Below are 174,423 nucleotides of genomic sequence, written 5' to 3'. Positions count from 1 at the left end.
CTCGGAGAATGAATCAGATCGCTGACGCTTTGGGAATCCTGTTTATGGGTATGTGACCTAGTGCCAGTCGCTGGCGATCGCTGCTCGCTCCTGGGCTGCGTCGAGAGGCTCCCCTTGCATCATGTCCTGCGCCGCGGCCACCAGGTCGGCCTGCCCCGAACCGGCCTGCCTGTATTCGCCGGTCTGCCGCGCCGTGCCCGGCATGGTGCGTTCGAGCAGCCAGGTTCCGTCCCGCCGGCAGGCAATGCCGGACGTAGCCGTTCCGGCAAAGACCCGGCAATAGTCGCCGCCTTGTCGCTTGAAGCTGGCGAGAATGCGCGGTTCGTCCGTGTCGCTCACAGAAGTGGACTGGCGATCCAGCGTTCGGGCGAGTGAGCCCGACGCGACCAGGCCCGCGCGGGTCTGCGTGACGGGACCTTCGCCGTGGAGGCGGGTGCCGAGCATCAGTCCGAGCACCAGCGATGCGGCAATCGCGAAAGCCATGCGGCGATCCGCGAAGACCGGGATGCGCGGGCCTTTCGCGGCACGCTTGCGGGCCTTTTCCGCTTCTTCGCGCCGGACGCGGGCCGCAGCCAGATCGACGACTTCGCCGGGTACCGGACGGGTATCTTCCGCTAGTCTGTCCGTCATGTCGCGCTCGCTATCCTCGGCCGCGGCGCGGGCGATCAGGTCGGTCAGGGGATCGGGCACGGGCTGCCGTGCGACCGGATCGAGGTGGCCGCGAAGCACAGTGCGCAATTTTCGCTCCGCCTCCAGTCGCCGGGCAAGCATGGGATCGGCGGCGACTGCCGCTTCCACGCGGGCCGCCTCTTCGGGAGAGAGTTCGCCGTCGGCCAGTGCCATGAGCTCTTCGGGGGTCACGCTCATGCGATTTCTCCAAGTTCCTTCAAGAGAGCCTCGCGTCCTCGGCCGAGGCGGGAGGTCAGAGTGCCTTGCGGAATCCCAATGATTTCGGCCGCTTCCCGGTAGGCGAAACCTTCGACCAGCACGAGCACCACAGCCTCCCGCTGCTCGGCGGGAAGACGTGCCAGCGCCCGATCGACATTGCCGATCTCGACACGGTTTTCCGCGTCACGATCGGCGGCTACGCCCACGTTCGCGCCTTCGTCCTCATGCACGAAAGTCCGCGCGCGGCGGCTGCGGGCTCTGGTTTCGTCGATCCATTGATTGCGCATGATCCGGTACACCCAGGCATCGAGCCGCGAGCCTTCCTGCCACTGGCCGCGCGCCGCCGGGGCTCGTTCCACGGTCGCCTGGCAAAGGTCGTCGGCGTCCGCCGCGTTCTGTGTCAGGCCGCGCGCGAAGCGCCGCAGGCGGGGCAACATTGCCGTCAGTTCGTTGCAGAAGCCGTGCATGCTCAATTCGAAATATCGTTTCCGAAAGGATGAAACGTCCCGATGGCATCGTTTCATCCTTGAGCGCCATCGATTTTTGATGTGGGAATGAGGAATGGATCGCGGCAGGGCCGGAATATACGCGGGATTGGGCGGGTTGGCGCTGGTTCTGACTCTGGCGCTTTCGGCCGTGCCTGCCGGTGCCCAACTCGGACTGCCGGGCGGCCTCGACCCGCTTGGCGCGGTCGATCGCACGCGTGCGGCGGTCACGGGGACGGTCGAGGATGTTGCCGACCGTTCGCTCTCGGGCGTGCCCACGATCGTCGGCAGCGCGCGACAACTGGCGCAGGACCGGATCGAGCGGCTGCGCGGTTTCGTTGCCGACCGGCACGGCAGCGTGGATTGGGACGAGCGGCATGAGCCGGCACGCGCTGGGGAACTGCTGCTGCTCGATCCTGACGGGGACAGCATAGCGCTGGCGGCAAGCAGGGGTTTTGCGCTCATCGAGCAGGGCGAGATCGCCGAACTGGGCGTGGCCTATGCGCGTCTGGCGACGCCGCGGGGCAAACCGCTCGCCCGCGCCATTGCAGACTTGCGCCGTGCCCTGCCGGGGCGGGAGATCACGGCGGACCAGTTGCACTTTCCGTCGGGAGCGGCTTCGGGCGATAGAGCTTCGGGTGCCGCTGCCGGGACCCTGCCGAGGGGAGGGACGGTGGGCGTGATCGACGGCGGTGTCGCCGGTTCGGATCGGCTGGCGGCGCAAGGTGCCTTTGCGGTCGGCGCGCCGAAAGCGAGCGACCATGCCTCGGCCATCGCTTCGCTGCTCAAGGGCGCGGGCACGGCGCGGATCTTCGCAGCCGATGTCTACGGCACCGATCCGGCAGGCGGCAGTGCCCTGGCGATCGCGCGGGCGCTGGGCTGGATGGCGGCGCAGCGGGTGCCGGTGGTTTCGATCAGCCTGGTCGGACCCGCAAACCCCCTGCTGGCCCGCTCGGTGGCGTCGGCGCGGACCAGGGGCATCGTGGTGGTTGCCGCGGTCGGCAATGATGGCGCGGCCTCTCCTCCGGCCTATCCGGCATCCTATCCCGGCGTCGTCGCGGTGACCGGCGTAGATGCACGAGGGCGGGTGCTGATCGAGGCGGGCAAGGCGGCACATCTCGACTATGCTGCGCCGGGCGCGGACATGACCGCACTGGTGCCGGGCAAAGGACGCATCGGCCTGCGCGGAACCTCGTTCGCGGCCCCGCTCGCCGCGGCCAGGATCGCCGCGCGCACGGCGCCGGGCCGGGACACGGCGGCCGTCCTACGCGCCGCCGATGCCGAAGCGCTTTCGCCGTCGCGGCGAACCGGGCGCGGCGTGCTGTGCATGGCCTGCCGAACCGGCGGATAATCGCGGCTTCGACATCTTTTGGCCAGGCCCAGGGATGAAACCGCAAGGGCCATCCGTTCCTCTCACAGACCCCCCGCAAAAGCGCTTCGGTGCGGCGGCGGGCAGGACGCGTAGAGGAAAGGAACGGGAACGATGAAGAACATCACTCTGAACATGACGCGGGGCAAGGCGAACCTGGGCGCGGGGCTGGCGGTTCTCGCCATCGCCATGGTGCCAGGGGCCGCGCAGGCCCAGCTTCTTGGCGGCGGCGGAGTAGGGGGCGCTCTGGGCGGCGCGCTGGGCGGTTCGTTCGGCGGCAGCATCGGCGGCGTGGGCAGTTCGATCGAAGGCATGGGCAGCGGAGCCGGTGACATGAGCGTCACCCGCAGCGCCCGCTCTGCGTCGGCCTCGGGCCATGGCAGCGGACGTGCGAGCAAGAAAGTGACGACGCCTGCCGTATCGGCGCCCGACACTTCCGGTGCCCGCGATGCCGTTTCCAACGCGCGCAGTGCGGCGGGCGGCCTTGCGGGTACGGGCGCGTCGAGCGTCTCGGGCGCGGCGTCGCAAGCTGGTGCGGCGCAGGGCCTGCTTGGCTCCGTGGCCGGTGGCGCGGTAGCGTCGGGGGCCGCTTCGGGCGGTGCGGGCCATTCGGCTGGGGAAACGGGTGCCAACGGCGCCGCCTCTGGCAACAGCGCGGCGAACGGCAACCTGACTGCGCCCGCTCTGCCGAACGTTTCCGGCTCCGATGCTTCCGTCATTGCCGGAAGTGCGGCCTCGGGCCTTGCCGGAACGGCAGGGGCGGCCCGCGATGCGGCCACGGACCGCGCATCGAGCGCCGCATCCAGCGCGGAAGGGCAAGGCTCCGGCAGCGGTTCGGGCACAATTACAGCCGGGCAGCATAGCGCCGCCGCTTCAGGTGCGGCCTCGGGCTCCGGCTCCGCAAGCGGCGGATCAGTCAGCCTGAACGCTTCCGCTAGCGGAAACTGAGGCACACAAGTCTACCTACGCAAAGGGAACGGATCCTGCGGAAGCCCTTGTCGGCTTCCGCAGGCCTTTTTCGGCCTGGCGCTGTCACCGGGATGTCGCTCGATAGTTTCCTTCAGGGAAACGAAGCAGGCCAATGACGCCGTATTGTTGCGATAGTCTTCAGGACTAAATTGATCCCATCTCTCATCAGCAGGTAGGAACAATGACTGACCTTTTCGCCCCGTTCCGTTTCGCCGGACACGAACTGCGCAATCGCTTCGTGATGGCCCCCATGACCCGCGCGCGGCGCCCGGACTATGTGCCGGATGCGGAAACCGCGCTCTACTACCGCCAGCGCGCTTCGGCCGGACTGATCGTGTCGGAAGGCACGCCGGTATCACCCGAAGGGCAGGGCTACATTCACGTTCCGGGTATCTGGTCGGACGAGCAGGTCGAGGGCTGGCGTCTCGTTACCGACGCCATCCACGAGCAGGGCGGCGCGATCTTCGCCCAGCTCTGGCACGTTGGCCGCATGTCGCACAGATCGTTGCAGCCTGACGGCGGCGCGCCGGTCAGTTCGACCACTCGGCCCGCCCGCGATCCGAAAAGCATGGCCTATGTCCTGAGCGAGGACGGCGTGCCCGGATTTGCCGAGCCGAGCGTACCGCGCGCCCTGGCGACCGAGGAAGTCTCGCGCGTGGTCGCGGATTTCGCCAGGGCCGGCCGGAATGCGCAGAGCGCGGGTTTCGACGGTATCGAGGTGCATGCCGCCAACGGCTATCTCTTCGAGCAATTCCTGAACCCGGTGCTGAACGAGCGCACCGATCGCTATGGCGGATCGATCGAAAACCGCGTCCGCCTCGTGCTGGAAACGGTGGATGCGCTGATCGGCGTCCTCTGCAAGGATCGTGTCGGCATTCGGCTGGCGCCGTTCAATCGTCAGTTCGACATGCCGGTCTACGACGATGGCGGTGAAACCTACCTTCATCTTGCGCGCGAGCTGGACAAGCGGGAAATCGCCTATATCCATCTCAACGACAATTGGGCGGCGGGCCATTCGGTCATCGACGAGGCCTTCCTGCGCGAATTCCGCAAGGCCTATCGCGGTACGCTGATCCTGGCCGGAGCCATGACGCTCGATCGTGCCCGGCATCTGGTGGAAGAGGGCCTGATCGATCTTCCCGCTTTCGGCCAGCCGTTCATTTCGAACCCCGATCTCGTGGAGCGCCTGCGCCAGGGCGCCGCTTTGGCGCAGCCCGATCGCGCCACTTATTATGGCGGCGGTTCCGAGGGGTATACCGATTATCCGGCGCTTGAAATCGCCTGATCCGGTCAGCTGAAATGACCTGCGCGCGCCTGCTCGGCCAGACGGTCGAGCAGGAAGCGCAGGCGGGGGCTGGCGTCGCGAACGCCGGGCCAGACGGCCTGGACCGGAACGTCGCTGCCGCGAAAGTCCTCCAGCACGGCGACCAGCGCCCCGGAAGCGAGCTGGTCGCGCACGAGCGGACCCGGCATCTGGCACAGGCCCAGACCGGCTTCGGCCATGGCGATAATCGCTGCGCCGTCCTCCACTTCGTGGGTTGGAGGCGGGCTCAGCAATCTCTCCTCGCCGTCGCTGCGCACGGCCCAGCGCTGCGGCGTTCCGCGGCGCAGCCCGACGATGCAATCGTGATGCTCCAGCGCTTCCAGCGAAGCCGGCGTGCCGCGCAGCGCCAGATAATCGGGGGAGGCGCAGATATGCCGGGGCAGTTCCACGAGCGTACGCGTCATCAGACCGGCGCCCTTGCGGGTCTGGCCGAAGCGGATGACCAGATCGACGCCCTCCTCGATGGGATCGATGATCCGGTCGGTAAAGCTTAGAGTTAGCTGAAGGCCGGGGTGCGCGCGGCACAGGCGCGCGAGCAGCGGTACGATGACCTGCCGCCCGAAAGCATAAGGCATGTCGATGCGCAGCCTGCCGCTGGGGCATCCTTCCTCACTGCCGAGGATCGCTTCGGCATCACGGAGGATATCGAGCGCTGCGGTACAACTGGCGAGATAGCTTTCCCCGGCGGCCGTCAGCGAAAGCCGCCGGGTCGATCGGTGAAAGAGCTTCTCGCCAAGCCGTGCCTCCAGCCTGGTGATCGCCTTGCTGACCGCCGACTTCGTCAGGCCCAGCTGCTCGGCCGCGGAAGTGAAGCCGCCTGTCCGCGCGACTTCGACGAACACGGAAATGCCGGTTAGATGCTCTGCCATGCATACCGCATCATGGGTCCGGGCCGGACGGTCAAGCCCCGCCTGCCGCATGGCAGGCTCGACATGATCATCTGGCATTCATGGACGGGGCGTAGGCTGGGCTCTTCCAGCGAAGGAATCGCCATGCTGATCCGCAACGCGCCCGACCTCAGGGACTGCGACGTCACCGACCACGGCCTTTATCTCAAGCGGCGCGCGTTCATTGCCGGGGCTGCTGGCCTTGGTCTGGCGGCCTGCGGGGGAGCGGCTCCTGCCTCGGCTGCGCCGCTGAAGTACCGCCCGAACCGCATGGCGATCGACGAGAGCCGGACGCCGCTGGCCGACGTTACCGGCTATAACAACTTCTACGAATTCGGCACCGGCAAGGAAGATCCGGCGGCTTATGCGAAGATGATGCGCTCCCGCCCGTGGACGATCACCGTCGACGGCCTGTGCGATCGGCCGGGCAGCGTCGACATCGACGAACTCATCCGCCGCTTCCCGCTGGAAGAGCGCATCTATCGCATGCGCTGCGTGGAGGCATGGTCCATGGTGATCCCCTGGGTCGGTTTCCCGCTCGCGGCTCTCATCAAGTCGGTCGGTCCCAAGAGCAACGCGAAGTACGTCGCCTTCGAGACGCTGCACGATCCGCGCCAGATGCCGGGGCAGCGGAGCGCGGTGATCCGGTGGCCCTATCGCGAAGGACTGCGGCTGGACGAGGCGATGAACCCGCTGGCACTGCTGGCAGTGGGGCTCTACGGCCAGACCCTGCCCAACCAGAACGGCGCGCCGATCCGGCTGGTGGTGCCGTGGAAGTACGGATTCAAGGGCATCAAGTCGATCGTCCGCATCCGCCTGACCGACCGGCGCCCGCAGACCAGCTGGCAGATGCTGGCACCGGGCGAATACGGCTTCTACGGCAATGTGAACCCGGATGTGGACCACCCGCGCTGGTCGCAGGCCAAGGAGCGGCGCATCGGCGAATTCTTCCGCCGCAAGACCCTGCCTTTCAACGGCTATGGCGATCAGGTGGCGCACCTCTATCGCGGGCTGGACCCGCGCAAGCTCTATTGATGCCTTCGCGTGCCCATGCCCTGAAGCTGGAATCGGCGCTGGTGTGGCTGGCCTGCGCCGCGCCCTTGATCCTGCTTCTCTACTGGGGTTTCACCGCCCGTCTGACCGCCAATCCGGTGGAGTTCGTGCTGCGCGACCTGGGCTTGTGGGGCCTGCGGTTCCTGTGCCTGACGCTGGCTGTCACCCTGCTGGCCAAGTACGCGAACATGCCAAGGCTGATGCGCTATCGGCGGCGGATCGGGCTATGGGCTTTCGCTTATGTCGCTTTGCATCTGACGGTCTATCTCGGCGCCGCGCATGAGTTCGATTGGGCGGAAATCGGCGCGGATATCGCCAAGCGGCCCTATATCACCATCGGCATGGCCGCTTTCGCGCTGCTGGTGCCGCTGGCGGTGACGTCCGCCCATGCGGTGCGGCGCAAGATGAAGCCGCGTTCCTGGCGGCGGCTGCACCGGCTGGTCTATCTGATCGCGGTGATGGGCGCGGTGCATTACTTCCTGCTGGTGAAGGCCGATACCCGCAGCCCGATCCTCTACGGCGCGATCGTGGCGGTCCTGCTGGCCGCGCGGCTGCTGCCTGCGGCCCGCCGCCGTGTTGGCCGCGCCTGATCACGCGAAGCGGTAAGGCCCGCCCTTTTCCAGTGCGGCCTGGTAGGCAGGCCGTGCCTGTATGGTGTCCAGCCAGATGTTCGTGATCGGCTTTCCGACGGACAGGAAACCGCGATCCCTGGCCGCTTCGAGCGGAAAGCTCATCATGATGTCGGCCGCCGTGAAAGTGTCGCCTGCGAACCAGGGGCGAGCGCCCAATTCGCGCTCCACGAAGTCCAGATGGACGTCGATCATCGGCTGAAGCCGCTTCTGCGCCGTCTTGCCCACCATCGGGATCCGTCCCAGCACCAGATTGATCAGCAGCGGCGGCATCAGCGAGCCTTCGGCATAGTGCAGGAACTGGCGGTAACGCATCGCCGCATCGTCACCGTAAGGTTTGCCGAGCCGCCCATCCGCCTTATCGACGAGATGCTCGACGATGGCGCCGGTCTCCACGAGGATGCGGCTCGCGCCCGAGGGATCGCGATCGACCAGCACCGGCGACTTGCCCAGCGGATGCACCGAGCGCAGTTCGGGCGGAGCGAGCATGGTCTTCGGATCCCGCTCATAGCGCTTGACGGTATAGGGCAGGCCAAGCTCCTCAAGCAGCCACAGCACGCGCTGCGACCGGGAATTTTCCAGATGGTGGACGGTGATCATCGCCGCTGGGTTCCATTGCAAAGGCATAACCTAAGCAACGGTCCGCCGCGCGCTTGGTTGCGCCGGTGCGATCCGGTGCCCACTGGCGGACCAAAGCGGCGGCATTGCATTTCGCTTCATGCGAATTGCATTCCGGCTTTCACTACCCGGGCTCTTGGAGCCCGTTTGAAAAATGCCCGAGCGGGCATTTTTGTGCGGCACCGGCCCACGCCCCCACCCTACCACCCGCAGGATACTATCGTTGGGTGGTAGGGTGGGGGCGTGGGCCGGTGCCGCAAAATTCGCGTTTCGCGAATCTTCAAACAGAACTCTTACTCTTAAGTAAATTTCCATAGAAGTTAGGCATTTGGGCGCGAACACTTCGGGGTATTATTTCATGAGCCGCCGCACGATCATCGCGATCGCCTCGATCCTTGCCGTGCTGGCGGCAGTCCTGCCGCTGGCAGGCATCGCCGTCTATGCCCGCCACAGTGCGTCGGAGTACGAAAAGCGCCATCTGGAGGAATATGCCGGCTGGACGCTGAAACGGACCGAACGCAGCCTGAACTTTGCGCGCGGGGCAATCCGGCAGCTCGAACGCGAAGGGTTGTCCGGTTGTTCTCCCGCGCAGATCGCCCGCATGCGTCAGCTTACGCTGGAGACGCGCTCGGTCGAGGAGATCGGCTATTTCATCGACGGCAGGCTGGCCTGCACGGGCTGGGGGAAGGTCCGTCAACCCGCTGCGGCAGGCACGCCGGATCTGCGCTTCGAGGACGGCTACGGTCTTCACCTCAGAATGCGCACCAAGCTCTCCGGCGGCCTGACCATGAATGCGCTGAGCCATGGCAGCTACAATGCGCTCATGCACCCAGACAGCATGATCGACGTCCTGACCGACACCGCCATGACACTGGGAATCGCCTCGCTGGACGGAAGGGTGATCGCGGTGAGCGGCCCCGTCGCGCCCGGCCTGCTGAAGCGTGTGGCCAGCGGCGGCGCCGCCGCCTCTGCCTCTGGGCGAGAGGGGCGGCTCATGTATGCCTCGGTGGCGAACGATCACTTGCGCGCTTTCGCGATCAGTGACTATTCGCTCGCCGAAAAGCGGGCCGATGGCGCGTTGTGGTATCTGGTACCGCTGGGCCTTGCCACGTCGGCGCTGCTGGTGGGGCTTGTCCTGCTGGCATCGCGGCAGCGCCTGTCTCCGCAGAACGAACTCGCCATCGCGGTGCGGAAACGCGAGTTCGTCACACGCTACCAGCCCATCATCGAACTGGCGACCGGCCTTTGCGTCGGGGCGGAAGCGCTGATCCGCTGGGAAAGGCCCGACGGGGCCTCCATTTCTCCCGAGATGTTCATTCCGCTGGCCGAGGACACCGGGCTGATCGAACCGCTCACCGATATCGTGATCGAGCGCGTCGTCGCCGATCTTGCGCATTGGCTGGGCGAGAACGACGGCATCCACATCGCCATCAACATTTCCTCCGCAGACATGCAGAGCGGTCGTTTTCTGGCGGTGCTGGCGAAGGCGCTGGCCGAAGCGGGCGTTTCCCCTTCGCAGATCTGGCTGGAGGCGACCGAGCGCGGCTTCATGAACGCTGCCGCCGCGCGCGCGACCATCGAACGCGCGCGCCAGGCCGGGCACATCGTTGCCATCGACGACTTCGGCACCGGTTACTCCAGCCTTTCCTTGCTGGAAACACTGCCGCTCGACACGCTCAAGATCGACAAGTCCTTCGTCGATGCCATCGGCACGCAGGCGGCGACCAGCGTGGTCATCCCGCATATCATCGAGATGGGTCACGGCCTGAACTTCAAGATAGTGGCCGAAGGCGTCGAAACCGAGGCCCAGGAAACCTACTTGCGCGAAGCGGGCGTGGAATTCGTGCAGGGCTGGCGCTATTCCAAGGCCTTGACGGCACAGGAATTCCGGGTGTTTCACGAGCGGACGAACCGGCCGGGCTGAAACGCGCGAGCTTAGTGCAGGAAAAATTCGACCGGCACGGACAGTTCCAGTTCGTCTGGCTTTTCTGCGGGTATGGCGGGAAGGGGCTGCGCCCGACGGATCGTCTCTAGGGCTGCCCGATCGAGAAAGATCGAGCCCGAAGACCGCGCGAGCGAGGCCGATAGCACTTTGCCCGCGCGGTTCATGCGGAAGGTAACGAAGGCCACGCCTTCCTCGCGCCGCGATCTGGCCGCTGCCGGGTAGCGGCGATACTTCTCCAGATGGGCCAGCAGCAGAGCCTCCCAAGAGGCATCGGCATTGCTGGAAGCACGCCGCGCGGGCGGGGCCGGCAAAGCCTTGGGCGCCGTCGTCTCGGGGACGGGATCGGCTGGTTTCGACGCCGGCGCGGGCGGTTCGAGCGGGGTGGGGGCCGGGGTAAGCTGCGGTATCAGCACTTTCGGCGGCTCGGGCCGTTCCTCCCGCTCGATCTTGCGGTCCTGTTGTTCGACCTGGCGCGGGCCTTCGGGCACTTCCTCGACGGGTTCGGGCGGTGCGGCAAGGGCTTCCATCGTCACGACCAGCGGCTCGGCGGGCATGTGGGCCGGATAGGCAAGGCGCCAGGTGACGAACAGGCACAACGGGATCGCCAGAGCGAGCGCGGCGGTGCCGCCCAGCCCGAACAGACGCGCGCGCCAGTCGAGCGGACGATCGCTGTAGCGGCCATGGTCGTGCCGCAAAGCCATGACCGGGGCGGCGACTGGTGCCTGCGAACGCGCGGTGTCATCCGGGTACCAGGATCGCAGGACGACATGCCCTGCAAAAAGGTCGTCGCAGTCTTTCAGGGTCTGGGGTCTCATGCGGGCGGTTTCCCTTCCGGTTCGGGCCGCCTTGCGATCCAGAACGTCCAGAACAGCAGGAACGCGGCCAGCCCCAGCGCCAGCGGCACGCCCGGCTGGACATGGAGGAGGAACAGGCCGTAGCCCAGGGTCATGCCGAGAGCGGCCATGATCTTGGCATGGCGGGGTACGGCGCGGTTCTTCCGCCATGCCCTGAGGCTCGGCCCGAAGCGTGGGTGATCGAGCAGCCATACCTCCAGCCGAGGCGAGGAGCGCGCGAAGCAGGGCAAGGCCAGCAGCAGGAAGTCGGTCGTCGGCAGCAGGGGCACGAAAAGACCCACGAAGCCGACGCCGACGAGCAGGAGGCCCGCCGCCAGCCAGACCGCGCGCGCCGCCCGTCTCCGCTGCGGCAGGACCTTTTCCGTTTCAGCCGATGTGGCCATCGATCAGGGCCTGTACCCGCGCGAAGGCCGCGCCCGCGCCTGCGCCGACGCGCGGCTCGTCGCTCTCGTCCAGTTCGGCCGCATCGAGTGCGGCGGTGAAGCTGCGCCAGTGCGCGGCGGGGCCTTCGGGCGCAGGGGCCAGATGGCGCGCGCCAAAGGTGTCGGACAAGCCGATCTTCGCCACTTCCTTGCGCAGCAGCGCCGCGCCCATGTTGGAGCCTTCCGCGACATAGAGCCAGCCCAGTGCCGTCGGCAGGTCGATCTCGCCTGCCGCGAAACGCGCAGGTCCCTCGGGCCGGGGCGCATCCATGCCGAGGTCGATGAGATCCGCCTCGACCAGGGCCAGCCGCTGCCGTTCCGGCAGGCCGGGCAGCAGCGCCTGCAAGGCAGGCTCGGCGTAGAGCGCGGCGATGTCGCGGTGGAACAGGTATTGCACGCGAAGGAAACGGCCGTAGCCCTCCCTGTCGGTGAAGGAGGCCGCCGACATGATCGCGTTGTCGACGCCTGCGTGGGTGTCGTTCGTCTGCGCTTTGAGCCGTTTCGCGCGGGATGGTTCCATGGTCATGGTCGAAGTCATGGTAAGGGCCAGGTCCTTTCTGCCGGTCAGAAGTTGAAGGTTACGCCGCCACGGATCGTGCGCCCCGGCGAGGCCATGAGGCCCAGGGTCAGCGCGTCCATGTAATACTTGTCCAGGAGGTTGTCGGCGGTCAGCTCGAAGCGGACGTTCTCGTTGAGCTTGAAGCGCGCCGATGCGTCCACCAGCGTATAGGGGTTCCATTCGATGACTTCGATGGCGCCCGGAACCGCGATGGATTCCGAAGGGCGGCTGCCGGTGTAGGTCACGCGGGCGAAGAGGTTCAGCCGCTCTTCCATCAGGTCCAGCTCCACCGATCCGCCGCCTGCCCATTCCGGCGGAACGTGATTGCGGCCGTAGCTGCCGCGGAAGCCGCCGTTGCATTCGTACTGGGCGGGCAGGGGGCGGGTGGACGTGCCCTTGCGCACCCAGTCGCAGTACTCCGCCAGGGTGTAGTGCGTTGCGAAGAGCGACAGCTTGGCAGGGCCTGCCCGATATTCGAACGTGCCTTCATAGCCCTTGAAACGGGCCATATCGATGTTGCGGATGGCCTCGTCCGGGTCTGCGAAAGTGGAGCCGACCCCGCGCGTGATGTAGTTTTTGGCCTCGTTGTTGAAGTAGGCCAGCTTCATGCGCACCGCGTCGCCGGCCCAGAACAGCCCGTCCTTCGACACGTTGATGCCGAACTCCCAGTTGCGCGCGCGTTCCGGCTTGATCTCGTCGATCGGATTGGCGGAGAAGCCCGTGGTCACCTCGAACAGCGAGGGCAGGCGCAGCGCCTCGCCGTAGCGGGCGTAGACCTGCAGCCAGGAGCGCGGGATCATCGTGATCGCCGCGATCGGTGCCCAGCCGCCCGCCTTCTGGTTCAGGTGGTAGTAGTCGCTCCAGACGCGCTCCAGCGGATACCAGCGCCGCGACAGCTGGCGGTCGTGCGACTGGAAGGTGGTGTAGCGCAAGGCGCCGTTGAACTTCAGGAACGATACCGGGAGGTATTCGGCGTCACCGAAGGCGCTCCATTCCCGCCGCCAGCCGTCGCGCGCGGCGCTTTCCAGCTTGGCGCCGGGAATGGGGAAGGTATCCTCGTGGCTGAACGATCCGCCCAGGTTGACGGTGAGGTCGCCCCAGGGGCCGTTCACCAGCGCGCGGTTGCTGATGTCCACGCCGTGGCGGTGGGTACGCCCGTCATAGGGATCGATGTACTTCAGGTCCGGCGAGATGCTGGAAAAGTCGTAGGCGGTGCGGATGCGGTTATCGAGTTCGGTGCGTGAGGCATTGATCTTCAGTTCGATCAGGTCGCTATCCGGCTTCCACTTGTAGCGCGCGGTATAAGTATCGACATCCACCCGGCTCATCGGCGCCTGAAGCGCGCCGTCACCGCGGATGATGGACGAGGGCATGGCCTCGCCGAACCAGCTCTTGAACTTCATGTAGGCCAATTCGATGGCATGGCCGTCCGCCGGGCGCACCGTCGCCTTGGCCAGGAACGAGAGGTTCTCGGACGAGGTGTTCAGCACTTCCTCGCCCGCGCGGAAGCGGTTGAGGCCCGATCCGTAACCGACCGTGGTGTAGTATTCCTCCCATCCGAGTATGGGCAGCTTCGTGATCGACTGGGTATAGGTCAGGTGCGGCGCGTTGCCGTTCTCACCCGCGAAGTAGTTGCCGGTGTTGCGATAGGTGACGGCGCCGAGCAGGTCGATCCAGTCCCATGACTTGGCGACGGCGATGCTGCCGTTGGCGTCGGTGGGCTTCAGCCAGGATGGCCGGTCGAGCCCGCGCGGGTTGCCCAGCTGGTTGACGTTGTCGTATTCCGGCACCGTGTCGAGCGGGCCGCAGTCGAAATTGCAGCCGGTCTTGTATTTTCCAAGCATGGATTCGCGCAGACCGCCCTGCGTATAGGGGGCCGGGGCGCCGCGCGTGTTGGTGTTGAAGCCGCCGCGCACACGCACGCCGAAGGTCTTGCCAGGCAGCAGGATGTCCTGCACGCCGATCGTGCGCATCGATACCACGCCGCCGACGCTGCCGACGCCCTCGACGCCCGAGGTCGGACCTTTCAGCACTTCCACGCCGCCGATCATGTCGGGATCGACGTAGGAGCGCGAGGCGACGCCGGAATAGCCGCGATAGACGGTGGTGGCCTGCTGGCTGCCATCGATCACCACGGGCACGCGGCCCACGCCCTGCATGCCGCGAATGTTCACGTCGAGCGCGCCGGAATTGCGCGCATCGCCCGAGAGCACGCCGGGGGTGCCGCGAAACATGTCGCTCGGCTGGAAGCCCCGGTTGCGCTCGATCTCGTCGCGGGTGATGTAGCTGGACGACTGGGGGGAGACATAGGCGAGATCCCCGGTGTCGGTGCCGTCTCCGAAACTGGCGCCGCCGCGTGCCGAGGCCCCGCGAGCGGCCCCGCCGCCTTCACTGCCGCCGCTCACCCGCAAGGTGCCGAGCTGGACGCTTCCCGCTGCCGCCTGCGGCGCGCGTTCCAGCGTGTAGGTGCGCGGTCCGCTCTGCCGGAAGGTGACGCCGCTTCCGGCGAGCAGGTGCGAGAGCGCCTCGGCCGGAGAGAAGCTGCCTTTCAGGCCCGCGCTGCGCCTGCCTTCGGTCAGGGCGGCGTCATAGAGGATTTGCGTGCCGCTCTGCTCGGCCAGGCTGTTCAGGGCGTCGGCCAGCGTCCCGGCGGGAATGGTATAGCCTTGCGCGGTCTGCGCTGCGGCGGGGTTCGCGCCGATCAGGCTGAGGGCGGCGACGCTGGTGCCCGTCATCAGGAGGGCGTGGCAGGCAGGGCGCAGAAATGCGGCGCGGCGCGAATGCTTTTTCGAGATCACTGGAATTCAAACCCCCGAGGAACGACTGGCGAGGGATCTGCTAATGAGAATTACCCTCAGTAGGATTGACGGACGAGGGCGGGATCTGGAAACTTCGGACCGAAATATTTTTCGTGGGGGTCCCGATCCTAGCCGTGGATCAGGATCAGTCGGTCGGTGAGACGCGTGGTGCGCAGGCCCAGGGTGCGTTCGATCACGTCTATCGCGCCTGCCGGATCGTGAAGGTCGAACGTGCCGCTTACCGGGCGTTTGGCGATCTCGCTGCCGAGAACGCCGATATAGCCGCGATGGTACCGGGCGAGTTCGGCCACCACGTCGCCCAACGGGCGATTGACGACGCGGATGCGGCCGCGCGTCCAGGCATCCAGATTGGCGACGACGACCGGGCGGGCCGCACTGATCCCGCCGCTGCCGTAGTGAAGCGCCTCGCCTTCGTGGAGGACGGCGGAGCGCCCCGCACTGGCGATCCGCACGCTATGTTCGCTCACCGTAACCTGCGTTTCGGCGCCCTCACGGCGGACGATGAAGCGCGTTCCCAGCGCCGTGGTGGAGCCGGTTCCGGCGGATACGGTGAAGGGATGGGCGGGATCGGGTGCGACCTGGAAGGCGGCCTCGCCCTTCAGCAGCGTGACCTTGCGGCCGCTGGCGTCGAAGCTGATGGCAGTGCCGGTGTCCAGCGTGGCCAATGAACCGTCCGGCAAGGTCATCGCCCGGATTTCGCCGGTGCCGGTCATGGCATCGGCCTGGAGGCGGGTGGGAAGGTCGGCCGCGATGACGAGCAGCAAGGCGATGCCCGCTGCGATGGCGCCGCCCGCCCGGCGCAAGCGCGTCTTTCGCCAGACCGGCTGCCGCACCGCGTTACTGCGGGGGACGGCAGGGCGGGTGCTGGGCAAAGGCACGACCTCCGCATCGGCGGTGTGTATTGGCAGGCCGACCGCATCCATCGACGCCCAGAGCGTCTCCGCCCGCGCGAAAGCGGCGACATGCTCGGGGTCGGCATCCAGCCATCGGCCCAGGCGTTCCTCGTCGGCCGCCGACCATTCGCCCGTTTCCCGCTCGGCAAACCAGCGGGCGGCGGCGCGGTTGACGTCTCGGTCGATGGGTTTCTCGCGTTCCACGTTCACTGCTTCTTCGAAAAGGATGCCGGGCGGCCGTTTTCGGACCTCTCGTCCTTCATGACGAACGAGACCTGAAAATGGAAACCGGCCGGATCGAAATCATGCATCGCCGGTGACCCGGTTGAGGCAATGTTCCATGGCCTGGGCGATATAGCGCGTCACCATCTGGCGGCTGATGCCCAGGCGCTGCGCGATTTCGGCGGCCGAGAGGTTCTCCATCCGGCGCAAGTACACGATCTCCCGGCAGCGCGGCGAGAGTTCGGCAAGGCCCTGCTGCAACTGGTCCAGCGCTTCGCGATCCAGCAGTTGCCGGTCTGCCAGCGGGGTGTCGTCCGCGATTTCCTCGGGCAGGGGGCCGTGATCGAACAGGCCGTTCTGGCGCCGGTCGCTGCGCGCCTGATCGCGCGCCAGATTGGCGGCTAGCCGAAACAGATAGGCGCGCTTGTTCAGGATCGGGGGATGGTCGTTGACGCCCTGTACGCGCAGCCACAGGCTCTGCGTGACATCCTCGGCGGCCGTCATGTCGCCCACGATGCGCTGGACGAGGCGCATCAGGGACGAGCGCTCGTTCAGCAAGAGGCGCGTGAGGGCACGGGCGTTGACGGACATCCCGCGCGTCTAGCCTAGATGCAAATCACTCGCAATAGCATGTGCCTATCGTCTAACGGCTCAGGATGCGTGAAGGACGGGGCTCCTTGCGCAGGCGATCCTCCGCCGTCCCGAGCGCTGCCGGGCGATGGCATGGGCGTCGAGCCGTTCGGCGATAACCGTGGCGCTGTCGCCGTCCACCAGGACTTCCGGCACCAGGCTGCGGCCGTTGTAGGTGGACGCCATCGTCGCGCCATAGGCGCCGACCGTGTGGAACACGCAAAGGTCGCCCGCCTTCACATCGTCGATCTCGCGGGCGCGGGCGAAAGTGTCGCCGGTCTCGCAGACGGGGCCGACGATATCGGCGACGATCCGGCGGCCGCTCGGTTCCACCGCCGAGAACGCATGCCAGGCGTCGTAGAGGGCGGGCCGCATGAGGTCGTTCATGGCGGCATCCACGACGATGAACGGGTGGGCCGACCCCGGCTTGACCCAGGTTACGGCGGTCAGCAGCACGCCGGCATGGGCAGCGATGAAGCGGCCCGGCTCGAACATCAGCGTCACGTTCCAGCCTTGCGTGACGCGGGCCACCATCGCGCCATAGACCTCGACATCGGCATCCGGCTCGCCGGAACGGTAGGATACGCCAAGCCCGCCGCCGAGATCGACATGGGTGACGCGGTGGCCGCCTGTCCGCAGCGTGGCCAGAAGTTCGCCGGCGCGGCGATAGGCGTCCTCAAGCGGGGCAAGATCGGTGATCTGGCTGCCGATGTGCAGGGCGATGCCGCGCATGTCGAGACCGTCCAGCGCGGCGAGGCGATCGTAGATCGCGGCGGCCTCCGCCATGGGAACGCCGAACTTGCTTTCGGCGCGCCCGGTGGTGATCTTGGCATGGGTGCGCGCATCGACATCGGGATTGACGCGCAGGACGGCGGCCACGCGCGTCCCCCGCTCCACCGCAAGGCGCGACAGCAGGCGGCCTTCGGCCTCCAGCTCCAGGTTGAACTGTCCTATCCCGACATCGAGTGCCTGCATGAGTTCGGCCTGGGTCTTGCCGGTGCCCGAGAACACGATCTCCTCCGGCAGGATGCCGCCGTCGAGGGCAGCGACAAGCTCGCCGCCCGAAACGATGTCCGCGCCGAACCCTTCACGAGCAAGCACATCGAGGACGGCGGGATTCGGATTGGCCTTGACCGCGAAAGCGATGTGCTTGCGCGGTATGTCGGCCAGCGCGGCGCGGAACCGGCGGGCGGCACTGCGCAGCGCCGCGGCGGAATAGACGTAGGCAGGGGTGCCGACCGCTTCGGCGATCCGCGGCAGGGCGACGGCCTCGGCGTGCAGGACGCCGTCGGCGTGATGAAATGGCTTCAAGGGATATCGTCCTCGATGGCCTGCCGTCAGGGCAGGCGTTCGGCCCGCCGCTGGCGGTGGCGCGCCCTGATCAGCTCGGGCAGCATGCGATGGCGGCTTCGCTCTATGCGCAGGGCCAGCGCCATCTTCTTGCCGCGGATCAGCAGCAGCAGGCCCAGGAACGCGGTCACCAGAAGGACCAGCGTCAACAGGCCCCGGAAGGCGCCGCTACCGGGCGCGAGCTGTTCCGCCGCCGTCGCGCCGACCAGCAGCACGGCGCCCGCTGCGCGCCAGAACAGGTCCCTGCGGGTCATGATGTGCCTCCCAGCGCAACGTCACCGGCGCGCCGCAGGGCATCCCTGAAGGCCTGCGACAGGCCGGGCGCTTCGCGATAGAGCACGATATCGGCCGGAAAATCGGCCTCGGCCTGAAGCCGGGCGAGCGGGGCTGCGACTTCGAAATCGAGGCCGATCGCCGAATCCGTCACCAGATGGGCTCTGTCCCGCGCATCGTCGATCAGCTCGGCGTCTTCATCGACGCCCAGGCATTCGATCGAGAGGAAGCCGAGCTTCCGGGCTTCCCTGGCGGCGTGGATCAGCATCGCGCCGTCGCGGCAGTTCACATCGACGATGCGAACCGCGCGGCGCTTGCGCCGGTGCAGCAGGGCAAGGCGATCGGTGAGGGAGCGGCTGCGGGGATCCTGCCCCGCCAGATCCTGCCCCACCAGATCCTGGCCCAGCGCGCCGACGATCGAGACGACCGGCCAGACGGGTGCTCCCGGAAGACCAAGGGAATAATGCATGTCCTGCGCCTCCCGTCAGGCTGCGCGGTCGAGCTTGTCGGCGTGCGCCGACAGCGATTCTACCGGGGGATCGAAGGGGATGGCCGGCACGATCGCTTCGGAAGTGAACACGATGCGGCCACCGGGAAAGGCGTGGATCTCGCCGCGCGCAAATCGCCATGCGGCGTCGCGCGAGATGAAGCGGCCCTCCAGAAGGCCGTGGTTTTCCTGGACGAGCCAATGTCCGGCCCGGTCCTGGCCGACATGGAGTATCGAAGTCCGTCGGTCGGGCTCCGAGATGGTGGGGGATTCGATCACGGGATGCTCCCTGAAAATGCGATCTGCCGGCCTGCAGCAATGCATGACCGACAGCGCAAAATTAGAAGGACGCCCGTATGAAATCCAGAGCGCTGCATTTCGCAGCGCATTGTATTTTCATAATATCGGCCGTGAACTGTGCCGTTTGCGAGAGTATCCGAAAATGACTATGCCGATCATATGGCGGGGGCGTTCTTTCCGCCGAGAATTATTATGACTTCGGCAGCGTTTCGCGCATTCTGGTTCTTGCCATCATCAACTGGGCGATGATGTCGTTCAGCAGATAGGCGTCGCGCCGCCGTGTCCACGGCTGGGCAGACTCGGGATCGTATTCGACAGGCAAAGGCACTTCGCGTGCGGCGGCGGCGCGCATGCCGTTCTCGCGGGAGACGAGAATGCAGCGCTTCGCATGATCGCGGTGCCCGACCACGGCTACGTTGCCGAGGGCGGCGGCGGAGCCTGCCAGTTGCACGGCGGCTTTCGCCACGCCGTCCGTGCTCAGATAGGTCTTCCTGCCGTCCGCTGCCTTGACCGGGTAGATCGCCGTGACATCCTTCATCTGGTATCGAGAGACCAGGGCCTCGGCAATTTCCCATTGGGCATAGACGCGCACGGGGCGTATCCGCGCTATGGCATGGACAGCCTCGGCCAGCATTTCATTGACCGGCCCCGGTACCGGGGTTTCCTCTCCATCAGACAGGCCGGTATCGGGATCGACCTTGCCGGTGGCGGAGCGGTAGCCGAAGCTGTAGGCGACGATGCTGTCCGCTTCCCGTGCGCTGAATGTCGGATAGTGCCAGCGGAAACCCGCCTCGGCCATGATGGAGGCAAGCTGGCGGGCGGTCGCCTCGTCGCCGAGCTCTCCTTCCAGCGTCCTGGTCATGAGCCGTTCCAGCATTGCAATCTCGCCGGAGAGTGCGCCGGTATCGGCAGGCGGCCGGACTACCGCCGACCGCGCCAGTGCGGATGGGCCGCCGATAAGCGCCGCCGATCCGCCGAACAGGCCGCCGAACAGCACTGGGCGCCGACTGGTCATTTCCTGCCTCCGGCCGTGCTGACGGGACATCCGGTTGCAACCGGATTGCAGCGCCATCCGCTCGCCTCGGGGGAGAGGTGATAGCCGTTGCCGTAGATGTTGGGGGCGGAGAGATAGTCGGTGGAAACGATCTGCGCGCCGCTGGCGAGAGCCGCATCCCGGCGGACGGCGTCGTCGCGGCGGGCATCGACGGTATCGATATCGGCGCGGGTCCGAACCAGATAGCCCTTGCGCACCGCCTCGCGGATGGCGTCGCCATGCGTCAGGGCGTTGTCCTGGAGCATGAAGGCCGTATGGGCCATCCCCGGCTTGCCCTGCACGAAAGTCATGCGTCCCTCCAGCGAAGGCCGCCCTTCGAGATAGGGCGTGAAGGCCTTGAGGTTCATGGCGGGGACCAGGAACAGGAAGATGAACTTCCCGCGCGCCTTGCCCAGTGTCGGCCAGCGCCCGGCCAGAACGGCCGATTCCAGCGTGGTCATGGATCCGCGCACGTCGTCCGGCGTGATCACCTTTTCGCGCCCGAGCACGGCGCGGATGGTATCGTCGACTTCCTCGAACTGGGCCTTGTCGAACGGCGGCACCACCGTGGCGCCCGGAATGACGCGGTCGAGACCGGAGAGCTTGGGCTCCAGGAGGACGAAGACCGGGCTATGGTTCGGCTCCGCATCCGACCATTGCTTCAGCAGGGTCAGGCAGGACCGGAAGGTCGGGCACTGGCTGCGGAAGTCCAGGTCGGCAAGGTGCAGGACCTTGAGACCGGGTTTCGCCAGTTCCTCGCGATAGATCGGTGCCAGGTCCGTTTCCCCTTTCGCGCGCAGTTCGCGGTAGGGCAGCGGGTCGGCATAGGCGCCGCCGCGCGGGTCGGGCTGGAGATCGAGTTCGATGCTGCGCACCCCGCTGCGAAGCTGGGCCTGCAGGGGCATCTGCACGTAATCGAGCATCCCGGTCATGTCGCTCATGCCGCCGGGGTGCTCGTCTTCCATGGCGGCGCGCTGTTCGGGGGACATGGCGCCGGTCATTGCCGCGGCCAGCGCGGTCAGGCGCGGGGCCATGACCGTCATCGTGCGGGGATCGGCGGGCAGGGCATAGCTGTTGTGCGTGCCGATTACCTGGATCCGGTTGATCGGCATGCCGTCGGCCGCGTCAGCCGGTTTCGTCTCTTGCGCCTCACCCCAGGCCGCGCTCGCAAGGAGCGCGGCCGTGGCGGTCATGACCGCTCCGATGGTCGTTCTTTTCATGGTTTGCGTCCCGAGGGGCCAGAGCGGATCAGAAGCTGACGTTGACGAAGCCGCCCACCGTGCGGCGCGCATTGGGCGAGGTGTAGTGCAGCAGGCCGAGCGGACCGTACTGCTGCCAGCCGGTGGAGAAGTACTTGTCGAACAAGTTGCGGGCATAGACGCCGATCTCGATCGGGCGGTTCGGCAGGGTCACGCTCATGCGCGCATTGACGAGGCCGTAGCCGTCGACGTGCGACCAGTCGGGCTGGCCCACGACGGTCCAGTATTCACTGCGATAGGCATAATCGGCATGCGCCTTCAGGCCGAGGCCCGAGCCGAATTCATGCTCGTAGTCGATCGCTGCGGTGCCGGACCATTCGGGCGAATTGGTGAGACGCGAGCCGGTGTAGTTGGTGGTGGCGTTGTAGACGTAGTCGGTGAACTTCGCATCGGTGTAGGTCAGCGCGCCGGAGAGCTGGAGGCCGCGCATCGGTTGCACCACGAGGTTGCCCTCCACGCCCTGCGTGCGCAGGCCGCCGGCATTGCCGATGACGGTGGCATCGAGCAGGCCGCCCGAACCGTCCGGGATCTTGGTCAGGATCGTCGCCTGGAAGTCCTTGAAGTCGGAACGGAACACGTCGAGGTTGAAGCGCAGGCGGCGGCCGAACCACTCGGACTTGATGCCCGCTTCCCAGGCCTTGACGGTTTCGTCCTCATAGGGCGCATACTTGTTGCCGACGAAGGCGATTCCTGCGGGTTTGTAGCCGGTGGAATAAGTCGCATAGAGCATGACATTGTCGGCCACCTGCCAGGTCGGCGCGATGCGGAATGAGAAGTTGTCGCCCTTTACCCGGCCGAAGTCGTAGGCAGGCGCGGCGCTGGAGGCCGTGAAGGTGGGCGTATAGCCGGCGATCGGCAGCGGGTTGATCGTGACATAGTCCAGGCTCTGGGAATTGTTGTCGTGCGTATAGCGCCCGCCCAGCGTCAGCGCGATCCGGTCGGTGAAGTTGAACTTGAGCTGCCCGAACGCGGCCATGGTCTCGTTCACGGAGTCGAACAGCGAGGCATTGCCGGTTTCGCCGATGGCGCCGGTCAGCGCGATCAGGGTCGGCAGCGGGGTGCCTTGGGCATCGTAGAGCGGCTTGCCGCCGGTCGACCACTGGAGCTGCGTCTGGCGGGCATGAAGGCGATTGTAGAACGCGCCGACGAGGTATTCCACGAAACCCCCGGTGGGCGAGGCGAAGTGGATTTCCTGGCTGAACTTGTCGGTATCCAGCTCGCCGAGGTTGAAGGGGATATAAGCGTAGCGGTCGTAGGGCGCGAGGCTGGCCGGGGTCGAATTGTCGTAGCGGGTCGCGCGATAGGCGGTGATCGAGGTCAGTTCGTGATCGCCAATGGCGGCATTGGCGCGCAGCGAGGTGCCCCATTCCTCCGTGGTGATCTCTCCGAAGGAGGAATCCGCCGTGTCCGCGCTCCTGGGGCCGGGGTAGACGCCCAGTTCGTTGAGGATCGCGGTCAGTTCCGCCGACTGGCCCGAAACCGGCGTGCGCACGCTGCTGTCCCAGTGATAGGCATAGTCGCCCGAGAGCGTCAGGTTGAAGCGGTCCGACGGTTCGAGATAGAGACGGGCGCGGCCGCCGTATTCGTGCTGGGAGCCGACCTTGCGGTCCAGCGTGACGTTGCGTCCGAAACCATCGAAGGCCTGGTCGAAGCCCGAAACGCGAAGCGCCGCGATCGGGCCGAGCGGCACGTTCACGGTGGCATTCAGGATACGCTCGTCATGCTGGCCGAAGCTGGCGCTGCCGCGCAGGGACCATTCGCCCAGTTTGGGCTTGGTCGTGGTGACGGCGATCACGCCCGAAGTGGCGTTCTTGCCGAACAGGGTGCCCTGCGGGCCCATCAGCACGTCCACCCGGTCGATATCGACAAGACCGGTAAGGCCGTTGGCGCGCTGCCCGTCCATCACCACGTCATCGACGACGACGCTGACCGACTTGGCGTTCGAAAAGTCGAAAGAGGTGCTGCCGACGCCGCGGATCTGGAACGCTGCGCCCTGCGTCGGATCGTATTGCACGCCGGGCATCGTGTACTGGAGATCGGTGACCGAAGTGTAGCCGGTCTTCGCCAGCGTCTCGCCGTCGATCGACTGGATCGCCAGCGGCACTTTCTGGCTGCTTTCCGCGCGGCGCTCCGCCGTGACGGTGATTTCGGGAAGCGCGTCCTCGCCGGCGGGCGCTTCCTCGGCGTGGGCGGCCATGGCCCAGAAAGGAACGATGGCACTGGCAAGGATCGTCGAGAGAAGGTGGGTGCTGCGCTGGCGCTGGAAAGCAGACATGGGTGGGCTCCGTCCTGTTGTCGGACGGGCCTCTAGGGTGAGTCTGTGACTCTCTCAGGACAATCGTACCGGATAAAAAATCTAAAAGTGCGACGGTTTAAAACGATCGTACGGTAACGCCCCATTCTTTCAGGACATCGATCGGAGCGAGCCAGGCGCTATCCGTGGCCATGAAACGCAGGCTCGCGCCGATCACGCCCATGACCATGGCCTGCACTCTTGCGCGATCCGAACCGGGAGGAATTCCCAGCCATTCCGCGAACTGGAGATGGACGTTCTCCGCACGGCGACGGCGCATGTCGATGGCGAAGGGCAGGACGGCGGGATCGGTCAGGGCCTGAAGCGCGCACTCGTGCGTGAGGCGCACGATCTCGCGGGTGCGGAGATTGGCGTCACGCGCCAGGATCTGGCTGCGCATTCGCCGATAGAGCGCTTCCACCCCGGCGAAGAGGATGTCCCGCTGGCCCGGGAAGTGATGCGCGACGCTGGATGTCGCGACCCCGGCGAGTTGGGCGACCGCGCGATGGGACAGTGCGCCGACGCCCTGGCCGGCAATCAGGTCGGCGATGTGATCGGCGAGGACACCCTTGGTCCCCTCGGGAACGGGCGCGGTTTCGTCATGCGCGGGCGCGGCGGGAACGGCGAGCCGGTCGACCAGCGCCATGTGCCAATCCGTGGCGGAGGGTACGGGCTGGGCATTCCCATCGCGCAGAAGCCCGCGAATGGTCGAATGGCGCAGCAGGCGATAATCCGTTTCCTCGGCCAGCACGATGGAGAACGGCAGTTCGTCCAGGCAATAGCTGGCGATCCGGTTCGCCAGTCGATCCGCCTGGGGCCGGCCGATCAGCATATCGCGCCAGAGGCCCTCGCGCTCGTCCAGCAGTTCGGCGATCCGGGGCAGCGTAGCCGGTTCGCGGCTGGCGAGCAGGATCAGTTCGCACGTGACGATGGCCGAATGCCGTCCCGGCCCGGCGCTCTGGTCCAGCCATTCGCAGACGAGATCCGGCAGGATGCCGGTCGCCAGCGGATCGACAGGTCCCAGCCGCGCGCGCCATTGTACGCGCTGTTCGGCCATGATCCCGATCTCGCGGTCGAGCGTGGCCTCCACCAGCCGGGCACGATCCCCGATGCGATAGCTGATCGAGCCGACCGAGGTTCCGGCTTCCTCCGCCACCGTCCTCAGGCTCATTCCCGAAAGACCTTTCGTCGCGATGACCTTGCGGGCCGCATCGACGATGCCGGTAATTTCGCGCGAACTGGGACGGGCATGGCTTACGGTGGGTGATCTCATGCCCTACTGCATATCGCCCCCGGCGCGTCAGTCCAGAACGCGCGGGGGTCGTCCTTGGGGATTGCGGATGGCGGCCTCTTCAGTGCTGCAGATCGGCGGGCACCAGCGCAAGGTTCTGGATGGCGGCCAGACCCCACTGCGCGGCATCGTTGGTGGAGAGGCCCGGAATTTCCACGGTGCCTTCGGATGCCGTCACCGTGGAAGGCTCGGAAGTGTGCGCGCCGATGCCGAATTCTTCCCAGGCGCGCCGGGCCAGGGCACGATCGCCCAGCGCATGGGCGGCATAGGCGGTCAGGCGCGAGTGGGCCTGCCGCAGGTTGTGCCCGCGCGGCGCTTCGCCGAAGCGCCTTTGCCACTGCTCGGCAGGGGCATTGTACCAGGCGCAATAGTCGATCCAGGCGGCGCGGTAGCGTGGAGCGTCGATCAGCGGCAGCACTTCGGCCATGATTTCCACCACCCCGAACACGGCATTGAGATGGCTGACGCTGATCTGGTCGCCGCCGGAAACGAACCGCCCGCTGGCAAGGTCGAAGTTGGCGCCCCCCGCCCACCACTGGCGGGGCAAGGCGGCGATGCTGTCCATTCCCGCGGCGATGCGATCGCGCCAGTAGCGGTTGCCGGTGCGTTCCCACTCGGTGAACCAGGCGGCGACCAGACTGCCCCAGCTCGTGCCGAATTGAAGCTGTATCACGCCTTCGGGCAGGTCTCTCCCCCCGGCGACGGCCGCGATTCCGCCGGGCGGCAGCGATTCCGGCGCGCGATCCGCAACCTTGCGACCGATATCGACAGTCTGGAGCGCGCGGTCGGAATGGACCAGCGCGCGCATCAGGTCTCCCACGCGCTCATCGCCGGTGAGATAGTAATGGATGCGGCGATAGGCGGCGTTGGAGACCCGAGGCTGCTTCGAACTGTCGCTCCAGTGCTGGACGCCGTGGCGGGTCCCCAGTCCTGCCCATGGGCCGGCATGGTATACGTCTACTTCGCCGGTGTGCCGTGTCATGGCCTCGGCCATGCGGAACAGGTCGGCGCGGCCGGTGCGCAAGTAGCTGTACCAGAGCCAGAGGTCGGTCGAGAGTTCGCTGTTGTCCCAGGCATAGCCGCCGATGTCGTAGCGCCACTGGTGCCGGTCGGCATCGTAAGTGTGCATGACGTCGCCGTGGTTCCAGAAGCCGTACCAGTGGCGGCGCGCGATCTCGCCCTGGTAATGGCCGAGCAGGATGTCGTTCCGCCGTTCCACCGCCTGCGCCGCGGCGCCTTGGGCGGCAGGCAGGACCCAGTCTCCAAAGACTCCCGCTGCTTGAATCCTTGCGGGGCTGGCCTGAAGGCGCGCCGGAAGAGCGACATGGGCGGCAAAGCTTTCCAGCGTTGCCGCATCGGGTGTGGCGGGCAGCGCCCAGAGCCATAGCTCGTTGGTGCGTGCGATGCCTCTGGCGGAATCCCAGCCCGGTTCGTAGTCCTCGTAAGTCACGTCGAGACCCCGGTTCTGGGAGGCATAGTCGGTCATGCCCAGGGGGTCGCGATAGGAGCGCATGTCCATGGCCGGGGCATCGGGCGCCCAGAGCCATGCGGTAAGTTCCGCCTCGTCACCGGCCGCGCTGGCGATATCGAGCTGGACCGGGTGACGCTTCCAGAAGTCGGCCATGCCGATCGCCGCGCCGCCCTGCGGGGAGCCGACATAGGCAAGGCCCCGGGCGCGATGGCCTTCGAGCGACTGGATCGGCGCGCGGCCCTTGCGGGTTCGCTTGGTCACCACGAAGCCCTCGGACGAGCCCTGGAACAGCCGGAAGTCGCCCCAGGCGGGGATGCTGTCCAGCAGCGGTGCGAACTTTTCAGGCAAGGCTGCGAAATCCGGTGCGGCGCGGCCTTCGATCTGCGCGTGGCGGAACGCCTCGCCGGGATCGCGGCGCAGGCCGGTCAGCGGGCGGACGGCTTCGGCGAAGAGACCGTTCTCGGTGGCGAGGCGGACATGACGATCGTGCAGCGCGCCGCGCATCGGTACGCGTGCGGTTACGCCCAGACCCGAGAGGAAATCGTGTTCGGCATCGCCGTCCCAGATAAAGCTGTGCACGATCCGCGCTGCGTCGCTGCCGCTGGTGAAGTAGAGCCGCAGGCTGAAAGGCAACCATGCGCGGGCTTTTCCGGCATGGACGCCGTCGATCCTGATGACGGCGCGAACCGGGCCGGATTGCTCGACGGTCACGCTGTCGATGCGGCTGGCGAAGTCCTGCCGGGAGACGGTTTCGGCTTCCTCGCCCGAGGCGGCATCCTGCGCGCGGGCTACCAGCGCGACATCGCGCAGCAGCACGCGGCCGTCGCGCTCGGCGGAAGCGATCACTGCGCGTCCCTGTCGCGGTACCTGCCAGCGCGTGGGGCCGACCGTGACGATCACCGCTTCCGCTTGCAGATCGACCGTGACCTTTTCGGCCGTTCTCGGGGCGCGTCCCGGGGCGATCCGCACGTGCTCCGGTGCCTGATGTCCGGCGGGGAGGGCATGGCCGCTCCACTTGATCGAGCCGTCCGGCCAGAAGGCCAGCGGCCAGTTCTGTACCGGCACGGCCGTTCCATCCTCCCTTTGCGCGGCAAGGCGCTCCACGCGGCGCAGAGTGCCCTGCGGCCAGGGAAGGCCGAAGCTCTGTCCTGCGTCCCAGAGCGGCGGCTTGCCGTCCAGCCAGAGCAAATCCGCGCTCGCGGACTGAGCAGGTGCGGCCAGTACGCGGCCCGGAAAGGAGAAGGCCGCGCCTCCGAGAAGACCGGCGCGCAGCAGCGCACGACGTGAGCAGGGCATAAGCGTTCCTGAAATCAGAGATGGGAGACGGTGAAATGGCGCAGCCGCAAATGGCTGGCCGTCGTGCGCACGGCGAAGTGGCCGCTGGTCAGGGGGCGAGGATCATCGAAGGCAAAGAGCTGTCTGCCATCGCGAAAGAACCCGATCTGCCCGCCATCGGCCGTCAGGCGAATGCGCTGCCAGCGGTTGGCGACGAGCATGTCTTGCGCGCCGCGCCGGTCGTTTTCCGGCAGAAGCGGCCTTACGCCGGGCCTGCCGATATAGCGCCGAAAGCGCGTGGTGGAATTGCCGTTGCCGCCGAGACCGATGTAGTAGGTTTCGAGGCCGTCATAATCCTCGAACTTGCCCGAACGTGGGCGGGCCAGCGCATTTCCGTCGGGCGCGGCAGGGTCCTGTGCCATCCAGAAGCAGTTGAGATCGCTCACCCGGTCATGCGTGCCGCCGGCAGACACGGCCTGCGCTTCGTAGTCGATGGCAATGCGGCCTTCCAGACGCGGCAGGAACCACAGCGTCAGCCCTGCCGGCGCCGTGATGTCGAGCATGCCCCGGGTTGCCGCGACCTGCGCTCCTGCTTCCGCTTCGATCCGCCATTGCCTCAGGCCATGGCGGAAGTCGTCGGCGAAAAGGCGTTCACCGGCGCGGGGATAGGCTGAGGCCGGCAGGAAGCATGCGCCTGCCAGCCCCGCGACGATCGCGCGGCGTGAAAGTCCCGCAGCGCTCACAGCTTGGCCCGGACGCCGAAATAGAGGCGGCGGCCGTACGTCTCGATTACGTTGCGGCGATAGACGCTGTTGGCGTTCTCGATACGGGTGGAATCGGTGAGGTTCACGCCTTCCAGGAACACCGAGACATGCGGATTGATCACATAGCTTGCGGAAGCATCGAACTGGCCGAAGGATTCGCCGAACGAGGGGTTGTTGCCGCGATCCACCGCGTTGATCAGATAGCGGCTGCGCCAGTTGTAGGAGCCGCGAATGGCGAAACGGCCGTCGTCGTAGAACAGCGAGGCATTGTAGCTGTTGCGCGAGACACCGGGGAAAGGCAGCGAGGCGCCGGTGAAGTAGTCCTTGCCCTCATAGCCGCTGTCGCTGTTGAAGGTGTAGTTGGCGGTCACGCCCAGGTTGCTCAGCAGTCCGGGCAGGAAATCCAGTCCCAGCTGCACCCCGGCCTCCACGCCCTGGATAGTGACGTGCTGGGTGCCGTTGACCGGCAATCGGATCGTGTAGACCTGCCCGTCGATTTCCTCTTCCTGGCTCTGGGTATCGATGAACGACTTGATATCCTTGCGGAATGCCGTGACCGAGACATAGTTGGTGCGCGACAGGTAGTATTCGAAGCCCAGGTCGTATTGCCAGGCACGATAGGGCTTGAGGCCCGGATTGCCGCGCGATCCGGTGAGCGCCACGGAATCCAGCCTGACGTTGGGTGCCATCTGCGAAGGTGCCGGGCGCGCCAGCACGTCGGAAGCGGTCGCGCGGAGCACCAGCTTGCGCGGGATCACTTCGGCACGCAGGTTCAGTGAGGGCAGCAGCACCGTATATTCGCCCGTGTAGCGCGCCGGGGTGATCACGCCGTCGGTGCTCTGGCTACCGCTGGAGACGGTGCGCGTATGCACCAGGCGCGCGCCGATCACGCCGGAAAGATCGAAGCCCAGGTCGGCGTTGAACGCGCCCTGGAAATAGCCGGCGATGGTCTTTTCGGTGACCTTGTAGGTGTCGAGCGGCGAGATGCTGGTGTAGGGATCGGGCACGCCGATCGCATTGGCCAGATCAGGGCCGAGGTTCCACCAGCGGTCGATGCCGGAGAAACCGAGGTCGCCGGTCTTGAAGAAGCTGCCGTCTCCCATGCCGCCATATGTGTTCAACAGATCCCGGATCGTGGCGAGCTGCGCGGCCGGGGTCGTCGTGCCGAGGACCTGGGTGCCGGTGACGCCGGAGCGGGTCAGCGTGGTCTGCCCGGTGATGCCGTTGAGCGTATAGACCGCGTTCTGGAAGCGGCTGCTGGAGACCAGCTGGTTCAGTTCGATGCCGCTCTTCAGCGACGTCAGGAAGCCGCTTTCGTCGGGCCGGTACTCGGCATCGAACTTGCCGCCGGTTTCGCGCTGCTTGTTGAGGCGCGGGCGTGCCTCGACCGAAAGGGTGTTGATGCCCTGCGTGGTCGTGGTGTCGATCGGCAGGATGATGTTCGGCGCGTTCTGCGGGTTGTTGTAGTCGATCGTGATCCACGGCAAGGCGTCCTTGCCGGATACCGACGCGGTCACGTCCACTTCGTCGTTCAGCACGCGCGAGGCGGCATAAGTGCCGCGCGCGGAGAACTTGAACTGCCCGGTCGTCCATTCGCCGCCGATGATGCCGTTGAAGGTCCGGCGATTGAGGCTGCCGATCACGCTGCGATAGTTGACGCTCGGCCCCGAACCCGCGTTGGAGCCGTTGATGAAGGTTACCGATTGCGCCGTCTCGTCGCGGATGACGACGCCGGTGGGGTCGATACCGCCGTTCGCCACCGACTGGGTGGTGCTGAGCTGGAGGTACTGGTCGTCCGAGATGGTGTCGCTGCGGGTATATGTGCCTTCGACATAGGCACGGAAGTCGTCGTTGGGGCGCCATTCGAGAATGCCGTTCAGGGCATAGCGCTTGGTCGGCTCGGTGGCGGTGATGTAGCGCGGAATATCGGGGTAGAAGTCGCCGAAGCCGCTGCCGTCGAGATCGACGCAGCGTGCCTGGTTGCGTCCCGACAGGCAGTTCTGCGCGGCAGGCGTTGCCGGTTGCCGGGTTTCGACCTGGCGCCAGCCGGTGGTGCGGGCCTGATCGTAGCGGATCGTGCGGTTCTCGTAAGTACCCGAGAGGAGCACGCCGATGGTGTCATGGGCGAAGAGCTTCGACCCGATCACGGCGAACTTGGGGTCCACCTTGTCGGCCAGTTCGTTGTAGATGCCCTGTGCGGAGCCTGCCAGATAGCCTTCCTTGGCATCGAAGGGGCGGCGGGTGATGATGCGTACGGTGCCGCCAAGGCCGCCCTCGGTCATGTCCGGGGTGGCGGATTTCAGCACTTCGAGGCGAGAGACGAATTCGGCCGGAAGATCGCGGAAGTCGACCGCGCGATTGCTGCCGTTGCCCGCTGCCGCCGCGATCGAGGTGGAAAGCGCCGACTGGCCGTTGATTTCCACGCGGTTGAGCGAGGCATCGGCACCGCGAATGGTGATCGCCTGCCCCTCGCCGCCGCTGCGGGTGATCTGGACGCCGGTCACGCGCTGGAGCGCTTCGCCGATGTTCTTGTCGGGGAACTTGCCGACGTCCTCCGCCGAGATCGCATCGACGACTTGCGCGGAATCGCGCTTCGCCGCGAGCGAGTCGGCCAGGCTCCTGCGGATGCCGGTAACGATGATGTCGGCCCGCTCTGCGTCTGGAGCTGTTGCCTCCGGCGTTTCGTTTCGCTGCTGGGCTTCCTGGGCGAATGCGGAGGTGCTGGTAAGAAGAAGCGCCAAGGCGCCGCTGAGACGATACACGACAATATGCCCCTTTTGTCGGACTAAAAACGAAGTCGACGGGCTAATGTCTATCGAATTGGTTGACAAAAAAGATTTTCTAACGGCTCAGGTAGGACCCGCGCGGCGCCGATGACCGTTGAGTGCTGAAAATATGCAAATTTTCACGCCGATCACCTGCGCGGCGGTGAGTGGGACCAGCGCCCATGCAGAGGCGCACGGTCGCTTTGACAAACCTCATAAGAAAATGCATCGATTGCAATTACACTGAGTAATAACGCAACCCGATCCTATCAGTGATCGCTCGCGGCAAAGGCGCCGATGCCGGTTTCCGCCCTGACGCGCTGGGCGGGATAGCCGGCCTTGTCGATCGCGGCGCGGGGCGAGCGGTCGAACCGGGAAATCAGCCAGATCGCCAGGAACCCCGCCGGAACCGAGAAGATCGCGGCCGAACTGTAGGCGAAGGGCGCCGGGCCGAGGCCGAAGGTGGTGGTCCAGACTGCCGGTGACAGCAGTGTCAGGACGAAGGCCGTGAGCAGGCCGATCGTCCCGCCCCAGGCCGCGCCGCGCGTGGTGCAGCCGCTCCACAGCAGCGACAGGATCAGCACCGGGAAATTGCCGGAGGCCGCCAGCGCGAAAGCCAGGCTGACCATGAAGGCGACGTTCTGTTTCTCGAACACCAGTCCCAGCAGCACGGCCAGGGCGCCCAGCGCCAGCGTGGTGAGGCGCGATACGCGCAGTTCGTCTGCCGAGCTGGCCGCGCCCTGTTTGAACACGGTGGCGTAGAGATCGTGGCTGACGGCGGAGGCGGCCGACAGCGTCAGGCCCGCCACGACCGCCAGGATCGTCGCGAAGGCCACGGCGGAAATGAAGCCCAGGAAGGCATTGCCGCCGATCGCATGGGCCAGGTGGATGGCCGCCATGTTGCCGCCGCCGCGCAGCGTTCCCGCCGCGTCCATGTATCCGCCCTCGGTGCCCACCAGCACGATGGCGCCGAAGCCGATGATGAAGGTCAATATGTAGAAGTAGCCGATCCAGCCGGTCGCCCAGAGCACGGACTTGCGGGCTTCCTTCGCGTCCGGCACGGTGAAGAAGCGCATCAGGATATGCGGCAGGCCCGCCGTGCCCAGCATCAGCGCAAGGCCGAAGGAGATGGCCGAAACCGGGTCCTTGATGAAGCCGCCCGGCGCCATGATCGAGCGGCCCCGTTCGGCCGCTTCCGCCGTGCCTGCACCATCGGCAAGCGCCATCCGGGTCTTCACTTCGACCGCGCGGGCGAACAGGGTCTCCAGCGAGAAGCCCATCTGCGCCAGTACCATCAGGGCCATGAAACTGGCGCCGCCCAGCAGCAGCACGGCCTTGATGATCTGCACCCAGGTGGTGGCACGCATGCCGCCGAACAGCACGTAGAGCATCATCAACGCGCCCACGATCACCACCGCCACGGCATAGGGCAGGCCGAACAGCAGCTTGATGAGCTGCCCCGCGCCCACCATCTGCGCGATCAGGTAGAAGCTCACCACCAGCAGGGTGCTCACAGCCGCGAAGCTGCGCACCGGGGGCTGGGCGAAGCGATAGGAGGCGACGTCGGCAAAGGTGAAGCGCCCCAGGTTGCGCAGCCGTTCTGCCATCAGGAACAGCAGGATCGGCCAGCCGACCAGAAAGCCGGTGGAATAGATCAGGCCGTCGTAGCCGTCATTGAAGATCTGCGCCGAAATGCCGAGGAAGGAGGCGGCCGACATATAGTCGCCTGCCATCGCCAGCCCGTTCTGGAAGCCGGTGATGCCGCCCCCTGCCGTGTAGAAGTCGGCGGCGCTGCGGGTGCGCGCGGCGGCGGCCTTGGTGATCCAGAGCGTCAGGCCGACGAAGGCGACGAACATGGCGATCGCGACCCAGTTCACGGGCTGGCGCTGGGCTTCGCCCTCCAGCGCTGCCGCCATCGCGGGCAAGGGCAGCGCGGCAAGGGCGTTTGCGGCAAGGATGGCGGCGGCACAGGTCAGGCGGCGGCGCGGGGTCATGCGCCGTGATCCTTCAGGATGGCCACCATGCGCGCATCGTAGTGCCGGTTGGCCTGTGCGACGTAAATGCCGGTCAGCGCGATCGCCAGCAGGATCAGGCCGAGGCCAATGGGAATGCCGATCGAGGTCACGCCGGTTCCGATCGGCGTGCCGAGCAGCGCCTTGTCGAAGGCGATTAGCAGCAGGTAGCCGACGAAGGCGCAGAACACCAAGGCAGTGAGCCACCAGCCAAGCCGCGCCCGCCGCCGTACCAGGGCCTGATATTCAGGGTCTGCCGCAATGGCCGCAATCAGCGCCTCTTCCCGCACGCCCGGCATAGTCCTCACCCTTATGTCTTCTTGCGAAGGCATAGTAAGTTGGGAAAATGCTTTTGCAACAGCGCCTCGCCTTCGTGGTTAGGCGAGAACGGCGATCAGGACAGCACGCGCTTGGTGAAAGCAGCGGCGGCGGCGAGACCGTCCGGGGCTACGCCATGACCGGTGCCGGGCGAGACATGAGTCTCTACGGGAACGCCGGCGGCGGCAAGGGCGGTTTCGGCAAGCTCCATCGAGCGGAACGGCACGACTTCGTCCTCGGTGCCGTGGATCAGCAGGACCGGGGGGCGGCTGCGGATGTCCGTGGCCAGGCGCTCGGGCGCGACGAGCATGCCGGAAATGCCGACGATGCCCGCTGCCGCTTGCGGCCGGCGAAGGCCCGCGTGAAGGGCCATCATCGTGCCCTGGCTGAAACCGATCAGGACCAGGCGGTCGTTGCCCAGCCCGGCCTGTTCCAGTTCGTGGGTGATGAAGGCATCGAGGACCGGCGTGGCGGCGTCCGCTCCGGCGGCGCGTTCGGCCATGGAGAAAGTCTCGATGGGCCACCACTGGTGCGCTGCGGCCATCTGCGGGATCTGCGACGGAGCATCGGGCGCGACGAAGGCAGCCCCCGGCAGGGCGGGCTGCATCATCGCCGCCAGCGAGATGAGATCCTCGCCGTTGGAGCCGTAGCCGTGGACCAGGATGACGAGGGCATCGGGTGCGGCGCCGGACAGCGGGGCAAGGCGGGGACCGTCGAGCAACATGGGTATCCTTTCAATTGGCGCCCGCCGCCGGATCGATCACCGGCCGCGTCAGAGGCTTTCGGCCCATTCGATAGCGGCATCGGCGACTTTCTCCCAGCCCGGTTCCAGCAGTGTCCAGTGCGACCGGTCGGGAAATTCGAGATAGTCGGTGCGGGCGGGCGCCCGGCGCTGCTTGCGGTGGATCGCGCGCGTCATCGCGGCATCCGCGATCAGGTCCCGGCCGCCGCCGATCAGCAGGAGCGGCGGGCGCGCAGGGTTGGCCCAATCGATCTTCATGGGCTTGACGATGCCGTCCCAGTAGACCCGCCCCGGCGTCGGCACGACGTAGCGGTCGTAGGCGGTCTCCGCCTCGGCGGGGGACAGCGTCTGTGCGAAACGCCGGGCGAAGAAGCGGCGCGACATCTGCTTGGCCTTCCCCCGGCTGAACGGATCGAGGAAGACCGGCAGCGCCGAGATCAGCGCATGAGGGAAGATCGGCACGCCCGGCGTCGGTGCGGGATCGATCGCGACACCGGCCGCGCCCAGTCCGCGGTCGAGCAGGTGCTGGACGAAGACGCCGCCCAGCGAATGGCCGATCAGGATCGGCGCTTCGGGCAGGGCGCGGACGATCGCGGCATAGTGATCGACGATCCGGCGCTGGCCCAGGGCGCCAAGCTCTGGATGCGGCCGGGCGCGCAGGGCGGCGGGATCGCCCTCGTCAAGCGGCCAGTCCGGTGCGATCACATTATGGCCGCGCGCTTCGTAGCGGGCCTTCACATGCTCCCAGCTGCGCGCATTGAGCCAGGCGCCGTGGATGAGAACGATGGTCTTGCTCATCGGAATTCTCCTCTTGAGGGGCCGGTTTTACACCGCGTAGCGAGGCGCCGGGCGATTGCGGGACAAGTTGGGGCGAAGCGCGCCTCGCGCCTTCAGGTAGGTGTCGAGATCGGCATTGTCGGGCAGGGCGGGAATGGTGATCGTCTCGCCGAGGTCGAGGCCCGAAAGTGCGGCATCGACCATGTCCTCCACGTCCATCACCATTTCGGCGGGCAGTCCGGCGAGTTGTTCCTCGGTCCAGATCGGCGTGCGGGTGATGCCCGGCAGCACGGCCTGCACGCGCACGCCCCTGGCGCCAAGCTCGACGTTCAGCGCCTCGGTGAAGGCCAGGACGTAGGCCTTGGTCGCAGGATAGACCGCCGTGAACCCGTCGGGCATGAGCGCCGTCACCGAAGTCATGTTGACGATCGTCCCGCTCCCGGCCTCGGCAAGGCGCGGGGCGATGGCGGCGGCAAGGCGGGTCACGGCCAGCACGTTGAGGTCGATCATGCCGGTGAGATAGGCCGGGTCGGCGCCGACGAACGTGGTCTCCCCGGCGATCCCGGCATTGTTGACGAGGCCGGTGATTGCAGCGTCCTCTTGCAGGCGCCGTTCGATGCGGGCGAGGTCTTCGGGCCGAGCGAGGTCGGCACTCAGGGTTTCGACCGTCACGCCGGTCTCGGCCTCCAGTCTTGCCGACAGTGCTTCCAGCCGATCGGCGCGGCGGGCGACGAGGATGAGGTCGTGGCCGCGCCGGGCGAGACGGTCGGCATAGACCGCGCCGATGCCGTCCGAAGCGCCGGTGATGAGGAAAGTACCGTTAGCCATGATGTCTGTCCTTTCTGGATGGGCCGTTGCGCCCTGTGAGAAGAGGGATAGACTGATCGGCGGAGCGGCAGGATCGGCGGTTCCGACATAAGACAGGCCAAAACTGACAAAGGGGCTTCCGGCATGTCCACCGCGCCGCGTATCAAGGCAGAGATCGGGCTGGTTCTCTATGCGAACTGTCAGGCTGCCATGGTCCACGGGATCACCGACCTGTTCGCCATAGCATCCCATTTCTCGGCAGCGCGGGGCGGATCGCAGATCAGGGTCAGCCACTGGTCGATGGACGGCGCGGGAGACTTCTCGCGCGTTTCGGACAGTCACCCGGAAGAAGCGGGAAACCCGGCGATCCTGATCGTGCCGGGCCGCCTTTCCGGCCCCGCCGATGCCGAGGAAGCCGCACCTTATGCCCGCTGGCTGCGCGATCGGCACGGCCAGGGCGCGACACTGGCGTCCTCTTGCGGAGGCGCCTTCATTCTGGCGGCGACGGGTCTGCTTTCGGGCCGCCCCGCCACCACGCACTGGCTTTTCGCCGACCGTTTCCGCGCCCGTTTCCCGGACGTGCGGGTGGAGCCGGAAAGGATGGTGATCGAGGACGGAGACATCATCACGGCGGGCGGGCTGATGGCCTGGACGGACCTGGGCATGCGGATCGTCGACCGGCTGCTCGGCCCTTCGGTCATGATCGAGACGGGCAAGTTCCTGCTGATCGACCCTTCCGGCCGCGAGCAGCGCCACTACAGCAGCTTCGCCCCCCGCCTGACCCACGGTGACGAGCCGATCCTGAGGGTCCAGCACTGGTTGCAGCAGGGCGCCGGGCGCGGGGTCAGCGTTTCCGAGATGGCAGGGCGGGCCGCGCTGGAGGAGCGCACTTTCCTGCGCCGTTTCAAGACCGCCACCGGGATGCGGCCGGTCGAATACCTCCAGCACTTGCGCGTCGGCAAGGCGCGCGAACTGCTGGAATTCACCCGCCGCTCGGTAGACCAGATCGCCTGGACGGTGGGCTACGAGGATGCGACCGCGTTCCGGCGCGTGTTCAACCGCGTCATGGGCCTGTCCCCCGGCGAATACCGCAATCGCTTTTCCAGCGGAGCCGACCTGCCGATAGCCGCCTGATCGGGTGCGCTCGCAGCCGCCGACGGCCGCGTTTCCGCGACCTCCTGAAATTGGTTAACGATCGCTTAAATTGTTGAAATTTCAGCGCTACGTAAATGTCCGTATTGCAACGGATTGCGGAGAAGTAGATAGGCCTGCTCCATTACATCCTTGCACGCCTGTTTACCTTTGTGTGGCGCGCAAGGTCTGTAAGGCATTGATTTACGGCGGATTAGCAATTTGGGGTGCGATCCGAACCGCTTGGGACGCAAATCGTCCTACAATGTCGATCATTGGGGTTTGATTTTTTGGTGGGGCACATGACGGAATCGAAGCAGAAGAACCGCAAGGGCACGGGCGCCGCAGTGGCAGCCGCGGGCGGTTCGCCAACCGGCAACACGCAAGTAACCGGCCCGCAGGTCAACGGCAGTCTGCCGCTCTATCGCGACCCGCGCCCGGTCCACAGCGCCACCCACGCGCAAGCGGCAGTGGTCGTCGCGCCGACCGATTTCGCCTTCGCGGCCGGGGCGCCGATGATCCAGCTGACGGTCGACGAGTTCGAACGCGCCGCGCTCGACTATCCGATCCTGTTCTTCGGAGAGGACCGCCAGCCTTACGTCGTCACCGGTCTCGAGGCCGAGCGCAACCTGTTCGTCTCCGCAGGGCAGTACCAGACCGGCGCCTATATCCCGGCCTATCTGCGCCGTTATCCTTTCGTCTTCGCGCGTGACGAGGGCAGCGAACGCCTGATCCTCTGCCTCGACCATGCCTCGGGCCGGGTCGCCGAGGTCGAAGCCGAAGGCGCGATCGCCCTGTTCGAAGGCGGCGAGCCGACCGAACTGACGCTTCAGGCCCTTCGCTTTTGCGAGAACTACGAAGCGGCGCAGGCCCGTACCCGTGCGCTGGTGGCGCTGCTCGAAGAGCTCGACCTGTTCGAGCTGAAGCAGGTTCACTACACCGCGCCGCAGGCCGCCGAGCCGAGCCTGCTGGTGGAATACCGCACGGTCGATCGCGCCCGTTTCGAGGCGCTTTCGGCAGAGCAGTTCCTGCGCCTGCGCGATCTCGGGGCGCTGCCCGCGATCCACGCGCAGATCGCCTCGCAGGCGAAGTGGGACGCTCTGGCCGCGGTCGCCCGCGCGACCTGATCCTCACAGGATAGAGAACCGTCCGGCCCGTACCGCATGCGCGGTGGGGGATGGGCGGTTCTGGCGCGTCGCGGCGCCTGAGCCAAACCGGCGGCATTTCCCAAAGCGCTGATAAGCGGGAAATTCTTTCGTCATTTTCTATGTGTTGTCCCGGATTCCTGCTGTGCCGGTGGTGGCGTAAGGCAGGGAAATCCCGCTCCGGGGGGCGGGCCGGGAGACGTGCCGATCAGGCCGTTCCTGATCAGGCAAGCGGGGGCTTACCTTGAACAATTCCGAACCTTTCGCCGGCCGTTCCAATGCGAGCAAGGTGAACGCGAACAAGGCGGGGGCGCGTGCATCGCGCCGCTCCTGGCGCACAAGCGCATCCGCCGCCACTCTGGCGGCGATGCTCGTTTCCGGCGGCGCCGTTCCGGTTCAGGCCTGGGCGCAATCCGCGCCTACCCCCTCGCCCACGCCTACTCCGACACCTACTCCGGCGATCACCCCCGATCCGATCGTGATGCCGCCCGTCGGATCGCAGATCAAGAATCCGCTGACCGGCGAGATGGAAGTCGTCACCGAGCAGATGCCGCCGATGCAGGTGAAGACGGCCAGCGACAATGTGATCCTGCTTGCCACCCAGGTCGGCCAGACTTTCGAGGTTTCGGGCACGACTTACACGGTTACTGCCGTCACGGCCGAAGTCGGCGGGCCGGTCACGTCGGTTTCGCTGCAAAGCTCGGCCGACAACACCGTCAGCACGAACGATGTCGTGATCTCGATCGCGCCTGCCACCAATGCCAGCGGGGCTGACGATATCGCCCTGCCGTCCGATCCGGGCGACCATGTCTATCGCAACGTCCAGCGCGGTCGTAGCGGCGGCAACGGGCATATCGGCGCGCTGTTCATTTCCGCCGGTGACGGCGGTTCCGGTGCTAACGGTCCGAACATCACCGATTCGATCTCCGGCTCGATCACCTCGCAATCGGGCGGCCTTGCCGCCGTCATCGTCCAGAGCATCGGCGGCAACGGCGGCAAAGGCGGCAACGGCTATCTCGGGTCGGACGGCGGCACCGGCGGTACGGCTGGGGTGGGCGGGGACGTCAGCCTGGTCAGCACGGCGGACGTGGTGACCACCGGCTCCGGCGCCTATGGCATCCTCGTCAGCAGTTCCGCGGGCAAGGGCGGCGCGGGCGGTGACGGCTGGCTCTCCGGCGGCGGTTCGGGCGGCGGTTCGCCGGGCGTGGGCGGCAATGCTTCGGCCACGAACCGGGGAACCGTGGCCACCAGCGGCGCGGGCGCGATCGGCATCCTGGCGCAGAGCCTTGGCGGCACGGCGGGCAGCGGCGGGGACAGCTTCGGGCTTGTCGCGTCCAGCGGCGGCGGCAGCTTCGGCGGCAAGGGCGGCAATGTCGTCGTCAACCAGAACGGCGTCGTCCAGACTTCGGGCGAAGGTGCGCATGGCGTGCTGGCGCAGTCGGTCGGCGGCTCGGGCGGCAGCGGCGGCACCAGCGGCGGCGTCTTTGCCGATTCCAGCTCGGGCGGCGCGGGCGGCCCCGGCGGCAATGCCACGATCACGGCGGGTTCGGATTCCTCCACCAAGACCACCGGCGACTATGCGCATGCCTTCTTCGCCCAGTCGGTGGGCGGCGGCGGCGGTAACGGCGGCACCACGATCGGCGCGGTCGCGCTGGGCAGCTCCGGCAGCCAGGGCAGCGACGCGGGAACGGCCAGCATCGCCATAGCCAACGGCGCCTTCGTTTCGACGGCGGGCACCGGTTCCTACGGCGTGATGGCGCAGTCCATCGGCGGCGGCGGCGGCAATGCGGGCGTCAGCGGCGGCCTTGCCTCGCTGGGCGGAACCGGCGCGGGCGGCGGCAATGGCGGTTCTGTCTACGTTTCCTCCGGCGCGACGATGGTGACCACCGGAGACTCGGGCAAGGGCATCTTCGCCCAGTCGATCGGCGGCGGCGGCGGTTCGGCCGCGGGCACGGGCGGCCTGGTGGCGCTGGGCGGATCGGGCGCGGGCGGCGGCAACGGCGGCCTGGTGGAGATCACCCAGACTTCGGCCGGTTCGATCACGACGTCCGGGGCATGGGCCGATGCGATCTTCGCGCAGTCCGTCGGCGGCGGCGGCGGTTCGGGTTCCGGTTCGGTCGGCCTTGTCGGCCTTGGCGGCAAGGGCGCCAGCGGCGGTCTTGGCGGCACCGTGATCGTCGACAACCAGGGTGCTCTCAAGACCACGGGCGACTATGCACGCGGCATCTTCGCGCAGTCCGTGGGCGGCGGCGGCGGCGCGGGCGGCAATTCGACCGGCCTTGCCGCGATCGGCGGCAGCGGCTCGGGCACCAGCCCGGGCGGCAACGTCACGGTTACCAACGGCGGCTCGATCCTTACCACGGGCCTGCGCGCCATCGGTATCCAGGCGCAGTCTGTGGGCGGTGGCGGCGGTGACGGCGGCAGTTCCACGGGCCTGATCTCGATCGGCGGCTCGGGCGGCGGCGGCGGCAACGGCGGCGTGGTCACGGTGACCAACAGCGGCATGATCACGACCCAGGGCGACAAGGCCCTGGGCATCATCGCCCAGTCGATCGGCGGCGGCGGCGGCAACGGCGGTTCCAGCACGGGCGTGCTGGCGATCGGCGGCGACGGTGGCAACGGCGGCCAGGGCGGCAAAGTCGTCCTCAACCAGACCGGCCTCGTCTCGACTTCGGGCGAGGATGCCACGGCGATCTTCGTGCAGTCGATCGGCGGCGGCGGTGGCAACGGCGGCTCGGCGGTTTCCGCCGGGCTTTTCGTCAGTGCGGCCTTCGGCGGCGCGGGCGGCGGCGGCGGTGCGGGCGGCGACATCTGCGTCAACACCAACTCGGCCTGCACGACCGCCAGCTCCAGCATGGGCGCGGCCTATATCGAGACTTACGGAGACCGTTCGAGCGGCCTCTTCGCCCAGTCCGTGGGCGGCGGCGGCGGCAACGGCGGTTTTGCGCTGTCCGCCTCGGCAGGCCTCGGCGCGACGGCCTCGATCGCCTTCGGCGGCTCGGGCGGCTCGGGCGGTTCGGGCGGTGACGTGCGCGTCGGCCTGCAGGGCACGATCGCCACCAGGGGCCAGCTTTCCGACGGCATCTTCGCCAGCTCGGTCGGTGGCGGCGGCGGCAACGGCGGCTTCTCGGTTGCGGCGGGTGCCTCGCTCGGTGGCTCGCTGACGATGAGCTACGGCGGTGCGGGCGGCGTCGGCGGCGTCGGCGGGCTTGTCGATGTGGAGAGCGCCACGGCGATCACCACCGAAGGCGACCAGTCGCGTGGCATCTTTGCGCAGTCGGTCGGCGGCGGCGGTGGCAACGGCGGTTTCGCGGCCAGCGCGGCGCTGGGCGTCGGCGCGATCACCTCGACGTTCGGCGGCGTGGGCGGTGCCGGTTCGGACGCTTCGACTGTCCGGGTCGTCTCGGTCGGCAGGATCGCCACCAAGGGTACCCAGTCGGATGCGATCTTCGCGGAGAGCGTGGGCGGCGGCGGCGGCAACGGCGGCTTCGCGGTCGGCCTGGCGGGCGGTGCAGCAGGTGCGGTCAGCCTGACGTTCGGCGGCGGCGGCGGTAACGGCGGCGCGGGTGACGACGTGTTCGTTTCCACCACCGGCGATCTCTCGACCGAGGGGGCCAGCTCCAACGGTGTCTTCGCGCAGTCGGTGGGCGGGGGCGGCGGCAACGGGGGCTTCGCGGTTTCCGGTTCGGCGGGCGGCGTCGGCGCCATGTCGGCGGCATTCGGCGGCAGCGGCGCGAACGGCGGCAACGGCGGCAAGGTCACGGTGGCCAGCACGGGCACGGTCACCACGATCGGGGACTTGTCCAACGGCATCCTGGCGCAGTCGGTGGGCGGCGGCGGCGGTAACGGCGGCTTCTCTGCCGCCGTATCGGGCGGCGGCATCGGCGCGGCGGGCCTTTCGATGGGCGGGGCGGGCGCCAACGGCGGCGATGGTGACGACGTCTCGGTCGATTCCGACGGCGGGATCTGGACGCAGGGCGCGGCTTCGGCGGGCATCCTGGCGCAGTCTGTCGGCGGCGGCGGCGGCAACGGCGGTCTGGCGATCTCGGCCAGCGGCGGCTGGGCCGGGGGCGCCTCGCTGGCTTTCGGCGGCGGCGCAGGCAATGGCGGCACTTCGGGCAATGTCACGCTGGTCAGCACCGGCATGATCCTGACCGAGGGCGACAGTTCGCAGGGCCTCTTCGCGCAGTCGGTGGGCGGCGGCGGCGGCAATGGCGGCGGCGCCATCGCCGCGTCGGGCGGCCAGGGCGGCGGCATTTCCGCCTCGTTCGGCGGCACGGGTGGTGACGGCGGCGCCTCAGGCGACGTCACGCTCCAGAGCACCGGCGATATCCAGACGCTCGGCAACAATGCCGACGCCATCTTCGCCCAGTCGCTGGGCGGCGGCGGTGGCAACGGCGGTTTCGCGGTTTCGGCGGCCGGCGGTCAGTTTGGCGCAGTGAGCCTCGCCATGGGCGGCACGGGCGGCAGGGGCGGCGCCTCGGGAGACGTTACGGCGATCTCCGATGGCGACCTGACCACTTCGGGAGATTTTTCCGCAGGCGTACGCGCGCAGTCGATCGGCGGCGGCGGCGGTAACGGCGGCTTCGCGATCTCTGCATCGGGCGCCCAGTTCGGCGCCGTTTCGCTCTCCTTCGGCGGCAGCGGCGGCACGGGCGGCGCGGCGGGTGACGTCACGCTCATCTCGACCGGCGATATCTGGACCGAGGGCAACTATTCGCAGGGCCTCTTCGCGCAGTCGGTCGGCGGTGGCGGCGGCAACGGCGGCTTCTCGGTCAGCGCGGCGGGCGCGCAGTACGGCGCAGCGGCCATCGGCTTCGGCGGCAAGGGCGGCACCGGCGGTGCGGCAGGCGACGCCGACCTGACCAACACCGGCGACATCGTCACCAAGGGCGACTTCAGCGCGGGCGCACAGGTCCAGTCGATCGGCGGCGGCGGCGGTAACGGCGGCTGGAGCGTCAGCGCGGCAGGCGGCCAGTACGGCGCGGTCGCCATCGGCTTCGGCGGCAGCGGCGGCGCGGGCGGCACGGCGGGTGACGTCACGCTCATTTCCACCGGCCAGATCGCGACCACGGGCGACCAGTCGAGCGGCCTTGTGGCGCAGTCCATCGGTGGCGGCGGCGGCAACGGCGGTTTCTCCGCCAGCGTCGCTGGCGCACAGTACGGCGCGGCGGCGCTCTCGTTCGGCGGCACCGGCGGCACCGGCAACGATGCGGGCACGGTGACGCTGGCCAACACCGGCGACATCTACACCGAAGGCACGCTCTCCAACGGTATCTTCGCACAGTCGGTGGGCGGCGGCGGCGGTAACGGCGGCTTCTCGGTCGCCGTCGCGGGCGCGCAATATGCCTCGGCGGCGCTGGCTCTCGGCGGCTCGGGCGGCTCGGGCGGTGCGGGCAAGGCGGTTTCGGTCGTCTCCGCAGGCAATATCACTACGCTGGGCGACCAGGCGGACGGCATTCTCGCCCAGTCGATCGGCGGCGGCGGCGGCAATGGCGGCTTTGCCGTTTCCGGCACGCTGACGGCCAGCAGTAACGGCGTTTCGGCCTCTGTCGCGATCGGCGGCTCGGGCGGTTCGGGCGGTGAGGCGGGTGACGTCTCGCTGATCAGCACCGGCGACATTTCGACGAGCGGCGCCAGCTCGGTCGGCCTCTTCGCGCAGTCGGTGGGCGGCGGTGGCGGCAACGGCGGTTTCGCCGGAGCGCTTTCGCTTTCGCAAGGCAATGCCGTGGCCGTGGGCATCGGCGGTTCGGGCGGCACCGGCAATACGGCGGGCAACGTCACGCTCGGCTCCACCGGCAATATCACCACGTCCGGCAATCTGGCAGCGGGCATCCAGGCCCAGTCCATCGGCGGCGGCGGCGGTAACGGCGGTTTCAGCCTGACCGCGTCGGCCACGGTTAAGGGCCAGTCGATCGGCAACAGCAGCGGCGGCACCGGCGGCAGCGGCGGCCTTGCGGGCAATGTCGACGTGACCAGCCTCGGCACCGTGCAGACCACCGGCGAAATCGCCAACGGCATTTTCGCGCAGTCGGTCGGCGGTGGCGGCGGTAACGGCGGCTTCTCGATCTCGGCAAGCCTCTCCGCCCAGGGTGATTCCGATACGCAGAGCGTCGGCGGCAACGGCGGCACCGGCAATGACGCGGGCACGGTCAGCGTTTCGGCCACGGCGGGTGCCAATGCGGGCATCGCGGACTATTCGGTCGTCACATCGGGAACGGGTTCCAACGGTATCCTCGCGCAGTCGATCGGCGGCGGCGGCGGTTCTGGCGGCTTCTCGGTCGGCGGCGCATTCTCGGGCGAGGGCGATGCGTCCTCCAACCAGGTGGGCGGCAGCGGCGGCGCCGGCGGCAATGCGTCCACCGTCGATGTCGTCAACGTCGGCAAGATCCAGACCACCGGCAATATCGCCAACGGCGTGTTCGCGCAGTCTGTCGGCGGCGGCGGCGGTAACGGCGGCTTCTCGGTCGGCGCCGGCGTTTCGATCAAGGGCGATGCGGAATCGAGCGTCGGCGGCGGCGAAGGCGGCGCGGCGGGCAATTCGGATGATGTCAGCGTAGACACCACCGGCGCGATCTACACCGAAGGCGCCGCGTCCAACGGCGTGCTGGCGCAGTCGGTCGGCGGCGGCGGCGGCACCGGCGGCTTCTCGGTCAGCGCAGGCTTCAGCGCGGAAGGCGATTCCACCAGCGACAGCGTTGGCGGCGGTGGCGGTTCGGGCGGCAACGCCGGTAACGTCACGGTCGTGGCGCGCGAAGGCATCACCACCAAGGGTGACGGCTCCAACGGCGTCTTCGCGCAGTCGGTGGGCGGCGGCGGCGGCTCGGGCGGCTTTGCCGTGGGCCTCGACGTATCGCTGAAGGGCGATGCGGAATCGAACGTGGGCGGCGGCGATGGCTCGCTGGGCGGCACCGCGGGCGACGTTTCGGTCACCACCGAAGGCACGATCTGGACCGAAGGCGCGGCGGCAGCCGGCATCTTCGCCCAGTCGGTCGGCGGCGGCGGCGGCAATGGCGGCTTCTCGGTCGGCGCGGGCTTTTCCAGCGAGGGCGGCTCGTCTTCCACCAGCGTCGGCGGCGCCGGTGCGGGCGGCGCGACGGCGGGCAACGTCAGCGTTCATGCCGATAGCGACATCCAGACCAAGGGCACCGGATCCAACGGCATCCTGGCCCAGTCCATCGGCGGCGGCGGCGGTAACGGCGGCTTCGCCGTGGGCCTTGGCGTTTCGATCAAGGGCGACGCGGATTCCAAGGTCGGCGGCGGCGGCGCGGGCACCGGTTCGGACGCCGGCGATGTGACCGTGACCGGAACCGGCACGATCGTCACGCTGGGCGATCAGGCCAACGGCGTCTTCGCGCAGTCTGTCGGCGGCGGCGGCGGCAACGGCGGCTTCTCGGTCGGCGCGGGCCTCAGCCTCGACGGCGCAGCGACGAGCGACAGCGTCGGCGGCTCTGGCGGCGGCGGCGGCAATGCCGGTACCGTCACGGTGGACCGCACGGGCGACATCGGCACCAGCGGCGCCAATTCGAACGGCATCCTGGCCCAATCGGTGGGCGGCGGCGGCGGCAACGGCGGCTTCGCCGTGGGCCTTGGCGCATCCATGAAGGGCGATGCGGAATCGAGCGTTGGCGGCGGCGAAGGCGGCACGGCCGGCGACGGCGCGGACGTGTTCGTGTCCGATGTGGGCACGATCGTCACCAGCGGCACCAATTCGAACGGCATCTTCGCCCAGTCCGTGGGCGGCGGCGGCGGTTCGGGCGGCTTCTCGGTCGGCGCGGGCTTCAGCCTCGAAGGCGGGGCGACCAGCACCAGCGTCGGCGGTTCGGCCGGCGCGGGCGGCAGCGCGGGCACGGTTTCCGTCAGCCATGACGGCGATATCCAGACCACGGGTGCATCGGCCAATGGCATCTTCGCCCAGTCGGTCGGCGGTGGCGGCGGTGTCGGCGGCTTTGCCGTGGGCCTTGGCGCCTCGATGGATTCGGATGCGAAGTCCAGCGTCGGCGGCGGCGCGGGCGGCGCGGCCGGTTCGGCTTCGGACGTTACGGTGGACCAGACCGGCACGGTGATCACCTCGGGCGCGGCGGCCAATGGCGTGCTGGCTCAGTCCATCGGCGGCGGTGGCGGCGTCGGCGGCTTCTCGGTCTCCGCAGCGCTCTCTTCCTCGGGCGGTGCGGCTTCGGATTCGACCGGCGGCGCGGGCGGCTCGTCGGGCGATGCCGGCTCGGTCAGCGTGTCGGTCGATGGCGATATCCAGACCGACGGTGCGCAGGCGCGCGGCGTCGTCGCGCAGTCGATCGGCGGCGGCGGCGGTTCGGGCGGCTTTGCCGTCGGCGCCGGAGCCTCGATCGAAGGCGACGCGGAATCGGCGACCGGTGGCGGCGCCGGTGGCTCCTCGGGCAATTCGGGCGACGTCAGCGTTGCGGTGGACGGCAATGTCGTCACCAAGGGCGCGGCATCGGTGGCGCTGCTGGCGCAGTCGATCGGCGGCGGCGGCGGCGCGGGCGGCTTCGCCGTGGGCGCGGCGCTGTCCAGCAGCGGCGGCGCGACGGCGGAGTCGACCGGCGGCGACGGCGGCTCGGCAGGCGATGCGGGCGACGTTTCGGTCACCCACACCGGCGGGATTGAGACGTTCGGCGCGCAATCGGGCGCGATCCTGGCGCAATCGATCGGCGGCGGCGGCGGTTCGGGCGGCTTCTCGGTCGGCGGCGCGCTGAGCGTTGAGGGTGAGGCAAACTCCACCATCGGCGGCGGCGCGGGTGGATCGGCCGGCAATGCCGGCACCGTGGACGTGGCCAATACCGGCGACATCTTCACCCACGGCGCCAATTCCACCGGCATCGTCGCGCAGTCCATTGGCGGCGGCGGCGGTAACGGCGGCTTCTCGGTCTCCGCGGGCCTGGCGCTTTCGGGCGCGGATGCGGTTTCCAGCTCCACCGGCGGCGCGGGCGGATCGTCCGGTTCGGCCGATGACGTGAGCGTGACCTCGATCGGCAACATCAAGGTGGATGGCGATCACAGCCGCGGCATCGTGGCGCAATCGATCGGCGGCGGTGGCGGCACCGGCGGCTTCTCGGTCTCCGGCGCGATTGCCACCAAGGGTTCGGGCGCGTCCGACAGCGTTGGCGGCGCGGGCGGCGCGGGCAATGCGGCGGGCAATGTCACGGTCGTTTCGGCCGGCCAGATCCTGACTTCGGGCGATGCCACCAATGCGGTGCTGGCCCAGTCGATCGGCGGCGGCGGCGGCGCGGGCGGCTTCTCGGGCAGTCTGGCGGCAGCGCTGGGCGGCGGCGCGGCGGTCAGCTCGGTCGGCGGCGCGGGCGGCATCGGCTCCGACGCGGGCAATGTGGACCTGACGCTCAGCGGCGCGCTTGGCACGCTGGGCAACGGCTCGGCGGCGGTGGTCGCGCAGTCGATCGGCGGCGGCGGCGGCGTGGGCGGCTTCTCGCTCGGCCTGGCGGCGGCATCGGATGGTGAGGGCGCCAGCGCCGTCACCGGCGGTTCGGGCGGCGACGGCGGCGTGGGCGGCAATGTCCTCGTTTCCACCAGCGCGCTGATCCAGACGCACGGCGCCCTGTCGGACGGCGTATTGGCGCAGTCGATCGGCGGCGGCGGCGGTTCGGGCGGCTTTGCCGTGGCCGGCACCTTGGCGCTGGGCGAAAAGGCGGCCTCCAGCGCCACGGGCGGCGCGGGTGGTTCGGGCCAGAACGCGGGCACGGTCACCGTGCAGAACACCGGCGACATCTACACCTTCGGCGCGGCATCGAACGGCGTCGTGGCGCAGTCGATCGGCGGCGGCGGCGGCGTGGGCGGCTTCTCCGGTTCGCTCTCGATCTCCTCCACCTCGGAATCCGTGGCCAACAGCCTTGGCGGTTCGGGCGGCGTCGGCGGCGATGCGGCCGGCGTGAAGGTGGTGACCACCGGCAATATCCAGGTGCTGGGCGACCGCTCCATGGCGATCGTTGCGCAGTCGATCGGCGGCGGCGGCGGTTCGGCCGGCTTCTCGCTGGGCGCGTCCGCCTCGAAGGCGGCATCGGCCAGCGACGCGGTGGGCGGCAGCGGCGGCGCGGGTGGTGACGGCGGCACGGTGGAAGTGGCCAATGGCTCGACCGGCACGGTCGTGACCACCGGCAATTTCGGCTACGCCATTCTGGCCCAGTCGATCGGCGGCGGCGGCGGTTCGGGCGGTTTCGCCACGGGCGGCGCGCTTTCGCTGTCCGAAGGGGCAACCTCCTCGGTCGGCGGCGGCGCCGGCGGTGCGGCGGGTGACGGCGGCAATGTCGGCGTCAACAACTACAGCCTGATCCAGACCAGCGGCGACGGTGCCGTGGCGGTCTTCGCGCAGTCGATCGGCGGCGGCGGTGGCAGCGGCGGCTTCGCGGTGGGCGCGGGCCTTGCCGGCGGCAGCGACAGCACGCTTTCCAATGCAATCGGCGGCGGCGCGGGCACTGGCGGTTCGGCGGGCACGGTCTCGCTCTACAACGACGGTACGATCCTGACGCAGGGCGCCAACGCGACGGCGGTGCTGATGCAGTCGATCGGCGGCGGCGGCGGCAACGGCGCCTTCGCGGTCAGCGGCGCGCTGGCCAAGGGCGGCGCGGCGAACAGCGCCATCGGCGGAGACGGCGGCACGGCGGGTTCGGCGGGCGACGTTACGCTGGTCAACAGCGTCAACGCCACGATCGTCACCGAAGGCGCGATGTCCATCGCGGTGCAGGCGCAATCGATCGGCGGCGGCGGCGGCTCGGGCGGCTTCTCGGTCGGCGCGGGTCTCGCGCTCGAAGGCGATGCCAGCTCCACCGTGGGCGCAGGATCGGGCGGCGCGGGCGGTTCGGCCGGCGTGGTGTCCATCGACAACGCGGGCGATATCGGCACGCGCGGCGATGGCTCGCTGGCGGTGCTGGCGCAGTCCATCGGCGGTGGCGGCGGTTCGGGCGGCTTTGCCGTTTCGGGCGGCCTCAGCGTCAAGGCCGGCGCGGCCAGCAATGCCGTGGGCGGACAAGGCGCGGGCGGCGGCGACGGCGGCCTCGTTTCTGTCACCAGCAGCGGCACGATCCAGACGCTGGGTGCCAATGCGACCGCGATCCTGGCCCAGTCGGTGGGCGGCGGCGGCGGCGCAGGCGGGTTCTCCGCCGGTGCGGCAGCGGCCAGCGCCGATGCGGCCTCCAACCTTGTCGGCGGCAGCGGCGGCGCGGCAGGCGCGGGCGGCGACGTCACGATTGCCAACAATGGCGGCACGATCACGACTGACGGTGATTTGTCCTACGCGGTCTATGCGCAGTCGGTCGGCGGCGGCGGCGGTTCGGGCGGCTTTGCGGCCGGCGCGGGCCTCAGCCTGGAAGGCGATGCCGAGTCCGGCGTGGGCGGCGGCAGTGGTGGCGGCGGCGGCGCAGGCGGCCTCGTCAGCCTCGACAACACCGGCACGATCGCGACCAAGGGCGCGGGCTCTGTGGCGGTCTTCGCCCAGTCCGTGGGCGGCGGCGGCGGTGCCGGCGGCTTCGCGGTGGGCGCGGGCCTGACCGCGCAAGGCGGCTCGGCTTCGGACAGCGTCGGCGGTTCGGGCGGCGCGGGCGGTGCCGGCGGCGTGGTTGCGATCACGACTGACGGCCTGGTTCAGACCGAAGGCGCCAATGCGACTGCGATCTTCGCGCAGTCGGTCGGCGGCGGTGGCGGCAAGGGCGGCTTTGCCGTGGGTGCCTCCGCATCGAAGGCGGACAGCGCCTCGACCGTGGTCGGCGGCAGCGGCGGCGCGGGCGGTGACGGCGGCGAAGTCGCCGTGGCCAATGGCGCGAACGGCGCCGTTATCACGCTGGGCACGCTGTCCTATGCGGTCTTTGCACAATCGGTCGGCGGCGGCGGCGGTCAGGGCGGCTTCTCGGCCGGCGCGGCGCTGAGCCTTGAGGGCGATGCGAATTCGTCGGTCGGCGCGGGCGACGGTGCCGGCGGCGGCATCGGCGGCGTGGTTTCGCTGAGCAATGCCGGCAAGATCGGCACGGCAGGAGACGGCTCCATCGCGGTCTTCGCGCAGTCGGTTGGCGGCGGCGGCGGCGCCGGTGGCTTCGCGGCGGGCGGCGGCCTCACGATCGAGGGCGGCGCGGCGTCCAACTCGGTTGGCGGCGTCGGCGGTGCGGGTGGTGCCGGCGGCGTGGTTTCGCTGGTCAACACCGGTTCGATCCGCACCGAAGGCGCCAATGCCACGGCCGTCTATGCCCAGTCCGTGGGCGGCGGCGGCGGTGCCGGCGGCTTCTCGGTCGGCGCCAGCGCCTCGAAGGCGGATAGCGCCTCGAACGCGGTGGGCGGCAGCGGCGGAGCCGGCGGTGACGGCGGCGAAGTCTCCATCGGCAACGGCGCGGGCGGTTCGATCACCACACTGGGTGACTTCTCCTACGCGGTCTTCGCGCAGTCGGTCGGCGGTGGCGGCGGTTCGGGCGCATTCGCGGCCGGCGGCACGCTCAGCCTTGAAGGCGACGTGGACACCAGCGTCGGCGGCGGTTCGGGCAGCGGCGGCGGTATCGGCGGCAATGTGACGCTGAGCAGCCTCGGCGCGATCCAGACGGCGGGCGAGGGCGCGATTGCGGTCTTCGCGCAGTCCATCGGCGGTGGCGGCGGTGCGGGCGGCTTCGCAGCCGGCGGCGGTCTTTCGGCCGAAGGCGGCGCGACTTCCAACACCGTTGGCGGTTCGGGCGGCGCAGGCGGTTCGGGCGGCACGATCACGCTGGAGAACGGCGGTTCGATCCTGACGCTGGGCAGCAATGCCACGGCACTCTTCGCCCAGTCGGTGGGCGGCGGCGGCGGTGTCGCCGGCTTCTCGACCGGCGGCGCGGCGTCCAAGGCCGGCGCGGTTTCGCAGGCGGTCGGCGGAGACGGCGGCACGGCGGGTGACGGCGGTGACATCACCGTCAGCAACGCGGCCGGCGGCAAGATCGAGACCGATGGCGCGATCTCCTACGGCGTCTTCGCGCAGTCGGTCGGCGGCGGCGGTGGTGCGGGCGGCTTCGCGGCTGGCGGCGCGCTGGCGCTCGGCGATGACGTGGAGAACGGCGTTGGCGGCGGCATCGGCGGGGCAGGCGGCCTTGGCGGCACGATCGCCATCGACAATGCGGGGCAAGTCGTCACGCTGGGCGACGCCTCGATCGCGATCTTCGCGCAGTCGGTCGGCGGTGGCGGTGGTGCCGGTGCCTTCGCGGCAGGCGGCGGCCTCTCGGCGGAGGGCGCTTCGGCCAGTTCGTCGGTCGGAGGAGCCGGCGGCGACGGCGGCGCGGGCGGCAATATCACCGTCGGCAACAGCGGCCTCGTGGCGACGGCCGGCGATCAGGCGGTGGCGATCCTTGCCCAGTCGGTCGGCGGTGGCGGCGGTGTCGGCGGCTTTGCCGTCGGTGGCGCGGGCTCGCAGATGGATGCCGTGTCCGACACGATCGGCGGCAGCGGCGGCGCGGGCGGAATCGGCGGTGACATCACCGTGGACACCAGCGGCGCGGTCTACACCGAAGGCGCCTTCGCTTATGGTATCCAGGCGCAGTCGATCGGCGGCGGCGGCGGTAACGGCGGCTTCGCGGCCGGCGCGACCGTGGCGCTTACCGGCGATGCGCAGTCGACCATCGGCGGCGGTGCCGGCGGTGGCGGCGGCCTTGGCGGCGCGATCACGCTGAGCAACAGCGGCACTATCGAAACGCTGGGCGCCGGGGCCGTTGCGGTCTTCGCCCAGTCCATCGGTGGCGGCGGCGGTGCCGGCGGCTTTGCGGGCGGACTCACCGGATCGGGCGACAGTGCCTTCGGGTCGACCATCGGCGGGGCCGGCGGCGACGCCAGCCAGGGCGGCGATATTACCGTCAGCAACAGCGGCCAGATCCATGCGGCCGGAGCCAATGCGGCAGGCGTCTTCGCGCAGTCCGTCGGCGGCGGCGGCGGCCTTGGCGGCTTCTCGCTGGCGGCAAACGGTGCGGTTTCCAGCCTGTCCAACACGCTTGGCGGTTCGGGCGGAGCCGGCGGTGACGGCGGCGCGATCAGCGTCACCAATGCCGCGGGTGCGACCGTGGTGGTCGATGGCGATCTGTCTTACGGCGTCTTCGCGCAGTCCATCGGCGGCGGCGGCGGTTCCGGCGGCTTCGCGGTCGACGGCACGATCGCGACCGGCGGTGCGGTCAATTCGGCGCTGGGCGCAGGTTCCGGCGGCGGTGGCGGCAATGGCGGCGCGATCACGCTGACCAATGCCGGCAACGTGCTGGCGCAGGGCGCGGGCTCGGTCGCGGTCTTCGGCCAGTCGGTAGGCGGTGGCGGCGGTTCGGGCGGCTTTGCAGGCGGGCTCTCCGTCGGCGCGGGCGGCGCGATCAGCCAGTCCATCGGCGGCGGGGGTGCCGGCGGTGGCAATGGCGGCGACATCGCGGTGACCAACAGCGGTGTGATCCAGACGCTGGAAGCCAACTCGATCGGCGTCTTCGCACAGTCGGTTGGCGGCGGCGGCGGCCTTGGCGGCATGTCCATCTCCGGCTCGCTCAGCACCGGCAGCTCCACCACGACGAGCCTTGGCGGCTCGGGCGGGGCCGGCGGCGATGGCGGCACGATCACGGTCAGCAACAGCGGCGTGATCGATGCCAAGGGCGATCTGTCCTACGGCGTCTTCGCGCAGTCCATCGGCGGCGGCGGCGGTACGGCGGGAATGGTCGTTTCCGGCACGCTCAGCACCGGGCTTGGCGGAATGACGTCCGCACTCGGCGGCAGCGGCGGCGCGGGCGGCAATGGCGGCGACATCACTGTCACCAACACCGGCACGATCTTTGTGGAAGGCGCGGCCTCGGTCGGCATCCTGGCGCAGTCGATCGGCGGCGGCGGCGGTGCGGGCGGCTTCACCGGCTCGCTGGCGGTCACCGGCGGTTCGCTGAACACGCAAGTGGGCGGCACTGGCGGTGCGGGCGGCGACGGCGGCGACGTGACCGTCACCTCCACCGGCAGCATCGTCACCCTCAAGGACGATTCCATCGCGGTACTCGCGCAGTCCATCGCGGGCGGCGGCGGCCAGTCGGCCTATGCCATCGCCGCGCAGGCAGGCGCTTTCGACGGCGTGAACCTGACGCTGGGCGCACAGGGCGAAGGGATCAGCGGCAAGCAGGGCAAGGTCGTCGTCAACCTTTCGGGCGGTGTGCTCCAGACGGCGGGCGCGCTTTCCTACGGCCTTCTGGCCCAGGCCATCGGTGCGGGCGGCGGCAACGTCGCGCTCTCCGTGCCCGATCCGCTGGAAGTGGGTTCCAATGGCCTGACCCTGCAACTGGGCAGCACCGGTGGCGTCGCGGGTGACGGCAATGTCATCGATGTGACCAACGCCAACGAGGTCTATACCAAGGGTGCGGGCGCCATCGGCTTTGCGGCGCAGTCCATCGGCGGCGGCGGCGGCACCGAGGGTGTCACCGGCGACGTGGTGCTGGGCAGCGGCGACGGCATCTGGGCCGCCAATGTCGGCGGCAGCGGAGACTCGGCCGGTTCCGGCGCGGCGGTGACCATCGCCAACAGCGCAACGATCGTCACCGAAGGCGACGGGGCTCTTGGCCTGCTCGCCCAGTCGGTGGGCGGCGGCGGCGGCGTGGGCACGATGGCGCTTGGCCTTGCCGACGGTTCGCTGGCGGGGGCTTCGCTCACTGTCGGCGGCGCGCAGACGACGGCGGGCAACGGTGGGGACATCACCTTCACCAGCTCCACGGGCGCCATCGGCACTTCGGGCAATCTCGCCTCGGCCCTCGTCGTCCAGTCGATTGGCGGCGGCGGCGGTGTCGCCAGCCTGACCTCGATGGAAGGCGGTGCGCTGGGCGACATCACCCTTGCAGCCGGGGCGACCGGCGGCGCGGGCGGTGATGGCGGCAATATCGTGCTCGACCAGAAGGCGGATGTCGTCACCAGCGGCACCGGCGCTAATGCGGTGCTCGTGCAGTCGATCGGCGGCGGCGGCGGTCTGGCCACCCTCGACAATACCGGCGGCACCGGCACGGTCACGAACGTCGATCTCGGCGGCGCGGCCAGCGGTTCGGGCGGCACTATCGACTTCACCCTCGATGGTCGTGTCCAGACCACCGGCGCAGGTGCGGCGGGTGTCGTCGTGCAGAGCATCGGCGGCGGCGGCGGTTACGTAAGCGCCGTGGGTGCGGATGCGGATGGCACGCTGACGCTGGGCGCATCGAACGGCGCGACCGGCAGCGGCGGCGACGTTTCGGTGGCGATCAACCAGACGATCACCACCACCGGCGCAGGATCTACGGCACTCCTGGTGCAGTCCATCGGCGGCGGCGGTGGCGCAGCCAGCGTGGTCGGCGCGGACGGCACGGTCCAGACGCTCGACGTGGTGAATGCCGGTGCGACGAGCGGCCTCCGCATGGCCCGCATGATGCGCGCGGCGCCCACCGGATCGGCCGATGCCGGGACGGTGGACGTCACGGTCGGCGCGGCGATCCGCACCAGCGGCGCCAATGCCAACGGCGTGGTCGTCCAGTCGGTCGGCGGCGGCGGCGGTGCAGTCGGCGCGCAGGCGAGCGTGCTGGGCGGTTCCGGCGCGGGCAATGCGGTGAACCTCACCGTCAATGCCGACGTCGTCACCACCGGCGCGGGTTCGAGCGCGCTGGTCGCGCAGAGCACCGGCGGCCTCGGCGGCGGCGCGATCGCGCTGGACATCGGCAAGGTCGATGTCGTCGGCGGTCTGGGCGGTCATGCCGTCTCGCTGCTGGGCGGTGCGGACAATACCGTGACCAATGCCGGTACGCTCCAGACCATGGACGGGCAGGAAGGCCTGGTGATCTACGCGGAAGGCGGCGACAACACGATCGTCAACGCCGGTACGATCGTCGGTTCGATCGACCTCGGCGCAGGCGTGGGCAGCTTTACCAACGTCGATGGCGGCATCTTCCTGGCCGGTTCGCTGGTCAACGTGGGCGCGGGTACTTTCGTCAACGCGGGTATCCTCAATCCGGGTGGCGGCGGCGTGGTGTCGCAGCTCGCGGTGAGCGGCGGCCTGACCCTGACGGCGCAGAGCGAGTACAACCTTGATCTCGACCTGAAGACCAACACGGCGGACAAGGTGGTCGTCTCGGGCGCTGCCGCGCTGAACGGCCGGGTCACCACCAATCTCCTCAACCTGGGCTATGCCCGCGCGGGGACGAACGACGTGGTCATCCTGGAAGCGGACGGCGGAATCACCGGCCGGGATCTGGTCACGCTGGTTGCCCCCACTTCGGCGGTGGCGACCTTCGGGCTCGACTATTCCTCGGCCAACCGCCAGGTTATCCGCTATGTGATCGACTATGCACCGACCGGGCTGACCCAGCGTCAGGCCATGATCGGCAATCTGCTCGACCGCATCCAGGAAACCCCCACCGACTCCTTCGCGCCCACTGCTGCGGCGATCATCTCGATCCCGACAGTCTCGGCGCTGGGCACCGTCTACGACAGCCTGACCGGCGAGGGCGTGGTGGCGGCGCAGAGCGCGGCGCTTGCCGCGATCGGCAGCAGTCATGACGTGATCGACGGCCAGATCGTCAGCCGGGTCGGCACTTTCGCCCCGGCATGGCGCAAGGAGCCGCTCGGCAACTTGTGGATGGCGGTGCAGGGCGGGCGCCAGCGCCTGGACGGCACCGACGGGGCGCACGATACGCGCACCAGCGGCTATGTCGTGCAGGGCGGCTGGGATTACCGGCCCGACGCGCGCAGCGTGGTCGGCGCCACGTTCGGCTTCGATCCGCAGAGCTTCTCGGTCCCCGATGTGAGCACCTCGGGCAAGGCGAAGGTCTATACCTTCGGCGCCTATGCGGGCTTCCATCCGGGCGCCTGGACGCTCAGCGCGGACCTGCTCTACAGCGCGGCCGATACGGTGACCCTGCGTGACATGTGGCTCCATGCCAGCGGCAACGTGCAGGCGCATGGCGACTTCACCATGCATGCCTGGTCCGGCCGGGCACAGGTGGCGCGCCAGTTCGGCACCGGAAACCTGGTGTTCCAGCCCTTCGGGGCCGTGGAAGTCACCCGGCTCTCGCTGCCGAGCTATGTCGAGAACCAGGCGGAAGGCCAGGAAGACGCGGCGCTCGGCCTCGCCTTCTTCGGCAAGGACTGGACGCGCACCCGCGCCCTGCTGGGTACGAATGTCGCGGGCCGGATCGAACTGCCGCAGGGCAAGGCCCTCGTCACGACGCTGCGCGCGGCCTGGGTGCATGACTTCGACACCGACCGTTCGGTCACCGCGGCCTTCGCCGGGGCGAGCGACTATCGCTTCACCACCACGGGTGCGCAGGCGGTGGGCGACAGCGGGCGGATCGACATGCGATCGACCCTGCAGATGCGCAAGGTCGACCTCCAGTTCAGCGTCGGGGCCAACCTCGGCAAGGGCTACAACGACCTTACCGCCATGGCGGGCGTCCGGTTCCACATGTGATCCCGGTGACCGTTTTTCAGACTTTCCTTCCTTTCGATTTCGGGCGGGCCTTCGCAGGCCCGCCCCACAGAACTGCGCTAACAGGAGAATTGCCTTGAAGACCAAGCTCATGGCCGGCGCGTCCGCGCTGACTCTGATGATGATCGCAACCGATGCCTATGCGTTGCCTGCCGGCGAATGCGGGGTGCCGAATACTTCGGCCGATCCGAACGTCGCCTCCTGCATATCGGACTCGACCGAGTATGAGGACGGCATCACTTACGATCAGTCGAACTTCGGCACGCCCGCCAATATCAAGGTCGATCTCTACGGCACAGTCGTAGTCAACGCGACCAGCGGCAACAACGGCGTGACCGTGATCGGATCGACCGACCATGACGCGCTGATCGGCGCGCGTAACGGCGCGAAAGTCGCGGCGGGGCAGGCCGGCCTCACGACGATGGCCACCGGCACCGGCAATGCCCGGATCGACAACCACGGCACGGTTAATTCCGGCATGATCGGCGCTGCGGCTTCGGCGAACGGCACGGGCACCGCCTCGATCGTCAATGCCGCCGACGGCCGGATCACCGTGACGCAGGCCTCGTCCGGGATTCCCGGCGCGGTGGGTCTTGCCGTTACCGGCACCAACGGAACGGCGAGCAACCTTGGCACGGTGACGGTCAATGCCTCGGGCACGCCCGGCAGCGTCGCCTATGGCATCGGCGGTATGGGCCTTGGCGGCGGCACGCTAACCCTGAGCAATGGCGCCAGCCTTTCGGTGACGAACACGGACGGCGATGCCCTGGGCATCGGTACGCCGTCCAGCGCCGGAAACCTGGTGATCGATAACAGCGGCACGCTCACCGTCACTTCGGGAACCGGCAAGGCGACCGGCCTCGGCGCGCTGGGCAACGGCACTGTCGGCACGACGGCGATCATCAACACCGGCGCGCTTTCGGTCACCTCGCAAAGCGGCGAGGCGGTCGGCATGTCGGCCGCAGACCGTAGCGATGTCGCCATGGCCGCCACGCGGACGAGCGCGGCAAGCACGTTCTCGGTTTCGGGCGCCGATGCTACCGGCTTCGACGTTACCGGCGCCACCGGCGCGGTCAGCGTGACCGGCACCGGCCAGTACGTCCAGGTTCGCGGTGCGGATACCGCGACCGGCGTTTCGGTTGCGGGCGGTACGACCCAGACCGTGGCCTTCGCGCCCGCGACCCTGGGCGGCACCGGCTACTCCGGCGATCTCGACGTTCAGGCGGCGGGCCAGGCTGACGGCGTGGTCCTGAGCGGTGCCACCGACGCGGTTTCGGTGGGCTTCACCGGCGCCAACCTGACTGTCTCCAGCACGGGCGCAGGTGCGAGCGGCATTGCCGTGACCGGCGGCAGCTCGGTCGATATCGCGGTGGTTCCGGGCAGCGGCAACGGCGCCTCGCTCACGGTCAGCGCGGCCGGCGGCGATGCTGTCGGCGTGATTACCTCCGGCCCCAGCGGCGCACAGAGCGTGACCCTGGGCGACAGCTTCGCCGTCACCAGCAATGCCGGTGCAGCCACTGGTATTCGACTGGTGGACGGCACCGACCAGACCGTCACGCTGGCCCAGGGCGCGACCGTGACCGGCGGCACCGATGCCACCGGCATCCGCCTCGATGAGGGCAGCGGCGCTCTTGCCGTGACCAGCCAAGGCGCACTGACCGTGACCGGCGGCATGGGTGAGGTCAACGGCATCCTCCTGCGCGACGGTGCCAGCCAGACGATCGTGCTGGACAAGGCCCTGACCGTTTCGGGCACGGACCGTGTCGACGGCATCGATACCCGGGGCAGCCTTGGCGATCTTGCCATCACCTTGGCCGATACCTTCGAGGTGACGAGCACCGGGGGCGACGCCGTGGGCTTCACCGCCGAGGCTGATGGCGGCGTCACTGTCGATCTCGCCAAGGGCCTGACCGTGCGGGGCAGCACCGGCGCGGGCGGCGGGATGCTCGAAGGCAGCGGCGACCTGTCGCTCGTTTCGGGGCAGGACTTCTCGATCGTGGCCGAAAACGGCCAAGCCGTGGGCGGCTACATGTTCGGCGGCACCTCGCAGCGCGCGCGCTTCGACGGTGATGTCACGATTTCGGGCACCAGCCCGGGCATCGGCTTCGTCCAGAACGGTGCGACCGGCCCGGTCTCGCTTTCGGTTGCAGGCGATTTTGCCGGAACCAATGTCCAGCAGGGTATCGCCCAGATCGCTGGTACGGCCCAGTCCATCGACCTGTCGGGATCCTTCTCGGTGACCTCCGACAGCAGCGACGTTACGGGCATCATGCAGCTTGGTGCGAGCGAAAGCGCCGGCCTTGCCGTGGACGGTGCTTTCGCCGTTTCGGCAGCGGCCGGTTCGGCCACGGGCGTGCAGCTTGTCGGCACCAATGCCTCCGTCTCGCTGGCACAGGGCATGACGGTCTCGGCCGCAGGTGTTGCCGCCACCGGCCTTTCGGCAAACCTTTCCGGTGACGCCGAGATCGCTCTTGGCGGCGCGCTGACGGTCACCAACAGTGCCGTTTCGGGTAGCGCGACCGGCCTGTCCGTCGATGGTGCGGGTGCGCAGAGCCTTGCGGTGAGCGGCCCGGTAACGGTTTCGGCAGACGGCGCCGCATCCGGGTTCGACCTTGCAGGCGGCACCGGGGCTATCGGCCTGACGGCGACGAGTCTGGTCTCGGTGGCGAGCACCAGCGGTACTGCTCTCGGCGTCTCGGTCGACGGCGGCGCCGATCAGGCCGTGACGCTCGGCGGCGCCATGACGGTGACCGGCGCGAGCAGCTCCACGGGCGTAGCTTTCGCCAACGGCACCGGAACCGCGAGCCTGGATCTTGGTTCGGCGCTCTCCGTAACCAGCAGCACCGCCGATGCGACGGGCATTTCCGTGGTGGGCGGCAATGCGCTCCGCATCGCTGCCCTGAGTGACGTTGTCGTCTCGGCTGCAACGGATGCTTCGGGCGTGGAAACCAGCGGCCTTGCCGGTGCGCAGGATGTCGTGCTCGGCAGCGTTTCGACCACTTCGGCGGGCGGCAGCGTTCTTGGTGTGGGTCTTTCGGGCAGCGGCGCGATCGCGCTTAATGCTGGTTCGGTCGCTGCTTCGGGCACGGGAGGCTTCGGCGTTTCGGTCGAAGGAACCGGCGCTGACGGCGCGATCTCGGTCTCGCTGGCCGATGTCCAGACTTCGGGCGACGGTGTGAAGGGCGTGAACCTGGCGCAGAACGGGGCCGGATCGACGGGCGATATCGTCGCCAGCCTAGGCACGGTCACGACGACCGGCGCGGATGCCACGGGCGTGATTGTGCAGGGTTCGCAGTCGGGCGCGGTCTCGCTCACGGTTGGACAGGACGCGGCTCCGGCCATGGCCCGCGCCGCGCTTGTCGCTGCTGCGACGGGCGGTGTCACGACGCAGGGTGACAATGCCGCAGGCGTGACTTTTGCCGTAATCGACGGTGCGGGTACGCTGAACAACCTCGGGACGATCGCGACCGCCGGTGTCAACGCGGCGGGTATTGCGGCCAGTGCGACCGGCACCGGCACGATCACCATCGACAGCGCCGACCTTGCCACTAGCGGTGCGGGTTCGGACGGCATCTCGGTCGTGACCGGCTCGGGTGCCCAGAGCCTGACCGTGAAGACGCTGGCCGTCACTGGTGCCGGATCGCGCGGCGTGGTGGCGACCTCGGGCAGCGGTGCCATCACCCTTGCCGCCACGACCGTATCGGCGGTGAGCGGCGATGCCATGCTGCTGACGTCGGGCAGCGGCACCGTTTCGGCGAGCCTGGGCGGTTCGGTCACTTCGGGAACGGGCGCGGGCCTGGCCATTGTCACCGGCGGCAATGCCGAAGTGGCGCTTGCCAGCGGCGCCAGGCTCCATGGTGCCACGGCCGGCCTAACCTCGGACGCCGCAGGCGGCCAGACCGTCACGCTCGCGGGCACGATCGGGGCGGACAGCGATCTTGCCGTTGCGCTTTCGGGCGGTGCGGCCACGCTGACCAACACGGGCACGATCGAGGGCTACATGACCTTCGACACCGCCGCTACCATGCTGACCAACAGCGCCACTTGGAAAGCCCACGGCGGAGACACCGCTTTCGCGGGCAATGCCGTGCTGGCCAACAGCGGCACGATCAACATCAACCCGGCCGCCACGGCTGCGGCGACGATGCGGATCACCGGTCTCACGACCTTGCGCAATTCGGGCACGATCAGCCTCGTCAACGGCCATACCGGCGACGTGCTCGATCTGGGCGATGCCGCTCTGGTCGGCAGCGGCAATTCGCGTGTGGTGCTGGAAGCCAACCTCGGCGCCAGTGCCGTGGGCGGCAATGCGGCGCAGACTGCGGACCAGCTCAATCTGGGTGCCGCCTCTGGCACGACGACGATCGCCATCAAGGACCTGAGCGGCGCCACGGCTGCGCAGTTCAACTTTGACGGCATCCGTCTGGTCAATGCCGCCTCGGTCGCGAACGGCGCTTTCGTCCTGGAGGGCGGCGCGGTGAACAAGGGCTTCGTCGATTACCAGCTCCTGACCGACGCGGACGGCAACCTCGATCTCGTCGGCGTGCCCAGCACGCAGGCTTTCGAACTCGTCCGCACCGGAGCCGAAGTGCGGCACTACTGGCGTCGTTCGGGCGATGCCTGGTCGGACCAGATGCGCGGCGCCGCCGCGCATGAAGGTGTATCGCTCTGGGGCCAGATGCTGGGCGGCAGCGAGACCAACCGCTCGCGTCCGGTCTACTCGGAAACCGTTCTGGGCACCGCGACCACTTTCGCGCCGAACCTCGACGTGCGCGATACCTGGTGGGGCGGCCAGTTCGGTCTCGACTGGGGCCACGCCGCCGGGAACGGCGACTGGGGCGTGGGCCTGACCGGCGGCTATGTTTCGCAGGAGGGCAAGGTCAAGTCGACCGGCGATCGCATCAAGCTGGATGGCGGCAACATCGGCCTCTACGCCCGTTATCGCAGCGCGGATGGCCTCTTCGCCCATGCACTGGCCAAGCTGGACCGCTATTCGCTCAAGTACGATCTCGGCAACGGCGCCAGCGCGCCCAAGTCGAACGGCACCAGCTACGGCGTCGAGGTCGAGGCGGGTTACCATATCCGCACCGGCATGGCCTTCATCGAACCTTCGGCCAGCGCGTCGTGGACGGACGCCGATCTCGACGGCTTTGCCGCGACCGGCGGGGTCGGCGCTCGGTTCGATCATGTCCAGAGCTTCTACGGCCGCGCGGGTGTGCGTGCGGGCATCGAGGCGCAATCCGGCACTTGGGCGCTTCAGCCTTATGTCGGCGTGAACTGGGAAGGCGAGATGAACGGCCGTCCGGGCGCGACTCTCTCCTCGGGCGATCAGGACCTCTACTTCCGCGATGCATCGGAAGGTGGCCGTGCGCGCTGGGAAGCGGGCATCCAGGGCGCCTTGCAGGGCCTTTCCGCTTTCGCCAAAGTGGAAGGCGTGACCGGCTCGGGCACGAGCGGCATTGCCGGTCGCGCAGGCGTTTCCGTGCGCTTCTAATCTCGCGTATCGCCTCGTCGCATTCATGGGGGCGGCGTACTTCGGTACGCCGCCCCTTTTTTTGGGTCCCTGAGCCTGCGGAGCGCGATTGCTTCTTCGGGCATCCTGCGCAAGATGGGCGGGCACTACCGTTACGGGGCGTGGGACCAGCTTGGAAAAGGGGATGCTGCGAATGAAGCGAACAGGTCTTCCTTGCGGGGTGCGCGGCGTCGATGTCTGAGAGGGAGGCGCGGCAGGCCCTGGCGCAAGGCGACGTGCCCGGCGCCGTCGCTGCGGCGAAAAGACTGATCGAAAGCAGCCCGGAAGGGCCGGAGGGCTACTTCCTGCTCGGCATGGCAGCGGCGGAGGGCGGCCATGTGGCAAAGGCGATACCGCTGATCGAAGCCGCCGGCGCGCGTGGCGGCAAGGCCGATCATCTCGCCCAGCTGGCCCGGTTGCTGGTCCTTGTGCGCCGCGATGACGAAGCGGCCGCCGCTGCGCGCGAGGCCATGGCTCGCAAGCCGTCAGACGCGTTGACGTTCGACACGATCGGCTGCGTGCTGGCGCGGATCGGCGATCACGAAGGATCGCTGGCCCCTTTCGCGGCTGCGGTCGAGGGCGAGCCGGAGAACACCGAATACCGCTACAACCTTGCGGCAGCGAGCGCCTTTACCGGCAGGGTCGAAGAGGCGCGCCGCCATTACGAGACGATCCTCTCGCAGGAGCCGGGTAACGCGCGCGTGCATTACGCGCTGGCCATCCTGTCGCGCCAGACCGCCGATGCCAATCACGTGGCACGGCTGGAAGCAGCCCTGCACGAGGTCGAGCAAACCGGAGAAGCGCCCGGCGACGGACTGCGCATCCGCTATGCCCTGGCCAAGGAACTGGAAGACCTGGGCGATACGGCGGCATCGCTGCGCCATCTCTCTGCCGCCAACCGCGCGCAGAAACAGGTCATCGGCTATGACTTCGCGCAGGACGAGGCTATATTCGATGCGATTGAGGTGCTGTTTGCCGATCCAGGGGAGGCTCTCGCCATGGGCGCGGGGCGCAGCGGGGCGGCGCCGATCTTTGTGGTCGGCATGCCGCGCACCGGCACCACGCTGGTCGACCGTATCCTGTCCTCGCACAGCGAAGTAGAGGCCGCAGGCGAGCTTCAGGCCATGCCGCTGGCGGTCAAGAAGCTTGCGGGAACCTCATCGCGGCGCGTTCTGGACGCCGAAACCGTGCTGGCGAGCGCCGCCATCGATCCGGCCGCGCTGGGCGAGGCCTATCTGGCGCGCGCGAAGGTCCATCGCGGTCAGGGGCGGCCGCGTTTCACCGACAAGCTTCCAGCCAATTTCCTCTATATCGGCCACATCCTGCGCGCCTTGCCCGATGCGCGGGTGGTCTGTCTGCGGCGAGGGCCGCTGGACACGATCTGGAGCAATTACAAGAACCTGTTCGCCAGCCAGTCGGCCTATTACGCCTATTCCTACGATCTCATGGATACGGCGCGCTATTATGCCCGCTTCGACCGGCTGATGGCATTGTGGGAGCAGTTCTGGCCGGGAGCGGTCCTGCAACTGTCCTACGAGGGACTGGTCGCCGATCAGGAAGCGCAGACGCGCAGACTTCTGGCCCATTGCGAGTTGTCGTGGGACCCGGCCTGCCTGTCGTTCCACGAGAACCGGTCGGCCGTGGCGACGCCGAGCGCCGCGCAAGTACGCCGCCCGCTCAACAGGGACGGGGTCGGCAAGTGGCGCTCCTACGAAGAAGCTTTGGCACCCGCGCGGGCCTGGCTGGACGCGCAGGGCATTGCAGTTGAATAGCAGACGCCGCCGCTCTTTTCGAACGGCGGCGCCTTCCTCCCTGTTTTTGACCTGTTTCTAGTCAGTACGTTTCAGATCAGTACTTGATCCGCGCCTCGACGCCGACGGTGCGCGGCGAGATCACGGTCTGGCGGTAATAGCGCACGGCTACACCATCGTTTACACCGATACGCGAACGGTCCTGACCCACCGAGGCGATGGCATACTTGTCGAAGATGTTGTTCGCGAAGAGGCTGACGCTGTACTTGTCGGTCTCGTAAGTCAGGCTGGCGCGGTGGAGGACGTAGCTGGGGATCTTGTCCCCGTAGCCGCGATCCCAGCCGATGCGCGATACCACGTTGCCGCGGTAGGTCGCCGTCCAGTTGGCGCTGACCGTGCCTTCGCTCACGGGAACCGTGTAAGTCGCGCCGAGGCTGCCCGAGTTCTTGGCCGAACCCGGCAGGCGATCGCCGTCGAGAGCATCCAGCTGGGTGAACTTCGGCCGTCCGTCATAGTCGTTCGGCGTGGTGCGGATCGTGATGATGCCCGGCACGTCTTCGGTCAGCTTGGCGTCGGTGTAGGAATAGCTGCCCTGGATCGCCAGTGCCGGCACCGGCTTGAACTGGAACGAGGTTTCGAAGCCCTGCGACTTGGCGGAGCCGCCGTTCACGGTGATTCCGGTCACGCCGTAGTAAGTGGCCGAGTCCACCTGGATACCGTCCCACTTGATGTGGAAGACATCGAAGTTGAACGCCAGTTTGCGATCGAACAACTGCATGCGAATACCGATTTCGGCATTCTTGGTCTTGTCCGGGCCGTATTGGACCTCGTTCGGCAGGGCGCAGGCGTTCTGCTGGTCGGCCGGAACGGGATCGGGGCAGGGGGCAACGCGGTTCGGGCCGCCGATGCGGTAACCCTTGCTGTAAGTGCCGTAGATCATCAGGTCCGGGGTGAAGTTGTACGACGTGTTGAGCTTCCACACCCAGCCGTCCTTCTTGGCCTTGCCGCCCGCCGGATCGACGTCATAGGGGCTCAGCGGATCACCCAGCAGAGGCAGCACCAGCGCGCCCTGGACGTCGGACGTGTACTTGAAGTAGCGGGCGCCGCCGGTGACCTGCCATTCCGGCGTGATCTTCAGCGTACCTTCGCCGAAGATCGCCTTTTCGGTGACCTTGGACTTGGTGTAGCTGACATATTCGAGATCGTCGGGGTTGCCGGTTACGCCGTAGAAGTCCGACAGGCCCGGTGTGTGTTCGGCGTAGTCGTTGTGATACTTCTGCCGGTTGTAGAACCCGCCGAGCACCCAGTTGAACGGGCCTCCATGGCGCGAAACCAGTCGAATCTCCTGGTTGAACTGCTTGCGGCGACCGTCGCTCTCGTTCCAGCTGGAGAAGGCGGGGAACAGTTCGTAGTCATAGTCGAGATCGAGCAGCAGGTCGGTATTGTCGGCCTGCGAGCGGGTGCGCACGTTGGTATAGGCCGTGGTGGAAACCAGATCGACGATATCGGCGATGTTGGCGTCGATTTCCATGCTGGCCAGATGGGCGCGGCGGTTCACCGGCTCTTCGTAACGGCTGGCGTTCTGATACTTGCCCGTGCCCATCACGCCCGCGCTGTTGGACTGGGCGCCGTCGGTCTTGGTGCGCTGGAACGCGTAAGTGAAGATCGCCTTGAGGTCTTCGGTGGTCTGGAGCAGCAACTGGTTGCGCGTGGTGAACGTGCGCTCGAAGTTCATGTCCTTGCGGCGGCGCAGGTTCTGGGCGAATTCCTCGCGGGTCACGCCGTCGGTGCCGCCCGGCTGTGGCAGCGAGACGCCCGGCGTCTGGAGCAGCAGCGGGTAGTCGATGAAGCCCGGGTCGTAGTAGTAACCGGTGGCGGAACGGAATGCCACGTGATCGCGCACCAGCGGAATGTTGATCATGCCGTCGGCCTGGTATCCGAAGTTGTCGGAGTGGCCCTTGGCATAGAGGCGTCCGTGCCCTTCGGCTTCCCAGGCGTCGGTATTGGGGCGATTGGGAATGTAGCGGATGGCGCCGGCCAGCGTACCCAGGCCGTAGAGCGTGCCCTGCGGTCCGAGTAGCGTTTCGACGCGGGCGATGTCCAGCAGCTTGAAGTCGTAGTAGAGCGGAACTTCGCCGAGATAGATGCCGAGCGAGTCATCGTAGTTGAGGCCGCCGGAATCCACATCCGATGCGTTCAGCCCGCGCAGCACGATCGAGCCGGTGGAACCCGGTCCCGTGTCCGAAATGGTGAGGCCGGGCGTGAAATCGGCCAGGTCGCGCACGTCGTCGATGCGCTGGCGATTGAGTTCCTCGGCGCCGATGGCGGAAATGTTGATCGGCGTATCCATGATCGTCGTGGCGCGGCGCGTGCCGGTGACGACGATGGCGTCGCCCGTCTGCTCGGCAACCGCGGAGGCATCCTGCGCCAGTGCCGGCATCGTGCCCAGAGTGCCGGTGAATATCGTCGCGGACAGCAGAACTGCCCTCAATTTCGCGCGATCTGTCATGTTGCTTCCCTGTCCTTGGTCTGAGGCTCCCGCGTCCGGCCTGCCTGCGCCGGATCTTCTGGGAGACAGTTTTTTGTATGACGACCGGCCATCTTCGCGGATGTTGTGCCGGTGCGCCTCTCTCTTGTCCGATCATGCCTGCGGGGTGATCGGGTATCTCGTTCGCTGCGCGCTCAGTTGATCGCCTGGATCGAAGCGTCCCGCCCAGCGCGCTTGCGTTCCCGAACCCGGGCGATCGCGGGCTGGAAGGGGAACAGGAACTGCTCCCGGATCGACAGCCGCCTGAGATCGTCCTGTCCCACCACGCTCGCTTCCCCTTCTCGATAGGTTCCGAACAAGCGGTCGAGGAGGATCAGCGAATTGGCGTAGTTGCAGCGTGTGCTTTCGTAGTCCGTGGAATGGTGCAGGCTGTGGTGCCGGATCGTCGTGAAGATCAGCGAATAGAACTTCGGCGGGTCGGCGCGCAGGTTTGCATGGGCGAATGTGGAGACCGCGCTCAGGATGTTCAATCCGCAGAATACGGCGGCTGGCGGCAGATCGAACAGTGCGAGCAGGCTCAGGCTGATCAGGAACAGTTCGATCGGGTTGCCGACGTAACCTTTCGCGGCATTGAGCTGGGTGATGTGGTGGTGCGGTGCATGGGTCAGCCAGAAGGGCGTGGAATTGTGCATCAGGCGATGCATCCAGTATTGCCCGAATTCGATGACCAGGATCACCATGGCGACTTGCAAGAGGAACGGCAGGTGCATCGCCCATTCGGTGGAGATGCCGAGCGAGGCCTTGGCCGCCTTCAGCGGGTCTTCGGCGAGCTTCATCGAGGCCCAGGAAATCGCCGTTGCGCCCAGGACCACATAGAACAGGTCGGTAAGGAACTCGCGCCGGTTCATGCGCCAGCCTGCGTGGCGTTCGTTGAGCCATTCCAATCCCAGCACGCTGAGTGTGATCAGCGAGGACACGGCGATCAGCGTCCACGGCGCTTCGACCAGCCACTTGGGGAAAGTCCCCAGAACGCGGCGATGGCGACGAGATAGGCGGCAGGGATCAGGTCCCAGAGCCGCTGCGACATGTTCGAGACCGGCTGCGTCCTGGCGCCCGAGAGAACCGTACAGGAGATTGGCAGTTGTTCCATCGAAAACCCCCCTCCAGGCCGGTGGACCGGCCTGTTGCTACAGTTTCTCTCTCCCGGATTTTCATCGCTCTGCCAGGCGACTTGATACACGGTATGGATATTACATTTCGCGTCAAGAGTGTTAATTTACCAAGTTCCGGCATTCGTCGCAATCGCTTGGCAATGCTGGAATTCTGCGGGCTTCGGGATGCCGTTCGGCTTCGAAAATACCCGGAAAGCGGCAGCATTGTGTGCCGAAATGATCATCCGGGCCAAAACCCGATTCGCCGCGGCATGGCTATTCATAGCGATAGGGGTTGCGATCGATCGTGGTCGTTCCGCGCGTCTGGTTGCAGAGGAACACGGTTCCCGTGAAGTAGATGCCCGGCTGCGTGATCTTCTGTGCGTGGGCGAAAGCCTCCCGTAACTGATCGACCGTCATCTCCACGGGGGCTTCGTCGGGTTGCCAGGTCATGCCGTAGGCGTAGTCCTGCCCGTCCTTGCTGATCTCCACATGGCAGCCCATGACATGCGTGACCGGATGGGTGTCGCAGAAGTCGATCAGTCGTTTCATGCTGTCGAACCACGGTTGCCAGAAACTGATGTAGCAACGGCCGCGGTAGAACATGTCACCGGTGTAGAGGATCTGGGTATAGCTGTCGTAATAGGCGAATTCGGACACGACATGGCCGGGCGATCCCCAGATCAGGATCTCGCGTCCGCCCAGATCCAGGGTGATGCGCTCTTCGGGATAGTTGCGCATGCCCCAGAATCCGACCATTTCCTCATGGGTCAGGCCCATGCAGCGCGTATTCGGCCGGTCGGCAAACTGGTTGGTGGCGGCGTAATGATCGGCATGAAGGTGGGTGAAGGCGACCAGCAGTTCCAGACTGGCGGGATCGCGCCCGTTGCGGCGGCACCATTCGTCGATGCACTGGTCGACGACGGCGCGGTAGTCGCAGTCGTTTCGCAGTTGTACATAGCCTTCGTCGAGCAGCAGAACCCGGTCGTTACCGAAGTAGAGCGGCGCGAAGGGCGCTTCGTAGCTATAGGCCTTGTTCTGGCGCAGGATCGCCGTATGCGGGTTGTACCAGTGGACCTGCACCGGCGGGTCGGTATTGTCCATGCAGGACGAGGAGCCGCAGATCCAGCGCTTCGGGAAAGCCCCGGCGGCGGGAAGGTTGCTGCGAAAATCGATCGGCGCCGGACGCGTGGCTGCGGAGGCGACATCGGTTGCCGCCGTGAATGCCGCCCCGGTCAGGGGGACGGCCGCGACAGCGGCATTGTGGGCAAGGAACGTGCGGCGATCCATGGCGAAGTTCCTCAGTATTTGAACACGTATTCGAAGAGGTCAGAACGGGTGGGGCGCGTCGATGTTCGGCACGCCTTCAGGCCAGACTTTGGTCCGCTGGTCGGGGCTGACGCCGTTGAACAGCACGAAATCCGGCCTGATCAGCATCATGTCCTTGCCCTGCACCGCGCGCGCATGGACGATCGCCTCGTCGATCAGGTCGGGCGTCATTTCCAGCACGCGCTCGTAGGGCTTGTAGGTGGCGAAGCGCGGGTAATACTTGCCCGGCACGAACATCATCTCGACATGTCCGCCCAGCAGCCATTTGACCGGCTTGGCGGCGGCGAAGGCCTTGAGGCGCTCCAGCGAGGCCAGGAAATCGCGGTCGTTGCCGATGTTGATCTTGCCGGGGAACAGGAGATCGCCGGTGAAGAGGAAATCGCAGTAGGGATCGTAGAAACTGACGCCGTCCTTGTGCGTGCCGGGCGTGGGTATCACCTCGATCACCCGGTCGCCCAGATCGATGCGGCTCGTGCCCGAGGGCCATGTGCCGCCAAAACCGTAGAACTGCTTCATCACCGCGAGCGGCTTCGGCACGATCGTGGTGCCGGGGCGTCCGGCGAACTGCACCAGCCCCTGGTTCTGCGCGATATCCTCGCCTGAGGTCAGGGCCACGGTGAGCGGTATGGAGGCGCGTCCACGCGCCTGGCACCAGCGTGAGACGATCGCGTCCACGGTTTCGCGCAGCGGGTAGTGGCGGGCATCTGCGGTGGCGCCGGTGTCGATCAGCAGCGCGCCCTTGTTGCCGAACAACAGGTAGGTGAAGGGCGCTTCCCAGTGGACGCAGACGTTCTGGCGCAGGACGAAAGTGTCTTCGTTATACTGCACGATCTGTACGCGCGGGTCGCGGTTCCTGGCGGCGATATTGGAGCCGTAAGTCCAGCGGAAGGCGAGATTCCCGGGCGCGGGACCATCGCAGGCATAGTCATGGATGACCGGCTTTCCGGGATGGAGCGGCACCACGCTGCTGGTGTTGCGCACGCCGGGCGGGTTGTAGCCTGCTGCGATGTTTCCGTTCGGATAATAGGGCCGCGGCGGCGGCTTGACGGCAGGTGTAGGACTGCTTGCTGAATCTTGCGTCACGGCGTTCCCCAACCTGCCCGCTCTATGGTCGATACGGTATCGATAATACGATTCGTTGCAATGGTAATAAAATGATGGGCGTCATCGACAGGGTTTATGAGGTGGCCGCGCCTCTGGACGGATGCCCCGGCGCCCGGTAGGCAGGGAGGCGATGTACCGCATGACGATCGAGATCACGGCCGAAGGGAATGCAGCGTGAGCAGCGACGCCGCCAATCTGGCCCGGCTCAGCATGAGCCTTCCCGCTGACCTGTTCCGCCAGCTCGATACCATGGTGGAAGAGCGCGGATTGCCTTCGCGTTCGCAGCTGATTGCCGAACTGATCCGTCATGCCCTGGCCGAGCACGAGGCGCTGACCCGGCCCGAGGAAATGCTCGCCGGTACGATCACCCTCGTCTATCGCGGCGATCGCGGGCGGGTGCGCCAGCAGCTTGCCCAGAGCCAGGCGGAATATCTCAAGGAAGTCATTTCCTCGCAGCACGTCTTCCTGGAGGATGACCAGTCGCTGGAAGTGCTGCTGGTGCAGGGACCGGCGGCACGGCTCAAGGAACTCTGCGATGCGCTGCGGGCAATCCGGGGCGTCCATCAGCTCGAACTGGTGACCACCACGGCGCTGCTCCCCCCGCTTCACGACAAGGAGCCTGTGAGGAAACCCGCGCGGCGCGCGCGCAAGACGCCTGCGGCAGGCGAAGCCGTCGCCTGAACCTCGCGGCTGCCGGACAGGCATGCCGGATTGCCTCGGCATCTATAGTATTACAGAATCTTCGACACGTAATATTTTGTGATGGACAACGTCCTCGATTGCGGCAATGCTGCATTGCGAAAGGGGACCGAGTCATGATCGTATCGATCCGCAGCATTGCCAGGGCCACGCTGATGGCCGGGTTGCTCGCCACCGCCGCCTGCTCCCAGGGGCCGAGCGAAGCGCCGAAGCGCACGGAATTCAATATCGGATGGTCGATCTATGCGGGCTGGATGCCCTGGCCCTATGCCCAGCAGGCCGGTATCGTGAAGAAGTGGGCCGACAAATACGGCCTCAAGATCAATATCGTCCAGGTCAACGACTACGTCGAATCGGTCAACCAGTACACGGCGGGCAAGCTTGACGGCGTGACCGTGGCGAACATGGACGCGCTGACGATCCCCGCTGCGGGCGGCAAGGATACCAGCGCGATCATCGTCGGCGACTATTCGAACGGCAACGACGGCATCCTGATGAAGGGCGGCGACCTCAAGACGATCAAGGGGCAGTCGGTCAACCTCGTCGAGCTTTCGGTTTCGCATTACCTGCTGGCGCGCGGGCTCAATTCGGTCGGTCTCCAGCTCAAGGACGTGAAGACGGTCAATACCGGGGACGCCGATATCGTCGGCGCCTTCGCCAGCCCGGACGTCAAGGTGGCGGTGGCCTGGAACCCGCAGCTCAATGCCATGAAGGCACAGCCGGGCGCGAAGCTAGCGTTCAGCTCTGCCGACATTCCGGGCGAGATCCTCGACCTGCTCTGCGTCGATACCGCCACGCTCAAGGCCAATCCGAACCTGGGCAAGGCGCTGGCGGGCATCTGGTACGAGACGACGGCGCTGATGGTCCGCCAGGATGCGCAGGGCAAGGCGGCCCGCGCGGCTATGGCCAAGCTGGCAGGCGCGACGCCCGAATCCTTCGACAGCCAGCTCAGCACCACGTTCCTCTATTCCGATCCGAAGGCGGCCGTGGCTGCAACCGATGCGCCGGCTCTCGTCACGACGATGACGCGGGTGCGCGATTTCAGCTTCTCCAAGGGGCTGTTCAAGGGCGCGACTTCGGCAGACGCGGTGGGCATGTCCTTCCCCGGCGGCAAGACGCTGGGCGATGCGCAGCATGTGACGCTGCGTTTCGACGACAGCTTCATGAAGATGGCGGCGGACGGCAAGCTTTGAGGGTTTGTTCGGAAGTGCCCGACCCGGGCATTTTCGAGCGGGCTCCATCGGGTCATCGAGCGGCTCGAAGTGCAATAATCAAAACAGGACCATGACAATGCGCTGGGTGAATCGTCAGGTCGGGCGAGGGGGGCGAGTGCTCCTCGGCGCAGTGCCGATCCTGCTGCTGCTGCTGATCTACATCGTCATGGCGGCCAACCGCCATGCGATGAACCCGGCGGACAAGATCCTGCCGCTTCCCGGCGCCATGGCGCAAAGCATGTCGGCGCTGCTGTTCGTGCCGGACCAGCTTACCGGGCAACTGGTGTTCTGGGCCGACACCCTGGCCAGCCTCCAGCGGCTCGGCATCGGCCTGGGCATTTCCACGCTCATGGCACTGACGGTGGGGCTGGCGTTGGGCGCTTTGCCGCCGGTGCGCGCCACGTTCGGCCCGCTCGTCACCGGCATTGCCGTCATCCCGCCGATCGCGCTCCTGCCGATCCTGTTTATCGCGCTCGGCCTTGGCGAGACCGCCAAAGTCGCGCTGATCGTGGTGGGCATCGCGCCGGTCATGATCCGCGACATCGCCGCCCATGTCGGCGCCTTGCCGCGCGAGCAGATCATCAAGGCACTGACGCTGGGCGCCAACAGCTGGCAGGTGATGATCCGCGTCGCCCTGCCGCAGGCCATGCCGCGCCTGCTCCATGCCATCCGCCTGGCGCTGGGCCCGGCCTGGGTCTTCCTGATCTCGGCCGAGGCGATCGCGTCGGACGTGGGCCTCGGCTATCGCATCTTCCTGGTGCGCCGCTATCTCTCGATGGACGTGATCCTGCCCTATGTCGCCTGGATCGCGCTGCTGGCCATCCTGATGGACCTGGCGCTCACCGCGCTGAGCCGGCGACTGTTCCCCTGGGCCCATGGAGAAAGCCATTGAGCACTTTGCTGAGCTTTCGCGACGTCTGGGTCGAATATGGCGACCGGATTATCATTGAGAAGCTGAACCTCGAAATCGAGGAAGGCTCATTCGTCTCCGTCGTCGGGCCTTCGGGTGCGGGCAAGAGCAGTTTCCTGCGCCTGATCCTGGGGCAGGAGGGGCCGAGCCAGGGCGCGATCCTGATGGACGACGTTCCGCTGAAGCCCGAATGCGGCCCGGATCGGGGCGTCGTTTTCCAGCGCTATTCGGTGTTCCCGCATCTTACCGCGCTGCGCAACACGATCCTGGGCATGGAATGCGAGAAGGCGCCGGTGATGGGCCGCCTGTTCGGCAGCGCCCGCCGCGCCGCCGAGGAAGAGGCTAGGGAGATGCTGACGGCCGTGGGCCTGGGGCACAGTCTCGATCTCTATCCCGCGCAGATGTCGGGCGGCATGCAGCAGCGTCTGGCGATCGCGCAGGCGCTGGTAAAACGGCCGCGCATCCTGCTGCTGGACGAGCCGTTCGGCGCGCTCGACCCCGGCATTCGTGCCGACATGCACAAGCTGATCCGCAGCCTCTGGCGCGAGCGGGCGCTGACCATCGTCATGGTGACGCACGATATCCGCGAGGCCTTTACGCTCGGAACCCGCGTCCTCGCGCTCGACAAGCGCCGTCACGATCCGCACGCGCCGCATCGTTTCGGCGCCACGGTGGTCTACGACCTGCCTATGCGCGAGCGGCCCGAGGAAGAATCCGACGAAAGCGAAATTATTACGATTGACGTAAATAGTAATAACTGAAAAGAGAGTGGGCATGGGCTCCGATTCCACCGGCCTGGCGCGGCTCAGCATGAGCCTCCCGGCAGACCTCTTCAGACAGCTTGACCTGATGGTGGCGGAACGCGGCCTGCCTTCCCGCTCCCAGCTCATTGCCGAACTGATCCGCCACGCGCTGACGGAACACGGATCGCTCATGCACCCGGAGGAGATGTTCGCCGGGACCATAACCCTGGTCTACCGCAGCGAGCGCGGCCGGGTGCGGCACCAGCTTTCGCAGACGCAGGCCGGTTATCTGAAGGAAGTGATCTCCTCGCAGCATGTCGTGCTGGAGGACGACCAGTCCCTTGAAGTTCTTCTCGTGCAGGGTCCCGCAGCAAGACTGAAGGAACTCTGCGACGCCATTCGCCGGGTGCGCGGGGTGCAGCAGCTAGAGCTTGTCACCACCACCGCCCTTTTGCCGCCGCTCTACGACCCGAGCGGCGAAGACATTACCAGCATCGGAGCGCATTCATGACCCAGACCCTGGCCGATCCGCTTGCCGCGCGGGACCATGCGCGGGCCCAGGGCGGCACCGTTGTCGAGAGCATGCCGGTGCTGCCCCCGGTGGCGGACGACCTGCCCGGCGATGTCGCCCCTGCCGATCTCGTGTGGGAAGAGACCATCGCCGCAGGGGGCTATGCCACGCGGCGCCTGTCGCGCGGTTCGCGCCTGCGCCTGATCGACCTTCACGGCGATGCCTGCGCCTCGCTGCTGGTTTTCAATGCCGAGATGCCGACCGAGCGGCTCAATGTGGCCGATACGGTAAAGGTGCAGTGGAACGCCTATCTGGGGGCGGGAAAACTGCTCCTGTCCGACATGGGCCGGGTCCTGTTCAGTATTCTCGCAGACGATGCCGGCACGCATGACACGTTCTGCGGCACATCCAACCCCGCAACCAACGCCGCGAAGTACGGCGAAGGCCGCAATAGCGGTGCCTTCCCCAGCGGCCGCGACAGGTTCCTCCTCGGTGCGGCCAAGCATGGCCTCGGCCGCCGCGACGTCCACCCTTGCGTGAACCTGTTCAAGGGCGCGAAGATCGAGGCGCATGGCACGATCACGCCTGAAGTTGGCCCCTTCGCACCCGGCCGCAGCGTGGTCCTGCGCGCGGAAATGGACGTGATCGTGGTGATCGCCAATGTCCCCCACGTCCTCGATCCGCGCGCGGAATGGAGCGTCACGCCGCTGCGCGCCACGGCCTGGCGGGGACCGGTGACCGCCGAGGACGATCCCGTCCGGGGCGCCACGCCCGAGGGCCTGCGCGCCTTCACCAATGTCGAAGACTACTTCCGCCGCTGATTAGAGGACACGCGATCATGAGCACCGATCCCCACATGTCCGGCCTCACCGGCAATGTCGTCCACGACGTCGTCGTTCCCGCCCGCGCGCCCTGGCTGCACCACGTCAAGGCCGGGCAGACGCTGCGCATCGTCGATCTGGAAGGCAACCAGGCCGTCGACTTCCTGCTCTATTCGGCTGCCGACGATGCTGAGCGCTACAGCGCGCAGGATACCGTTTCGGCACAGGGCAATCTGTTCCTGCGGGCGGGCACCAAGCTGCTGTCCAACGAAGGCAATGCGCTGATGACGATCGCCGCCACCTCGGTCGATTACCATGACACCATCGGCGGCGCCTGCTCGTGCGAATCCAACACCTTGCGCTACGGCCACCATACCAAGGCCGAGCACGCCTGTGTCGAGAACTTCCTGGAGGCCAACCTCCTCGAAGGGCGCGGCAAGCGGGACATCGTTTCCAACATCAACTTCTTCATGAACGTACCGGTCGAGCCGGACGGGTCGCTGGGCATCGTCGACGGAATATCCGCGCCGGGCCTGACTGTTGACCTGCGCGCGGAAATGGACGTCATCGTCGTCGTCTCCAACTGCCCGCAGGTCAACAATCCCTGCAACGGCTTCAATCCCACTCCCGTCCGCATGATCGTCGTCGCATGAGCTTCGATACGGTTCTGATCGCCAACCGAGGCGCGATCGCCACCCGCATCATCCGCACCCTTCGCCGCATGGGCCTGAAGTCCGTTGCGGTCTATTCCGAGGCGGACGAAGGCTCGAACCACGTATCGGAAGCGGACGAGGCCGTGCTGATCGGCCCGGCCAAGGCTTCCGAAAGCTACCTCAACATCGCGGCGATCCTGGATGCGGCGAAGAAGACCGGCGCCGGGGCGATCCATCCCGGCTACGGCTTCCTGGCCGAAAATGTCGAGTTCGCGGAAGCCTGCGCGGCAGCCGGGATCGTCTTCATCGGCCCGACGCCCGAAAATATCCGCACCTTCGGCCTCAAGCACAGCGCCCGCGCACTCGCCGCCGAGCATGGCGTGCCGCTGGCGCCGGGCACCGGCCTGCTGACGGACGAGGAAGAGGCAGTCTCCGCCGCCGCCGGGATCGAATATCCGGTGATCCTCAAGGCGACCGCCGGGGGCGGCGGCATCGGCATGAAGGTCTGCGAGAACGAGGCGGACCTGCGCGAAGGCTTCGCCACCGTCGCGCGCCTTGGCCTCAGCAATTTCGGTGATGCCAGCGTGTTCCTCGAACGCTACGTGCGCCGCGCTCGGCACATCGAGGTGCAGCTGTTCGGAGACGGCGAGGGCCGCGTCATGGCGCTTGGCGAGCGCGATTGCTCGCTCCAGCGCCGCAACCAGAAAGTGGTCGAGGAAGCCCCGGCACCGCTGCTGCCACAGCATGTCCGCGCGGAGCTGATCGCCTCGGCCGTGCGTCTGGGTGAGGCGGCACGCTACCGCTCGGCAGGCACGGTGGAGTATCTTTACGATGCCGACCGCGAGGAGTTCTTCTTCCTGGAGATGAACACTCGCCTCCAGGTCGAGCACGGCGTGACCGAAGAGGTCATGGGCATCGATCTCGTCGAATGGATGGTGCGCGGCGGAGCGGGCGATTTCGCCTTCCTCGACGGCCCGGCCCCCAGCCCCAAGGGCCATTCGGTGCAGATGCGCCTCTATGCCGAGGACCCCTCGCTGGATTATCGCCCGACTTCGGGCCAGCTCACCTGCGTCGAATTCCCCGAGGATATCCGCGTAGAAACCTGGTGCTCGTCCGGCAGCACGGTCAGCGCCTGGTACGATCCGATGCTGGCCAAGCTGATCGTCCATGCTCCGACCCGCGAGGAAGCCGTGGAGGCGGCACAGGCGGCGATCGACCGCAGCCGGATCGACGGCATCGAGACCAATGTGCGCTGGCTGCGCGATGTCGTCCGCTCGCCCGCCTTCACCAGCGGCGAAGTCTCGACCCGCGTGCTCGATGCCATTGCCTATCACCCCAGCGCGGTCCGCGTGGTCAGCGGCGGCACCGCGACGACGGTGCAGGACTGGCCGGGCCGTCAGAAGCTCTGGGGCGTGGGCGTGCCGCCCTCCGGGCCGATGGACGACCAGTCCTTCCGCCTCGGCAACCGCCTGCTGGGCAACCCGGAAGGCACCGAGGGGCTTGAGGTCACCGTCACCGGGCCGACCCTTTCCTTCGTATCGGCCGCGCGTGTCTGCCTGATGGGCGCCGATTTCGGCGCGACCCTGGACGGGGTTCCGGTCTCGCGCGGCGTGCCGATCGATATCGCGGCGGGCCAGACGCTGGCGCTCGGGCGCGCTTCGACCGGCGGGCTTCGCGGTTATATCCTCTTCGCGGGCGGGCTGGACATCGCGCCCTATCTGGGCAGCCGCAGCACGTTCGAACTCGGGCAGTTCGGCGGCCATGCCGCGCGGCGCCTGCTTGCGGGCGATACGCTGCATCTTGCCGGAGCGGCGACGGAGGCGGCCCTGCCCGCCGTGGACCTGCCCGAGATCGGCACCGACTGGACCCTGCGTGTCCTCTACGGCCCGCACGGCGCCCCGGACTTCTTCACCGGAGAGGATGTCGAGACGTTCCTCGGCGCCGAGTGGAAGGTCCACTACAACTCCAACCGCACCGGCGTGCGCCTGATCGGCCCCAAGCCGCGCTGGGCGCGCAGCGACGGCGGCGAGGCGGGGCTGCACCCCTCCAACATCCACGACAATCCCTATGCCATCGGCGCGGTGGACTTCACCGGCGACATGCCGATCATCCTGGGACCGGACGGCCCGTCGCTGGGCGGCTTCGTCTGTCCTTTCGTGGTGATCGCCGCAGACCGCTGGAAGATCGGGCAACTTACGCCGGGCGACCGCCTGCGCTTCGCGCCCGTCACGATCGAGGATGCCATTGCGGCGGAAACCGCGCAGCGTGAACTGGTGGCGAATGGAGCGCCTCCCGCGTCATCTCCCGTGCGTAAGGTGGATACCCTCTCGCCGATCCTTGGTGAGATCCCGGAAGCGCCGGGCCGTCCGCGCACGGTCTATCGCCAGCAGGGCGACCGCAACATCCTCGTCGAATACGGCCCGATCGTGCTCGATATCGAACTGCGCATCCGCGTCCATGCGCTGATGACGGAACTGGAGCGGCTCGATCTGCCGGGCGTGATCGACGTGGTTCCCGGCATCCGCTCGCTTCAGCTCCATTTCGACGGCGCGGCGCTGACCCAGCAGGCGGCCCTCGCGGCGCTGATGGAAGCGGAGGAGCGCCTTGGCGACCTGCAGGACTTCGCGATCCCCTCGCGCATCGTCCATCTGCCGCTGAGCTGGCGGGATCCCGCCACGGTCGAGACGATCGAGAAGTACATGGCCACCGTGCGCGACGATGCGCCCTGGTGTCCCGACAATATCGAGTTCATCCGCCGCATCAATGGCATGCGCGATCAGGCTGCGGTGGAGAACCTGATCTTCGAGGCAAACTACCTCGTCATGGGCCTGGGCGACGTCTATCTCGGCGCCCCCGTGGCCACGCCGGTCGATCCGCGCCACCGGCTGGTGACCACCAAGTACAACCCGGCCCGCACCTGGACCCCGCCCAATGTCGTGGGCATCGGCGGCGCCTATATGTGCATCTACGGCATGGAGGGGCCGGGCGGCTACCAGCTGTTCGGGCGCACGCTGCAGGTCTGGAACACCTATCGCCAGACGGATGCCTTCACCGAAGGCAAGCCCTGGCTGCTGCGCTTCTTCGACCAGATCCGTTTCTACCCGGTCAGCGCCGACGAGCTGGCCGACTGGCGCCGCGAATTCCCGACCGGACGGCGCTCGATCCGCATCGAGCCTTCCGAGTTCCGCCTGGCCGACTACCGCGCTTTCCTGGCCGAGAATGCCGCAGGCATCGCGGAGTTCGAGGAGACACGAAAGGCCGCCTTCGATGCCGAGCGCGAGGAATGGCAGCGGCTGGGCGAGTTCGACCATGTCGCAAAGCTGGAGGAGGCCGACGCGCCTGCGGAGGCTGCGATAGTGCTACCGGAAGGTTCGGACCTGGTGGAAGCACCCTATGGCGGCAGCGTTGCAAGGCTGCTGGTCGCCCCGGGCGACCGTATCGAGGCAGGCGACAAGATCGCGGTAATCGAGGCGATGAAGATGGAATGTCCAGTCGAAAGCCCCGGCAGCGGGACGGTGGAAGCGCTCTATATGCGCGAAGGGCAGTCCTTGCAGCCCGGCGCGCCGATGCTCGCCTTGCGGAGGCACGCATGACCGAACTGAACCGCCAAAGCGCAAGCCGCATCGCCGCTGCCGTCAGGACGGGTGAGACCACGGCCCTGGCCGTGGCCGAGGATGCCCTGGCCCGCATCGAAGCCTACGCGGCCGTCCAGCCGCAGATCTGGATCAGCCGGGCCAGCCGCGAGGAACTGCTGGCTGCCGCTCGCGCCGTGGATGCGCGGGTTGCGGCAGGCGAAGACCTGCCGCTGGCCGGCGTGCCTTTCGCGGTGAAGGACAATATCGACGTCGCCGGTTTCGAAACGACGGCGGCCTGCCCCGCTTTCGCCTACGAGCCCGAAGCCGACGCTGGCGTGATCGAGCGCCTGCTGGCGGCCGGCGCGGTCTGCGTGGGCAAGACCAATCTCGACCAGTTCGCCACCGGCCTCAACGGATCTCGCAGTCCTTATGGCATTCCCCGCAATGCCTCGAACCTTGCCTATGTCAGCGGTGGGTCCAGCTCGGGCTCGTCGATCGCGGTGGCGGCGGGGCTGGTGCCTTTCGCGCTCGGCACCGACACGGCGGGATCGGGCCGGGTGCCTGCCGCCTTCAATCACCTGATCGGCATGAAGCCCACCAAGGGCCGTTGGTCCACGCGCGGTCTCGTCCCTGCCTGCCGCACCATCGACTGCATCACCGTCTTCACCGACGATACTGCCGACGCGCGTCTGGTGGACGCGGTGCTGGCCGGGTTCGACGTGGCCGATCCCTATTCCAAGGCTCTGGCCGACAGCCCCCTCGCGGTGAAGCGCATCGGCGTGCCGCGCCGCGAACAGCGGGTGTTCTTCGGCGATGTCGAATCCGAATATCTCTACGACCGGGCGCTGGAGACGCTGGCGGCGCTGGGCGAGATCGTCGAGATCGACCTCGCCCCGCTGCTCGAAGCCGCGCAACTGCTTTACGGCGGCCCCTGGGTGGCCGAGCGTACCGCCGCGATGGAAGGCATCCTGGCCAGCAACCCGCGCGCCGTCGATCCCACCGTGCGCGCGGTGGTCGAGCCGGGCAAGGACATGAGCGCGGTCGAGCTGTTCAACGGCATCTACCGCATGGCCGATCTGAAGCGCCACGCCGACTTGCTGTGGGGCGAGATCGACATGCTGGCCTTCCCCACGACGGGGTCCACCTACCGCGTGGCCGAGATGCTGGCCGCGCCGGTGGCGCTGAACAGCAACCTCGGGCTCTACACCAATTTCGTGAACCTGCTGGACATGGCCGCGCTGGCGGTTCCGGCAGGCATCCGCGCCAATGCCACGGGCTTCGGGATCACCCTGATCGGCCCCGCCGACACCGACCGCGCCCTGCTGGACGCGGCCGACACTTACCTTGCGGCCGCGGATCTTCCCGCGCCGCCACCACTCGATCTGGAGGGAAAGATGCAGACTGTTAAACTCGCCGTCGTCGGTGCCCACCTCAAGGACATGCCGCTCCACTGGCAGCTGACCAGCCGTGAGGCCGAATTCGTCGGCGCGTTCGAGACGGCGCCGAGCTACAAGCTCTACGCCATCGCTGATAGCGTGCCGCCCAAGCCCGCGCTGGTGCATGACGAAGACGGCGCGGCGATCAAGGTGGAAGTCTACGAGTTGGGCGTGGCCGAATTCGGCAGCTTCACCGTGGACGTTCCCGCACCGCTCGCGATCGGCAACGTGACGCTGGCCGACGGCACCACCGTCAAGGGCTTCGTTTCCGAACCCCGCGCGCTGAACGGGGCCGAGGACATCACGCATCTCGGCGGCTGGCGCGCCTATATCGCCGGCAAGGCCTGATCCGCAGCTTCACCAAGGGGGAAATCCATGCGCAAGTTCGTTGCTATGCTACTAGCCGCAAGTGCCGCCCTGCCTTCGCTCGCGCAAGCGGAGCAGGTGATCCAGGTGCCGGGCTTCGCGGATTTCCTCGCGGTTGACGGCGATACGGTCTGGGCCACCAACAAGGGCCGGGTCGAGCAATGGTCGCGCGGGGGCAAGCTGGCCGAAGTGGCCATGGCGCACCCCTGCGGCGCCATGGCCATCTCCGCCGGTTCGCTCTGGGTGGCCGATTGCGACGAGAAGGCCGTCAAGCGCATCGACGTGAAGACGGCAAAGCTGGTCGCGACGATCCCCACCGGCATCGCCTCCTCGGGCGAACTCAACGTGGTGGCCGGGGACGGTTCGGTCTGGGTCGCCAGCGACAACGGCGCCAAGGATCGCGGGGGCTTGGTCGCCCGCATCGATCCGGCGACGAACAAGGTCGTCGCCTCGGTTCCGGTCGATGCGGGCACCTGGTATCTGACTTACGGCTTCGGCGCGGTCTGGGCGGTGAGCGCGGCGAAGCAGTCGCTCCAGCGCATCGATACCGCCACCAATGCCGTCACTGCCCGGATCCCGCTGGGCAAGGAGCCGGGCTTTCTCGCGGCGGGCGAGGGCGGCGTCTGGGTGCAGGAGCAGGGCGACGGCACCGTCGCGCGCATCGATCCGGCCACCAATGCGCTCTCCGGCCGCATCAAGGTGGGCCAGAACCTGAAGTGGGGCGATATCGATACCGGCGCGGGCAAAGTCTGGCTGCGCACCACCGACGATCAGGTCTTCGCGGTGATCGACCCGCAGGCGATGGCGGTAGAGGCGCGCAAGGGCAAGGCGGCGGGCAGCGGTGCCTTGCGCTGGACGCCGAAGGGCGTCTGGACCTCGGCCCATGACGAGCACACGCTTTCCTGGTGGAGCGGGGCGGACTTGCAGAAGGCGCCCTGAAAGGAAAGGCGCGGGTGGTGAAGCCGCATATCCGCTCGCGCTGCGACGCCGGTCTGTTCTATCACCCTGATTCGATGCCGGACTATCGGCATGGGACAGGGCGCCAATGACAAGAGTACGGAACGAGGCATGAGCGAACGATCGCCGCTGACAGACAGGAAGTTCGCCAGCCGGGTGGACTGGAACCTGATGCGCACGTTCGTCGATATCGTGCGGGCAGGCGGCATCGGCGCGGCGGCGCGCCAGCTCAACAAGCAGCAACCCAGCGTCAGCGCGGCGCTGAAGCGGCTGGAGGATCACGTCGGCGCCACGCTGCTCCACCGCACCGCGGCGGGCGTGGAGATGACGGCGGCGGGCAAGGCGATGATGGCCTTGTGCGAGGATATGCTGGAATCCGCGCGGATGATGCCGCACCAGATCGCCCAGGCGACCAAGCGTGTCGAAGGCGTGGTGCGCATCCAGATCGTCTCGGCCATCGTCTCGGCCGAATTCGACGAGGCGATCACCAGCTTCCACCGTCGCAATCCCGATATCCAGATCGAGATCAGGGTGTCCTCCTGGCGCCAGGTGCTAGACGCGCTGGAATCGGGCGAAGTGGAAGTGGGCATCGGCTACGACAACAGCGTGCGCGGCAATCTGGTGTACGAGCCGCTGTTCGTCGAGCACCAGCAGCTCTACTGCAGCCGCAGCCACCCGCTGTTCGGCTATCGCATCACCCAGCCGAAGGAACTCAAGAGCGAGGCCTTCGTGCTCATGGGCGAGGGTGAGATCGAGATCATCACCCACTTGCGCCGCCGCTACCGGCTGGGCACCCGCGTGGCGGCCCTGGCCGACGACATGAACGAGGTTCGCCGCCTGATCCTCTGCGGCGTGGGTATCGGCTTCCTGCCCACTTCGGTCGTCCAGGCGGATGTCGAGAAGGGGCTGCTCTGGCCGCTGCTCCACGGTGATTTCGAACCGGGCTACGACATCTTCCTGCTCGCCCGGGCCGAGCCGGAGCGCGATACGGCCACGCAGCTGTTCGTGGACGAGGTTTTCCGCCGTATCCGTGCGCAACCCAGAGCATAGGCCAGGGCATAAACCGGATCTATGCCTGCCATCGCGAATTCGCCTCTGTCTCGATGAGGGGCTTCGCTTCAGTCTAGTCTTATAGAGACAGGACAAGGGCGGGCAGGTGATCTTCAGAACCGGTTTCTCCGAAAAGCAGACGGGCCTCGCCGTGGCGATCCGCGCGTTCGGCGCCGCTCTGTTCAGGATTTTGCGCGACGGCATGGAGGCCCGCGCAGGCGCCGTCAGCGGCGCGCGTGATTTCGGCAACCGCCACCGGAGCCGCTGGTGATCCTGGCCGCCATTCGCAAGGTCGAACAGGTGCGCATGGTCCGCCGCTTTCTCGGTATCGCGCTCGGCGCCGCAACTGCGGTTGCCCTGTCGGCCCAACCGGCCTGGGCCGGATCCGGCAACAAGGCACGCCTGGTTTCCTGCGATCAATCCGATTGCCTGCTGGTCTCCGGGTCGCGCGCCGATCCCGGCATGCTCGTTCGCGTGAACGGACATCCGGTGGAGGCGAAAGGCGGGCGCGACTGGAAAGTTCTTCTGCCGGTGCAGGATGTGCGCGCATGGTCGCTGCCGGGCGCGCGTGAAATCACCGTTACCACGACGCAGCCGGGCACAAGTGACCCGGTTACAAATCAAGTAGATCTGCCTATCGGCATGTTAGGGAGTATTACTGAACTAGCATATCTAGTAATACCACAGCGCTAGAGCGGCGCTACGGGCGCGAAAACTGCCCGATATATTGCAAGATCTTCCCAAAAGCGCTATGGCGACGTCAGTCACCGTAGACGTGATCCTGTATCCGCGCTTTGGAGAAGATGATGAAGACTGGCATTCTGGCGCTGGCATCGCTGGCTTTCGCAACCACCCTTTCCACCGGCACCGCCACTGCAGCGCCTGCGGGCAGCAATCCTTTCGCGCGCGACCAGGCGGTCCTCGACCTCAAGGGCCTGGATCTTGCCACGGCGGAAGGGCAGCAGCGCCTTGCCATTCGCATGGACAGCGCGGCCCGTTCGGTCTGCGGCGAAAACATGGCCAGCGTCCATCTCGCCGCCGAACGCAAGGCTCAGGATTGCCGCACCGCCGTTCTTGCAGACATCCGCGACCGGATCGAGAATCGCCGCGCCGATGCTTCCACGGCTGCGGCCACCAAGCTGGCTCTCGCGCGCTGAGAATCGCTTTGGCCGGACTTTGCTCCGGTCAGCCTCACCAGAAGGCCTTCCTGAAGCCTCCCTGCCAGCGGCAGGGAGGCTTCATGCGTTTTGGCGCGAGAATCCCCCAAAAAACCGCGCTGCGCCGGCCTCTTCGACATAGACCGCATCTATGGACTGCATATCGCATTGGCATCTGGCGGGACCCTGCCGCTTTAACGATCCTCCCACCCAAGAACACGGGTGTTCCATCTCATTTCACCGCACCACCCGGTGGGCGGGAAATACCACGAGGGCAGGCGTATGGAAGGCGTTCGCGTAGGTAAACGGATCATAGGCGCGCAGTCGCCGGTGACCATCGGTTGGGATAACATCCCGAAGGTGGAAGGCGGCCCGGTGAAGCAGTTCGTCTTCACCTGGTTCCAGCCGACCGTCCTCTTCGCGCTGATCGCCTTCTGGTACTATGCGCCCAATTCCATCGCCAAGGCATCGACGGCGATCGGCATCGGCATCGGCTTCAAGGTCCTGCTGCTGTGCCTCGAATGGGCTTTCCCCCGCCACGAAAGCTGGCGCCTGACCTGGAAGGAACTCGCCACCGACCTGTTCTACGTCGGCCTGGGCTATACCATCCTGCGCCTGGTGGAGGATTACATCGGCGACGGCGCGATGATCGAGGCGATCCTGCGCCAGTTCGATTGGGACAAGTTCGCCTGGTTCATGGGGATGCCGCTGCTGCTGCAGGCGTTCCTGATCGCCTTCATCTTCGATTTCGGGCAGTACTGGATGCACCGCGGGATGCATAACTGGTACCCGCTCTGGCTGACCCATTCGGTCCACCACTACATCACCCAGCTGAACATCAACAAGGGCGCGGTCGGGAATCCGGTCGAGCTGTTCCTGATCGGCCTGGGCATCGGCGGCTTCTTCGACTTCCTGCCGCGCGCTGCCCTGCTGGCGGGTGCCTTCGGCATGGCGATCGGGACCTATCAGCATATCAACGTGCGCTTCAACACGCCGCGCTGGTGGCGCTTCCTGTTCAACACCACCGAACACCACAGCCTCCACCATTCGCAGGACTTCGAGGCGAGCCGCAGCAATTATTCCAACACCTTCATCTTCATCGACCGCATGTTCGGCACTTGCGTGGATGGCGAAGCCGAACTGCTGGGCATGGAAGGCGGCCGCCGCATGTCGATCGGCGAGCAGATGACCTTCCCCTTCACCGAAGGCTGGAAGACGATGAAGGAGAAATGGGGGAGCAGGCCGCATCTGGACGACGCGACGGCCATCCCCGCTGAATAAAATCGCCGCCCAAGGTCGCATCACAGCCCGCATCCAGAGAAAAACCACATGAACTCACGCTTCATCAATTGGATCTGGCAGGTCAGGGGCAGCCTGGCGCTCGCTCCGGGACAGACCAGCGACGACGTGTTCGACAGGCTTTCGCCGCTGTTTCGCCAGACGGGTACCAGCCACCAGCGGACCGGCGACAGCCTGACCTTTCGCAAGAAGGATCCCGCGGCGCAGGACAAGATGTCGGTGTTCGACGGCGGCGTATTGCAGATCGAGCGGCAGTCCGCAGGTTCGGTGCTGCATTACAACCTGAACAGCCGCGCCTTGCTGCTCTGTTTCCTGGCGCCCTTGCTGTTCCTGGGTTTCGCACAGCTGACCATTCTGGCGGGCAAGTTCGAGAAGCCGCCCGTGGAAACCTCCGACCCGGCCAAGAAGGCCCAGGAAGAGGCGAAGAAGGCCCGGATGGAAGCCGCGAAGATGATCCAGAACCCGATCGACAAGGCCCTTGGCGCACCTGCGCCGGAAAAGCCCAAGAAGGACAAGGCCGCAGAAGAGAAGGGCAAGAAGAAGTCGCCCACTTCCGCTTATGTCTTCGCGGGTATCTTCGCGGCGCTCTATCTGGTGGGCCGGCTGCTGGAGGGCCGGCTGGTGAACTCTCTATTCAGGAAGAAGCTCGCCGGAGTGGGCTGATACCGGGCCTGCGATGCCCCGGACTGCTGTTCTTTTCGTAACGGCAGCCGGGAAAACGGGGGTAATTCCCGATGCAGTAATGCTTTCGTCTGCCGCACTCTTCCCCTGCGGCGACTACATCCTTTGGCGGGGTAGCGCCGAAGGAGAAGACCATGCCAAACAGGGCGAAAGCTGCCGGTCTGATCGCCGCAGTCCTTGCGGTCTTGTCCCTCGGCACGCCTGCGGCGGCGCAGAACAGCGTTGTGATGCAGATGGCGGGCGATACGGTGACGGCGGGCAAGGACCGGGCGGAAAACGGACAGCCTGAAAGCAATCGGCCTGAAAGCAACCCAGGGGCGCCGAAGAAGATGAAGCCCGATCTTCTGGTCGTGCCGATCCCGATGTCCAATCCCACGCTGGGCGCGGGGATCACTTTGGCCAGCGTCCTCTTCTACAACCCCAACGGATCGAGCGAGCCCTGGGTGACCGGCGGGGGCGCTTTCTACACTAGCAACAAGAGCTGGGGCGGCGGCGCGGTTCACAGCATGTCGCTGGCGCAGGACAAGGTCAAAGTCCTGCTGTTCGGCGGCTATGCCGACATCAACATGAAATTCTACGGCATCGGTGCCGCCGCGGGCGATCGCAACGTCTCGGTAAAGATGGACGACAAGGGCATGGTCCTGCTGGGGCAGGCCCAGTACGCAATATTCAGGAACATGTATCTCGGTGTCCGCTACGAATATCTCGACGTCAACCAATCCATCAAGACCGAAAACCCGCTGTTTCCCGACCTCGACTTGCCGGGGAACCTGCTGGACAGCAGGATCTCCGGCATCGGGCCGTCCATCACTTACGACAGCCGGGACAGCCAGTTCGCGCCGCGCAAGGGGGCGAACCTTACGGTGGTAGGCCTGTTCAATACCGGGGCGCTGGGCAGCGACTTCACTTACAACAAGTGGCAGGCTGCCGCGAACGGCTATTTCCCGGTGACCTCCACGGGCACATTGGCCGTTCACGGCAGCCTTTGCGCGGTTTCGAAGAACGGCCCGTTCTACGACATGTGCATGTACGGACAGGCCGGAGACCTGCGCGGCTACGAAATGGGCCGCTACCGCGACCGCGCGATGTGGACCACCCAGATCGAATGGCGGCAGCATCTGGGCGGCAAGTTCGGCGGCGTGTTCTTCGCGGGCATGGGCGGGATCGCGGACGATCTGGGCGAGATCGGGAACGGCAAGTTCCTGCCCGCCGTCGGCATGGGCCTGCGCTACAAGGCTTCGCAAGCGACGGGCACCAATCTCCGCCTCGATTTCGCGATGGGGCGGGATTCGCACGCCGTCTACTTCGGGATCGGCGAAGTGTTTTGAGAGTGAGTTTGAAAAATGCCTGAAGGGCATTTTCTTGCGGCACCGGCCCACGCCCCCACCCACCACCCAACGCTAGTATCCTGCGGGTGGTGGGTGGGGGCGTGGGCCGGTGCCGCCAAATCCGCCTGCGGCGGATTTTTAAAAAAACCCCGCGAAAGAGGTAGCGGCCGTCTCGCAATAGCCGCTCCCGCGCGGGAAGGAGCGGTTATCCTGTCTGCAGTGCGGATTGGCGAGGGAGCGCTGCGTGGACGGGGCTGTTCTGTGAGAGTGGCGGTCGATCGCCTGCTGAAACCGTTGGGGCTTCAGGCTCGGCCCGAGGATCCCGGCCCCTACTGGCCGAGGCGGCGCGCCGAGCGGATCCATCACCCTTTCCTCTTCCTGCTGACGCCGCCCGGCGCGGGCAGCACGGCGGTGGCGCGCCATCTGGCCGATCGCGCCGACGTGGGGGGGCTTCACGCCAGCTTCGAAGGCCAGCGCCTGGTGCGCGGGCTGATGGACCGGGACCAGTGGTTGGACCACAAGTTCGTGGACTACGAGGCCGTGCTGGGCGCCTGGAGCGCGCGTATCGCCGAAGCGGAACGCAGCCGCAGCCATGCCTTCTTCCTGGAGAAGAGCCCGCCCAACCTCGTGCGCTACGAGGCGCTGTTCAGTCACTTCGCGGAGTATCGCGTGGCGGTGACCAACCGCGCGCCGTTGACCTGCATCGATGCGCAGCTCAAGCGCTATGCCCTGCCGGGCTATCGCGGGGTTCCGCGCGACCGGGTGGTGCGCGATCTCGCCCGGATGTGGATCTGGCGCAGCGGGTTGCTGCGCGCCGCCGTCGAGCGCAACGGCCATCCGCTGCTGACTTACGAGGGATTTCGCCGCGATCCCGATGCGATCCTGACCGCCTTCGGCCTGGAACGCAAAAGCGGGGCGCAGGCGCAGGAGGAGCGGCCGGAGAGTGCCCAGGTGCTGATGCTGTCCACCGTGGAGCGGCGCATCGTGGCCGAAACGGTGGCGGAAGTGCCGGAACTCATGACTTTCTTCGGCTATACCGGCGAAGGCGATTGAAAAGGGCGGCGCTAATGCCGCCGCCCCCCGTGCCCCTGTCAGTGCCCCGTCAGTTCGCGCCGCGTGCGTAGTAGTACTGGTAGTAGGCCATTTCCTCGCCCAGCACCGCCGAACTGCGGGTATCCACCTGGGTTAGCAGCAATCCGTAGATATGCGCCCCGGCGCGGTCGAGTTCGCGCAGCGCCGTCTTCAGGACGTTGCGCTGGGTCGTGCGCCAGCGCAGGATCATCAGGGTGACGTCCGCCATGGCCGCCAGCGCGCGGGCTTCAGCCACCGGGATGACGGGCGCGATATCGAGCACGACGAGGTCGTATTCCTGCCGGAAGCGGTCGAGCAGGGTGGCGGTGGCGTCCGAATGGATGATGTCCAGCGGGGTTTCCGCGGTGGAGTTGAGCGGCAGGACATGCGCGCCCGAAGGCTCGTCCAGCACCAGCACGTCCTCCACCCGCGCCTCGCCGCTCAGCACTTCGGCAAGGCCCGGACGGCCGCGCAAGTTCAGGGCGATGGTCGTGCCCATGCGGCGAACGTCGCAGTCGATCAGCAGGGTGCGGCGTCCGGCCATCGCCGCCGAGCGGGCGAGCGCGATGGCGGTGCTGGTCTTGCCTTCGCCGGGGATCGAGGAGGTGACGCCCACCGAGCGGGCGACCTGGCCCTTGTGGCCGATCTTCAGCGCGGTCCAGATGGCGCGCACCGATTCCGCGAAAGGCGAATCGCGGTGGTGGACCAGGAAGTCCGGCACGCCCAGGGCTTCGTCCTTGTGGAAGTCGGGCTCGTCCATGGTAGCGATGTCGGGCAGGCTGCTCACCACTTCGTAGCCGGTCAGCTCTTCCGCCTCGGCGCGGGTGCGGATGCCGCGTTCCCGCCATTCGAGGGCGAGCGCCAGCAGCACGGCGGCGATCACGCCGGCGATGCCGCCGCCCAGCATGTAGACCAGCAGATCCGGCGAGGAAGGCCCTGAAGGCACCTGAGCACGGGCAATGACCTGGGCCTTGCTCTTCTCTGTGCCACGCGTCGCCAGTTCGACGCGGTAGCGGTCGAGGAAGGTCTGGTAGAGCTGGCGCGAGCTTTCGGCCACGCGTTCCAGTTCGTTGAGGCGCACCGAGGCATTGTTGCCTGCCAACAGGCGGCCCTTGGCGCCGCCGATGGCCGCCTGGATCGCGCCGACGCGCTGGCTGTCCACTCGCACGTCGGAACTGACGCCGGAACTGGCGCGCGCCACTTCGCGGCGCAGTGCCTGGCGGGCGCTGCCAAGCTGGGCTTCGGTCCTCATGCGGTCGGGATGGTTGGGCCCGAGCGAAGAGGATTGCTCGGCCAGCTTCACTTCCAGCGTGGAGACTTCGGTGCGCAAGTCGCGAATCACCGGGCTGTTGTTCACCGCCGTGCCGTTTTCGCCCGCATTGGCGCTGGCGCGGCCCTGCGATGCGGCGAGTTCGGCCTTGGCCGAGGCCAGCTCGGTATTGAGCGTGGAGAGTTCCTGCTGGGCGATCGTGCTGTCGTTGCTGACCGCCACCAGATCGGCGCTGGCGCGGTAGGAGGCGACGGCGGCCTCGGCCTTGATCACGTCGCCGCGAAGCTGGTCGAGGCGGCTGCGCAGCATGTTGATGTCCTGGCTGCGCGCGCTCTGCTCGCCCTGGACCTGTCCGCTGACATAGGCATCGGCCACGGCATTGGCGACTCTGGCGGAGACTTGCGGATCGCGCGAGCGGTAGCCGAGGTTGATCGCATAGGACAGGCCCTGTCTGCCGACCGTGAGGTTGGAGCGCAGGATATTGGCAGCGGCGGGCACGGTCAGCGGGCCGGTGGCATTCGGCGCGGCGGCGGCCAGGAATGCCGGATCGGTATTGAGCCTGGCATTGCGCACGGCGGCAGCGGCCACTTCGGGCGAGAGCAGCACTTGCACTTCGGTATCCACCGCCGGGGAATCGATGATGGTGTCCTTGTTGGTCTGGGCGGTGCGGACAAGCTGCTGGTCGCCCCGATCCAGCGCCAGCACGACGCTGGCATCGTATTTCTTGACCGCCATCAGGTAAGCCAGCGCGGTAAGCGCCAGCACGGCCAGGATCGCCAGCAGCATGGGCCACTTGTGCCGCCAGGCCAGGGTCGCCAGCCAGGACAGGTCGATGAGCTTGCCCCCGTCCGCTCCACCGGAGCCATGGGATGCGGCGGATGCGGCCGGGTCGGTCAGACCCAGCCTGCGCGCTGCGGAGGGATCCAGCTTGTTGGAAGCTACGTGCAAGTCGCCTACCTCTCGGGAATCGAGGAAATTCGCGGACTTATTCTGCGAGCCTTCACCCCATGAAATCCATCAGAAACAGGTAGTAATTCGAAATCTCAGCCACCACTACCTCGGGCGAGCGGCGCGGGACGGAGGCCTGCCGATGTGCCCGCGCGGCGGGCCTGTCGGAACCGGTGCTGGGCGGGACGCTCGATGAAGCGATGGGTCAGGGCGGCGGCGGGCAGGCTGAGCAGGACCACCGCCGCGATCCAGCCGGTCTGCTCGGCCCAATAGGGCAGGCCGAGGCGCGACACGCCGTGCATCCACAGGTTGGTGACCACGATCAGCGAAACCCAGTGCATCAGGTAGAGCGAAAAGGAAATTTCACCCAGGTATTGGAGCGAAGGGCGGGCCAGGAACGCCGCGATCTTGCCGCGATCCGGCCATGCGGCGGCGACGGCCAGTGCCGCGAAGGGTATGGCGAGGACGTCGTGGAGATTGGTGGCCAGGGCCAGCGCGAAGCCCGCCGCGCCCGTGGCCATCAGGACATCGCAGGCCCTGCCCGAAAGCCGCGCCCACAGGGACCGGTCGAGGCAGATCGCCAAGCCAACGACGAAGGCGGCAAGGCAGCGGAGCGGCGCCAGTCCATAGGCGATCTGAAGCGTTCGGCCCTCGATCAGGATAAAGGCGTAGAAGCCCACCGAGAGTCCCAGCAGCAGCCAGGTCCCGCCGCGACGGGCAGCCACGGCGAGCAGGGCTGGAAAAAGCAGGTAGGCGCCCATTTCCGCGCTCAGGGACCAGCTGACCGGATTGAGAAACCGGAAGCCGGGCAGGCCCAGCGAATGGACGAGCGCGGCTTCCTGCAGAACCCAGCCCAGCCCGGCCGGAGACCACATGGGGTCGAGCGCATCGCCTCGCCGCAGAGCATTGAGCGCTCCGGCGGCGGCGATCGTCAGCAGCAGCGCAGTGCAGAACAAGTGGAGCGGATAGATCCTTGCCGCCCGCGCGCGCCAGAAACGCAGGATCTGCGCCCGGTCCAGGGGCTTGCCGTCCGGCGCGGCGGCGTAAGTGATGACGAAGCCGCTGAGGATGAAGAAGACGTCGACCAGGAGATACCACCGCTCCATGGCCGGCGGATGCGGCAGGCGGGGCTGGAGGTAGAGCGCGCCCTCGCGCAAGTGATAGACGACCACCATGGCGGCGGCGATGCCCCGGATCGCGGCGTGGGAAGCAATGTGCCTGCCTTTGTCCTGGGTTTCGTCTGTGGCCATCGCGCCGCCCCCGTGGCTGGGACGGCCAGGATCGCCGGCCTGCGGCGGCCGTGCAATCGCGCCTATCGGGTGCGATTTTGCGCCTCCCGAAAAACCGGGAGGCGCAGAGTTTGTTTGAAAAATGCCTGAAGGGCATTTTTAGCGGCACCGGCCCACGCCCCCACCCGACCTCCCATCAGGATACACTAGTGGGAGGTCGGGTGGGGGCGTGGGCCGGTGCCGCAAGCCTTCGACGGATGTCGAAGGCGTACTCAACAAAGACTCGGGCCGGTGCCGCAAAATCCGCCTGTGGCGGATTTTTAGACAACCCTCAGATCGAGAGGCGCTGGTCTACCGTGACTTTCGATCCGGCATAGCTGCTGGAGCTGTTCAGCACCTGGCCCGGCTTGGCGATCAGGCGGCGGATATGCAGGTTGACCACGCCTTCCTCGGAACGGAACAGCGGCACGGAAGGGTCGCCCGATGCGATCAGCACGTCGATGGTGATCGTGCGCGCGCCGCTCTTGGTGCCCTTGCCGAGTATGCCGACGAAGCGGTTGGTGCCCAGTTCGACGAGGCCGTGGCTCTGGTTGGTCCAGGCCTTGATGCCCTGGCGGCAGCCGGACAGGTAGACGTTGTCCACCCGCACATTGCCCTTGATGTCCAGGCAGGCGTCGCTGGCATTCATGACACGGCCGTTGGAGATCGTGCCGGAATAGCCGCCTTCGGTGGAGATGCCGTCGACGTTCTGGTAATAGCTGCCGGAATCCATGAACAGATTCTGGAAGTCGAAGTTCTTGATTTCAAAGGTGCCGACGTCGTCCGCGTCCTTGCCCTTGAGGGCGATGGCGGCCCAGGCGTCGTCGCTGTTGATGGCGGGATGGGCCTTGCTGCCGATCCAGACGAGGTCGCGGAACACGGCCTTGCCGATGCCGTTGCTGACGTTCACGAGGCCCAGGCCCAGCGTGGCGTCTGCCCGCGCATCGGTGTCCGACACGCGCTGGACCTGGAGGTTGGGCACATTGGTGCCGCGCATCAGCGGGCCGTAGCGCTGCGACTTGACGTCCTGCACCACGAATCCGCTGGCATCCTTGCCGTTGATCAGGATCTTGCCATCCACCACGCAGAGCTTCGTCACCGAAGGGGTGGTGGCAGTCAGACGGATCGTCGTTCCGGTCTTGCAGGCGGCGCTGACCTGGGGGGTGGCGATCGACGGCATCTTGAAGGTGGTGGCGGCGGTCGTGGCGGTGGCCATCGTCGCAGGTGCGGCGACCACGCTTGAAAGCGACGCAACCGGCGTCCCCGTGGACGGCCCCATCGCCAGAAGGGGAACAGCAAAACCCAGTGCTCGGAACATGTTTTTTCCCAAAGACTTAAGCGAAGATTCGCTCGATATTTTCGATACCATGACGAATAGTCTCATCCGTATGGCTTAGTTCTTTTGGGCTACTTGCCGAAGCGAACTGGAAGCACAACTGGGGGAAGGGGCGAAATTTCCTCAAATAGGGCGGAGCCTTGCGGGATTTGCGACGGGCCGTTTGGCGGCGCGTCCCTGCAGGTTGGCATGGACCGTGAAACCGCAGAGCAGGCCGTAGAACAGCAGGCCCTCGATCATCCAGAACGGCATCGTCGCCATGTTCAGCAGAAAGAAGCCGAGATGGGCCATGACCAGCGTGAAGCGTGCGGGCGTTCGCGCGGTCGCGGCCATGACGAACATCCAGATCCACAGCAGCAGCATCGCCGCCACGCCCAGCACGCCCAGCTCGTAGAGCGTGGAAACGAGCGTGTTGTGGGCGTAATAGCGATAGCGGCCCTCCCAGGCGTTGGCGCCGAAGCCCAGCATGTGCTGGCGCGGCGTGCCCGCGTCCCAGGCGGTGATGTACTGGCTCCAGAGCAGCAGGCGGCCGGACAGGATCTGCGTGTCGGCGCGGCTGAAATCGGCGGGCGCCTTGCTGAGGATCTCGGGATTTTCCCAGACCGTCTTGATCGCGTCGAAGCGGTCGCCCGCCACCATCGGCACCACCGGCACTGCCGAAAGCACCAGCAGCACGCCCAGCAGGCCCGCGATGGGCCGCTGGTTCGCGCGCACGCTGCCGGTAATGGAGGCGATCAGCAGGCCCAGCATCAGCGGACCGGCGGTGATCACGGCGGTACGGTAATTGGCGGCCAGGATCCCGCCGAGACAGACGGTGGCGATGGCCAGCTTGTAGAGCGCCCGCAGCCGGGGGTTGAGAATGGCGGTCAGCAGGCCGGTCAGGAGAATGATCGAGAAGGCGGCCTCGTGGTTGTAGCCGCCGATGTAGGAGGCCGATCCGTCGCTTTCGGTGGCCTTTGCGATGCCGAGCAGGAGGCTGAAGCCCTGGAGCGCGAGCGGGAGCACGAACGTGATCAGCATCCGCAGCAGCACTTTGCCCGCGCCGTCGGCCATGAAGGCGTCATAGGCGGTCAGCGCGATGATGGCGAGATAGGCGTATTTCACCAGGCTCTCGATCGAGCCGGAGACTTCGCCGTTGAGCACGGCGCTCATGGCGATGACCAGCAGCAGCGGCACGATCGGCGCAAGGATCAGCGGCACGGCGCGGCTGCGCAGCAGCAGAAGACTGCCGACGCCGACCAGCAGGACCGAGGCCAGCGCATTCCAGCTCAGCCCGAGCGGAGAGGACGAGAAGGCGAAGCGCGGCATGGCCGACATGGCAAGGCGCAGCGCGAAGGCGATGACCAGGAAGCGCGCCGAAGCCCCCATGCGCATGCAGAGCACGACCACGAGCACGCAGTAGAGCATCATCGTGGGCAGCAGCAGGAAGATCGGGATGGGCGGGCTGCCCGAGGTCAGTGCCAGCATCGCGTGCTCCGGGCGGCTAGGGGGCGGGGCATCGTCTCGAACATTGGCCTAGGCCGCCGGGTTGAGCGCATGGCGCAGTCTGCGGCGGCCCTTGAGCGCGCGATAGGCGGCGGCGGTGCGTTTCGCCACTTCGTCCCAGTCCAGCAGCGTGTCGGGTAGGGGCGGGGCGGAGTCTTCGCCCGGTTCCTCGTGCCCGGCAAGGCGGGCGGCCAGGGCGGAGACGTCTCCCACCGGGAAGTACCGGCTGGCGGGCAGGCCGAGGTCGCGGTTGGGCTGGATGTCGCTGAGCAGGACCGGGCAGCCGCAGGCGAGCGCCTCCAGCGCGGCGATCGGCAGGCCTTCGTGAAAGGACGGCAGCACGAAAAGCGAGGCCTGCCGCAGCAGCACGCCCAGGCGCGGGCGGGGCACCATGCCCAGGAAGCGGATCCGCGGCTCGGCCATGGCCAAGAGGTCCTGCGCGTAGCGGTCGTCCGCGCGGCCCGCCCCGGCGATCACCAGCGTCCGGTTGTCGCCGCTGCGGCGGAAGGCTTCGACAAGGTAGTGGATGCCCTTTTCCGGCACCAGCCGCGCCACGCAGAGGATGTAGTTGCCGGCAACGAGATCGAGCTGCGCCAGAACGTCCTCGTCGCTCTGCGGGGACGGCGGCATGATGCTGACCCCATTGGGGATGAATTCTACCCGGTCCGCCCGCGAAGGATAGCGCCCGCGCATGCGATCGGCGAGCGAGGGCGATACGCAGACGACCCGGTCTGCCGATTGCACGCCGAGCCGCTCGCCCAGCTTGAGCATGAGGCGCGCGCCGCGCCCCCATTTTTCGCGGTCGTAGTCGGCGCCGTGATGGGTCAGCAGCACGCGCAGGCCAAGCAGCCGGGCGAGCGGTGCGAAGAGGGCCGGGCCGACCGCGTGGATATGCACCGCGTCGGCCCCGTGAAGCCGGGCATGGAGGATGCCGATCAGGGTCGAGACCAGAGCCTCGCTGGTGCGGCCGGTCGGGGAATAGAGCGGCTTGAGCGCGACATGGCGGAAGCTCGTCATCGCCGGATCGACGTAGGGCGCGCGGCAGCAGACCTCGATCTCGATGTCGGGTTCGATCGCGGCGATGCGCGGCAGCAGTTCCTCGCAATGGGTCTCCACCCCGCCCATGACGCCGGGAATGCCGCGCAGGCCGGTGACGCAGACTTTCACGAGACTTGCGCCTGGGCGGGCATCCGGGCGGCCATCCGTACGGGCGGCACGGCGTCCATCAGGGCGGCGCGGAACCGCTCGACCGCGCTTTCGACCGAGAAGGCGGCGGCGCGCTGCCGGGCGGCGGCGGAGAAGGCCTCGCGTCTAGGACCGGTCAGTTCGGCCATGCAGCGGGCCATTGCCGCATCGTCATCCATGGCGACCAGCGCGCCGCCCTGCCCGAACGCCGCGCCATTACCCTCGAGATGGACTTCCAGGATCTCGGCCGGGCCGGAAGGGCAATCGGTGGCGACCACGGGCAGGCCGACGGCCATGGCTTCCATCATGGCATTGGGAAATCCCTCGGCATGGGAGGTGAGCAGGTAGCAGCCCGCCCGCGCCAGCACGGCGTAGGGATTGGCGATGAAACCGGCGAAGTGGACGCGTTCCGCCAGGCCCAGCGATGCTGCCAGGGCGGTCAGATCCTCGCGCAGAGGCCCTTCGCCCAGGACGATCAGGTTGCCGCCAGTGCCTGTTTTGCTGCCCAACCTGGCCAGCGCGCGGATGGCCATGGCGGTGTTCTTGTTGTCGACCAGCCGCCCCATCGTCACGAAATCGGCGGTGGTGACGGGGATGGCCGGTTGCTGCTGCGCCAGCACATGGATGCGGTCCATGTCCACCGGGTTGTAGATCACCGAGATGCGATCGGGCGCAATGTCGAAGTCGCTTTCCAGCGTGCGCGCCACGCCTTCGGAGACGGCGATGATGTGCCGCGCCGAAGGGTAGGTTCCCCGGATGAGCAGGCGGCTGAGGAAGCCGAGGCGGCCGGTCCTGAGATGGGCGGTGGTGTTCACGCGCTCGCTGATAACCGCGCCTTTTCCGGTGCGGCGCATGGCGACGATCGCGGCCACGTTGGCGCGGGAGAGAAAGGAGAGCGTCACGTCCGGGCGCAGGCGCCGTACCAGCTTGCGGGTCTGGGTTATGCTGCGCAGCAGGCCGCCGCGCGTGTTCAGGCGTTCGACCCGGACCCCTGCGGGCAGGTGGTAGGCCTCTTCCGCCTCGTTATCGAGCAGGGCCACGGTGATCGCGAACTCTTCGGGGCGGCGGCTGAACTGGTCCACCAGCGTCGTGAACACGCGCTCCGCGCCGCCGCCTGCGAGCGAATTGATGATGAAGAGTGCGTGAAGCGGCGGTGGGGAACGCATGCGACCTCTCGGGGGAGCCTTGAGCGGGTGCAGCGTAACCAGCGCGGGGGCGCGGGGCGATTCAACAAAAGGGCCAGTTCGTGGCCCATCGGGGGTATGGGGCGGAGCCTCTTTCGTCGGCACCGGCCCTTGAAAATCCTGCGATTTATAATCCTGAGATTTCGAGATGCCCCGGCCCTTCGCCTGGAGTGCGAAGGGCCGGGGACCGGCGCGTGTCCCTTTTTACGGCCGGTAAGGTACGTCGGTGGGCAGGATCACCCCGTTGGCCTTGGCATAGGCATCCCAGTCGGCCGCGAGTTCGCGCAGCTTTTCGGGGCTGCGTGCCGAAAGGTCCTGGGTCTCCCCGGGGTCGCGGGCGATATCGAAGAGGCGCCACTGGCCGTCGCCGATGTCGGTGATCTTCCAGTCGCCCTTGCGCAGTGCGCGGCTGCCGAACAGTTCGGTGCCGAGCGGTTCGTCGGCGGCATGGACGAAGGCGGCCTTGCCTTCCAGCCAGGGGCGGGCGCTCTTGCCGGTGATCGGCAGGACGGTGCGCCCCTGGAACGTGGTGCCGCCGCTCGGCACACCGGCATAGTCGAGCAGGGTGGGCGCAATGTCGGCCACGCTGACATAGGCATTGCCGACCCCGCCGGGATGGGCGAGACCCCTCCCGCTCACGAAGGCAACGGTGCGGGTTCCGCCTTCCGAGGCATAGGCCTTGGTCAGCCAGGACGGTGCCGTGCCCGCCTGTGCCCATTCGGTGCCGTAAGTGATGTAGGAATTGGATTTGCCGCGATTGGCGAAGCTGTTGTCGGCCTCTGCCACCCGGCTGCCGAGCATCTTCGCGCCCGTGGTCCGGTAGTCGAGCCCTTCGGCGCCGTTGTCGGCCAGGAACACGATCACGGTATTGTCCAGTTCGCCGCTGGCGCGCAGCGCCTCGATCACGCGGCCGACGTTGCGGTCCATGCGCTCGACCATGGCGGCATAGATCTCCATGTCGCGCGCGGCCTCGCGCTTGTCCGAGGCCGAGAGCGAATCCCAGCCGCCGCGCGGCGCGCGCACGCTGTGGGCGGCCGTGCCCTTGGCCAGCACGCCGAGCTGCTCCTGCCGGGCGAGGCGGCGGCGGCGGATCTCGTCGAAACCGGCATCGTACTTGCCGCCCTGCCGGGCCACGTCTTCCTCGGGCGCCTGAAGCGGCCAGTGCGGGGCGGTGAAGGCCAGATAGGCGAAGAACGGCTTGCCCGCGCCTTCCTGGCGGCTCTGCCGGAGTTCCGAAATCAGGTTGGTGGCATAAGTGTCGGAGGAATAGAAATCCTTGTCGAGCGCGGGCAGCACCTGCCCGTCGCGCGTATAGGTCGCGCCCCCGCCGGGCTTTGCGCCGGGCTCTGCCGACTGGTCGCGGCCATAGTGGTTCGCGCCGCCCTGGAGCAGGGCGAAGCTGTGCTGGAAGCCGCGCGCATGGGGGTCGAGGTCCGGCGTCAGGCCCAGGTGCCACTTGCCGGAGAGCAGCGTGCGATAGCCGCCAGCCTGGAGGCGTTCGGCCAGGCTGGCGACGTCGCGGCTGAGATAGCCTTCATAGCCGGGCTTGCCCTTCTGGTTGGGCGCGGTCAGTTCCGCCATGCTGCCAAGGCCCGCGCGGTGGTTGTCGGTGCCGGACAGCAGCATGGAGCGCGTCGGCGAACAGGTGGGCGCGGTGTGGAAGCCGGTCAGGCGCAGGCCGTCCAGTGCCAGCTTGTCGAGATTGGGCGTGGCGATCTCGCTGCCGAAGGCGCCCAGATCCGAGAAGCCGAGATCGTCGGCGATGATGACGAGGAAATTGGGGCGGGCCTGCGCGGCCGTGCCGGCCGGAACCGGCGCCTTCGCGGCGACGGGCGCGGCGGTGGAAGCGAGAAGGGCCGCGCCGAGGGCGGCGGCGAAGGCAAGAGGCTTGGATTTCATCAAGAGGTCCTTGGTAGAAAAAGCCCGCACCGCGCCCCGTCTGTCGATGCTGGGGAGCGCGGCGCGGGAAGTGAACGGCCCGTGCAGGGTGTGAGGGATCAGGCCGGTTCGTAACGGGTGGCTTTTTCCTTGCGGGTGGTGCGGCTCTGGCGGCCGTCGATCGCTACCGGCACCGATCCCGCGATCGTCGCGCGGCGCAGGGTGCGGCGCTGGAGGCCGAAATCGGCGACGGCGCGGTGCTGGGTGGCCTGGTTGTCCCAGAACGCCACGTCACCCGGCTGCCAGCGCCAGCGCACGACGTTTTCGGGACGGGTGATGTGTTCCTGAAGGATCGAGAAGATGCGTGCCGAATCCGTCTGGTTCAGCCCGACGATGCGCTTGACGAAATGGCCCAGCAGCAGCCCGCGCTGGCCCGAGACCGGGTGGACGCGCACCAGCGGGTGCTCGGTCTCGTAGACGGTCGAGGCGAAGATGTTCTTGTGGTAGAGCGTGCGCTCCTTCGTGGCATCGTCGTTCCTGGGCGCATTGCCGAGGACTTGCGCATAGTCATAGTCGTTGGAATGGACCGCCCAGAGGCCGTTGACGAGCTGGCGCAGGCTCTCCGGCAGCCCTTCGTAGGCCGTTTCGGTATTGGCCCAGACGGTGTCTCCGCCCGCTTCGGGAATGGTGATCGCGCGCAGGATCGACCCTGCCGGATAGGCATCGGTGAACGTCACGTCGGTATGCCAGCTGGAAGCGGCATAGCCTTCCTTGCTGTCGAGTTCGAGCAGGTAGCGCGAGCCTTCGGCTACCGGCACCGTGGGATGCGCCACCGGATCGCCGAACAGCGAGGCGAACTCCTCGTGGCGCTGGTCGGTCAGTTCGTGCTGGCCGCGGAAGAACACCACCTTGTGGCGGACGAGCGCGTCCTTGATGGCCTGCACGGTATCGGCACCGAGTTCGCCGGAGAGCGTGACGCCCCGGATCTCGGCGCCGATGGTGCCGGTGATCGGCGCCACGTCGAGCGGGGAGGCGGGATCCTTGGCATTGGCGTAAGTGGCAATCGAAGTCATGGCATTCACTCCTTCTTCTTGAATGGGATGGATTATTCGGCCCCGGTCACTCGGCAGGCACCAGAGCTGCGGCGTGGACCTCGTCGCGCGCCTTGAGCTGGCGGCGGATCTCGGCGTGGCGGCCCGCGTCGAGCGGAAACCCGGCGACGAGTGCGGCGGCCAGCGTGTGGGCAAGGGCCGGGCCGAGCGCGAAGACCAGCAGCAGGGCGTTCAGCGCCTCGGGCGTGTTCGTGGCCGCCTTGGGGTCGAAACCGAAGGCCGTCACCAGCGGCAGGGCGATCCCGAAAGCCAAAGCGCCGCCGAGCTTCATCGAGACGCTGAACACCGAGTAGAACAGCCCCACGCGGTCCTCGCCGGTTTCGGCGCGGTGGAGATCGGCGACGTCGGCCACCATCGAGCGCAGCATGAGGTTGCCCGATCCTTGCGACAGGCCCTGGGCGACGGCGAGGGCCATCATCAAGCCGAAACGGTCGGGGGTGAGGAAGACGAGGCCGAAGTTGATGGCGGCCTGTGTCAGCTCCGCAGCCACGGCGGCGCGGCTCTTGCCGAGGTGCAGGCCGATGCGGCGCCAGATCGGCCCGGCCAGCACGCCGAACGAATACTGGAGCAGGAAGAACCCGGCCGCCCATTCGGGGCGCTGGAAATAGATGGTGACGATGAACAGCAGCAGTGCCGTGCGCACGCCCTGACCGGCAGTGACGGCGGCGTCCGCAGCGAGCACGCGCAGCAGCAAGGGGTTGCCGAAGACCGCCTTCAGCGTCCGGCCGAGTGCGAAAGGCTCGGCGCCGGTGGGGGCGCTGGAGTCGGGAACGGCGGTCAGGGTGAGCAGCAGGCCGGGAACCGCGGTGACCAGCACCAGCGTGCCGAACAGGGTAAGGCGCAGCGGGCCGTCGTCCGGGCGTAGCTGGTCGGCCAGCGCGGGCAGCAGCAGCGTCAGCACCAGCGCCCCGGAAGAGAGCAGGGTGAACTGCGAGGCGATCCGCGTGCGCTGGTCGTAATCGCCGCTGATCTCGCCGGACCAGGCCATCAGCGTGGTCTGGGTGATCGAGGCGCCGGTATAGTAGCAGATCACGCCGATCCCGACCCAGGCGAGGGTGGCGCCCTGGGGCGGGAAGAACAGCATGGCGCTGCCGATGATGAACAGCACCCCGCCGCCCGCGATCCAGGGGCGCCGACGACCGAAGCGGCTGACGGTGCGGTCGCTGAGCGAGCCGATCACCGGGTCGAGCAACGAGTTGACGACCTGGCCGATCAGGTAGACCAGTCCCAGCCCGGCCAGCGGAATGGCGTAGTGGCGCGAGAGGATCGCGGGCACGAAGGCCATGATCGGCTGGGCGGCGGCGTAGATCGGCACCGACATGGCGGTGAAGCGCAGGAGGCGCCAGCCGCCGAGCTGTTCCGGTCGTGCCCGGTGTTCCGGTCTCGAATGCCGCCTCGGGAAAGTCTGGTATGCCATGGCAGGCGCCTCCTGGTTGGGAGCGGTGGTTGTCAGAGCTTGGTGCGCAAGGTCGCGCCGAAGGTGCGCGGTTCGCCCACCTGGGCAGTGACCGCGCCGGTGTTCGCGGCGCTGAGGCTGACGAAGTAGTCCTTGTCGAACAGGTTCTTGGCCCAGATCGAGAAGTCCCAGAGGCCGTCCTCGGTCCTCAGCCCGATGCGGCCGTTGGCGATGCCGAAGCCGGGGATCTGCGCCCAGGCCGAGTTCGAGGCCGATGTGTTGAAGTTCGTGCGGTAGGCGTAGTCGGCATGGGCGTAGATACCCACTTCCTTGCCGCCGAGTTCGCCCAGCACGGTGTTGAAGTCCGCGCCGATGGTCCAGGCCCACTTGGGCACGCCGGGCAGCCGCGCGCCCGAGAGATCCTGGATCGCGCCCAGGTTCTGGTATTCGAAGGCCTGCGGGGCATTCCTGTAAGTGACGTAAGTGGCGTCCGTGTAAGTCGCCGAGGCATTGAAGGCGAGGCTGTCGGTCGGGGCGATGTTGAATTCGCCCTCGATCCCGCGCGAGCGGACCTTGGGGATGTTCGAGATGTACTGGCGGCCGACCACGGCGCCTGCCGGAAGATCGGTGATGGTGGTCTGGTAGTCGCTGATCTCGGTCCAGAATCCGGCCGCGTTGAAAGTGGCGCGGCGATCGAGGAACTGGGATTTCACGCCCAGTTCGAAGGCGTCGACCTTTTCCGGCTTCACGTCGGGATCGATCCCGGCGGGCAGGACGGAAAGGTTGAGCCCGCCCGACTTGTTGCCGCGCGAATAGGACCCGTAGACGTTGACGTCCGGGGCGACCTTCCAGTTCAGCGTCACCAGCCCGGAAAGGCTGTCGTCGGTGAAGCTGGTTGCATAGCTGGTGACCGGGTTGAACTGGGTGCGGATGGCGTTGATCGCCGTCTGCTGCGCGGCGGTGAAGCCGGAGATGTCCGCACCGTCCACCCAGTATTGCGAGAAGGCGCCGGACTTCTTCTCATGGGTGAAGCGCAGCCCGGTGGTGAGGGTCAGGGCATCGGTGATGTGCCAGTCGGTCTGGCCGAAGACGGCGAATGTCTTGGTCTCGGGCGTCGAGGTGGAGTTGGATTCGAACCCGTCCAGTGCGGCATTGGCGATCGTCTGGTTGGCATTCGGCAGGTTCCACAAGGCCGCCGCCGGGCCGTAACGCGAAGCGCCGTAGCCGCGCACGATCTGCCAGAAGTAATAGGCGCCGATCACATAGTCGAAGCTGCCGCCGCTCTTCGAGGCCAGGCGGAGTTCCTGGCTGAACTGGCGCTGGCGGTTGGCCTGCTGTGCCTTGGTGACGATCGGCAGCGAGGTGCTGTCGCCGTCGTTGGCGGGGTTCCAGTCCCACCAGCGATAGGCGGTGATCGAGGTCAGCGTCGGCCCGCCGAGGTTCCAGTTGACCTCGCCCGATACGCCGTATCCGGCCATTTCCGACTGGTAGTGGCTGTCCGCTTCGCCCACGCGGTCGAAGGCGTTGAAGCTGGGGAGGGTATAGCCGGGGAAGCGCGCGGCGCGTTGGGCCCAGTTGTTGGCGATGGTCGTGCCGTCCGCATAGGTCGTATGCAGGCCGGCGAAGACGTTGAGGACGTGATTTTGCTTCTGCTTGGCGTAGTCGCCGATGATGCGGACCTCGAAGTCCGGGTCGGGCGTGAAGAGAAGCTGTCCGCGGATGGACTTGTTCAGGTAGTCCTGCGCGCGGGTATTGGTGGTCTTGTTCCAGAGGAACCCGTCGTTCTCGCTGATCGCGCCGGACAGGCGCACGGCCAGCAGGTCCTTGAATATCCCGGCCGAACCCGAGGCGCGAACCTGGTAGAAGCCGTAGTTGCCGATGCTGGCCTCGGCCGAAAGCTCAGGGTCGAAGCTGGGCTTGCGCGAGGTGACGTTGATCACGCCCGAAGTGGTGTTCTTGCCGAACAGCGTGCCCTGCGGGCCGCGCAGCACTTCGATGCCCTGCAGATCGACAAGGTCGAACTGGGCAAGGCCGACGCGGCCGTAGTAGACGTTGTCGATGTAGAAGCCGACGCCGTTTTCCAGCCCATCGTTGGTGAGCGAGATGTTCGAGCCCAGGCCGCGAATGTTGATGTTGGTGTTGCGCGGGTTGTAGGTGATCACCTGAAGGCTGGGGACCTGCTGCTGGATCGAGCCCAGCGTATAGTCGCCGCGCCGTTCCAGGGTGGCGGCGCTGATCACGCTGATGGCGACCGGCACGTCCTGCACGTTCTCGTCGCGGCGGCGCGAGGCGGTGACGACGATGGCCTCTCCGCTGCCGCTATCGGCGATGGCGCTATCGATAGCGGCGCTATTGGGCGCTGCGTTCTCCTCGGCGGCGAGTGCCGGTGCGGTTACGGCCAAGGAAACGGCCAGTGCGAGCGGACTGGCGGTGGTGAAACTGCGAAACATTCAAGTCTATCCCTGTTGCAACTGCGCGCCGGTTTCGTGCCGGGGGTTTCGTTCCGGGCGTCTGATTTCTTTGGATTTTGAAGGGCGCACGGCAGCGACCGGGGCCTGTCGGGCAGGCCCGGATGACGCCGGAACGAGGCGCGTCACGGCCTTGCCGGAAACAGTATGTTCCGGCGCATGGCGTATGGGCGCAGGTCTCTTCGAAGCCGCCGTTGGTCGGTCGGCTATTCGAAAATCCTGCTGTTCAGCCGTGGAGGCGCGTCAGGCGCGCGGGGTCATGGTCTGCATCGTATCACCTCATCGTTGGCGTGAGGGGAACACGATGCCTGGCGCTGTCGCCTGAGCATCGCGCGCTTTAGCGGTTGGTAACGCGGAGCAAGCTGCTTCCCGATCAAATGCCGCGGACCAGGGAACCTTGGATCTGCATGGGCGGCCTGGTCATCCGATCCCGTGCGGTGTGCTTGTCTAGCTATTTGGTTGAGAAAGCATCGTCAAGCGCAAGGTTTTCTATTGCGGCCAATGGCAGGGATTTCGGGGTAAGCGGTGGTACTGTAAAAAGTGCCATTAAAACATGAAGATAGGCTAATACATGGTCAAGGCGGCGGGCTCCTTGAAGTCGGGGCTGGCCGCGAAAGGGCAGGGATTGTAACGGGATGGCATGACTCTTCCTCCTCCCGCGCCGACCGCTCCTACCGCGAAATTTCTCGCTGACCGCACAGCCCTCGTCACCGGCGCGGGCGGCGGATTCGGCCGGGAAATCGCCCTCGGGCTGGCGCGGGCGGGGGCGAGCGTGGTGCTTCACGGCAGGCGGGCAGACGCACTGGAGGCGGTGCGGCGCGATATCCTGGCCGAAGGCGGCGCGGCGCAAGTGGCGGTCTTCGATCTGGCCGACGAAGCGGCGGCGGGGAAAGTGCTGCAGGCGCTGGGACGGATCGATGTCCTGGTGAACAATGCCGGACTTCGCAACCGCCGGAGCATGGACCTGCTCGACCGCGAGGCGGTGCGGACGATGCTGGAGATCAACCTTGTCGCGCCCTTCGACCTTGCGCGCCAGCTCGCGCCCGGCATGGCGGCGGGCGGGCGGATCGTGAACGTCACGTCGATCGCCGGGCAGATCGCCCGCTCCGGCGATGCCGCCTATACCATGGCCAAGGGCGGGCTCGACGCGATGACGCGCGCGCTGGCGGCAGAACTCGGCCCGCGCGGAATCACCGTCAACGCCGTGGCGCCCGGCTACTTCGCGACCGAGGCCAATGCGGCGATGGTCGCGGATCCGGCCGTGGCGGAGCACCTTGCCCGCCGAACCTCGCTGGGACGCTGGGGGCGACCGGAAGAGATCGTCGGGCCGGTGCTATTCCTGGCCTCGGATGCAGCAAGTTATGTGACGGGGCAGGTCATCGGCGTGGACGGCGGCTATCTCGCCCATTTCTGAACGCACGAAAGCGGCGATTCAGGCCCGCCGGTTGAGTTGAGCTTCACGCGGCGGCTGAAATCCATTGTCGGGCAGGGGGCTGACAGTGCGTCATGCCGCGTCCAGTAACCGTAGCCTGTATGGTTTATCGAAAAATGCTTGGTTTAGTGTGGTATCAGCCCGCATCGCGGCAGGCGTCCAGGCGGGGATCAGGCGCTTTCCAAGGTTGAGCAAAGCGCAATCACATTCCGTAAATGCGCGGAGAATGAACCCGCCAAATGACGGAAACCCGTGAATGGTTGCACGTTATGCAACACCGCATTTCTTTTCCTCATTTGCGCAAATCCCGATTCTCGACCACATAGGACGGGCCTTTCAGGCATCCTCTCCCAAAAACTTTTCAAAGGCTGGTCTTCGGACCGGCCTTTTTTTTGTGCTCCCGACGCGCATCGGGTCTTGCATTCGGACGTCTCCTGCCGCGAAGGCGTGGCGGCACCGATCGGCGTCTGGGAGAATTCGAATGCGCGGCAGGTATCTTGCAGGTCTCATCACTCTTGCCCTGGCGAGCGCAGGCCTGGGGGCGGCGTCGGCAGACGCGCCGAAATGGTCGCTGGCGATCCACGGCGGCGCGGGCGTGATCGAGCGGGGTTCGCTCAGCCTCGAACAGGAAAAGGCTTATCGCGAGGGTCTGGACGAGGCCCTGCGCGCAGGCGCCGGGGTGCTCGACAAGGGCGGGACCTCGCTCGATGCCGCTACCGCGGCCATCCATGTGCTGGAGGACAATCCGCTGTTCAATGCGGGGCGCGGCGCCGTTTTCACGGCCGAGGGGCGCAACGAACTCGATGCGGCGATCATGGACGGCCGGACCCTCAAGGCGGGCGCGGTTGCCGGGATCACCCGCACCCGTCACCCGGTGGATGCCGCGCGCGCGGTGATGGATCATAGCCCGCATGTCATGCTCGCAGGGGAAGGTGCGGATCGCTTCTCGCGAGAGCAGGGGCTGGAACAGGTCGATCCCTCATGGTTCCGCACGGAGAAGCGCTGGCAGCAATTGCTGGAATGGCGCAAGAATCACCAGGCGCGGCTCGATCCCACCCATCGCTATGGCACGGTCGGCGCGGTGGCGCTGGATGCCTCGGGCAATCTGGCCGCCGCCACATCGACCGGCGGCATGACCGGCAAGCGCTGGGGCCGCATCGGCGATTCGCCGGTGATCGGCGCAGGTACTTACGCCCGGAACGGGCAGTGCGCGGTTTCCGCGACCGGCTCGGGCGAATACTTCATCCGCGAAAGCGCAGCGCGGCAAGTCTGCGACCGGGTGGCCTACCTGCACCGGCCCCTTGCCGCCGCCGCGCAGGAGACGATCGATTCGGTCGGCGCCATCGGCGGAGACGGCGGCCTGATCGCGATGGGTCCGGAAGGCATGCCCGCCTTCGCGCTCAATTCCCCGGGCATGTACCGGGGGCAGGTTGCTGCCGGTAGCGCGCCGCAGACTGCAATCTATGCGGACGAAGCGCTTCCGGCGAAGAAGTGAGGGACGGGTCTAGGGCGTAAACTCATAAATGACACCATCGAGGCGCCCGAATGGCGAACAGCTCGGGCCGAAGTGGCCGCGGGGCGGGCTGGTTGCCCGTCCAAGGTCGCTTCGGTTCTAGATGGAAGCCATTCGGGCGTCCCTGCGGGATTTGACCAAAATGGCCCAGCGCTGCGTCGGCAGGACTTGAAATATCGACATATTCCTTCGCCCTGCCTTCTTGCGCTGAGCCATTTTGCCTCAAACCTCGATGGTGTCATTTATGAGTTTACGCCCTAGTCCGTCACCGCAGTCCCCCGAGGATCACCGGCGCGATTTGCCGGTTGGCCACTTCGCGCAATACGAAGCTGCTGCGGATGCGCGATACGTGGGGGAGGACCGACAGTTCCTTGCGGTAGATCATGTCGTAATCCTCCAGTGAATGCACGTTGAGGATCATGAGGAAGTCGGTATCGCCCGAGATGAATGCGCAGAAACGCATCGACGGGCTCTGTAGAACGGCAGTCTCGAAATCCTGAAGCACGTTCTCGGCCTGGGACACGAGTTCGATCGACACCACCACCAATGTGCCGAAGCCCAGCGCGGCGGCGTTGAGATTGGCGGAGTAATTGGTGATGTGCCCGGATTCCTCCAGGATCTTGCGCCTGCGCGCCACGGCGGTGCTGGAGAGATGGACTTTCTCCCCCAGCCATACGTCGGAAGCGCGCCCGTCGCTGACCAGGGCGCGCATGAGGCGAAAATCGGTCTCGTCCAGTTGATGCAAGGCGGGGCGGCTCCCATGGAGATGATGCGCAGTCATCTGGCCGGTTCGGATATCCATGGCAGTTCGCGTCCCCTGTTGTTTATGTGAAGGAGTATGACCGCGATCTTTCTGAATTCAAACCGGATGCGAACGTTTTTGTTGTTTTATTCCATCGTTTCGTCGAACCAGCCGGTCTCTCCGCCGATCGGCATGCCTGCAGGGACTGCCGGACGGGGCCTGCCGGACTTGTCGATCTCCGCCTGAAGGCGCTTCGGGTCGGTCAAGGTCGCGGCGACGGCGCGTTCCCACAGGGCGCGGGACGATTCGCCTCCGGCTTTCGCATATGTGCGGGAAAGCGCGATGAGATAGCCGTCGAGTTCGGCGGCGACGTCTGCCGGGGTTTCGGCGTCGTGGGCGGAGGCGGCGATCGAGAGGATCGTGCGGTGGGCGATGCGGCGCCCGGCGGCGCTGTCATGCGCGGCGATCACCGGCTGAAGTTTGGCAAGCAGGGTTTCGACGCCGGGCTGGGCGCTGTCGTAGCCGTGCTGGATCTGAAGCCGGGCCAAGCGCGCGGGGGCCAGCAGGCTGTCCAGCGTGACTTGCGCCGCCACTTCGGCCGCTACCAGCGGATCGAACACCGCCGATCCCGCGCTGCGCAGGAATTCGCGCTGCGCCTCGGCATCGGGCCGGGCGCTGGTGCCGCTGGACAGCATCATCGAGAGCGCGGCGGGGACCGTCAGTTCCCGTTCGGAGAGGGTTCCCACCAGGGCATCGATTGCGGCGAGCTGCTCGGCGGCAGGTACGGGGCTTGGCGCGGGGCGCCCGTCGCCCGCCACGGCATAGTCGTAGCGCACGCCGCCCACGATCTTGCCGGTGGCGTCCACCGAATAGCGGTGGAACAGCCAGATCGGCACGAACTTGCGGCGCAAGTTGGACAGCGGCTCGCCCGAATGCAGCACGTGCGGGCCGAAAGTATCGAGCGCGATGCGGCGGACCTGCATGGTATGGGCAAGGTCCTCGGGCTTGTCCTGCCCTTCGGTCCACATGTTGACGCCGGGAACGGCGAGGTCCGCTGCGCGGCCGTCGATATCGGTGCCGAAGATGAAACCGGCGGCATGGGCGGCGACGGCCTTGTCGGCGGCCGCCTTATCGGGATCGACGCCGGGCGCGGGCTGGCCGTAGAGCCAGTCCACGGTGAACTTGTCCCAGGCGCCGATGCCGGCGGCATAGGCGTCGCCGAGGTCCAGCTTCCCATTCGCGATGGCGACTTTCGGCCCCGGATAGTCCATCACCGAGGCGCGGTCCTGAAGACTGGCCGAGAAGTTGTGGACGAAGCCGATGGCATGGCCCACTTCATGCGCGCCGAGCTGGCGGATGCGGGCGAGCGAGACGCGGACCGGATCGTTGGCGGTGCCGGTATCGTCCCCGGCGGTTCCCACCAGGGCTTCGAAGATCGAGATGTCCTGCCGGACGCGCAAGGCGCCGAGCACGACGTTGCCCTTGACGATCTCTCCGGTGCGCGGATCGATCACGCCGCCGCCGTAGGACCAGCTGCGGTTCTGGCGGTCCGCCCAGTTGACCACGTTATAGCGCACGTCCTGCGGATCGACGCCTGCGGGAAGGATCTCGGCCCGGAACGCACCGATGAAGCCGGCGGCGTCGAAGGCATCGGCCCACCACTGCACGCCTTCGGCCAGCGCGGTGCGGATCGGCTCCGGTGCGGCGCTGTCGATATAGAAGACGATGGGCTTCTTCACCGGCGAGCGCGCAGCTGTGGGGTCGGTCTTTTCGAGGCGGAAATGGTTGGCGTATTCGGTCAGCACGGGTGAGCCGAGCGGGGTGCCGAAATCGTAGACCTGGGTGGCGTGGGCGCCGGAGCGGATGTCGAAGCGGCGCGGCACGAAGCCCGGCTCGGGCAGGGCCACCAGCGAGGAATGAACGGTGAAGCTGACCATGCGCGGGTCCGGCGCGATCGTCTCCACTTCGCGGCCCGGCGTGTCGGACACGAAGGTCTGCACGGCCTCGAACTCGATATTGCGGGGGAAGACCTTGACCGCGGCGGTATCGACCGCGCTCAGCTTGTCGGAAATGCGAAAGCCTTTCGCGGCGGCACCGAGGGCGCCGGCAAGGTCCATGGCGTCGCTGGTGAGAAGGGGCGTCAGGTCCACGGTGGCACCCGCTCCTGAAGCGTTTTCCACGATATCGAGCATGGCGACGGTGCTGAAGGGAAAGCTGGCGCGGGCGCCCTGGAGCACGGCGGCGTCGCCGCTGGCCGTATAGCGCGGGTTTTCGAAGAGCACGGCCACTTTGGCGCCCATGCGCCTGAAGGCCAGCACGCGGGTTTCGCCCTGCATGCCGCGATCGATGCGGATATCGGCGGAGCCCAGCCCGGTCTTGATCGCCTGGGTGAACAGGTAGCGGCCGGAAATGCCCTCGGAGTCGGCAGCGGGAAGGGTGAGCAGGACCTTGCCCTTGTCGCCGTCCACCGAGACTGGAAGCAGGGCACCGTCGGGTGAACTCTTCACCGGGTTGGGCGCGGCCATGGCCTGCACGGCGGGCAGGACGGCAAGGCTGGCCGTCGCTGTGAACAGGACGTGCTTCAACGAGGTGACGATAGACATGATTGCTTCCCTCATGACCCGGCCGGCGTTCTTCCGGCTTCGTTCCGGCGCCGCGTGCTTGTTGCGCCGCAGCATCGAGGTGACCCTAACAGAAATGCCCGCGCCGGTTCCCCGTTCTTATCGGGTCTGAGGAGGGTGTCGGGTTTGAAATCCTGCTCGAAAATCGGAAATCGCGTGAAATTCCATAAGAGAGCTGCATTTGCGGGTCGGCTTCCACCAAACCATGGCGATTGCTGCACTGCATTTCACGAATCACCCGGTTTCCGCTCGCCCGGAACGAACGCGTTTTGCAGGGCGCGTGTAAATATCCGTCGCGTTTGCCGTCCTCATTGATGGAATCTGTCAAAAACGTGCTGCAATCGAGCAATGTTTCGTGGGATTGCACAGGCCCTTCTCGCTAAGATCGACCCGTCCCGGCGAAGCGCCACAAAGGTGCAGCCGGGATGGATGGGACCACCGGAAACGCGTGGTCAGGGGAAAACGGGTTGCATGACAACGGACGGCACCGCGCATCGCGGCGCTTCGTCCGGCACGCCTGGGACTGCCTTTCTCATCCTCGCGGGACGGGACACCTGTTGGTGAAAAATAAGGTTCAGATCCCGGAGGATTACCCATGCACATGAGGTCGACCCAGACGCCGCCCCCGCCGCACCGCCAGCCCGGGAAGCGCGCGCTGCTCCTGGCAACGGCGGCCGTACCCCTCCTGATCGCGGCGCCTGCCATGGCCCAGGAAGCGGTGCCGGAAGCCGTCGAGAGCGAAGCACCCATGACCGAAGTGGTCGTTACCGGATCGCGCATCGTTCGCGACGGCTACAGCGCGCCCACGCCGGTGGCGGTGCTGGGCGAGGCGGATATCGCCGCGCAGGCGCCCGCGAACATTTCGGACTTCGTGAACCAGCTTCCCGCCATCGCGGGCAGCGGCACTTCGGGCACCCAGTCCGGCGGCCTTTCGAACGCCGCGGCAGGCATCAACTCGATCGGTCTGCGCGGCCTGGGCGTAGGGCGCACCCTGGTGCTGGTGGACGGCCAGCGCTCCGTCGCCTCCTCGGTCGGCGGCACGGTGGACATCAACACGATCCCGCAGGACCTTGTGAAGCGGGTCGAAGTGATCACCGGCGGCGCCTCGGCGGCCTATGGTTCGGACGCGGTGGGCGGTGTCGTCAACTTCATCCTCGACACCGGCTACAAGGGCTTCAAGTTCTCCGCCGATACCGGGCTTTCGACGTACGGTGACGGTTTCAACTACCGCCTTTCGGGCACGGCGGGCTTTTCGCTGCTGGACGACCGGCTGCACTTGCTCACCAACGTCTCGTGGTTCCATCAGGACCGCGAGGAAGGGATCGACCGCGACTGGAACGACAGCGGTTACTTCATGATCAACAACCCGGCCTATAACGGCACCAACGGCGAGCCGCAGCGCCTGGTGCTGGGCGGGGTCGGGCCTTCGGGCTATACCGCAGGTGGTCTGGTCAGCAGCGGCCCGCTGCGCGGCACCTACTTCCTGGGCGCGGGCCAGACCGCGCAGCTCAACTACGGCACAGTGTCCAGCCCGTGGATGATCGGGGGCGACTGGCAGACGACATTGGCGGGCCATGTCGGCACCAATACGCTGGTTCCGCTCGACGAACGGCTGAGCGTGTTCCAGCGCGCCTCGTTCGAGATCACCCCCAGCGTCGAGATCTTCGGGCAGTTTTCCTACAACCGCTCGATCAGCGCGAGTTCCTATCAGCAGACGCCCAGCACCGGCGTGACCATCGCCGCGGACAACGCCTACCTGCTCAGCCAGTATCCCACCGTCGCCGCGCAGATGGCGGCGCAGGGCCTGTCCTCGATCACAATCGGCACTTCCAACGCCGGTTTTCCGATCCCCGGCAGCGACAACAAGCGCGAGGTCTATCGCTTCGTCGGCGGGGCCAAGGGCAATCTGGGCCTGTTCGGCAATTCGATGGCCTGGGACGCCTACTATCAGAAGGGCGTGACCAAGACCCGCGAGGCGCTGACCAATTCCTGGATCAACGCGCGCATGGCGCTGGCGCAGGACGCGGTCTTCGCGGCCGACGGCAGCATCGTCTGCCGCTCCACCCTGAGCAATCCCGGCAACGGCTGCGTGCCTATCGACCGGCTCGGCACCGACGGCCCTTCCCAGGAAGCGCTGAACTACATCTTCAACGACGGCAATCAGCCGCTGCGCCGCCAGACCATCAAGCAGGACGTTGCCGCCGCGACGATCAGCGGCGAACTGTTCGACCTTCCGGCGGGGCCGCTGTCGATGGCGACCGGCGTGGAATGGCGGCGGGAGCAGATCAACGGTTCGGTCGATCCGATGTACAATTCGGGCTGGCTCTACGGCAACTACCGCGTCAACCGGGGCAAGTATGACGTCTACGAGGGCTTCCTCGAACTCGATATCCCGATCGTGGACGGCGTGAACGTCAATGCCGCCGCGCGCGGCACGCATTACTCGACATCGGGCTGGGTGGGCACCTGGAAGGTCGGCGCCAACTGGCAGGTCGTCGACGACTTCCGCCTGCGCGGCAATATCAGCCACGACATCCGCGCACCCAACCTGGAGGAACTCTTCGCAGCAGGCACGGCGCGCACCAATACCGTCATCATCCCGGCAGGCGCCAATGCGCCGGTCACCGGATCGCAGCAGTTCGTGCAGAACGCCTTCGGCAACCCGGACCTCATGCCCGAAAAGGCCAATAGCTGGACCCTGGGCGGCGTCTTCACGCCTTCGTTCCTGCCCGGCTTCAGTGCCTCGGTCGATTACTACCAGATCAAGATCAAGGACGCGATCGGCTCCATCACCGCGCAGCAGACGGTCGATCTCTGCTACGACCAGGGCGTTGCCGCCTATTGCCCCAACATCAAGTTCGTGAACGGGGCGCTCAGCACGATCGACCTCACCCCGATCAACTTCTCCACCCAGAAGACCAGCGGGCTCGACTTCGAGGCGAGCTATGCCTTCCCGATCGGGCCGGGCCAGTTCCGCATCCACGGCCAGGCGACGCACTATATCGAGAACGTGATCGACGACGGCATCAGCTTCCCGATCGACTATGCCGGGGTGCTTTCCAGCGGCACTTACGCCTCGCCCGACTGGGTCTACCGCGTCAGCGCCTTCTACGAGCTGGACGACGTGACCTTCAACCTCGTCGGTCGCGGTTTCACCGACGGCGTCTACAGCAACGAGTGGATCGAGTGTAACGGCAACTGCCCTGCCAGCACCGCGCAGAACCGCACGATCAATGACAACAACATCGACGGCGCGCTCTACTTCGACGGTTCGGTGGACTTCAAGTTCCCGGCCCTGAACGGGACCGGCCACCTGACTTTCATCGTCAACAACCTGCTCGACAAGGATCCGGTGCTTGTCGGCAACGGTCCCGACGGCAACAACGTGCCTGCCTATGCCCAGACCAACCGCAGCCGTTACGACGTGATCGGCCGCACCTTCCGCGTGTCGGCCAAAGTGGAATTCTAAGGTCGCGAGAGGAGAAGAGAAAATGCGCCTGTTTACCCGCACCATTATGACCGCCGCCCTTGCCGGTGCCGCGCTCGTCCAGCCTCTCGCGGTCACTGCCGCCCATGCGGAGGCTTCGCCGGAACTGAAGAAGGAAGTCGCCGCCGAAGTGGAGGCGCAGCGCAAGCAGATCCAGGTCATGGTGGACCAGATCTTCAGCTTCGCGGAGCCCGGCTTCCAGGAAGTGAGGACCAGCGAATACCTGACCGGCATTCTCCAGAAAAACGGCTTCACCGTGACCAAGGGCGTTGCCGGCATTCCCACCGCCTTCACCGCCACCTGGGGCAAGGGCGGGCCGAAGATCGCGCTGGGCAGCGATATCGACGACGTGCTGGGCGTGTCGCAAGTGCCGGGCCTGCCTTATGTGAAACCCATGGTGGACGGCGCGCCGGGCCACGGAGAAGGGCACAATTCCGGCATGCCGCTGATGGTCGCCGCCGCCATCGCCACCAAGAAGGTGATGGAAAAGCACGGCATCGAGGGACGGCTCATGCTCTGGCCGGGGGTTGCCGAGGAACTGCTGGCGACCAAGGCCTATTACGTGCGGGCGGGCATGTTCAAGGACGTCGATGCCTCGATCTTCACCCATGTCAGTTCGGACTTCGGCACCGCCTATGGCGAGCTGGGCATGAACGGCATGGTCTCGGTGGAGTACAGCTTCAAGGGCAAGACCGCGCACTCGGCAGGCATGCCCTGGGACGGACGCAGCGCGCTCGATGCGGTGGAGATCATGGACGTCGCCTGGAACTTCCGCCGCGAACATCTGCCGCTCACCCAGCGATCGCACATGATCATCACCAATGGCGGCGGGCAGCCGAACGTGGTGCCGGACAAGGCCTCGGTCTGGTATTTCTTCCGCGAGCGCACATTCGCGGACATCCGCAAGCTTTACGAGACCGGCAACGACATCGCCAAAGCCGCCGCGCTCGCCACCGGCACCACCGTGACGCAGAAGACGCTGGGCTATGCCGCGCCCAACTTCGGCAACAAGCCGCTGGCCGAGGCGGCTTACGTCAATATCAAGGCCGTCGGCATGCCGCAGTGGAGCGCCGCCGACCAGGCCTTCGCCAAGGCCGCGCAGACGCTGAACGAGCGAAAGGTGGAACCGCTCAAGAGCGAGGTTTCCGAGCTTTCGACCCCGGAGAACCGCAAGCCCTCCATGGGCGGCGGCTCGGACGATATCGGCGACGTCATGTGGGCGGTGCCGACGATTACCATCCGCTTCCCCTCCAACATCCCCAACATGATCGGCCACAACGCCACGTCGGCTTTCGCCATGGCCACGCCGATCGCGCACAAGGGCGTGGAAGCGGGGGCCAAGGCCGTGGCCATGACCGTGCTGGACCTGATGACGACGCCGAAGATCATCGCCGATGCCAAGGCCTATTACACCGACGTCCAGCTCAAGACCGACACTTACGCGCCGGTCCTGACCGATGCCGATGTCCCGGCGATCTGGCTCAACGAGCGCAACATGCAGCTCTATCGCCCGCTGATGGAGAAGTACTACTACAATCCGGCGAAGTACCCGAGCTACCTCGACCAGTTGGGCATCAAGTACCCCACCCTGGCCGCGCCGAAGGAGTGACGGCCATGAGGGGGAAAACCGCAAGCCTTGCCCTTGCCGCAGCACTGGCCGGAACCGCTCTGGGAGCGGCTCCGGCAAGCGCCGCCGCCGACCCGGCGGTGAAGCAGGAAGTCGCCGCCGCCGTGGAGGCGCAGCGCAAGCAGATCCAGGTCATGGTCGACCAGATCTACAGCTTCGCCGAGCCGGGCTTCCAGGAGCAGAAGACCAGTGAATACCTGATCGGCATCCTCGAAAAGAACGGCTTCACCGTTCAGCGCGGCATTGCCGGTGTGCCCACCGCCTTCACCGCCAGCTGGGGCAAGGGCGGGCCGAAGATCGCGCTGGGCAGCGATATCGACGGCTTGCTGGGCATTTCGCAAGTGCCGGGCGTGGCCGAGGTGAAACCGGTCGTGGAAGGGGCGCCGGGGCACGGCGAGGGCCACAACTCGGGCATGCCGCTGATGGTGGCCGCTGCCATCGCCGCCAAGCAGGTGATGCAGAAGCATGGGATCGAGGGGCAGCTGATGCTCTGGCCGGGCGTGGCCGAGGAACTGCTCGGCACCAAGGCCTATTACGTGCGCGCGGGCATGTTCAAGGACGTGGACGTCTCGATCTTCGCCCATGTCGGCACGGGTTTCGGCACCGGCTGGGGCGATCTCGGGCTCAACGGCATGATCTCGGTCCAGTACGACTTCACCGGCAAGACCGCGCATTCGGCAGCCATGCCGTGGGACGGGCGCAGCGCGCTGGACGGGGTGGAGCTGATGGACGTCATGTGGAACTTCCGGCGGGAGCATCTGCCGCTGACCCAGCGCTCGCACAACGTCATCGTCGAAGGCGGCGGCCAGCCCAATGTCGTGCCGGCCCATGCCTCCGACTGGTATTATTTCCGCGAGCGCGATTTCGCCGCGCTGCGGGGGCTCTACGAGACCGGCAATACGATTTCCGAGGCCGCGGCCCTGGCGACCGGCACGAAAGTCACGCGCAAGGTGCTGGGCTTCGCGGCGCCCAACTATGCCAACCGTCCCTTGGCAGAGGCGCTCCAGGCCAATATCGAGACGGTCGGCGTGCCACAGTGGTCGGCGGCCGATCAGGGCTTCGCCAGGGCGGTGCAGACCCGCAACGGATTGAAGCAGGAGCCGCTGCCGGACAAGGTCACGCCGCTTTCCACGCCGGAAACGCGAACCGGCCCGGGGCTAGGCGCTTCGGACGATATCGGCGATGTCATGTGGACGGTGCCGACCGTTACGATCAGCTATCCGGCCAATATTCCCAACGTGATCTTTCACCATTCCACGGCGGCCATGGCGATGGCGACCCCGATCGCTCACAAGGGCACCGTGGTGGGTGCGAAGGCCGTGGCGATGACCATTCTCGACATCGCGACGACGCCGCAACTGGTCACCGAGGCGAAGACCTGGTTCACCAATGTCCAACTCAAGGGCCAGAAATACGATCCGCTGATCGCCGCCACGGACATGCCCGCGATCGATCGCAATGCGCGGGTGATGAAGCAGTTCCGCCCGGAAATGCAGGGCACTTACTACGATCCCGCGAAATACGATTCCTATCTCCAGCAGCTGGGGATCGACTACGCGAAATATGCTGGAGACTCCGGCGCGGGCAAATAGGCTCCGCCGACCGGCCGGGGTGCTCCACCCGATAACCTGCCCCGGCCGGGCCTTTCCTCCAGACGCGAAAAGGGCGCCTGCTTTCGAAGCAGGCGCCCTTCTCATTGTCGTCAGACGCGGGATACCGTCAGAAACGGAAGCCGACCGTTCCCATCACGTTGCGCGGGGCGCCCACGAAGCAGTCGCCGCGGGCGAGGCAGGAGGCGTAGTAGCGCTTGTCGAGCAGGTTGGTGGCATTGATCGAGAAGCGCCACTTGTCCCAGGTGATCTCGGCCAGGGCGTCCACGGTGGTGTAGTCCGGGGTGATGATCGTCCAGGCCGGGCCGACCGAGCGACGCTTGCCGGTGTAGACCACGCCGCCGCCGAGGCGCAGCTGCGCACCGTCGCCGACGCCGAAGGTCTTGGTCGTCCAGGCCGAGGCGATGTGGCGCGGCATGTAGTCGAGGCTCTCGGAAGCCTTGCTCTTGTTGTAGCCGTAGTTGACCAGCAGCTCGAAGTTGCCCGGCAGGGTGTGGCTGGCCTCGACTTCGACGCCCTTGGTGGTCAGCTCGCCCGACTGCGTGGTCGCGTTGTTGGCAAGGTAGAGCACGCGGTTGCGCTCCTTGATGCGGAACGCGGTGACAGTAACCAGCGTCCGAGCCTCGGGCTGCCACTTGAAGCCCGCTTCGAACTGGGTGCCGGTCTGCGGCTTGTAGGCGCCGCCCGACGTGCCGTCCTCGTTCTGGATCGAACCGGCTACCGGCAGGAAGCTTTCGGTGTAGCTGAAGAACGGCGAGACGCCCGCGCCCAGTTCACCGATGATACCGGCACGGAACGTGGTGGCGTGGTCGGTCGAACCGGCCGAGGAGGTCACGCGGTCGCGGCGTCCGCCCAGCACCACCGAGACGCGGTCGAAGAAGCGGATCTGGTCCTGCACGTAGAAGCCGAGCTGCTTCTGGCTCTCCGGTACGAAGGCGCCGGTCGGTTCGTAGGACGAAATCGCATCGTAGTCGATGTCGTAGAGGTCGACCAGTTCGCCCGCACCGTAAGTCGTCTGCTTGGAAACCTTGTTCCAGCTGTAGTCCACGCCGACCAGCAGCTTGTGCTCGATCTGGGCGCCGGTGTTGAAAGTGAACTGGGCGTTGTTGTCGGTCGAGAACACGTTCATCCGGGCGCGCGAGGCGCTGGAGGACATGCCGATGGTCCGGCCGTACGTGCCGTAATCCGCATAGGGCAGGAATGGGTCGGTCGGGTTGGTATAGGCGTCCACGCCGTGGTAATTGTAGTCGAGGTCGCTGTCGATGTAGCGCGCCTTCAGGCTGATGCGCACGTTTTCCGAGAAATTGTGCGTGATCGCACCGCCGCCCTGCAGCGAGCGGCCCGAATACTTGTCCCAGCCCGGCTTGCCGACGAAAGTGTAGGGATCGAGCCTGCCTTCGGGATAGGCGGTGTTGGGGCGGAAAGTGCCGACGATGGGCAGGAACTGCGAGGTCGAACCGGCGTCGTCCTCCTGGTAGAGGCCGTTCAGCACGATATCGGTGTCGGGCGTAGGCTGCCAGCGGATCGAGGGCGCGAACATCACGCGGTCGTCGGCGACATGGTCCACGTAGGTATCGGCATCGCGGGCATGGCCGACGAGGCGAACGGCGACGTTGTCTGCCAGCGCCACGTTGACGTCACCGAAGACTTCCTTGCGATCGTAACTGCCGTAAGTGGCGCTGACTTCGCCGCGGGTTTCGAAGCCGGGGGTCTTGCTGACGAGGTTGACGAGACCGCCGATCGAACCCTGGCCGAACAGCACTGAAGCCGGGCCGCGCACGATTTCCACGCGCTCGAAGTTGTACGGGTCCGAAGTGATCGAGGCGTAGTAGCTGAAGATGTCGCGCATGCCGTCGCGGAACTGCAGCGCATCGATGCCGCGGATGTTGAAGCCGTCGACGCGGGTGTCACGGCCGTAGGGGTTGGCGAGCACACCGGCGGCGTACTTCACGGTGTCGCTGATGTTGATCGCGCCCTGCGACAGATACTGGTCCGCCGTGATCGTGGTGACGGGCTGCGGAACCTCGATCGGCGGGGTGTCGGTCTTGGTGCTGGCGCGCCAGCCGGTGACGAGAATGTCGCCTTCCGAGCTGCCCTGGTCGGTGTCGGCTTCTTCCGCGAAAGCGGCGGTCGGAAGGCCCGCGAAGCATACGATCGCTGCGCTGCTCAGCGCGAGCTTGTTCATCCGGTTCATCAGAATTCCCCATGCGCGGCCATGCACCGCATCTGGCGGCGCGCCTACGCGATAATGCGATACATTCGCAACATGCTAACAAGATTTAAGGGTTGCGTTGCAAATGAGACACACAATCAAGTGGCGCGTCAGCTTTCATCAGGGGCTGGAAATCGCGGAAATGCATTGCGTTCTTGGTGTTTGGTCAATCCTGCACACAACCGTCCGCGCATCCCCTCCCAGCGCGCCCGATACGGAAAATCACCGGGCAGTAATCATGCTATTGCGAGTCTATCGCAATTTAAATAGGGGCGCCGCGAAACAATCGTGCGGCAGTTCTGCTGCGGCATTCCGATAACTTCACATATCCGCTTCAGGGGGAACAATGGGAAATAGCCGTCTTTCCGCGTCAACGCGCGCTGCCCGTACGCTTGCGTCCCTTGCAGCGGGCTGCGCCCTGCCACATCTCGCCATGGCGCAGCCTGCGGCCGAGCCCGAGGAGCAGTCCGGGAACATCATGGTGACCGGGGAGCGGCCGGACAGCGATCCCACCATCACCGAAGGGCGCGATTCCTATGCCCCCGCCGCGACCAATGTCGGCAAGGCGGCGCAGTCGCTTCGCGAGATCCCCCAGTCGGTCACCGTGATGACCCGCGCCCGGATCGAGGACCAGAACCTGCTCAGCGTCGAGGACGTGATGCAGCAGATGACCGGCGTGACCGTGGACCGCGCCTGGCTTTCCTCCACCTATACCTCGCGCGGCCTGACCATCACCAACATGCGGCTGGACGGCGGCGCCAGCGCCCAGACTTCGTCCACCACGGGCGATCTCGACACTGCGATCTTCGATTCGATCGCGCTCGTTCGCGGCGCGGACGGCCTGTTCGGTGCCGGAGAGGCGGGCGGTGTCATCAACTTCAACCGCAAGCGCGCGCTGGCCGATCCGCAGGCACGGGCATCGATGACCTTCGGAAGCTGGAACCGCGCCCGCGTGGATGCGGACGTGACCGGCGCGCTCACCAGTGACGGCAACCTGCGTGCCCGCGCCGTGGGCGTCTACGACATCGGCGAATCGTTCCAGGACTTCAAGAGCGACGACCGCTGGCTGGCCCATGGGTCGATCGAGTACAATCCGGCGCCGGGCACGCTGCTGCTGGCCGGGTATACCCACCAGACCGACAAGCACGAAGGCTTCGTCGTCAGCATCCCGCGCTATCGCAACGGCGAGGATATCGGCTTCCCGCGCAGCGCCAACATGGGCGCGCCGTGGAGCACGATCGATCGCGATATCGATATCGCCTATGGCCGCATCGAGCAGGCGATCGGCAATGCCTGGACCGTCAGGCTCAATGCCAACTACACCCGCTCGAACGACCGTACCAATGCCGCCGAGATGGAAAATGCCGTCGATCCCGTGAACGGCGCGGGTACCGACTGGTGGTACTACCAGGCGGGCTCGAAGGTTCGCGAACTGACGCTCGACCTCAACACCACCGGCAGTTTCGAGGCGTTCGGCCAGAAGCACGATGTCGTCCTCGGCGTGGACTATACCCGCAACCGGACGGACAACCGCAGCCTATGGACCTACTACGGGGTCGGGGACGTTTTCGATCCCGTCTCTCCGCCCGAAATCGCCTATCCGCCGGTCTGGGGCTATCAGGGCCGCACCGATATCAAGCGTCTCGGCTTCTACGGCTCGCTGCGGATCCGCCCGGTCGCCCCGCTCTCGCTCATCGGCGGTGGCCGTCTGGTGGTCAAGGACCGCGCAGAGGCCAGCAATATCGCCACCGGCGCGGTCACTTCGCTGATCGACCAGAAGACCAAGTTCGTGCCTTATGTGGCGACGGTGCTCGATGTGTCGCAGGGGGTCAGCCTCTACGCCAGCTATGCCGAGATCTACCAGTCCCAGGCGAACTACATGTCGGCCCCGCGGCCCGGCACGCCGCTGGCCCCGGTGACCGGGACCAATTACGAGGCCGGCATCAAGGGCGAACTGGCCGGGGGCAGGCTGACCGGCTCGCTTGCCGTCTACCGCGTGCGCAAGAAGGGCGCCTTTGCCACCGATCCCAGCAATCCCCCGGCGGGATCGACCGACAACTGCTGCTACATCCGCGACGGATCGCTGCGCAGCCAGGGCTTCGAGGCGGAAGTCAACGGAGAGATCCTGCCCGGCTGGCAGGTCTCGGTCGGCTACACCTACAACGACAACGAGAACCGCCGCGAGAACGACGCGAGCTTCGCGGAAATCACGCCGAAGCACCTGCTCAAGGTTTTCACCGACTACAAGTTCCGCGAAGGCGCGCTCAAGGGCTTCAGCATGGGCGGCGGCGTGACCGCGCAGAGCAGCAATTTCCGCTCCGGCTGGGTCCAGGAACTCAATCCCGCGACCGGGCTCTACGACGGGCCGTTCTACCAGTACCAGTTCAAGGTGCCTGGCTATGCGATCTGGTCGCTGCGCGCGGAATATGAGGTCAGCGATCAGTTCTCGATCAGTGCCAACGTCAACAACCTGTTCGACAAGAAGTATTACATGACTATCGGCACGCCCGGATACGGCAACTTCTACGGCGATCCTCGCAATTTCCTCGTTTCGCTGCGCGGAAAGTTCTGAGGGAGGGGAGTCTGTCTGAAAATCCGCCATAGGCGGATTTTAGCGGCACCGGCCCACGCCCCCACCCTACCACCCAACGATAGTACCCTAGCGGGTGGTAGGGTGGGGGCGTGGGCCGGTGCCGCAAGCTCGTCACGGACGTGACGAGCGCACTCAACGAAGACTCCGCGAAAATTCGCTGAAAGCGGATTTTCAGACAAACGCAGGTTTGAAAACGGAGGCGGAGCCCACTGCTGCGCGGGCATGGGCGCGCATGATCTCTTCGGCCTCGTCTGGCAGGCCCGCGCGGATCGCATCGAGCACGGCATGGTGCTGCCGGTGCGCGGCGAGCAGGTGGCGATATTCGCCCTCGGCATCCTGCCAGTCGAGCGCAAGCGCGGCGGCGGAGGCGAAAGGCAGGTGGTTGTTGCGGGCCAGCGCGGTCTCGATGGCCGGGTTGCCCGAGCCGCGTATCAGCAGGTCGTGGAACTGCATGTTGTAGTCGTGGAAGGCCTCGAGGTCCTCGTTGACCAGATGGCCTTTCGCGAAAATGGCGTCGCCGCGTTCCAGGCAGCGCGCGAAGGCGATTTCCTCGGCGGGGCTGAGCGGGCGTGCGGCAATGGTCCGTGCCGCCAAGCCTTCCAGCACCCCGCGCACCTCGATGGCACCGCCGATCTGGATCTGGCTGGGGGCCCGCGCCGCATAGCCGCGTGCGCCCAGCCTGACCACAAGGCCTTCAAGCTCCAGCGCCCGAAGCGCGGTACGCACCGGCATGCGCGATACGCCCAGCGCCTCTGCCGTGGCGATCTCCGCGATCCTTTCGCCGTCGCGCAGTTCGCCCGAGGCTATCATGCGCCGCAGCGAAACGAGAACATGCTGGCCGGGCTTCATCTTGGCTGTCATGGCGCGGGACTTAGCCCGAGGGCGCTACCAAGTCCAAGTGCCTTCAGGCCGTCGGTTCCAGCATGGGTGCCTCCTTCGCCGCCTTTTCCGCAGCGATGGCGCGGTCGATCATCATTCTTGAGCGGACGCCCCCGGCATCGATGTTCAGCTTCAGCAACCGGCGTTCGGGGTGGCGCAGCAGGTTTTCCTGCTGCCGTTCCAGCATTTCCAGATCTTCGGAGAAGATGCGGTGCTGCCCGGCGCGGATGCTGTCCGTCACCGCCTCGTCGGTCACGGCGAAGCGGCGCGCCATGCCCCAGAAATAGTGGTGCGAGGTGGGGGTTTCCGGGGTGATGAAATCGACGACGATGCTTGATGCCTTCACGTCGTCCGCAGCGTCGTAGCCGCCCTTGCCCTGCAGCGCGACGCCGACTTCGATCATGACGTGGCTGGGCAGCGAGAACCGGCAGATCTGCCAGCGGTCGACGATCCCGTCATCGGGCAGGCCCGCGCTGCGCAGGGCCATTTGCCAGAACGGCGGGGCGCCGACCCCGTCCATGAAGCGGCTGGTGACGATCTCGTCGCTGCCACTGCGCGTCTTCACGGGCGCTTCGTCGATCTCCTTCTGTCCGATGCTGCTGGCATGGACGTAGGTTTCGTGGGTCAGGTCCATGAGGTTGTCGATCATCAGGCGGTAGTCGCAGGCGATGTGGAACAGCCCGCCGCCATAGGCCCATTCGTCGCTTTCCGCCCATTCCAGGTGATGCAGCTGGTCGGGCGAGGCGAGTTCGGCATCGCCGGGCCAGACCCAGACGAAGCCATAGCGCTCGATCACCGGGAAGGCGCGGATCGGCGGGAAGTCCTTCACGCGCTGGCCGGGCATCTCGATGGCGCGGCCCGAGCAGCCCATCGCCAGCCCATGGTAACCGCAGACGAGCTTGCCTTCGCGCAGGAAGCCGAGCGAGAGCGGCGCGCCGCGGTGCGGGCAGAAGTCCTCGAGCGCCGCGACTACGCCGTCCTCGCCGCGAAAGAACACCATGGATTCGCCGCAGATCTTGCGGCCGAGCGGCTTGCCCTCGATCTCGTCGGGCGTGCAGGCGACGTACCAGGCATTGCTGGGCCAGGGGGCCGGATCGACGCCGGAAAAACCAGCGGAGTCGGGCGTGCGCGCAGGGGCGGGAATCATTTCGCATCCTTTCCATCATGGCGCATCGGAGCGCTCTATTGGATCCAATAGAGCAAAATTGGATCCAATTCGTCAAGCGCCAATCGACATGAGGGCGAGTTTCCCTCTCAGGCCTCCACTATTTCGACCCAAGATCCGGCCGAACGGCCTCGCGCGAGCGGCGGCAGGCCGGCAAGGATGCCGATGCGGTCGATATAGTCGGCGATGGCGGCGCCTTTCGGTTCCTCCGGGATGACCGGGCGGCCCGGCGGGGCGAACCAGATCGGCAGGAAGCCGGTCTCTATCCGTCCTCCCGGATGGATGCGGCAGCGCCCGATCAGGCCGTTCACCGCCTCGGGATGGAAGGGGGCGAGTGGATAGGCCGGGTCGGGTTCGAAGCCGAACATCGTCTTGCGGCGCTCTGCCCATTCGGCACGGGCGGGATGGTCCTGCGCCGGGGTCAGTGCATGGGTTACCACGCAGCCGTTGCCCAGGCCGTGGAAGATGGGCCGACCACGATGAAACTCGATGCCCCGCGTGATATGGGCGTGGTGGCCGACGACCACGTCCGCGCCGGCCTCGATCGCGGCATGGGCAAGGGGGCGCTCGTAAGGGGCAAGGGCGGCGGGGCGATGGGTGATCCCCTTGTGAAGCGCCACCACGAGGATATCCGCCTCCTGCCGCGCCGCTGCGATGTCCGCCTGCATCTGCGCGACAGAGGCCGGATCTGCCTCCACGAGATCTGCCTGCGGGCGCGAAGGGCCGCCGTCCGCCGCCCGCACACGGACATAGGCGCTGCCCGCGCGGCTCTCCGCGGCCCAGCTGATTTCCGGGCCGACGCAATTGTAGCTGAGCAGCGCGATCCGCCGCCCATCGCGTGCGACAATGGCAGGTCTGCGGGCGCGGGAAAGGTCCGCGTCGGCCCCGGCATGGGCGATGCCGAGGCGGTCCAGTTCGGCATTGGTATCGGCGATCCCGATGGCGCCGCAGTCGGCGATGTGGTTGCCCGCCATCGACAGCATGCCGATATTGGCGCGGGCGAGAGCGGCCAGATGCGCGGGTTCGGCGCCGGGCGCAGGCACGTCGCCCTCCAGTTCTTCGCCGCGTAAGGTATGCGGGACTTCGAGATGGCCGATGACGAGGTCGGCGCCGCGGGTCACTTCGGCAATGCCGGAGAGCCAGTGGTCGGGGTCGGGCACGTCGAGGATGATGTCGCCCAGGAACAGGATATCGATCGGGCGGCTCATGCCAGGGCCCCCTCCTTGCGCAGCGCGGCGATGGCCGGCGCGTCGTAGCCCAGTTCGGCCAGCACGTCCTCGCCGTCGGCACCCAGAACCGGCACGCGGCGGCGCTGCGGCGGATCGGCGGCGAAGCCTGGGCCCATCGTGGCCAGGGGGCGGTCGTAGCCGGGCAGGTCCACTTCCGCCACGCTGCCGCGCTCCACGATGTGCGGATGCCGGACGATCTGTCCGACATCGCGGATCATCGCGGCGGGAACTTTCGCGGCGGTCAGGCGGGCTTCCAGCTCTTCGGCGCGCCAGCGGGAAAGCGCCTGCTCCAGCCAGCCCCGCACGAAATCGTAATTGGCCACCCGCGCGGCGTGGTCGGCCATGCGCGGGTCCGCCAGCATGGCTTCCTCGCCCAGTACGTGCAGCATCGCCTCGACCTGGGCCTGGTTATTGGCGCCGAGCGCGATCCATCCCTCGGCGGTGGGATAGAATTCGGACGTCGGCACCATGCGAAAGCCGCGGTTGCCCGTGCCCTCCGGCGTCCGCCCGGTATAGCTGTGGACCGATACCGTCTGGTTGGCCAGCTTGAGCGCGGCGTCGAGCATGGCGACGTCCACATGCTCGCCTTCGCCGCAGGCATCGCGGCGGCGCAAGGCGGCCAGGGCGGCGATCACGGCGATATAGCCGGTGAAGCTGTCGATGATCGGCAGCCCGATCTTGCGCGGTTCCCCGTCCACGCTGCCGAGCGCGGCGATGCCGGAAATGGCCTGGGCGATGTGGTCGTAGGCGCCCCACTGCGCCAGCGGGCCGCTCTGGCCGAAGCCGGTGATCGAGATCACGATCAGGCGCGGGTTGCGGCGGCGCAGTTCCTCTATCGGAAAGCCCAGCCGCGTCAGGACGCCGGGACGGTAGTTCTCCACCAGGAAATCGGCCTGCTCGACCAGCTTCCACAAGGCCGTGCGGGCGCCTCGGGTCTTGAGGTCCAGCGCGATCGAGCGCTTGCCCGCGTTGATCGAGGCGAAGGGCACGCTGAGCAGCGGCTCCCCCGCATGCTCGGTATAATGCCGAAAGCCGTCCCCGACATGCGGCGGCTCCACTTTCACGACATCGGCGCCCAGCTGGACCAGGGCATTGGTGCAAGTGGGGCCGGATATGGCGTGGGTGAGATCGACCACTTTGATTCCGCCTAGCGCGTTCATCGATCGGCTCCCTGGCGGCTGGAGAAGACCCCGGCCGCTTCCAGCGCGGCGACGTCGAAGCCGAGCTCCGCGAGGATCGTATCATTGTCCGCGCCGGGCAGAGGCGCGGGGCGATGGGCGACCGGCGGGTTGGCGGAAAGGTGAAAGGGCGTGCCGATCTGCGCGACCGATCCGGCCGAAGTCGGCAGGCGCACATGCATGCCGCGCGCTTCGGCATGGGGATGGTTCAGCGCCTCTCCGGCGGTGAGCACGGGCATCGCCTGGGTATCGGCGGCTTCCAGCAGGCCGAGCCAGTGCGCGCGTGGGTGGGAGGCGAAAAGGGCGGCAAGATCCTCGCGCATGGCCGGGTGAGCGGCGATGTCGAATTGCCGGGCGGCATAGTCCGGCCGTCCCACCGCCTCGCAGAAGCGCGCCCAGTAGCGGGGTTCCATGTCGGTGGTGCAGAGCCAGGCGCCGTCGCCGCAGCGCCACAGGCCGCCCTTTGGATGCCAGGCACCGTCCGGGAAACCGATCGCGGCCGGGTCCTCGGCGCGGCCCAGTGCGACCATCAGCAGAGGCATGGCGGCATCGGTCATGGCCACGTCGACATGCTGGCCCCTGCCGCTTGCACTCCGGGCCTGGAGCGCGGCGAGCACCGCGATGGAGGCATGGGCGCCTGCCAGCACGTCCGCGACCTGGGCGCCGGGCAGGGTCGGTTCCGGCGTGCCGCCCAGTCGGGACAGCGCCCCGGACAGCGCCAGGGCGGCGGGATCGTGCCCGGCCCGACCGGCCAGCGGCCCGGTCTGCCCGGTGAAGGATACCGAGCAATAGATCAGGCGCGGGTTGATCGCGGAAAGGGCGTCGTAGCCCAGACCCATCGCCGCCATCACGCCGGGCCGGTAGTCTTCCAGCAGCACGTCGGCCCGCTCCACCAGCGCGTGCAGGACCGGCGCGGCCTCGGGATGGCCTGGGTTGAGCAGCAGGGAGCGCTTGTTGCGGTTGTAGGTCGGCCGGGCGCGGCGCAGGATTTCCGCGTCCTCGTTCTCCCCCGTGCCGAACATCGCTGCCGCCTTGGCGAGTTCGCGGGGATGTTCGATACGAATCACCTCGGCGCCCATGTCCCCGGCCAGCCAGCCGAAGTAGGCGCCCGGCAGGAAGCGCGAGAAGTCGAGCACGGTCAGCCCGTCCAGCGCCGTCATGCCGCGCACGCCCGCCGCGCCCCGGCCTTCTGCGCGCAGGGGCCTTCGATGAAAGTGGCGATGCGTGTCTCCAGATCCGCCATGTCGGCCCGGTCGAGCGCATAGTTGTCCACGCCCAGTTCCAGCACCGGGATGCCCGCCGCCGTCAATGCGCGCAGGACGAAGGGGTCGGCGTCGGCAAGCGCGACGGCGCCGTCGATACCGTGGGTCCGGGCTTCATGGACGTGCCAGGGCGCGGCCCAGCCCGGCATGCGCAGTTCGTCCCCCATCGTCAGGAAACGTGCCGCCAGCGCGCGCAGCGGATCGCGGCGCTCCGTTCCCTCCGCCTCGAACTTGCGAATATAGCCGTCCGCCGCCAGTGCGAGGTACATCGACCAGACGAAGACCGCGCCGTGGCTGTCCTCCCATTTCTGGTAGAATGCCGTGTTGCTCCAGAGGCCGCGCCCCACCCACATGAGGCGCACTTTCTCCTCGGCCACCGCGCCCAGGCCCTGCCGCGCGCGTTCCGCGACTTCCTCGAAGAGCGCCTTGGCGGCGTCGCGCGCCCATTCGGTGCCGCGATGCCACTGCGGCACCATCGTGGCGGGCATGGAATCGACGAGGCCGATGGGCGCGGGGACGGTACGGGCGATCAGGTCGCGGGTCTTGCGGTAGTATTCCTCCTGCTCGTTGACGAGGTTCATGACCTCGACGAACCGGTCCCGGTCGAAGCGATGGCCGGTCTGGGCCTCGACTTGCGCAATCACCTCGCGCAGTTCGGCCGCGAGCAGATCGAGCCGCTCGGGTTCCAGCACTTCGTCCCAGCGGTCGGGGAGGGCTTCCCACCAGCGGGTTTCGATGTCCCGGCGCGGATCCACGGTGCGCTCGTAGAGATAGGGCGCGGCGCCGCTTTCCAGCGCCCATGCCGCGAAGATGCCGGGGGTGGCATCGCTGGAGGCGACGGCCTGCACGAAATCCGGGCGGGGCAATCCGCCCCACGGCGCCTGCGCGGCATCCTTGTCGAGCGCGGCGGCGAGGCCTTGCGCGCTGTAGGCTTCGGCATCCACCGGATAGTGCCGCGCGCGCAGGAGATCGCGGTAGCGCCCGCTTTGCTGCTTGGCCGCGACGATCGAGGCCCACCACTGGTTGACCACGAAAGGCACGCCCAGCGCGCGCAGCACTTCCTGCGGGGCATTGGCGTTGACCACGGCGAAGGGGGCTCCGGCCTGGACCTGCTCCTGCACCGAGGCGAACCATTCGCGCTGGTAATCGCCCGAGGATGCGGAAGCCTGAAGGACCTTGCGGCTGCGTTGGCGGTTGCTCTGGCCACTGGCCGCGGACGGGGGATTGGCAACGGCAGATCGCGGCGGGGATGCCTCTTCCCCGCGCAGGGCCGGCACTAGCTTGCCGGTATCGTCCAGCCCGCTCTTGAGCGCGAGCACCTTCACTCCGGTGCCATCGAGCGCGCGGTGGAGCGGGGCGAGAGTCCAGGGCGCGGCCTCGTCTCCGTCGAGCGTGAGGTGGAACACGCGTTCCGCCTCGCGGGCCTGAACGGCGCTGCGAGCCTCCTCCGCCAGAACGGCGCCTTCGGCGGCGGCAGCGGGAACGGCATGGGCGGGGTTGGCCCACGCGGTCATGGACCGGGGTGTGGCAAGGGCGGCGCGGGCGATGCCCCAATCCTGAACTTCGCCGACGATCCGCAGCCCCTCTGCTTCGATCGCGGCGTAATGAAGGTCGGTTTCGTGCGGGGAACCGGCCACGATAACCGGCGTCTCGGTCGCTTCGGGCAGCGCGGCGCTGTCCGCGATCGCGGCGCTCAGCAGCGGCGCCAGTTCGTCCGGGGGGAGGATCGCGGCGGCGCCGAGGCATTGCAGCATCCGGGTGCCGGACAGGCGCGGCCTGAGGGCGTCGAGTTCGCGCAGCAGGGCGTGTACCCGGTCGGCGGCCTCGGCCTCGCGGGCGAGATCGTCGTCGGTAAAGGCATGGCCGCCTGCTTCCACCAGCCACGCGCGCAATTGTTCGAGGCGGATCTCGTTGTATCGGCGGCTTGTGGGCCGGTCGATATGGAGCAGATCCAGCAGCGTGATCTTGCAGGGCGCGGGCTGGCCCGGCGCCTCTTCCTGAAGGCGTGCGTTTTCGCGCAAGGCGGAAAAGACCTGGGCCTGCTCGGCATCGGCGCGGGTGAACAGCACCGGGTCGAGCATGGCGGGGTCGAGCAACTGTTCCATCAGGTGATGGGCGCGGCGACGATCGCCGGACGGGCCGAGCAGGGCATCGGCTCGCGGTGTCGGCAGGCCCGTCAGCGGTGCCATGCGCACCGGCGCGAAGCCTGCGGCGCGCAGCAGCGGCAGCGGGGCATCGCTGCCGATCACCCGCAGGACGCGGCGGCCTTCCGCGCGCAGGCGGGTGGCCACGCCCTTCGCATCGCGATAGGCGGCGGCGATGTGGTCGAGAGCAGCGGAGGCGCAGGCAGGGGGCATCTCAGATCACTCCGGCGGCGCGCAGATCGGCGATCTTCTCCGCCGAATAGCCGAGATGGCCGGCAAGGATCGTCTCGGCATGCTCGCCCACCCGCACCGGCAGCACGTCGTCGAAACCTGTGCGCGCGCCGGAAAAGACGATGGGGATGCCCGCCGTGCGCAAGTCGATATGGGTATCGTAGTCGGGATGATGCACTTCCATCGTCTCCGCGCGCGCGACCACGCGCGGATCGACCAGGGCATCCTCCGGGTGGCGCACCGGTGCCACGGGCACGCCCTCGGCTTCGAGCAGGGCGACGACTTCGGCCTTGGACAAAGTGCGCGACCAGGCGTTGATCATCGCTTCCAGCACCGCGGCGTTGGCGACGCGCGAATCCCGGTTGGCAAAGCGCGGGTCGGCCGAGAGCTGCGGTTGTCCCATCGCGCGGAACAGGCCTTGCGCCAGCTTCTCGTGAACCGCGACCACGGCGACATAGCCGTCGGCGCACTCGAACACGCCGAAGGGGGAGAGGCGCTGCACGGTCAGGCCGGTGCGGGCCTGCATCCCCGCCGCCGCCATGGCGGACCAGTTCTCGATCGCAACGAAGCTGGTGAGCGCGCCCAGCATCGACACGTCGATGTGCTGACCGCTGCCGGTGCGATGGCGTTGCTCCAGTGCCGAAAGGATGCCGATCACCGCGAAGACCGGGGCCAGCATGTCGGCTATGGGGATGCCGATGCGGACGGGCGGTTCGTCATGTCCGCCGCTGGCGAACATAGCGCCGGACAGGGCCTGGATGATGATGTCCATGGCCTTGCCGTCCGCCGCCGTCGCGCCGAATCCGCTGAGCGAGCAATAGATCACGCCGGGGTTTTCGGCGCGCGCCACTTCGTAGCCTATGCCCAGGCGGTCGGCCGTTCCCGCGGTGAAGTTCTCGACGACGATATCGGCCGAGCGGACGAGATCGCGGAACACCTCCTGAGAGCCGGGTTTCTTGAAATCGAGCGCGACGCCGTACTTGCCGCGCGCGCGGGTGAGGTGGGACACGGAAACGTCGTCCTCGTGCCGGCGCTCCACGCCGATACCGTCGCGGCCGACGTAGGGGCTGTTTTCCCGCGCCAGGTCGCCGCCGCGCGGGTCCTCGATCTTGATCACCTCGGCGCCCAGTCCGGCAAGCAGGAGAGTGGCATAGGGGCCGGCCAGGGCGCGGGTCAGGTCGATCACGCGCAGGCCCTCGAGCGGACGTTCGGTATTGGTCATGGGCGGTTCTCCGTCGGCGCGCATTGCTGGGCGGTGCCGGTGGTGATGAGGTGCTGGGCGGCCCGGAACACGGGCACGCCGTCGATGCCGACCTCGGACAGGCGCTGGGCCTGGCCGAAGGCGTCGGCGTTGTAGAGACGGTCGAAACGGGCCTGCTCGATCGCGGGCAGGGGAGAGAAGTCGACCCCGTCGGTCTTGCCGAAAGCGATGCCCCCGGCTTCGGCCTTGAGCAGTTCGCGGTTCAGCGCGGCTTCCCAGTTCTTGCGCGAGGCGATCAGCAGGCGCTGGAGATCGGCGGGCAGGCGGCGCCAGGCCTGGTCGGAAACCGCGCGTGCCGGATAGGCGCCGCGGCTGAAGCGGATCGCGGTGAAATGCTTGGCCACTTCCGAGAAGTGCAGGCTCTTGATGGTGTCCGCCGGGGCGACGACGCCGTCGATCACGCCTTTAGCCAAGGCGGAATAGACCTCGCTCATCGGCATGTTGACGGGGTCGGCGCCCAGTTGCTTGAGCACGTCCACGGCATCGCTCTGGGCGCGCAGGCGCAGGCCGCGGAAATCCTCGAGATGGCGGATGGGCCGCGTGCGGGTGAGCACGCCGGGGAAGTTTCCGCCCTGTACGGCCAGGACGTGAAGGCCGTGCAGTTCCTTGTCGAAGCCGGGGAAGCGCGCGGAGAGGCAGTCGTAGACGGCGATCTGCTCGGCGATGTCGCGCACGCCGCCGTAGAAGCCCGACTGCACCCGCAGGAGGTGCGCGCCGCCCTTCGCGTAGATCGGCGTGATCAGCCCGATATCGGCCACCCCGTGGCGGATTTCCTCCATGCTCATGTCGCTGGAGAGAAGTGCGCCCGACCAGTAGGGACGGAAGGCGATGCGGCCGCCGCTGGCCTTTTCGACGTCGGCCATCCATTCCTGGTCGGCGCGGCTGAAGGGATGGCTCGGCGGATAGGGGCTGGCGTAAGTGAGGGTATGTTCGGCGGGCTTGGGGGCGGGGCCGCAGGCAGACAGGGTGGCCGAGAGGGCCAGGGCCGCTGCCGCCATCAGCAGTTTCATGCGCATCGGATCAGCCTCCCGTCACGCTGGGCAGCCACAGGGTCAGCGCGGGGACCGCGATGATCAGGGCGAGGTGGAGGAAGTCCGCGAGCAGGAAGGGGATGATGCCCCGGAAGATCGCGGAAAGCGGGATGTCCTTGGCGATGCCCTGGATGACGTATACGTTCAGCCCGAGCGGTGGGTGAACGAAGCCGATTTCCATGGTGCGGGTCAGGAAGATGCCGAACCAGATCGCGCTGTAGCCCAGTTCCTGTGCGATCGGCAGGAAGATCGGCGTGGTCAGCAGCATCAGTGCCAGGCCGTCCAGGAACGAGCCGAGCAGCAGGAGCAGCAGGGCCATGGCGATGATTGCAAGCACCGGGCTGGCATGCATGTCGCGCACCCAGGCGGACATGACGTCGGCGATGCCGGTGACGCTGATGAAGGTGGCGAAAAGAATGGCGCCGATGATGACGACGTAGATCATGCCGGAGGTGCGCAGCGTCGATGCCACGGCGCCGCCGATCGCCTCGCGGTTGAAGGCGCCGCGCAGGCCGCAGAGGCCCAGCGCCGCGACCACGCCGACGGAGGCCGCCTCGGTCGGCGTGAACCAGCCGATCATCAGCCCGCCGATGACGAAGACCACTAGCGCGATCACGTCGATGATGCGGCCGATGCCGAGCAGCCGGTCGCGCCAGCCCACCCGTTCGGACTTGGGGCCGAGCAGGGGGTTGAGGTGGCACAGCACGCTGATGGTGACCATGTAGAACAGGGCCTGGGTCAGGCCCGGAATGATCGAGGCGGCGAAGAGCTTGCCGATCGACTGTTCGGCGATGATGCCGAACACGATCAGGGCACCCGACGGCGGCACCAGCGAACCGAGCGTACCGCCCGCCGCCAGCGCGCCTGCCGCGAAGCCGGGCTGGTACTTGGCGCGGCGCATCTCCGGCAGGGCTGCCGCACCCACGGTGGCGACAGTCGCGAGGCTGGAGCCGCTGATGGCCCCGAAGCCCGCGCATCCGGCGATGGATGCCAGCGCCAGACCGCCGCGGCGGTGACCCACGAAGCGCGCGGCGACGTCGAAGAAGTCCCGACTTGCCCCTGCCGCGAAGCACAAGTGCGCCATGAGCAGGAACAGCGGCAGGACGCCCAGTTCATACTTCATCACCGTTTCGAAGGCGACCACGCCGCCCTTGATCACCGCCGCCTCGGGCGAGATCAGCACGGCAAGGCCGAGCAGGCCGACGCCGGCAAGCCCGACACCGATGGGCACGCCTGCCGCCAGCAGGGCCAGCAGCGCGGCGATGCCGAAAAGTCCGACGAGTTCCGGGCTCATTGCGCGCTCCGGCGAAGGGCGTTGCGCGAGAACAGCAGGGCGACGAAGAGCAGCGCGGCGATCTGCAGCAGGCGCAGCGGGGTGATGGGAATGTGCAGGAGTTCGGTCCTTTCGTGGCCGTTCCAGAGATCGGCCACCAGGCAGAGGCAGCCCGCCGCCAGGACCAGGAACAGCAGCGCGGAAGCCGCCGCAGCCATGCGCGCCAGCCGCTGGACGACGGGGGCGCTCAGCCGCTCGGTCAGGATGTGGACGGCGGCGTGCGAGCCTTTCAGCGTGGCGAAGATCATGGCCGAAGAGGCGATGAGGACGATGCAGGTCTGGACCACTTCTATGGAGCCCAGCAGGGTGAAGCCGGTATGGCGCCCGATCACGGCGATGGTGTCGGTGGCCATGGCCAGGAACAGGCCCGCCCCGCCGATGAAATAGGCGATGCGGGTGGCGCCGGTTTCGGCACCGGATGGCAGGCCTTCGCCATGGGGCGCCGGGTCCGCTCCGCTTGCCGGAGGCGATTCGCCGCCCGGATCCAGGTCGTTCTGCATCTTCCTCTCCTGAAGGCCGTCTTATTGACAGCCCCATGCTTCAACCGTCTAATAACGTGATTGGCTTGATGGTAGAGAAATTAAACTATCTGCCAACTACACTAAACATGAATGAGGCAGGGACGGAACGGTGAAGCGCGGCGGTAGCAAGCGGGAAGAGGTGGAAGCAGCGGATTCGGGCATAAAGCTCGGCCGACTCGACGAGTTCATCGGGTTTCGCCTGCGGCGCATCCAGAATCAGCTTTCGCGCGATTTCGCGGCGGCAACGGCGGACCGCAACATGCGTTCGGGCCTGTTTTCCTCGCTCTCCATCGTGGCGGCGAATCCCGGGATATCCCAGAACGAACTCTCGAAAGCGGTGGGTCTCGACAAGTCGATCACGGTACAGATCGTCGACGAGCTGGAGAAGCGCGAACTGGCGGTACGAGAGCGTTCGCCCACCGATCGGCGCCGCCATGCCCTGTTCGTGACCGAGGCGGGCCAGACCTACCTGGATGAACTTTTCGCGATTCTGGCAGAGACCGAGGATGCCGTGCTGCATCAGCTGACCCGGGCCGAACTGGCGCTTCTGCGCGAGTTGCTGGACCGGATGTACCTGGCCTACGACGAGCCCGGAATATCGCTATAAACAAAAACAATACCGTCAATTCGAAAGATAGTTGACAATCTCTACGATTGAGTCGCAAAGTAGCGTTGTCGATGGCGCCATGGAGTGCCTGCGGACGGCGACAACGCCGCTGCGACGCGTGGAGAGGTCGTATCGTGTCCCTTGCGGGGCACCCTGCTGTTGCTCCCTTCGCGTCGGCGAGATCGCCGAAACGATAAATGCCCGGCATCGCCGGGTTGGGAGGTCAATTGATGTCGCGCATTACCTTGCGTCACCCCGTTTCCCGCCTTGCCATGGCGGTCTTTGCGTTGGCGGCGGCGCCCGTCCCGGCCCTGGCCCAGGACGCGGAGCAGGCCCCGCCGGCAGCATCCGAACCCCCTGCCGACGAGAGCGCATCGCCGACCATCCAGGAGATCATCGTCACCGGCACCAGCATTCGCGGCGCCGCGCCGGTAGGCTCTCCGCTCGTTGCCGTGGGCCGGGCGGAAATCGACCAATCGGCGGCGACCACGACGATCAAGGTGCTTCAGGAAACGCCGCAGATCACCAATTACGGCGTCTCCGACACCAGCCGCAGCGGTGCGGGCGGCGCGGGGAACGTGGTCTACGGCAACTCGATCAACTTGCGCGGCATCGGCCCTTACGCCACGCTGACGCTCATCAACGGGCGCCGCGCGGTGCCGCAGGGCACGACCGGCGCGACGATCGATCCTTCCACGATCCCGACTCTGGCGCTGGAACGCGTGGAAGTGATCGCGGACGGCGCTTCGGCGGTATACGGTTCCGATGCCGTCGCGGGCGTCGCCAACCTGATCCTGCGCCGCAATTACGAGGGCGCGCAGATCGAAGTGCAGCACGGCGTTGCCGATCACTATTTCGAAAGCCAGATCGGCATGATCGCCGGCCACAAGTGGTCGACGGGCCAGGTCACCGCCTCGTTCCAGCATACCTACCGCAGCAACCTGAGCGGCAGGGACCGCGATTTCTACGGTGCGGATCTGACCTCGCGCGGGGGCGCGGACTACCGCGTGACGCAGTGCGCGCCGGGCAATATCGTCACGGGCGGGCGAAGCTATGCCATTCCGCAAGGCGGGGCGACGCCGGGCAATCTCGTGCCGGGCACCGTCAACAAGTGCGATAACCTGAAAGCCATCGATCTGGTGCCGCAGCAGGAGATCAACGCGGGCACGATCAACTTCGACCAGGACATCACGGACGGCATCCGCTTCTATGCCGATGTCTACGCCTCCCGCCGCGATGCCGTGCGGCGCGGGCAGGTGGCGGCGCAGAACCTTGTCGTCCCGCGCAGCAATGCCTTCTTCGTCGCGCCGGCCGGCACCAATCCCCTGACCGAGACGGTGCAGTATTCCTTCGTCAACGACTACGGCCCCTATTCGACGTCGGACATCACCTCCCAGACCATCCAGGGCACGGCGGGCTTCAATGCCGACCTGTTCGGCGACTGGCAGCTCGACGTCTACGGCAGTTACGGGTGGAACAAGGACCGGGTCTTCACCCAGGGCAGCCAGACCGATTCCGCCGCGCTTGCCGCCGCCCTGGGGAGCAGCAATCCGGCCACCGCCTTCAACCCCTCGGCACTTCGGTGAACGACCCGGACGTGATCGCGGGCATCATGAACAATGTCAGCACCACCCAGGGCATCAGCCGCATGAAGGCGGCCGAGGCGAAAGTGGACGGCACTCTGATTTCGCTGCCCGGTGGCGACGTGAAGCTGGCTGTGGGCGTCGAATACTACAAGCTGAACTTGCGCACCGGCCAGCTGCGCGGACGGCGGGAAGCGCAGACGGGCACCGACATCCGCCTTTCGCGCAACGTGAAGTCCGCCTATGCCGAAGTGCTGGTGCCGATCTTCGGCCCCGGCAATGCGATCCCCGGCTTCCACAGCCTGCAACTCGACGTGGCCGGGCGTATCGACAAGTATAGCGACGTCGGCACCACCAAGAATCCCAAGATCGGCGTGAACTGGGAGCCGGTGGCCGATCTCAAGCTGCACGGCAGCTACGGCGAATCCTTCCGCGCGCCGCTGCTGACCCAGCTCGTCAGCGCGGGCGGTTCCCAGCTCTATATCCAGAACTACTACGATCCCACGGTGGGGACGACGGTGCAGGGCGTCGCGCTTTCAGGCGGCAATCTCGATCTCAAGCCGGAAACGGCGCGCACCTGGTCGTTCGGCGGCGAATATTCCCCCGCCTTCCTGCCCCGCGCGCAGCTCAGCCTGAACTATTTCGACGTGGTCTACAAAGGACAGATCAACGGCTATCTGTCGAACCTGAACGTGCTGCGGCAGGAAGATCTCTATAGCTCGATCATCACGCGTGGCCTGCCTGCCAAGGAACGTACGGCGGCGCTGATCGCTTCGGGCCTGACGGTGAACGGCGGCACGCCCGCCAATGCTTTGGCCGCCGACGTCTTCATCGACGGCCGCCCGAGCAACCTGGGCACAACGATCACCAGAGGTCTCGACTTCGGCCTTGCCGTGCCGTTCGAGACGGCCGATGCCGGGGAATTCCGCTTCTCGCTGCGGGGCACGCACTTCTTCACCTACAAGGTCGGCATCACCCCCGACAGCCCGATCATCGATCAGGCGAACAATATCGACTATCCGCTGAAGTGGCGCGCGCGCGGAATCGTCGGCTGGTCGAAGGGCGGGTTCGACGGCAGCCTCGTCGTTGCCTGGCAGAACGGCTACAACAATACTTACGTGGCCCCGGTCGAGCACATCAAGTCCTACACCACCGTGGACCTGCGCCTGGCCTACGATCTGGAAGGAACCGGCATTCCTGGAACCGAGGGGGTCAGGATCGGCCTCGACGTGCAGAACCTGTTCGACCGCGATCCGCCCTTCGTCGACCTTGCGCCCACCTCGAACGGCGGCGGCGGCGGGTTCGATCCGCAGACCACCAATGCGATCGGCCGCATGATCTCGGTTTCCCTGAGCAAGACGTTCTGATGCGCGCGGCGGCTTGCATCATGGCGCTCGCCATCTCGGCACCGGCGCTCGCGGGGGTCGACAAAGTGGACGGCCCGGTCCCGGTCACCGCCGAAAGCCAGGTCTAGAACACCGCATGGGTTCCCGGCGCATTGCCGACGGTCGATCTGGCGGCGAAAGGCTACGTGGAGGAGGAATACTTCCTCCACGGAACCGCCGACGCCTATCGGCGCGATGCCTCGGGCGCGCTTGCGGTGCTGGCCGGCGACGTACCTTATGGCACCCGCATCATCGTGCGTAGGCCAAAGGATGCGGCGAAGTTCAGCGGCGTGGTTCATTTTGAGCCGATCCATCCCTCGCAAGGCGGGACGTCCCACTGGGTAGCGATGTCGGGCTACATGTTGGCGCATGGCGACATCTATGTCGCGGTCGGGCTGGGAGACGATGCGCCGTCTCGCGCGATCTCGGCCAGGGGGCCGGTGCCGACCGCGCAGAGCCAGGTGCTCCAGTGGTTCGAGCCGCAGCGCTACGGCGCGATCCGGTGGCCTCAGGAAGACGGCATCCGCTATCAGGTCATGGCGGACATCGGCGCCCTGCTGCGCAGCGACAGGCCGGAAAATCCACTGCGCGGCCTCAGGGTGCGGCGCATGCTGGTCGGCGGCTGGTCGTTCACCGGCAGCGTGCAGCGCACTTTCATCAACGAAGGCTTTCACGACCGCGCGCGCCTGCCGAACGGGAAGCCGGTGTTCGACGGATATCTGATCGGCATTTCCTCGCGCTGGAACGGCGGTGGCTACATTCCGCTCAACAGCGAGGAAGCGCAGACCCGCAACGACGATCCGCGCCGCACGCTGAAACCGATCGACGTGCCAGTGATCGAATTCATGTCCGAGTTCGAGGTCGGCACCGGCCCCGGACCGCAGACACCGGACAGCGATGCCGCAGTGGGCGCACACCGGATCTACCAGCTTGGCGCCGTGGTCCACAGCGCCAGCATGATCGACGGCAATCCGCCGCGAGAAAAGCGCCCGAACTTCGTCCAGCTGGCTGCCAAAGGCTATCCGCTGGCGGGCGTGAAGGGAGAGGATGCGCTTAACAGCTGTCCCCTGCCGATCAGCGACGTTCCCCACGGCGCGCTGGCGCGTGCCGCGCTGGACAACTTGCGCCGCTGGGCCGAGCGAGGCACCGCGCCGCCGCATGCGCCCCTGCTGGCCTGGGACGGCGACAGGATCCGCCGCGATGCCACCGGCAATCCGGTCGGCGGCCTGCCGGTGGCCGAGTTCAAGGTGCCGCTGGCCTCCTATGGCCCCTACAAGGGCACCGACCTTCCGGCCTGTACGCCTGCCAAGGGGCGGCCGATCTTCGTGCGCACCAATCTCGACCGTGCCGCGCTGAAGGCGCGCTACGGCACGATCGGCTCGTTCACGAAGCGCTACGATGCCGAGGTCGACGCCATGGTTGCCGGGCGCTGGCTCCTGCCGGAGGACGGGGCGGTGCTGAAGGCCAAGGCGCGCCGCGATGCAGAGGCGCAATTCGCACCGAACTGATCCTTCTGCCGCCGGACTTTCTCCGATCCAAGGGTACGCCTCCCATGATGAAGCCGCTTTCCGCCACTCTCCTTCCGGCCTCTCTTCTGGCCGCCTCCCTGACCAGCGCGACGGCCCATGCCGGAGCCGCCGCGCCGAGCAGTTTCGGTCATTACCAGCCTGCCGCCAGCTATGACGGCATGGTGTCCGCCTCGCGCTATGTCGAGATGCGCGACGGGGTGGAACTGGCGATCCGTGTCGATCGTCCGGCCCGGGACGGGAAGCCGGTGGAAGGCCGCTTCCCGGTGATCTGGCACCACACCCTGTCGATCTCGCAGCAGACCGCAGACGGCGCCGGGGAACGGGTGAGCGACTATCGCCGCATCCAGGAACTGACGCGCTACGGCTATGTCGTGGTGCAGGTGGCGCGGCGCGGCAACGGCCAGTCCACCGGCGTCCGCCGGGGCTATCACGATCGCAACGAGGCGCAGGACGCTTTCGACATGACGCAGTGGCTGGCGTCACAGCCGTGGTCGGACGGAAAGGTCGGCGTCTACGGTTGCTCCAACACCGGCGATGCGGCGATGCATGTCATGACGATGCGCCCACCCGCACTGAAGGCGGTCTTCGCGGGATGCTTTTCCTGGGTCAAGTACGATGCCTTCCGGCGCGGCGGCATCTTCGCGCAGTGGGGAACGGGGCCGACCCGCACGGTGGAGGACGACATGAAAGTCTCCCCGGTCGATGGGGACGAAAGCAAGGTGATCCTGCGCCGCGCCGCCGAGGAGCACCAGCTTTCCACGCCGCTCTACGATATGTGGAAGCAGCTTCCCTATCGCGACAGCTGGTCGGCGCTGGTAGCCAGCCGGTTCTGGGCGGAAGGCAGCGCCTCCAGCTATGCCGACCAGATACGCCTGGGCGGTGTGCCGCTCTACATCCAGGGCGGCTGGAACGACGAACTGCGCGACCAGGCCTTCATCGCCCATGCCAATATCCCCGGATCGCGCGTGGTCATCGGGCCGTGGAAGCATTGCAACAGCGATGGATTCGCGCTGCTGGAAGAGATGCACCGCTTCTACGACCGCTACCTGAAGGGCATCGATACCGGGGTGCAGAACGATGCGCCGATCCACTACTTCACGGTCAACGCGGCGCCCGGAACGGAGTGGCGCGCGACCGCCGACTGGCCGCTGAAGAAGACGCGGATGCGCACGCTGTACCTCGACGGCGCCCGGCTTGCCGACAAGGCAGGGCGCGGCAAGCCTCTGACCTTTACCGCGAACTACGATGTCAAATGCCCCGATGCAGGTTCCGGTTCGCAAGTGCAGCCCTGCCATGTCGCGGGGAACGGGGTCAGCATGGCCGGCGCGGTGCTGGCGGCCGATACTGAAGTAACCGGCAATGCCCTTGCCGACTTGTGGATTTCCGCCGACCAGCCGGACGCCAATGTCTTCGCCTACCTGGAAGACGTCAGCCCCGACGGCACGGTTCATGTGGTGACGGAAGGGCGCCTCAAGGCTTCCCTGCGCAAGGAGGCGCAGGCGCCTTGGGCCATGCCTGCCGGCGTGCCGTGGCACCGTGCCTACAAGGAGGACGCGCAGCCGCTGAAGGCGGAGGAGGCGGTGCGGCTGCACTTCGACATGATGCCGACGTCCTGGGTGTTCAGGAAAGGTCACCGGATGCAGATCACCGTGACCGGATCGGACCACCGCGAACGGGCGCGGGACATGGCCACGCCGCCGCGCATCACCGTCTATTTCGACCGGGCACATGCCTCTTCGGTGGCCCTGCCGGTGATCCCCGCGAGCGGAAGCTGAAGTGCCGCTGTCGGCGCTGCTTGCGGCGCTTTCGCTGGCAGCAGGAGGCGGTAGCGGGGCAGCTCTCTGCGACGGTGTGGCAGGGATCGCCGTACCGGACCTTCGCATCGTCAAGGCCACGCCGGTGGCGGCAGGAAGCGGCTTTGCCGCTCCCGATGCCCGCGCGGGTAAAGTCGAGGTCGGCTTTTGCCGGATCGAAGGCGTCATCGAAAAGGAGATCGGCTTCGAGCTATGGCTGCCGCTGGAAAAGGAATGGAACGGGCACCTGCTGACCGGCGGTGTCGGCGGGCAGGCGGGTAGCTTCAACTACCGCGAACTGGCGCGCGGCGTCTCGCGCGGGTACGCGGGCGCCAGCACCGACACCGGGCACAAGGCGAGCGATCCGCACTGGCTTCTGGGCGATCCGCAGCGCGCGGTGAACTATGCCGAGCGGGCCAACCACCTGCTGGCGGTCAAGGCCAAGGCGGCGATCGCCGGGTTCTATGGCAGGCCGGTAAGGCGGGCGATCTTCTCCGGCTGCTCGGGCGGCGGCCGTCAGGCGATGACCGAGGCGCAGCGCTATCCGGGGGACTATGACGGCATTCTCGCCGGTGCGCCCGGCGTCAACACGCCGCAGATGAGCGCCCGGCGCATGTGGGAGATGATCCTGCACCGCCGCCATGCCGGGCTCATGTCCGCCGCCGACTGGACGCTGGTAGCCCGCAGCGGGACGGCGAAATGCGATGGCGACGACGGCGTGCAGGACGGCCTCGTCGCCAATCCCGCCGCCTGCCGCTTCGATGTGGGCGAACTGCTCTGCAAGCCCGGATCCACGAGGCCGTGTCTGAGCGCTCCGCAAGTGGATCTGGCACGGCGGATCTATGCGCCGCTCCACGACGAGCACGGGAAGCCCATCGATACCGGCATTCTCCCGGGCGTGCCGGTCAGCGCCACGCCGCTGCCGGAGCCTTTCACACCCGGCCCGCCCTATCTTGCCGTCTCGCTGTTCGGGGACGGCGTCCACCGCGATCCGAACTGGAACGCCGCCGATTTCCGCATTGCCGATGATCTTCCCGCGATCGACCGGGTCATGAACCTCCACGCCGACGATCCCGATCTTTCCGCATTCCGCGCCCGTGGCGGCAAGTTGCTGCTCTATCAGGGCTGGGCCGACCCCCTGGTGCTGGCACAATCGACCACGCGCTATTTCGAGGCGGTCCGGGCGCGGATGGGCGAGGTCTCCCGCTTCCTGCGCCTCTACATGGTGCCCGGCATGGATCACTGCGTCGGCGGTGCCGGTCCCGACCTGTTCGGCGCGACCGGGGGCGAGGGGCTGGACCGGGCGCCCGGGCATGACATGCTGTCCGCTCTGGAACACTGGCTGGACACGGGCACAGCGCCGGGCTCCATCCTTTCGGTAAGGCGCGAGAACGGCAAGGTCACGGCGACGCGCCCGCTTTGCCCCTATCCGCAGGCGGCCCACTACCGCGGCACCGGCGATCCGCGCCAGGCGGCCAGCTTCATCTGTCGCTTGCCTGTCGGCAAATAATGCTATAGCAAATAGCGAAATTTTGGGAGACTCCATGTCATGAAGTTCGAGCGCATCAATCCGCTGACCGGCGATGTCGCGTCCAGCGCGGATGCCATGACGGCCGCGCAAATGCCCGCGATCGCGGCCCTGGCCGGTGCCGCCCAGCCCGCCTGGGCCGCTCAGGGACCGAACGCGCGCCGCGCGGTCCTGCTGCGTGCGGCAGAGGCGCTGGAATCGCGCAAGGACGCCTTCGTGGAAGCCATGATGGGCGAGATCGGCGCCACTGCGGGCTGGGCCATGTTCAACCTCAATCTCGCGGCAGGCATCGTGCGCGAGGCGGCTTCGCTGACCACGCAGATCGCGGGCGAGGTGATCCCCTCGGACAAGCCCGGTTGCCTGGCCATGTCGATCCGCGAGCCGGTGGGCGTGATCCTGGGCATCGCGCCGTGGAACGCGCCGATCATCCTGGGCGTGCGCGCGATCGCCGTGCCGCTGGCCTGCGGCAATGCCGTCATCCTCAAGGCCAGCGAGCAGTGCCCGCGCACCCATGCGCTGATCATCGAGGCTTTCGCCGAGGCGGGCTTCCCCGAAGGCGTCGTCAATGTCGTCACCAATGCTCCGGCGGATGCCGCGGATGTGGTCGGCGCGCTGATCGATGCGCCCGAAGTGAAGCGCATCAATTTCACCGGCTCGACGGCGGTGGGCAAGATCATCGCCACGCGTGCGGCCGGTCACCTGAAGCCCTGCCTGCTGGAACTGGGCGGCAAGGCGCCCTTCGTGGTGCTGGAGGATGCGGATCTCGACGAAGCGGTGAAGGCCGCGGCGTTCGGGGCGTTCATGAACCAGGGCCAGATCTGCATGTCGACCGAGCGGATCATCGTGGTCGAGGCGGTCGCCGATGCCTTTGCCGAGAAATTCGCCGCCAAGGTCGCCTCGATGGCGACCGGCGATCCGCGCGAGGGCAAGACGCCGCTGGGCGCCGTCGTAGATCGCAAGACGGTGGACCACGTCAACGCGCTGATCGAGGATGCCCTGGCGAAAGGCGCGCAACTGCTGACCGGCGGCATGGGTGAGAGCGTGCTGATGCCCGCCACTGTCGTGGCAGGCGTGACCTCCGCGATGAACCTCTACCGCGACGAGAGCTTCGGCCCGGTCGTGGCGCTGATCCGTGCGCGCGACGAGGACCATGCCGTGGAGATCGCCAACGACAGCGAATACGGCCTCTCCGCCGCCGTCTTCACGCGCGACACGGCGCGCGGGCTGGGGGTTGCGCGGCGGATCAGGTCCGGCATCTGCCACGTCAACGGCCCGACCGTCCATGACGAGGCGCAGATGCCGTTCGGCGGCGTGGGCGCTTCGGGCTATGGCCGTTTCGGCGGCAGGCAGGGCATCGACAGCTTCACCGAGACGCGCTGGATCACGATGGAGACGCAGCCCGGCCATTTCCCGATCTGAGTTTTTGTCAGATGCGCTCGTCACAACCGTGACGAGCCTGCGGCACGGGTAGAGTCTTTGTTTAGTACGCCTTCGACATCCGTCGAAGGCTTGCGGCACCGGCCCACGCCCCCACCCGACCTCCCATCCAGGATATACTGTTGTGGGAGGTCGGGTGGGGGCGCCTAGGAGAGTTGGGGGCCGGTGCCGCCAAAATGCCCCCAATGGGGCATTTTTCGAAAATCAACGCCAGATGGCGTTGAGCGCGGGCAGGAGATGATCGCGGTGCTCGGCCGGGATGCGGTCGAGCAGCTCGGTTTCGAATTGCTCGATCAGCGTTCCGAGCTGCGCGATCTTGGCATCCCCGGCGGCGGTGGGGACGATCGCCATCGACTTGCCGTCCAGCGGCTCCCGGCGCACCCAGCCTGCCGATTCCAGGCGGTTCAGCAGCGGCACCATGTTGGCGCGCTGGATGTCCAGCGTCCTGCCGATCTGGCTGCTGGTCAGGTCGGCGCGGTCGCGCACCAGCAGGAGAACCGCAGCTTCGGTGATCCTGAAGCCGTGTTCTGCCAGAATGTCGCCGAGTTCGCCCATCACGGCATTGGCGGCACGCCTGAGGGCATATCCGGGGAGTTGGGCAAGGAGATCGGTCACGGGTCCCTCATCGAATAATGCTATTGACCATAGCAATCTGTTTGTTATGAATCACAGCAATCTAACAAAGAGGATAGCCATGCAAGAGCGCACCGAACACGACACCGTTTCCTACACCGTCGAAAACCGCATCGCCTGGGTCTCGTTCAACCGGCCCGAGAAGCGCAACTGCATGAGCCCCAGCCTCAACCGCCGCATGCAGGAAGTGCTCGACGAGCTGGAATTCCGCGACGACGTGGGCGTGCTGGTGCTCACCGGCGAGGGCACGGCTTTCTCCGCAGGCATGGATCTCAAGGAATATTTCCGCGAGAACGAGGAAAAGGGCCTTGGCCATGTCCGCAAGGCGCAGCGCGAGGCCTATGGCTGGTGGGAGCGCCTGCGCTGGTATGAAAAGCCCACGATCGCGATGGTCAACGGCTGGTGCTTCGGCGGCGCTTACGGCCCGCTGTTCGGATGCGATCTGGCGATCGCGGCGGAAGATGCGCAGTTCGGCCTGTCCGAGATCAACTGGGGCATTCTCCCCGGCGGCGGCGCCAGCAAGATCATCGTCGAACTGACCGGCTTCCGCAATGCCATGTATCACGCGATGATGGGCGAGAACGTCGACGGCCGGAAAGCCGCCGAATGGGGGCTCGTCAACGAAGCGGTTCCGGCGGAAAAGCTGAAGGAACGCGTGACCGAAGTGGCCACCGTGCTCCTGGGCAAGAACCCCGTGGCGCTGCGCGGCACCAAGTGGGCGATACGCCGGGTGCGCGAGATGACGTTCGACAATTCGATGGACTATCTGGTCCGCACGCAGGAAGCCGCCAACTTTTTCGATGCCGAAGGCCGCAAGGAAGCGACCCGGCAGTTCATCGACGACAAGACCTTCAAGCCCGGTCTTGGTGCCTACGACCTCGAGAAATCGCGCTAACAGGCGAAGACGGGGAGAGAACGATGACTGAAAGAACCCTGTCCCGGGAGGCCGTCGCGCGCCTGCTGCGTCCGCGCTCCGTCGCGGTGGTGGGCGCCAGCGACAAGCCGGGCGCGCTCGGCGCCTCGGTGCTGGGCAATCTCGATCGCAACGGCTTCGCAGGGGAGATCTATCCGATCAACCCCAAGCGGGATGCGATCGGCGGGCGGGCCTGCCTGCCCTCGGTGGAGGCGCTGCCCGAAGGGGTGGACGTGGCCGTGCTGGCGATCCCGCAGGCAGGCGTGCTCGACGCGGTGCGTGGGCTGGCCGCGCGCAAGGCGGGCGGCGCGATCATCTTCTCCGCCGGATTTGCCGAAGGCGGCGAAGAGGGCAAGGCCCAGCAGGCCGAGATCGCCCGGATCGCCGCCGAGCACGGCATGGTCATCGAGGGGCCGAACTGCCTGGGCCTGGTCAATCACGTCGACGGCGTGCCGCTCACGTTCGTCGAAACGCAGACCATGGCTCCGGCCGGTCGGCCCGGCGTGGCGGTGGTCTCGCAGTCGGGCGCGATGGCGGCGGTGCTCTGCACCACGTTCCAGGCGCGCGATCTGGCGATCAGCTACTCGGTCTCCACCGGCAACGAGGCGGCAAGCGGTGTCGAGGATTATGTCGACTGGCTGGTCGAGGACGGGAACACCCGCGTCATCGCGATGATCGTCGAGCAGTTCCGCCGCCCGGCGCGCTTCCTGGCGGCGGCGCGGCGTGCGCGCGATGCGGGCAAGACGGTGGTGCTGCTCCATCCCGGCAAATCCAGCGCCGCGCGCGAATCCGCCGCGACCCATACCGGCGCCATGGCCGGAGACTACAAGCTGATGCGCCGCAAGGTGGAACGGGCAGGCGTGATCTTCGCCGAAACCCTGGAGGAACTGGGCGACGTTTCCGAAATCCTGCTGCGCGCGCCCGCGCTGGCCCATCCCGAACTTGCGGTATTGGGCGAATCCGGGGCGTTCAAGGCGCTGACGCTGGATCTGGCGGAAGAACTGGGCATTGCGCTCGCACGGCTGGACGATGCCGATTCTCCAGCTCTGCGTGCCGCCCTGCCGCCTTTCGTTCCGGTCAGCAATCCGCTGGACATTACCGCCCAGGGCCTGAGCCAGCCGGAAATCTACACGCAGACCCTGGCCGCGCTGCTGGATGATCCGCGTGTCGGCGGCGTGGTCGCGGGAATCATCCAGACCGATCCCGTGACCTGTGCGATCAAGATCCCCGCGATCCTGGCGGCCCTGGACGGGCGGACCATCGACAAGCCGCTGGTCTATGCGGGGCTGGACGAAGGCGCGCCTGTTCCGCCCGAACATGTCGAAGCGCTGCGGGCACGGGGCATACCGTGCTTTCCCAGCACCGAGCGCGCCTTTCGCGCCCTGGCCCGGCTGGCGGGCCTTGCGGCGCGGGATCTCACCGAGGCTCCCGTCGCCGCGACTCCGGTGCCGGGGCTCGATGCTCACGCGGGCGTCGTGGCCGAGTACCAGGCCAAGGACCTGCTACGCCCGCTGGGCTTCGCGTTTCCGGCAGGTCGCTTCGCCGGGAGCGGGGAAGAGGCGGTCGCTGCTGCCGATGCCCTGGGCTATCCGGTGGCGATGAAGGCGCAGGCTGCGGCGCTGGGGCACAAGAGCGATGCGGGCGGGGTCATCCTGAACCTGGCCGATGCCGCCTCGGTCCGCGAGGCATGGGCGCGCATTCACGCCAATGTCGCAGCCTACGACGCCGCGCTCGTGCTTGACGGTGTGCTGATCGAGAAGATGGGGCAGCGCGGTCTGGAAATGATCGTGGGGGGGCGCAACGATCCCGAGTGGGGGCCGGTCATGCTGGCCGGGTTCGGCGGGGTGACGGCGGAAATCCTTCAGGACGTCCGCCTTTTCACGCCCGACATGTCGCTGGAACAGATCGAGGCGGAACTGATGCAGCTGAGAAGCGCGCCGCTTCTGGCCGGATATCGCGGCGCGCCCGCGCTTGACGTGGCGGCGCTGGCGCGGCTGGTGGCGCAAGTGGGCGCCCTGCTGGTGGCGGAGCCCTCGCTGGCGGATATCGACCTCAACCCGGTGATCCTGCATCCGCAGGGCGAAGGCGCGGTGGCGCTCGATGCCCTGATGGTGGTGCAGGCCTGACGGAAACGGCCGCGCCTCCAGACAGAGGCGCGGCTGCATCCGGGTTCAGGCCGGGGCGGCAGGGCGCTCGCGAAGGAGCAGCAGCGCCCCGGCAGCGATCAGGGATCCCGATCCCATAAGCACCGCAACGAGGGAAAGATCGAACCCGGCGGTGAACAGGAAGCCCGCGACGATCGGGCCAAGCGCGGCGCCGCCGCGACCTATGCCGATCACGAAGCCCGTCCCGCCCGCACGCACGGAAGTCGGGAAGACCTTGGCGAACAGCGCATAGAGCCCGACCACGCCCGCATTGGTACAGAACCCGGCGGCGCCCGCGATCAGCGCAAGGCCGCCCAGCGTCTCCTGTCCCTGCCCGAACAGGGCAACCAGAACGGTCGAGGCGACCATGGCCACGATCACCAGCTTGCGCACGGCAATCCGGTAAGTCAGCAGGCTGAGGAGGGTAGCGCCCGCCAGGCCGCCGACATTGGCCCAGACCAGCACGTCGCCCGCCTTCGCGGCGGCATGGCCCATGTCGACGACGATCTTGGGGATCCATTTCAGGATGAAATAGAAGGTCATGATGTGGCAGAAGTAGGCCAGCGTCAGCAGCACCGTGCTGCGGGCAAGGCCGGGCGCGAAGAGGTCGCCGATGGACGGCTTCGCGGCGCGCTGCGGTGCGGGCGGAAGTGCGGAAACGGTCTCATGGCCCAGTCGGCGCAGGGTGGCGTTGATCTTCTCCAGAGCGCCGGGACCGCGCTTCTGCACGAGGAAGCCGATCGATTCCGGCAGGAGGAACCAGGCTATCGGCAGGAACAGCGCGGTTGCCGCGGCGCCGAACGTGAAGACGTCGCGCCAGTGACCGCTGGCGAGCAGCCCCGTCGCGATCGAGCCGCCGACGATGGCGCCCATCGGGTAGCCCGCGGCCATGATCGCCACCGCCAGATTGCGGTGTCGGTCGTTGGAATATTCCGCCACCAGCGCATTGGTGCAGGCCAGCATGCCGCCGATGCCGAGGCCCGTCACCAGCCGGATGATCGAAAGATTGACGACCGAACTGGCCGTGGTCGCCAGCGCCATGCCGCCTGCCATGATGACGAGGCAGGCCAGGACCGTGGGGCGTCGTCCGATCCGGTCGGCCAAGCCGCCCAGCACGACCGAGCCGAGGGCCATCCCGATCAGTTCCATCGAAAGCACCAGCCCCAGCGCGGCGCGGTCGATCCCCCATTCCTCGGCAATGCCCGGAGAGGCGAAGCTGATGGCCAGCACGTCGAACCCGTCGAGGGCATTGAGCAGAACGCAGAGCGTGACCGCGGCGATCTGCAAGGGGCGCATCGCGCCCTGAGAGAGGATGGATTGGGGATCTCTGGTCATCGTGCTTCCCGGCCTTGCGACGGTGGATGGTGGACGGCGCGGTCGATCCGGCCGTACGTTCTTTCGAGAAGGCCCGCGGCTGCCATGACGATCGGTACGGGCAGGGCCAGGCAGAGCAGCGCGGTGCCGCTTTCAATGTCGCGCATCGTCAGGTAGCCGATCAGCAGCGGGCCGCAGGCGGCGCCAAGGCGGCCCAGTCCCAAGGCCCAGCCCAGTCCGGTCGTCCGCACGGCGGGCGGGTAGAATAGCGATGCGGCGGCGACCATGTCCTTCTGTCCGCCGCCGATGCCGATCCCGGCCAGCATCGCGGCGCCGTGGAACGGCAGGCCGCCCCGTGCGGCAAAGGTGCCGAGCAGGACGATCCCGGTCAATCCGATCCCGCTCATCGCCACGAGCGCGCGGAACGGCCCCATGCGGTCGGCCAGCCAGATCATCGGCAAGGCGCCCAGAGCGGTTCCTAGCGTGAACAGGCTTGTCGCCGTGACGGCGCTGGAGAAAGGCAGGCCTTCGCGCGCGGTGAGCAGGGGAAGCCAGGATTGCAGCGCGTAGAACAGCCCCAGCCCGATCGAGAACATGATCCAGAACAGAAGCGTGCCGGTCCTCAGACGAGGGTCGAAAAGCGCGGCGAGCGGGCGCCCGGCCTGTTCCTTCTCTTGCTGCGCTCTCTTGCCCGGCAGGACCGCGCCGAGCAGCACGACCATCAGCAGGGCGAGCGGGACGGCAGCGGCCCAGGGCGCGCGCCAGCCTGCCTGGGGCACGAGCCAGCCGCTCGTCAGGCCGGCTGCCAGGAACCCGAGCGAGAAGGCAACATAGATCCCCACTACTTGCGCCCCGCGCCAGCGCACCTGGCCTTGCCGACTGGCGATCGAGACCGCGCTCGGCAAGGCCGCGCCGATGGCGATCCCGGTCAATACCCAGCCGAGCGCCAGCATTTCGATCCCCGGCGAAACCATGCAGAGCAAAGTCGACAGCGCCAGGCCCAGCATGGCGCCGCGCAGCACCGGCCGCTCGCCCACGCGGTCCGCCATCGGCGCGACGACGAGATATCCCAGTAGCAGTCCGAAGATCGCCGAAGAGAGCAGCGGGCCGATCATGCCCTCCGCCAGCTTCCAGTCCCGCACCAGTCCGGGCATCGAGAAACTCAGCGACTGAAAGGCATAGCCGCTGACGAACAGCGTCATGGCGCAGCACAGAATCACCTGGACTTCGCGCTGCCTGCTCCCGACCTCCCGCACACGTTCTCCCGCGCCCCGCCTCCCCGACGCGGGGGCTCCCCTCCAGGTTCCGGGCGAACCGGCAATCAGGAAGGGGGAACCGTCCACGGGTCAGAACCGCAGGGTCATCATTGTCTGAACGAACAGGTTATCGCCATAACCCGCGCGGGTTAAGACCTTTCCGGCATCCACGTAGTTCGCGATGCCGGAAAGGCTGACGTGCGGGTTCAGCGTCCAGTTCGCGCGGAGGCGGGCAATGTTGGCGACATGTCTGCCCGCCACGTTCTGGGTTCCGGCATAGGCCTGGGAGTTGCCGCGATAGACGGCGTCGCTCTGATCGGGCCGCCAGTAGAACCCGGTCTCCCCGATGAGCTGGAGCTTTTTCGTTACCGGCACGCTCAGTGTCGGTGCGATGCCCATCATGTTTATCGCGCCGAGGTAGTTGTCGTCGCTGTAGATGATCGTGGCGTTGTAGAGGAAGTTGAACGCACCGACCTTGCCAGCGGTGTCGAACGTGCCGCCGCCCGAGGCATAGTCGGCATGGAAGCCCAGCCTTGGCGCGGCCCCACCCTTGCCCAGCGCGATCGACTGGTTGGTGCTGACGCCCCAGGCATCGACGGGGCGGGCGCCGAAGCGGCCGTCCTGCTTCAGCGCCGTCCAGTCGAACGCCACCGGCCCCAGGTGTCCCCAGACCCGCGCGCCGTAAGTCTCGCGGCGATCCTTGCCGGAAAGGCGGCCCAGCGTGCGGTCGTCATCCTCGAAATGGTAGTAGAACGGGTCGACATATACTGCGGACTTGCTCCGGGGACTGCCGCCCAGAGCGAGAAAGCTGGAGTAGACGCCGCTCAGGGTCTCGCCATTGCCGATCCTGTCGTCCAGCAGTCCGGTGCCTTGCTCGGTAGGTTCGAAATGGAAAGCGGTGAAGCGGAAGCGCCGCCAGTCCATCGACAGCCGCGCGCCGTTCATCGAGACGCGGATATTGGGGTTCTCTCGCGGGCTGACGATGAAGCGCGGGCCGTCGAAGAATTCCTGCCGCCCCACGGTTACGCGCGCCACGCCCGAGCCGACCGGCGCCCGCAGCTCGGCGAACAGCTGCTGGACGATCAGGTCGTTCTTCTGGATCGGGATGTGGCGGTTCTCGTTCTTGCCGAAGATCTGCCCGGAGGCGAGTTCGCCATAGACGCGAAAGGCAGGGCCGATCCGCAGATCCGCGCCGATCGTCGTGCGTGAAAGCACTTCGATGCGGTCGGTCGTGTCGGAAAGCAGCGGCCGGGTGGAAAGGCTGACGCTGCTGCGCTGGTCGCCGTTGAGGGTCAGCGAGACATTGCCGTCTCCGGCTAGCGGCATGAACTTGAGCGGCGAGGCCCAGCCCCGCTTCGCCTTGGGATTGCGGAGGAAGCGCCAGTCTTCGCCGCCGCGCAGCATCATGTAATTGGGGCCGGTGCGCGGCCCCTGTCCGTCCGCTTCGGTCTGGTAAGGGGATTTCAGCGTGGTGGCGGGCTGCGGCGCCGGGGCGACCGTCTGCGCGGAATCCGGCTGCGCGTCATTGTCCGCGGCTGCGAAAGCGCAGCCCGGCATGAGCAGTCCGATCGTAACGCATCCGGCAAGGCCCCGATCGCGCAGCGGAAAGATCCGGTTGCGCATCGTTGTCCTCTCGCCGCTTACCCGAGCGGGATTTCCATGAGATCGCGGCCGACCACGATCTCGCCCTTGTAGTGCTTGGCCACTTCGTCTCGCCACATGGCGTCGGTGATCCACTCCATGTCGCCGGGCACGAAATGGCTCAGCACCAGTTTCTTCACGCCTGCGCGCGCAGCGATCTGCCCGACCTGTTCGGCCGTGGTGTGGCTTTCGATCAGGTGGTTGCGGAAAGTGGGCGTGCCGTTCGCGCGCTTCACCAGTTCATCGACGCCCGGCACGTAAAGAACTTCGTGAACCAGAACGTCGGCACCCCGCGCGAAATCGGCAAGGGCGGGGTTGTAGGCGGTATCGCCCGAATAGACGACGCTGCCGTAAGGCGTCTCGAAACGGTAGGCGAGATTGTCGAGCGGCGGGTGCGGGGTGGTGAAGGCCGAGACCCTGACGTTTCCTTCCGCCATGACCGGTCCCTGCTTGGGCGCGAAATCGTGCGCGCGAAGGAGCGTGGCGGGGTCGACGCGGCCTTCGTCGGCCATGCGGGTGGCAATGTCCATCCGGTTGAGCCGCCAGTAGTCGGCAGCCATGGCCTCGATCCCGACGGGACCATAGGCATCGACCGGCTTCCTCAGCGCGCCCGCCGCCCACATGTTGTAGACGAGATTGCCGAATTCCAGCTGATGGTCCGAATGCATGTGCGAAATGAAGATCGCGCGGATATCCGCCAGATTCAGCCCCGCTTTCACGATCTGCGCGGTCACGCCCATGCCGGTGTCGATGACGTAGACCTTGCCGTCCACCACCAGCGCATTGGCGGGGTTCGAACGGGTTCCGCCCACGCGCGGTCCGCCCTTGGTGCCGAGCAGCACCAGCCTGGCGCCCTTGGCAGGCGCGGTCTTCGCGCCCGGCGCCTGCGCCAGCAGCGACGAGGCCGATCCGGCCAGCAGCGAGCCGGCGGCGGCGGTCATGGCCGTCTGCAACAGGCCCCGGCGATTGAACTTGGCGATATGCGACCCGGAAAACATCAACCTCTCCACCTTCGAACAGCCAGCCCTGAACGGGCTTGTTGGCCATCGCCTATCATCGGCTGCAAAGGTTCGTCAATACGAATAAGAGTCTCATTCTGTTTTTATGATGAATTTGCGTCATGGACAAGCCGTTTGCTATCGGCAATGCCGCTGCGATGACCGACGCGGCGCTTCCCATCGATATCGAGGATGATCTGGCCAGAGTGGGGGTGACTCCCGCTCTCCAGTCCCGCAGCCGCACCTTGCGCGACCGGCTGATCGGCGAAGCTCTGGCCATTGCCCGCAAGCAGCCGTTCGACGATGTCAGCATCATCGACATCTGCGCAGCGGCGGGCTGTTCCACCGGCGCTTTCTATTCCCGGTTTCCCGACAAGATCACGCTGTTCAAGGCGGTGATGGTCTTTGCGGCCGCCGAATCCGGCCCGCTGCTGGAGAGCATCGTGCGCGAGGCGCCGTTCGGGGAGATCGTGCCCAGGCTCGTGGCGGCGCAAGTGGAGCGATACTTGCGCCACGCCATGTTCTTCCGCTCCGCCTTCAAGGTCAGCCTCGATTCCGAACAGGCCTGGGAGCCGTTCCGGCGCAATGCCCATAACCTTGCCGGGGCCTATATCGAACGCGTTCTGGCAGTGCCGGGTGTCGACCCGGACGACCTGCGGATCGACCGGATCCGCTTCGCCTTTCAGGTCATGTACGGCGTGCTCAACAATACGCTGAGCAACCGTCCGGGCCCCTTCGTCCTGGAGAGCGACGAATTCCCCGCGCTGCTGGAGGAGGCGATGATGGCCACCATGGACCTGCCGCCCCCTCGCGAGATCTTCTGAAGATCAGGCCTGTGTCGGCGCGGGAAGGGCCTCTCCGGCGGCCCCGGAAGCCCGACCGAGGAACACCAGCAGGAGTCCCGCGGCGGCGAGCAGGCTGCCCGTCATCGCGACGGCGCCGTAACCCAGGCCGGCCTTCACGACTGCCGCCCCGCTGGCAGCGCCCACGGCATTGCCGAGATTGAAGGCGCCGACATTGATGGAGGAGGCCAGGCCCGGCGCTTCGGAGGCGGCCTCCATCACGCGCATCTGGACGGGCGGGACAAGCGCGAAGGCAGCGGCGCCCCAGGCCAGCAATCCGATCGCGGCGCCGACTTGCGATGTCAGGGCAAGCGGCAGTGCCAGCATGACGGCGGCCAGCAGGGCGAGGAACAGCTTCGTCGCGCCGTCCAGCGACCAGTCCGCCAGCTTTCCGCCCAGCCAGTTGCCGATGGTGAAGCCCACGCCGATCAGCGCCAGGGCCAGAGTTACGAAGCCGTTGGAGGCGTGGGTGAGTTCGGTCAGCGCCGGGGTGACGTAAGTATAGAGCGTGAACATGGCCGCCGCGCCCATCACGGTCGTCGCCATGGCCAGAAGCACGGGCTTGCTGGTAAGCACTCTGAGTTCCTTGGCCACGTCGGGCCGGGTTCCGGCGGCACCCTTGGGCAGGGCAGCCCAGAGCGCGGCAATGGCCACGAGGCCGATCAGAGCCGTACCCCCGAAGGCCATTCGCCACCCGACCTGCTGACCGATCCAGGTCGCCGCGGGTACGCCGCCGATATTGGCGATCGTCAGGCCCAGGAACATCGTGGCCACGGCGCTCCCCTGCTTCTCCCGGGGCACTGCGCTTGCGGCAACGACGGCGCCGATCCCGAAGAACGCGCCGTGGTTGAGGCTGGTGACCAGCCGGGCCAGAAGCAGCGTGAAATAGCCGGGCGCCATGGCCGACATCAGGTTGCCCACAGTGAATATGCCCATGAGCATGATCAGCGCGGCACGCCTGCCGAAGCGCGCAAAGGCAAGGGTCATGACCGGCGCGCCGACAAGGACGCCGATCGCATAGGCGCTGACCAGCAGGCCTGCGGTCGGAATGGAAACCTGGACGCCGTCGGCGATCACCGGCAGCAGTCCCATCGGTGAAAACTCGGTCGTGCCGATTCCGAACGCGCCGATGGCCAATGCCAGGAGGATGCCGCGCGGATCGGCGGACGGTGCGGTACGGGGTGTCATGACGGAAATGACCTTTAAACGAGAGGCGGGTTGAGGCGGGCGAAGCCTTCCTGCTGGTGATAGGGCGTGTGCGGATAGGCGGGCAGCGATGCGCTGGCGGCGTCCAGTCTGGCGACCTGTTCCGGCGAGAGCGCCCAGCCGACCGCGCCAAGGTTCTGGCGCAGTTGTTCCTCGTTGCGGGCGCCGATGATCACCGAGGACACCGTGGGGCGTCGCAGCAGCCAGTTGAGCGCGACTTGCGGCACGCTCCGCCCGGTTTCGGCGGCCACGATGTCGAGCGCATCGACCACGCGGTAGAGATGTTCGTCCTCCACGGGCGGCGCGAACTGGGCGGTGTCGTGCAGGCGGCTGCCAGCGGGGATGGGGCTGGAGCGGCGGATCCGGCCGGTCAGTCGGCCCCAGCCGAGCGGGCTCCAGACCAGTGCGCCCACGCCCTGATCGGCGGCCAGCGGCATGAGGTCCGCTTCATAGGCGCGGCCGATCAGCGAGTAGTAGACCTGATGCGCGGCCATGCGCGGCCAGCCGTGGCGGTCGGCGGCCGCCAGCGCCTTCATCAGCGCCCAGCCGGGATAGTTTGAAACGCCGACGTGGCGGACTTTGCCTGCGCGCACCAGCATGTCGAGCGTGACCAGCAACTCGTCCACGGGCGTAGCGGCATCGTAGGCATGAAGCTGGAGCAGGTCGATATGGTCCGTGCCGAGACGGTGCAGGGCATTCTCCACGGCCCTGATCAGGCGCGAGCGCGAAACGCCCCAATCGCCGGGGCCGTCTCCGGTGGGTAGGCCGGTCTTGGTCGAGACCAGCACCTCGCCGCGCCGCCCCTTGATGGCCGCGCCCAGCACTTCCTCGGAGGCGCCGTTCGAATAGACGTCGGCGGTGTCGAACAGGTTGACGCCCGCTTCCAGGCAGATGTCCACCAGCCGCCTCGCTTCGGCGACATCGCTGGTGCCCCAGGCGCCAAACAGCGGCCCGGTGCCGCCAAAAGTGCCGGTGCCGAAGCTGAGGGCAGGTACGCGCAGGCCCGAGGCGCCCAACTGGCGGTATTCCATCGTAAAACCTTTCCTCGGGGTCCTGACCCCGTGTTCCGAGATGCAAAAATGGACTGCCGGGCATCGGCGCGGTAGGCTGCATGAATGCGAAAGATTTTTGAATCCGATGCAAAGGCACCGCTCGGCGCGGACCGGGCCCGGGCGCTGGAGGTGTTCTCGACGGTGGCGGCGGAAGGCAGCTTTTCCGCCGCGGGGCGCTTGCTGGGCCTGACCCCTTCGGCAGTCAGCCGTACCGTGGACCGCATAGAGGCGCGCCTTGGCGTAAGGCTGCTGCTGCGGACTACCCGCGCGCTCTCCCTGACGGCCGAAGGGCAGGCCTATCTGGGCGCGGCGCGGCGGATCCTGGCCGATCTCGACGACGCGGAGCAGGCCATTGCCGATCGCGGCACCCCGCGCGGTCGGCTGCGCATCAGCGTGTCCCATGCCCATGGCCGCCTGACCGTCGTGCCGCTGCTCGGCGAGTTCGCCCGCCGCTATCCGCATATTCTGGTCGATATCGGCGTGACCGACCAACTGGTCGACGTCGCGGCGGGAGCAGCCGATGTGGCGATCCGCTTCGGGCCGCTGGCGGACAGCGCGCTGACGGCGCGCAAACTGGGCGAGAACCGCCGCGTGATCGTGGCCGCTCCGGCCTATCTTGCGCGGCACGGCACGCCGCAAGTGCCGGAAGACCTGCACGGTCACAATTGCCTGAACTTCAACTTCCGCCGGGCGGAGCCGGTCTGGCCCTTCCGGCGCGAGGGGCGCGACTATGCGCTCAGCGTGCGCGGCACTCTGGAGGCCAACAACGGCGAGACGCTAGGCCAGCTGGCGGCGGACGGGGTGGGGATCACCCGCGTCGGCCGGTTCAGCGTGGTGGACGAAATCGCGTCGGGACGGCTGGTTCCGATCCTGGAGGACTTCAATCCGGGCGACGTGGAACTGATCCACGCGGTCTTTGCAGGCGGCGCCAACATGCCCGCGCGGGTGCGGGTTTTCGTGGACTATCTGAGCGAACGGATGCGCTAGGCCGACCCGGCTTCAGCGATCCGGTCGAAACCCGGCGCGGCAATCGGGCGTTCAAGTGCCTGTACCCTTGTCGTTCGGGGTGAATGGCATCGGTTTTTTTGGCCTATTGCACCTTGCGCAATTCGCTATATCCGGCCGCAGACAGTTGAGGGCGAAGATGACAGACCATTGCCACCAGAGTGCTTCCGGTAAGATTGCGATCACGGTCGCGCCGCGTAGTATCGGGCGGGGCGCGGCGCCTTTACTGGCAGCCATACTCGTCACGGCCGCGCCCTTCGGCACGGCTGCGGCGCAGGCACAGGCGCAGGCACAGTCCCGGGTCTCGCCGGAGCAGTTTCCGATGCAATCTCCGGTCGGGCCTTCCCCATCGCCGCAGGCGCCCGCTGCCCATGGCGATCATGCGCCGGGGGCCATGCCGAGCCCGATGTCCTGTCCATCGGACCCGGTCGATCTGCCGCCCGAACTCGCGGCCTGGAATGCGCGCAAACCGCTGCTTGCTGCGCGTGATACGCGCTCGCTTTCGGGCGCGAAGCTTGACGTCGGCAAGGCCGTGGCAGGCGGTCTGCGGCCGACCGCAGAGCTGCGCTATCCCCAGCGCCCGGAAAAGCCCGGCAGTTCCTCCAGCTTCGGCGGGCTCTATACTTTCACCGTTGCCGAAGCGGGCAGCTACCGCGTCGCGCTTGGCGCGGCGGCCTGGGTGGATGTCGTGAAGGCAGGGGCGACGGTGGGCAAGGGCAGCGTCATGACGTCCACCGCGCATGGCCACGGCCCGGACTGCTCGGGCATTCGCAAGATGGTGGACTTCACGCTCAAGCCCGGCACTTATCTGCTCCAGATCTCGGGCAATGCGGTGGACCGCTTGCCGCTGCTGGTTACGCGCCTTCCCTGATGCATCGTCCGTAACGGGGGCTGTTAACCGGGCCTGAAGACGGGGAGGCTCCCCTTTGTTACAGAGCGTAAAAATATGTTGCGAATGCGAGGCGTTCGCATTAGCAAACGTTTGCGGATAGGACAGAACGGGCTCGCAACGCCAATCGGCACGCGCCTTCTTTCGGAAAGAGGAATGCCTCTTTTCCAGCAGGGGTCGATATTTCAGTGCTACGTTCGTCTCGTTCGCGCCGTGCGCGCGCTCGCGTTATTTCCGGTGGTCTTTCCGCGCGTGTTCCCTTTGCCGTCTCCACTGCCGCACTGGCCTTTGCCTTGGTCACGCCCGCATGGGCCGAGGACGCCACTGCCGATGCGGGAGCGGAAGCCGATGGCGGCGAGAACATCGTCGTCACGGCCCGCGCGCAGAAGCTCTACCGGGTGACGCAGACCGAGATCGGCAAGATCGCCGCCGACCCCCTCGACGTGCCGCAGTCCGTCCAGGTCATCAACAGCGAGATGATCGAGGACCAGGGCGCCCGCGATATCCGCGACCTCTATCGCAACGTGCCCGGCGTCAGCGCGGACAACTACGCGACCGTCACCTATCGCGGTTTCAGCCAGGACGTGACCTATTACGACGGCCTGCGCGGTGATCCGTTCCAGACCTTCTCGGTGCCGCAGCTTTTCACCATCGAACGGGTGGAATTCCTGAAAGGTCCGGCGGGCATGCTCTATGGCTCGGGCTCTCCGGGCGGCACGATCAACTACGTGACCAAGAAGCCGGGCGAGGTCTTCGGCGGCAATTTGCGGGTGATCGGGGGCGGGCGGAATCGCTACGGCGCCTCGGGCGACGTGACCGGTCCGCTTGACGCGAACGGTACGGTTACCGGGCGCGTGGGTCTGTTCTACGAGGATATGGACAGCTACCGCGACCATGCCAGCAGCCGCACATTCGTGGGCGATGCCGGGCTTGCCGTGAAGCTGGCGCCGGACACCAAGCTGACCGTGCAGGTCACCGACTACGACCAGAACCTGCCCGGCAATCGCCTGCGCGGCATTCCGATCGATGCCGACGGCAACTTCTACGCCAAGCGCAGCTGGAACCACAACGATCCCGACGACTACATCCGCTACAATGGACTGGTCACGCAGGCGCGGCTGGACAGCAGGCTGTCGGACGCGCTGTCGTTCAATGTCGCGGGACGCTGGTTCAAGTACGACGAGGAGCAGAAGTACCACGAGCCCGTCGCCTTGCGCGATACCGACGGGGACGGGGTCTACGATACCGTCACCCGCGAATACCGCGACCAGCACCGCAAGGTGAAAGGTCTCTCGTTCGGCGCCAATCTGGTCGGCAAGTTCGATACCGGCCCGATCAGCCACACCGTCCTGTTCGGCGGCGACTGGTACCGCGAGGATTCCAGCGCGACCAACTATGCCTCCCGCAACGTGCCCACGCGCTCGCTGATCGATCCCGACTATACGACCGACAGCCGCCCCGATCTTTCGGGCGTGACGCCCTCCTACAGCGACGCCCGCGCGCTGCGCCGGGGCGTCTATCTCCAGGAACAGATGGGACTGGGCGAGCATGTGATCCTGGTCGGCGGCGTGCGCCGGGACTGGTTCGACGACAACGACTACATCGCAAGCGAAACCGCCAGTTCCGCCGCCACCACCTTCCGCGCCGGGGCGATCTACAAGCCGCGTTCGGACGTATCGCTCTACGTCAGCTGGTCCGAGGCTTTCGAGCCGCAGAGCGTTGCCGACCAGTCTCCCCTTGCGGGCGGGCCTTTCGCGCCGGAAACGGGGCAGCAGGTCGAGGCGGGGGTGAAGACCGATCTCCTCGACGGGCGCATCCAGACCACGCTGGCCGCCTATCGCATCGTGCGCCGCAACGTGCTCCAGATCGACGACAGCCTCGAACCCGTGAACGGCATCGACCAGCTCGCCCCGCTGGGCGAAGTGACCAGCAAGGGCATCGAGGCCACGGTGACCGCCGATGTCACCAGGAACTGGCTGATTTCCGCGAACTATGCCTATAACGATACGACCATCACCGGATCGGTGGAGGGACAGGCGGTAGACCGCTCGGTGGGCGATCGCTTCCCCAACACGCCCCAGCACAAGGCGGGTTTCTGGACGCGCTATCAAGTCGCCGCGATCGACACGGCCTTCTCTTTCGGCGGCCAGTACGTTTCCTCGCAAATCGACCGCAGCGGAGACAGGCTGAAGCCCTTCACCGTGTTCGACGCGACCATCGCGCATGACTTCGGGATTTTCGACGCCAAGTTCCGCATCGAGAACATCTTCGACAAGTTCTATGCCGTCTCCGGCTTCACCGGCCCAAAGGGCGCCTATATCGGCAATGCGCGAAGCTGGTTCGTGGAACTGCGCCGCCGTTTCTGAGAGTTCGTTTGAAAAATGCCCTGAAGAGCATTTTTGTGCGGCACCGGCCCAGCTCGTCCCGAAGAACACGAAAAGGTCCGGGGGACCTTTTCGCTGAGGGTGTCGACCTCCCATCCAGGATACACTGAGTGAGAGGTCGGGTGGGGGAGCGGGCCGGTGCCGCCAAAATCCGCCCGCAGCGGATTTTCAAACAGTCTCCACCTTGAAATTGGCACTTCCCACAAGGCCTGCGACCGCCTAGATGCCGCTGATCCCCGGGGGGCCGCTCATGCGCGGCTGAGAGGTGGTCAGCAGACCACGACCCGCTGAACCTGATCCGGCTGACACCGGCGTAGGGAGGGTCGGCGATCGATGCTGTCCCTCCGATTGGAGCGGACCGATAGCATGACTGCCAATTACCTGTATTTTCGTTCGCGTCTGGCGAGCAGCGCGGCGCTGATGATCCCGGCTCTGCTACTGGCCTCTCCGGCTCTTGCGGAATCAGGGGAAGCGGCCGATGCGGAACGCCCCGCCGATATCGAGGTGATCGGCCATCCCGATCCCGAGGGCCTGCTGCCGGACCAGACCGCGCCGCAGGCGGTCAGCGCGATCTCGGCGGATTTCATCACCAAGCAGGCGCCGACGCTGAACGCGTTCCAGCTGGTCAATCTCCTGCCCGGCGCCAATGTCTCCACCAGCGATCCCTATGGCCTCTCCACCAGTTCCGGCCTGACCCTGCGCGGACTGGGGCAGGACCAGATCGGCGTCCTGATGGAAGGCGCGCCGCAGAACGACATCGGCTATTTCTACGCCTATCCCTCGCAGTTCGCCGATGCCGAGAACGTGCGGCAGATCGTGCTGGCGCAAGGCGCTGCCTCCATCGATGCCCCGGTGGTCGCGGCGGCGGGCGGCATGCTTTCGCTCTCGCTGGACGATCCCAAGGCGGAAATGGGCGGCCTGGTCAATCTGTCGCTCGGCTCCTACGACGAACGCCGTGCATTCGTGCGGTTCGACACCGGCGTGCTGGGGGGTAGCGGGATCAAGGCCTTCGTGTCCTATTCCAACAACCGCGCGGACAACTGGCGCGGCGCGGGCCACGACCAGCGCCAGCATGTCGATGCCAAGCTGCTGCGCGAATGGGGAGACGGCAACCGTGCCAGCATCGCCTTCTCCTACAACGATGCCAAGACATCGGCCTATCCCAGCCCGACCCTGGCCGATTGGAAGGCGGTTGGCCGCAATTTCAATCATGACAGCCGCTACAGCGAAGGGAACACCAACTACTGGCGGCTCTACCGCGCCCCGTTCCGCAATTTCTACGTGGCGGCGCCGGTCCACTTGAAGCTGAGCGAGCAGCTCACTTTCGACAGTTCGGCCTATCTCCAGCTGGGCCACGGCAATGCACCGTACGGCACCCAGCTGACCGAGACCGGCAATTACCTCGGCACCGAGGAACTGAGCCAGCCGATCGCCCTGCCCGGTGCGGTGGACGGCCTTGCAACGGTGATGGGCAACTGGACCGGCAAGCAGTTCCGCATCGGCGACGTCAGCAAGCTGACCTTCCAGACCGGCGCGCACACGATCACCGCCGGGCTCTGGTTCGACTATGGGACCGACCGCGTAACCCAGTCCTACACATCGATCGGCGCCGACGGCCATCCCTTCGACCAGTGGGGCTATCAGGACAAGGCCATCCGCACAGCCGATGGCAGGCTGCTGGCCTATGAGAACGCCCGCACCGAAACGGTGACCAAGGGCTTCTTCCTGGCCGACAGCGTCGCGCTGACTCCGCGCCTTACCGTCGACCTCGGCTTCAAGGGCGTGGACGTGCTGCGCAACGGGCGCAACTATCTGCCGGGGCCGCAGTCGGACGTGCGGTCGAACAGCTTCGCCGCCTTGCCCCGCGCGGCGCTGCACTACAAGCTGGACGACCGGCAGCAGCTCTTCGCCAATATCACCACCAACTTCCGCACGCCCAACGAGTTCGCGCTCTACAACAGCTATTACGGCGGCGAACTGGTCAGCGCCGGAAGCGGCAACCTGAAGAACGAGTATTCCGTCTCGGAAGAACTGGGCTATCGCTATATCGGTCCGAGCCTGTCCTTCTCCCTGACCGCCTTCCACTATCACTTCCGCAACCGGCAGGTGGCGACGGTTGTGAACAGCGGCGGGGCGCTGGTCAATTCGACCATCAACGGCGGCAGCCAGACGTCCTACGGTCTCGACGGCGAGATCGATTACCGCCCGGCCAAGGGCGTCAGCGTCTATATCTCCGGCGAGTACCTCCACACGCGCCTGGGTGACGATCTGCCCGTCGGCGGCGATCTCCTGCCGACCAAGGGGAAGCGCGCGGTGTCAAGCCCCGAGTTCCAGTTCGCCCTGGGCACCACGTACGACGACGGACGGCTGTTCGGCAGCACCGCGCTCAAATATGTCGGCCGCCAATATGCGACCTTCATGAACGACGAGAGCATTAAGGGCTATGCCACGCTGGACCTTTCGATCGGCATGCATCTGGCCGGACTGATCGATGCCCAGCGCATGGATCTGCGGCTCAACGCGATCAACGTGACCAACCCCCATGTGCTGTCCGGCGTCTATTCGGTCAGCAGCAATGCGCAGGATACGATCGGTCGCGGCGGCACGCTGATTGCGGGTTCCGCGCCGGCCTATTACGTCGGCAGCGGGCGCGCCTTCGTGGCGACGCTGAGCCGCGCCTTCTGACCGCGCGCGGGCCGATCGTGAACGGAGATACCCCGCATCTGGTCCACGGCATGGGCACCGCGCTGGAGGCACCGACCTGGCCGGCGATCACGCTTGCCGAAGCGGAGGCGGTGCTGGCGCATTTCCCGGAGGCAGGACGGCCGCGCGACTTGAGCTGGCATTCGCCGCGCCCGTTCTCGGCCGCGACCCTGGTGCGGACCGAGCAGGGCGAATTTTTCCTCAAGCGCCATCACGAAAAGCTGCGAAAACCCGCCGCACTGGCGGAAGAGCATCGCTTCATGGCACACTTGCGGGCCAGGGGAATCCCGGTGCCTGCCGTCATGCCTGCGGCGGACGGTCGCGGCGCCTTGGCGGAAGGTCCGTGGACATACGAGTTGCTGTCCATGGCGCCGGGCCTGGATCTCTACCGCGACCGGCAATCCTGGACGCCTTTCCTGACGCCGGGCCACGCCTTCGCGGCAGGCGCGGCATTGGCGCGACTGCACCGTGCCGCGCGTGGCTTTGCCGCGCCCGCACGCGAACCGCATCCGCTGGTCGCCAGTTTCACGATAGTGCCCTCGCGCGATCCGGTTGCGGCGGCGCGGGCTTACGTTGCGGCGCGCCCGGCACTCGCCGCCTATCTTGCCGACAAGCCGTGGCAGGGGAAGCTTGCGCGGCTCTTTGCGGCCCTGGGAGAAGGCCTTGCGGAACGGCTCGCGCAGCAGCCGGAACTCTGGACGCATAACGACTGGCACCCCTCGAACCTGCTCTGGACGGCGGAAGGTGCGGTCAGTGGCGTGATCGATTTCGGACTGGCCACCCGCACTTGCGCGCTCCACGACCTTGCCACCGCGATCGAGCGCAGCGCCGTGCCCTGGCTGGAAGCACCGGAGAGGACCGGCGATGCCCGGGCCGCCTGTGCGATCCTGGCCGGATACCGCAGCATACTGCCGCTCACGGCGGCGGACGTGGAGACTCTGACCCGCCTTCTGCCGCTGGTACATATCGAATTCGCGCTGTCCGAAGCCGATTATTTCGCGGGCATTCTGGAGGATCGCGGGCAGGCGGATCTTGCCTGGCAGGACTATCTCGTCGGCCACGCCGAATGGTTCCTCTCGCCGCCCGGGCGCGCGTTCCTGCGAGCCATCGAAAGCGGGAGCCGGATCTGATGTCGATGCTGGAAATCGTGGCGGTGGCGGTCAGCTTCCTCGGCATCTGGCTTACCGCGCGGCGGCAGTTGCTCTGCTGGCCGGTGAACCTTCTGGCCTGCGGCCTCTATTTCAAGCTGTTCCTCGATGTGCGGCTCTATTCGGACATGGTGCTGCAGGCGCTGTTCGGCGCGGCGATCCTCTACGGATGGATCGGCTGGGCACGGGGCAAGGCCGAGGCCGGAGAAGTCCTGGTGCGGCCCCTCGCGCCCATGAAGGCACTGGCGGGACTGGCCGCCGGTGCCCTGGGCGCCTTGACCATCGGCTGGCTGGCCAGCCGCTACACCAATGCCGCGCTGCCGTGGATGGATGCGGGATTGAGCAGTTTTAGCCTCGTTGCCCAATACTGGACGGCGCGCCGCCATGCGGCATCTTGGCTGCTGTGGATCGCGGTGGACGTGCTCTACGTCGGCATGTTCCTGTTCAAGGCTCTCTGGCTGACGGCAGGCCTCTACGCCGCGATGATCGGTCTGGCCGTTCTCGGCTACCGGAGCTGGCGTGCGGCGCGGCGGGAAGGTTAGCCGGGAAGGGAGCAGCCGCTCCCTTCCCGGCAGATTGGTCAGCGCACCACGACGCGTACACGGCCGAGGTTTTCGATGCGGGCATAAGGCGTGCGGCTGTCACCCTCGCGCTGCAAGGCACCCCGCAGTGCGACGAAATAAGTTCCGGGCGCCGGGAAGGCGTGATCGATCGTCACGGATAACTTTTGAGCGCCCTTGGGAACCCTGGACGAAACGTCGAATGCGCCCTTGCCGGAAAAATCCCATTCCGCCGCGATCAGCTTTCCCGCGCCGGGCGGAGCGGTAATGGTGCCCGCGAACTTCACGCTTTGTCCTGCCTTGACTTCGGCTTTGTCTCCGCCGGTGACCTTGAGGTCGACGACCGGCTGGATCCCGCGCCGTTCTGCCGCGCCGGGCGGCACGATCACTTGTCCGTCCTCGATGCGGTAGCTTGTGGAAGCGGGCGGCGTCACGCCCTTTTCCACCCAGGCGGACAAGTCGCGCAGAGCCTGCTGCAAAGCGCCTTGATAGCTGACGATCCGGTTCGGATCCTCGTTGACCGGCTCGTCGCCGTGCAGCGCGTGATCGGTGTACCAAAGGCGCAAGTTGGCGTCGGTCCTGTCGCCCAGATGGCTGCGCACACGCTGGAAATACCAGTCGGCCTGCCAGGGCATGGCCTCGCGGTCCCACAGGGAAGATAGTAGAATCATCTTGCCCTCGAACTTTCCAGTCATCTGCGAGCCCGAGGTGGCCTGCACGAACAGCGGGCCGATCAGCATGGGACGCTGCGGATAGATCGGTTTCCCGGCTTGATCGCGGAACTGGTTCCAGACCGGGAAGTCGGGGCCGGGCACCTGATGGCGATGGTAGGTCTCGAGTGCGAGGAAGTTCGAGTTGTCGACCTCGATCTTGTCGCCGGCCGCGATCCGGGCTGCAACGCTGCTGTCGGCCAGACCCAGAACCACGATATCGTTCACGATCCGGGCTACCGGGAGGCGCTGGCCAGATGCCGCGCCCGATCCCACTATGAGATCCGCGCCAAGGATCGCCTTCGGCGGCGGGCCGGCGTTAAGACGAAAGGCGACGATCCGCGCGGCTTCGGTGCCGCCAAGCACTTCGAAGGCGCGATCGACGCCGCCCCGCGTCGCTTCGCTGGAGGCATCGGTATTCAGACCCAGCTTTTGGGCTTCCAGCGCGGTGATCGGTGCCGCCACAGTGGACGCGAACTGAAGGCGCGCCTTTTCGAAATATTCGGGATGATCGTGGCCAAGGTAGCCGGGCTTGGTCCAGAAATCAGTGAAGTAGGTCGGGTCCGCCATGACCACGCCCTGGTAAAGCGCGGCCATGCCGTGAATGCCCATGGTCTTGTAGCCGAACCAAGAAGGGGTCGGAAATCCCATCCTGGTCGCTTCGCGAAGGGCGGAAGCCTGGAGCGGCGACAGCCCCGCATAGGGATCGCCCGAACCGCCCGGCTCCACCGCATCCACGATCTGCGGAAACTTGTCGTCCAATAGCCGCATCGCCTGCATGCGGACCGTAAACATGTTGGGGATCGCCATCGTCGATCCCGGAACGTAAGGTACAACGCCGTCCCAGACGCCTTGCGTATTCTCGATACTGCCGATCGTGCGATAGGCTCCGCCGGATCCGCCATAGGCATAGCCATAGGGCCGCTTGGCCCCGTACATCTTTTCCGCGACGGTTCGAGAGTATTCCGCCGCCGCAGCATTGGCGCGCCAGGCGGTGATCGTCTGGTCGCTGGCCAGGCTTTTCGTCTTGCCAAGGTCCATGTGGCCGCCGCCGTTCGTTTCTACGAAATAGGCACCGCTGGCGATCGAGAAACCGATCTTGTTGAAGGCACCGGCCGGCATCTTCTGTGCCAGGTTCTCATTGTCGGGAACCGGCGTGATGTGCTGGAAGAAGCGCCCGCGATACTCGGCCTTGGGCGGGAAATAGAAGGAGAAACGCGTCTCGGTGCCCTTGAAACCACCATGGACATAGCGATGTCTGACAGGCTGGCTCCGCCACTCGTCGATATCGATATAGGGTTGAGAGAACAGATTGTCGGACAAAGCGGGTGCCGGATTCTCTTGACGGTTTGGCGCACCCGCCTCTTCGGCATGGGCTCCGGTCATGGAAAGGGGCACCGCCGCGTGCAGACAGCCTGCTGCAAGAGCGCTCATCCGCATGCGCTTGGCTTTTGCGATTTTCGAACAGCGCATGAATTCTCCCATTTTTTGTCGTTCTCGTGCTCCGTTCTAACTTGCCCTTGGGGCTGGCGAACCTGTGCCGTCCAAAAATCGTCGTGGCGTAATTGCACCGTTTTGTGAAAGCATGCGGTATTCCCCGGTGGCTTGGCATTTCGTGTTCGTCCGCCCCGATCAGCCGTTGACCGCCGCTTTCACACCTTCTGAAACGACGATGTCTTCGTAGTGCTTGATCGTCTGCCTGACCCAGGCATCAGGCGTGTTGCAAAGAGCCAGATAGCCTTGATGCCCCGCCCGTGACATCCGGCCGATCCTGGCATCATCACGATGCAGGTCGGCCAAGGCTCTAGCGAAGGCTTCGCCGTTCGCGGTGTCGATTGCCAGCCCGAAGCCATGATTTTCGACTTCCTTCGCAATCAAGGCGCGATGGTCGATGATTGCGGGTACGCCCGAGCCGATGGCCTCCAGCGCCGCGAGACCGAAAGGTTCCGCCCAGCGGCTAGGCATTACGGCGAGACGGGCCTTGCCGATGGCCAGTGCCATGCCCTGGCGATCCTGACGGCCAAGCATCACGGAGTCGGGATTGAGCTTCCGCACGAGATCCATCTCGCTGCCCTCCCCGATGAAAGTGATGGGCACACCGGCCTGCGCCGCCGCGATGGCAGCAAGATCCGCGCCCTTTTCCCGCGATATCCGCCCGATGAACACGACACCCCGATTGCGTTCGGCAGGAACGCGGTTCTGCGTCAACGGCGTCACGGGGTTTCGGACCGCGATCAGCTTTTCCGGCGGCCAATCCGCGCGCAGGAACCCGACGGCCTGACCGGGATGGATGAGCAGCATCCGATTGACATTCGTTCCGCCGAGCATGGCGCCGCGCCGGGCCACTTCCCGTCCGCAGCGCCAGAGTTTCTGCGCATGGGATGACTTGTCGCAGCGACGATGCAGGCACGGGCTCGACAGGGGGCGGAGCGTGCAGTCTTCTTCGCGGGCATAATCGAAGAACGCGCCGTTCGGGCAGCCGTTGAAATAGTCGTGGGCGTGAAGGATCAGGCGGTGTGAAACCTTGCGCAAGGCGGCGAAAATGGCTGGTGTCAGGATCTTGGTCCAGCCATGGACATGATAGACCGTTCCAGGTGTATCATGAGCGGCGATCCACTGACGCAGACGCAGGAGAGACGGTGGATTGAGGAATCCTCTTGTGAAGGCGCCGAAGCGTGACCGCTCCAGCAGCGCCTTGCCGTGGAGAGGAATTAACTCCACGTCGGCGCGCTCGAACCTTGCCCCGGAGTCTCCGGCAAAGAAGGTCACCGGGATGTTCCGCTCGCGCAGACCGCCGAGTAGAACCTGCACGAGATAGGACGCGCCGCCCAGCGCTTCGCTGTAGTCGTGCAGCAGGACGACACGGTCGATCTTGCCGCTCATCGGCGCCCTACCTTGCCCGAAGGAACGGCCCTCAAAAGAATCGAGGCCCGATGCGGATGGTGTCTCCGGGAACAACCGCTGCGCCGCTTGTTACCCGGTACGCCCGTTCGGTGCTTTCGTTGGCATGGCGAATATGGACGACGCTCTGGTTGGCGCGGTAGGTGAAGCCGCCCGCTTTCGCGACGAGCGCGAAAACTGACATCCCTTCGGAGAACGTATATTCGCCCGGCTTCTGGACCTCTCCCAGGATATAGATCGGGCGGTAGGAGACGACTTCGAGCGTGATCCTGGCGTTCCGCACGAAACCCTCGCTCAACATGCCGCCGAGTTCCTGTCGCAGGTCCGGCAGCGTCTTTCCGGCGGCCTTGATCGTGCCGATCATCGGCATGGCCAGATTGCCCTCGTCATTGACGGTATATTCGCCCGACAAGTCCTTCTCGCGGAAGACATCGAGCTTGAGCCTGTCACCGGCTGCCAGACGTTGCTGGAAACCGCCGACGGGAGGCAGTTCCGCCCTCGGGGAATGTGTGCAAGCCGTCATGACGAGGCTCGCGATGAGGACGAGAAATCTATTCACTGTCCAGTCTCCTGAAGCAAAAGGGAGCGCCGTTCAGGCGACACGTTCGGCGGGGCAAAGCGCCTGGAGAGCGTCCGCAATGCCGCGGTCGAACACTTCCGGGGCAAATCGCCGGGAATTGCGCACCGCGGCCTCGGGATCGAAGTGGGGGAGCCATGCTTCGAACCGCTCGATCGCATCGCACAGCGCCTCTACCGACTGTTTGAGGAAGAACAGGCCGGTCTCTCCATCGACGATCGAATCCCTCACACCGCCGCACCCGAAGGCGATCACCGGCCTTCCCGAAGCATTCGCTTCCACTGGAACGATGCCGAAATCCTCCTCAGGGGTGAAGACAAGCGCCTTGGCCGTGGCATAGGCTTGCTTCAGTTCATCGAACGATAAGTGCCTGCGAACCTCGACATTCGGCCCGGCGCCCGCGGCGATAGCCTTGAACATCTCGCCATCCCCCACCATCAGCGCGGGAACGCCGAGACGGTTGAACGCTTCGAGGGCGATGTCGGCCTTTTTGTAAGGCGTCATCTGACTGATCCAGAGGTAGCGCTCGGCAACCTCGGTAGAGGTATGAAACGCATCAACCGCGACGGGAGGATGAACCACCATCGCCTCCCGCCCCCATGCCTTGCGAATACGCTGCGCAACGAAGTTGCTATTGGCGACTATACTGTCGATGCGATTGGCGGAACTGATGTCCCACTGGCGAAGGCGATGGAACATCGGTGCCATGGCCAGCCGCGCGAACTTCTGCGCAGAGGATTTGTAGTCGTGATAGTGGTCCCAAAGATAGCGCATGGGAGAATGGCAGTAGCACAAGTGAAGCGCGTCCGGCCGGATGATGGCACCCTTCGCCGGTCCCGACTCGCTGCTGATCACCAGATCGTATTCACGAAGATCCAGTTCTTCCAAGGCCATGGGCATGAAGGGCAGGTATTTCTGATAATGCCTGCGCGCGCCGGGAAGCCCGCCGATGAAAGTCTGCCGGACTTTGGCGGAGCGGATCCTGTGCGAGACCCGCTCCGGGGCATAGACATGCGTAAACACGTCGGCATCGGGAAAGAGATCGAGCAGGCGCTCCAGGACGCGTTCTCCCCCTCGCATGGAAACCAGCCAGTAGTGGATGATGGCTACGCGCCGGAACTGCGGCATCGCAGGGCTCACGAGTAATATCCCCTGTACTGCTTGTAGAAACTGGAGATGTCATTCCCGCCGAAGCGGGCCTGCTTCTTCATGTCGACCTTATTCAGGACTATGCCCAGGCCTTTGATGGCGCGCACGGGCAACTGGCGGATGGCGGCCTTTGCCACCCGGTCCATCGTCTTGCGCCACTGCACCACGAAGACGACGCTGTCGGTTCGCGCAACGATTTCGCGCGATTCCGCGATAGGCAGGATAGGCGGGCAGTCCAGCACGATGACATCGAACTGTTCACGAAGCCGCGCGACTACCCGGTGCAGACGTCTCTGCTCGGTAAGGCGCTCTCCCTTCGGAAAGGGGCGCGTTATCGGCAGGATGCGCAGCGGCGATTGCGGGTCGGGGTAATGGATGATGTCCGTGCTTTCCGAATGCAGCGCCTCGTAAAGGCCAAGCCCACCCTCAGCCAGGTCGAACTGCTTGCTGAGTTGGCCGCGGATGACATCGCAGTCGACGACAATCACGCGCTCGTTGGCCATGGCGAGCGAGCGGGAAAGGCACGCGGCGACAGTCGATTTCCCTTCCCCGGGAAGCGCGGAGGTAATTGCAATGACCTTGCAAGATCGAGGGGCGGATTGTCGAACTGATACGATGACGTTGCGCAAGGCCTCGGAAAAAGCGCCGTTCGAGTGGGCGAGCACTGTGTCGAGCGGCGTCCCGACATGAGGTTCGACGGAGCGATGCGACGGGATGAAGCCGAGCGCGCGATAGCCCAGGCGATTTTCGATATCGTCGAGCGTCGTGAAGCCTCGGTAGGAAAGTTCTGCAAGGACCGCCAGCAGTGCCCCCAACAGGATACCCACGACAAGACCTAGCGCCAGATTTACGGGCAAGTTGGGCGATATCGGCAGGACTGGCACATTGGCCGAGGACAGCAGCCGCGCCGTAGGCTGCTCCGATCCCGTTCCCGCGATGATCGCGTTATAACGCTGGAGGTAGGACTGGTAGAGCGTCTGCGTCGCCTCGGCCCGCCTTTCGAGGTCGGCAAGAGATACGAGTGCGGTGTTGTCCATGCTCAGCTGTGAACGCGTGCCGTTTCGACTGGCCAGCAGCGATGACAATCGCTGGGCAGAGGCATCGGCGGTGGTTTCCAGCGCCTTGATCGATCGCGATACTTCCCCGGCGATCTGCCGATCGAGGTCACCGATCTGCTGGCGGACGGTGGCGAGATCGGGATGGTTGTCGAAATAGCGCTGCGCGAGATCGCGCTCCTTGATGACAAGTTGTGCGCGCTCGCCGCGCAGGGCGGTGACGACTGACGAGTTCACCCCCTGGCCCACGCTGTTTGCGCCGCCGGAATGCAATTGCCTGTTGGCGCTGGAAAGAGCCGCGGCATCTCTTGCCGCTTCGGCGCGTGCTTCGGCAATCTGCTGATTGTATGTGGAGATTTCCTGTTCGCTCAGGCTCGTGGCCGCCGAACTCAACAAACCGTTGCGGATGCGGTAGCCTTGAACGGCTGCGAATGCGGTATTTGCGGACTTACGAAGTTCATCGACACGCTCTTTCAGGACCTGGGCGGCGGTCGCATTCGTCCTGGCAAGTTCACGCGCATCGTCGGTAGTGTAAAGCCGTGCGAAGGTGTTCGCGACCAGCGCGCTTCTCCCGGCATTGGAATCCGTGACCGAGATACGAAGCGTGAAGGAATCGCCCATGCGCGCGACGTTCAGGTGCTTGAGCAGGTAAGTGATCGCGCGTTGCCGTAGTGTCTCGGGCGATATGTTGATCGGCGCGTCATCCGTATTCTTGCCCAGACCCATCGATGTCAGGAGATTGTCGATGGCGGAGCGGGGGGCGATCACGTCGGCAATGAATTCGGGATCTCTGACCAGTCTCGTCGCATCGAGAACCTGCCCCGCCATTTCCCGCGAGGCGATCAACTGGAGCTGGGTCTCGACATCTTCCGAACGCACGGGAACAGCAACGCCGCCTTGCCCTTCGGGCGGGACAACTTGCGTTGGCGTCGTGATCATCACCACATCGGCTGCAGACAGGTAAGTGCGTGGCAGCGCCGTGGTCCAGAGAAATGCCACAAGAACGCATATCGCAAGAGTAAGGAAGAAAGCCTCCCTCCGGCGGCGGAGCATCGCGAAGAGATAGCGGATCGTTATCCGATCTTCAGAATAGCGATAGGAACTGCCCGGTTCTTCCAGAACCTGCGGCACAGTGCCGGACGCTTCGTAGATTGCGGGAAGGTTCAAGGCAGGCGCTCCTTGCTGCAAGGCCGAGTCATGGTGTGACGGTTATGCCGATCCCGGCGCTAGCGGTGGTGAAGGCACTGACGAGTGGCGCGCCTTCGACATCCTGATCTATGCACGAGATATATCCCCCGACAGAGAGATGCGGGTTCAAGTGATATTCCGCGTTGAATCGCAATGTTCGCCGGATCGTTCTGGTATCGACTTCGCGGTATCGGCCGTGCTCCAACGTGGCAGACAGGTTCAGGCGCAAGTTGCGAAGCAGATCGTGATAGGCCGTCACCGTGAGATTATCGGTAAGGATCCCCGCGACTTCGCGGTAACCGCTGTTCTGGAAGGTGCGGTCGGCCTGAAGCCGCACAGTGGTCAAAGGCGTGACGTACCATTGCAGGTCCGCCGTGAAAGTAATGCCGGAAAAGTCTCGATAGATTGGCAGGTCATACCGGCGTGATTGATAACCGATGCCGACCTCGCCCGAGAGCAGCGGCGTAACTTCGCCTTTCACGCCGATCAGAGCGCCGAGGCCTTGCGCGTCGCGGCGAATGTCCTCTGAAGCAGATGTCGAGCGGATATTCGACAAGGTGCCGCTCGCGAAAGCGGAAAACATGTCTGAAAAGTCGTAACTTATTCTTATGTCGCCGCGGATGGATTGGGCGTTTCGAAAGGACTGGTCGGTCTTCGAGCCGTCTCTCAGGGAAAGCGGAGCGTAACGCAGCCCTTGATAGGCAAGAGAGGGCGCTAGTCGAAACTTGCCGAACTGCAGATCGCTCCCTACTTTTCCTTCCAGCCGGTTGTAGCTTAAGGGTTCGGCGGCATCCGGTGCTGTGCCGGTGCTGCTGCGCGGTTCAATCAGGCGTGCGAATCCGATCGAGGTGACGATCTGATCCTCGTTCGCCAGCACAAAGGCGCCTTCGCTGGAAACGCTGAACTCCTCGCTATTTTCGGAGGTAAACCTTGCGAAGCGCCGAAGGGTACCGCCCGCCTTTATATCCAGGCGGTACGGTGCGAAGTCTGCGCGCATTCGCACGGCAGGAATGACAGTTGCGCTCGCGTCATGCTGCGCATCACGGCGATTGAACACATTGCTTGAGAATCCGCTGATGAACGAAACCGCGGGTTGGATAGCGAACGGGCCGAGATGAAGCGGTACGGGCTGAAAGCCGGGTTCGATACGGGCGCCCGCAGCGTCCAGGCGATCCAGGTCTGCCGCAATGACGATCGACGTGCCGGCGCTCGTCTGGGCAAGTGACATGTCGGGTGCCAGGCTCGCTCCGCAAGTCAACAGTCCTCCGATCATCCGGCGCATCAAAAGGGATCCTGTACTTGAGCAGGCGCCGAGAAAACGATGAAGCGTCTTCAGCAGTCCGTTGCAGAAAGGGGTTCGCAGTGTCGTCAGAGAATTGGCTGACGTCGCGATCCAATGATCAGCGGAAGGTGATTTGCATCTGGCTGCCGTACTGGTGGAAACCGTTTAACCTTTATATCCGGCTATTCACGGAGTGCGCGCCTGATCTGATCCGAAAGCGGTCGGATTATATATTGCAGGATCGTGCGATGCTCGGTTTGGATAAAGGTTTCGACCGGCATACCCACGGAAAGCCGCGCGTTTCCAAGCTTGCGGAATTCCTGCTCCGAAATGGCGATAGTCACGGGATAGAACGCATTGTCGGTGGCGGTGTCCACCGTTCGATCGGCTGCAACCTGGGTGACGCGTCCCAGCAGTTCAGGCGTTGTGCGGGCATTGAGAGCCGTGAACCGCAGGTGAGCAGACTGGCCCTTCGATACTTTGTCGATATCGGTCAATCGGACGTGAGCGCGCACGACAAGATGGTCGCGAAGCGGCACGATCTTCATCAGTGTTTCTCCCGGGCGCACCATACTGCCTATCGTCCGCACCTGGAGTTTGGCCACTATCCCATCCTGCGGCGAACGGATAACGGTGCGGTCGTTCTGGTCGCTGGCCGCAACGCTTTCCTTGCGAAGGTCGGATATGGCGCTTTGTGTTTGGCCCAGCTCCAGGGCAGCTTCGCTTCTGGCGCTGCTTTCCACCGACAGGATCTGGCTTTGCAGTTCTGAAATTCTCGCCTGCGCTTGTGCGATGGCGGATAGGGCCGTGGCTCTTTGGGCCTTTACACCCAAAGCAGCGCGTTCCAGCGCATTCAGGCGGTCAAGCGTTGTCAGTCTGCTGTCATAGAGCTCGCGCGTCTGCTTCAATTCCTGACGGACCAGTGAGGATTGGCGCTGATAGGCCTCTGCCTGACTATCGAACGAAACAATTTCTGCCTGCGACTGGGCAATACGCGCACGAAGCTGGCTAGGTCGTAGACTCATAAGCACGGAGCCACAGCCGCATTGAGGCGAGCTGGACCATTGCCAGGAAGTTTTCGGCCAGCTTTTCGTAGCGGGTGGCAACACGGCGGAAGTGCTTCAGCT

117 protein-coding genes, 2 pseudogenes and 1 riboswitch are annotated in these 174,423 nt (G+C 66.5%); of the genes and pseudogenes, 51 read left to right on the top strand and 68 right to left on the bottom strand.

All coding sequences use genetic code 11. From position 1 onward, the window contains the following. Window positions 1–57: 57 nt before the first annotated feature. Together NTCA1_RS13710 and NTCA1_RS13705 are read right to left on the bottom strand one after the other, a co-directional pair. Entirely contained in the window at window positions 58–867 is an 810-nt protein-coding gene (locus tag NTCA1_RS13710) for a hypothetical protein (protein ID WP_159830907.1), read from the bottom strand. Beyond that, window positions 864–1,355 (bottom strand): RNA polymerase sigma factor, encoded by a 492-nt coding sequence (locus tag NTCA1_RS13705; protein WP_236549319.1) that lies wholly within the window; start codon window positions 1,353–1,355, stop codon window positions 864–866. The genes NTCA1_RS13710 and NTCA1_RS13705 overlap by 4 nt, the downstream gene beginning before the upstream one ends. Window positions 1,356–1,449: 94 nt before the next feature. Between NTCA1_RS13705 and NTCA1_RS13700 the strand changes: the two genes are divergently transcribed. The 3 genes from NTCA1_RS13700 (at window position 1,450) to NTCA1_RS13690 (ending at window position 4,996) form a co-directional block, all read left to right on the top strand. After that, window positions 1,450–2,724 (top strand): S8 family serine peptidase, encoded by a 1,275-nt coding sequence (locus NTCA1_RS13700; protein ID WP_159830905.1) that lies wholly within the window; start codon window positions 1,450–1,452, stop codon window positions 2,722–2,724. 132 nt (window positions 2,725–2,856) lie between these two features. Beyond that, complete coding sequence (locus tag NTCA1_RS13695; protein WP_236549318.1) at window positions 2,857–3,690, top strand: hypothetical protein; 834 nt, start codon at window positions 2,857–2,859, stop codon at window positions 3,688–3,690. Window positions 3,691–3,892: 202 nt separating this feature from the next. Further along, window positions 3,893–4,996 carry an alkene reductase gene (locus NTCA1_RS13690; protein ID WP_159830904.1) on the top strand — a complete coding sequence of 368 codons (1,104 nt, stop codon included), beginning with the start codon at window positions 3,893–3,895 and terminating at the stop codon, window positions 4,994–4,996. Window positions 4,997–5,001: 5 nt separating this feature from the next. Here the strand turns inward: NTCA1_RS13690 and NTCA1_RS13685 are convergent, their stop codons facing one another. After that, window positions 5,002–5,904, bottom strand: coding sequence for a LysR family transcriptional regulator (locus NTCA1_RS13685; RefSeq protein WP_159830903.1), 903 nt, complete (start codon window positions 5,902–5,904; stop codon window positions 5,002–5,004). Between NTCA1_RS13685 and msrP the strand changes: the two genes are divergently transcribed. Beyond that, window positions 5,893–6,957, top strand: coding sequence for a protein-methionine-sulfoxide reductase catalytic subunit MsrP (gene msrP / locus NTCA1_RS13680; RefSeq protein ID WP_236549317.1), 1,065 nt, complete (start codon window positions 5,893–5,895; stop codon window positions 6,955–6,957). The two genes, NTCA1_RS13685 and msrP, sit on opposite strands and share 12 nt — an antisense overlap. Beyond that, a complete protein-coding gene (locus NTCA1_RS13675) occupies window positions 6,957–7,565 on the top strand; it encodes a sulfite oxidase heme-binding subunit YedZ (protein ID WP_159830902.1) in 609 nt (202 codons plus the stop codon). Before msrP ends, NTCA1_RS13675 begins: the two co-directional genes overlap by 1 nt. Here the strand turns inward: NTCA1_RS13675 and NTCA1_RS13670 are convergent, their stop codons facing one another. Beyond that, complete coding sequence (locus tag NTCA1_RS13670) at window positions 7,566–8,204, bottom strand: glutathione S-transferase family protein (protein WP_159830901.1); 639 nt, start codon at window positions 8,202–8,204, stop codon at window positions 7,566–7,568. Window positions 8,205–8,580: 376 nt separating this feature from the next. Here NTCA1_RS13670 and NTCA1_RS13665 point away from each other — a divergent pair, with 376 nt between their 5' ends. After that, window positions 8,581–10,146 (top strand): EAL domain-containing protein, encoded by a 1,566-nt coding sequence (locus NTCA1_RS13665; RefSeq protein ID WP_159830900.1) that lies wholly within the window; start codon window positions 8,581–8,583, stop codon window positions 10,144–10,146. Window positions 10,147–10,157: 11 nt separating this feature from the next. Here the strand turns inward: NTCA1_RS13665 and NTCA1_RS29055 are convergent, their stop codons facing one another. From NTCA1_RS29055 to NTCA1_RS13555, 22 genes are all read right to left on the bottom strand, one after another. Beyond that, on the bottom strand, window positions 10,158–10,982 hold the full coding sequence (locus NTCA1_RS29055; protein ID WP_305080994.1) for an energy transducer TonB: 825 nt from the start codon (window positions 10,980–10,982) through the stop codon (window positions 10,158–10,160). Continuing rightward, window positions 10,979–11,404 (bottom strand): YbaN family protein, encoded by a 426-nt coding sequence (locus NTCA1_RS13655; RefSeq protein ID WP_159830899.1) that lies wholly within the window; start codon window positions 11,402–11,404, stop codon window positions 10,979–10,981. The genes NTCA1_RS29055 and NTCA1_RS13655 overlap by 4 nt, the downstream gene beginning before the upstream one ends. Then, the gene (locus NTCA1_RS13650; RefSeq protein WP_236549315.1) at window positions 11,388–11,969 is read right to left on the bottom strand and encodes a biliverdin-producing heme oxygenase; all 582 of its coding nucleotides are present in this window, start codon (window positions 11,967–11,969) and stop codon (window positions 11,388–11,390) included. Before NTCA1_RS13650 ends, NTCA1_RS13655 begins: the two co-directional genes overlap by 17 nt. 38 nt (window positions 11,970–12,007) lie before the next feature. Next, window positions 12,008–14,800, bottom strand: a complete 2,793-nt coding sequence (locus tag NTCA1_RS13645) for a TonB-dependent receptor (protein ID WP_159830897.1) — start codon at window positions 14,798–14,800, stop codon at window positions 12,008–12,010. A gap of 128 nt (window positions 14,801–14,928) precedes the next feature. After that, entirely contained in the window at window positions 14,929–15,918 is a 990-nt protein-coding gene (locus tag NTCA1_RS13640; protein WP_159830896.1) for a FecR family protein, read from the bottom strand. Window positions 15,919–16,017: 99 nt separating this feature from the next. Then, entirely contained in the window at window positions 16,018–16,527 is a 510-nt protein-coding gene (locus NTCA1_RS13635; RefSeq protein ID WP_159830895.1) for an RNA polymerase sigma factor, read from the bottom strand. Between the two features lie 60 nt (window positions 16,528–16,587). After that, entirely contained in the window at window positions 16,588–17,877 is a 1,290-nt protein-coding gene (gene lysA / locus NTCA1_RS13630; RefSeq protein WP_159830894.1) for a diaminopimelate decarboxylase, read from the bottom strand. A 26-nt stretch (window positions 17,878–17,903) separates the two neighbouring features. Further along, window positions 17,904–18,170 (bottom strand): hypothetical protein, encoded by a 267-nt coding sequence (locus tag NTCA1_RS13625; RefSeq protein WP_159830893.1) that lies wholly within the window; start codon window positions 18,168–18,170, stop codon window positions 17,904–17,906. After that, window positions 18,167–18,658 (bottom strand): SAM-dependent methyltransferase, encoded by a 492-nt coding sequence (locus tag NTCA1_RS13620; protein ID WP_159830892.1) that lies wholly within the window; start codon window positions 18,656–18,658, stop codon window positions 18,167–18,169. The genes NTCA1_RS13625 and NTCA1_RS13620 overlap by 4 nt, the downstream gene beginning before the upstream one ends. 15 nt (window positions 18,659–18,673) lie before the next feature. Next, complete coding sequence (locus tag NTCA1_RS13615) at window positions 18,674–18,955, bottom strand: hypothetical protein (RefSeq protein ID WP_086493845.1); 282 nt, start codon at window positions 18,953–18,955, stop codon at window positions 18,674–18,676. Between the two features lie 211 nt (window positions 18,956–19,166). Then, a complete protein-coding gene (locus tag NTCA1_RS13610; protein ID WP_159830891.1) occupies window positions 19,167–19,991 on the bottom strand; it encodes a hypothetical protein in 825 nt (274 codons plus the stop codon). Continuing rightward, window positions 19,988–21,229, bottom strand: a complete 1,242-nt coding sequence (locus NTCA1_RS13605; protein ID WP_159830890.1) for a Ca2+-dependent phosphoinositide-specific phospholipase C — start codon at window positions 21,227–21,229, stop codon at window positions 19,988–19,990. Before NTCA1_RS13605 ends, NTCA1_RS13610 begins: the two co-directional genes overlap by 4 nt. Before the next feature lie 28 nt (window positions 21,230–21,257). After that, entirely contained in the window at window positions 21,258–23,543 is a 2,286-nt protein-coding gene (locus NTCA1_RS13600) for a TonB-dependent receptor (protein WP_159830889.1), read from the bottom strand. A 97-nt stretch (window positions 23,544–23,640) separates the two neighbouring features. Further along, window positions 23,641–24,834 carry a TetR/AcrR family transcriptional regulator gene (locus tag NTCA1_RS13595; protein ID WP_159830888.1) on the bottom strand — a complete coding sequence of 398 codons (1,194 nt, stop codon included), beginning with the start codon at window positions 24,832–24,834 and terminating at the stop codon, window positions 23,641–23,643. Between the two features lie 79 nt (window positions 24,835–24,913). Next, complete coding sequence (locus tag NTCA1_RS13590) at window positions 24,914–27,619, bottom strand: Tat pathway signal sequence domain protein (protein WP_159830887.1); 2,706 nt, start codon at window positions 27,617–27,619, stop codon at window positions 24,914–24,916. A gap of 14 nt (window positions 27,620–27,633) precedes the next feature. Beyond that, window positions 27,634–28,341, bottom strand: coding sequence for a DUF6250 domain-containing protein (locus NTCA1_RS13585; protein WP_159830886.1), 708 nt, complete (start codon window positions 28,339–28,341; stop codon window positions 27,634–27,636). After that, window positions 28,338–31,124 (bottom strand): TonB-dependent receptor, encoded by a 2,787-nt coding sequence (locus tag NTCA1_RS13580; protein ID WP_236549314.1) that lies wholly within the window; start codon window positions 31,122–31,124, stop codon window positions 28,338–28,340. The genes NTCA1_RS13585 and NTCA1_RS13580 overlap by 4 nt, the downstream gene beginning before the upstream one ends. Before the next feature lie 272 nt (window positions 31,125–31,396). Next, window positions 31,397–33,121: a cation acetate symporter gene (locus NTCA1_RS13575; RefSeq protein WP_159830885.1), complete on the bottom strand. Its 1,725-nt coding sequence runs from the start codon at window positions 33,119–33,121 to the stop codon at window positions 31,397–31,399. After that, window positions 33,118–33,438 (bottom strand): DUF485 domain-containing protein, encoded by a 321-nt coding sequence (locus tag NTCA1_RS13570; RefSeq protein WP_159830912.1) that lies wholly within the window; start codon window positions 33,436–33,438, stop codon window positions 33,118–33,120. Before NTCA1_RS13570 ends, NTCA1_RS13575 begins: the two co-directional genes overlap by 4 nt. A 95-nt stretch (window positions 33,439–33,533) precedes the next feature. Continuing rightward, window positions 33,534–34,181, bottom strand: coding sequence for an alpha/beta hydrolase (locus NTCA1_RS13565; RefSeq protein WP_133084695.1), 648 nt, complete (start codon window positions 34,179–34,181; stop codon window positions 33,534–33,536). A 48-nt stretch (window positions 34,182–34,229) separates the two neighbouring features. Next, window positions 34,230–34,997 carry an alpha/beta hydrolase gene (locus NTCA1_RS13560; protein WP_133084694.1) on the bottom strand — a complete coding sequence of 256 codons (768 nt, stop codon included), beginning with the start codon at window positions 34,995–34,997 and terminating at the stop codon, window positions 34,230–34,232. A 27-nt stretch (window positions 34,998–35,024) separates the two neighbouring features. Continuing rightward, on the bottom strand, window positions 35,025–35,804 hold the full coding sequence (locus NTCA1_RS13555) for an SDR family oxidoreductase (RefSeq protein ID WP_133084693.1): 780 nt from the start codon (window positions 35,802–35,804) through the stop codon (window positions 35,025–35,027). 123 nt (window positions 35,805–35,927) lie between these two features. Between NTCA1_RS13555 and NTCA1_RS13550 the strand changes: the two genes are divergently transcribed. The 5 genes from NTCA1_RS13550 (at window position 35,928) to NTCA1_RS13530 (ending at window position 63,761) form a co-directional block, all read left to right on the top strand. Further along, window positions 35,928–36,917, top strand: coding sequence for a GlxA family transcriptional regulator (locus tag NTCA1_RS13550; protein WP_133084692.1), 990 nt, complete (start codon window positions 35,928–35,930; stop codon window positions 36,915–36,917). Between the two features lie 299 nt (window positions 36,918–37,216). Next, a complete protein-coding gene (locus NTCA1_RS13545) occupies window positions 37,217–38,041 on the top strand; it encodes a SapC family protein (protein WP_133084691.1) in 825 nt (274 codons plus the stop codon). A 262-nt stretch (window positions 38,042–38,303) separates the two neighbouring features. Then, complete coding sequence (locus NTCA1_RS13540) at window positions 38,304–56,459, top strand: autotransporter outer membrane beta-barrel domain-containing protein (protein WP_159830884.1); 18,156 nt, start codon at window positions 38,304–38,306, stop codon at window positions 56,457–56,459. Between the two features lie 94 nt (window positions 56,460–56,553). Then, a complete protein-coding gene (locus NTCA1_RS13535; RefSeq protein ID WP_133084688.1) occupies window positions 56,554–61,971 on the top strand; it encodes an autotransporter outer membrane beta-barrel domain-containing protein in 5,418 nt (1,805 codons plus the stop codon). 212 nt (window positions 61,972–62,183) lie between these two features. Beyond that, a complete protein-coding gene (locus tag NTCA1_RS13530) occupies window positions 62,184–63,761 on the top strand; it encodes a tetratricopeptide repeat-containing sulfotransferase family protein (RefSeq protein ID WP_133084687.1) in 1,578 nt (525 codons plus the stop codon). Window positions 63,762–63,837: 76 nt separating this feature from the next. On the opposite strand, the gene NTCA1_RS13525 is transcribed toward NTCA1_RS13530, so the two are convergent. The 4 genes and pseudogenes from NTCA1_RS13525 to NTCA1_RS13510 all read right to left on the bottom strand — a co-directional run bounded on the left by NTCA1_RS13525 (window position 63,838) and on the right by NTCA1_RS13510 (window position 69,791). Then, on the bottom strand, window positions 63,838–66,249 hold the full coding sequence (locus tag NTCA1_RS13525; protein ID WP_133084686.1) for a TonB-dependent receptor: 2,412 nt from the start codon (window positions 66,247–66,249) through the stop codon (window positions 63,838–63,840). A gap of 173 nt (window positions 66,250–66,422) precedes the next feature. Continuing rightward, a pseudogene (locus tag NTCA1_RS13520) lies at window positions 66,423–67,315 on the bottom strand (sterol desaturase family protein). A gap of 340 nt (window positions 67,316–67,655) precedes the next feature. Further along, complete coding sequence (locus NTCA1_RS13515; protein WP_133084684.1) at window positions 67,656–68,669, bottom strand: MBL fold metallo-hydrolase; 1,014 nt, start codon at window positions 68,667–68,669, stop codon at window positions 67,656–67,658. A 39-nt stretch (window positions 68,670–68,708) separates the two neighbouring features. Then, a complete protein-coding gene (locus NTCA1_RS13510; RefSeq protein WP_133084683.1) occupies window positions 68,709–69,791 on the bottom strand; it encodes an MBL fold metallo-hydrolase in 1,083 nt (360 codons plus the stop codon). A 231-nt stretch (window positions 69,792–70,022) separates the two neighbouring features. On the opposite strand from NTCA1_RS13510, the gene NTCA1_RS13505 reads away from it, so the two are divergent. From NTCA1_RS13505 to NTCA1_RS13420, 18 genes are all read left to right on the top strand, one after another. After that, entirely contained in the window at window positions 70,023–70,493 is a 471-nt protein-coding gene (locus NTCA1_RS13505; RefSeq protein WP_374705190.1) for a CopG family ribbon-helix-helix protein, read from the top strand. A 134-nt stretch (window positions 70,494–70,627) separates the two neighbouring features. After that, window positions 70,628–71,704 (top strand): putative urea ABC transporter substrate-binding protein, encoded by a 1,077-nt coding sequence (locus tag NTCA1_RS13500; protein WP_133084682.1) that lies wholly within the window; start codon window positions 70,628–70,630, stop codon window positions 71,702–71,704. Between the two features lie 97 nt (window positions 71,705–71,801). Beyond that, on the top strand, window positions 71,802–72,617 hold the full coding sequence (locus NTCA1_RS13495) for an ABC transporter permease (RefSeq protein ID WP_133084681.1): 816 nt from the start codon (window positions 71,802–71,804) through the stop codon (window positions 72,615–72,617). After that, window positions 72,614–73,396: an ATP-binding cassette domain-containing protein gene (locus NTCA1_RS13490; RefSeq protein ID WP_133084680.1), complete on the top strand. Its 783-nt coding sequence runs from the start codon at window positions 72,614–72,616 to the stop codon at window positions 73,394–73,396. The genes NTCA1_RS13495 and NTCA1_RS13490 overlap by 4 nt, the downstream gene beginning before the upstream one ends. A gap of 13 nt (window positions 73,397–73,409) precedes the next feature. Continuing rightward, window positions 73,410–73,889: a CopG family ribbon-helix-helix protein gene (locus NTCA1_RS13485; protein ID WP_086492145.1), complete on the top strand. Its 480-nt coding sequence runs from the start codon at window positions 73,410–73,412 to the stop codon at window positions 73,887–73,889. After that, window positions 73,886–74,710 (top strand): urea amidolyase associated protein UAAP1, encoded by an 825-nt coding sequence (locus NTCA1_RS13480; protein WP_133084679.1) that lies wholly within the window; start codon window positions 73,886–73,888, stop codon window positions 74,708–74,710. Before NTCA1_RS13485 ends, NTCA1_RS13480 begins: the two co-directional genes overlap by 4 nt. Before the next feature lie 17 nt (window positions 74,711–74,727). Next, complete coding sequence (locus NTCA1_RS13475) at window positions 74,728–75,363, top strand: urea amidolyase associated protein UAAP2 (protein ID WP_133084678.1); 636 nt, start codon at window positions 74,728–74,730, stop codon at window positions 75,361–75,363. After that, on the top strand, window positions 75,360–78,956 hold the full coding sequence (gene uca, locus NTCA1_RS13470) for an urea carboxylase (RefSeq protein ID WP_133084677.1): 3,597 nt from the start codon (window positions 75,360–75,362) through the stop codon (window positions 78,954–78,956). The genes NTCA1_RS13475 and uca overlap by 4 nt, the downstream gene beginning before the upstream one ends. Continuing rightward, window positions 78,953–80,722 carry an allophanate hydrolase gene (gene atzF / locus NTCA1_RS13465; protein WP_133084676.1) on the top strand — a complete coding sequence of 590 codons (1,770 nt, stop codon included), beginning with the start codon at window positions 78,953–78,955 and terminating at the stop codon, window positions 80,720–80,722. The genes uca and atzF overlap by 4 nt, the downstream gene beginning before the upstream one ends. A gap of 27 nt (window positions 80,723–80,749) precedes the next feature. After that, a complete protein-coding gene (locus tag NTCA1_RS13460; protein ID WP_133084675.1) occupies window positions 80,750–81,679 on the top strand; it encodes a YncE family protein in 930 nt (309 codons plus the stop codon). Between the two features lie 129 nt (window positions 81,680–81,808). Next, entirely contained in the window at window positions 81,809–82,747 is a 939-nt protein-coding gene (locus NTCA1_RS13455; RefSeq protein ID WP_133084674.1) for a LysR family transcriptional regulator, read from the top strand. A 106-nt stretch (window positions 82,748–82,853) separates the two neighbouring features. After that, window positions 82,854–83,018, top strand: a complete 165-nt coding sequence (locus NTCA1_RS13450; RefSeq protein ID WP_159830883.1) for a hypothetical protein — start codon at window positions 82,854–82,856, stop codon at window positions 83,016–83,018. Next, a complete protein-coding gene (locus tag NTCA1_RS13445; protein WP_133084673.1) occupies window positions 83,015–83,440 on the top strand; it encodes a hypothetical protein in 426 nt (141 codons plus the stop codon). Before NTCA1_RS13450 ends, NTCA1_RS13445 begins: the two co-directional genes overlap by 4 nt. 113 nt (window positions 83,441–83,553) lie before the next feature. Beyond that, window positions 83,554–83,904, top strand: a complete 351-nt coding sequence (locus NTCA1_RS13440) for a UrcA family protein (protein ID WP_133084672.1) — start codon at window positions 83,554–83,556, stop codon at window positions 83,902–83,904. Between the two features lie 282 nt (window positions 83,905–84,186). After that, window positions 84,187–85,185 carry a sterol desaturase family protein gene (locus tag NTCA1_RS13435; RefSeq protein WP_133084671.1) on the top strand — a complete coding sequence of 333 codons (999 nt, stop codon included), beginning with the start codon at window positions 84,187–84,189 and terminating at the stop codon, window positions 85,183–85,185. A gap of 48 nt (window positions 85,186–85,233) precedes the next feature. Further along, window positions 85,234–85,866 (top strand): hypothetical protein, encoded by a 633-nt coding sequence (locus NTCA1_RS13430; RefSeq protein WP_133084670.1) that lies wholly within the window; start codon window positions 85,234–85,236, stop codon window positions 85,864–85,866. Between the two features lie 152 nt (window positions 85,867–86,018). After that, a complete protein-coding gene (locus NTCA1_RS13425; protein WP_133084669.1) occupies window positions 86,019–87,212 on the top strand; it encodes a BamA/TamA family outer membrane protein in 1,194 nt (397 codons plus the stop codon). 267 nt (window positions 87,213–87,479) lie between these two features. Beyond that, window positions 87,480–88,265 (top strand): hypothetical protein, encoded by a 786-nt coding sequence (locus NTCA1_RS13420; protein WP_133084668.1) that lies wholly within the window; start codon window positions 87,480–87,482, stop codon window positions 88,263–88,265. A 49-nt stretch (window positions 88,266–88,314) separates the two neighbouring features. On the opposite strand, the gene NTCA1_RS13415 is transcribed toward NTCA1_RS13420, so the two are convergent. The 10 genes from NTCA1_RS13415 to NTCA1_RS13370 form a co-directional block, all read right to left on the bottom strand. Continuing rightward, window positions 88,315–90,501 (bottom strand): polysaccharide biosynthesis tyrosine autokinase, encoded by a 2,187-nt coding sequence (locus tag NTCA1_RS13415; protein WP_133084667.1) that lies wholly within the window; start codon window positions 90,499–90,501, stop codon window positions 88,315–88,317. 95 nt (window positions 90,502–90,596) lie between these two features. Next, window positions 90,597–91,751: an acyltransferase gene (locus NTCA1_RS13410; RefSeq protein ID WP_159830882.1), complete on the bottom strand. Its 1,155-nt coding sequence runs from the start codon at window positions 91,749–91,751 to the stop codon at window positions 90,597–90,599. Window positions 91,752–92,061: 310 nt separating this feature from the next. Beyond that, a complete protein-coding gene (locus NTCA1_RS13405; RefSeq protein WP_133084665.1) occupies window positions 92,062–93,087 on the bottom strand; it encodes a hypothetical protein in 1,026 nt (341 codons plus the stop codon). Between the two features lie 141 nt (window positions 93,088–93,228). Then, window positions 93,229–94,572: an O-antigen ligase gene (locus tag NTCA1_RS13400; RefSeq protein WP_133084664.1), complete on the bottom strand. Its 1,344-nt coding sequence runs from the start codon at window positions 94,570–94,572 to the stop codon at window positions 93,229–93,231. 48 nt (window positions 94,573–94,620) lie between these two features. Further along, on the bottom strand, window positions 94,621–95,757 hold the full coding sequence (locus NTCA1_RS13395; RefSeq protein ID WP_133084663.1) for a glycosyltransferase family 4 protein: 1,137 nt from the start codon (window positions 95,755–95,757) through the stop codon (window positions 94,621–94,623). Then, window positions 95,754–96,941 carry a glycosyltransferase gene (locus tag NTCA1_RS13390; protein ID WP_133084662.1) on the bottom strand — a complete coding sequence of 396 codons (1,188 nt, stop codon included), beginning with the start codon at window positions 96,939–96,941 and terminating at the stop codon, window positions 95,754–95,756. The genes NTCA1_RS13395 and NTCA1_RS13390 overlap by 4 nt, the downstream gene beginning before the upstream one ends. Before the next feature lie 222 nt (window positions 96,942–97,163). Beyond that, window positions 97,164–98,858 (bottom strand): arylsulfatase, encoded by a 1,695-nt coding sequence (locus NTCA1_RS13385; protein WP_133084661.1) that lies wholly within the window; start codon window positions 98,856–98,858, stop codon window positions 97,164–97,166. A gap of 98 nt (window positions 98,859–98,956) precedes the next feature. Further along, on the bottom strand, window positions 98,957–99,910 hold the full coding sequence (locus NTCA1_RS13380) for a TauD/TfdA family dioxygenase (RefSeq protein ID WP_133084660.1): 954 nt from the start codon (window positions 99,908–99,910) through the stop codon (window positions 98,957–98,959). Window positions 99,911–99,956: 46 nt separating this feature from the next. Further along, window positions 99,957–101,366 carry an MFS transporter gene (locus NTCA1_RS13375; protein WP_133084659.1) on the bottom strand — a complete coding sequence of 470 codons (1,410 nt, stop codon included), beginning with the start codon at window positions 101,364–101,366 and terminating at the stop codon, window positions 99,957–99,959. Between the two features lie 32 nt (window positions 101,367–101,398). After that, the gene (locus NTCA1_RS13370; RefSeq protein ID WP_133084658.1) at window positions 101,399–103,795 is read right to left on the bottom strand and encodes a TonB-dependent receptor; all 2,397 of its coding nucleotides are present in this window, start codon (window positions 103,793–103,795) and stop codon (window positions 101,399–101,401) included. A 658-nt stretch (window positions 103,796–104,453) separates the two neighbouring features. On the opposite strand from NTCA1_RS13370, the gene NTCA1_RS13365 reads away from it, so the two are divergent. Both NTCA1_RS13365 and NTCA1_RS13360 read left to right on the top strand, forming a co-directional pair. After that, the gene (locus NTCA1_RS13365; protein ID WP_133084657.1) at window positions 104,454–105,227 is read left to right on the top strand and encodes an SDR family oxidoreductase; all 774 of its coding nucleotides are present in this window, start codon (window positions 104,454–104,456) and stop codon (window positions 105,225–105,227) included. Between the two features lie 499 nt (window positions 105,228–105,726). Beyond that, entirely contained in the window at window positions 105,727–106,740 is a 1,014-nt protein-coding gene (locus NTCA1_RS13360) for an isoaspartyl peptidase/L-asparaginase family protein (RefSeq protein WP_159830881.1), read from the top strand. Between the two features lie 283 nt (window positions 106,741–107,023). Here NTCA1_RS13360 and NTCA1_RS13355 read toward each other — a convergent pair whose 3' ends face one another. Together NTCA1_RS13355 and NTCA1_RS13350 are read right to left on the bottom strand one after the other, a co-directional pair. Beyond that, window positions 107,024–107,560, bottom strand: a complete 537-nt coding sequence (locus NTCA1_RS13355; protein WP_201282486.1) for an Lrp/AsnC family transcriptional regulator — start codon at window positions 107,558–107,560, stop codon at window positions 107,024–107,026. An 86-nt stretch (window positions 107,561–107,646) separates the two neighbouring features. Continuing rightward, window positions 107,647–110,103: a zinc-dependent metalloprotease gene (locus tag NTCA1_RS13350; RefSeq protein WP_133084655.1), complete on the bottom strand. Its 2,457-nt coding sequence runs from the start codon at window positions 110,101–110,103 to the stop codon at window positions 107,647–107,649. A gap of 619 nt (window positions 110,104–110,722) precedes the next feature. Between NTCA1_RS13350 and NTCA1_RS13345 the strand changes: the two genes are divergently transcribed. The 3 genes from NTCA1_RS13345 to NTCA1_RS13335 are packed head-to-tail and all read left to right on the top strand — an operon-like array spanning window position 110,723 to window position 116,827. Continuing rightward, complete coding sequence (locus tag NTCA1_RS13345; RefSeq protein WP_159830880.1) at window positions 110,723–113,590, top strand: TonB-dependent siderophore receptor; 2,868 nt, start codon at window positions 110,723–110,725, stop codon at window positions 113,588–113,590. A 46-nt stretch (window positions 113,591–113,636) separates the two neighbouring features. Continuing rightward, window positions 113,637–115,217 (top strand): amidohydrolase, encoded by a 1,581-nt coding sequence (locus tag NTCA1_RS13340; RefSeq protein WP_374705189.1) that lies wholly within the window; start codon window positions 113,637–113,639, stop codon window positions 115,215–115,217. A gap of 5 nt (window positions 115,218–115,222) precedes the next feature. Continuing rightward, window positions 115,223–116,827, top strand: coding sequence for an amidohydrolase (locus NTCA1_RS13335; protein ID WP_133084652.1), 1,605 nt, complete (start codon window positions 115,223–115,225; stop codon window positions 116,825–116,827). A gap of 127 nt (window positions 116,828–116,954) precedes the next feature. On the opposite strand, the gene NTCA1_RS13330 is transcribed toward NTCA1_RS13335, so the two are convergent. Next, on the bottom strand, window positions 116,955–119,039 hold the full coding sequence (locus NTCA1_RS13330; RefSeq protein WP_236549312.1) for a TonB-dependent siderophore receptor: 2,085 nt from the start codon (window positions 119,037–119,039) through the stop codon (window positions 116,955–116,957). A 364-nt stretch (window positions 119,040–119,403) separates the two neighbouring features. Between NTCA1_RS13330 and NTCA1_RS13325 the strand changes: the two genes are divergently transcribed. Further along, entirely contained in the window at window positions 119,404–121,629 is a 2,226-nt protein-coding gene (locus NTCA1_RS13325; RefSeq protein WP_133084651.1) for a TonB-dependent siderophore receptor, read from the top strand. A 192-nt stretch (window positions 121,630–121,821) separates the two neighbouring features. Here the strand turns inward: NTCA1_RS13325 and NTCA1_RS13320 are convergent, their stop codons facing one another. From NTCA1_RS13320 to NTCA1_RS13275, 10 genes are all read right to left on the bottom strand, one after another. Beyond that, a complete protein-coding gene (locus tag NTCA1_RS13320; RefSeq protein ID WP_201282485.1) occupies window positions 121,822–122,511 on the bottom strand; it encodes a GntR family transcriptional regulator in 690 nt (229 codons plus the stop codon). A 43-nt stretch (window positions 122,512–122,554) separates the two neighbouring features. After that, window positions 122,555–123,676 (bottom strand): aromatic ring-hydroxylating dioxygenase subunit alpha, encoded by a 1,122-nt coding sequence (locus NTCA1_RS13315; RefSeq protein WP_133084650.1) that lies wholly within the window; start codon window positions 123,674–123,676, stop codon window positions 122,555–122,557. A 107-nt stretch (window positions 123,677–123,783) separates the two neighbouring features. Beyond that, window positions 123,784–124,902 carry a CapA family protein gene (locus NTCA1_RS13310; RefSeq protein WP_133084649.1) on the bottom strand — a complete coding sequence of 373 codons (1,119 nt, stop codon included), beginning with the start codon at window positions 124,900–124,902 and terminating at the stop codon, window positions 123,784–123,786. Next, window positions 124,899–126,083 (bottom strand): CaiB/BaiF CoA-transferase family protein, encoded by a 1,185-nt coding sequence (locus NTCA1_RS13305; protein ID WP_133084648.1) that lies wholly within the window; start codon window positions 126,081–126,083, stop codon window positions 124,899–124,901. Before NTCA1_RS13305 ends, NTCA1_RS13310 begins: the two co-directional genes overlap by 4 nt. Continuing rightward, on the bottom strand, window positions 126,080–127,261 hold the full coding sequence (locus tag NTCA1_RS13300) for a CaiB/BaiF CoA-transferase family protein (protein ID WP_133084647.1): 1,182 nt from the start codon (window positions 127,259–127,261) through the stop codon (window positions 126,080–126,082). Before NTCA1_RS13300 ends, NTCA1_RS13305 begins: the two co-directional genes overlap by 4 nt. Continuing rightward, window positions 127,258–129,720, bottom strand: coding sequence for a 2-hydroxyacyl-CoA dehydratase family protein (locus NTCA1_RS13295; protein ID WP_201282484.1), 2,463 nt, complete (start codon window positions 129,718–129,720; stop codon window positions 127,258–127,260). Before NTCA1_RS13295 ends, NTCA1_RS13300 begins: the two co-directional genes overlap by 4 nt. A gap of 1 nt (window position 129,721) precedes the next feature. Next, the gene (locus NTCA1_RS13290; protein ID WP_133084646.1) at window positions 129,722–130,960 is read right to left on the bottom strand and encodes a CaiB/BaiF CoA-transferase family protein; all 1,239 of its coding nucleotides are present in this window, start codon (window positions 130,958–130,960) and stop codon (window positions 129,722–129,724) included. Beyond that, window positions 130,957–132,015: a TRAP transporter substrate-binding protein DctP gene (gene dctP, locus NTCA1_RS13285; protein WP_236549311.1), complete on the bottom strand. Its 1,059-nt coding sequence runs from the start codon at window positions 132,013–132,015 to the stop codon at window positions 130,957–130,959. Before dctP ends, NTCA1_RS13290 begins: the two co-directional genes overlap by 4 nt. Before the next feature lie 4 nt (window positions 132,016–132,019). After that, a complete protein-coding gene (locus tag NTCA1_RS13280; RefSeq protein WP_236549310.1) occupies window positions 132,020–133,324 on the bottom strand; it encodes a TRAP transporter large permease in 1,305 nt (434 codons plus the stop codon). After that, complete coding sequence (locus tag NTCA1_RS13275) at window positions 133,321–133,863, bottom strand: TRAP transporter small permease subunit (RefSeq protein ID WP_133084645.1); 543 nt, start codon at window positions 133,861–133,863, stop codon at window positions 133,321–133,323. Before NTCA1_RS13275 ends, NTCA1_RS13280 begins: the two co-directional genes overlap by 4 nt. 130 nt (window positions 133,864–133,993) lie before the next feature. Between NTCA1_RS13275 and NTCA1_RS13270 the strand changes: the two genes are divergently transcribed. The 7 genes from NTCA1_RS13270 (at window position 133,994) to NTCA1_RS13240 (ending at window position 143,728) form a co-directional block, all read left to right on the top strand. After that, window positions 133,994–134,491 carry a MarR family winged helix-turn-helix transcriptional regulator gene (locus tag NTCA1_RS13270; protein ID WP_086492180.1) on the top strand — a complete coding sequence of 166 codons (498 nt, stop codon included), beginning with the start codon at window positions 133,994–133,996 and terminating at the stop codon, window positions 134,489–134,491. A 230-nt stretch (window positions 134,492–134,721) separates the two neighbouring features. Beyond that, window positions 134,722–136,077: a TonB-dependent receptor plug domain-containing protein gene (locus tag NTCA1_RS13265; RefSeq protein ID WP_133084644.1), complete on the top strand. Its 1,356-nt coding sequence runs from the start codon at window positions 134,722–134,724 to the stop codon at window positions 136,075–136,077. Then, a complete protein-coding gene (locus NTCA1_RS13260) occupies window positions 136,074–137,441 on the top strand; it encodes a TonB-dependent receptor (RefSeq protein ID WP_133084643.1) in 1,368 nt (455 codons plus the stop codon). Before NTCA1_RS13265 ends, NTCA1_RS13260 begins: the two co-directional genes overlap by 4 nt. 131 nt (window positions 137,442–137,572) lie before the next feature. After that, a complete protein-coding gene (locus NTCA1_RS13255; RefSeq protein ID WP_133084642.1) occupies window positions 137,573–138,967 on the top strand; it encodes an alpha/beta hydrolase domain-containing protein in 1,395 nt (464 codons plus the stop codon). 44 nt (window positions 138,968–139,011) lie between these two features. Then, the gene (locus NTCA1_RS13250) at window positions 139,012–140,763 is read left to right on the top strand and encodes a CocE/NonD family hydrolase (protein WP_236549309.1); all 1,752 of its coding nucleotides are present in this window, start codon (window positions 139,012–139,014) and stop codon (window positions 140,761–140,763) included. Between the two features lies 1 nt (window position 140,764). After that, entirely contained in the window at window positions 140,765–142,291 is a 1,527-nt protein-coding gene (locus NTCA1_RS13245; RefSeq protein WP_133084641.1) for a tannase/feruloyl esterase family alpha/beta hydrolase, read from the top strand. 39 nt (window positions 142,292–142,330) lie between these two features. After that, entirely contained in the window at window positions 142,331–143,728 is a 1,398-nt protein-coding gene (locus NTCA1_RS13240; protein WP_133084640.1) for an aldehyde dehydrogenase, read from the top strand. Window positions 143,729–143,950: 222 nt separating this feature from the next. On the opposite strand, the gene NTCA1_RS13235 is transcribed toward NTCA1_RS13240, so the two are convergent. Further along, window positions 143,951–144,361 (bottom strand): MarR family winged helix-turn-helix transcriptional regulator, encoded by a 411-nt coding sequence (locus tag NTCA1_RS13235; RefSeq protein WP_133084639.1) that lies wholly within the window; start codon window positions 144,359–144,361, stop codon window positions 143,951–143,953. Window positions 144,362–144,440: 79 nt separating this feature from the next. Between NTCA1_RS13235 and NTCA1_RS13230 the strand changes: the two genes are divergently transcribed. Together NTCA1_RS13230 and NTCA1_RS13225 are read left to right on the top strand one after the other, a co-directional pair. Further along, the gene (locus NTCA1_RS13230; RefSeq protein ID WP_133084638.1) at window positions 144,441–145,274 is read left to right on the top strand and encodes a p-hydroxycinnamoyl CoA hydratase/lyase; all 834 of its coding nucleotides are present in this window, start codon (window positions 144,441–144,443) and stop codon (window positions 145,272–145,274) included. Between the two features lie 23 nt (window positions 145,275–145,297). Next, entirely contained in the window at window positions 145,298–147,418 is a 2,121-nt protein-coding gene (locus tag NTCA1_RS13225) for an acetate--CoA ligase family protein (protein WP_133084637.1), read from the top strand. Window positions 147,419–147,463: 45 nt separating this feature from the next. Here NTCA1_RS13225 and NTCA1_RS13220 read toward each other — a convergent pair whose 3' ends face one another. The 4 genes from NTCA1_RS13220 to NTCA1_RS13205 all read right to left on the bottom strand — a co-directional run bounded on the left by NTCA1_RS13220 (window position 147,464) and on the right by NTCA1_RS13205 (window position 152,645). Next, on the bottom strand, window positions 147,464–148,771 hold the full coding sequence (locus NTCA1_RS13220) for an MFS transporter (protein ID WP_133084636.1): 1,308 nt from the start codon (window positions 148,769–148,771) through the stop codon (window positions 147,464–147,466). Next, window positions 148,768–150,006: an MFS transporter gene (locus NTCA1_RS13215; protein WP_236549308.1), complete on the bottom strand. Its 1,239-nt coding sequence runs from the start codon at window positions 150,004–150,006 to the stop codon at window positions 148,768–148,770. The genes NTCA1_RS13220 and NTCA1_RS13215 overlap by 4 nt, the downstream gene beginning before the upstream one ends. A 90-nt stretch (window positions 150,007–150,096) precedes the next feature. Next, entirely contained in the window at window positions 150,097–151,629 is a 1,533-nt protein-coding gene (locus NTCA1_RS13210; RefSeq protein WP_236549307.1) for an alginate export family protein, read from the bottom strand. A 17-nt stretch (window positions 151,630–151,646) separates the two neighbouring features. Continuing rightward, window positions 151,647–152,645: an MBL fold metallo-hydrolase gene (locus NTCA1_RS13205; RefSeq protein ID WP_133084635.1), complete on the bottom strand. Its 999-nt coding sequence runs from the start codon at window positions 152,643–152,645 to the stop codon at window positions 151,647–151,649. A gap of 122 nt (window positions 152,646–152,767) precedes the next feature. Here NTCA1_RS13205 and NTCA1_RS13200 point away from each other — a divergent pair, with 122 nt between their 5' ends. Beyond that, complete coding sequence (locus tag NTCA1_RS13200; protein WP_236549306.1) at window positions 152,768–153,469, top strand: TetR/AcrR family transcriptional regulator; 702 nt, start codon at window positions 152,768–152,770, stop codon at window positions 153,467–153,469. A 3-nt stretch (window positions 153,470–153,472) separates the two neighbouring features. Here NTCA1_RS13200 and NTCA1_RS13195 read toward each other — a convergent pair whose 3' ends face one another. Together NTCA1_RS13195 and NTCA1_RS13190 are read right to left on the bottom strand one after the other, a co-directional pair. Beyond that, window positions 153,473–154,675, bottom strand: coding sequence for an MFS transporter (locus NTCA1_RS13195; RefSeq protein ID WP_133084634.1), 1,203 nt, complete (start codon window positions 154,673–154,675; stop codon window positions 153,473–153,475). A 14-nt stretch (window positions 154,676–154,689) separates the two neighbouring features. After that, on the bottom strand, window positions 154,690–155,724 hold the full coding sequence (locus tag NTCA1_RS13190) for an aldo/keto reductase (RefSeq protein WP_133084633.1): 1,035 nt from the start codon (window positions 155,722–155,724) through the stop codon (window positions 154,690–154,692). 84 nt (window positions 155,725–155,808) lie between these two features. Between NTCA1_RS13190 and NTCA1_RS13185 the strand changes: the two genes are divergently transcribed. The 6 genes from NTCA1_RS13185 (at window position 155,809) to pnuC (ending at window position 164,416) form a co-directional block, all read left to right on the top strand. Next, a complete protein-coding gene (locus NTCA1_RS13185) occupies window positions 155,809–156,732 on the top strand; it encodes a LysR family transcriptional regulator (RefSeq protein WP_133084632.1) in 924 nt (307 codons plus the stop codon). Between the two features lie 157 nt (window positions 156,733–156,889). Then, on the top strand, window positions 156,890–157,621 hold the full coding sequence (locus NTCA1_RS13180; protein WP_236549305.1) for a hypothetical protein: 732 nt from the start codon (window positions 156,890–156,892) through the stop codon (window positions 157,619–157,621). A 206-nt stretch (window positions 157,622–157,827) separates the two neighbouring features. Beyond that, window positions 157,828–160,005 carry a TonB-dependent siderophore receptor gene (locus NTCA1_RS13175; RefSeq protein ID WP_236549304.1) on the top strand — a complete coding sequence of 726 codons (2,178 nt, stop codon included), beginning with the start codon at window positions 157,828–157,830 and terminating at the stop codon, window positions 160,003–160,005. A 245-nt stretch (window positions 160,006–160,250) separates the two neighbouring features. Then, a riboswitch (TPP riboswitch) is annotated at window positions 160,251–160,360 on the top strand. 83 nt (window positions 160,361–160,443) lie between these two features. Beyond that, a complete protein-coding gene (locus tag NTCA1_RS13170; RefSeq protein ID WP_374705188.1) occupies window positions 160,444–162,708 on the top strand; it encodes a TonB-dependent receptor in 2,265 nt (754 codons plus the stop codon). Between the two features lie 50 nt (window positions 162,709–162,758). Beyond that, entirely contained in the window at window positions 162,759–163,856 is a 1,098-nt protein-coding gene (locus tag NTCA1_RS13165; protein WP_133084719.1) for a phosphotransferase enzyme family protein, read from the top strand. Then, window positions 163,856–164,416, top strand: coding sequence for a nicotinamide riboside transporter PnuC (pnuC, locus tag NTCA1_RS13160; RefSeq protein WP_133084630.1), 561 nt, complete (start codon window positions 163,856–163,858; stop codon window positions 164,414–164,416). Before NTCA1_RS13165 ends, pnuC begins: the two co-directional genes overlap by 1 nt. Before the next feature lie 38 nt (window positions 164,417–164,454). Here the strand turns inward: pnuC and NTCA1_RS13155 are convergent, their stop codons facing one another. The 8 genes and pseudogenes from NTCA1_RS13155 to NTCA1_RS13120 all read right to left on the bottom strand — a co-directional run. Continuing rightward, window positions 164,455–166,617, bottom strand: a complete 2,163-nt coding sequence (locus NTCA1_RS13155) for a PKD domain-containing protein (RefSeq protein WP_236549302.1) — start codon at window positions 166,615–166,617, stop codon at window positions 164,455–164,457. Window positions 166,618–166,776: 159 nt separating this feature from the next. Beyond that, window positions 166,777–168,027 (bottom strand): glycosyltransferase family 4 protein, encoded by a 1,251-nt coding sequence (locus NTCA1_RS13150; RefSeq protein WP_133084629.1) that lies wholly within the window; start codon window positions 168,025–168,027, stop codon window positions 166,777–166,779. Window positions 168,028–168,058: 31 nt separating this feature from the next. Then, on the bottom strand, window positions 168,059–168,604 hold the full coding sequence (locus tag NTCA1_RS13145; RefSeq protein ID WP_236549301.1) for a polysaccharide biosynthesis/export family protein: 546 nt from the start codon (window positions 168,602–168,604) through the stop codon (window positions 168,059–168,061). Window positions 168,605–168,637: 33 nt separating this feature from the next. Further along, window positions 168,638–169,762: a glycosyltransferase gene (locus tag NTCA1_RS13140; RefSeq protein WP_306439289.1), complete on the bottom strand. Its 1,125-nt coding sequence runs from the start codon at window positions 169,760–169,762 to the stop codon at window positions 168,638–168,640. After that, on the bottom strand, window positions 169,759–171,993 hold the full coding sequence (locus NTCA1_RS13135; protein ID WP_133084628.1) for a polysaccharide biosynthesis tyrosine autokinase: 2,235 nt from the start codon (window positions 171,991–171,993) through the stop codon (window positions 169,759–169,761). Before NTCA1_RS13135 ends, NTCA1_RS13140 begins: the two co-directional genes overlap by 4 nt. Window positions 171,994–172,021: 28 nt before the next feature. Further along, window positions 172,022–173,242, bottom strand: a complete 1,221-nt coding sequence (locus tag NTCA1_RS13130; RefSeq protein WP_159830879.1) for an outer membrane beta-barrel protein — start codon at window positions 173,240–173,242, stop codon at window positions 172,022–172,024. A gap of 236 nt (window positions 173,243–173,478) precedes the next feature. Next, window positions 173,479–174,321, bottom strand: a complete 843-nt coding sequence (locus NTCA1_RS13125) for an HlyD family type I secretion periplasmic adaptor subunit (RefSeq protein ID WP_133084626.1) — start codon at window positions 174,319–174,321, stop codon at window positions 173,479–173,481. Further along, a pseudogene (locus tag NTCA1_RS13120) lies at window positions 174,305–174,423 on the bottom strand (IS5/IS1182 family transposase); the annotation flags it as partial. The pseudogene NTCA1_RS13120 and the gene NTCA1_RS13125, both read right to left, overlap by 17 nt.

Source organism: Novosphingobium sp. TCA1 (assembly GCF_009811895.1).
GTDB lineage: Bacteria > Pseudomonadota > Alphaproteobacteria > Sphingomonadales > Sphingomonadaceae > Novosphingobium > Novosphingobium panipatense_A.
The sequence above is the reverse complement of the archived record's forward strand: the minus strand, read 5'-3'. Positions and strand labels throughout refer to the sequence as shown.

Coding starts and splice junctions, on each gene's coding strand:
- NTCA1_RS13710 (WP_159830907.1), bottom strand. CDS start 867: ATGAGCGTGACCCCCGAAGAGCTCATGGCACTGGCCGACGGCGAACTC.
- NTCA1_RS13705 (WP_236549319.1), bottom strand. CDS start 1,355: ATGCACGGCTTCTGCAACGAACTGACGGCAATGTTGCCCCGCCTGCGG.
- NTCA1_RS13700 (WP_159830905.1), top strand. CDS start 1,450: ATGGATCGCGGCAGGGCCGGAATATACGCGGGATTGGGCGGGTTGGCG.
- NTCA1_RS13695 (WP_236549318.1), top strand. CDS start 2,857: ATGAAGAACATCACTCTGAACATGACGCGGGGCAAGGCGAACCTGGGC.
- NTCA1_RS13690 (WP_159830904.1), top strand. CDS start 3,893: ATGACTGACCTTTTCGCCCCGTTCCGTTTCGCCGGACACGAACTGCGC.
- msrP (WP_236549317.1), top strand. CDS start 5,893: ATGCTCTGCCATGCATACCGCATCATGGGTCCGGGCCGGACGGTCAAG.
- NTCA1_RS13685 (WP_159830903.1), bottom strand. CDS start 5,904: ATGGCAGAGCATCTAACCGGCATTTCCGTGTTCGTCGAAGTCGCGCGG.
- NTCA1_RS13675 (WP_159830902.1), top strand. CDS start 6,957: ATGCCTTCGCGTGCCCATGCCCTGAAGCTGGAATCGGCGCTGGTGTGG.
- NTCA1_RS13670 (WP_159830901.1), bottom strand. CDS start 8,204: ATGATCACCGTCCACCATCTGGAAAATTCCCGGTCGCAGCGCGTGCTG.
- NTCA1_RS13665 (WP_159830900.1), top strand. CDS start 8,581: ATGAGCCGCCGCACGATCATCGCGATCGCCTCGATCCTTGCCGTGCTG.
- NTCA1_RS29055 (WP_305080994.1), bottom strand. CDS start 10,982: ATGAGACCCCAGACCCTGAAAGACTGCGACGACCTTTTTGCAGGGCAT.
- NTCA1_RS13655 (WP_159830899.1), bottom strand. CDS start 11,404: ATGGCCACATCGGCTGAAACGGAAAAGGTCCTGCCGCAGCGGAGACGG.
- NTCA1_RS13650 (WP_236549315.1), bottom strand. CDS start 11,969: ATGACCATGGAACCATCCCGCGCGAAACGGCTCAAAGCGCAGACGAAC.
- NTCA1_RS13635 (WP_159830895.1), bottom strand. CDS start 16,527: ATGTCCGTCAACGCCCGTGCCCTCACGCGCCTCTTGCTGAACGAGCGC.
- NTCA1_RS13625 (WP_159830893.1), bottom strand. CDS start 18,170: ATGACCCGCAGGGACCTGTTCTGGCGCGCAGCGGGCGCCGTGCTGCTG.
- NTCA1_RS13620 (WP_159830892.1), bottom strand. CDS start 18,658: ATGCATTATTCCCTTGGTCTTCCGGGAGCACCCGTCTGGCCGGTCGTC.
- NTCA1_RS13610 (WP_159830891.1), bottom strand. CDS start 19,991: ATGACCAGTCGGCGCCCAGTGCTGTTCGGCGGCCTGTTCGGCGGATCG.
- NTCA1_RS13605 (WP_159830890.1), bottom strand. CDS start 21,229: ATGAAAAGAACGACCATCGGAGCGGTCATGACCGCCACGGCCGCGCTC.
- NTCA1_RS13600 (WP_159830889.1), bottom strand. CDS start 23,543: ATGTCTGCTTTCCAGCGCCAGCGCAGCACCCACCTTCTCTCGACGATC.
- NTCA1_RS13595 (WP_159830888.1), bottom strand. CDS start 24,834: ATGAGATCACCCACCGTAAGCCATGCCCGTCCCAGTTCGCGCGAAATT.
- NTCA1_RS13590 (WP_159830887.1), bottom strand. CDS start 27,619: ATGCCCTGCTCACGTCGTGCGCTGCTGCGCGCCGGTCTTCTCGGAGGC.
- NTCA1_RS13575 (WP_159830885.1), bottom strand. CDS start 33,121: ATGACCCCGCGCCGCCGCCTGACCTGTGCCGCCGCCATCCTTGCCGCA.
- NTCA1_RS13570 (WP_159830912.1), bottom strand. CDS start 33,438: ATGCCGGGCGTGCGGGAAGAGGCGCTGATTGCGGCCATTGCGGCAGAC.
- NTCA1_RS13565 (WP_133084695.1), bottom strand. CDS start 34,181: ATGTTGCTCGACGGTCCCCGCCTTGCCCCGCTGTCCGGCGCCGCACCC.
- NTCA1_RS13560 (WP_133084694.1), bottom strand. CDS start 34,997: ATGAGCAAGACCATCGTTCTCATCCACGGCGCCTGGCTCAATGCGCGC.
- NTCA1_RS13555 (WP_133084693.1), bottom strand. CDS start 35,804: ATGGCTAACGGTACTTTCCTCATCACCGGCGCTTCGGACGGCATCGGC.
- NTCA1_RS13550 (WP_133084692.1), top strand. CDS start 35,928: ATGTCCACCGCGCCGCGTATCAAGGCAGAGATCGGGCTGGTTCTCTAT.
- NTCA1_RS13545 (WP_133084691.1), top strand. CDS start 37,217: ATGACGGAATCGAAGCAGAAGAACCGCAAGGGCACGGGCGCCGCAGTG.
- NTCA1_RS13530 (WP_133084687.1), top strand. CDS start 62,184: ATGTCTGAGAGGGAGGCGCGGCAGGCCCTGGCGCAAGGCGACGTGCCC.
- NTCA1_RS13525 (WP_133084686.1), bottom strand. CDS start 66,249: ATGACAGATCGCGCGAAATTGAGGGCAGTTCTGCTGTCCGCGACGATA.
- NTCA1_RS13515 (WP_133084684.1), bottom strand. CDS start 68,669: ATGGATCGCCGCACGTTCCTTGCCCACAATGCCGCTGTCGCGGCCGTC.
- NTCA1_RS13505 (WP_374705190.1), top strand. CDS start 70,023: ATGAGCCTTCCCGCTGACCTGTTCCGCCAGCTCGATACCATGGTGGAA.
- NTCA1_RS13500 (WP_133084682.1), top strand. CDS start 70,628: ATGATCGTATCGATCCGCAGCATTGCCAGGGCCACGCTGATGGCCGGG.
- NTCA1_RS13495 (WP_133084681.1), top strand. CDS start 71,802: ATGCGCTGGGTGAATCGTCAGGTCGGGCGAGGGGGGCGAGTGCTCCTC.
- NTCA1_RS13485 (WP_086492145.1), top strand. CDS start 73,410: ATGGGCTCCGATTCCACCGGCCTGGCGCGGCTCAGCATGAGCCTCCCG.
- NTCA1_RS13480 (WP_133084679.1), top strand. CDS start 73,886: ATGACCCAGACCCTGGCCGATCCGCTTGCCGCGCGGGACCATGCGCGG.
- NTCA1_RS13475 (WP_133084678.1), top strand. CDS start 74,728: ATGAGCACCGATCCCCACATGTCCGGCCTCACCGGCAATGTCGTCCAC.
- uca (WP_133084677.1), top strand. CDS start 75,360: ATGAGCTTCGATACGGTTCTGATCGCCAACCGAGGCGCGATCGCCACC.
- atzF (WP_133084676.1), top strand. CDS start 78,953: ATGACCGAACTGAACCGCCAAAGCGCAAGCCGCATCGCCGCTGCCGTC.
- NTCA1_RS13460 (WP_133084675.1), top strand. CDS start 80,750: ATGCGCAAGTTCGTTGCTATGCTACTAGCCGCAAGTGCCGCCCTGCCT.
- NTCA1_RS13455 (WP_133084674.1), top strand. CDS start 81,809: ATGAGCGAACGATCGCCGCTGACAGACAGGAAGTTCGCCAGCCGGGTG.
- NTCA1_RS13440 (WP_133084672.1), top strand. CDS start 83,554: ATGAAGACTGGCATTCTGGCGCTGGCATCGCTGGCTTTCGCAACCACC.
- NTCA1_RS13435 (WP_133084671.1), top strand. CDS start 84,187: ATGGAAGGCGTTCGCGTAGGTAAACGGATCATAGGCGCGCAGTCGCCG.
- NTCA1_RS13430 (WP_133084670.1), top strand. CDS start 85,234: ATGAACTCACGCTTCATCAATTGGATCTGGCAGGTCAGGGGCAGCCTG.
- NTCA1_RS13425 (WP_133084669.1), top strand. CDS start 86,019: ATGCCAAACAGGGCGAAAGCTGCCGGTCTGATCGCCGCAGTCCTTGCG.
- NTCA1_RS13410 (WP_159830882.1), bottom strand. CDS start 91,751: ATGGCCACAGACGAAACCCAGGACAAAGGCAGGCACATTGCTTCCCAC.
- NTCA1_RS13405 (WP_133084665.1), bottom strand. CDS start 93,087: ATGTTCCGAGCACTGGGTTTTGCTGTTCCCCTTCTGGCGATGGGGCCG.
- NTCA1_RS13400 (WP_133084664.1), bottom strand. CDS start 94,572: ATGCTGGCACTGACCTCGGGCAGCCCGCCCATCCCGATCTTCCTGCTG.
- NTCA1_RS13390 (WP_133084662.1), bottom strand. CDS start 96,941: ATGCGTTCCCCACCGCCGCTTCACGCACTCTTCATCATCAATTCGCTC.
- NTCA1_RS13385 (WP_133084661.1), bottom strand. CDS start 98,858: ATGAAATCCAAGCCTCTTGCCTTCGCCGCCGCCCTCGGCGCGGCCCTT.
- NTCA1_RS13380 (WP_133084660.1), bottom strand. CDS start 99,910: ATGACTTCGATTGCCACTTACGCCAATGCCAAGGATCCCGCCTCCCCG.
- NTCA1_RS13375 (WP_133084659.1), bottom strand. CDS start 101,366: ATGGCATACCAGACTTTCCCGAGGCGGCATTCGAGACCGGAACACCGG.
- NTCA1_RS13370 (WP_133084658.1), bottom strand. CDS start 103,795: ATGTTTCGCAGTTTCACCACCGCCAGTCCGCTCGCACTGGCCGTTTCC.
- NTCA1_RS13365 (WP_133084657.1), top strand. CDS start 104,454: ATGACTCTTCCTCCTCCCGCGCCGACCGCTCCTACCGCGAAATTTCTC.
- NTCA1_RS13360 (WP_159830881.1), top strand. CDS start 105,727: ATGCGCGGCAGGTATCTTGCAGGTCTCATCACTCTTGCCCTGGCGAGC.
- NTCA1_RS13355 (WP_201282486.1), bottom strand. CDS start 107,560: ATGGATATCCGAACCGGCCAGATGACTGCGCATCATCTCCATGGGAGC.
- NTCA1_RS13350 (WP_133084655.1), bottom strand. CDS start 110,103: ATGTCTATCGTCACCTCGTTGAAGCACGTCCTGTTCACAGCGACGGCC.
- NTCA1_RS13345 (WP_159830880.1), top strand. CDS start 110,723: ATGAGGTCGACCCAGACGCCGCCCCCGCCGCACCGCCAGCCCGGGAAG.
- NTCA1_RS13340 (WP_374705189.1), top strand. CDS start 113,637: ATGACCGCCGCCCTTGCCGGTGCCGCGCTCGTCCAGCCTCTCGCGGTC.
- NTCA1_RS13335 (WP_133084652.1), top strand. CDS start 115,223: ATGAGGGGGAAAACCGCAAGCCTTGCCCTTGCCGCAGCACTGGCCGGA.
- NTCA1_RS13330 (WP_236549312.1), bottom strand. CDS start 119,039: ATGAACCGGATGAACAAGCTCGCGCTGAGCAGCGCAGCGATCGTATGC.
- NTCA1_RS13325 (WP_133084651.1), top strand. CDS start 119,404: ATGGGAAATAGCCGTCTTTCCGCGTCAACGCGCGCTGCCCGTACGCTT.
- NTCA1_RS13320 (WP_201282485.1), bottom strand. CDS start 122,511: ATGACAGCCAAGATGAAGCCCGGCCAGCATGTTCTCGTTTCGCTGCGG.
- NTCA1_RS13315 (WP_133084650.1), bottom strand. CDS start 123,676: ATGATTCCCGCCCCTGCGCGCACGCCCGACTCCGCTGGTTTTTCCGGC.
- NTCA1_RS13310 (WP_133084649.1), bottom strand. CDS start 124,902: ATGAGCCGCCCGATCGATATCCTGTTCCTGGGCGACATCATCCTCGAC.
- NTCA1_RS13305 (WP_133084648.1), bottom strand. CDS start 126,083: ATGAACGCGCTAGGCGGAATCAAAGTGGTCGATCTCACCCACGCCATA.
- NTCA1_RS13300 (WP_133084647.1), bottom strand. CDS start 127,261: ATGACGGCGCTGGACGGGCTGACCGTGCTCGACTTCTCGCGCTTCCTG.
- NTCA1_RS13295 (WP_201282484.1), bottom strand. CDS start 129,720: ATGCCCCCTGCCTGCGCCTCCGCTGCTCTCGACCACATCGCCGCCGCC.
- NTCA1_RS13290 (WP_133084646.1), bottom strand. CDS start 130,960: ATGACCAATACCGAACGTCCGCTCGAGGGCCTGCGCGTGATCGACCTG.
- dctP (WP_236549311.1), bottom strand. CDS start 132,015: ATGCGCATGAAACTGCTGATGGCGGCAGCGGCCCTGGCCCTCTCGGCC.
- NTCA1_RS13280 (WP_236549310.1), bottom strand. CDS start 133,324: ATGAGCCCGGAACTCGTCGGACTTTTCGGCATCGCCGCGCTGCTGGCC.
- NTCA1_RS13275 (WP_133084645.1), bottom strand. CDS start 133,863: ATGCAGAACGACCTGGATCCGGGCGGCGAATCGCCTCCGGCAAGCGGA.
- NTCA1_RS13265 (WP_133084644.1), top strand. CDS start 134,722: ATGTCGCGCATTACCTTGCGTCACCCCGTTTCCCGCCTTGCCATGGCG.
- NTCA1_RS13250 (WP_236549309.1), top strand. CDS start 139,012: ATGATGAAGCCGCTTTCCGCCACTCTCCTTCCGGCCTCTCTTCTGGCC.
- NTCA1_RS13240 (WP_133084640.1), top strand. CDS start 142,331: ATGAAGTTCGAGCGCATCAATCCGCTGACCGGCGATGTCGCGTCCAGC.
- NTCA1_RS13230 (WP_133084638.1), top strand. CDS start 144,441: ATGCAAGAGCGCACCGAACACGACACCGTTTCCTACACCGTCGAAAAC.
- NTCA1_RS13225 (WP_133084637.1), top strand. CDS start 145,298: ATGACTGAAAGAACCCTGTCCCGGGAGGCCGTCGCGCGCCTGCTGCGT.
- NTCA1_RS13220 (WP_133084636.1), bottom strand. CDS start 148,771: ATGACCAGAGATCCCCAATCCATCCTCTCTCAGGGCGCGATGCGCCCC.
- NTCA1_RS13210 (WP_236549307.1), bottom strand. CDS start 151,629: ATGCGCAACCGGATCTTTCCGCTGCGCGATCGGGGCCTTGCCGGATGC.
- NTCA1_RS13205 (WP_133084635.1), bottom strand. CDS start 152,645: ATGTTTTCCGGGTCGCATATCGCCAAGTTCAATCGCCGGGGCCTGTTG.
- NTCA1_RS13200 (WP_236549306.1), top strand. CDS start 152,768: ATGGACAAGCCGTTTGCTATCGGCAATGCCGCTGCGATGACCGACGCG.
- NTCA1_RS13195 (WP_133084634.1), bottom strand. CDS start 154,675: ATGACACCCCGTACCGCACCGTCCGCCGATCCGCGCGGCATCCTCCTG.
- NTCA1_RS13190 (WP_133084633.1), bottom strand. CDS start 155,724: ATGGAATACCGCCAGTTGGGCGCCTCGGGCCTGCGCGTACCTGCCCTC.
- NTCA1_RS13185 (WP_133084632.1), top strand. CDS start 155,809: ATGCGAAAGATTTTTGAATCCGATGCAAAGGCACCGCTCGGCGCGGAC.
- NTCA1_RS13180 (WP_236549305.1), top strand. CDS start 156,890: ATGACAGACCATTGCCACCAGAGTGCTTCCGGTAAGATTGCGATCACG.
- NTCA1_RS13170 (WP_374705188.1), top strand. CDS start 160,444: ATGATCCCGGCTCTGCTACTGGCCTCTCCGGCTCTTGCGGAATCAGGG.
- NTCA1_RS13165 (WP_133084719.1), top strand. CDS start 162,759: ATGGGCACCGCGCTGGAGGCACCGACCTGGCCGGCGATCACGCTTGCC.
- pnuC (WP_133084630.1), top strand. CDS start 163,856: ATGTCGATGCTGGAAATCGTGGCGGTGGCGGTCAGCTTCCTCGGCATC.
- NTCA1_RS13155 (WP_236549302.1), bottom strand. CDS start 166,617: ATGCGCTGTTCGAAAATCGCAAAAGCCAAGCGCATGCGGATGAGCGCT.
- NTCA1_RS13150 (WP_133084629.1), bottom strand. CDS start 168,027: ATGAGCGGCAAGATCGACCGTGTCGTCCTGCTGCACGACTACAGCGAA.
- NTCA1_RS13130 (WP_159830879.1), bottom strand. CDS start 173,242: ATGTCACTTGCCCAGACGAGCGCCGGCACGTCGATCGTCATTGCGGCA.
- NTCA1_RS13125 (WP_133084626.1), bottom strand. CDS start 174,321: ATGAGTCTACGACCTAGCCAGCTTCGTGCGCGTATTGCCCAGTCGCAG.